General features: G+C 63.2%; 201 protein-coding genes and 1 tRNA gene (2 of these 202 cut by a window edge). 110 read left to right on the plus strand and 92 right to left on the minus strand.

What is annotated here, in order from left to right; all coding sequences use genetic code 11:
- Positions 1-443, plus strand: partial view of a response regulator transcription factor gene (locus HBH1_RS01055; protein WP_102661250.1) — the 3' portion only. Its footprint begins 241 nt before the window's first position; 443 of the gene's 684 nt are visible here — the last part of the coding sequence; its start codon lies off the left edge, out of view; its stop codon occupies positions 441-443.
- 49 nt (positions 444-492) lie between these two features.
- Here HBH1_RS01055 and HBH1_RS01060 read toward each other — a convergent pair whose 3' ends face one another.
- Both HBH1_RS01060 and HBH1_RS01065 read right to left on the minus strand, forming a co-directional pair.
- The gene (locus HBH1_RS01060; RefSeq protein WP_102661251.1) at positions 493-807 is read right to left on the minus strand and encodes a cupin domain-containing protein; all 315 of its coding nucleotides are present in this window, start codon (positions 805-807) and stop codon (positions 493-495) included.
- A 182-nt stretch (positions 808-989) separates the two neighbouring features.
- The gene (locus tag HBH1_RS01065) at positions 990-1,574 is read right to left on the minus strand and encodes a flavin reductase family protein (protein ID WP_233207484.1); all 585 of its coding nucleotides are present in this window, start codon (positions 1,572-1,574) and stop codon (positions 990-992) included.
- 519 nt (positions 1,575-2,093) lie between these two features.
- Here HBH1_RS01065 and HBH1_RS01070 point away from each other — a divergent pair.
- Positions 2,094-2,693: a LysE family translocator gene (locus HBH1_RS01070; protein WP_102661253.1), complete on the plus strand. Its 600-nt coding sequence runs from the start codon at positions 2,094-2,096 to the stop codon at positions 2,691-2,693.
- A gap of 120 nt (positions 2,694-2,813) precedes the next feature.
- On the opposite strand, the gene HBH1_RS01075 is transcribed toward HBH1_RS01070, so the two are convergent.
- Positions 2,814-3,734, minus strand: coding sequence for a dihydrodipicolinate synthase family protein (locus HBH1_RS01075; RefSeq protein ID WP_006463214.1), 921 nt, complete (start codon positions 3,732-3,734; stop codon positions 2,814-2,816).
- Between the two features lie 128 nt (positions 3,735-3,862).
- Here HBH1_RS01075 and HBH1_RS01080 point away from each other — a divergent pair, with 128 nt between their 5' ends.
- Positions 3,863-4,810: a LysR family transcriptional regulator gene (locus tag HBH1_RS01080; RefSeq protein ID WP_006463213.1), complete on the plus strand. Its 948-nt coding sequence runs from the start codon at positions 3,863-3,865 to the stop codon at positions 4,808-4,810.
- 44 nt (positions 4,811-4,854) lie between these two features.
- On the opposite strand, the gene HBH1_RS25320 is transcribed toward HBH1_RS01080, so the two are convergent.
- Positions 4,855-5,046: a hypothetical protein gene (locus tag HBH1_RS25320; protein ID WP_102661254.1), complete on the minus strand. Its 192-nt coding sequence runs from the start codon at positions 5,044-5,046 to the stop codon at positions 4,855-4,857.
- Positions 5,047-5,382: 336 nt separating this feature from the next.
- On the opposite strand from HBH1_RS25320, the gene HBH1_RS01090 reads away from it, so the two are divergent.
- The 5 genes from HBH1_RS01090 to HBH1_RS01110 all read left to right on the plus strand — a co-directional run bounded on the left by HBH1_RS01090 (position 5,383) and on the right by HBH1_RS01110 (position 11,097).
- Positions 5,383-6,720 (plus strand): MFS transporter, encoded by a 1,338-nt coding sequence (locus HBH1_RS01090; RefSeq protein WP_006463212.1) that lies wholly within the window; start codon positions 5,383-5,385, stop codon positions 6,718-6,720.
- A 78-nt stretch (positions 6,721-6,798) separates the two neighbouring features.
- Positions 6,799-7,629 (plus strand): phosphogluconate dehydrogenase C-terminal domain-containing protein, encoded by an 831-nt coding sequence (locus tag HBH1_RS01095; RefSeq protein ID WP_102661255.1) that lies wholly within the window; start codon positions 6,799-6,801, stop codon positions 7,627-7,629.
- 10 nt (positions 7,630-7,639) lie between these two features.
- On the plus strand, positions 7,640-8,884 hold the full coding sequence (locus HBH1_RS01100; RefSeq protein WP_102661256.1) for a ribulose-bisphosphate carboxylase large subunit family protein: 1,245 nt from the start codon (positions 7,640-7,642) through the stop codon (positions 8,882-8,884).
- Positions 8,881-10,278 (plus strand): 3-oxo-isoapionate kinase OiaK, encoded by a 1,398-nt coding sequence (gene oiaK / locus HBH1_RS01105; protein ID WP_102661257.1) that lies wholly within the window; start codon positions 8,881-8,883, stop codon positions 10,276-10,278. Before HBH1_RS01100 ends, oiaK begins: the two co-directional genes overlap by 4 nt.
- Positions 10,279-10,389: 111 nt before the next feature.
- Positions 10,390-11,097 (plus strand): transcriptional regulator NanR, encoded by a 708-nt coding sequence (locus tag HBH1_RS01110; RefSeq protein WP_077237780.1) that lies wholly within the window; start codon positions 10,390-10,392, stop codon positions 11,095-11,097.
- A gap of 38 nt (positions 11,098-11,135) precedes the next feature.
- Here the strand turns inward: HBH1_RS01110 and HBH1_RS01115 are convergent, their stop codons facing one another.
- From HBH1_RS01115 to HBH1_RS01130, 4 genes are all read right to left on the minus strand, one after another.
- Entirely contained in the window at positions 11,136-11,486 is a 351-nt protein-coding gene (locus tag HBH1_RS01115) for a type II toxin-antitoxin system ChpB family toxin (RefSeq protein ID WP_102661258.1), read from the minus strand.
- Positions 11,480-11,731 carry an AbrB/MazE/SpoVT family DNA-binding domain-containing protein gene (locus tag HBH1_RS01120; protein ID WP_102661259.1) on the minus strand — a complete coding sequence of 84 codons (252 nt, stop codon included), beginning with the start codon at positions 11,729-11,731 and terminating at the stop codon, positions 11,480-11,482. Before HBH1_RS01120 ends, HBH1_RS01115 begins: the two co-directional genes overlap by 7 nt.
- Before the next feature lie 95 nt (positions 11,732-11,826).
- The gene (locus tag HBH1_RS01125; RefSeq protein WP_102661260.1) at positions 11,827-12,684 is read right to left on the minus strand and encodes a hypothetical protein; all 858 of its coding nucleotides are present in this window, start codon (positions 12,682-12,684) and stop codon (positions 11,827-11,829) included.
- A gap of 136 nt (positions 12,685-12,820) precedes the next feature.
- Entirely contained in the window at positions 12,821-13,477 is a 657-nt protein-coding gene (locus HBH1_RS01130) for a helix-turn-helix transcriptional regulator (protein WP_102661261.1), read from the minus strand.
- Positions 13,478-13,639: 162 nt separating this feature from the next.
- Here HBH1_RS01130 and HBH1_RS01135 point away from each other — a divergent pair, with 162 nt between their 5' ends.
- Both HBH1_RS01135 and HBH1_RS01140 read left to right on the plus strand, forming a co-directional pair.
- Positions 13,640-15,097: an MFS transporter gene (locus HBH1_RS01135; protein ID WP_102661262.1), complete on the plus strand. Its 1,458-nt coding sequence runs from the start codon at positions 13,640-13,642 to the stop codon at positions 15,095-15,097.
- A gap of 9 nt (positions 15,098-15,106) precedes the next feature.
- Complete coding sequence (locus HBH1_RS01140) at positions 15,107-15,286, plus strand: hypothetical protein (RefSeq protein WP_102661263.1); 180 nt, start codon at positions 15,107-15,109, stop codon at positions 15,284-15,286.
- A gap of 14 nt (positions 15,287-15,300) precedes the next feature.
- Here the strand turns inward: HBH1_RS01140 and HBH1_RS01145 are convergent, their stop codons facing one another.
- Positions 15,301-16,200: a LysR family transcriptional regulator gene (locus tag HBH1_RS01145; protein WP_102661264.1), complete on the minus strand. Its 900-nt coding sequence runs from the start codon at positions 16,198-16,200 to the stop codon at positions 15,301-15,303.
- A gap of 185 nt (positions 16,201-16,385) precedes the next feature.
- On the opposite strand from HBH1_RS01145, the gene HBH1_RS01150 reads away from it, so the two are divergent.
- Both HBH1_RS01150 and HBH1_RS01155 read left to right on the plus strand, forming a co-directional pair.
- Complete coding sequence (locus HBH1_RS01150) at positions 16,386-17,762, plus strand: NAD(P)H-dependent oxidoreductase (RefSeq protein ID WP_102661265.1); 1,377 nt, start codon at positions 16,386-16,388, stop codon at positions 17,760-17,762.
- 94 nt (positions 17,763-17,856) lie between these two features.
- On the plus strand, positions 17,857-19,161 hold the full coding sequence (locus tag HBH1_RS01155) for an MFS transporter (RefSeq protein WP_199181505.1): 1,305 nt from the start codon (positions 17,857-17,859) through the stop codon (positions 19,159-19,161).
- 20 nt (positions 19,162-19,181) lie between these two features.
- Here the strand turns inward: HBH1_RS01155 and HBH1_RS01160 are convergent, their stop codons facing one another.
- Positions 19,182-19,772, minus strand: a complete 591-nt coding sequence (locus HBH1_RS01160; RefSeq protein ID WP_102661267.1) for an IMPACT family protein — start codon at positions 19,770-19,772, stop codon at positions 19,182-19,184.
- A 25-nt stretch (positions 19,773-19,797) separates the two neighbouring features.
- Complete coding sequence (locus HBH1_RS01165; protein ID WP_102661268.1) at positions 19,798-20,706, minus strand: hypothetical protein; 909 nt, start codon at positions 20,704-20,706, stop codon at positions 19,798-19,800.
- 132 nt (positions 20,707-20,838) lie between these two features.
- Between HBH1_RS01165 and HBH1_RS01170 the strand changes: the two genes are divergently transcribed.
- Positions 20,839-21,810: a patatin-like phospholipase family protein gene (locus HBH1_RS01170; protein ID WP_039875210.1), complete on the plus strand. Its 972-nt coding sequence runs from the start codon at positions 20,839-20,841 to the stop codon at positions 21,808-21,810.
- 101 nt (positions 21,811-21,911) lie between these two features.
- On the opposite strand, the gene HBH1_RS01175 is transcribed toward HBH1_RS01170, so the two are convergent.
- Positions 21,912-22,514 carry a C40 family peptidase gene (locus tag HBH1_RS01175; protein WP_039875208.1) on the minus strand — a complete coding sequence of 201 codons (603 nt, stop codon included), beginning with the start codon at positions 22,512-22,514 and terminating at the stop codon, positions 21,912-21,914.
- 369 nt (positions 22,515-22,883) lie between these two features.
- Between HBH1_RS01175 and HBH1_RS01180 the strand changes: the two genes are divergently transcribed.
- The 4 genes from HBH1_RS01180 to greA all read left to right on the plus strand — a co-directional run bounded on the left by HBH1_RS01180 (position 22,884) and on the right by greA (position 28,856).
- Positions 22,884-23,291, plus strand: a complete 408-nt coding sequence (locus tag HBH1_RS01180) for a GlcG/HbpS family heme-binding protein (RefSeq protein ID WP_034338629.1) — start codon at positions 22,884-22,886, stop codon at positions 23,289-23,291.
- Between the two features lie 299 nt (positions 23,292-23,590).
- Positions 23,591-24,754 carry a glutamine-hydrolyzing carbamoyl-phosphate synthase small subunit gene (carA, locus tag HBH1_RS01185; protein ID WP_102661269.1) on the plus strand — a complete coding sequence of 388 codons (1,164 nt, stop codon included), beginning with the start codon at positions 23,591-23,593 and terminating at the stop codon, positions 24,752-24,754.
- The gene (gene carB / locus HBH1_RS01190; protein WP_102661270.1) at positions 24,747-27,980 is read left to right on the plus strand and encodes a carbamoyl-phosphate synthase large subunit; all 3,234 of its coding nucleotides are present in this window, start codon (positions 24,747-24,749) and stop codon (positions 27,978-27,980) included. Before carA ends, carB begins: the two co-directional genes overlap by 8 nt.
- 399 nt (positions 27,981-28,379) lie before the next feature.
- Positions 28,380-28,856 (plus strand): transcription elongation factor GreA, encoded by a 477-nt coding sequence (gene greA / locus HBH1_RS01195; protein ID WP_102661271.1) that lies wholly within the window; start codon positions 28,380-28,382, stop codon positions 28,854-28,856.
- Positions 28,857-29,050: 194 nt separating this feature from the next.
- Here greA and yhbY read toward each other — a convergent pair whose 3' ends face one another.
- Positions 29,051-29,509, minus strand: coding sequence for a ribosome assembly RNA-binding protein YhbY (yhbY, locus tag HBH1_RS01200; protein ID WP_102661272.1), 459 nt, complete (start codon positions 29,507-29,509; stop codon positions 29,051-29,053).
- A 76-nt stretch (positions 29,510-29,585) separates the two neighbouring features.
- Between yhbY and HBH1_RS01205 the strand changes: the two genes are divergently transcribed.
- The 5 genes from HBH1_RS01205 to HBH1_RS01225 all read left to right on the plus strand — a co-directional run bounded on the left by HBH1_RS01205 (position 29,586) and on the right by HBH1_RS01225 (position 35,783).
- A complete protein-coding gene (locus tag HBH1_RS01205) occupies positions 29,586-30,233 on the plus strand; it encodes an RlmE family RNA methyltransferase (RefSeq protein ID WP_102661273.1) in 648 nt (215 codons plus the stop codon).
- 383 nt (positions 30,234-30,616) lie between these two features.
- The gene (ftsH, locus tag HBH1_RS01210; RefSeq protein WP_039875206.1) at positions 30,617-32,506 is read left to right on the plus strand and encodes an ATP-dependent zinc metalloprotease FtsH; all 1,890 of its coding nucleotides are present in this window, start codon (positions 30,617-30,619) and stop codon (positions 32,504-32,506) included.
- Between the two features lie 236 nt (positions 32,507-32,742).
- Positions 32,743-33,591, plus strand: coding sequence for a dihydropteroate synthase (gene folP, locus HBH1_RS01215; RefSeq protein WP_102661274.1), 849 nt, complete (start codon positions 32,743-32,745; stop codon positions 33,589-33,591).
- A gap of 138 nt (positions 33,592-33,729) precedes the next feature.
- Positions 33,730-35,064, plus strand: coding sequence for a phosphoglucosamine mutase (gene glmM / locus HBH1_RS01220; protein ID WP_006463183.1), 1,335 nt, complete (start codon positions 33,730-33,732; stop codon positions 35,062-35,064).
- A 26-nt stretch (positions 35,065-35,090) separates the two neighbouring features.
- Positions 35,091-35,783, plus strand: coding sequence for a winged helix-turn-helix domain-containing protein (locus HBH1_RS01225; protein ID WP_102661275.1), 693 nt, complete (start codon positions 35,091-35,093; stop codon positions 35,781-35,783).
- Positions 35,784-35,879: 96 nt separating this feature from the next.
- Here HBH1_RS01225 and HBH1_RS01230 read toward each other — a convergent pair whose 3' ends face one another.
- From HBH1_RS01230 to HBH1_RS01240, 3 genes are all read right to left on the minus strand, one after another.
- Positions 35,880-37,187 carry a c-type cytochrome gene (locus HBH1_RS01230; protein ID WP_102661276.1) on the minus strand — a complete coding sequence of 436 codons (1,308 nt, stop codon included), beginning with the start codon at positions 37,185-37,187 and terminating at the stop codon, positions 35,880-35,882.
- The gene (locus HBH1_RS01235) at positions 37,184-37,879 is read right to left on the minus strand and encodes a c-type cytochrome (RefSeq protein ID WP_233207485.1); all 696 of its coding nucleotides are present in this window, start codon (positions 37,877-37,879) and stop codon (positions 37,184-37,186) included. Before HBH1_RS01235 ends, HBH1_RS01230 begins: the two co-directional genes overlap by 4 nt.
- A 583-nt stretch (positions 37,880-38,462) precedes the next feature.
- The gene (locus tag HBH1_RS01240; RefSeq protein WP_102661278.1) at positions 38,463-40,940 is read right to left on the minus strand and encodes a penicillin-binding protein 1A; all 2,478 of its coding nucleotides are present in this window, start codon (positions 40,938-40,940) and stop codon (positions 38,463-38,465) included.
- 375 nt (positions 40,941-41,315) lie between these two features.
- On the opposite strand from HBH1_RS01240, the gene HBH1_RS01245 reads away from it, so the two are divergent.
- The gene (locus HBH1_RS01245) at positions 41,316-43,244 is read left to right on the plus strand and encodes an ATP-binding cassette domain-containing protein (protein WP_102661279.1); all 1,929 of its coding nucleotides are present in this window, start codon (positions 41,316-41,318) and stop codon (positions 43,242-43,244) included.
- Between the two features lie 24 nt (positions 43,245-43,268).
- Here the strand turns inward: HBH1_RS01245 and HBH1_RS01250 are convergent, their stop codons facing one another.
- Positions 43,269-44,117 carry a SirB1 family protein gene (locus tag HBH1_RS01250; protein WP_006463177.1) on the minus strand — a complete coding sequence of 283 codons (849 nt, stop codon included), beginning with the start codon at positions 44,115-44,117 and terminating at the stop codon, positions 43,269-43,271.
- Positions 44,118-44,236: 119 nt separating this feature from the next.
- The gene (murJ, locus tag HBH1_RS01255; RefSeq protein WP_006463176.1) at positions 44,237-45,790 is read right to left on the minus strand and encodes a murein biosynthesis integral membrane protein MurJ; all 1,554 of its coding nucleotides are present in this window, start codon (positions 45,788-45,790) and stop codon (positions 44,237-44,239) included.
- Between the two features lie 341 nt (positions 45,791-46,131).
- On the opposite strand from murJ, the gene rpsT reads away from it, so the two are divergent.
- Positions 46,132-46,398: a 30S ribosomal protein S20 gene (gene rpsT, locus HBH1_RS01260; protein WP_006463174.1), complete on the plus strand. Its 267-nt coding sequence runs from the start codon at positions 46,132-46,134 to the stop codon at positions 46,396-46,398.
- Between the two features lie 222 nt (positions 46,399-46,620).
- On the opposite strand, the gene HBH1_RS01265 is transcribed toward rpsT, so the two are convergent.
- The 3 genes from HBH1_RS01265 to HBH1_RS01270 form a co-directional block, all read right to left on the minus strand.
- Positions 46,621-47,094 (minus strand): DUF192 domain-containing protein, encoded by a 474-nt coding sequence (locus HBH1_RS01265; protein ID WP_102661280.1) that lies wholly within the window; start codon positions 47,092-47,094, stop codon positions 46,621-46,623.
- Between the two features lie 153 nt (positions 47,095-47,247).
- Complete coding sequence (locus HBH1_RS25175) at positions 47,248-47,418, minus strand: hypothetical protein (protein ID WP_006463172.1); 171 nt, start codon at positions 47,416-47,418, stop codon at positions 47,248-47,250.
- A gap of 192 nt (positions 47,419-47,610) precedes the next feature.
- Positions 47,611-48,177: a pseudouridine synthase gene (locus tag HBH1_RS01270; protein WP_102661281.1), complete on the minus strand. Its 567-nt coding sequence runs from the start codon at positions 48,175-48,177 to the stop codon at positions 47,611-47,613.
- A 246-nt stretch (positions 48,178-48,423) separates the two neighbouring features.
- Between HBH1_RS01270 and icd the strand changes: the two genes are divergently transcribed.
- The gene (gene icd, locus HBH1_RS01275; protein ID WP_102661282.1) at positions 48,424-49,680 is read left to right on the plus strand and encodes an NADP-dependent isocitrate dehydrogenase; all 1,257 of its coding nucleotides are present in this window, start codon (positions 48,424-48,426) and stop codon (positions 49,678-49,680) included.
- A gap of 187 nt (positions 49,681-49,867) precedes the next feature.
- Here the strand turns inward: icd and HBH1_RS01280 are convergent, their stop codons facing one another.
- Positions 49,868-50,074, minus strand: a complete 207-nt coding sequence (locus HBH1_RS01280) for a transcription antiterminator/RNA stability regulator CspE (RefSeq protein WP_006463169.1) — start codon at positions 50,072-50,074, stop codon at positions 49,868-49,870.
- Between the two features lie 339 nt (positions 50,075-50,413).
- Between HBH1_RS01280 and clpS the strand changes: the two genes are divergently transcribed.
- Positions 50,414-50,728 carry an ATP-dependent Clp protease adapter ClpS gene (gene clpS, locus HBH1_RS01285; protein WP_006463168.1) on the plus strand — a complete coding sequence of 105 codons (315 nt, stop codon included), beginning with the start codon at positions 50,414-50,416 and terminating at the stop codon, positions 50,726-50,728.
- Positions 50,725-53,028, plus strand: coding sequence for an ATP-dependent Clp protease ATP-binding subunit ClpA (clpA, locus tag HBH1_RS01290; RefSeq protein WP_006463167.1), 2,304 nt, complete (start codon positions 50,725-50,727; stop codon positions 53,026-53,028). Before clpS ends, clpA begins: the two co-directional genes overlap by 4 nt.
- Positions 53,029-53,226: 198 nt before the next feature.
- On the opposite strand, the gene HBH1_RS01295 is transcribed toward clpA, so the two are convergent.
- The gene (locus tag HBH1_RS01295) at positions 53,227-54,318 is read right to left on the minus strand and encodes a M48 family metallopeptidase (RefSeq protein WP_199181506.1); all 1,092 of its coding nucleotides are present in this window, start codon (positions 54,316-54,318) and stop codon (positions 53,227-53,229) included.
- A gap of 159 nt (positions 54,319-54,477) precedes the next feature.
- The gene (gene dut / locus HBH1_RS01300) at positions 54,478-54,939 is read right to left on the minus strand and encodes a dUTP diphosphatase (protein WP_102661284.1); all 462 of its coding nucleotides are present in this window, start codon (positions 54,937-54,939) and stop codon (positions 54,478-54,480) included.
- Between the two features lie 447 nt (positions 54,940-55,386).
- On the opposite strand from dut, the gene HBH1_RS01305 reads away from it, so the two are divergent.
- The 5 genes from HBH1_RS01305 to HBH1_RS01325 all read left to right on the plus strand — a co-directional run bounded on the left by HBH1_RS01305 (position 55,387) and on the right by HBH1_RS01325 (position 60,149).
- Positions 55,387-56,187 carry an ABC transporter ATP-binding protein gene (locus HBH1_RS01305; protein WP_102661285.1) on the plus strand — a complete coding sequence of 267 codons (801 nt, stop codon included), beginning with the start codon at positions 55,387-55,389 and terminating at the stop codon, positions 56,185-56,187.
- Between the two features lie 10 nt (positions 56,188-56,197).
- The gene (locus HBH1_RS01310) at positions 56,198-56,962 is read left to right on the plus strand and encodes an ABC transporter permease (RefSeq protein ID WP_006463161.1); all 765 of its coding nucleotides are present in this window, start codon (positions 56,198-56,200) and stop codon (positions 56,960-56,962) included.
- On the plus strand, positions 56,959-57,930 hold the full coding sequence (locus tag HBH1_RS01315) for an ABC transporter substrate-binding protein (protein ID WP_233207486.1): 972 nt from the start codon (positions 56,959-56,961) through the stop codon (positions 57,928-57,930). Before HBH1_RS01310 ends, HBH1_RS01315 begins: the two co-directional genes overlap by 4 nt.
- A gap of 135 nt (positions 57,931-58,065) precedes the next feature.
- A complete protein-coding gene (locus tag HBH1_RS01320) occupies positions 58,066-59,361 on the plus strand; it encodes an amidase (protein ID WP_102661554.1) in 1,296 nt (431 codons plus the stop codon).
- Between the two features lie 122 nt (positions 59,362-59,483).
- Positions 59,484-60,149, plus strand: a complete 666-nt coding sequence (locus HBH1_RS01325; protein ID WP_006463158.1) for a GntR family transcriptional regulator — start codon at positions 59,484-59,486, stop codon at positions 60,147-60,149.
- On the opposite strand, the gene coaBC is transcribed toward HBH1_RS01325, so the two are convergent.
- From coaBC to HBH1_RS01410, 17 genes are all read right to left on the minus strand, one after another.
- Positions 60,146-61,351 carry a bifunctional phosphopantothenoylcysteine decarboxylase/phosphopantothenate--cysteine ligase CoaBC gene (coaBC, locus tag HBH1_RS01330; protein WP_102661287.1) on the minus strand — a complete coding sequence of 402 codons (1,206 nt, stop codon included), beginning with the start codon at positions 61,349-61,351 and terminating at the stop codon, positions 60,146-60,148. The genes HBH1_RS01325 and coaBC overlap by 4 nt on opposite strands.
- 57 nt (positions 61,352-61,408) lie before the next feature.
- On the minus strand, positions 61,409-61,924 hold the full coding sequence (gene lspA / locus HBH1_RS01335; protein WP_102661288.1) for a signal peptidase II: 516 nt from the start codon (positions 61,922-61,924) through the stop codon (positions 61,409-61,411).
- A gap of 97 nt (positions 61,925-62,021) precedes the next feature.
- On the minus strand, positions 62,022-64,916 hold the full coding sequence (gene ileS / locus HBH1_RS01340; protein WP_102661289.1) for an isoleucine--tRNA ligase: 2,895 nt from the start codon (positions 64,914-64,916) through the stop codon (positions 62,022-62,024).
- A 122-nt stretch (positions 64,917-65,038) separates the two neighbouring features.
- Positions 65,039-66,016 carry a bifunctional riboflavin kinase/FAD synthetase gene (locus HBH1_RS01345; RefSeq protein ID WP_102661290.1) on the minus strand — a complete coding sequence of 326 codons (978 nt, stop codon included), beginning with the start codon at positions 66,014-66,016 and terminating at the stop codon, positions 65,039-65,041.
- A 193-nt stretch (positions 66,017-66,209) separates the two neighbouring features.
- Positions 66,210-66,914, minus strand: a complete 705-nt coding sequence (locus HBH1_RS01350) for a GntR family transcriptional regulator (protein WP_006463153.1) — start codon at positions 66,912-66,914, stop codon at positions 66,210-66,212.
- Between the two features lie 34 nt (positions 66,915-66,948).
- Positions 66,949-67,326, minus strand: a complete 378-nt coding sequence (gene hpxZ / locus HBH1_RS01355) for an oxalurate catabolism protein HpxZ (RefSeq protein WP_006463152.1) — start codon at positions 67,324-67,326, stop codon at positions 66,949-66,951.
- A complete protein-coding gene (locus tag HBH1_RS01360) occupies positions 67,323-68,006 on the minus strand; it encodes a cysteine hydrolase family protein (protein ID WP_102661291.1) in 684 nt (227 codons plus the stop codon). Before HBH1_RS01360 ends, hpxZ begins: the two co-directional genes overlap by 4 nt.
- A complete protein-coding gene (locus tag HBH1_RS01365) occupies positions 68,003-69,598 on the minus strand; it encodes an ABC transporter ATP-binding protein (protein ID WP_102661292.1) in 1,596 nt (531 codons plus the stop codon). The genes HBH1_RS01360 and HBH1_RS01365 overlap by 4 nt, the downstream gene beginning before the upstream one ends.
- A 2-nt stretch (positions 69,599-69,600) precedes the next feature.
- Entirely contained in the window at positions 69,601-70,296 is a 696-nt protein-coding gene (locus HBH1_RS01370; protein WP_006463149.1) for a biuret amidohydrolase, read from the minus strand.
- Between the two features lie 44 nt (positions 70,297-70,340).
- Entirely contained in the window at positions 70,341-71,261 is a 921-nt protein-coding gene (locus HBH1_RS01375) for an ABC transporter permease (protein WP_006463148.1), read from the minus strand.
- Positions 71,254-72,411 (minus strand): ABC transporter permease, encoded by a 1,158-nt coding sequence (locus tag HBH1_RS01380; protein ID WP_006463147.1) that lies wholly within the window; start codon positions 72,409-72,411, stop codon positions 71,254-71,256. Before HBH1_RS01380 ends, HBH1_RS01375 begins: the two co-directional genes overlap by 8 nt.
- 22 nt (positions 72,412-72,433) lie before the next feature.
- Positions 72,434-73,531, minus strand: a complete 1,098-nt coding sequence (locus tag HBH1_RS01385) for a BMP family ABC transporter substrate-binding protein (protein WP_102661293.1) — start codon at positions 73,529-73,531, stop codon at positions 72,434-72,436.
- Positions 73,532-73,697: 166 nt separating this feature from the next.
- Positions 73,698-74,555: an ABC transporter ATP-binding protein gene (locus HBH1_RS01390; protein WP_102661294.1), complete on the minus strand. Its 858-nt coding sequence runs from the start codon at positions 74,553-74,555 to the stop codon at positions 73,698-73,700.
- Positions 74,552-75,397 carry an ABC transporter permease gene (locus HBH1_RS01395; protein WP_102661295.1) on the minus strand — a complete coding sequence of 282 codons (846 nt, stop codon included), beginning with the start codon at positions 75,395-75,397 and terminating at the stop codon, positions 74,552-74,554. Before HBH1_RS01395 ends, HBH1_RS01390 begins: the two co-directional genes overlap by 4 nt.
- Positions 75,398-75,404: 7 nt before the next feature.
- The gene (locus tag HBH1_RS01400; protein ID WP_102661296.1) at positions 75,405-76,418 is read right to left on the minus strand and encodes an ABC transporter substrate-binding protein; all 1,014 of its coding nucleotides are present in this window, start codon (positions 76,416-76,418) and stop codon (positions 75,405-75,407) included.
- 48 nt (positions 76,419-76,466) lie between these two features.
- Complete coding sequence (atzF, locus tag HBH1_RS01405; RefSeq protein WP_208399222.1) at positions 76,467-78,323, minus strand: allophanate hydrolase; 1,857 nt, start codon at positions 78,321-78,323, stop codon at positions 76,467-76,469.
- Between the two features lie 261 nt (positions 78,324-78,584).
- Complete coding sequence (locus HBH1_RS01410; RefSeq protein ID WP_102661297.1) at positions 78,585-79,310, minus strand: 16S rRNA (uracil(1498)-N(3))-methyltransferase; 726 nt, start codon at positions 79,308-79,310, stop codon at positions 78,585-78,587.
- 157 nt (positions 79,311-79,467) lie between these two features.
- Between HBH1_RS01410 and tkt the strand changes: the two genes are divergently transcribed.
- The 4 genes from tkt to HBH1_RS01430 all read left to right on the plus strand — a co-directional run bounded on the left by tkt (position 79,468) and on the right by HBH1_RS01430 (position 83,992).
- Entirely contained in the window at positions 79,468-81,531 is a 2,064-nt protein-coding gene (gene tkt / locus HBH1_RS01415) for a transketolase (protein ID WP_255411857.1), read from the plus strand.
- 14 nt (positions 81,532-81,545) lie between these two features.
- Positions 81,546-82,073, plus strand: a complete 528-nt coding sequence (locus tag HBH1_RS01420; protein ID WP_006463139.1) for a GNAT family N-acetyltransferase — start codon at positions 81,546-81,548, stop codon at positions 82,071-82,073.
- 149 nt (positions 82,074-82,222) lie between these two features.
- Complete coding sequence (gene gap / locus HBH1_RS01425) at positions 82,223-83,236, plus strand: type I glyceraldehyde-3-phosphate dehydrogenase (RefSeq protein WP_077237813.1); 1,014 nt, start codon at positions 82,223-82,225, stop codon at positions 83,234-83,236.
- A gap of 234 nt (positions 83,237-83,470) precedes the next feature.
- Complete coding sequence (locus HBH1_RS01430) at positions 83,471-83,992, plus strand: hypothetical protein (protein ID WP_102661299.1); 522 nt, start codon at positions 83,471-83,473, stop codon at positions 83,990-83,992.
- Between the two features lie 90 nt (positions 83,993-84,082).
- Here HBH1_RS01430 and glnE read toward each other — a convergent pair whose 3' ends face one another.
- Complete coding sequence (gene glnE / locus HBH1_RS01435; protein WP_102661300.1) at positions 84,083-86,800, minus strand: bifunctional [glutamate--ammonia ligase]-adenylyl-L-tyrosine phosphorylase/[glutamate--ammonia-ligase] adenylyltransferase; 2,718 nt, start codon at positions 86,798-86,800, stop codon at positions 84,083-84,085.
- Between the two features lie 307 nt (positions 86,801-87,107).
- Between glnE and HBH1_RS01440 the strand changes: the two genes are divergently transcribed.
- From HBH1_RS01440 to tldD, 3 genes are all read left to right on the plus strand, one after another.
- The gene (locus tag HBH1_RS01440) at positions 87,108-91,448 is read left to right on the plus strand and encodes a YhdP family protein (protein WP_102661301.1); all 4,341 of its coding nucleotides are present in this window, start codon (positions 87,108-87,110) and stop codon (positions 91,446-91,448) included.
- Between the two features lie 119 nt (positions 91,449-91,567).
- Positions 91,568-92,374, plus strand: coding sequence for a carbon-nitrogen hydrolase family protein (locus HBH1_RS01445; RefSeq protein ID WP_077237816.1), 807 nt, complete (start codon positions 91,568-91,570; stop codon positions 92,372-92,374).
- Between the two features lie 26 nt (positions 92,375-92,400).
- Positions 92,401-93,861 carry a metalloprotease TldD gene (gene tldD, locus HBH1_RS01450; RefSeq protein WP_102661302.1) on the plus strand — a complete coding sequence of 487 codons (1,461 nt, stop codon included), beginning with the start codon at positions 92,401-92,403 and terminating at the stop codon, positions 93,859-93,861.
- 217 nt (positions 93,862-94,078) lie between these two features.
- On the opposite strand, the gene HBH1_RS24755 is transcribed toward tldD, so the two are convergent.
- The gene (locus HBH1_RS24755; protein ID WP_146012805.1) at positions 94,079-94,393 is read right to left on the minus strand and encodes a hypothetical protein; all 315 of its coding nucleotides are present in this window, start codon (positions 94,391-94,393) and stop codon (positions 94,079-94,081) included.
- A gap of 39 nt (positions 94,394-94,432) precedes the next feature.
- Between HBH1_RS24755 and aroG the strand changes: the two genes are divergently transcribed.
- A complete protein-coding gene (aroG, locus tag HBH1_RS01455; RefSeq protein WP_102661303.1) occupies positions 94,433-95,506 on the plus strand; it encodes a 3-deoxy-7-phosphoheptulonate synthase AroG in 1,074 nt (357 codons plus the stop codon).
- A 113-nt stretch (positions 95,507-95,619) separates the two neighbouring features.
- Here the strand turns inward: aroG and HBH1_RS01460 are convergent, their stop codons facing one another.
- Complete coding sequence (locus tag HBH1_RS01460; protein ID WP_006463130.1) at positions 95,620-96,105, minus strand: YajQ family cyclic di-GMP-binding protein; 486 nt, start codon at positions 96,103-96,105, stop codon at positions 95,620-95,622.
- 136 nt (positions 96,106-96,241) lie between these two features.
- Here HBH1_RS01460 and murB point away from each other — a divergent pair, with 136 nt between their 5' ends.
- Positions 96,242-97,273, plus strand: a complete 1,032-nt coding sequence (gene murB, locus HBH1_RS01465; protein ID WP_199181507.1) for a UDP-N-acetylmuramate dehydrogenase — start codon at positions 96,242-96,244, stop codon at positions 97,271-97,273.
- A gap of 74 nt (positions 97,274-97,347) precedes the next feature.
- Here murB and HBH1_RS01470 read toward each other — a convergent pair whose 3' ends face one another.
- From HBH1_RS01470 to argF, 3 genes are all read right to left on the minus strand, one after another.
- Positions 97,348-97,662 (minus strand): pyrimidine/purine nucleoside phosphorylase, encoded by a 315-nt coding sequence (locus HBH1_RS01470; RefSeq protein ID WP_006463128.1) that lies wholly within the window; start codon positions 97,660-97,662, stop codon positions 97,348-97,350.
- A 44-nt stretch (positions 97,663-97,706) separates the two neighbouring features.
- On the minus strand, positions 97,707-99,041 hold the full coding sequence (gene argG / locus HBH1_RS01475; RefSeq protein WP_102661304.1) for an argininosuccinate synthase: 1,335 nt from the start codon (positions 99,039-99,041) through the stop codon (positions 97,707-97,709).
- Between the two features lie 70 nt (positions 99,042-99,111).
- Positions 99,112-100,029, minus strand: a complete 918-nt coding sequence (gene argF, locus HBH1_RS01480; protein WP_102661305.1) for an ornithine carbamoyltransferase — start codon at positions 100,027-100,029, stop codon at positions 99,112-99,114.
- 418 nt (positions 100,030-100,447) lie between these two features.
- On the opposite strand from argF, the gene HBH1_RS01485 reads away from it, so the two are divergent.
- Entirely contained in the window at positions 100,448-102,550 is a 2,103-nt protein-coding gene (locus HBH1_RS01485) for a TonB-dependent receptor (RefSeq protein WP_233207487.1), read from the plus strand.
- A gap of 36 nt (positions 102,551-102,586) precedes the next feature.
- Here the strand turns inward: HBH1_RS01485 and maiA are convergent, their stop codons facing one another.
- The 3 genes from maiA to HBH1_RS01500 are packed head-to-tail and all read right to left on the minus strand — an operon-like array spanning position 102,587 to position 105,257.
- Positions 102,587-103,222 (minus strand): maleylacetoacetate isomerase, encoded by a 636-nt coding sequence (gene maiA, locus HBH1_RS01490; RefSeq protein WP_102661307.1) that lies wholly within the window; start codon positions 103,220-103,222, stop codon positions 102,587-102,589.
- A 43-nt stretch (positions 103,223-103,265) separates the two neighbouring features.
- Complete coding sequence (locus HBH1_RS25030) at positions 103,266-103,427, minus strand: hypothetical protein (protein WP_158243264.1); 162 nt, start codon at positions 103,425-103,427, stop codon at positions 103,266-103,268.
- 54 nt (positions 103,428-103,481) lie between these two features.
- Positions 103,482-105,257 (minus strand): cytochrome c biogenesis protein DipZ, encoded by a 1,776-nt coding sequence (locus HBH1_RS01500; RefSeq protein ID WP_102661309.1) that lies wholly within the window; start codon positions 105,255-105,257, stop codon positions 103,482-103,484.
- Between the two features lie 406 nt (positions 105,258-105,663).
- On the opposite strand from HBH1_RS01500, the gene HBH1_RS01505 reads away from it, so the two are divergent.
- The 4 genes from HBH1_RS01505 (at position 105,664) to HBH1_RS01520 (ending at position 109,794) form a co-directional block, all read left to right on the plus strand.
- A complete protein-coding gene (locus HBH1_RS01505; RefSeq protein ID WP_006465647.1) occupies positions 105,664-106,404 on the plus strand; it encodes a response regulator in 741 nt (246 codons plus the stop codon).
- Complete coding sequence (locus HBH1_RS01510; protein WP_102661310.1) at positions 106,401-107,750, plus strand: sensor histidine kinase; 1,350 nt, start codon at positions 106,401-106,403, stop codon at positions 107,748-107,750. The genes HBH1_RS01505 and HBH1_RS01510 overlap by 4 nt, the downstream gene beginning before the upstream one ends.
- A 189-nt stretch (positions 107,751-107,939) precedes the next feature.
- Positions 107,940-109,007, plus strand: coding sequence for an alpha/beta fold hydrolase (locus HBH1_RS01515; RefSeq protein WP_102661311.1), 1,068 nt, complete (start codon positions 107,940-107,942; stop codon positions 109,005-109,007).
- A gap of 40 nt (positions 109,008-109,047) precedes the next feature.
- Positions 109,048-109,794: a 3-oxoacyl-ACP reductase family protein gene (locus tag HBH1_RS01520; RefSeq protein ID WP_006465644.1), complete on the plus strand. Its 747-nt coding sequence runs from the start codon at positions 109,048-109,050 to the stop codon at positions 109,792-109,794.
- 26 nt (positions 109,795-109,820) lie between these two features.
- Here the strand turns inward: HBH1_RS01520 and rsgA are convergent, their stop codons facing one another.
- Genes rsgA through HBH1_RS01535 form a run of 3 tightly spaced genes read right to left on the minus strand, consistent with a single transcriptional unit; the run spans position 109,821 to position 112,465 of the window.
- Positions 109,821-110,762: a ribosome small subunit-dependent GTPase A gene (gene rsgA, locus HBH1_RS01525; RefSeq protein WP_077237827.1), complete on the minus strand. Its 942-nt coding sequence runs from the start codon at positions 110,760-110,762 to the stop codon at positions 109,821-109,823.
- Positions 110,762-111,118 (minus strand): 4a-hydroxytetrahydrobiopterin dehydratase, encoded by a 357-nt coding sequence (locus HBH1_RS01530; protein ID WP_102661312.1) that lies wholly within the window; start codon positions 111,116-111,118, stop codon positions 110,762-110,764. The genes rsgA and HBH1_RS01530 overlap by 1 nt, the downstream gene beginning before the upstream one ends.
- Before the next feature lie 57 nt (positions 111,119-111,175).
- Positions 111,176-112,465 (minus strand): M48 family metallopeptidase, encoded by a 1,290-nt coding sequence (locus HBH1_RS01535; protein WP_039877235.1) that lies wholly within the window; start codon positions 112,463-112,465, stop codon positions 111,176-111,178.
- A 212-nt stretch (positions 112,466-112,677) separates the two neighbouring features.
- On the opposite strand from HBH1_RS01535, the gene orn reads away from it, so the two are divergent.
- The gene (gene orn, locus HBH1_RS01540; RefSeq protein WP_102661313.1) at positions 112,678-113,247 is read left to right on the plus strand and encodes an oligoribonuclease; all 570 of its coding nucleotides are present in this window, start codon (positions 112,678-112,680) and stop codon (positions 113,245-113,247) included.
- Positions 113,248-113,354: 107 nt separating this feature from the next.
- Here the strand turns inward: orn and HBH1_RS01545 are convergent, their stop codons facing one another.
- The gene (locus HBH1_RS01545) at positions 113,355-114,062 is read right to left on the minus strand and encodes a UPF0149 family protein (protein ID WP_077237830.1); all 708 of its coding nucleotides are present in this window, start codon (positions 114,060-114,062) and stop codon (positions 113,355-113,357) included.
- Between the two features lie 135 nt (positions 114,063-114,197).
- Between HBH1_RS01545 and HBH1_RS01550 the strand changes: the two genes are divergently transcribed.
- The 3 genes from HBH1_RS01550 (at position 114,198) to HBH1_RS25180 (ending at position 119,007) form a co-directional block, all read left to right on the plus strand.
- A complete protein-coding gene (locus HBH1_RS01550) occupies positions 114,198-115,217 on the plus strand; it encodes a serine/threonine protein kinase (RefSeq protein WP_102661314.1) in 1,020 nt (339 codons plus the stop codon).
- A gap of 42 nt (positions 115,218-115,259) precedes the next feature.
- Positions 115,260-115,829 carry a DNA-3-methyladenine glycosylase I gene (locus HBH1_RS01555; RefSeq protein ID WP_102661315.1) on the plus strand — a complete coding sequence of 190 codons (570 nt, stop codon included), beginning with the start codon at positions 115,260-115,262 and terminating at the stop codon, positions 115,827-115,829.
- 160 nt (positions 115,830-115,989) lie between these two features.
- Positions 115,990-119,007 (plus strand): DNA translocase FtsK, encoded by a 3,018-nt coding sequence (locus HBH1_RS25180; RefSeq protein ID WP_199181508.1) that lies wholly within the window; start codon positions 115,990-115,992, stop codon positions 119,005-119,007.
- 128 nt (positions 119,008-119,135) lie between these two features.
- Here HBH1_RS25180 and HBH1_RS01565 read toward each other — a convergent pair whose 3' ends face one another.
- Complete coding sequence (locus HBH1_RS01565) at positions 119,136-120,569, minus strand: NAD-dependent succinate-semialdehyde dehydrogenase (protein ID WP_102661316.1); 1,434 nt, start codon at positions 120,567-120,569, stop codon at positions 119,136-119,138.
- Positions 120,570-120,893: 324 nt separating this feature from the next.
- On the opposite strand from HBH1_RS01565, the gene HBH1_RS25325 reads away from it, so the two are divergent.
- Positions 120,894-122,402 (plus strand): YihY/virulence factor BrkB family protein, encoded by a 1,509-nt coding sequence (locus HBH1_RS25325; protein ID WP_233207488.1) that lies wholly within the window; start codon positions 120,894-120,896, stop codon positions 122,400-122,402.
- Here the strand turns inward: HBH1_RS25325 and HBH1_RS01575 are convergent.
- The 4 genes from HBH1_RS01575 to HBH1_RS01590 form a co-directional block, all read right to left on the minus strand.
- Positions 122,366-123,079, minus strand: coding sequence for a glycosyltransferase family 2 protein (locus HBH1_RS01575; RefSeq protein WP_102661317.1), 714 nt, complete (start codon positions 123,077-123,079; stop codon positions 122,366-122,368). The two genes, HBH1_RS25325 and HBH1_RS01575, sit on opposite strands and share 37 nt — an antisense overlap.
- A 62-nt stretch (positions 123,080-123,141) precedes the next feature.
- Complete coding sequence (locus tag HBH1_RS01580) at positions 123,142-123,726, minus strand: class I SAM-dependent methyltransferase (protein WP_102661318.1); 585 nt, start codon at positions 123,724-123,726, stop codon at positions 123,142-123,144.
- Entirely contained in the window at positions 123,723-124,517 is a 795-nt protein-coding gene (locus HBH1_RS01585) for a PIG-L deacetylase family protein (RefSeq protein WP_166758225.1), read from the minus strand. The genes HBH1_RS01580 and HBH1_RS01585 overlap by 4 nt, the downstream gene beginning before the upstream one ends.
- Complete coding sequence (locus tag HBH1_RS01590; RefSeq protein ID WP_102661320.1) at positions 124,505-125,566, minus strand: acyl-CoA/acyl-ACP dehydrogenase; 1,062 nt, start codon at positions 125,564-125,566, stop codon at positions 124,505-124,507. The genes HBH1_RS01585 and HBH1_RS01590 overlap by 13 nt, the downstream gene beginning before the upstream one ends.
- Before the next feature lie 333 nt (positions 125,567-125,899).
- On the opposite strand from HBH1_RS01590, the gene HBH1_RS01595 reads away from it, so the two are divergent.
- The 3 genes from HBH1_RS01595 to HBH1_RS01605 all read left to right on the plus strand — a co-directional run bounded on the left by HBH1_RS01595 (position 125,900) and on the right by HBH1_RS01605 (position 128,947).
- Positions 125,900-128,221, plus strand: coding sequence for an FdhF/YdeP family oxidoreductase (locus HBH1_RS01595; RefSeq protein WP_102661321.1), 2,322 nt, complete (start codon positions 125,900-125,902; stop codon positions 128,219-128,221).
- Positions 128,222-128,376: 155 nt separating this feature from the next.
- The gene (locus HBH1_RS01600) at positions 128,377-128,631 is read left to right on the plus strand and encodes a type II toxin-antitoxin system RelE family toxin (RefSeq protein ID WP_102661322.1); all 255 of its coding nucleotides are present in this window, start codon (positions 128,377-128,379) and stop codon (positions 128,629-128,631) included.
- The gene (locus HBH1_RS01605) at positions 128,615-128,947 is read left to right on the plus strand and encodes a helix-turn-helix domain-containing protein (RefSeq protein ID WP_102661323.1); all 333 of its coding nucleotides are present in this window, start codon (positions 128,615-128,617) and stop codon (positions 128,945-128,947) included. Before HBH1_RS01600 ends, HBH1_RS01605 begins: the two co-directional genes overlap by 17 nt.
- A 123-nt stretch (positions 128,948-129,070) precedes the next feature.
- On the opposite strand, the gene HBH1_RS01610 is transcribed toward HBH1_RS01605, so the two are convergent.
- From HBH1_RS01610 to folD, 10 genes are all read right to left on the minus strand, one after another.
- A complete protein-coding gene (locus HBH1_RS01610; RefSeq protein ID WP_146012806.1) occupies positions 129,071-130,960 on the minus strand; it encodes a hypothetical protein in 1,890 nt (629 codons plus the stop codon).
- 10 nt (positions 130,961-130,970) lie between these two features.
- Positions 130,971-131,174: a hypothetical protein gene (locus HBH1_RS01615; RefSeq protein ID WP_102661325.1), complete on the minus strand. Its 204-nt coding sequence runs from the start codon at positions 131,172-131,174 to the stop codon at positions 130,971-130,973.
- Between the two features lie 591 nt (positions 131,175-131,765).
- The gene (locus HBH1_RS01620; protein WP_102661326.1) at positions 131,766-132,836 is read right to left on the minus strand and encodes an asparaginase; all 1,071 of its coding nucleotides are present in this window, start codon (positions 132,834-132,836) and stop codon (positions 131,766-131,768) included.
- 276 nt (positions 132,837-133,112) lie between these two features.
- Positions 133,113-134,180: a GGDEF domain-containing protein gene (locus tag HBH1_RS01625; RefSeq protein ID WP_182994266.1), complete on the minus strand. Its 1,068-nt coding sequence runs from the start codon at positions 134,178-134,180 to the stop codon at positions 133,113-133,115.
- A 550-nt stretch (positions 134,181-134,730) separates the two neighbouring features.
- Positions 134,731-135,630 carry a lipid A hydroxylase LpxO gene (gene lpxO, locus HBH1_RS01630; RefSeq protein WP_006465312.1) on the minus strand — a complete coding sequence of 300 codons (900 nt, stop codon included), beginning with the start codon at positions 135,628-135,630 and terminating at the stop codon, positions 134,731-134,733.
- Positions 135,631-135,976: 346 nt separating this feature from the next.
- Complete coding sequence (locus tag HBH1_RS01635; protein WP_006465311.1) at positions 135,977-137,287, minus strand: D-amino acid dehydrogenase; 1,311 nt, start codon at positions 137,285-137,287, stop codon at positions 135,977-135,979.
- 191 nt (positions 137,288-137,478) lie between these two features.
- Positions 137,479-137,925 carry a hypothetical protein gene (locus tag HBH1_RS01640; RefSeq protein WP_102661327.1) on the minus strand — a complete coding sequence of 149 codons (447 nt, stop codon included), beginning with the start codon at positions 137,923-137,925 and terminating at the stop codon, positions 137,479-137,481.
- Between the two features lie 16 nt (positions 137,926-137,941).
- Positions 137,942-138,361: a DNA polymerase III subunit chi gene (locus HBH1_RS01645; protein ID WP_006465309.1), complete on the minus strand. Its 420-nt coding sequence runs from the start codon at positions 138,359-138,361 to the stop codon at positions 137,942-137,944.
- A 121-nt stretch (positions 138,362-138,482) separates the two neighbouring features.
- On the minus strand, positions 138,483-140,558 hold the full coding sequence (locus HBH1_RS01650; protein WP_102661328.1) for a M3 family metallopeptidase: 2,076 nt from the start codon (positions 140,556-140,558) through the stop codon (positions 138,483-138,485).
- Between the two features lie 59 nt (positions 140,559-140,617).
- Complete coding sequence (folD, locus tag HBH1_RS01655) at positions 140,618-141,463, minus strand: bifunctional methylenetetrahydrofolate dehydrogenase/methenyltetrahydrofolate cyclohydrolase FolD (protein WP_077237849.1); 846 nt, start codon at positions 141,461-141,463, stop codon at positions 140,618-140,620.
- 295 nt (positions 141,464-141,758) lie between these two features.
- Between folD and gshA the strand changes: the two genes are divergently transcribed.
- The 5 genes from gshA to HBH1_RS01685 all read left to right on the plus strand — a co-directional run bounded on the left by gshA (position 141,759) and on the right by HBH1_RS01685 (position 151,523).
- Positions 141,759-143,354, plus strand: coding sequence for a glutamate--cysteine ligase (gene gshA / locus HBH1_RS01660; protein WP_102661329.1), 1,596 nt, complete (start codon positions 141,759-141,761; stop codon positions 143,352-143,354).
- Between the two features lie 588 nt (positions 143,355-143,942).
- Positions 143,943-146,639: a pyruvate dehydrogenase (acetyl-transferring), homodimeric type gene (gene aceE, locus HBH1_RS01670; protein ID WP_006465305.1), complete on the plus strand. Its 2,697-nt coding sequence runs from the start codon at positions 143,943-143,945 to the stop codon at positions 146,637-146,639.
- Between the two features lie 190 nt (positions 146,640-146,829).
- Positions 146,830-148,506 carry a dihydrolipoyllysine-residue acetyltransferase gene (gene aceF / locus HBH1_RS01675; RefSeq protein WP_102661331.1) on the plus strand — a complete coding sequence of 559 codons (1,677 nt, stop codon included), beginning with the start codon at positions 146,830-146,832 and terminating at the stop codon, positions 148,504-148,506.
- A 41-nt stretch (positions 148,507-148,547) separates the two neighbouring features.
- On the plus strand, positions 148,548-150,323 hold the full coding sequence (lpdA, locus tag HBH1_RS01680; protein WP_102661332.1) for a dihydrolipoyl dehydrogenase: 1,776 nt from the start codon (positions 148,548-148,550) through the stop codon (positions 150,321-150,323).
- 375 nt (positions 150,324-150,698) lie between these two features.
- Positions 150,699-151,523, plus strand: coding sequence for a DUF3037 domain-containing protein (locus HBH1_RS01685; protein ID WP_102661333.1), 825 nt, complete (start codon positions 150,699-150,701; stop codon positions 151,521-151,523).
- Between the two features lie 105 nt (positions 151,524-151,628).
- Here the strand turns inward: HBH1_RS01685 and HBH1_RS01690 are convergent, their stop codons facing one another.
- Both HBH1_RS01690 and HBH1_RS01695 read right to left on the minus strand, forming a co-directional pair.
- Positions 151,629-153,044 (minus strand): FAD-binding oxidoreductase, encoded by a 1,416-nt coding sequence (locus HBH1_RS01690; RefSeq protein WP_102661334.1) that lies wholly within the window; start codon positions 153,042-153,044, stop codon positions 151,629-151,631.
- A gap of 8 nt (positions 153,045-153,052) precedes the next feature.
- The gene (locus tag HBH1_RS01695) at positions 153,053-153,739 is read right to left on the minus strand and encodes an aspartate/glutamate racemase family protein (RefSeq protein ID WP_102661335.1); all 687 of its coding nucleotides are present in this window, start codon (positions 153,737-153,739) and stop codon (positions 153,053-153,055) included.
- Between the two features lie 128 nt (positions 153,740-153,867).
- Between HBH1_RS01695 and HBH1_RS01700 the strand changes: the two genes are divergently transcribed.
- The 29 genes from HBH1_RS01700 to HBH1_RS01840 all read left to right on the plus strand — a co-directional run bounded on the left by HBH1_RS01700 (position 153,868) and on the right by HBH1_RS01840 (position 181,976).
- Positions 153,868-154,812 carry a LysR substrate-binding domain-containing protein gene (locus HBH1_RS01700; RefSeq protein ID WP_006462335.1) on the plus strand — a complete coding sequence of 315 codons (945 nt, stop codon included), beginning with the start codon at positions 153,868-153,870 and terminating at the stop codon, positions 154,810-154,812.
- Positions 154,813-154,944: 132 nt separating this feature from the next.
- Positions 154,945-155,886, plus strand: a complete 942-nt coding sequence (locus HBH1_RS01705) for a dihydrodipicolinate synthase family protein (protein WP_077237856.1) — start codon at positions 154,945-154,947, stop codon at positions 155,884-155,886.
- Positions 155,887-155,896: 10 nt separating this feature from the next.
- Positions 155,897-156,685 (plus strand): SDR family oxidoreductase, encoded by a 789-nt coding sequence (locus HBH1_RS01710; protein WP_102661336.1) that lies wholly within the window; start codon positions 155,897-155,899, stop codon positions 156,683-156,685.
- 30 nt (positions 156,686-156,715) lie between these two features.
- Positions 156,716-158,188 carry a dihydropyrimidinase gene (gene hydA / locus HBH1_RS01715; RefSeq protein WP_102661560.1) on the plus strand — a complete coding sequence of 491 codons (1,473 nt, stop codon included), beginning with the start codon at positions 156,716-156,718 and terminating at the stop codon, positions 158,186-158,188.
- On the plus strand, positions 158,185-159,147 hold the full coding sequence (locus HBH1_RS01720; protein ID WP_233207489.1) for an N-carbamoyl-D-amino-acid hydrolase: 963 nt from the start codon (positions 158,185-158,187) through the stop codon (positions 159,145-159,147). Before hydA ends, HBH1_RS01720 begins: the two co-directional genes overlap by 4 nt.
- A gap of 37 nt (positions 159,148-159,184) precedes the next feature.
- Positions 159,185-160,057 carry a transporter substrate-binding domain-containing protein gene (locus HBH1_RS01725; RefSeq protein ID WP_006462340.1) on the plus strand — a complete coding sequence of 291 codons (873 nt, stop codon included), beginning with the start codon at positions 159,185-159,187 and terminating at the stop codon, positions 160,055-160,057.
- 30 nt (positions 160,058-160,087) lie between these two features.
- Complete coding sequence (locus tag HBH1_RS01730; protein WP_102661338.1) at positions 160,088-160,837, plus strand: amino acid ABC transporter ATP-binding protein; 750 nt, start codon at positions 160,088-160,090, stop codon at positions 160,835-160,837.
- A 3-nt stretch (positions 160,838-160,840) separates the two neighbouring features.
- Positions 160,841-161,512 (plus strand): amino acid ABC transporter permease, encoded by a 672-nt coding sequence (locus HBH1_RS01735; RefSeq protein ID WP_102661339.1) that lies wholly within the window; start codon positions 160,841-160,843, stop codon positions 161,510-161,512.
- 12 nt (positions 161,513-161,524) lie between these two features.
- Complete coding sequence (locus HBH1_RS01740; protein ID WP_102661340.1) at positions 161,525-162,199, plus strand: amino acid ABC transporter permease; 675 nt, start codon at positions 161,525-161,527, stop codon at positions 162,197-162,199.
- A 437-nt stretch (positions 162,200-162,636) separates the two neighbouring features.
- Positions 162,637-163,422, plus strand: a complete 786-nt coding sequence (locus tag HBH1_RS01745) for an ABC transporter ATP-binding protein (RefSeq protein WP_006462344.1) — start codon at positions 162,637-162,639, stop codon at positions 163,420-163,422.
- Between the two features lie 55 nt (positions 163,423-163,477).
- Positions 163,478-164,473 (plus strand): ABC transporter substrate-binding protein, encoded by a 996-nt coding sequence (locus HBH1_RS01750; protein WP_102661341.1) that lies wholly within the window; start codon positions 163,478-163,480, stop codon positions 164,471-164,473.
- Positions 164,474-164,475: 2 nt separating this feature from the next.
- The gene (locus tag HBH1_RS01755; protein WP_006462346.1) at positions 164,476-165,345 is read left to right on the plus strand and encodes an ABC transporter permease; all 870 of its coding nucleotides are present in this window, start codon (positions 164,476-164,478) and stop codon (positions 165,343-165,345) included.
- 36 nt (positions 165,346-165,381) lie between these two features.
- A complete protein-coding gene (locus HBH1_RS01760) occupies positions 165,382-166,152 on the plus strand; it encodes an SDR family oxidoreductase (protein ID WP_102661342.1) in 771 nt (256 codons plus the stop codon).
- A gap of 58 nt (positions 166,153-166,210) precedes the next feature.
- Positions 166,211-166,747: a cupin domain-containing protein gene (locus HBH1_RS01765; RefSeq protein ID WP_102661343.1), complete on the plus strand. Its 537-nt coding sequence runs from the start codon at positions 166,211-166,213 to the stop codon at positions 166,745-166,747.
- 17 nt (positions 166,748-166,764) lie between these two features.
- The gene (locus tag HBH1_RS01770) at positions 166,765-167,652 is read left to right on the plus strand and encodes an alpha/beta fold hydrolase (protein WP_102661344.1); all 888 of its coding nucleotides are present in this window, start codon (positions 166,765-166,767) and stop codon (positions 167,650-167,652) included.
- A gap of 14 nt (positions 167,653-167,666) precedes the next feature.
- Positions 167,667-168,500, plus strand: coding sequence for an IclR family transcriptional regulator (locus HBH1_RS01775; RefSeq protein ID WP_006462350.1), 834 nt, complete (start codon positions 167,667-167,669; stop codon positions 168,498-168,500).
- A 1-nt stretch (position 168,501) separates the two neighbouring features.
- Positions 168,502-169,326, plus strand: coding sequence for an SDR family oxidoreductase (locus HBH1_RS01780; RefSeq protein ID WP_039874641.1), 825 nt, complete (start codon positions 168,502-168,504; stop codon positions 169,324-169,326).
- Positions 169,319-171,067 carry a thiamine pyrophosphate-binding protein gene (locus HBH1_RS01785; RefSeq protein WP_102661345.1) on the plus strand — a complete coding sequence of 583 codons (1,749 nt, stop codon included), beginning with the start codon at positions 169,319-169,321 and terminating at the stop codon, positions 171,065-171,067. The genes HBH1_RS01780 and HBH1_RS01785 overlap by 8 nt, the downstream gene beginning before the upstream one ends.
- A 10-nt stretch (positions 171,068-171,077) precedes the next feature.
- Positions 171,078-171,878 carry an aspartate dehydrogenase gene (locus HBH1_RS01790; protein ID WP_006462353.1) on the plus strand — a complete coding sequence of 267 codons (801 nt, stop codon included), beginning with the start codon at positions 171,078-171,080 and terminating at the stop codon, positions 171,876-171,878.
- A 49-nt stretch (positions 171,879-171,927) separates the two neighbouring features.
- Positions 171,928-173,403 carry an aldehyde dehydrogenase gene (locus HBH1_RS01795; protein WP_199181514.1) on the plus strand — a complete coding sequence of 492 codons (1,476 nt, stop codon included), beginning with the start codon at positions 171,928-171,930 and terminating at the stop codon, positions 173,401-173,403.
- 36 nt (positions 173,404-173,439) lie between these two features.
- Positions 173,440-174,411 carry a VOC family protein gene (locus HBH1_RS01800; protein ID WP_102661346.1) on the plus strand — a complete coding sequence of 324 codons (972 nt, stop codon included), beginning with the start codon at positions 173,440-173,442 and terminating at the stop codon, positions 174,409-174,411.
- A gap of 35 nt (positions 174,412-174,446) precedes the next feature.
- The gene (locus tag HBH1_RS01805; RefSeq protein WP_102661347.1) at positions 174,447-175,607 is read left to right on the plus strand and encodes an FAD-dependent monooxygenase; all 1,161 of its coding nucleotides are present in this window, start codon (positions 174,447-174,449) and stop codon (positions 175,605-175,607) included.
- 7 nt (positions 175,608-175,614) lie between these two features.
- Positions 175,615-175,947, plus strand: coding sequence for a hypothetical protein (locus HBH1_RS01810; RefSeq protein ID WP_102661348.1), 333 nt, complete (start codon positions 175,615-175,617; stop codon positions 175,945-175,947).
- Positions 175,947-176,180, plus strand: a complete 234-nt coding sequence (locus tag HBH1_RS01815) for a recombinase-like helix-turn-helix domain-containing protein (protein WP_006462358.1) — start codon at positions 175,947-175,949, stop codon at positions 176,178-176,180. The genes HBH1_RS01810 and HBH1_RS01815 overlap by 1 nt, the downstream gene beginning before the upstream one ends.
- Before the next feature lie 40 nt (positions 176,181-176,220).
- Positions 176,221-177,270, plus strand: a complete 1,050-nt coding sequence (locus tag HBH1_RS01820) for an aromatic ring-hydroxylating oxygenase subunit alpha (protein ID WP_077237866.1) — start codon at positions 176,221-176,223, stop codon at positions 177,268-177,270.
- Entirely contained in the window at positions 177,267-177,698 is a 432-nt protein-coding gene (locus HBH1_RS01825; protein ID WP_102661349.1) for a RidA family protein, read from the plus strand. The genes HBH1_RS01820 and HBH1_RS01825 overlap by 4 nt, the downstream gene beginning before the upstream one ends.
- Positions 177,699-177,779: 81 nt before the next feature.
- The gene (locus HBH1_RS01830) at positions 177,780-178,727 is read left to right on the plus strand and encodes a PDR/VanB family oxidoreductase (RefSeq protein ID WP_102661350.1); all 948 of its coding nucleotides are present in this window, start codon (positions 177,780-177,782) and stop codon (positions 178,725-178,727) included.
- Positions 178,728-179,034: 307 nt separating this feature from the next.
- On the plus strand, positions 179,035-180,108 hold the full coding sequence (locus tag HBH1_RS01835) for a porin (RefSeq protein ID WP_102661351.1): 1,074 nt from the start codon (positions 179,035-179,037) through the stop codon (positions 180,106-180,108).
- A gap of 200 nt (positions 180,109-180,308) precedes the next feature.
- Positions 180,309-181,976, plus strand: coding sequence for a methyl-accepting chemotaxis protein (locus HBH1_RS01840; protein ID WP_102661352.1), 1,668 nt, complete (start codon positions 180,309-180,311; stop codon positions 181,974-181,976).
- On the opposite strand, the gene HBH1_RS01845 is transcribed toward HBH1_RS01840, so the two are convergent.
- Together HBH1_RS01845 and HBH1_RS01850 are read right to left on the minus strand one after the other, a co-directional pair.
- The gene (locus HBH1_RS01845) at positions 181,874-183,187 is read right to left on the minus strand and encodes an MFS transporter (protein ID WP_102661353.1); all 1,314 of its coding nucleotides are present in this window, start codon (positions 183,185-183,187) and stop codon (positions 181,874-181,876) included. The two genes, HBH1_RS01840 and HBH1_RS01845, sit on opposite strands and share 103 nt — an antisense overlap.
- Positions 183,188-183,235: 48 nt before the next feature.
- Positions 183,236-184,024 (minus strand): substrate-binding domain-containing protein, encoded by a 789-nt coding sequence (locus HBH1_RS01850; protein ID WP_102661354.1) that lies wholly within the window; start codon positions 184,022-184,024, stop codon positions 183,236-183,238.
- A gap of 107 nt (positions 184,025-184,131) precedes the next feature.
- Between HBH1_RS01850 and HBH1_RS01855 the strand changes: the two genes are divergently transcribed.
- Positions 184,132-185,058 carry a LysR family transcriptional regulator gene (locus HBH1_RS01855; protein WP_102661355.1) on the plus strand — a complete coding sequence of 309 codons (927 nt, stop codon included), beginning with the start codon at positions 184,132-184,134 and terminating at the stop codon, positions 185,056-185,058.
- A 442-nt stretch (positions 185,059-185,500) separates the two neighbouring features.
- Here the strand turns inward: HBH1_RS01855 and HBH1_RS01860 are convergent, their stop codons facing one another.
- Together HBH1_RS01860 and HBH1_RS01865 are read right to left on the minus strand one after the other, a co-directional pair.
- Positions 185,501-185,770: a hypothetical protein gene (locus HBH1_RS01860; RefSeq protein ID WP_146012807.1), complete on the minus strand. Its 270-nt coding sequence runs from the start codon at positions 185,768-185,770 to the stop codon at positions 185,501-185,503.
- Between the two features lie 67 nt (positions 185,771-185,837).
- The gene (locus HBH1_RS01865) at positions 185,838-186,419 is read right to left on the minus strand and encodes a TetR/AcrR family transcriptional regulator (protein ID WP_102661357.1); all 582 of its coding nucleotides are present in this window, start codon (positions 186,417-186,419) and stop codon (positions 185,838-185,840) included.
- Positions 186,420-186,540: 121 nt separating this feature from the next.
- Between HBH1_RS01865 and HBH1_RS01870 the strand changes: the two genes are divergently transcribed.
- Complete coding sequence (locus HBH1_RS01870) at positions 186,541-187,227, plus strand: glutathione S-transferase (protein ID WP_233207491.1); 687 nt, start codon at positions 186,541-186,543, stop codon at positions 187,225-187,227.
- Between the two features lie 90 nt (positions 187,228-187,317).
- On the opposite strand, the gene HBH1_RS01875 is transcribed toward HBH1_RS01870, so the two are convergent.
- On the minus strand, positions 187,318-187,911 hold the full coding sequence (locus HBH1_RS01875; protein WP_233207492.1) for an NUDIX hydrolase: 594 nt from the start codon (positions 187,909-187,911) through the stop codon (positions 187,318-187,320).
- A 3-nt stretch (positions 187,912-187,914) separates the two neighbouring features.
- Positions 187,915-188,895, minus strand: a complete 981-nt coding sequence (locus HBH1_RS01880) for an alpha/beta hydrolase (RefSeq protein ID WP_102661358.1) — start codon at positions 188,893-188,895, stop codon at positions 187,915-187,917.
- Positions 188,896-189,261: 366 nt separating this feature from the next.
- Here HBH1_RS01880 and HBH1_RS01885 point away from each other — a divergent pair, with 366 nt between their 5' ends.
- The 9 genes from HBH1_RS01885 (at position 189,262) to HBH1_RS24760 (ending at position 200,499) form a co-directional block, all read left to right on the plus strand.
- On the plus strand, positions 189,262-190,008 hold the full coding sequence (locus HBH1_RS01885) for an SDR family oxidoreductase (protein ID WP_102661359.1): 747 nt from the start codon (positions 189,262-189,264) through the stop codon (positions 190,006-190,008).
- Positions 190,009-190,143: 135 nt separating this feature from the next.
- Positions 190,144-191,046: a LysR family transcriptional regulator gene (locus HBH1_RS01890; RefSeq protein ID WP_102661360.1), complete on the plus strand. Its 903-nt coding sequence runs from the start codon at positions 190,144-190,146 to the stop codon at positions 191,044-191,046.
- A gap of 245 nt (positions 191,047-191,291) precedes the next feature.
- Complete coding sequence (locus HBH1_RS01895) at positions 191,292-192,017, plus strand: GlcG/HbpS family heme-binding protein (RefSeq protein WP_233207493.1); 726 nt, start codon at positions 191,292-191,294, stop codon at positions 192,015-192,017.
- Positions 192,018-192,082: 65 nt separating this feature from the next.
- Positions 192,083-192,598, plus strand: coding sequence for a DUF4437 domain-containing protein (locus tag HBH1_RS01900; protein ID WP_102661362.1), 516 nt, complete (start codon positions 192,083-192,085; stop codon positions 192,596-192,598).
- Positions 192,599-192,895: 297 nt separating this feature from the next.
- On the plus strand, positions 192,896-194,254 hold the full coding sequence (locus tag HBH1_RS01905) for a phage integrase (protein WP_102661363.1): 1,359 nt from the start codon (positions 192,896-192,898) through the stop codon (positions 194,252-194,254).
- Positions 194,255-194,313: 59 nt separating this feature from the next.
- Positions 194,314-195,069 carry a DUF4145 domain-containing protein gene (locus HBH1_RS01910; protein WP_102661364.1) on the plus strand — a complete coding sequence of 252 codons (756 nt, stop codon included), beginning with the start codon at positions 194,314-194,316 and terminating at the stop codon, positions 195,067-195,069.
- Between the two features lie 327 nt (positions 195,070-195,396).
- Positions 195,397-195,987, plus strand: a complete 591-nt coding sequence (locus HBH1_RS01915) for a recombinase family protein (RefSeq protein ID WP_102661365.1) — start codon at positions 195,397-195,399, stop codon at positions 195,985-195,987.
- Positions 195,988-197,304: 1,317 nt separating this feature from the next.
- Positions 197,305-198,156: a ParB/Srx family N-terminal domain-containing protein gene (locus tag HBH1_RS01925; protein WP_102661367.1), complete on the plus strand. Its 852-nt coding sequence runs from the start codon at positions 197,305-197,307 to the stop codon at positions 198,154-198,156.
- 1,236 nt (positions 198,157-199,392) lie between these two features.
- Complete coding sequence (locus HBH1_RS24760) at positions 199,393-200,499, plus strand: COG3904 family protein (RefSeq protein WP_146012808.1); 1,107 nt, start codon at positions 199,393-199,395, stop codon at positions 200,497-200,499.
- 479 nt (positions 200,500-200,978) lie between these two features.
- On the opposite strand, the gene HBH1_RS01935 is transcribed toward HBH1_RS24760, so the two are convergent.
- The 4 genes from HBH1_RS01935 to HBH1_RS01955 form a co-directional block, all read right to left on the minus strand.
- Positions 200,979-201,063, minus strand: a tRNA-Leu gene (locus HBH1_RS01935).
- A gap of 78 nt (positions 201,064-201,141) precedes the next feature.
- Positions 201,142-201,594 (minus strand): surface-adhesin E family protein, encoded by a 453-nt coding sequence (locus tag HBH1_RS01940; protein WP_102661369.1) that lies wholly within the window; start codon positions 201,592-201,594, stop codon positions 201,142-201,144.
- Between the two features lie 275 nt (positions 201,595-201,869).
- The gene (locus HBH1_RS01950) at positions 201,870-202,949 is read right to left on the minus strand and encodes a tartrate dehydrogenase (protein WP_102661370.1); all 1,080 of its coding nucleotides are present in this window, start codon (positions 202,947-202,949) and stop codon (positions 201,870-201,872) included.
- Positions 202,950-203,137: 188 nt separating this feature from the next.
- On the minus strand, positions 203,138-204,076 hold the full coding sequence (locus tag HBH1_RS01955; RefSeq protein WP_102661371.1) for a D-hexose-6-phosphate mutarotase: 939 nt from the start codon (positions 204,074-204,076) through the stop codon (positions 203,138-203,140).
- Between the two features lie 183 nt (positions 204,077-204,259).
- Between HBH1_RS01955 and HBH1_RS01960 the strand changes: the two genes are divergently transcribed.
- Positions 204,260-205,174, plus strand: coding sequence for a LysR family transcriptional regulator (locus HBH1_RS01960; RefSeq protein WP_102661372.1), 915 nt, complete (start codon positions 204,260-204,262; stop codon positions 205,172-205,174).
- Positions 205,175-205,229: 55 nt separating this feature from the next.
- Here HBH1_RS01960 and HBH1_RS01965 read toward each other — a convergent pair whose 3' ends face one another.
- Both HBH1_RS01965 and HBH1_RS01970 read right to left on the minus strand, forming a co-directional pair.
- Complete coding sequence (locus tag HBH1_RS01965; protein WP_102661373.1) at positions 205,230-206,183, minus strand: LysR family transcriptional regulator; 954 nt, start codon at positions 206,181-206,183, stop codon at positions 205,230-205,232.
- A 106-nt stretch (positions 206,184-206,289) separates the two neighbouring features.
- Positions 206,290-207,357, minus strand: a complete 1,068-nt coding sequence (locus HBH1_RS01970) for a substrate-binding domain-containing protein (RefSeq protein ID WP_102661374.1) — start codon at positions 207,355-207,357, stop codon at positions 206,290-206,292.
- Between the two features lie 228 nt (positions 207,358-207,585).
- On the opposite strand from HBH1_RS01970, the gene HBH1_RS01975 reads away from it, so the two are divergent.
- The 6 genes from HBH1_RS01975 to HBH1_RS02000 all read left to right on the plus strand — a co-directional run bounded on the left by HBH1_RS01975 (position 207,586) and on the right by HBH1_RS02000 (position 215,851).
- The gene (locus HBH1_RS01975; protein ID WP_102661375.1) at positions 207,586-209,232 is read left to right on the plus strand and encodes an OFA family MFS transporter; all 1,647 of its coding nucleotides are present in this window, start codon (positions 207,586-207,588) and stop codon (positions 209,230-209,232) included.
- 440 nt (positions 209,233-209,672) lie between these two features.
- Positions 209,673-210,149 carry a formate dehydrogenase subunit gamma gene (locus HBH1_RS01980; protein WP_077237880.1) on the plus strand — a complete coding sequence of 159 codons (477 nt, stop codon included), beginning with the start codon at positions 209,673-209,675 and terminating at the stop codon, positions 210,147-210,149.
- Positions 210,149-211,711: a formate dehydrogenase beta subunit gene (locus HBH1_RS01985; protein ID WP_102661376.1), complete on the plus strand. Its 1,563-nt coding sequence runs from the start codon at positions 210,149-210,151 to the stop codon at positions 211,709-211,711. The genes HBH1_RS01980 and HBH1_RS01985 overlap by 1 nt, the downstream gene beginning before the upstream one ends.
- A 30-nt stretch (positions 211,712-211,741) precedes the next feature.
- Positions 211,742-214,615: a formate dehydrogenase subunit alpha gene (gene fdhF, locus HBH1_RS01990; protein WP_102661377.1), complete on the plus strand. Its 2,874-nt coding sequence runs from the start codon at positions 211,742-211,744 to the stop codon at positions 214,613-214,615.
- A gap of 100 nt (positions 214,616-214,715) precedes the next feature.
- Positions 214,716-215,561 carry a formate dehydrogenase accessory sulfurtransferase FdhD gene (gene fdhD / locus HBH1_RS01995; protein WP_102661378.1) on the plus strand — a complete coding sequence of 282 codons (846 nt, stop codon included), beginning with the start codon at positions 214,716-214,718 and terminating at the stop codon, positions 215,559-215,561.
- A gap of 62 nt (positions 215,562-215,623) precedes the next feature.
- Positions 215,624-215,851 carry a formate dehydrogenase subunit delta gene (locus tag HBH1_RS02000; RefSeq protein ID WP_102661379.1) on the plus strand — a complete coding sequence of 76 codons (228 nt, stop codon included), beginning with the start codon at positions 215,624-215,626 and terminating at the stop codon, positions 215,849-215,851.
- Between the two features lie 100 nt (positions 215,852-215,951).
- Here HBH1_RS02000 and HBH1_RS02005 read toward each other — a convergent pair whose 3' ends face one another.
- Positions 215,952-216,461: a flavin reductase gene (locus tag HBH1_RS02005; RefSeq protein WP_102661380.1), complete on the minus strand. Its 510-nt coding sequence runs from the start codon at positions 216,459-216,461 to the stop codon at positions 215,952-215,954.
- A 194-nt stretch (positions 216,462-216,655) separates the two neighbouring features.
- Between HBH1_RS02005 and HBH1_RS02010 the strand changes: the two genes are divergently transcribed.
- The 3 genes from HBH1_RS02010 (at position 216,656) to HBH1_RS02020 (ending at position 219,088) form a co-directional block, all read left to right on the plus strand.
- Positions 216,656-217,582 carry a LysR family transcriptional regulator gene (locus tag HBH1_RS02010; RefSeq protein WP_102661564.1) on the plus strand — a complete coding sequence of 309 codons (927 nt, stop codon included), beginning with the start codon at positions 216,656-216,658 and terminating at the stop codon, positions 217,580-217,582.
- 130 nt (positions 217,583-217,712) lie between these two features.
- The gene (locus HBH1_RS02015; RefSeq protein WP_102661381.1) at positions 217,713-218,642 is read left to right on the plus strand and encodes an NADP-dependent oxidoreductase; all 930 of its coding nucleotides are present in this window, start codon (positions 217,713-217,715) and stop codon (positions 218,640-218,642) included.
- 122 nt (positions 218,643-218,764) lie between these two features.
- Positions 218,765-219,088, plus strand: a complete 324-nt coding sequence (locus HBH1_RS02020) for an antibiotic biosynthesis monooxygenase family protein (protein WP_102661382.1) — start codon at positions 218,765-218,767, stop codon at positions 219,086-219,088.
- 5 nt (positions 219,089-219,093) lie between these two features.
- Here HBH1_RS02020 and HBH1_RS02025 read toward each other — a convergent pair whose 3' ends face one another.
- From HBH1_RS02025 to HBH1_RS02060, 8 genes are all read right to left on the minus strand, one after another.
- Complete coding sequence (locus HBH1_RS02025; protein WP_102661383.1) at positions 219,094-219,906, minus strand: alpha/beta fold hydrolase; 813 nt, start codon at positions 219,904-219,906, stop codon at positions 219,094-219,096.
- A 41-nt stretch (positions 219,907-219,947) separates the two neighbouring features.
- The gene (locus tag HBH1_RS02030; protein WP_006462386.1) at positions 219,948-220,511 is read right to left on the minus strand and encodes a nuclear transport factor 2 family protein; all 564 of its coding nucleotides are present in this window, start codon (positions 220,509-220,511) and stop codon (positions 219,948-219,950) included.
- Between the two features lie 115 nt (positions 220,512-220,626).
- Positions 220,627-221,445 carry an ABC transporter permease gene (locus tag HBH1_RS02035; protein WP_006462387.1) on the minus strand — a complete coding sequence of 273 codons (819 nt, stop codon included), beginning with the start codon at positions 221,443-221,445 and terminating at the stop codon, positions 220,627-220,629.
- Complete coding sequence (locus HBH1_RS02040; protein WP_102661384.1) at positions 221,442-222,239, minus strand: ABC transporter ATP-binding protein; 798 nt, start codon at positions 222,237-222,239, stop codon at positions 221,442-221,444. Before HBH1_RS02040 ends, HBH1_RS02035 begins: the two co-directional genes overlap by 4 nt.
- Before the next feature lie 3 nt (positions 222,240-222,242).
- Positions 222,243-223,202 (minus strand): ABC transporter substrate-binding protein, encoded by a 960-nt coding sequence (locus tag HBH1_RS02045; protein WP_006462389.1) that lies wholly within the window; start codon positions 223,200-223,202, stop codon positions 222,243-222,245.
- Between the two features lie 133 nt (positions 223,203-223,335).
- Positions 223,336-224,523: an acyl-CoA dehydrogenase family protein gene (locus HBH1_RS02050; RefSeq protein ID WP_102661385.1), complete on the minus strand. Its 1,188-nt coding sequence runs from the start codon at positions 224,521-224,523 to the stop codon at positions 223,336-223,338.
- Between the two features lie 498 nt (positions 224,524-225,021).
- Entirely contained in the window at positions 225,022-225,462 is a 441-nt protein-coding gene (gene mchS3, locus HBH1_RS02055; RefSeq protein ID WP_102661386.1) for an MchS3 family protein, read from the minus strand.
- Between the two features lie 184 nt (positions 225,463-225,646).
- Positions 225,647-227,767, minus strand: a complete 2,121-nt coding sequence (locus tag HBH1_RS02060) for a TonB-dependent siderophore receptor (protein ID WP_102661387.1) — start codon at positions 227,765-227,767, stop codon at positions 225,647-225,649.
- Positions 227,768-228,141: 374 nt separating this feature from the next.
- Between HBH1_RS02060 and HBH1_RS02065 the strand changes: the two genes are divergently transcribed.
- A protein-coding gene (locus HBH1_RS02065) for a LacI family DNA-binding transcriptional regulator (protein WP_199181510.1) crosses the window boundary here: on the plus strand, positions 228,142-228,844 show its 5' portion. It continues 425 nt past the right edge of the window; 703 of the gene's 1,128 nt are visible here — the first part of the coding sequence; it begins with the start codon at positions 228,142-228,144; its stop codon lies beyond the right edge, outside the window.

Here is a 228,844-nt window from a genome sequence, read left to right on the forward strand (position 1 = left end):
TGCTGCTGGCGGGACAGGAAGAGACCGCAGCCCAGCGGGTGATCGGGCTGCAGCGTGGCGCAGACTTCTGCGAAGCCAGACCGGAGCAGACGGATCTGCTCAATGCCTATATCGATGTGCTGCTGCGTCGGGTCGCGTCAGAAGTCTGGCGGCTCGATACCAAGGCACGCACCTTGCGGGCACCCCGAAATGATGCGGTGGAGATCAACGTGCGCGAGGTCGCATTGCTGCGCGCGCTGGCCGATAGCGCACGCAATGTCGTGGACCGCCCGACCATCGCCCACGCCTTTGGTGCCGACTGGATCAGCTTTGACGAGCGCGTGCTGGAAAAGACCGTCAGCCGGCTTCGCCGCAAATGGCGTGAGAGCACCCTGGGCGACTTGCCCCTGCGTACTCTGCATGGCGTGGGCTATTGCTTCACCGAAGCGCTACAGGTGCATTGAGAGGACAACTGACCGGGCTTCTGGCGCGGCCGCCGTGACTGCGGTCGGTTCAGTTCTTGCGCGCGACCCAGTAGGTCGCGCCGGCATCGCCGTAACGTTCGCTATGAGGCGTGCCGGGCTGCACCTGGAAGCGGTCGCCCGCGACCAGGCGGCGCTCTGCTGTGCCACCAAGCGTCAGGAACATCTCGCCCTGGACGACCAGGGCGTTGGCTTCGAAGGGGTGGGTGTGGGTGTCGAGGACGGTGCCCCCGTCCCAATGTCGTTCTACGACTTCGTCATAGCCTCGTGCCAGCATGGTGTCGCGAAACTGGTCGAGTGTGATGTCAAGGATGGGGGTATCGAGGGTGGCGGCTGGCTGGTTCATGGCGGTTTCCGGATGGCTGACGACGGTTCAAGGAATGGCGTGTCGTCACACTATAGCGCTGCCCGGAAAGCCTTGCTGGGCGCGGCCCGGGTGTCAGCCATCCGTCAGAAACCCGTCAGAGATTCGTCAGGATGACGACGGCGACGCCTCATGAAAGACCTCGCCCAGGCCCGCCGCTGCACTCAGTCCAGTTTGGCCTGGCGCTGGTTGCCGGCCACCACGAACTTGCCGGCGCCGAGGTGGTGCAGGGTATGCAGATCGGCATTGGCGTCGGTGAAGGACCAATGACCGTTCTCGAAGATGCGGGCATCGGCGGCGGCGCTGACCACCTCGCCAAAGAAGGTGTCATAGGCCTGCTCGGTATGGCTCTCCTTGATCCAGCGACACTCCAGCCACGCAGCGCAGCCTTGTTCCAGCACCGGCATGCCCAGCACCGGGCCAGTGCCGGCATTGATATGGTGGCGCGTGAACTTGTCGGTATCGCGACCGCTTTCGCTCCCTACGGCATAGGTCAGGTCCATCTGCGCGGCACCCGGGACGATGATGCCGAAGCTGCCCGATTGCATGATCAGTTCGCGGGTATGGGTGCTCTTGTCGATCACCACCGCGATGCGCGGCGGCGTGAACTCCACCGGCATAGACCAGGCGGCGGCCATGATGTTGCGCTGCCCGCCATGGGCGGCCGTAATGAGTACCGTGGGGCCGTGATTGACGAGGCGGCTGGCGTGTTCCAGGGCGACGGGGCGGAAATGACTGGGATGGGACAAGATCGACTCCTTGGTTTGCATTCACTCAACGGAAAGGATGGGAGGCAAGTCATCAATGCACTTGGCGAGCACTGTGGTGTAGGGTTTCTTACTTCTGCGCTAGGGGAAACGCAGATTGCGATGAAAGAAATGGCCTATGCATCAACGATTACCTCAAATTGGATACGTTTTTTAAGGTGTCATTGGCTTCGCACAAGTCAAAGGTGTACGGAAACTATAGAACACTTTTTGTTAGTAGACGTGGATTGAGTCACCCCAAAAGAGATCGTAACTTTCCGTGGGGCGAGAATTTTAAATTTATAAAGTCTAAATTTAATTTGAGTTCTGACGTCGCCTGCTCTCTGCATAGCATGCCTCTACGAAAGCGGATTGGATGCAATTTTCATTGGCGACTATTTGATTTACAACTGCCAAATAATGGCCAACGGAGATTCAGAATCTGCTTGGCAAGCCTCTGTGTGAGTGTTTTAGATAGAGAGCCGTCTGCCGGCTCCTTTTCCACTGGTATGGGAGTCGGCAATGCCATTTGATACTTGGATTCTTTTTTGTGTCTCTGCGTTTTTTTCTGCGGCTTCCCCGGGGCCGAGCGTAGTTCATGCCATGAAGCTGGCCGGGAATAATGGGTTTAGACGGGCAACCGCCTCAATTATCGGCAATACATTTTCGATCATCATCATATGCGCGGTCGCATCGGCGGGTTTGGCGATGTTGGCTCTTGATGGCCCGTCATTTTTTCTTGTTAAATTATTGGGCGCTCTCTATTTGATATATTCCGGTGTAAAGACATTCCTTGCAGCGGATGAGGAATTAATTGGCAAAGATGGTCGCAAAAAAACCTATATGGCGTGCATGTTGGAGGCCATCCTGATATCCGTTACTAACCCCAAGATATTTGTTTTTATAGCGTCCTTCTTCCCCCAGTTTTTGTCGAAGAAATATGATGCCGCCACTCAGCTTGTGGTGATGACTTTGACATTTTCATTTTTTACTTCTGCAACCTTGATTGCATATTCATTATTCGCGGCACTAATGTACAAAAAAAAACTTGCCCGAGTCTTTCTGAACAAGGGGTCGGGTATTGCTCTCATACTCTTCGGCGGATTCATGCTCGTGCAGTAGTCATTCAGCTGACCCAAAAAAATCGCCGCCGGTGACGAAAGCCACCGGCGGCGATTCTTTTGGTTGGACGCTCAAGGCATCAGTTATCGTCCTGTCATGCGGTCATGCTCATAGGCTGACTTACTTGCCCCAGTTCAGCACCACCGGGTCCAGGCGACGGGCCACGCGCAGCAGGCCTTCGCGCACCTTGGGGTGCATCGGTGCCTGCGGGTGGCGCAGCATGTCGGACTTGATCACGCCGCCTTCGAGCATCAGCGCCTTGCAGGCGGCCAGGCCGCACTGGCGGTTTTCATAGTTGATCAGCGGCAGCCAGTGCATGTAGAGCTCGGCGGCCTTTTCGGTGTCGCCGGCCATGTAGGCGTCGACGATCTTGCGGATACCATCCGGGTAGCCGCCGCCGGTCATGGCGCCGGTGGCACCGGCGTCGAGGTCGGGGATCAGGGTGATGGCTTCTTCGCCGTCCCACGGGCCGACCACGGCGTCACCGCCCAGTTCGATCAAATCGCGCAGCTTGGAGGCGGCGCCGGCGGTTTCGATCTTGAAGTAGGAGACGTTTTCGATTTCCTTGGCCATGCGTGCCAGGAAGGGTGCCGACAGCGGGGTGCCGGCCACCGGTGCGTCCTGGATCATGATGGGGATGTCGATGGCTTCGGACACGCGTGCATAGAACTCGTAGATCTGCTTTTCGGACACGCGGAAGGTGGCGCCGTGGTAGGGCGGCATCACCATCACCATGGCGGCGCCCGCATCCTGCGCGGCGCGGCTGCGCTCGGCGCAGATCTGGCTGCCGAAGTGGGTGGTGGTGACGATCACAGGCACGCGTCCGGCGACGTGTTCCAGCACGGTGTTCTGCACCTGCACGCGCTCTTCGTCGGAGAGCACGAACTGTTCCGAGAAGTTGGCCAGGATGCACAGGCCGTTGGAGCCGGCATCGATCATGAAGTCGATGGCGCGCTTCTGGCCTTCCAGGTCGAGCTGGCCGTGTTCGTCGAAGATGGTGGGGGCGACCGGGAATACGCCGCGGTAGATAGGGGTGCTCATGGAGTCTCCGTCATGGTTGTCGTGGGCCATCGGTGGATGGCGGCTTGCAATGGCGATCAATATACGTGCGCCCACCGGGGCTGTATAGTGAAGACTTTCCATCATGTGATCGCTTTTTGGAATCACCCATGAAACCCACGCCCAGCCTGCAAAGCCTCCAGAGTCTGCTGTCCCGTCTGCGCATGAAGCAGCTGCAGCTGCTGATCGCCCTGGACGAGCACAAATCCCTGCACAAGGCCGCCAGCGCCCTGGCCATGACGCAATCCGCTGCCAGCAAGTCGCTGGCCGAGCTGGAATCGATGCTGGATGCGCAATTGTTCGAGCGCACCAAGTCCGGGCTGATCCCCAACCAGTTCGGCCATTGCGTGATCCGCTATGCGCGGCTGATGGCCACGGACTTGGGATCGCTGTGCGAGGAAATGGCGCAACTGCGCTCCGGGCGCGGTGGCCGGCTGGCCATCGGGGCGGTGATGGGGGCAGTACCGGAGATGGTGGTGCCGGCGGTGGATGCGCTGCAACGGCGCCATCCCGAGCTCAGCATCGAGATCGTGGAAGATACCAGCGTGCAGTTGCTGGGCTTGCTGGACGAGGGGCATCTCGACCTGCTGGTGGCGCGCGCCAGCGTGTCGGACCATCCCGGCAAGTATCACTACCAGGCCCTGTCGGAGGAGCCGCTGTCGGTGGTGGTGTCGGCCGAGCATCCGCGTCCGCGTAGTCGGCAACTGCAGCTGGCGGCGCTGGCCGGCTATCGCTGGGTGACCTATCCCAGCCACATGCCGCTGCACGCGGTGCTGGAGCGCGAGATGGATCTGGCCGGGGTGACCATGCCGGGCAATGCCATTTCCACGGCATCGACCTTCGTGACCGTGGCGCTGCTGCAGCAGGGGACGGACATGGTGTCCATCCTGCCCACGGCCGTGGCGGAGATGTTCGTCCGGCGCGGGATGCTGCGCATCCTGCCGGTGAAGCTGCGCTCGATGTCGCAGACCATCGGCATCGTCACCCGAAAAGGGGGGCAGTTGTCGGGGGCGGGGGAGGCGCTGGTGCGGCTGCTGCGGGAGCGCTCGGCGCTCTGAGGTTTTGGTCACCGTACTGCCCAAGGCGTTTATCGCTTCCGGTGTCACTCCGGTGACATAGCTTCCTTGCTTTTCGGCTGATCTTGTCCCGCTTGAAGGTCATGCCTCCAGGCGGCAAGCAATGCCGCGACCTCACTGACCCTGGCGAAGCCTTCCTTGCGGGCAAGTTCTGCCCCAAATGTCCAAAGCGCGTCATCCTGAACTGCATCCTTGCATGCGGGTTCTCCGTCATTCATTTCATGTTTCCCAGAAGCACCGTTTCCGGCAAAGGGCGAAGTATCGCCTGTGGCCGTTTAAACCCGGGTCAGATGCGAGACATTCACCTGATCCATGCAAAAAATTTGAGCATCTTTACAACTGGTGTAATGGTATAGTGATTATACCAGTTGGCGCTGTCCGTCTTTTTTGTCTGCCTCCGCCGCTGGTGATATCAAGAAAACATCAAAGAAACAAAACAAGCAAAGGCAGCCAGGCGACCGCAAGGCGCACAGCCCCCGCAGTCCCTGGCGAAACCCGGAGAGGTTGTCGTTGAACAGGCACAGCCTCTCAACCCGACAGGAGACAAGACAAAAATGGAGACCACCCAGAGTGCCGTCGAAAGATCGGCCATCCGCAAGGTCGCGATGAGGCTGGTGCCTTTCGTAGGCCTGATGTTTTTCATCAACTTTCTGGATCGCACGGCGATCTCGTTTGCCGGCCCCAATGGCATGAGCCGTGACCTGGCGCTCACCGCAGCCCAGTTCGGCTTTGCCGCCGGGGTCTTTTTCATCGGCTACGTGCTGCTGGAAATCCCCAGCAACCTGGCCCTGCACAAGTACGGCGCGCGCCGCTGGCTGGCGCGCATCATGGTGACCTGGGGCATCGTGGCGCTGCTCTTTACCTGGGTCAGCAGCGTGGAGGGGCTGTATGTGCTGCGCTTCCTGCTGGGCGTGGCCGAGGCCGGTTTCTTCCCCGGTGCCATCCTCTACCTGAGCCTGTGGGTGCCGGCCCGGCATCGCAGCCACATCCTGGCGCTGTTCTACCTGGCCCAGCCGCTGACCATCGTCATCGGCGCACCGGTGGCGGCCCTGCTGATCGAGGCGCATGGCCTGTTCGGCCTGGAAGGCTGGCGCATCATGTTCGCCGGGGTGGCGCTGCCGGCCATCGTGGTCGGGGTGATCGCCTGGTTCTACCTGGCCGACAAGCCGGGTGAAGCCAAGTGGCTCAACGAGGCCGAACGCAAGTGGCTCACCGGCGCCCTGCAGGCCGAGCAGAACGGCAAGCGGGTGGAGCACGTGGCCCACGCCGGCGCGGCGCTGAAGAATCCGCGGGTGTGGATGCTCTCGCTGGTCTATTTCGGACTGATCTACGGGCTTTACGCACTGGCCTTCTTCCTGCCGACCATCATCGGCGGCTTCGAGACCCAGTTCGGCACCAAATTCAATGTCTTCCAGAAGGGCCTGATCACCGCCATTCCCTACCTGCCGGCGGCCATCGCGCTGTTCCTGTGGAGCCGTGACGCCACCCGGCGCGGCGTGCGCAGCTGGCATGTGGGCTTGCCGGCGCTGCTGGGCGCCATCAGCATCCCGGCCGCGCTGTACATGCAGAGCCCGGCAGCCACCGTGATGGCCATCACGGTCACGGCCTGCGCCATCTTCTCGGCGCTGCCGACCTTCTGGTCGATCCCGGCGCGCTTCCTCTCCGGTGCGGCGGCCGCTGCCGGTATCGCCCTCATCAATACGGTGGGCAATGCGGCGGGCTTCATGGCGCCCTTCATCACCGGTGCGATCAAGGACGCCACCGGTTCCTACCAGGCACCGATGTTCGTGGTGGGGGCATTGATGGCGGTGTCGGCGCTGGTGATCTTCGCCATCGGCGCAGGCTCGCGGGAAGAGGCGGCCGAGTTGCAGGGCCGCGTGATCGCCGAATAAATCCGCCGGTCGGCCAGCAGCCAGTTGGCCTGGCCGACCGGAACTTTGCAGAACTCAAATGACGATAGGAGAAGAAATATGAAGGAAAAGATCGCACTCTTCGGCGCAGGCGGCAAGATGGGCGTGCGCCTGGCGAAGAATCTGAAGAAATCGGATTACCAGGTTTCTCATGTGGAAGTCAGCGAAGTGGGCCAGCAGCGCCTGCGGGACGAGGTCGGCGTGGACTGTGTGAGCATCGACGCGGCGCTGGACAACGTTGATGTGGTCATCCTGGCCGTGCCCGACACCCTGATCGGCAAGATCGCCGCCGAGATCTCGCCCAAGCTGCGCGCCGGCGTGATGGTGATGACGCTGGACGCGGCCGCGCCCTTCGCCGGCCATCTGCCGGACCGGCCGGACCTGGTCTATTTCGTGGCCCACCCTTGCCACCCACCCATCTTCAACGACGAGACCACGGCGGAAGGCCGTCGTGATTTCTTCGGTGGCGGCGCCGCCAAGCAATCCATCACCAGCGCCCTGATGCAGGGTCCGGAGTCGGCCTTCGACCTGGGCGAGGATGTGGCCAAGGTGATCTACCAGCCCATCCTGCGCAGCTATCGCCTGACGGTGGAACAGATGGCGATCCTGGAGCCGGGCCTGTCCGAGACCGTCTGTGCCACGCTGCTCTATGCGATGAAGCAGGCCATGGACGAGACCGTGCGTCGCGGCGTGCCGGAAGAAGCGGCCCGCGATTTCCTGCTGGGGCATATGAACATCCTGGGCGCGGTGATCTTCAAGGAAATTCCCGGTGCCTTCTCGGATGCCTGCAACAAGGCCATCCAGAACGGCCTGCCGCGCCTGCTGCGCGACGACTGGCTGAAGGTCTTCGAGCATGACGAGATCGCGGAGAGCATCCGCCGCATCACCTGAGGGAGTGGGCATGGAACGCATCTACGCCAGCTACTGGCTGGAAACCGGGGATGACCCGGCGCGCGCGGCCGAGGTCATCGCCGGGGAGCAATCCAGCGGGACCTTCGTGGCCCTGGCCACCGAGACGCCGGAACTGAAGGCGCGCTCCGGCGCCCGTGTCGAAAAGCTGGAGATCCTCGGCCACGGCAGCACGCCCAGCCTGCCGGGCGGCATGACGTCGCAGCGCTATACGCAATGCCGGCTGGAGCTGTCCTGGCCGCTGGAGAACACCGGTGCCTCGCTGCCCAACCTGATGTCCACCGTGGCGGGCAACCTGTTCGAGCTGCGCCAGGCCTCGGGTCTGCGCCTGACCGGCCTGCAACTGCCCAAGGCCTTCGTGGACGCCTATCCGGGACCGGCCTTCGGCATCGAAGGCACGCGCCGCCTGAGCGGGGTGACGCATGGCCCGCTGATCGGCACCATCATCAAGCCCAGCATCGGCCTGTCGGTGGAGGAGACGGTGCAGCAGGTGCGTGAACTGGTGGCTGGTGGCATCGATTTCATCAAGGACGACGAACTGCAGGCCGATGGCGGCCGTTGTCCCTTCGACGAGCGGGTGCGGGCGGTGATGCGGGTGGTCAACGACCACGCCGATCGCACCGGCAAGAAGGTCATGGTGGCCTTCAACCTCACCGGCGACCTGGACCAGATGCGACGTCGTCATGACCTGGTGCTGGCCGAGGGCGGAAGCTGTGTCATGGCGGTCCTCAATTCCATCGGCCTGGTCGGCCTGCAGGAGTTGCGCCGTCATGCGCAACTGCCGATCCATGCGCATCGCGCCGGTTGGGGCTATCTCACGCGCAGCCCGCAACTGGGTTGGGACTATGCGCCCTGGCAGCAGCTGTGGCGTCTGGCGGGGGCTGACCATATGCACGTCAATGGCTTGGGCAACAAGTTCAGCGAGCCGGATGACAGCGTCATCACGGCGGCGCGTTCGGTCCTGCAGCCGGTGGTGGCTGGCGCCGACATGGTCAGCACGATGCCGGTCTTCAGCTCCGGGCAGACCGGCTTGCAGGCGGCCGATACCTATGCCGCCATTGGCTGCGCCGACCTGATCCATACCGCAGGTGGTGGCATCTTCGGCCATCCGCAGGGCGTGGCGGCGGGCGTGGAAGCGCTGCGTGAGGCATGGGTGGCCGCCATCGAAGGCGTCCCCCTGGCCCAGCATGCGCGCAACAACAAGGCGCTGCAGGCGGCGCTGGGGTTCTGGAAATGAGTCTGCTGCCTGAGAGTGCGCAGTTGCCGCAGGGGCTGCTGCTGTCCTATTACGGCGACGACTTTACCGGCTCCACCGATGCCATGGAGGTGATGAGCGCCGCCGGCCTGCCGACCGTGCTGTTCCTGCGTACGCCCGATGCGGCGATGCTGGCGCGCTTTCCCGAGGCGCGCTGCATCGGCATTGCCGGGTCCTCGCGCGGGCGTTCGCCGCAATGGATGGAGGAACATTTGCCGCAGGCCTTCACCGCGCTGGCGGCGCTGGGCGCACCGGTGATGCAGTACAAGGTGTGCTCGACCTTCGATTCCTCGCCCGAGACCGGTTCCATCGGACGCGCCATCGACATCGGCACGCGCCATCTGCGCGGCGACTGGTCGCCCATGGTGGTGGGCGCGCCCCGGCTGAAGCGCTACCAGTTGTTCGGCAACCTGTTTGCCGCAGTGGACGGGCAGGGCTACCGGCTGGACCGGCATCCGACCATGTCGCGCCATCCGGTCACGCCCATGGACGAGGCCGACCTGCGCCGACATCTGCGCCGGCAGACGGCGCGCCGCCTGGAACTGGTGGACATGCTGCAACTGCGCGACGGGGCCGGGCAGGCGCAGGCGCGCCTTGAGGCATTACGCGGTGGCGATGCCCCGGTGGTGCTGATCGACGTGCTCGACGACGAGACCCAGCGCCAGGCCGGGCGGCTGGTATGGGAGGGTAGGGGGGCGGGTGTCTTCAGCGCATCGTCCTCGGGTTTGCAATACGCGCTCACCGCCTACTGGCGTGAACGCGGCTGGATCGCGGCGCAGCCATCCCTGCCCAAGGCCGGCCCGGTGCCGGTGATTGCGGCGGTCAGCGGCAGCTGTTCGCCGGTCACGGCCGGGCAGATCGCCTGGGCGCGCGAGCACGGGTTTGCCTGCCAGCGCATGGATTTGCCGGCCGTGCTGCGGCCCGAGCGGCGTACTGCCGAACTGGCGCGCCTGGTGGCGGCGGCCGATGCGGCCATCGCCAGCGGACGCAGTCCGTTGGTGTTTTCGGCCGAGGGGCCGGACGATCCTGCCGTCACCGGTTTCGATGACATTGCCACCCAGGCGGGGCTGGCGCGGGGCGAGGCGGCGCGCCAGGTCGGCATGGCACTGGCCGAGACCCTGCGTGCCATCCTCGATGGCGATTCTGGACAGTCGCTGCAGCGCATTGCTATTGCCGGCGGCGACAGCTCGGGCGAGGTCGCCAGTGCCCTGGACATCACAGCCCTGTCGGTCTGCGCCGGTCTGGCCCCGGGCGCACCGCTGTGCCGGGCGTGGTCGGACAATCGCCGCCGCGACGGTCTGGAACTGGTGCTCAAAGGGGGACAGGTGGGCGCGCGCAGCTTCTTCGGGGATGTGCTGGAGGGGGCTGTGAACTAGGGGCTGCTTCGTGCGCCCATGGCGTGGCGCAATCGCAGGCCGGGACTGCGATTGCGGTAGATATGGTAGAGTGCGCGTCCAACGAAACCTATACTTTGAGACAGCGCAGCCATGCCGGAACCGATACAGCGACGCAAGTTATACCAGGAAGTGCTGGAGCGCCTGATGGATCGCATCCATCAGGGTGAATTCCCGCCCGGGTCACAATTGCCTTCCGAACGCGACCTGATGGAGCAATACGGTGTGGGCCGCCCGGCGGTACGCGAGGCGATGCAGGCGATGGAGCGTTCCGGTTTCGTGGAAATCGCCCATGGCGAGCGCGCCCGCGTGGTCGACCCCACGGCCGACCGGCTGATCGCCCAGATCGCGGCTGGTGCGCAGCATCTCCTGCGTACCAAGCCGGACATGTTGAAGCACATGAAGGAAGCCCGCGTCTTCCTGGAAACCAGCACCGCCCGCATGGCCGCCGAGCGCGCCAGCGAGGAGCAGGTAGCGCGGCTGCGCCAGGCCATCGCCGAGCATCGCGCCTCGATGGTCAACCTGGAAGAGTTCATCGAACGCGACATGGCCTTCCATCGCGAGATCGCCGACATCAGCGGCAACCCGATCTTCCCGTCCATCGTCGAGTCGATGTTCCGCTGGGCCAGCGAGTTCTATACCACCCTGGTGCGCGCTCCCGGAGCGGAAGAACTGACCTTGCTGGAACACCAGCGCATCGTCGATGCCATTGCCGCCCACGATGGCGACGCCGCCGCCGAAGCCATGCGCGCGCACCTGATGCGCGCCAATGAGTTGTATCGGGAGTTGGGGCAGCAGTAGGGCTGGCTGTACGCGGGGTGCACTACTGCGAACAGGCCCTAGTCCAGGATGGCCTGCAAACGTGCGAGTGCATCATCGATCACGAAATCCGGGGCCTTCTCGATTCTCTTCGCGCCTCTGGCCTCCAGATCCAGCATGCGGATTTGATTCACAAGCGCCGCGCCCTGTGTTTTGGTGCCGGCTCCGCTCAAGGTGACAGCGAATCCGGCGTGCCTGGCGAAATCACCGCCTTGAGTGATCGGGGCGACCAGAGCGGTCCCCATCACATTGAACACCGCCGTTGACAGGATCAAGGCCGGTCGGTGCTCTCCACGCTGTTCACGCCCTGCGGTCGGCTCCAGGTTGACCACAACAATGTCACCGCGCTCGAATTTGAGACGCCTCACCATGTTTCACGACCCACAGGTTTGAGCTTGCTCCAGGCGGCCATATCAGCAGGTTCCGGGGCGCTGGCATCGCATTGTGCCACCAGATCCGCCAGGGAGTAGGCATGACGCTTGGGCTTCAACAAAGCCCCTTCGGGGCGAATATCCACCGCGAGCTTATCTCCCAATTTCACATTGAGCAGACTCAGAAACTCGGTAGAAAGGCGCACGGCTGCGCTGTTGCCCCATTTTTGAATCGAAAGTTCCATGTGCTTCTCCATAAAGTAGATACATTGTATAAACGTGTGGCAGACAAGGCAAGAGCTTGTAGAAACAATGTATCTACTGTGTTGATCGTTGGAATTCAACGCAACATGCCATGCCAGGTGGGCTGCTTTTCCTCATGGTAATAAGGCCGGGTCAGCGGCGCCGACATCACCTGTTCATCCGCCAGCACGGTCACCGTGGCCAGGCCGGTCGGGCCGTCGTAGCGGCGGCAGGCCTGGGCCGAATTGCGGTTGTTGTGCATATCCACCACCAGCAGGCGTTTCTGGGCCTCGCTCATGCCCGGGGTGGGTGGCGGCGCCGTGCGCTTGGGCGGGATCACCAGGGCGTCGCCCGGCTCCACCCACAGGTCGGCCAGGCTGATTTCATTGACGTAGGGGCGCCAGCGCGCCACCGTGATCACCAGCGGTTCGGGACCCTGCGAGAAGAAGATGTGGGCGAAGTCGTGGTACTCCAGGTCGGTGGCATTCCAGGTCAGCAGTTCGCGGCTGCGGCCGTCGCCGAGATAGGGTGATTCATAGCCGGCCCATTTGCCGTAGGTGTACTGGGCCATCACCAGTCCCTGATAGGTGAAGCTCAGGCACTGGCCGTTGCGCAGCAGCGTGGCGCCGAAGGCCTGGGCATTCTCCGGGGTGGCGGGCAGGGGTTCGTAGCGGACCTCGGGAACGCGGAAGTCGAATTCGGTGATCTCGTAGGCCGGCCAGTCCTTGGGCGTGATCTTGCGCGGCCAGTGAGCGATATCGCGGTAGGTGGCGCCGCGTTCCAGTTCCGGTGCTTCCTGGGCCAGGGTGATGAGTTCGCCGACCACGGTCTGGCTCTGCAGGCCATGGCCGTTCTGGTTGCACATGTAGGGGTACTGGTTCGGGTCGAGCAGGGCTTGCGAGGGACCGTCGGCGATGAACAGGACCGGGTCGAAATCACTTTGATCTGGTGGCATGGCTTCCCCTTTTGAATAGGCGTGGCGGTGGCAGGTCGCCGGCCGGCATCCCCCGATGCGGCGCGGCGCTGGGGATGTTCGCACAGATCGGGGGCGTTCAGCGCAGTTTGTTGGCGCCGAGCGACTTCCGCCGGACTCAGCCGGCGGCGATGCGACGGATGCGGTAGACGCAGCGCCTTGCTCCGGCCGGCAGGTGCTCCTCGCGGGTGATCTCGGCCTCGCTGCCGAGCACTTCACCAAAGAGCTGGAGCTCCGAACGGCAGAAGCCCTGGCAGGTCATTGCGGCGGCGCAGATGGGGCAGTGGTCTTCGATCAGTAGCCAGTCCCGGCCTTCCTTCTCGACCCTGGCCATGTAGCCTTCGGCACTGCGGATGTCGGCCAGTTTTTCCAGCTTCTTCGGGAGGGTGGGCAGGTCGGCGCAGAGGCGCAGGTATTGCGTCCGCATGTCGTCTTCGCGTTGATTGATCAGCTTGTCCAGTCCGGGTTCGCCGAACAGTTGGCGGATCGATCCCAGCAGTTGCACCGTCAGTTGCGCATGCGTGTCGGGGAAGCGGGCGTGGCCGCTTGCGGTCAGCTCCCATTCCTGGCGCGGCCGCCCGGCGCGCGCCACGGCTGCGGCCTGGCGGCTGGCGATCAGGCCTTCGGCGGCCAGCTTCTGGATCTGCTGGCGTGCCGCTTCGGCGCTCATCTCCAGCTCCCCGGCCAGTTCGCTGGCGGCGGCGGGACCGCGGGTCTTCAGGCGTAGCAGGATGCGTTCCGCAGTACTGGGGCTTTCCTGTATCGATTCGCTCATCGTATATTTTCCAAGTGTTTACTTGTTTAATTACTCGTCTGGTTTTACCATGGCGGTGAATTAGCCAAGTATTTACTTGCATATTATGCCGGGGCGCTCCAAATGTCGATACGGTCCTGCGCCGGCTTTCCACCTCCCTACCAAGGTCGCCAAGGATACGCCATGACGAGTTCTCCTCCTTCCTCCACCGACGTCCATCCCGCCGCGGGCGCGGCCTCGGCCTCGGCCTCCTGGGGCGAGCTGCTGGGCCGCCGCCAGGGCTGGCGTGCGGTGGCCCTGACCGGTGGCGTGGCCATGCATGCCATCAACGTGCATATCGTCACGACCATCCTGCCCTCGGTGGTGCGTGATATTGGCGGTATCGATTATTACGCCTGGAACGTGACCCTGTTCGTGGTGACCTCCATCATCGGCTCCGCTATGACCGGCAAGCTGCTGGGTCGCCTGGGAGCACGTCCTGCCTATCTGCTGGCGCTGGCAGTGTTCGGTGCCGGGGCGATGCTGTGCGCCAGTGCCGGCGACATGGGCTGGATGCTGGTCGGGCGGGCTGTGCAGGGCATCGGCGGCGGCTTGCTGGCGGCGCTGGGCTATGCGCTGATCCCGCTGGTGTTCGAGCAGCGCCTGTGGTCGCGTGCCATTGCGCTGGTGTCGGGCATGTGGGGCATATCGACCCTGCTGGGGCCGGCCGTGGGCGGCATGTTCGCCGCCCACGGCCACTGGCGCCTGGCCTTCTTCGCCTTGTTGCCGCTGCTGCTGTTGCAGGCTGCACTGGTGACGCGTCAACTGGGGCCGGACGCGGTACGCACGATAGTGGGCGAGCAGCAGGCCATGCCGCTGGGACGCATTCTCTTGCTGGCTGCCTCGGTACTGCTGGTGGCGCTGGCGGCGCAAACCGGCCGGGCCTGGATGGCGATGGCCTGCGTGGTCGGCGGTGCTGCGTTGGGCGTACTGGTGGCGCGTATCGACCTGAATCATCGCGTGAGCCTGCTGCCGCGCGATGGCTACAGCCTGCGCACGGTGATGGGTGGCGTGTTTGCCAGTGTGTCCTTGCTGGTGATTGCCAGTTGTGTGGAGATCTTCATCCCTTACTTCCTGCAGACCCTGCATGGATATGTGCCATTGGCGGCGGGTTATGCCACGGCGGCCATGGCGGCCGGCTGGAGCGTGGGGTCGCTCAGCGGTTCAGGGCACAGCGGTTCGGCGGCTCGACGCATGATCTGTGCCGGCCCCTGGCTGATGGCGCTGGGCTTGCTCGCGCTGGCACTGCTGTTGCCGGCGCAGTTGCTGCCCCCGGGTTGGCTGTCGGATGCCCTGATCGTGCTGGCGCTGGGCGCGGCCGGGCTGGGCATCGGCCTGGGCTGGCCCCATCTGATCGGCCGGGCCATGCAGGCGGCTCGGGCAGGGGAGGAGAACCTGACCTCTGCTGCCATCACCACCGTGCAACTCTATGCCATGGCCATCGGGGCGGCATTGGCCGGTCTGGTGGCCAACCAGGCCGGGTTGGGCGAACCGGGTGGCCTGGCGGGCGCCGCCCAGGCGGCGACAGTACTGCTGGGGGTGTTTGCGCTGGCGCCACTGGCGGCCATCGTGTTGACGCGCCGTCTGGTGCGGCAGGGTTGAGGAGGGCGCATGGACTTGCCGCCGGAATTGAGCGAGATCGAATACTACCTGCTGGTGGCCGAGTTCGACCTGTTGTGGTCACGCCGGCCGGAGGCGGCCCTGCGTGAGCGCATGGATCAGATGATGTGCAGGATAGAGGCCTTCGAGGCTGCCCATGCGTTCTTGTTCGTGCGCAGCGCATCGGCCTGAAGCCGCCGGCCGTCTCAGGCCATCCAGAAGGCCGGCCCGGCTGCCTCCAGTTCATCGCGGATGAAGCGGGTCACGCGTTCCACCCGGGCCAGGTCCCGGGTATCGGCGTGGGTCACCAGCCAATAGGAGCGGGTCAGGCAGATCTGCTCCGGCAGCACCCGCACCAGTCCGGGCTCCTGGCGTGCCATGAAGTGCGGCAGCACGCCGATGCCGGCGCCACCGGCCAGCGCGGTCATCTGCGTGATCACGTTGGAGACCCGCAATTGCGCCCGGATCTCGCGCGAGATCTGCGGTAGGTAATCCAGCTCCGGGGTCCACATCAGGTCTTCCACATAGCCTATCCAGCGCATCCCGGCCAGGTCGGAGGGCTTGCGCAGGCGGCGCTGGCCGGCCAGGTAGGCGGGCGCGGCGTACAGGCCTAGCGCATAGTCGACCAGCTTGTTGGCATAGACCCGCCCCTGGGCCGGACGCGCCATGCTCACCGCCAGGTCGGCTTCGCGCTTGATCAGACTGAATGAGCGTGGATTGGCCACCAGTTCGATCTCCAGCCCTGGCTGGGCGTCGCACAGGCGCTCGATGCGTGGCGCCAGGAAGTAGGTGCCGAAACCCTCTGGCGTCCCCAGCCGCACCGTGCCGGTCAGGCTGGCGGCATCATCGTCGAGGCTGGCGCGCATGCGCAGGGCCAGGGTTTCGATGGCTTCGGCATCACCGATCAGTCGTTCGCCCTCGGGCGTGAGTACGAAACCTACCGCACGCCGTTCGAAGAGCGGCACGCCCAATGCCGCTTCCAGCGCGGCGATGCGGCGGCTGAGGGTGGAGTGGTCCACGCCCAGGCGCTGCGCCGCCACCATCAGGCGCCCGGCCCGGGCCATGGTGAGGAAGGCTTGCAGGTCGTTCCAGTTGAAGTCGCTCAAGAGATATTCCTTTCTGGCTGGGGGCGAGAGACTTCGAATTTTTGCACAGAATGCTTTCGCTTTTCCGCATTGGATTGCGAAAATGATAGTGCTATCTTGCCTGCCAGGGTAGGGCATGGACGCTTGATTCAAGGCTCATCGCCATGCCGTACCTGTATCCATCAACCAGGCAACGGAGACAATACATGTCGCTCATCAGGCAATTGAAGGCCCGCGCGGCCAATGGCAGACCGGTTCGCGTCGGCGTCATTGGCGCCGGCAAGTTCGGTTCGATGTATCTTTCACAGGCACCGCGCACGCCGGGTATTCACCTTGCCGCGGTAGCCGACCTCTCGCCCACGCGTGCCCAGGCCTCGCTGGCCAGGGTGGGCTGGGAAGAAGCGCGTTACCAGGCGCGTTCGCTGCAGGAAGCCGTGCGCACCGGTGGCACCTTCATCACCGACGATGCGGCGGCCATGATCGCCAGCGATGCCGTCGATATCGTCATTGACGCCACTGGCAGCCCGGCCGCCGGAATCCGTCACGCGCTGCTGTGCTGCGAGCACAAGAAGCACATCATCATGGTCAACGTCGAGGCCGATGTGCTGGCCGGCCCCTACCTGGCGCGCCGCGCGGCCGAGGCGGGCATCCTCTATTCAATGGCTTCGGGCGACCAGCCGGCTCTGATCGCCGAGCTGGTGGACTGGGCGCGGACCATCGGCATGGAAGTGATCTGCGCCGGCAAGGGCACCAAGTATCTGCCGGTATATCACCAGTCCACGCCGGATACGGTCTGGGGCCATTATGGTTTCTCGGAGGCGCAGGTGGCCGGCGGTGACTTCAATGCCCAGATGTTCAACTCCTTCCTCGATGGCACCAAGTCGGCGCTGGAAATGGCAGCCGTCTCCAATGGCTGCGATCTGGTCCCGCCCACGGATGGCCTGATGTTCCCGGCCTGCGGCGTGGACGATTTGCCGACCCTGCTGCGCGCACAAGCCGACGGCGGCATTCTGCAGCAACGCGGGACGGTGGAGGTGGTGTCGTCTCTGGAGCGCGATGGTCGGCCGGTGTTCCGCGACCTGCGCTGGGGCGTGTATGCGGTCTTCGAGGCGCCCAGCGATTACGTGCGTGACTGCTTTGCCCAGTACGGTCTCAAGACCGATGCCAGCGGCCGCTTTGCCGCCACCTATAAGCCGTATCACCTGATTGGGCTGGAGCTGGGCATCTCGGTGGCGTCCATCGCCGTGCGCAACGAAGCCACCGGGGCCACTACCAGCTGGAGCGGTGACGTCGCCGCCACCGCCAAGCGGGACTTGAAGGCGGGTGAGACGCTGGACGGCGAGGGTGGCTTCACTGTCTACGGCAAGCTCATGCCGGCGGCCGATTCGCTGCGCGTGGGGGCTTTGCCCATCGGGCTGGCGCACAACATGGTGCTCAAGCACGATATCCCGGCTGGCCGGGCGGTGCGCTGGAGCGACGTGCAATTCGATGCCAGCAAGCAGGCCGTCCAGGTGCGCCGCGAAATGGAAGCGCTCTTCGCACGCGAACTCGGCATCGCAACCGGGCACAAGCAGGCGGCCTGAGCGCCGGCTTCCTCGTCCACGGGGGCGACGCAGACGTCGCCCCCGCCTTCCCCAACCTCGAACAAGCCCATCAAAAAAGGGCATCGGAGGAGACATGACTCAACACACCATGGCGCATCCCACTGCGCATGCGGGTGCTTTCGACGTTTATCGCAAGATCACCTGGCGCATCATGCCGTTCATCGTGCTGTGCTATCTGTGCGCCTACCTGGACCGTGTCAACGTCGGTTTCGCCAAGCTGCAGATGATGAACGACCTGCACCTGAGCGACGCCGTCTACGGCCTGGGCGCGGGCATCTTCTTCATCGGCTACTTCCTCTTCGAAGTGCCCAGCAACCTGATCATGCACAAGGTAGGCGCGCGCGTGTGGATCGCCCGCATCATGATCACCTGGGCGCTGATCTCGGCGGCTACGCTGCTGGTGCAGACGCCGACCCAGTTCTATATCGCCCGCTTCCTGCTGGGCGTGGCCGAGGCCGGATTCTCGCCGGGCATCATGCTCTACCTGACCTACTGGTTCCCGGCCAGGAAGCGTGGTTTTGCGCTGGGCTTTTATTACATCGCCATTCCGCTGGCGGGTGTGGTGGGCGGGCCGTTGTCGGGCTGGATCCTGGATGCCTTTGGCCAGTCGCAAGTCATGCGCGGCTGGCAGTGGCTGTTCCTGATCGAGGCGATTCCATCGATGGTGGCGGGTATCGCGGTGCTGTTCATGATGGTGGACAAGCCCGAGCAGGCGCGCTGGCTCTCGGCCGATGAAAAGCGTCAGGTGGTCGAGGAGATCCGCCAGGAAGATGGCGCCAAGACCGAGCATGCGAATTCGATGTCCTTCCTCAGGGACAGCCGGCTGTGGAAGCTGTGCCTGGTGTATTTCTGCCAGATCATCGGGCTATATGGCGTGAGCTTCTGGCTGCCCTCCATCATCAAGAACAGCGGCGTGGCCGACAACACCATGATCGGCTGGCTCTCGGCGATTCCCTATCTGGTGGCGATCCCGGCCATCCTGCTGACGGGTATGTCGGCCGACCGTCGCCGCACGCGCCGCATGCACTTTTCGGTGATGCTGGTGGTGGGCGCGATCGGCCTGGCCTTCAGCGGCTACATCGGTCGTGATCCGACGCTGGCGGTGCTGGGTCTGTCGGTGGGCACGGCCGGTACGCTGGCGGCGCTGTCACTGTTCTGGGGGATTCCCTCGGCCTTCCTGGCGGGAACATCGGCGGCGGCCGGGATTGCAGCGATCAATTGCGTGGGCAACCTGGCCGGGTTTGTTTCGCCCTACATGGTGGGCTGGTTGAACGATGTGACCGGAAACGTCAGGATCGGTCTGTATGCGGTGGCGGCCTTCATGGTGCTGGGGGCTTTCCTGGTGCGCATGATTGCAGCGCGTGATGCCGACCAGTGAGATGGCGCATGGCGCCGGGATCAGGCGATGCGCTTGATCTCGGCGTTCGAGGAGAGTCGGCGGATCGCTTCTTCGGCCTGAGCCAGGGCGGCCTCGGGCAGGCGCAGGTGGAGGTGGGCCAGGGTGTCGTGGCGGCTGTCCAGCAGTTGGTACTTTTGCTGCGCCAGCCAGTGCCGCAGTTGCGGTTCGGCCGAATAGACCACCCCGATCTCGATCTCCGCCTGGGCCACGCGTTCGGTGCGTTCGCTGGTCTTGAGGGCAGTGGCGATGGCGTCGGTATAGGCACGCACCAGCCCACCGGCGCCCAGTTTGACGCCACCGTAGTAGCGCACCACCATGGCCAGTACGCCATCCAGTTCGTGGTGACGCAAGACCTCCAGCATGGGGCGGCCGGCGGTGCCGGAGGGTTCGCCGTCGTCGGACATGCCGGACTGGCCGCCGGCCATCAGCGCCCAGCAGACATGGGTGGCACTGCGATGGACCTCGCGCATGCGGGCGATTTCCTGCATGGCGGCCTCGCGCCCCGCGACCGGCTGGACGATGCCGATGAAGCGGCTCTTGCGGATTTCCAGTTCGATCTCGGCCCGCTGGGCGATGGTGAAGGTGGCCATGGTGACTTGCCTGTGCGCCTGGGCCTCAGGCCTGCTGGTCGCTGCCGGCCTTGAGCAGGGCCAGCTCGGCGCGCAGGCCCTGGTTTTCTTCGGACAGGCGCGAGACCCGGTTCTGCAGTGCGGCGATCTCGCGGCGCAGGGTGGCGGTGAGTTCGTTTTCCTGGCCTTCCACCAGGGGGATGGCGCTGCTGCTGCCGGTGGCGCCGTCGTCGCTGGCGGGCGCGCGCGGGGTGCGGGTGGCGGCTTTCTGTTCGCGCACTTTCTTGGCGGCTTCGCGCAGTTCCTTCTTGCCTCCGGCCACGGCGCTGACCTGCGCCTCGCTGGGCAGGGTCGCCACGGCAGCGGCGGCATTGATGGAGATGGTGCCGGTGCGCACGGCCTCTACCAGTTCCGGGGCGGCGGTCTTGCGGATGCGGTCGATCTGGCCGATGGTGGCGCTGCTGATGCCGGCGGCGCGGGCGATGTCTTCGCGCGTCTTGATGCGACCGGCGTCGTCGTCGGCGTGCCAGGGGGCATCGCCGGCCGGGGCGTCCTCGTTGTTCGTGGCGGGGTCGGTGGTGCTGCCGTCGTCGCTGGCGGCAGTTTTGGCCGGCGTGGCTTCGGCCTTGGTGCGGGCGGCGATGATGTCGCGCTTGCGCAGGGCCAGCATGCCGCGCTGGAAGTCCGAGACGCTGCGGCGGCCGAGCTGGTTATCGATCATCCACAGCAGCACGTCTTCCAGCGACTTGAAGCTGTCATTGTGGACCGTCTTGAAGGGCAGGTCGTACTTGCGGCAGATTTCGTAGCGGTTGTGACCATCGATGAGCACCTCGCCCCACAGCACCAGCGCATCGCGGCAGCCTTCGGCCAGCAGGCTGCGTTCCAGGGCGGCGTATTCGTTGGGGGTGAGGGGATCGATGTACTTCTGGAGTTCTTCGTTGATGACGATATTCATGGGGCGAAGCCTTGCCTAACAGATCGTGAGCCGGGGCCGCATTCTACACCACCGCCCCTGGCGGCCGGCCGCCTGCGGTCGGGGCGGGGGCTTGCAGTACAATGTCGGGCTTCGATATTGCTCCGTGGTGTCATGCGCTTCTCCTTCCGCCTGACGGCTGTTGCCGTCGCTTCCACTTTCCTGCTGTCGGCCTGCGGTACCCCTTCCTGGGTGCCGGGCAACGCGTCGCCAGCGTCTGTCGAATCTACCGCCGGTAGCCCTGCAACCCCCGCTGTCACGACCGTCACCCCGGTGCCGGTGGCGCCACGCAAGATCAGGATCGGCCTGGCCCTGGGCGGCGGCGCTGCGCGCGGGTTTGCGCACATCGGCGTGATCAAGGCGCTGGAGGCGCAGGGCATCACGGTAGACGTGGTGGCCGGTACCAGCGCGGGCAGCCTGGTGGGGGCGCTCTATGCCGCCGGCAACGATGGCTTTGCGTTGCAGAAGCTGGCGATGTCCATGGATGAAGCCTCCATCTCGGACTGGTCGGTGCCCTTGTTCGCCAAGGTCAGCGGGGTGATCAAGGGGGAGGGCGTGCAGAACTACGTGAACAAGGCGGTGCACAACGTTCCCATCGAAAAATTCAAGATTCCCTTCGGCGCGGTCGCCACCGACCTGCGCAGCGGCCAGCCCATCCTGTTCCAGCGCGGCAATGCGGGCGTCGCGGTGCGGGCTTCGTCGGCGGTGCCGGGGGTGTTCCAGTCGGTGAAGATCGGCGACCATACCTATGTCGATGGCGGGCTGGTGTCGCCGGTGCCGGTGCGCTATGCGCGGCAGATGGGGGCGGACTTCGTGATCGCGGTCAATATCTCGGCCAATCCGGAAGCGCAGGCGGCTTCCAGCAGTTCCATCGACGTGCTGCTGCAGACCTTTGCGATCATGGGGCAGACCATCAACCAGTATGAGCTGAAGAATGCCGATATCGTGCTGCAGCCGAGTCTGGGGGCGATGAAGGGCAGCGACTTCGCCAGCCGCAACGTGGCCATCCTGGCGGGCGAGCAGGCGGCTACGGCGGCCATGCCGGAGATCAAGCGCAAGCTCAGGTTGATGGCGACGGGGAACTGATTTTCAGGTTTTCCTGACGGAAACAAAAATGGCCACTGGATTTTCCAGTGGCCATTTTGTTTGTATCGTTTATAGCGTTTGCGCTTGCACCGTTGCGGTGCCTATTTCTGCTCTTCTTCGCCCGCCATGATGCGTCTTGCACCATTGAAGCGCTTCTTCCAGTAGGACTCGTCCATGCTCTCGATGCGCACCTGGCCACCGGCCGAGGGGGAGTGGATGAACTTGCCGTCGCCGAGGTAAATGCCCACGTGGGAGAAGCCGCGGCGCAGGGTGTTGTAGAACACCAGGTCGCCGGGCTGCAGATTGTCGCGGCCGATCTTTTCGCCCACGCGGCTGATTTCCAGCGAGGTGCGCGGCAGGTCGGTGCCCCATGCTTCCTTGAAGACGTAGCGCACCAGACCGCTGCAGTCCAGGCCGGTATCGGGCGAATTGCCGCCGTAGCGGTAATTGATGCCCAGCATGGCCAGGGCCTGGGTGGCCAGTTCGGATGCGCGGTTGGTGATGTCTTGCAGGCGGGCGATCGCAAGATTGGTCTTGCTGATCAACTGCTGGGCTTGCGGGGAAGTTGCTTGAGGAGGAGGAAGATCCTGCGCTGCCAGGGAAAGGTCAGCGGAATAGGCCGATGCACTGATCCAAAGGCCGGCTGCGAGCGCGCACGCACGAGCGGTTTGTCGTCGGATTCGGTCAGATCGGCGTAGGGTCATCGGGATCCTCTCAAAATAGGATTGCGGGACTGTAAGGTAAATCTTACGGCTTGTCAAAAGCTGGATTCGTGCCAGCTTGGCAAAATGGAATGATTTGCGGGGCAAAAAGGGGGTATTTGCCGTCATCTCCCAGTAAGTGTTTTTCCTACATGGCCCTAGGAAAATTTTTCTGTAAATGATTTACGGATGAGTCGGGGTGCAGTTGTTGTGTTCTCGGGGTGCGGGAATTTGTGGGAGGCGTGATTGGGATGGCGAAGTGCTGAAAATGATTCATGCAAGTCGCATGGATGAGTTTGCCGGCATGGGATGTCAAAACGACTTTATGGCCTTACAATCAGCGTTCGATTTTTTATGCCTATCGGAGCAAACATGCAAACCAAACCGTTTCTGTCGCTGGACGACGTGAAGAAGATCGCCGCCGGTGCTGAAGCCGAAGCCCGCGCCAACAACTGGAACGTGGCCATCTCCGTGGTCGATGACGGCGGCCACCTGCTGTGGCTGCAGCGCATGGACGGCGCCGCCCCGATTTCCTCGCAGATCGCCCCGGCCAAGGCGCGCACCGCCGCCCTGGGTCGCCGCGAAAGCAAGATCTATGAAGACATGATCAACAACGGTCGCGTCTCCTTCCTGAGCGCCCCCGGCCTGGACGGCCTGCTCGAAGGCGGTGTGCCGGTCGTGGTCGAGGGTCACTATGTCGGCGCCGTGGGCGTTTCCGGCGTGAAGTCTTCCGAAGACGTGCAGATCGCCAAGGCCGGTATCGCCGCCCTGGGCCTGTAATACGCCGCGTTGCGCCGGCAGCGCTGCCTGCCGGCGTTCCCTCCTTTGGCACCCCATTTCGGTGCTTCCCGAAGCAAGTTCGGCCATCCGTGATTTGCCGGAGGGAGCCTCTTGCGCTATAATTGAGCGGTTTAGCCAATTTTATCCGCCGTAGCGCATAGCCATTCCTCTTCCTCGTTCCTAACAGGCCCAGCCACGCTCCCGTACCGAATGAGTCGGGGTGTTCGCGCCGGTCGGTTTTGGCGCGCAAAGGTCTTCCGGTCATCCAGCCGCGGCGGTAACAATCTCAGGAGTTACCCTTGCTGCCTCTTCTTTCCGGTCCCGCGATTCCGGCCATCCTCGCGCTCGCAGACGGGTCTGTCTTCCAAGGTTTTTCCATCGGCGCCGCAGGCAACACCACCGGTGAGGTGGTGTTCAATACCGCGATGACCGGCTACCAGGAAATCCTGACCGACCCCAGCTACAGCCGCCAGATCGTCACCCTTACCTATCCGCACATCGGCAACACGGGCGTGAACCGTGAAGACGTGGAGGCATCGCAGATCCACGCCGCCGGCCTGATCATCAAGGACCTGCCGCGCCTGCTGTCGAACTTCCGCAGCCAGCAATCCCTGTCGGACTACCTGAAGGAAAGCAACATCGTTTCCATTGCCGGCATCGATACCCGCAAGCTGACCCGCATCCTGCGCGAGAAGGGTGCCCAGAACGGCGCCATCGTGGCCGGTGAATCGGACATCGAGGCGGCCACCGCCAAGGCGCTGGAACTGGCGCGTGCCTTCCCCGGCCTGGCCGGCATGGACCTGGCCAAGGTGGTCTCCACCCAGAAGGCGTACAACTGGACCGAGACCGAATGGCGCCTGGGCCGCGGCTATGGTCAGCAGATCACCCCGAAATTCCACGTGGTCGCCTTCGACTACGGCGTCAAGTTCAACATCCTGCGCATGCTGGCCGAGCGCGGCTGCAAGGTCACCGTGCTGCCCGCGCAAGCCACCGCCGCCGAGGCATTGGCCCTGAACCCGGATGGCATCTTCCTCTCCAACGGTCCTGGCGATCCGGAACCCTGTGATTACGCCATCGCTGCCTCCAAGGAGCTGATCGAGCGCGGCATCCCGACCTTCGGCATCTGCCTGGGTCACCAGATCATGGCCCTGGCCTCGGGCGCCAAGACCCTGAAGATGAAGTTCGGCCACCATGGCGCCAACCACCCGGTGCAGGACCTGGATTCCAAGCAGGTGATGATCACCTCGCAGAACCACGGTTTCGCCGTGGACCAGGCGACCCTGCCGGCCAACTGCCGCGTCACCCACATCTCGCTGTTCGACGGTTCGCTGCAAGGTTTCGAGCGCACCGACAAGCCTGCTTTCTGCTTCCAGGGCCACCCCGAAGCATCCCCTGGACCGCATGACATCGCTCCCCTGTTCGACAAGTTCGTGGCGATGATGGAGAAGAAACAAAATGCCTAAGCGTACTGACATCAAAAGCATCCTGATCATTGGCGCTGGCCCGATCATCATCGGCCAGGCCTGCGAATTCGACTATTCCGGCGCCCAGGCCTGCAAGGCCCTGCGCGAAGAAGGTTTCAAGGTCATCCTGGTCAACAGCAACCCGGCCACCATCATGACCGACCCGGAAATGGCCGACGCCACCTACATCGAGCCGATCACCTGGCAAGCGGTGGAACGCATCATCGCCAAGGAAAAGCCGGACGCCATCCTGCCGACCATGGGCGGCCAGACCGCGCTGAACTGTGCGCTGGACCTGCATCGCCATGGCGTGCTGGACAAGTACAAGGTCGAACTGATCGGCGCCACCCCGGAAGCCATCGACAAGGCCGAGGACCGCTCCAAGTTCAAGCAGGCCATGACCAAGATCGGCCTGGGTTCGGCCCGTTCGGGCGTGTCGCACACGATGGAAGAATCGTGGGCAGTGCAGAAGACCATCGGCTTCCCGGTCATCATCCGTCCGTCCTTCACCATGGGTGGGACCGGCGGCGGCATCGCCTACAACGCCGAAGAATTCGAGACCATCTGCAAGCGCGGCCTGGAGGCTTCGCCGACGTCCGAACTGCTGATCGAGGAATCCCTGATCGGCTGGAAGGAATACGAAATGGAAGTGGTCCGCGACAAGGCGGACAACTGCATCATCGTCTGCTCGATTGAAAACCTGGACCCCATGGGCGTGCACACCGGTGACTCCATCACCGTGGCACCGGCCCAGACGCTCACCGACAAGGAATACCAGATCATGCGTAACGCCTCGCTGGCGGTGCTGCGTGAGATCGGTGTGGATACCGGCGGCTCCAACGTGCAGTTCTCGGTCAACCCGGCCGATGGCCGCATGATCGTCATCGAGATGAACCCGCGCGTGTCGCGTTCCTCGGCGCTGGCCTCCAAGGCCACCGGCTTCCCGATCGCCAAGATCGCCGCCAAGCTGGCCGTGGGCTTCACCCTGGACGAACTGCGCAACGAGATCACCGGCGGTGCCACCCCGGCGTCCTTCGAGCCGTCCATCGACTATGTCGTGACCAAGATCCCGCGCTTCACCTTCGAGAAATTCCCGCAGGCCGACAAGCACCTGACCACCCAGATGAAGTCGGTGGGTGAAGTGATGGCCATCGGCCGCACCTTCCAGGAGTCCTTCCAGAAGGCCCTGCGCGGCCTGGAAGTCGGCGTGGACGGCATGAACGAGAAGACCACCGACCGCGAACTGATCGAGAAGGAACTGGGCGAGCCTGGTCCGGACCGCATCTGGTACGTGGGTGATGCCTTCGCACAAGGCTTCTCGCTGGAAGAAGTGCATGGTCTGACCCACATCGACCCGTGGTTCCTGTCGCAGATCAAGGAGATCGTCGACATCGAACTGTGGCTGGAAAAGGAAGCTTCCCTGGAGTCGCTGGACAAGGCCACCCTGTTCCAGCTGAAGCAGAAGGGCTTCTCGGACCGCCGCCTGGCCAAGCTGTTGAAGACCACCGACACCGCCGTGCGCGAACAGCGCAAGAAGCTGAATGTGCGTCCGGTCTTCAAGCGCGTCGATACCTGCGCGGGCGAGTTCGCCACCGATACCGCCTACATGTATTCGACCTACGACGAAGAGTGCGAATCCAACCCGACCGACAAGAAGAAGATCATGGTGCTGGGCGGTGGCCCGAACCGTATCGGTCAGGGTATCGAGTTCGACTACTGCTGCGTGCATGCCGCGCTGGCCATGCGTGACGATGGTTACGAAACCATCATGGTCAACTGCAACCCGGAAACCGTCTCGACCGACTACGACACCTCCGATCGCCTGTACTTCGAACCGGTGACGCTGGAAGACGTGCTGGAAATCGTCGACAAGGAAAAGCCGGTCGGCGTGATCGTCCAGTACGGCGGCCAGACTCCGCTGAAGCTGGCGCTGGACCTGGAAGCCAATGGCGTGCCCATCGTCGGCACCTCGCCGGACATGATCGACGCCGCCGAAGACCGCGAGCGTTTCCAGAAGCTGCTGCAGGACCTGGGCCTGCGTCAGCCGCCCAACCGTACCGCCCGCACCGAAGCCGACGCGCTGCAACTGGCGCAGGAAATCGGCTATCCGCTGGTGGTCCGCCCGTCCTACGTGCTGGGTGGCCGCGCCATGGAAATCGTCCACGAGCAGCGTGACCTGGAGCGCTACATGCGCGAAGCCGTCAAGGTTTCGCACGATTCGCCGGTGCTGCTGGACCGCTTCCTGAACGACGCCATCGAAGTCGACGTGGACTGCCTCTCCGACGGTGAACGCACCTTCATCGGCGGCGTGATGGAACACATCGAACAGGCCGGCGTGCACTCGGGCGACTCGGCCTGCTCGCTGCCGCCGTATTCGCTGTCCAAGGACACCATCGAAGAACTGAAGCGCCAGACCGCGCTGATGGCCAAGGGCCTGAACGTGGTGGGTCTGATGAACGTGCAGTTCGCCATCCAGCAAAGTGAAGTCGATGGCAAGGCCGTCGATACCGTCTTCGTGCTGGAAGTGAACCCGCGTGCATCGCGTACCGTGCCCTTCGTTTCCAAGGCCACCGGCCTGCAACTGGCCAAGATCGCGGCACGTTGCATGGTCGGCCAATCGCTGGACAGTCAGGGCATCAAGAACGAAGTCGTGCCGCCGTACTACAGCGTGAAGGAAGCCGTCTTCCCGTTCGTGAAGTTCCCCGGCGTGGACACCATCCTCGGCCCCGAGATGAAGTCCACCGGTGAAGTCATGGGCGTGGGCAAGACCTTCGGCGAAGCCTTCGTGAAGTCGCAGATGGGTGCCGGCGTGAAGCTGCCGACCTCGGGCAAGGTCTTCCTGTCGGTGAAGAACAGCGACAAGCCGCGTGCCGTGCAGGTGGCGCGTGACCTGGTCGCGCTGGGCTTCTCCATCGTCGCCACCAAGGGCACGGCGGCTGCCATCAGCGCTGCGGGTATCCCTGTTGCCACCGTCAACAAGGTGGTCGAAGGTCGTCCGCACATCGTGGACATGGTCAAGAACAACGAGATCGCCCTGGTGGTGAACACCGTTGAAGAAAAGCGCAACGCCATCGCCGACTCCGGAGCGATCCGTACCTCGGCCCTGGCGGCCCGCGTGACCACCTTCACCACCATCGCTGGTGCCGAAGCGGCAGTGGAAGGCATGCGCCATCTGGAATCGCTGGACGTCTACGATTTACAAGGCCTGCATAAAGCTATACACTAAACCCACAACACGTTACTTTGTCGGCAGCAGTTGACGCCGACAAGCTAAGAGGGCATCTGAGCAATCGATGCCCTCTCTGACTTTTGGACGACACCCTGCGGCCACAACATGTTCAATGTTGCAGGGCAGATCCGTCCAGGGGACGCTAAGGACATGACGCCGCCGTGCCACGTGATCGTGGACTTGCGCGTGGCGTCATGTCCTTAGCGGCTCTGGGTCAGAGCGCGTGTTGAAGAGCTGACGGAATCCTGCAGCAACGGTCCGTTCACCAGCCAGACTGTTCCCGTAAAGACGATGCTTGTCCGCCAAGTTGGCGGCAATGGTGTGCTTTTGCGTGTTCATCGGCCGGCGGACCTTGGATGCGTCTTCCGTGTAACCCTAACCTTGAGCAAGAGACTTATGAGCACAGTTCCCCTTACCAAGCGTGGCGCCGAACTTCTGAAGGAAGAATTGCACCGTTTGAAAACCAAAGACCGTCCTGAAGTCATCAATGCGATCGCGGAAGCGCGCGCGCAGGGCGATTTATCCGAAAACGCCGAGTATGAATCGGCCAAGGAGCGCCAGTCCTTCATCGAAGGCCGCATCGCCGACCTGGAAGGCAAGCTGGGCGCGGCCCAGATCGTCGATCCGGCTGAGCTGAACGCAGAAGGCCGCGTGGTCTTCGCCTCCACCGTGGACCTGGAAAACCTGGATAGCGGCGAGAAGGTGACCTACCAGATCGTGGGGCTGGATGAAGCCGACATCAAGGAATCCAAGGTTTCCGTGACTTCGCCCATCGCCCGTGCCCTGATCGGCAAGAGCGCCGGTGACGTGGTGGCCGTGGAAGCCCCGTCGGGTCTGAAGGAATATGAAATCCTGGAAGTGCGCTACGTCTGACGTGGTGTGACGACACCGGCCCCGTGATAGTGCGGGGCGGGTGTCGTAGTAACCGGCTTGATCCGTCTGCGTGAGCTGCCTACCTGAGCTGCCTACCTGAGTTGCCTGCAAGTCCGACGAGCCGGAAATGAAAATGCCCGCATCAGCGGGCATTCTGTTTTGCGGGCCATCCCGAGATGGCCGGTCGGGCGGGATCAGCCCAGCGACTTCTTGGTGCTGCGCTGACGCGGCTTGGCCTTCTTGACCAGGCCACCGGCGGTGACGCGTTCATTGCCCTTGAGCATGACCTTGTTCACCGAAGGACGCTTGGTGGCGTGCGACTTGACGATGGTCACTTCGCGCAGGCCGCCCTTGGCGCCGGCAGCGGCCTTCTTGACATCGTCCTTCTGCGGGCGATACAGCACCAGCAGCTTGCCGATGTGTTGTACCGGCGCGGCCTTGAGCTCGGCGCAGATGGTTTCGTAGATCGCGATGCGGGCTTCGCGGTCGTCGCCGAAGACGCGGACCTTGATGAGGCCGTGGGCGTTCAGGCTCTTGTCGATTTCCTTCATCACGGATTCGGACAGGCCGCTTTCGCCCACCATCACGACGGGGTTCAAGGCATGGGCCTGGGCGCGCAGTTCGCTGCGCTCGGCGGGAGTCAATGTCAACATGGGAATGCAGGTTCGGGACGAGGTCTCGGCGGCGCCAAGTTGTCCCTCAATGAGATAAAACCAGTATTCTACGCGAATGGCAAAGAACAAACTGAACAAAAACTGGTTGCACGACCATATCAACGATCCTTATGTGAAGCTTGCGCAAAAGGAAGGTTATCGTGCGCGCGCCGCCTACAAGCTCAAGGAAATCGACGAGGAAGAGCGCCTGATCAAGCCCGGTCAGGTCATCGTCGACCTCGGATGTACCCCCGGCAGCTGGTGCCAGTACGTGCGCAACAAGCTGGCCGGCGCCGAAGGTGGCGGCATCCATGGCACCATTATCGGCCTGGACATCCTGCCGATGGATCCGATCGCCGACGTCCACTACATCCAGGGCGACTTCCGCGAAGATGAACCGGTGCGCCAGCTGGAAGCGCTGCTGGACGGCCGCAAGGTCGACCTCGTGCTGTCGGACATGGCACCCAACCTGTCGGGCGTGGCCATTGCCGACGCAGCGCGGGTGGAGTACCTGATCGACCTGGCCATCGAATTTGCCCAGTTGCACATGAAACCTGGCGGCTCCTTGCTGGTCAAGTGTTTCAACGGGACCGGCTATAACGAACTGGTGCACAAGTTCCGGGCCGAGTTCAAGACGGTGATGTCCAAGAAGCCCAAGGCCAGCCGCGACAAGTCGTCGGAAATCTTCCTGCTGGGCAAGACCTTGAAGAATCCCCGCATTTGAATTCCGATCACATCGCTCAAACTTGACGCCGATGCGTTCGCTCGTTCAGGTGTTGAGTGCACAATGGACAGGATTTCGGCGCAAATACTGAAGTTTTCTGCCTTGTTTTGCCTGCTTTCAACCCTATATCGACATTTGGAAAACATCCGCTTGTCCCTTCCCGGGCGAGCAGCCTGCAGGCTTCCCCGGTTCAGGATGGCGGAAAATGTGTTGGCTGGATGGTAACGAAGCGACTGTGGTGGCGCGTCTGCATGGCAATTGTGCGTTGCGCGACGGCACGGCAGGGCGGGGCGGACGGCGGTTTTCTATGTAACGGTGGTTGAATCCGGGTAAAATCGGACAATACAAAGGCAACGTGGCGCCCAGGCGTCGGAGGAGTTCCAGTGAACAATATGTTTTCCAAGGCTGCCATATGGGTGGTCATCGCGCTCGTGCTGTTTATGGTATTCAAACAGTTCGACAGCCGCAGCATGGCAACCAACGCCAAGCCTATCGCGTATTCGGACTTCATCTCCGAGGTCAAGGCGGGTCACATCAAGGATGCGACCATCGAGGATCGCAACATCATCGCCACCACCCAGGATGGCACCAAGGTCAAGACCGCGACCACCGTGCTGGATCGCGGCCTGGTCGGTGATCTGCTCAACAATGGCGTGAAGTTCGACGTGCGCCAGCCGGAAGAGCAGTCCTTCCTGTCGCAGATCTTCATTTCGTGGTTCCCGATGCTGCTGCTGATCGGCGTCTGGATCTTCTTCATGCGCCAGATGCAGGGCGGTGGCAAGGGCGGTGCCTTCTCCTTCGGCAAGTCCAAAGCCCGCATGCTGGATGAGAACAGCAACTCCGTCACCTTCGCTGACGTCGCCGGTTGCGACGAGGCCAAGGAAGAAGTGCAGGAGCTGGTCGAGTTCCTGCGCGATCCGACCAAGTTCCAGAAGCTGGGTGGCCGCATTCCCCACGGCGTGCTGATGGTCGGTCCCCCGGGTACCGGTAAGACCCTGCTGGCGCGTGCCATCGCGGGTGAAGCCAAGGTGCCGTTCTTCACCATTTCGGGTTCCGACTTCGTGGAAATGTTCGTCGGCGTGGGTGCGTCCCGCGTACGCGACATGTTCGAAAACGCCAAGAAGCATGCTCCCTGCATCATCTTCATCGACGAAATCGACGCCGTCGGTCGCCATCGCGGTGCCGGCATGGGCGGCGGCAACGACGAACGTGAACAGACCCTGAACCAGATGCTGGTGGAGATGGACGGCTTTGAAGCCAATTCCGGCGTCATCGTGATCGCCGCCACCAACCGTGCCGACGTGCTGGACAAGGCGCTGCTGCGTCCGGGTCGCTTCGACCGCCAGGTGATGGTCGGCCTGCCCGATATCCGTGGTCGCGAACAGATTCTGTACGTCCACATGCGCAAGGTGCCCATCGCTCCGGACGTCAAGGCCGACATCCTGGCCCGTGGTACCCCCGGCTTCTCCGGCGCCGACCTGGCCAACCTGGTCAACGAAGCGGCCCTTTTTGCGGCCCGTCGCAACAAGCGCCTGGTCGAGATGCAGGACTTCGAAGATGCCAAGGACAAGATCGTCATGGGTCCGGAACGCAAGTCGGCCGTGATGCGCGAAGAAGAACGTCGCAACACCGCCTACCACGAGTCCGGCCACGCCGTGGTCGCCAAGCTGCTGCCCAAGGCCGATCCGGTGCACAAGGTCACCATCATGCCGCGTGGTTACGCACTGGGTCTGACCTGGCAGCTGCCGGAACATGACCGCGTGAACATGTACAAGGACAAGATGCTGGAAGAGATCTCGATCCTGTTCGGTGGTCGTATTGCTGAAGAAATCTTCATGCACCAGATGTCCACCGGCGCTTCCAACGACTTCGAGCGTGCCACCAAGCTGGCCCGTGCGATGGTGACCCGTTACGGCATGTCCGTCACCCTGGGTACCATGGTGTATGAAGATTCGGAGCAGGACGCCTACTTCGGCCGCATGTCTTCCAAGACCGTGTCCGAAGCCACCCAGCAAAAGGTGGATGCGGAAATCCGCAGCATCCTGGACGAGCAATATGCGCTGGCCCGTCGCCTGCTGGAAGAGCATCGCGACAAGGTCGACGTCATGGCCAAGGCCCTGCTGGAATGGGAAACCCTGGACGCCGATCAGGTCAACGACATCATGAACGGTGACGAGCCGCGTCCGCCGCGCAACGGTGTGCCGGCCAAGAAGTCGTCCTCGGACAACAACCGCCCCGGCGACGTCACCCCCAACGCCACGGCACCTGCCTGAAGCGTGGTGGAGTCGACGCAGCCAGGCAGTCTGCGGTAAGAGAAAAAGGTGAGGAGCGATCCTCGCCTTTTTTCATTTTGGCCTCCTCGACGCATCGCCTGGTGGCCGCCAAGCCCTGGCAGGTGCGGGCGAAAGAAGCAGGCAGCCGGCATGCGGCGGTGTATCATGCTGCGCCACGCAGTGTTGCGCCGTTTGCGGCGAAAACTGAACACCTGTTCCACCCTGATAGAAGCAAGATGACGCAAGCATTCCTCAAATGCGGCAGGTTCCGCCTGCCGGTACAGCAAGGTCGCCGGCCGCTGGTGATGGGCATCCTCAACGTGACGCCGGATTCGTTCTCCGACGGCGGACGCCACCAGTCGCTGGAAATGGCCCTGAGCCATGCCGAACAGATGATTGCCGATGGCGTGGACATCATCGATATCGGTGGAGAATCCACCCGTCCCGGTATCGCCCCGCTGTCGCTGGAGCAGGAGCTCGAACGCGTCATGCCGGTGATCTACGCGTTGCGCGATTGTGGCAAGCCGCTCTCGCTGGATACCTACAAGCCCGCCGTCATGCGCGAAGCCCTGCTGGCGGAGGTGGACATGATCAACGACATCAACGGTTTTCGCGCCGAAGGGGCCATCGATGCCGTCAAGGACAGCGAGGCCGGCTTGTGCGTGATGCACATGCAGGGCCAGCCGCAGACCATGCAGCAAGCCCCTGTCTACGCTGACGTGGTGGCGGAAGTTGCCCACTTTTTGCAAGGACAGGTGGACCTGATGCGGGCGGCCGGCATCGCGCGCGAACGCATCTGCATCGACCCCGGTTTTGGCTTTGGCAAGACAGTGGAGCATAATCTTGCTTTGCTCAAAAATACCCGCAGCCTGATCGATAAAATTGACCTGCCGCTCTTGGCGGGCATGTCGCGTAAATCCATGGTCGGCGCGGTTGTCGGCAAGCCGCTGGAACGGCGCATGGCCGGCAGTATCGGTGCGGCGCTGGCAGCAGCCCAGCAGGGCGCGATGATCATCCGCGTGCATGACGTGGCCGAAACCGTCGACGCGCTCACCATGTGGCAGGCCGGGCGCCCGGACCATTGACGCCCCGGCGCCGCATGGCCGCCTGCGACAGGCAGCTGCGGCAGTTTCAGGCAGAAATCGGGCGTTGCCCTATTCATGGCATCAAGGGAGACAGGTCGGCCGTTCGGCCGCCTGCAGGAAAGAGTTAGAGGAAACAACATGGCAGCAAAATATTTCGGCACCGACGGCGTGCGTGGTCGCGTCGGCGTGGCCCCCATCACCCCGGACTTCGTCATGCGCCTGGGCTATGCCGCAGGCAAGGTACTGACCAAGGCCAAGGAAGGCGCGGCCCGCCGCACGGTCCTCATTGGCAAGGACACCCGGATTTCCGGCTACATGCTGGAAGCCGCCCTGGAAGCCGGTTTTGCCGCAGCGGGCGTGGATGTCTGGCTGGCCGGACCGATCCCCACCCCGGCCGTGGCCTATTTGACCCGCGCCTTGCGGCTCTCGGCCGGTGTGGTGATATCCGCTTCGCATAATCCGTATCACGACAATGGCATCAAGTTCTTCTCCGCCAGCGGCAACAAGCTGCCGGACGCCGTCGAAGCCGATATCGAGGCGGCCCTGGAGCAGCCCATGGAATGCGTGCCCTCCGAAAAGCTGGGCAAGGCACGTCGTCTCAACGATGCCGCCGGTCGCTACATCGAATTCTGCAAGAGCACCTTCCCCGGTGCCATGGACCTGCGCGGCATGCGCCTGGTGGTCGATTGCGCCCATGGCGCGGCCTACAATATCGCCCCTCACGTGTTCCATGAACTGGGGGCCGAGGTCATCACCATCGGTAACCAGCCCGATGGCCTGAACATCAACGAGGATTGTGGCGCCACCGCGCCCAAGACCCTGGTGGCGTCGGTGCGCGAATACCGCGCCGACCTGGGCATCGCGCTCGACGGCGATGCCGACCGCCTGATCATGGTCGACGACAGCGGCCGCATCTACAACGGCGACGAACTGCTCTACCTGATGGTCAAGGACAGGCTGGCCACCGGCGCGATCGATGGCGCGGTCGGCACGCTCATGACCAACATGGCCCTGGAGGTCGCCTTCAAGAAAATGGGCGTGCCCTTCGCGCGTGCCAAGGTGGGTGACCGCTATGTGCTGGAAGTGTTGCAGGAAAAGGGCTGGCTGCTGGGCGGCGAGGGTTCCGGTCACCTGCTGGCGCTGGACAAGCACACCACCGGCGACGGCATCGTCTCGGCGCTGCAGGTGCTGTCGGCCCTCAAGCGCGCAGGCCAGACCCTGGCGCAGATGACGGCGGACATCAGCATGTATCCACAGTCGCTGATCAACGTGAAGATCCCTGCCGGCTACGACTGGAAATCCAATACCGCCCTGCAGGCGGAAAAGGCGGCCGTGGAAGAGCAGCTCGGCGAGCGTGGACGCGTACTGCTGCGCCCCTCCGGGACCGAGCCCCTGATCCGCGTGATGGTGGAAGCCCAGGAGGCCGAGCTGGCGCGCAGCATGGCGCAGCGTATCGCCGCCAAGGTGCTCTGAGTTCTTCCTGTTTCGGACTGCGGACGATGTCAAAAGAGCTAGCCCAAATCCTCATGGTGGAAGACGAACCCAGCATCGCGGAGCTATTGCGCTTCACGATGCAGGGGGCTGGTTTCGCCACCACCATTGCCACCGACGTGGCCCAGGCCCGCAAGTTCATTGCCGAGGCGCTGCCCCACGTGGTCCTGCTGGACTGGATGTTGCCGGACAGTTCGGGTCTGGTGTTGCTCAGCGAATTGCGCCGCGATCCGCGCACCGCCGCGCTGCCGGTCATCATGCTGACCGCCAAGGGCATGGAAGAAGACAAGGTCAAGGGCTTGAACGAGGGCGCCGATGACTACGTGACCAAGCCCTTTTCACCCAAGGAACTGGTGGCGCGGGTGCAGGCGCTGTTACGCCGCAAGACCCCCGAGATCGGCAGCCAGGTGCTGCGGTATCGCGACATCGGCATCGATGTCGAGCGGCGCGAAGTCTCGGTCGGTGGCCGGCCGGTGACGCTGGACCAGGCCGAATTCAAGCTGCTGCGTTATCTGGTGGCCCACCCGGAACGCATCTTCTCGCGCGCCCAGTTGCTGGACAAGGTGTGGGGTGACCATACCTTCATCGAAGAACGCACGGTGGACGTGCATATCATGCGTCTGCGCAAATCGCTGGGCGATCTCGCGCATTACGTGCAGACGGTGCGTGGCATGGGCTACAAGCTCAGCGGCGAGCAATGATCGCCCTTCAGGTAGTCGGCCTGCGCGGCTGAAGCCGCATCATGAAAAAAGCGATCCACGGATCGCTTTTTTCTTGGCGGCTCCCTCTCGCCAGGCTCAGTCCAGCGGCACGCTGCGATAGCGGTTGACCTCCGAGGCCGACACCCATCCGCCCTGATTACCCCAGCTGTTGAGCACATAGGACAGCACCGCCGCCACCTCGGCATCGCTCAGTTGCGGCCCGAAGGGCGGCATGCCGAAGGGATAGGGATTGCCGGTCGTGGATGGCGGAAAACCGCCATTGAGCACGGTGCGAATCGCATTGAGCGGTTGTGGCCCGGCGATGGCATGGTTGCCCGCCAGCGGCGGATAATCCGGCGCGCTACCCTGGCCCTTGCCGCCATGACAGTCCACGCACAGTGATCCGTAGAGCTTCTGGCCCTGCTTGAGGATGCGTTCGGCCTCCGCCGGCTCCGGGCGCGGTGCGCCGGAGGCGGCCGACTTTTCCGATGAGGGTGCCGGCAGCGTCTTGAGGTAGACGCTGATGGCCGAGATGTCGCTATCGGTCAGATATTGCAGGCTGCGGCCGACGATTTCCGACATGGGTCCCAGCGCCGTACCACGAGGCGACACCCCGGTCTTGAGCAGGGCGGCAATATCGGCCTCGCTCCAGCTTCCCAGCCCCTTTTCACCGCCATGCAGTGGCGGCGCATACCACGCCAGCGCCGGTATCACGCCGCCCTCCAGGGCCAGCGGCGCCAGGCTCGCGCCGAGAGCGTTGCGTGCGCTATGGCAGGCGCTGCAATGGCCGGCGCCCTGGACCAGATAGGCGCCACGGTTCCATTGCGCATCGCGTGCCGGGTCGGGCGTGAAGCTGCCCGGTTTGAAATACAAGGCACGCCACAGCGCCAGCAGCATGCGCTGGTTGTAGGGAAAGCGCAGTGCATGTTCGCGATTGGGCTGATTGACCGGCGGCAGGCTTTGCAGATAGGCGAAGAGGGCATCGCTGTCGTCGCGGCTCATCCGGGCGTAGCTGGTATAGGGGAAGGCCGGATAGAGGAAGCGGCCATCCCGGCCCCGCCCGTGATGCAGCGCGCGCCAGAAATCGTCGCGGCTCCAGTTGCCGATGCCGGTGGACTTGTCCGGCGTGATGTTGCTGGTGTAGAGCGTGCCGAAGGGGCTGGCGATGGCACGTCCGCCGGCATATCCGGCGCCGCCGCGCACGGTGTGGCAGGCCATGCAATTGCCGGCCTGCGCGAGGTATTGGCCCTTGAGCCGCTGCGCCTGCGGATCACTGACCGCAGAGGCCACGCCCGGGTCCTCGCTGCCCAGGCTCTGCCAGGCCACCACGCCAGCCAGGCCCACCAGCGTGCCGGCGGCGCCCAGCAGCAGCCACTTCAGGCCGCGCGTCCAGGGCCGCCTCATGGTGTTGCTCCCATCGTGACGGGCTTCGACACCGCCGGCCCCATGCTGCCGCACTGTGCGGGCAATGGCTTGGGCGGTGCGGCGGCCGGGCGGTAATCCGGTGGAACCGGCTGCGCCGCCAGCCAGCTGCTGGCAGCATTGATGTCTTCCGGGCTCAGGGCGCGGGCGATCTCGCCCATGCAGTCGGGCGCCTTGGCCTTGCGCTCGCCGTTGCGCCAGGCGCCCAGCTGCGCGTTGATGTAATCCTTGGGCAGTCCCAGCAGTCCGGGAATGCCCGGTGCCACCCCGCCCAGGCCATCACCATGGCAGGCGGCGCAGGCGGGCATGCGCTGCGCGGGCTGGCCGGTGGTGACCAGCTGGCGGCCGCGTTCCAGCACCGTTGCGCTGGCCTCGGTGGTGACTGGCGGCGGGTAGGGCGGGTGCTGGGCGGCGAAGAAGATCGCGATCTGCTGGAGATAGTCGTCCGAGAGATTGGCCAGCAGGTAATTCATCATCGGGTAACGACGCTGGCCATCCCGGAAACTCTGCAATTGATGCAGCAGATAGCCTTCCGGCTTGCCGGCGATGCGGGGGTAATAGCCGTCGGCGGTGGCGCGCCCCTCCTTGCCATGGCAGACGGTGCAGGCCGCCATGCGTTCGGCCATGCCCGGAATCGCCCTGGCGTCAGGCGCGGTAGCGGGTGATTGGGCCATGGCCGGTCCACATGCAATCCAGGTCCCCAGTGCGATGGCAGCAATTTTCTTCATATTTGTTATGAGCGGGCGCATCGACCTATTGTAGTGCAAGCCGTCGCGGTGCTTGCGGCTTTGCAAGCCCGGGCGCAGCGGATACAATAGCGGCCTTGCTGCCCCCGTAGCTCAGTGGATAGAGCGATCCCCTCCTAAAGACAATTGGGCAGCGGCTGCCGAAAGGCGCCGCGTGAATGGAGTCAAATTCGGTGAACCCTGACAGCGCCTGGTCGTGACGACCGCGCGGCTGCTGGCAATACCGAGCCAAGCCGGCTTCCGTGAGGACGCCGGAAGGTGTAGAGACTAGACGGCTCCGGTCTAAAGGCCAGTGCATCAATGGCACTGCCCACGATCAAGGTATAGTCCAGACCACAAACAGACTCTGGTGGCGAAAGCCATAGTGGTATGAAGGGATAGGTCACACGTTCGATCCGTGTCGGGGGCACCAGCATAAAAAAAGCGCAGAAGTCATCTTCTGCGCTTTTTCATTTTCTGCCCCATCAGTGTTACATCACCGTGGGGCAGCCTCACTCCGATCCATCATCGGTCAATGGCCCTGGTTGGTGCTGTCCAGGAAGCGGCGCGCATTGTCGCTCTGCGGGCGCGTTCCCGAAGGCGAGGGCGCAGCCCCCGGGGTGCCGGGGGCGCTGCCTGGCACGTTCGGCGCCGGCTGGGCCGTGCCCGGGGCGGCCGGGGTCTGGCTCGGGGTCCAGCCGAAGAAGTTCGAGATCGCATCCACCACCGTCACACCCACATTGGTCACCAGACCGTTGTTGGGAGTGAAGTTGTCGTAGTAGGGCTCGCCATCGATGAAGCGGATGCCATCGGGGGCCGGCTGGTCGAATTGCGGCACGCCCTTCAGGGCCTTGGCCATGTAATCCACCCAGATCGGCAGCGCCAGCTGGGCGCCGAATTCCATGCCACCCAGGCTCTTGGGCTGGTCATACCCCATCCACACCACGGTGGCCAGCGTGCGCTGGTAACCGGCGAACCAGCCATCCACCGCATCGTTGGTGGTACCGGTCTTGCCGGCCAGGTCGGTACGGCCGATGCTGTTGCTGCGTGCGCCGGTGCCGCGCTGGGCCACGGACTTGAGCAGGTTGGTCATCATGTAGCTGTTGCGCTCGGCCACCACCCGTGGTGCGCCGTTGCCGACGATCAGCGGTTCCGCCTTGGACAGCACCTTGCCGCGGGCATCGGTGATCTGCGAGATCAGGTAGGGCTGGATCTTGTAGCCGCCATTGGCGAACACCGAATAGGCCGCCGACAACTGCAACGGATTGGTCTGGCCCGCACCCAGTGCCATGGGCAAATAGGGCGGGACCTTGTCGGCGTCGAAGCCGTAGGTGCCGGTGATGAAGTCCTTGGCGTAAGGCACGCCGATGTAGTCCAGCGTGCGGATGGCCACCAGGTTGACCGACTTCTGCAGGGCCGTGCGCACCGTGATCGGGCCGGCCGGGGTTTCGTCATCCTTGGGTTCCCAGTTCGGCTGGCCGGGGCCGGCAGGGTAGGACACCGGAGCATCATTGACGATGGAGGCGGGCGCAAAACCCTTCTCCAGCGCCGCCGAATAGATGAAGGGCTTGAACGTGGAGCCGGGCTGGCGCCAGGCTTGCGTCACGTGGTTGAAGTTGTTCTGGGTGAAGTCGAAACCGCCCACCAGCGCGCGGATGGCACCGTCCTGCGGCACCACCGACACCAGTGCCGCTTCCACTTGCGGCAACTGCACCACCTGCCAGTTCTGCTTGGCATCCTGCATCACGCGGATCAATGCGCCGGGGCCGATGCGCACGTCCTTCTTGGCCTTTTCCGACAGCGCCGATGCCACGAAACGCAGTGCCTCACCCTTGACGCTGATCTTGTCGCCGTTGCGCAGTACCGCGTCGATCTGCTTGGGGCTGGCAGCCACCACCACGGCGGCCAGGATGTCATCGTTGTCCGGGTGGTCGTCCATCACGTCGTCGATGGCGGAGGCCCGATCCTCCGCGTTCGAGGGCAGCTCGATGGTCTCTTCCGGACCACGGTAGCCATGCCGACGGTCATAGTCCATCACGCCCTTGCGCACGGCCAGGTAGGCGGCCTGCTGGTCGGCGGCATTGACGGTGGTGTAGACGTTGAAGCCCTGGGTATAGGTGTCTTCCTTGTACTGGGCGTACACCATCTGGCGCACCATTTCATTCACATATTCGGCATGTACCGTGTACTGGCTGCCCGGTGCACGCACCTTCAGTTCTTCCTTGGAAGCCTTGTCGTACTGCGCCTGGGTGATGAAGCCCACGTCCAGCATGCGCTGCAGGATGTACTGCTGGCGGATGTGGGCGCGCTTGGGGTTGACGATGGGGTTGTAGGCTGATGGTGCCTTGGGCAGGCCGGCCAGCATGGCGGCTTCGGCCAGGCTGACGTCCTTGAGGTCCTTGCCGAAATAGGTGCGGGCGGCAGCGGCAAAGCCGAAGGCGCGCTGGCCCAGGTAGATCTGGTTCATGTAGACCTCCAGGATCTGGTCCTTGGTCAGGGCATGTTCGATCTTGTTGGCCAGCAGCACTTCATAGAGCTTGCGGGAGAAGGTCTTTTCTTTGGTCAGGAAGACATTGCGCGCCACCTGCATGGTGATGGTGCTGGCCCCCTGCGAGGCGCTGCCGCGCAGCACGTCGGTCACCAGGGCGCGGGCGATGCCGATCCAGTCGATGCCGCCGTGCTCATAGAAGCGATAGTCCTCAATGGCCAGCACGGCGTTCTTCATGTCGGCCGGGATGTCGTCCAGCTTGACCAGGCTGCGCTTTTCTTCACCGAATTCGCCCAGCAAGACCTTGTCTTCGGACCAGATGCGCAGCGGGACCTTGGGCCGGTAATCGGTGATCAGGTCCAGCGAGGGCAGGCGCGGGTTGATGAAGATCAGGGCGTAGACCACCAGCAGCGCGCCGGCGATGCCGAGACCCAGGATGGACAGACCGATGAACTTGGCGATATTGGGATTGAGGAAGCCGCGCTGGCGGCGCAGCGGGTCCGGCAAAGTTGGAAGAGGCATGGGATGAGTGTGAATCGGGATGCGCTATCTTACAGCATCGGGCCACCAGCCCGGCGGACCGGCCGCCGGCAATGCTTTACGAGTTGTAACATCGACCGTTTTCGACGTTGTAATTCGAGAGAATTTTGTTATTTTCCAGAAATACCGTTGCCGTAGTGACAATCGGGGCCGACTACCCGAGGGCCGCTGGCATTTGGTGGCGTCTTTGGGACAGCAGGACGGCGTCAGCGCGCTTAAATCAGCATTTCGTCGGCGCAGTCGGTACAATGCCGCTCTTTCGCCGTTGGTTCTCCTTGGTTCTCTTTTTCAGGCGACTTCGCATCCATCCTGCGCGGCCCAGGCCGTCGCATTCACGCAGATCACGCTACTCACGCTATGGCAGTCATTTCCCTCTCCGACGCACAACTGGCCTTCGGCCACGTCGCGCTCCTCGATCACGCCGAATTCTCGCTGGAGACCGGCGAACGCATTGGCCTGATCGGCCGCAACGGCACCGGCAAGTCTTCGCTCCTGAAGATCATCGCCGGCCGCTCGAAGCTGGACGATGGCCTGCTAGTGATGCAGCAGAACCTGAAGATCGCCTATGTCGACCAGGAGCCGCATTTCCCGGAAGAGATGACGGTGTTCGATGCCGTGGCCTCGGGCCTGGGCGAGCTGCCGGCCCTGCTGGCCGAATATGAAGCCATCACCGGCCAGTTCGGCGGCGACAACGACGATGCCCTGCTGGAGCGCATGCACCAGATCCAGACCGTGCTGGATGCGGCTGACGCCTGGTCCATCGGCAACAAGGTCGAGACCACGCTGGACAAGCTGAACCTGAACCGCGAGGCACGCATCGGCGAACTCTCCGGCGGCATGAAGAAACGCGTGGCCCTGGCCTGCGGCCTGGTGGGCAACCCCGACGTGCTGCTGCTGGACGAGCCGACCAACCACCTGGACTTTGGCTCCATCCTGTGGCTGGAAGGCCTGTTGCGCGACTTCAAGGGCAGCATCCTCTTCATCACCCACGACCGTAGTTTCCTGGACAACGTCTCGACCCGCATCATCGAACTGGATCGCGGCAAGATCCTGTCCTTCCCCGGCAACTTCAGCACCTACCAGGGGCGCAAGGCCGAGCTGCTGGCCAATGAGGAAGTGGAAAATGCCAAGTTCGACAAGTTCCTGGCCCAGGAAGAGGTCTGGATCCGCAAGGGCGTGCAGGCCCGCCGTACCCGCGATGAAGGGCGCGTGCGACGTCTGGAAGCGCTGCGCGTGCAGCGCAGCGAGCGGCGCGACCGGCAGGGGCAGGTCAAGCTGGAAGTGGGCACCGGCGAACGTTCCGGCAAGATCGTGGCGGAACTGGAAAACGTCAACAAGGCCTACGGTCCCAAGACCATCGTGCGCGATTTCAGCACCATCCTCATGCGTGGTGACAAGGTCGGCCTGATCGGCCAGAACGGCGCCGGCAAGACCACGCTGCTCAAGCTGATCCTGGGCGAGGAAGCGCCTGACAGCGGCACCGTCAAGCAGGGGACCAAGATGCAGGTCGCCTATTTCGATCAGATGCGCGCGCAACTGAATGAAGAAACCACGCTGGCTGACACGATTGCCCCGGGCAGCGACTGGGTCGAGGTCAACGGCCAGCGCAAGCACGTGATGACCTATCTGTCGGACTTCCTGTTCGCGCCGGAACGCGCCCGCTCGCCGGTGCGTACGCTCTCCGGTGGTGAACGCAACCGCCTGCTGCTGGCGCGCCTGTTCGCCAAGCCGGCCAATGTGCTGGTGCTGGACGAACCGACCAACGACCTCGACATCGATACCCTGGAACTGCTGGAAGAACTGCTGGAAGAATATCCGGGGACGGTGTTTCTGGTCAGCCACGACCGCATGTTCCTGGACAACGTCGTGACCCAGGTGATCGCCGCCGAGGGCAATGGCGTCTGGCGTGAATACGTGGGGGGCTATTCTGACTGGGAGCGCCAGCGTCCGACCACGCAGGCGGCCTCCAAGGCTGGCGCAAAGGCGGCGGACAAGTCAGCAGACAGTGGCGAGGTCAAGGCCGAATCGACCATGGCGGCACCGGTGGCTGCGCCCGCAGCCAAGAAGAAGCTGAGCTACAAGGAACAGCGTGAGCTGGAAGAACTGCCCAAGCGCATCGCCGCACTGGAAGCGGAGCAGAAGCAGATTTCCGAGAAGCTGGCCGACCCCGACCTCTACAAGAAAAGTGCCGATGACGCCGTCAAGCTGAACCAGCGTTTCGCCGAGATCGACGAAGAACTGCTGGTCAGCCTGGAGCGCTGGGAAGAGATCGAAGGCAAGAAGTAAGCGCCCTCAGCCTGCGCAGGCCGCTCAGTTCGGCTTGCGCAAGGCTTCGCGCAGGTCGGGCAGCATCTCGCGCAGATTGGGCGCGTCCTCGGCATAGGGGCGCAGGGCCAGGTAGGCTTCCAGATCTTCCAGCGCGGCCTGGGCCATGCCCAGATTGGCGAAGGCCAGTCCCCGGTCGCGCTTTTCGGTGACTTCTTCGGGCAGCAGGATCACCAGGCGTTCCTGCACGTCCAGCACCTGTTGCCAGCGCTGGCTTTCCATAAAGATGGCTTTCAGGTTGCGCAGCATGCGCGCCAGGATTTCGCGTGGATGAGCCGCCCGCAGATAGGCCGCCAGGGGCAGCTCGTCGCCGAACTCTTCTTCCGGCTGATGGGCCAGGAAAGGCTCCAGACGCTCTTCCAGTTCTTCCCGCGACAGGCTGGAACCATTCATGGGGTCCAGCACGATTTCACCCGACTGTACCGATAACTTCATCAGGAAGTGGCCAGGGAATGAAACCCCCTTCATGTCCAGCCCGATCTGCTGGGCCAGTTCGATATAGACCACCGCCAGCGAGATCGGGATGCCGCGCCGGGTCGAGATGACGCGGTGGATGTAGCTGTTGTCGGGGTCGTAGTAATTGTTGACGTTGCCGGCGAAGGCCATTTCCTGGAAGAAGAACTGGTTCAGCATGCGCAACTTCTGGATTTGCGATGCATCAGGAGGAAGTCGCTGCCTGAGCTTGAGCGCCAGGGTGTCGAGCGCCATTTCCTCTTCAGCGAAATCCATTTCGGGATAGAAATCCTGTCCCAACGTCAGGGCGGATTCGAACAAGGGAATCGAATCGTCCTGGCGCACCAGCGAAGCAAAATAGTCGAGGGAGGTGAGCGTCATGACACCCATGCTATCAAAATATTGCGCGCTGCGTCAGGTCTGCCTGGAGGGGAGTGAAATTTGTTGTTTCACTCCACCGCTTTCTTTTGCGGAAGCGACAGGAAGGCTGGTTCAGAGGCTCAGCGGCGCGCGATCCGCTTGAATTCGCGCAGCCGGAAACCCATCGCAAACAGCGGTCCGAAGTAGGCAGCCGCACAGACCACCAGTACCAGCATCAGCGCCCCGATGCGCAGCAGCGGGTGGGCGCGCAGGGCGACCCAGTCGAAGTGGCCGGCGATCCACAAGGCCACTCCGGCCATCACCAGCAAGGCCGCGCACAGTCGCACCAGGAACAGGCCCCAGCCCGGTCGCGGCACGTAGATCTGACGCCGGCGCAGGCCGATGAACAGGCACAGCGCGTTGAGACAGGCGCCCAGCCCGATCGACAGCGCCAGGCCGGCATGGGCGAAGATCGGCACAAACAGGCTGTTCATGGCCTGGGTGGCGATGAGCACGCCCACGGCGATGATCACCGGGGTGCGGATATCCTGCTTGGCATAGAAGCCGGGCGCCAGGATCTTGACCAAAATCAGTCCGATCAGGCCCACGCCATAGGCCACCAGCGCGTGGCCGACCATGGTGACGGAAAGCGCATCGAAACGTCCGTAGTGGAACAGGGTGGCGGTCAGCGGTTCGGAGAGCGTGGCCAGTCCTACCGCGGCCGGCATGGCCAGCATGAAGGTCAGCCGCAGGCCCCAGTCCAGCAGGGCCGAGTATTCCTCCATGTCCTGCGCGGCGTGGGCGTTGGACAGGCTGGGCAGCAGGATGGTCCCCAGGGCGACGCCCAGCAGGGCGGTGGGGAATTCCATCAGGCGGTCGGCATAGGTCAACCAGGAGACGCTGCCGTGCTCCAGGCGGGAGGCGATGTTGGTATTGATCATCAGGCTGATCTGCGCGGCCGAGACGGCAAAGACGGCCGGCCCCATTTTCTTCAACACCCGTTTGACGCCCTCGTCGCGCAACCCGAGCATGGGATTCCAGTACAGGCGCGGCAGCATGCCGATCTTCACCAGTGCCGGCACCTGGATGGCCACCTGCAGCACGCCGCCCACCAGCACGGCGAAGGCCATGGCGTAGATGGGCTGCTCCATGAAGGGCGCCACGAACAGCGAGGCCACGATGAAGGCCACGTTGAGCAGCACCGAGGTCACGGCCGGGATCTTGAATTCCTTCCAGGTGTTGAGGATGCCCCCGGCCAGCGCCACGAAGGCCATGAAGCCGATGTAGGGAAACATGATGCGGGTCATCAGCACCGAGGCGTGGAAGGCGTCCGGGTTGTATTGCAGACCGGTGGCGATGAAATAGACCACGAAGGGGGTGGCCACGATGCCGGCCACGCAGGTGATGAGCATCACCCACATCAGGGCGGTGGCGACGTGGTCGATCAGGTGCCTGGTTTCTTCGATGCCGCGGCGGTTCTTGTATTCGGCCAGGATCGGTACGAAGGCCTGCGAGAACGCGCCTTCGGCGAACAGCCGGCGCAGCAGGTTGGGAATGCGGAAGGCGATGTTGAAGGCGTCGGTGTAGGCGGAGGCGCCGAAGGCACGGGCAAACAGGATTTCCCGGACCAGTCCGGTGATGCGTGACAGCATCGTCATGCCGGAAATGGCGGCTAGCGTTTTATGCAAGTTCATGGAGCGGCATTATAGCGGGGGCCTTGCGGCGGCGGCCGCAATCGCGGCCCTGGTTCCGCTGCGTCTGCGGGTCTGGACCGGCGATGCGCAGCGGGTGCAGGTAGAGTCGCCGGGTGGATGGCAGGTTCGATGCTGGATGACAATTTCTTTACGGCAATTCGGCCATCGCTGAACCTGCATGCCGGCCGATGCAGGGCTGTTTACGGCAGTTCAGCGACAGAAGAGGACAAGTTGATTGCCTTGTCGGGTGAATCTGGTTATAATCCGATGCTTTACAGAATTTGGCATCGCGAGTCCTCGGGGTTTGCGGCGCAAACGACTCTCGATTTAGGATAATTTTCATGGCAAATACCGCACAGGCACGTAAGCGTGCTCGTCAAGCAGTCAAGCAAAACGCTCACAACTCGAGCCAGCGCTCGACCCTGCGCACCGCAATCAAGGCAGTTCGCAAGGCCATCGCCGCCGGCGACAAGGCTGCAGCAACCTCCGTGTTCCAATCTTCCGTGTCGACCATCGACAGCATCGCCGACAAGAAGATCATCCACAAGAACAAGGCTGCTCGCCACAAGAGCCGTCTGGCTGCTGCACTGAAGGCCCTGGCTGCTTAATTGCTGCATGGCTTGAGCTGAAGCGCGGTTCACCCGCTTCAGACTGCAGTACAAGAAAACCGCTTGCTTGCAAGCGGTTTTTTGCGTTTTCGGCGCACATTTTGCTGCGCTTCGGGGTATTGATCGGCGTTTTCCCGGCGCTGGATCTAGCCGGTTTCCACTGGCCGGCCTACCCGGAAGCGGCCGGCCAGCAGCCTTGCTTCCAGGAACCGCCCAGCCGGCTTACTGGGGCAGGCCTTCGATCTTGGCGCCGGGCTTGATGTTCTTTTGCTTGAACCAGCCCTTGTTCATCTCCAGCGCATAGACTGCTGCGCGTTTCGCACAATGCGAATCCAGGGTCTGTTCCTTCATTTCCTCGATGTTGATGATGACGCCTTTTTCATCCATGAAGGCCACCGACAGGGGAATCAGCGTATTTTTCATCCACATGCAGACTCCCGCCGGCTGACCGAACAGGAACAGCATGCCTTCGTTGTCGCCCATCTTGTCGCGGAACATCAGGCCTTGCTCGCGCTCGGCTTCGGACTGCGCCACTTCGGCCTTGATCAGGTGGATGCCGATGTTGAGCTGAGTGGTGGGGAACTTGCGGACTGGCGTCTGGGCGCTGGCAGCGGTACTGGCGAGGCAGCCGATGGCCAGTACGGCAGCGGCGGCGAGGCGCAAGAGGGCGGGGCGGAAAAGTGAAGATTGGCGCATGTTCAATATCTATCGTGGGTCAGGTCGGACGAAGAGCAGGCAGCATAGCAGGTGCCGGGCCGGATGCGACAGTGGATGAGCAGGCAGCCGGCAAAAGCGTGCGGGCATGAAAAAAGGCAGGACCAGCCTGCCTTTTCTTGATGCGGACGCTAATTACTTAGCTTCAGCTGCCTTCTTTGCCTTCTTGGCCTTTTTGGCCTTCTTGGCCTTCTTTGCCTTCGGAGCAGCGGCTTCAGCCTTCGGCGCTTCCGGAGCGGCCGGAGCTTGTGCGAAAGCAGCAGTGGCGAACAGACCAGCGATCAGAGCGGCGATCAATTTTTTCATTTTGCGTCCTTCAATTCAACATGTTAGGGATGTGAGGCAAACGATGATTCGTGCGAATCAATGCCAATAACGGCGGGCGCGGATGAAGGTTGACACTGATTTTGATCTTTTTTACGAGGATTGATGAAGAATCATGCACTCTGCCACAATAAAATGTTGTCAGAGTGATCATTGTTTTGGGCCCTGGACCGTTCAGGACGGCTTATCCAGCGCTGCCGGATCGACCTCGCGCCATTCGCCGGGCATCAGGGGATGACTCGCCAGCGAGAATGGCCCGATCGCGATGCGCACCAGGCGCAGCGTCGGCAAGCCGACGGCAGCCGTCATCCGGCGCACCTGGCGGTTCTTGCCTTCGCTGATGGTCAGTGCGATCCAGCTGGTCGGCTGGTTCTGGCGCTGGCGGATCGGTGGTGTGCGCGGCCACAGCCAGGGCGGTTCCTGGATCAGCCGGGCCTGGCTTTGCTGGGTCACGAAATCGCCCAGGTCCAGCGGGTTGCTCAAGCGTTGCAGCGCCTCCGGGCTGGCCTGGCCTTCCACCTGGGCCAGATAGGTCTTGGGCTGCTTGCGCCGGGGATGGGCAATGGCATGTTGCAGCTTGCCGTCGTCGGTGAGCAGGAGCAGGCCCTCGCTGTCGGCGTCCAGCCGGCCGGCGGGATAGACATTGGGAATATCGATGTAGTCGGCCAGGGTCTGGCGTTCGGGGTGGGCCGAGAACTGGCTCATCACCTGGAAAGGTTTGTTGAATAAGATCAGAGGCATGCGCTAGTGTCGCAAAAACATGGCATTCCGTAAAATCCTGATGCTTAATCGACCACGAATGTCCTATATCTTATATAAGACTTTGCGTGCATTCCGGAATTTCCCCGACTCAAACCGTGGAAATCTCTTAAAATTCCCCGCTTGTATGACAATCCAAGCAATGGTGACCTGCTGGTCGCTGGTCCGGATTGCCGCTGATGCCTTCTATCCCTTCTATCGCCACCGCCTCAACCGTCGGAGACCACGATGTCGTACCAACATATCCAAGTGCCTGCTGAAGGGCGCAAGATCACCGCCAACGCCGATGACACCCTCAATGTCCCCAATAACCCCATCATCCCCTTCATCATGGGCGATGGCGTGGGCGTGGATGTGACGCCGGTGATGCTCAAGGTGGTCGATGCCGCCGTGGAAAAGGCCTACGGTGGCGCGCGCAAGATCCACTGGATGGAAATCTACGCCGGCGAAAAGTCGACCCGGCTGTATGGTCCCGATGTCTGGCTGCCGGATGAGACCCTGGATGTGCTCAAGGAATACCTGGTCTCGATCAAGGGACCCCTGTCTACGCCGGTCGGCGGCGGTATCCGCTCGCTCAACGTGACCATGCGTCAGCAGCTGGACCTGTATGTCTGCCTGCGCCCGGTGCGTTACTTCAAGGGCGTGCCTTCGCCGCTGCGCGAGCCGGAGAAGACCGACATGGTGATCTTCCGCGAGAACTCCGAGGATATCTACGCCGGCATCGAATGGCAGGCCGGCACGCCCGAAGTGAAGAAACTGATCGACCTGCTGACCCGCGAGATGGGCGTCAAGAAGCTGCGCTTCCCGGAGACCTCTGCGCTGGGCATCAAGCCGGTCTCGCGCGAAGGTACCGAGCGCCTGGTGCGCAAGGCGATCCAGTACGCCATCGATCACGACAAGCCCTCGGTCACCCTCGTCCACAAGGGCAATATCATGAAATACACCGAAGGGGCCTTCCGTGACTGGGGCTATGCCCTGGCGGGCCGCGAATTCGGTGCCGAGCTGATCGACGATGGCCCGTGGATGCGCCTGAAGAATCCCAAGACCGGTCGCCAGATCGTGATCAAGGATGCGATCACCGATGCCTTCTTCCAGCAGGTGCTGATGCGCCCGGCGGAATACAGCGTCATTGCCACCATGAACCTGAACGGGGACTACATCTCCGACGCCGTGGCGGCCCAGGTCGGCGGCATCGGCATCGCGCCGGGTGCCAACATGTCCGACTCCGTGGCCGTGTTCGAAGCCACCCACGGGACCGCGCCCAAGTACGCCGGCAAGGACTACGTGAACCCCGGCTCCAGCATTCTCTCGGCAGAAATGATGCTGCGCCACATGGGCTGGATCGAAGCGGCCGAACTGATCGTGACCGCGATGCAGAAATCGGTCTCTGCCAAGCGCGTGACCTATGATTTCGCCCGTCTGCTGGAAGGCGCGACCCAGGTTTCGTGCTCCGGCTTCGGCGAAGCCATGATCGAAAACATGTAAGGCCGTCAGACTGCTTCCGGCAGAGGTCCGGATTGCGAAGATGACGAAAAAACAACAGCCGGCAATGTCCGGCTGTTTGTTTTTTGGAAGAAGGGGAAGGGTGATAACGCCGCCACGCGGATTGCACCAGCTGCGCGCCCAATGAAAAAAGCCCCGCAATGCAGGGCTTTTAAGAGCATACCGGGGTTTAAGCGGCGTTCTGGATGTTCGATGCTTGCTTGCCTTTGGGGCCTTGCGTAACGTCAAACTGGACTTTTTGACCTTCTTTCAGGGTCTTGAAGCCGTTCATCTGGATTGCGGAGAAGTGAGCGAACAGATCTTCGCCGCCGTCATCCGGAGTGATAAAGCCAAAGCCTTTGGAATCATTGAACCACTTGACAGTACCTGTTGCCATAAAAGCATCTTTCAAATATTAACTATCACACGAGCCGTCAAAGCAAGAAGCATCGCGCGTCACGCAGCCCCCCTTAAACCGTGCCCCCTTCGCATCGACCAGTTGTTACATTTGGTAACTACTAATCAATGAATTTGCATTGTTCTCGGTCGAAATCCAAAAGTCAAGCAGTTTTCATCTCAAAGTTTATGGGCTTGTTTGGGAGATAGCGCAGGATCCCCTTGATTTAGGATAAATCATCGTCATCTGCGCAAGGTCCGGAAAACAAGTAATATCTATCTCATCTAGAGGTTACGAGATCATTGTGCGTTGCACAGCTTTTGATGGTCCAATAAACGCATGGCAACCAAGCACGTAAATGATGGCGGTACAGTCCTGGAACGGCAGGAGGCCAAACTCAAGCCGCCCGCGATGTACCAGGTTTTTTTGTTGAACGATGACTATACGCCGATGGAATTCGTCGTCGCAGTCATCCAGCAGTATTTCAACAAGGACCGTGAAACCGCGACGCAGATCATGCTCAAGGTTCACCGCGATGGGAAGGGAATGTGTGGTGTGTATCCCAAAGATATCGCATCCACTAAAGTGGAACTCGTTTTAACCCACGCTCGAAAGGCAGGGCACCCCCTGCAATGCGTGATGGAGGAAGCATGATTGCGCAGGAACTCGAAGTCAGTTTGCATATGGCCTTTGTCGAAGCCAGACAATCGCGTCATGAATTCATTACCGTGGAGCACTTGCTGCTGGCGTTGCTGGACAACCCGTCGGCCGCCGAAGTGTTGCGCGCCTGCTCGGTGAACATTGACGATCTGCGCAAGACGCTGACCAATTTCATCACCGACAATACCCCCACGGTACCCGGTACCAACGAAGTGGACACCCAGCCCACGCTGGGCTTCCAGCGCGTGATCCAGCGCGCCATCATGCACGTGCAGTCGGCGTCCAATGGCAAGAAGGAAGTCACCGGCGCCAACGTGCTGGTGGCCATCTTCGGCGAGAAGGATTCGCACGCGGTGTACTACCTGCACCAGCAGGGCGTGACTCGCCTGGATGTGGTCAATTTCATTTCGCACGGTGTGCGCAAGGACCAGCAGGCCGATCCGCAGAAGGCTCCGGAAGGTGCCGAGGACGTGCAGGCCGAAGGCCAGCAGAAGGAAAGCCCGCTCGACCAGTTCACCCAGAACCTGAACAAGGCCGCTGCCGAAGGCAAGATCGATCCGCTGATCGGCCGCGATTCCGAGGTCGAGCGCGTGATCCAGACCCTGTGCCGTCGCCGCAAGAACAACCCGCTGCTGGTGGGCGAAGCCGGCGTGGGCAAGACCGCCATCGCCGAAGGCCTGGCCTGGCGTGTCACGCAAGGCGATGTGCCGGAGATCTTGAAGAACGCCGTCGTTTACTCTCTGGACATGGGCGCGCTGCTGGCCGGCACCAAGTATCGCGGTGACTTCGAACAACGTCTGAAGGCAGTGTTGAAGCAGTTGAAGGACAGCCCCAACGGCATCCTCTTCATCGACGAAATCCACACCATCATCGGCGCCGGTTCGGCCTCGGGTGGTACGCTGGATGCGTCCAACCTGTTGAAGCCGGCGCTCTCCAGCGGTCAGTTGAAGTGCATCGGTGCGACCACCTATACCGAGTTCCGTGGCGTCTTCGAGAAGGATCACGCGCTGTCGCGTCGCTTCCAGAAGATCGATGTGAACGAACCGACCGTGGAACAGACCGTGCAGATCCTGCGTGGCCTGAAGTCCAAGTTCGAGGAACACCACGGCGTGAAGTATTCCGCTTCGGCGCTGACTTCGGCAGCCGAGCTGGCAGCCCGCTTCATCAATGATCGTCACCTGCCCGACAAGGCCATCGACGTCATCGACGAAGCTGGTGCGGCACAGCGCATCCTGCCCAAGTCCAAGCAGAAGAAGACCATCGGCAAGCCGGAGATCGAGGAAATCATTTCCAAGATCGCCCGCATCCCGCCGCAGTCCGTGAACCAGGATGATCGCGCCAAGCTGCAGACCATTGATCGCGACCTGAAGAACGTCGTCTTCGGTCAGGACCCGGCCATCGAAGCGCTGTCGTCGGCCATCAAGATGGCCCGTGCCGGCCTGGGCAAGACCGACAAGCCGATCGGCTCCTTCCTGTTCTCCGGTCCGACCGGCGTGGGCAAGACCGAAGTGGCCAAGCAACTGGCCTTCATCCTCGGTATCGAGCTGGTGCGTTTCGACATGTCCGAATACATGGAGCGTCATGCCGTGAGCCGTCTGATCGGCGCGCCCCCGGGTTATGTCGGCTTTGACCAGGGCGGCCTGCTGACCGAGGCTGTCAACAAGAAGCCGCATGCCGTGCTGCTGCTGGACGAAATCGAAAAGGCGCACCCCGACATCTTCAACATCCTGTTGCAGGTGATGGATCATGGCACGCTGACCGACAACAACGGCCGCAAGACCGACTTCCGCAACGTGATCATCATCATGACCACCAACGCGGGTGCCGAGAGCCTGCAGAAGCGCACCATCGGCTTCACCGAGAAGAAGGAAGCCGGCGACGAGATGGCGGACATCAAGCGCATGTTCACGCCCGAGTTCCGCAACCGTCTGGATGCCATCATCAGCTTCCGCCCGCTGGACGAGGAAATCATTCTGCGCGTGGTCGACAAGTTCCTCATGCAACTGGAAGAGCAGCTGCACGAGAAGAAGGTGGAAGCCGTCTTCTCCGACAGCCTGCGCAAGTTCCTGGGCAAGAAGGGCTTCGATCCGCTGATGGGCGCACGCCCGATGTCGCGCCTGATCCAGGACCTGATCCGCAAGGCGCTGGCCGACGAGCTGCTGTTCGGCAAGCTGGTCAGTGGCGGTCGCGTGACGGTGGAGATGGACGACAAGGAGCAGATCAAGCTCGAATTCCCCGAGGGCGACGATTCGTCCCCGCCGGAAGAGCCGCAGGAAAAGCTCGAAGTCGAATAAGCCTCAGCCAGTCAATCAGCAAGCCAACAAGGCCGCTCCGGGAAACCGGAGTGGCCTTTTGTTTTTGGGGCAGGGCGCTTGCGATACCCGCGTCCACACAACAAGATACGCACAACAAAAAACGGCGCGGTCTTCACCGCGCCGCTTCAGGGCAAATCTCAGAGCAAACCTCAGGCCAAAGAGGCGTGATCAGAAGGCTCAGGGTAGCAGTGGCTTGCCCGCTTCCTGCTTGGCCTTCACGATCTGCGTGACCTTGTCGATCATCGACAGACGATAGGTGGTCGCCGGGTGCAAGGCCGTATAGCCATTCGGCACGCTGGCCGGATACTGCTCGGCCAGGCGCTTCCAGAAGGCCGGCACATTGTCGATGCTGTAGCCGGCGCGTGCCAGCAGGTACAGCGACAGGGTATCGGCCGCTGCATCCAGATCCTGCGGATAGACGCGGATGCCGGCCGTACCGGCGGTGGTGGTCGGGTCCGGATGCGGCAGCAGCAGGTTGTCGATCACCTCCGCGATGGTCGACACCATGCGTTGGCGGATCGCATGGCCGAGGATGTTGTGCGCCATGTCCTTGGCGATCAGATAGGCCAGTTCATCATCTGAACGGGTGAACTTGAGCATGCCCCGGGTGATCAGCACGCGGCGACCATCGGCATAGGTGTTGACGTTGTCGGCATTGCCCAGCTCGATGCTGAAGGCGCAGGCGTAGGTCAGCGGCACGTTGAGCGTGCTGTTCTGGCCGTTGCGTTGCACGCCCAGCGCGATCGGCGCCTGCTTGACCACCAGCGGGCTCAGCAGCACGGCGGCCTGGCGTTCGGCATCGGTGCCCTGCGGCATCGGCTTGCCTGCCACCGACATCAGGAAGTCACCACGCTGGATGCCCGCCTTTTCCGCTCCACTGCCGGGCAGCACGCCGGTAACCTGCAGGCGGTCGTCATAGCCCAGGCTGCGGGCGGTTTCAGCGTATTCGATCGGGAAGGAATACTTGTTCTTGGCGGTAAATCCCAGCAGGTTGCGGGCGTTGCCGCGGCATAGTTGTGCGTTGCTGGTCAGCAGCGGGGCGGCCACGCGATAGAGGCGATCCTGCTGGGCGATCAGTTCACGCAGTTGCGCTTGTTGGGGATTGTCGGCGACCGGCTTGGGTGCCTGGGTCACTACCGTCGGCTTGGCGGGGGCGCTGGCCGGCGCGGTGCCGGGTTCCTGGGTGGCGCAGGCGGCCAGGATGGCCAGCGGCGCCAGGGTGGCGAGGGTTCTTATCTTCTGCCACGCGGGCAGGGGGGGTACGAGCATGCGGTTCTCCATCAATAGGGGCCTGCTGGGTCCGGGGTGTCCCGGACAGGCCAGATGACCCATGGGGCATAGGACAGGCTCATCCTTGTCACGGTTCCTTGTCGCTTTGTACTGTGGCGTAGGACGGCCGCTGGCGCCGCAGCCAGCGGCAGGGACGATTCAGGACTTGCCGGTGCTGCCGAAGCCGCCTTCGCCGCGCTCGGTTTCGGTGGAGAACTTGTCCACCATGCTCAAGGCCACCTGTACCACCGGCTGGAACATCAACTGGGCAATCCGGTCGCCCGGCTGCACGACGTAGTCTTCCTGGCCCGAATTGGCCAGGATCACGGCGATTTCACCGTGGTAATCGGCATCGACGACGCCGATGCCTTGTGCCACATGCAGCCCGTGCTTGAGCGAAAGGCCCGACCGCGAGGCCACGATGGCCACCAGCGAGGGATCCATCATGTTGATGGCCAGGCCGGTCTTGATCAGTTCGCGGCTACCGGCGCGCAGGGTGATCGGGGCTTCGATGCAGGCTCGCAGGTCCAGTGCGGCGGAGCCATCGGTGGCATAGCTGGGAACAGGGATCTGTTCGCCGAGAAGGGGGTTGACGATACGGGCTTCGATTCGACGATGCATATTTCTTCACGGGTGATGGAATGACAAGAATGCGCGCCAGGCTGGCGGCGTGCATCACCTAAGGCCGCAATTCTAGCAACTTCCATCTTGGAATGGATGTTTCTTGCCGCCCTGGCGCGAAGCGGCGATTGCCGCGCGAGCCCGTTGGTTCGGACATCCTTGGTGCACTGCAATGTCCGATCGAGGTGCAATCGCGCCAATGTCGGGCCGGATGCCATGGACGGCAGCGTCTTGGCTGGGCGGGCAAAATATCCCTGATCGGCTGCAAGCGCATGGCCCATGCGGCTTGCGGCGTCCTGTTGCCACCTCTGGCACAGTTTCTGCTCATGACCTTAGGCAAGATTATGCATTATGCATAATCAATGTCGCCATGCCGCTGACACGCGGCATGCGGGTCATCTTCCGTGCCATCCATGCCATTCAAGCAGTCTTCAGGAGCAGGAGCCCATGTCGGACCACCGTCTAGAAGTCGACAATCTGAGCCACGCCTTCATCAAGGCCAACGGCGAAGAAATCCGGATATTCCAGAACCTTCAATTCAATGTCGGCAAAGGTGAGATCGTCGCCATCGTCGGTCGCAGCGGGGCCGGCAAGAGTACGCTCTTCAACCTCATCTCCGGCCTGCTCAAGCCGACCGCCGGTCGCATCGTGCTGCAGCCGCGCGAGGATGGCCGCGCCGGCAGCATTGCCTACATGTTGCAGAAAGACTTGCTGCTGCCCTGGCGCACCATCCTCGACAACGCCGTGTTGGGCATCGAGTTGCAGCGCGATGTCACCGAGGCCGACCGTGAGCGCGCCCGCGCCATGCTCAAGCGCTACGGCCTGGACACCGTGGCGCAGTCCTATCCACATGCGCTCTCAGGCGGGATGAAGCAGCGCGTGGCCTTGTGTCGCACGCTGCTGGCCGATCCCACCGTGGTGCTGCTGGACGAACCCTTCTCCGCGCTCGACTACGAGACCCGCCTGATGCTGGAAAACGATGTCATCAGCCTCACGCGCAGCGAAGGCACCAGCGTCATCCTGGTGACCCACGACATCGACGAAGCCATCGCCATGAGCCAGCGGGTGGTGGTGCTCGGTGGACGTCCGGCGCAGATCATGCGCGAGCAGCACATTGTGCTCACGGTGGAGGGCAGCGATGGCCTGCGCGACGCCGTCAGCGCCCGGGGCGCGCCGGAATTCCCGCACTACCACAAAGAGATCTGGAACGCCCTGCGTGCCAGTGACGTCGCCCACGCCAGCACCTGAGGAGAGAGTGATGAAATCCAAAGACGGCAGCGCCACCGCCATCGTCGCCACCTTGCTGGTGGTGGCCGTCATCGTGTGGCAGATGGCGGCCCAGTCCAATCTGATCAACGGTCAGCTGCTGGGCTCACCGGCGGGCATCTACAAGTCCGCCGTGATCGGCCTGAGCCAGGGACAACTGCTCTACGACACCTGGGTCACGCTGGTAGAGACCCTGCTGGGCCTGTTGCTGGGCAGCGGCCTGGGCATCGCACTGGGGCTGGCGCTGTGGTTCTATCCGCGTACTTCGGCCATCGTCGAGCAGTTCTCCATCCTGCTCAACAGCATTCCCAAGATCGCGCTGGGGCCCTTGATCATCATCTGGTTCGGCTCGGGCATGGTCTCCAAGATCTGGCTGGCGGGGATCTCCACCTTTGCGGTGGCCATCATCTCTTCCTGCGCCGCCGCCCAGGAGGTCGACAAGGATCTCCTGAACCTGTTCAAGTCCTTCAAGGCCCAGCGCGCCAAGGTGTTCAAGAAGCTGATCCTGCCGGCGTCGGTGCCGTGGATCTTTTCCATCCTGCGCATCAACATCGGCTTCGCCCTGATCGGGGCGGTCGTGGGCGAATTCATCGCCTCCGAAAGCGGACTCGGGCATGCGGTCTTCGTGGCCGGCTCGCTGTTTGACCTCAATACCGTCTGGCTGGGCGTGATCATCCTCACGCTCATGGCGGCCTTACTCACCTGGCTGGTAAAACTGACTGAAGAAAGGGTAATTTCATGGAAAGGCGAACAATGAAGTCCATCCGCAAGGCAAGCGCAGCCGCACTGCTGTGCATCGGCTGTTTCGGGAGCAGCGTCGCGATGGCCGCCGAGAAGGCGGTGATCTACCAGGCCTTCCAGTCCATCCAGTATCTCCCCCTGTATGTCGCCATGGGCGAAGGACTGTTCGCCAAGCGCGGTCTGGAAGTGCAGAAGGTGACCGCCGGCGGGGGCGCCCAGGGTGTGGCGGCGGTCATTGGCGGTCATGCCGATTTCTCGCTGCAAGACCCGATGACGGCCGTGCTGGCCAATCTCAAGGGGGCGTCGTTGACCAATGTGGCCATGGTAGTGGCGGGCGTGCCGGTGTGGACGGTCGCGCCGGCCAATTCACCGATCAACTCCCTGGCCGACTTCAAGGACCGGACCATTTCCACCGCCATCCCGCCGTCGACCTCGACCTACCTGCTGCAGAACCTGCTCAAGGAAAAGGGCCTCAGTTCGGTCAAGCTCAATACGGTGGCCATCGGTACCGAGATTTCGCCGGTAGCCGCCGGCCGAGCCGATGCGGCGACGCTCTACCAGCCGCAGGTGGAGCAGGCGCTGGCCAACGGCTACAAGATCGTGCATGACTTCGCCAAGCAGTACAACGGTGTCTACGCCTTTTCCACGATTGATACCCTCAAGTCCACGGTGGAGAAAAAGCCGCAAATGGTGCAAAGCTTCGTTGCCGGTATCGCCGATGCGGAAAAGCTGATGCAGTCCAATCCGGAGGTGGCCTACAAGGTCGCCATCGCCGAGTTCCCGCAACTGGACCCGACGGTGGTACGCGCTGCCGTCAAACGCCTGCTGGAGCAGAAGGTCTACCCGGCCACCCCCGTCATCTCGCGTGAAGCCTTCCAGGCCGGTCTGGATCTGCAGATTGCCATCGGCAACGTCAAGCCCGGGCAGGTCACCTACGAGAGCGCGGTCGACAACAGCTTCGCCGAAAAGACCACCAAGCCTTAAGATCTCCATGTGCCGCGCCGTGCATCCTGCCCCCGGGCTTCGGATGCACGGCAGCCAGCCGGTCGCGCAATGGCAGGTGATTGCGCACTGGATTGGCAGCACGGCACCGCCACCCAGCAGCAGAGGAAGACGATCATGACCACAGAAGCGACGCAGACCGCACCCGCATCCGTACCCGCATTCGCGCCCGACCCCAGTCCTCTGGCCACCGCCGTGGCGGCCGCCGACCATCTCGACGAGCGGCTCCGGGCCTTCGTCTGGCGCCCGGAGAGCTATCCCGCAACCCAGAACACCAGCGGGCCGCTGGCCGGCATCCCGGTGGCAGTCAAGGACCTCATCGATACCGCCGACATGCCCACCGCCTATGGTTCGGCGATCTTCGCCGGCCACCAACCCGCCGCCGATGCCTGGATCGTGGCCCGGCTGCGCCAGGCCGGCGCCATCATCTTCGGCAAGACCGTGACCACCGAATTCGCCTGGCGTGATCCCGGCGCCACCGTCAACCCCTGGCATCCGGGCTACACCCCCGGAGGTTCCTCCAGTGGCTCGGCGGCGGCAGTGGGCGCGGGCATCGTCGACATCGCCCTGGGCACGCAGACGGTCGGCTCCGTCATCCGCCCGGCCGCCTATTGCGGCGCCTATGGCTACAAGCCGACCTTTGGCCGCATTCCCACCGAGGGTACGCACAAGCTCGCCCCCTCACTGGATCACCTGGGTTTCATCACCTCCAGCCTCTACTGGTCGGCGGTCATGCATGCCGTGATCGTGCGCGACGGCGCCATTGCACCGCCCGTCTCGGCGAGCGCTTTCCATGCCGGCGTCAAACCGGCCCGTGTCGGGATCTATCGCAGTTCGCGCTGGGCGCAGGTACAGGGTGACGTCCAGCAGAATGTCGACGGCGTCATCCGGCGCCTGGAAAGGCTAGGCGTTGCCTGCGTACCGGTGGAATTGCCCGTCGACCTGGTCGAGATGCATGCCCTGATCAACGAGATCCTGGCCTATGAAGCGCGGGCCGCCCTGCTGGACGATATCCGCGGCAAGGAGGACCTGGCCGGTCCCAATATCCGCGCGCTCATCGAGGCCGGTGCCGCCATCAGCGATGCGCGCTACGAAGAGCTGTGCGCGCAGCTGGCCAGCCTCAGGGCCGAGCGTGATCGCGTCTTTGACGGGCTCGATGCGATCCTGACCCTGCCTTCGCCGACCACCGCCTTGCCGGGGCTGGACAAGACCGGCGATGCGATCTTCTGCACTCCGGCGACCTTGCTGGGCTTGCCGGCGGTGACCTTGCCGTCGGGGTATTCGTCCGACTTCCTGCCCTTCGGCGTGCAACTGATCGGCCCTGGCGACCAGGACCTGGCCTTGCTGCAGCACGCCCAATGGATCAGCACGATCCTGCCCACGATCCGGCCGGCGCAGCGGATGGAGAACTGAGCCGGCCGGCGGGCGGAGCCGGCGCAAGGGCGCGCTTGCACCGGCCTGCCGGGCAGGCCACAATGAGGCTTCCCCCTCCTGCAGCCCGCCGCAGGGGGCGTGCCGTCCAGCTCAACGTGCTCATGTCAAAAGCCTTCAAAACCATAGAGCAGCAGGTCCTAAGCCAGCTGCGCAACGATATCCTGCGCGGCAACTATCGCCCCGGTGACAAGTTGCGCCAGGACGATGTCGCGCGCCGCTTCGAAGTCAGCACCACGCCCGTGCGCGAGGCCTTCAGGGGCTTGCGTTCGGAGGGGCTGGTGACCATCGATGCCAACAAGGGCGTGGTGGTCAAGGGACTCTCGGTACAGGACGTGGCCGAGATCTATGAACTGCGCATCGTGCTGGAGCCGCTGCTGGCACGCAAGTCGGTCGCCTCGATCCGGCCCGATGCCCTGGAGGCGGCCACCGCGCTGCACGAGCAGATGTGCCGGGCCGACGACCCCCATGCCTGGGCGGCGCTGAACTGCGATTTCCATGATCACCTCATGCGCAGTGAACAGGGATCACGCCTGTACGAGATGGTCCGTAACCTGTTGCTGGTGGCCGCCCCTTATGTCTCGCTGTCGATCTACCTGCTGCCGCAGATCCAGCTGACCGACAATGAAGAACACGCGCAGATCCTGCAAGGCTACCGGCAGCGCGATGCGGCCCTGGTCGAACAGATCGTGCGCCAGCATCTGCAGCAGACGCTGGAGGCGATCCAGGACTCGGTCAACGAAGAGACCTTGGGCAGCGCGTTTCGCTAATCTGGCGATTGCGCCATGCGGCGCGCAATCTCGCGGATCAGCTGGCGTGCCAGGGTTTGCTTGTCGGCGCGCGGCAGGGCGCTGTGGCCCTGGTCGTCGAACAGCATCAGGGAGTTGTCGTCACGGCCGAAGGTCTGGTGGCCGATATTGCCGACCAGCAGCGGGATGTTCTTCCTGATCCGCTTGGCCGTGCCGTATTGTTCCAGGTTCTCCGATTCGGCCGCAAAGCCCACGCAATAGGGGCGTTGGGGCAGGGCGGCGACGGTGGCGAGGATGTCGGGGTTCTGCACGAATTGCAGTTCTGGCGTGTCCTGCTCGTTCTGTTTCTTCAGCTTCTGCGTGCTGGCATTGGCCACGCGCCAGTCGGCCACCGCCGCCACCGCCACGAACAGGTCTTGCCCTGTCACATTGCCCATCACCGCATCGTGCATCTGCTGTGCCGTCTGCACGTCCACGCGACGCACGCCATAGGGTGTCTCCAATGCCGTCGGGCCGGATACCAGCGTCACTTCCGCGCCCGCTTCGCGTGCCGCCCGGGCGATCGCATAGCCCATCTTGCCCGAGGACAGGTTGGTGATGCCACGCACCGGGTCGATGGGTTCGAAGGTCGGGCCGGCCGTCAGCAGCACGCGGCGGCCCGCCAGCAGCTTGGGCTGGAAGGCGGCGATGATCTCCTCCAGCAGTTGCATCGGTTCCAGCATGCGCCCTTCACCGACTTCGCCACAGGCCTGTGCGCCGGCATCGGGGCCGAGCAGCAGGATGCCGTCTTCTCTGATCTGGCGCACATTGCGCTGGGTCGCCGGGTTCTGCCACATCTCCACGTTCATGGCCGGTGCCACCATCAGGGGCAGCCGTGCCGGACGCGCCACGCACAGCGTCGAGAGCAGGTCGTCACAGGCGCCATGGGCCAGCTTGGAGATGAAGTCGGTGGAGCAGGGCACGATCACCACCGCATCGGCATCACGGGTGAGGTTGATGTGCGGCATGTTGTTGTCCATGCGCGCATCCCACTGGTCGGTATAGACCGGGTTGCCGGTCAGCGCCTGCATGGTCACGGCGGTCATGAAATGGGTGGCCGCCTCGGTCATCACCACATGCACCGACGCTCCGGCGCGGCCAAGTTCGCGCGCCAGCATCGCGGCCTTGTAGCAGGCCACGCCGCCGGTCAGGCCCAGTACGATTTTCTTGCCAGCCAGTTCCATTGCTTGCTCCCTTGCGCCAGGTGGCGCGCCGCAGGTGGGTTGCCGTTCTTGTCGTTCTTACTTCCGGGAGACCCGGCGCAGTTCATCCACCACGAACAATACCGCACCCACGCAGATCGCACTGTCGGCGATGTTGAAGGCCGGCCAGTGCCAGTTGCCGACATAGACGTCGAGGAAGTCGATCACGTGTCCATAGACCACGCGATCGATCACGTTGCCGATGGCGCCGCCCAGGATCAGCGCCAGCGCCCAGCAGAACATGCGCTGGCCCGGATGCTTGCGCAGCAGGTGGATGATGAACACCGCCGCGCCGATGCCGATGGCGGTGAAGAGGTAACGCTGCCAGCCACCGCTGGCGGCCAGGAAGCTGAAGGCCGCGCCCTTGTTATAGACCAGCACCAGGTTGAAGAAACCGGTCACCGGCAGCGATTCGCCGTAGTGGAACAGTTTCAGGATGGTGATCTTGGAGAGCTGGTCCAGCAGCAGCACGATGGTAGCGATGCCCAGCCAGGGCAGCAGGCCCTGGCTGGAAGAGGACGAGGCGGAAGAGGAGGAGCGCTTTTTGGTTGCCATGGATGTTCTTGTTTGAGTGCGCTGCCCGCTGCGCAGAGTGCAGCGGGCAGCTTGCAAGGCCGTCCTGCTTGGATCAGGCGATCAGGCGATCAGGTCATCAGGCGAAGCGACGCTTCTCGCCCTGGCCGAACAGGTTGCTGACGCAGCGGCCGCACAGGCCGGGATGCTCGGGATGAGACCCGACATCGGCGCGATAGTGCCAGCAACGTTCACATTTCTGTTGGGTCGAGGGCGTGACCACCACGCCTTCTTCCTCGGCGCTGGCTACGCGGGTCACGCTGGCTGCGGAGGTGATGAGCACGAACTTGAGGTCTTCACCCAGGCTCTCCAGCAGGTCGGCCTTCTCGCCCGACACCTTCAGTTCCACCTCGGCCTGCAGGGAAGAACCGATGCTGCCGGCGATACGCACTTCTTCCAGCTGCTTGGTGACGGCGGCGCGCACTTCGTGCAGCACTGCGAACTTGGCCAGCAGGGCTTCGGCATCGCCCACTTCCGGCAGGGCGTAGTAGGTCTGCGAGAAAATGGTCTCGCCGCTGGCCTCGAAGGCTTCCTTGCCGGCAAAGAAGCTCCAGGCTTCTTCGGCGGTGAAGGACAGGATCGGTGCCATCAGGCGCAGCAGCGACTGGCTGATGTGCCAGACAGCGGTCTGGGCCGAACGTCGCGCCGCCGAATCCACGCCGCTGGTGTAGAGGCGGTCCTTGAGGATGTCCAGATAGAAGCCGCCCAGGTCTTCCGAGCAGTACATCTGCAGCTTGGCCACCACCGGGTGGAATTCATAGGTCTCGAAGTGCGCCAGGACCTCAGCTTGCAGGCGCGCCATGTTGGCGATGGCGTAACGGTCGATCTCCAGCAGCTCGGCCACCGGCACGGCGTGCTGCGCCGGGTCGAAGTCGGCCGTGTTGGCCAGCAGGAAGCGCAGGGTATTGCGGATGCGGCGATAGGCTTCCACCACGCGCTTCAGGATTTCGTCCGAGATCGACAGTTCGCCCGAGTAGTCGGTCGAGGCCACCCACAGGCGCAGGATTTCCGCGCCCAGCGAGTCCGAGACCTTCTGCGGGGCCACCACGTTGCCCTTGGACTTGGACATCTTCTTGCCCTCGCCATCGACCACGAAGCCGTGCGTGAGCAGGGCCTTGTAGGGCGCGCGGCCATTCAACATGGACGAGGTCAGGAGCGACGAGTGGAACCAGCCACGATGCTGGTCCGAGCCTTCCAGGTACAGGTCGGCCGGGAACTGCGACTGCTGGCGGTGCGAACCACGCAGCACGGTCTGGTGGGTGGTGCCGGAGTCGAACCAGACATCCAGCGTGTCGCGGTTCTTGACGTAGTGCTCGGCATCCTCGCCCAGCAGTTCCTTGGGGTCCAGCGCCTGCCAGGCTTCGATGCCGCTCTTCTCGATGCGCTGGGCGACCTGTTCGATCAGCTCCGGCGTACGCGGATGCAGCTCGCCCGTTTCCTTGTGCACGAAGAAGGCCATCGGCACGCCCCACTGGCGCTGGCGCGACAGGGTCCAGTCCGGACGGTTGGCGATCATGCCGTGCAGGCGTGCCTTGCCCCAGCCGGGGAAGAAGGCCGTGTCCTCGATGCCTTGCAGCGCGGTCTGGCGCAGGCTGGGGCCGCCATCCTTGGGCGTGTTGTCCATGCTGGCGAACCACTGCGAGGTGGCGCGGTAGACGATGGGGGTCTTGTGGCGCCAGCAATGCATGTAGCTGTGGTCGAACATGACCAGCTTGAACAGCGAACCCACTTCTTCCAGCTTGGCGCAGATCGGCTTGGAGGCTTCCCAGATGCTCAGGCCGGCGAACAGCGGCAGCCAGGACGCATAGCGACCATCGCCCATGACCGGGTTGAGGATGTCGTCATCCTTCATCCCGTGCGCCTTGCAGGAGATGAAGTCTTCGATACCGTAGGCCGGCGCCGAGTGGACGATGCCGGTACCGCTGTCGGCGGTCACGTATTCACCCAGGTAGACCGGCGAGAGGCGGTCGTAGCCGGCATCGGCCTTGGCCAGCGGATGGTGGAAGCGGATCAGCGAGAGCTTCTCGCCGGTGGTGGTGGCGATGATCTTGCCTTCCAGGCCGAAGCGCTGCAGGCAGGATTCGACCAGGTCCTTGGCCAGGATCAGCAGCGTGGCTTCGCCGTTGCGGCTGGTCTCGACCAGCGCGTATTCGAATTCCGGGTGGACGTTGAGCGCCTGGTTGGACGGGATGGTCCAGGGCGTGGTGGTCCAGATGACGATGTAGCCGTGGCGGGTCGGCAGGTCGGCCAGGCCGAAGGCGGTGGCCAGCTTGTCGTGTTCGGCGAAGGGGAAGCCGACATCGATGGCCGGGTCGCGCTTGTCCTGGTATTCCACTTCCGCCTCGGCCAGGGCCGAGCCGCAATCGAAGCACCAGTTCACGGGCTTCAAGCCACGATAGACATAGCCCTTCTCCAGGATCGTGCCGAGCGCGCGCAGCTCATCGGCTTCGTTGGAGAAGTTCATGGTCTTGTACGGGTTGTCCCATTCACCCAGCACGCCCAGGCGGATGAAGTCGGCCTTCTGGCGCTCGATCTGCTCGCCGGCGTAGGCACGCGCCTTGGCCTGCACTTCGGCCACCGGCAGGTTCTTGCCGAACTGCTTCTCGATCTGGATTTCGATGGGCATGCCGTGGCAATCCCAGCCCGGCACGTATTGCGCGTCGAAGCCGGCCATGTTGCGGGCCTTGACGATCATGTCCTTCAAGATCTTGTTGACGGCGTGGCCGATGTGGATGTCGCCGTTGGCATACGGCGGACCGTCATGCAGGATGAACTTGGGACGGCCGGCCGACGCCTTGCGGATACGTTCGTAGACCTTCTTCTCCTGCCACTGCTTGACCCATTGCGGCTCGCGCTTGGCCAGGTCGCCGCGCATGGGGAAGGCGGTCTCGGTCATGTTGACCGGGTATTTGGAGGGCGCCTTGCCGGCTTTTTCCGGTTTGCCGGGCTTGGCGGAATTGTCGTTGCTGGACATGAGAAAGCTTTCCTTGGATGCAGTTTGATTCTGGCGCCGGGCGTGCTGACATGCGCGCTGGCGAAATGCGGATGGGGCGGCTGGACGACGGCGGAAGCGCTGCTCCGGCCATCGCCCAGCGTTCAAATTCGGTCGGTGGCCGAGACGGCGAAGCCGGCGTTCTCGCGGAACCAGGCGCGGGCATGGTCGACGTCGCGGGCGATGGCGGTGGTCAGTGTGGGCAGGTCCACGTACTTTTCCTCGTCGCGCAGCTTCTGCAGGAACTCGACCCGCACCAGCTTGCCGTAGCAATCGCCCTGGAAGTCCAGCAGGTGGGTTTCCAGCAGGACCCGCCCGCTGTCATCCACGGTCGGACGCACGCCCAGGCTGGCCACGGCCGGCAGCGCTTGTTCGGCCAGGCCATGTACCTGTACCACGAAGATGCCCGACAGCGCCGGACGCTTGTGGCCCACGCGCATGTTCAGGGTGGGGAAGCCGATGGTGCGGCCCAGTTTCTTGCCATGGACCACGCGCCCGCTGATGGCGTAGGGGTGGCCCAGCAACTGGCGCGACAGGTCGAAGTCGCCCTCGGCCAGTGCCGCCCGCACGACGGAAGAAGAGATACGCACACCGGCATTGGTCACCGTCGGCAGGGCATGGACCTCGAAGCCATGCCGGCGGCCGGCCTCGATCAGGGTGTCCAGGGTACCGGCGCGGCGCGCGCCGAAGCAGAAGTCGTCGCCCACCATCAGCCAGCGCACATGCAGGCCCTGTACCAGGATCTTCTCGATGAAGTCCTGCGGGGAGAGCGCGGCGAAGTGGCTGCCGAAATGCTCCACGACCACGCGGTCGATGCCGGAGTCGGCCAGCGATTGCAGCTTGTCGCGCAGGTTGGCGATGCGCGCCGGGGTGCGTTCAGGGGTGCCGGCCAGTTGGGCGAAGAATTCACGCGGATGCGGTTCGAAGGTCATCACCGCCGCGTCCAGGCCCAGTTTGCCGGCGGCCTCGCGCACGCGTGCCAGCAGGGCCTGGTGGCCCAGATGCACGCCGTCGAAATTGCCGATGGTCAGCGCGCACGGGGCGCGCGATTCGGCTGTGGGAAGTCCGCGAAATACCTTCATTGAGCCGCTGGAGAGATGCGCTGTTACAAAAGCCTTCCATTATAAATGGTTTCGGAGGCTTTCCCTGATTTGGTGGCGGGATCGGGGCGATCAAGCACCTGCCTGCGCATCTCAGGAAGGTTTTTTCACATTTCTCAATGGAAATATTGCTTTTCGTGCATGCCTGGCAAGTCTTATTTCGGCCTGGCCAAGTTCAGCGCAGGGCCGGCACCGCTTCCGGCTCCTGCAACTGGCGCGCCTCGGCCAGCATCCAGATGGTGATCTTGCGCACCTCCAGCTTGCTCTGGGTGATGTGGGCGCGCAGCAGGATCTGCGCCTCGGTGGCGCGGCGCTTGGCCACCAGCTGCAGGATCTTGCCGTGTTCCTCGTAGGTGGCGTCGACGCGCTTCTTCTTGAGGAAGTCCAGGCGGCGCACGATGCGGATCTTTTCGGTGACCTCGGTATGGACCCGGGTCATCTCGTGGTTGCCGGCGGCGGCCACCAGGTTGGTATGGAAGGCTTCATCCAGTTCGGCCACCTGCACCGCGTCGGCGAGCCGGTCTTCCGGCTGCACCAGCCAGATCGCGTTCAGCTGCTCCAGGCCGGCGCCGGGCTCTTCCTGGCTGCACAGCTTTTCCAGCGCCGCCATCTCCAGCACGATGCGCAGGTCGTAGAGATTGTCGAGCCGGTCGAAATCGATGGGGCAGACCTTCCAGCCGCGCCGGAAACCCACCTCCAGATAGCCCTCGCGCTGTAGCCGGAACAGCGCATCCCGTAGCGGCGTGCGCGAGACGCCCTGGCGCTGCGCCATCTCGGTCTCGGTGAAATTGTCGCCGGGCAGCAGGCGGAAGCTGAAGATGTCGTCCTTGATCCGGTGATAGACCTGTTCGGCGAGCGGATTGGCAACGGTGACGGTCATGGCGCGGGCATTCTGGTGTTCTCGGGAGACGGTCTCATGCCATCAGGCTGACGTGGGCGGCGACGATGCGCCAGCCTTCTTCCATGCGGACCCAGGTCTGCATCTGACGGCCGATCCGGTCGGACGTGTGGTCCGTGAATTCGGTGGAGACGGTAGCATAGTCGGTGCCGAAGGTAGTGACAACGGTACGCTGCAGCTTGCGCGAGGCCGGTACCGGGGTGCAGGTCTTGCGGTACTGGCGGATCGCTTCGCCACCCAGCAGCACCTCGCCCACGCCATAGCGCACGGTCTGCGGCGCATACCAGAACCAGCGGTCCAGGGTGGGGATGTCATTGACCAGCAAGGCGTATTCGTAATCGGTGAAGGCCTGTTCCACCTCGGCCACCACATGGGGCAGGTTCACTTGCATCATGGATTTTCTCCTGTGTAGGCAGCCACGCCGGCCTGCAGTTGCGCCAGCGGGGTACGCCAGCCGACGATGCCGCCCTGCGCCGTCAGCATCTCCAGCGTGATGCGATGGAAGTCGGGGAAGTAGCTGGCGCAGGCATCCTCGATCACCAGGCATTCATAGCCACGGTCATTGGCCTCGCGCATCGAGGTCTGCACGCAGACTTCGGTGGTCACGCCGGCCACCAGCAGGTGGGTGATGCGACGCTCCTGCAGTTGTGCATGCAGGTCGGTGGCGTAGAAGGCGCCCTTGCCGGGTTTGTCGATGACCAGTTCGCCCTCCACCGGGGCCAGTTGCGGCAGGATCTGGTTGCCCGGCTCGCCTTGCACCAGGATGCGGCCCATCGGCCCGACATCGCCGATGCCCAGCGTCGGATTGCCGCGCAGGCGCTTGGAGCGCGGGCAATCCGACAAGTCCGGCAGGTGCGATTCGCGGGTATGCACCACCAGCATGCCGGCCTCGCGTGCCAGCTGCAGCAGCGCCGCCACGGTCGGCACGATGGCCGCCAGCGGCCGCACGTCATTGCCGAGGGCGCTGCCGAAGCCGCCTTCCTCGATGAAGTCGCGCTGCATGTCGATCACCACCAGCGCCGTGCTGCGCGGGTGGAACTGGTAAGGGTAGGGCGTGGCGTCGATACGGATCATGCGGCCTCGGCGTGAGTGGGTTGTTCGGAGTGGCCCGCCATCCAGCGGCCCAGCGCGGCGCGGTCGGCGCCCCGGGTGGCGACGTCCTGCGCCACATGCACGATGCGGCCCTCGGTCATCACCAGGATGCGGTCGGACAGCTCCAGCAATTCGTCCAGGTCTTCGCTCACCAGCAACACCGCTGCTCCGCGTGCGCGGGCCTGCAGCAGGCGGGCGTGGATGTCGGCCACCGAGGCAAAGTCCAGGCCGAACACCGGGTTGGCCACGATCAGTACATTGGGCGCCGTGGCGTCGTCGCCGTGATTGGCATCGCCAGCGGCCGCATGCTCGCCCAGTTCGCGGGCCAGCACGGCGCGCTGCACGTTGCCACCGGAGAGCGTGCCGATGGCGCGTTCGGGCAATGGCGGCTTGACGTTGAAGGCGCTGATGAGCGATTGCGCCTGGCGCTTCATGGCGGCCCGGTCGATGCGCCAGCCACCGCGCATGAAGGGAGCGACGTCGAAGTTGCGCAGCGCCATGTTCTCGGCCACGCTCATGCCGGGGATGCAGGCATTGCGCAGCGGTTCTTCCGGCAACGCGAACACGCGCAGGCGGCGCATCTCGGCACGGGTGGCGGCGTAGGGCGCGCCGGCTACGTAGATCTCGCCCTGCAGGTGACGGCGCTGGCCCAGCAGGGCTTCCACCAGTTCCTTCTGGCCATTGCCGGAGATGCCGGCCAGCCCCACGATCTCGCCCTGCCTGACCTGCAACGACAAAGCGCGCACCGCCGCCACGCCACGATCATTGTTGACCGTGAGATCGCGCACTTCCAGTCCCACCGGCGCCTGCGCCGGCACCGCAGGGCGTGCCACCTGCGCCTTTTCCTGGCGGGCATGGCCCATCATCCAGTGCGCCAGCTCGTCCGGGCTGGTATCGGCCACGCGGGCGCTGCCCACCAGCCGGCCCTTGCGCAGCACGGTGACATCGTCCGCATAGGCGCTCACTTCGTGGAACTTGTGGGTGATCATCAGCACCGTCAGTTCCTGCTGGCGGGTCAGCGCGTGCATCAGGCCCAGCACTTCGTCGGCCTCCTGGGGCGTGAGCACCGAGGTCGGCTCATCCAGGATCAGGAAGCGACGCCGCAGATAGAGTTGTTTGAGGATTTCCAGCTTCTGTTTTTCGCCGGCCGACAGGCTGCTCACCGCCCGGTCCAGCGCCAGCCGGAAGGGCATGCGCGCCATGAATTCTTCCAGTGCTGCGCGCTCGCTGCCCCAGCGGATGCGCCAGGGCAGGTCGCCCCGCGCCAGCAGCAGGTTTTCAGCCACGTTCAGGCTGGGCGCCAGCGTGAAGTGCTGATAGACCATGCCGATGCCCAACTGGCTGGGCGTGCGCGCGCCACGGATGTCCACCTCGCGCCGGTCCGCCATGACGCTGCCCTGGTCGAGCGGGCTATACCCCACCAGACCCTTGACCAGCGTGCTCTTGCCGGCGCCGTTCTCCCCCAGCAGGGCATGGATGGTGCCGGCGCGAATCTTCAGCGACACCTCGTCCAGCGCCCGGAAGCTGCCGAAGGACTTGCCGGCGCCGAGGATTTCCAGCTCGAGCGCGTGCATGATCAGGCCCCGATCACATCGATCAGCGCAGCCGAATCCGAGACCGCACCGAAGACGCCACCCTGCATCTTGATCATCGACAGCGCTGCCAGGTGGTTGTTGTGGTCGGTGGCGCCACAGCAGTCGGAGAGCATCACGCATTCGAAGCCACGGTCATTGGCCTCGCGCATGGTGGTGTGGACGCAGACATCGGTGGTGATGCCGGTCAGCACGATGTTGCGGATGCCGCGGGTGTGCAGGATCATTTCCAGGTCGGTGGCGCAGAAGGAGCCTTTGCCGGGTTTGTCGATGATGATCTCGCCGGCGATGGGCGCCAGTTCCGGGATGATTTCCCAGCCCGGCTCGCCGCGCACCAGGATGCGGCCGCAGGGACCGGCGTCGCCGATGCCCACGCCGTTGGTGCCGATCTGGCGTGAGCGCCAGCGCTTGTTGGCGGGCAGGTCGGAGAGGTCGGGGCGGTGGCCTTCGCGGGTGTGGATGATGGTGTAGCCACCGGCGCGCATGGCGGCCAGCACGCGCTTGATCGGCTCGATCGGCGCGCGCGTGAGCGAGAGGTCGTAACCCATCTTGTCGACGTAACCGCCGATGCCGCAGAAATCGGTCTGCATGTCGATGACGATGAGTGCGGTATTGGCCGGGGTCAGGGCGCCATCGTAGGGCCAGGCGTAGGGTTCGGCCTTGATGAAGAGTTCGGGCATGGTGGCTCCTAGCTTGATTATCGGGATTGTCGGGATTGTCGGAATTATCGGGTCAGGCTCAGTTCGCCCGGGGCGCTGGAGAGCGTGCGGTCGGGACGGCAGGTGAGGATCATGATCAAGAGCGTCAGCGCATAGGGCGCGGCATTGAAGAGGTAGTAGCCGGAAGTCACGCCCACCGCCTGCAGCGCCGGGCCCAGCGCGCCGGCCGCACCGAACAGCAGTGCCGCCAGCAGGCAGCGCCAGGGCTGCCAGCGCGCGAAGATCACCAGCGCCACCGCCATCAGGCCCTGGCCGCTGGAGAGACCTTCGTTCCAGCTGCCGGGGTAGTACAGCGAGAGATAGGCACCGCCCACCGCTGCCAGGAAGCCGCCTGCGGCGGTGGCGGCGATACGCGTGCCGGTCAGGCGATAACCCAGGGCGCGGGCGGTTTCGGCATGGTCGCCCACCAGCCGCAGCGCCAGCCCCCAGCGCGTGGCCGACAGACCCCATTGCAGCAGCAGGGCCAGCGCCACGCCGACGAAGAACAGCGCATTGATCTGCAGGGCGTGGTGCAGCCGCTCATTGCTGCTCCAGGCGCCCAGGTCGATGGAAGGCAGCATCGGCGCCTGCGGCTGGATGAAGGGCTTGCCCAGGAAGAAGGCCAGGCCGGTGCCCAGCAGCATCAAGGCAATGCCGAAGGCGATGTCGTTGACCCGTGGCAGCGAGCACACCACCCCGTGCAGCACCCCCAGCAGCAAGCCCGAGCAGCCCGCCGCCAGCACTCCCAGCCAGGCCGAGCCGGTGTAGAAAGAGGCCGCATAGCCGGTCATGGCGCCGCAGACCAGGATGCCTTCCAGCCCCAGGTTCACGCGTCCGCCTTTTTCGGTCAGGCATTCGCCCAGGCTGACGAAGAGGAAGGGTGTGCCGACCCGGATCGCCCCGGCGAACAGCGCCAGCAGCAGGGTCGCATAGTCGAAGTCATGCATGGCGGGACTCCTTGCTCGGGAGGGTTGGCGCCGCCTGCTGCCAGCGCAGCTTCAGGGCGGCCAGGCGGCCGGTGATGGATTCCCAGGCCAGCAGGTTGCAGAACAGCAGGCCCTGCAGCACCAGCGTGGTAGCGTCGGGCAGGTCCAGTCGGCGTTGCAGCAGGCTGCCGCTGGCTTCCACGCCACCGATGACGATTGCGCAGACAATGATGGCCAGCGGATTCTGGCGCGCCGCGAAGGCCACCAGGATGCCCGAGAAGCCATAGCCGGCCAGCAGCGCACTGGTGGCGCTGCCTTGCACGGCGCTGACCTCGAACATGCCCGCCAGTCCGGCCGCCGCGCCCCCCAGCGCGCAGGCCGTGAGCACCAGCCGATTGACCGACAGCCCCACTAGCCGCGCCGTGCGCACATTGCCGCCCACTACGCCCATGGCAAAGCCGGACACGCTATGGCGCAGGAAGACCCAGGCCGCGATACAGGCGATGGCGCCCCAGGCCAGGCCCCAATGCACTTCCAGCCCCGGCAGCGAACCCACCAGGTAGGGATCCGGCAAGGGCAGGGTGGAGGGCTTGTTCAGGCTGGCCGGGTCGCGCAGCGGGCCTTCCACCAGATGCTTGAACACCGCCACCGCGAGATAGGACAGCAACAGGCTGGAGATCGTCTCGTTGACACCGCGCCACTGGCGCAGCCCACCGCACAGGGCGATCCACAGGCCACCGGCCAGCATGGCGGCTACCGCCATGAGCACCAGCATCACCAGCGCCGGCAGGCCGGGCAGCAGTTGCGGCATCACCGCCGCCGCCAGCCCGCCCAGCGCCAGCGCGCCCTCGCCACCGATGACGATTAGGCCCACCCGCGCCGGCAAGGCCACGCACAGGGCAGTCAGCAGCAGGGGCGCGGCACGTTGCAAGGTGTTCTGCCAGGCGAACAGGGTGCCGAAGGCACCCTGGTAGATCAGCAGGCAGGCATCGCCCGCCGGCTTGCCTTGCACCAGCAGGAACAGCACGAACAACAGCAGCGTGCCGGCCAGGGCGCACAAGGTCGGCAGGGCCGGCGCCACGCCATTGAGCAGGGCCGACCGCAGCCTGCGCCAGGGCGAGGCCGTCGGTCCGGTCGGCGCAGCCACGCCGGGAGCGGGGAGGGTAGTCATGGTGCCGTCCTGCGTGCTCGCGTCAGACCTGGCCGACCACACCGGCCACCAGGTAATTCATCTTCTCCAGCGCCACATCGGTCTGGACCTGGGTGGTGCCGGCCGGGATCACGGTATTGCCCTTGTTGTCCTTGATCGGTCCCTTGAAGATCTGGAACTTGCCGGCCAGCATCTGGGCCTTGATGTCGTCCGCCTTCTTCTTGGCCGGAGCGCTCACGGCTGCGCCATAGGGCGACATCTTCACGAAGTTGTCCTTCAGGCCGCCGCGCAGGAAGTTGATCATGGGCTTGCCTTCCAGCGTGGCCTTGACGATCTCGGTATAGGGCGTGGCCCAGTTCCACTCGGCGCCGGTGAGATAACCCTTGGGCGCCAGCGAAGCCTGGCTGGCGTGATAGCCGGTGGTCATGATGCCGCGCTTCTCGGCGGTCTCGACGATCACCTTGGGGCCGTCGACGTGGCAGGTGATGACGTCGCAACCCTGGTCGATGAGGCTGTTGGCGGCTTCGGCTTCCTTCACCGGCAGCGACCAGTCACCGGTGAAGATGACGTGGCAGGTGATGGAAGGATCGACCGACTGCGCGCCCAGGGTGAAGGCGTTGATGTTGCGCAGTACCTGCGGAATGGGCTTGGCGGCGATGAAGGCCAGCTTCTTGCTCTTGCTCATGTGGCCGGCCACTACGCCGGAGAGGTATTCGCATTCCTCGATGTAGCCGAAGAAGCTGCCCACGTTCATCGGGTGCTTGCCGGCGGTCCACAGGCCGCCACAGTGGGCGATGCGCACCTTGGGATATTTCTCGGCGATCTTCAGGACATGCGGGTCGAAGTAGCCGAAGGAGGTGGGGAACAGCAGGGTGGCGCCATCCTGCTGGATCATGGCTTCCATGGTCTTTTGCACGGCCACGGTCTCGGGGACCTTTTCTTCTTCGATCACCTTCACGCCCGGCATCTTCTTGATGATGGCGGCAGCTTGCGCATGCGACTGGTTGTAGCCGAAGTCATCGCGCGCGCCGACATAGATGAAGCCCACGGTCAAGGGGCCTGCGGCCAGCAGATCAAGCGGGAAGGCTGCGCCCAGGGCGGCGGCTCCGGACAGTTTCAGAAAATCGCGGCGGTTTTTCATGTTGTTGCGCTCCAGTCAGAACGTGGGTGGTTGGGAATGGCAATATCGCTCGGGGTAATTTGCGGTGCCTGCTGTCAACACTGACTGCGGCCTGACTACTGGCCGCTACTCAGGACGAACGGGAGTCACGGCGCCCTTTCTCGAAACAATCGTCTTCTTACATTGCTCAGGACAGCGCCAGCGTTCCCGGCGCCTGCATCCGCGCCGGTTTGCGCACTTCGCGCTGGAAGATTTCCATGGACAGCTTCTTGGCCGCGATGAAGCCCGCCTGCGACAGCGTCTCCACCGTGCGCGGTCGCGCATCCTGGTAATGCAAGATGTCTGCCACCGCCGTCGGGCGCTTGGTCAGCAGCAGGATCTGGTCGGCCAGATAGACCGCTTCTTCCAGGTCGTGCGAGACCAGGACCATGGTGGTGCCGGTCTGCATGAAGACCTGCTGCAGCTTTTCGCGGATGAACAGCGTCATCTCGAAATCCAGTGCCGAGAAGGGTTCGTCCAGGAACAGCACTTCCGGCCCCGGCGCCAGGGCGCGCATGATGGAGGCGGTCTGCTGCTGGCCGCCGGACAGTTCGTAGGGATAGCGCATGAGGTCGAACTTGACGTCGAAGGACGCCACCAGTTCATCGACCCGGTGCTTGATCTCGGCCTTGGACTTGCCTTCCAGCTTCAGGGGATAGGCGATGTTGTCGATGGTGCGCAGCCAGGGGAACATGGCATCGCGGTAGTTCTGGAACACGTAGCCGATCTTGGTCTGGGCCAGCGACTTGCCGTCGAACAGGATCTGCCCGGCGTCGATGGGGATGAGCCCGGCGATCATGTTGATCAGCGTGGACTTGCCGCAGCCATTGGGGCCGAAGACGGAGACGATCTGGTGCTTGGGGATGTCCAGGTCGAAATTCTCGTACAGGGGCCAGCCGGCAAAATGCTTGGTCAGGCCGCGAATGGTGATATGGGTGCCTGGCGGCCCGGGAAGGAAAGGGGTTTCCGGGGGCAGGGCTATCTTGGGACTGATGACGACGCTCATCTTCCGCTCCAGTGGACGATACGTTTTTCGATGATGATGAAGACCACGTTCAGCACGTAACCGAGGGCGCCGGCCGCGAGGATGGCGGCATACATCTCGCGTACGTTGAGGACCTGCTGGGTGTCGATGATGCGGTGACCCAGGCCGTTCTCGGAGCCGATGAACATCTCCGCCACGATCACGATCACCAGCGCCATCGAGACCGCGCTGCGCAGACCCACGAAGGTGGCCTGCAGGCTTTCCCACAGCAGCACGTCGCAGAAGATGCGCCAGCGTGACGCCCCCATCACCTTGGCTGCCATGACGCGCTGCTTGCGCGCGTTGAGCACGCCATAGGCGCTGTTGAAGAGCACGATCAGGAAAGCGCCGAAGGCAGCGATGGCGACCTTGTTGATGTCGGAGACGCCGAAGATCAGCAGGAACAGCGGGATCAGCGCCGACGACGGTGTGGAACGGAAGAAATCGATCAGGAATTCCACGCTGCGGTAGGCGCGTTCATTGCTGCCCAACAGCACCCCGATGGGGACACCCAGCACCATGGCGATGACGAAGGCCTCCAGCGTGCGCACCACCGTGACGCTGAAGTCCATCAGCAACGGCCCCCCGGCCAGGCCCTTGAGCATGGCCATGAGCGTGGCTTCGGGCGGCGGCAGCAGGATCGCCTTGATCCAGCCGGCGCGCACCACCAGGTCCCACACCACGAACAGCGCGATGGGGCCGACGATGGGCAAGAGCCGGCCCAGTGCCGGGCGCTTGCGCACGACGGTTGGTGGAGAAGGGGGCGAGGTCGCCGTGGGCTTGCTGGCGGCCACGGTCACGGAAGGAGCGACGGTCTCGTTCATGATGGCCTCAGCCCTTGTAGATCAGGTTGTCGACCACGATGCGCTGCGAGAACACACCCTTCTCGACGAACAGGTCGTAGAACTTCTGGAAGTAGGCGATATCGCTGGGCTTGAACTCGTTGTAGAGCATGTAGGCCGCCAGCGGCACTTCATTGGTGAGCGAACCCTCGATGGCGGTATAGCCCTTGAGGTAGGCGCGCGCCTGGTCGGGCTTGCTGCGCACCAGTTCGATGCCACGCGCATAGGCGGCGATGTATTTGCGGGCCACTTCGGGATGCTTCTTGATGAATTCCGTGGTCAGCGCTGCCGCACCGCCATGCCAGGGCGCCATCGGGTCGCCCAGGATGTACTTCGCGATTACGCCCGCTTCCAGCACGCGGGTGGTGTTGTTCATGCGGCCCACGGTGCCGGTGGGTTCCAGCGTATAGGCGGCATCGACCTGGCCGGCCGCCAGCGAGGCAACGTGCTGGCCGATGGGCAGTTCCACCACGGTAGCGCCGGTGGCGCCGGCCCGTTCCAGCACGGTCTTGGCCAGCGTGACGTTCTGGATGCCGGGGCCGGAGGCGACCTTCTTGCCCTTCAATTCGGCAATCGATTTGACCGGGCTGTCCTTGGGCACCAGGAATTCATCGAGCACGTACTTGGCATTGCTGGGATTGGTGGCGAAGATCTTGAACAGGCCCGGCTGCGCGATCTCGCCGATGGCCAGGTTGCCAGCCCCGGTGCCATTGGCCGAGCCATCGGCACGGCCGGCCAGCATGGCTTCCATCACCTGCTGGGCACCGGCGAACTTGATGGCCTGCACTTCCAGCCCGGCTTCCTTGAAATAGCCCGCTTCCACGGCGGCGTAGAAGGGCAGGCCGGCGGCCACCGGCCAGTAGCCGATGCGGATCGGCGGCGTCTGCGCGCGCAGGATGGCCGGGGCGCCAGCGATGGCGGCGCCCGCCGCCACCACGCCGGCCGTGGCGATGAAGCGGCGGCGGGTGGTGTCCTGCAGGGGGGAGAGGGTGTTCTTTTTCATGAGCAGCTCCGTGGTGAGGTGTCGGTCGTATCGGTCGTATCGGTCGTGTCAGTTCAGCGAATCGAGGTAGTGGACCCAGCCGCCGTGGTAGGTGATGTCGGTGGCGCCGGCAATGCCGGCCGGCTCGCAGATGAAGCCCTTGACGCTGCTGCCGTCGGCCAGCTCCACCGTGCCGATGCCCAGCGGCGCCGGAATGGCGGCCACGAAGCCGCCGAACTGGCGCAGCGGCATTTCCCACACTTCCACCGCAATGGCGGCGCCATCGCCTTCGGTGCGGGCCAGGCCGGGTTTGGGCGGCGTGGTGCCGGCCAGGGCATACAGGCGGTAGTGGGCGGCGGTGCGGGTGACGGCCACGCGGCGTGCGCCGGCTTCCAGCAATTGCCAGTTCAGCGGCTGGCCAGAGAGATGGGCGCCGACCACGCAGACCTTGATGGTGCTTTCATTGAAGGGCAGCGGCGTGGCGGCAATCGCATCGGCCTGGGCGGCACCGCCCAGTTGCTGCTGCAGGCGCGCACCAGCCTCGGCCAGCAGATGGTCGGACCCGGCCGGGCCGATCAGGGTCACGCCGGCCGGCAGGCCGTCGCGCCGCCACACGCCAGGGATGGCCAGGGCCGCCATGTCCATCAGGTTGACGAAGTTGGTGTAGTAGCCCAGTTGCGAATTGCGCACCACCGGATCGGCCTGGACCTCGGCGATGGTGGGGAAGGTGGTGGTGGTCGGCACCAGCATCAGGTCGCTGCCTTCGAGCAGGTCTTCGGCCTCGCGTCGCAGGTCGGCCAGACGGTACTGGGCATTGAAGGCATCCACCGCGTCGTAATTGTCCGACTGGGCGGTGATCTGATGCACCACCGGGTCGATGGCCTGCGGGTTTTCCAGGAAGAAGTCGCCCAATGCGGCGCGGCGTTCGGCCACCCAGGGCCCCTGGTACAGCAGTTGCGCGGCATCGCTGAAGGGAGCGAAGGGAATGCGCGCCAGCGTCACGCCGGGCAGTGCCGCGATCTGCGCCAGGCTGCGCTCCCAGGCTTCCTGGGCGACCGTGTCGCCGTAGAACTCGCAGACATCAGGAATGGCGATGCGGTAGCCACGGCGCTTCACGCCCAGCATCGCCGGGCGGCGCGAATAACCGTCCTCGGCGTCGTAGCCGGCGGCGCTGTGCAGCACGCGCCAGGCGTCGGCCACGTCGTGGGCGAAGATGGAGATGCAGTCCAGGGTGCGGCAGGCCGGCACCAGGCCACGTGCGCTGATGAGTCCCTTGGTCGGCTTGAGGCCCACCAGATGGTTGAAGGCGGCCGGCACGCGGCCCGAGCCGGCGGTATCGGTCCCCAGCGAAAACATCACCTGTCCCAGCGCCACGGCCACGGCCGAACCGGAACTGGACCCGCCCGAGACATACTGCGGCTTGAGCGCATTGCGCACCGCACCGTAGGGTGAGCGCACGCCCACCAGCCCGGTGGCGAACTGGTCGAGGTTGGTCTTGCCCACCAGCAGGGCGCCGGCGGCCTGCAGGCGTTGCACCACGGTGGCGCTCTCGCTGGCCAGACGGCCGAATTCGGGACAGGCGCCGGTGGTGGACATGTCGGCCACGTCGATGTTGTCCTTGACCGCGAAGGGGATGCCGAACAGCGGCATGGTCTCGAACACCGCCTCGCCCTTGATCTGCAGCATCAGGTCCAGGGCGGCGGCCTGTTGCTTGAGCTGCTTGGGCGGCACCCGGCTGATCCAGACTTCATTGCGACCGGCGCTGTCGATGCGCGCCAGCAGATCGGCCACGGTCTTGCCGGGCGTGCTGCGCCCCTCGCGGTAGGCGGCCAGGGTGGCGGCGATGGTGGGGCTGTCCGCACCGGCGCTGGCGTGGATATCGGCGGCTTGGAAGGCAGCTTGTTGCGGGGTCTGGGTGGCGTTCATTTTGGATATTCAAACTTGAATACAAGATTGAATATCTTTAAGCAGAAGGCGTGCCAGGCCTTCGTCGGGGGCTGCGGTTGGAGGGGAAAGTCAGGCAGGAAGCGGCTTTGCGGAGGAAATTGCCGCACGGCAGGATGTCACGGGAGCAACGGCGCAGCTTGTCGATGAGACAAATTGGTGAGGCCTGCGCCGTTTTTGCACCTCAAGTGCGGCGGGTCCGCACGTTTAGGCGGCAGGTCGGCAGGTCGGGTCAGCCGGAGATTACAGTTCGCCCCATACCGCATTCAGGGCGGCCAGAGCGGCCAGCCCGGCGGTCTCGGTGCGCAGCACGCGGCTGCCCATGGACAACATCAGCGCGCCCTGGGCGCAGGCCAGGTTTTCTTCTTCCTCGCTGAAGCCACCTTCCGGGCCGACCACCAGCGTCACTGCCTGCGGTGGGTGATGGCGGGCCCAGCCGGAGAGCGGCTGCTCGCCGCGGGGCGAGAGCAGGATGCGCCGGTGCAGGTCGCTCTGGGCGATCCAGCGCTTGAAGTCGGTCACTTCGGCCAGATGCGGCAGGCGGTTGCGGCCACATTGTTCGGCGGCGGCGTGGACGATGCCTTGCCAGTGGGCCTGCTTCTTCTCGGCGCGTTCGCCCGAAAGCCGTACCACGCAACGTTGCGCGGCCAGCGGCTGGAGGGCGGTGGCACCCAGTTCCACGGCTTTTTCGATGATCCAGTCCATCTTCGACCCTTCGGGCAGGGCCTGGGCCAGGGTCAGGCCATAGGGCAGCTCGGCTTCGCGCGGGGAGAAGGTCTTGGGTTCGGCGTGGGCGCGCTTTTTTTCGATGGCGGTCAGGCTGGCGGTGTATTCACCCCCTTCGCCATTGAAGAGGGTGATGGTGTCGCCCGGCTGCAGGCGCAGCACCTGCACGTGGTGGGCGATCTGCTCGGGCAGGACCACGGCCGAACCGATCGCCAGGGGGTGCGGGAAATAGAAACGAGGCATGGGGCAGGGTCCTGGGGGCGAGGGAGATCAAGAAAATGCAAGAAACATCGAAAAATCTTGTCAGACGATTCATAGGCCGACCCCGAATTTTAATCCCCCCGACGCACTCTGGTAAAATACGGCCCCGCGCTTGTCCCGGGTATTCCGGGCGGGCGCTTTGGCTTCAGAACCCGATTCATGCGCCAGTCGGCGCCTCCAGCACAGCACAGCACACACAGACATCGACATGATTTCCACTCTCCCCACCGACAAGATGGCCAACGCGATCCGCGCGCTGGCGATGGACGCAGTTCAGAAAGCCAATTCCGGTCACCCGGGCATGCCGATGGGGATGGCCGAAATCGCAGTCGCCCTGTGGGCCAAGCACTATCGCCACAATCCGGCCAATCCGCAGTGGGCCAACCGCGACCGCTTCGTGCTCTCCAACGGCCACGGCTCCATGCTGCAGTACGCGCTGCTGCACCTGACCGGTTACGACCTGTCGATGGAAGACATCAAGAGCTTCCGCCAGCTGCATTCCAAGACCGCCGGCCACCCCGAAGTGCATATCACCCCGGGCGTGGAAACCACCACCGGCCCGCTGGGCCAGGGCATCACCAATGCCGTGGGCATGGCGCTGGCCGAAAAGCTGCTGGCGGCCGAATTCAACAAGCCCGGCCTGTCCGTGGTCGATCATTACACCTACGCCTTCGTCGGCGATGGCTGCCTGATGGAAGGCATCTCGCACGAGGCCTGCTCGCTGGCGGGCGTGCTGAACCTGTCCAAGCTGATCGTGCTGTATGACGACAACGGCATCTCCATCGACGGCCACGTCGAAGGCTGGTTCAAGGACGACACCCCGAAGCGCTTCGAAGCCTACGGCTGGAACGTCATCCCGGCCGTGGACGGCCACAACGTCGAGGCGGTCAGCGCCGCCATCCACCAGGCCAAGCTGGCCGACAAGCCGACCCTGATCTGCTGCCGCACCGTCATCGGCAAGGGTTCGCCCAACCTGGCCGGCACCGACAAGGTCCACGGCGCCGCCCTGGGCGACAAGGAAATCGCTGCCGTGCGCGAAGCGCTGGGCTGGTCCGCCGCCCCCTTCGAGATTCCCGCCGACGTCTATGCCGCCTGGGATGCCAAGGCCACCGGTGCCGATTTCGAATCCAGCTGGAAGCAGACCTTCGATACCTACGCCGCCCAGTTCCCGGCCGAAGCCGCCGAACTGCTGCGCCGCCTGAAGGGCGAACTGCCGGCCGCGTTCGAATCGACGGTGACCGCCTATATCAATTCCACGCTGGAAAAGAAGGAAACCATCGCCACCCGCAAGGCCAGCCAGAACGCCATCCAGGCCTATGCGCAGGCACTGCCGGAATTCCTGGGTGGCTCGGCCGACCTGACCGGCTCGAACCTGACCAACTGGAAGGAATCGGTGGCCGTGCGCGCCGACCAGCGCGGCAACCACATCAACTACGGTGTGCGCGAGTTCGGCATGAGCGCCATGATGAACGGTATCGCCCTGCATGGCGGCTACCTGCCCTTCGGCGCGACCTTCCTGACCTTCTCCGACTACAGCCGCAATGCCCTGCGCATGGCCGCGCTGATGAAGATCCGTTCGCTGTTCGTGTTCACCCACGACTCCATCGGCCTGGGCGAAGACGGCCCCACCCACCAGTCGGTGGAACACGTCTCCAGCCTGCGCCTGATCCCCAACCTGGACAACTGGCGTCCGTGCGACACCACCGAGACCGCGGTGGCCTGGGCCGAGTCGATCAAGCGCAACGATGGTCCCAGCACCCTGATCTTCTCGCGCCAGAACCTGCCCTTCCAGGAGCGTACCGACGCCCAGGTCAAGGACATCGCCCGTGGTGGCTATGTGCTGCGTGATGCGCCCAATGCCAAGGTGGTGCTGATCGCCACCGGTTCCGAAATCGAGCTGGCCACCAAGGCCGCCGATGCGCTGAGCGCCGAAGGCATCGCCGTGCGTATCGTCTCGATGCCCTCGACCGACGTGTTCGACCGCCAGGATTCGGCCTACAAGGCGTCGGTGCTGCCGCGTGGCATCCCGCGCGTGGCCATCGAGGCCGGCGTGACCGCCTTCTGGTACAAGTACGTGGGCCTGGAAGGCGCCGTGGTCGGTATCGACACCTTCGGCGAATCGGCGCCGGCTGGCGTGCTGTTCAAGCACTTCGGCTTCACCGTCGAAAACGTGGTGGCCAAGGCCAAGGCAGTGCTGGCTTGAGCGCTACGCCAGCCATGAGCGAGCAGGTCCTGATCCGCCTTGCCCGCAAGGGTGATGCGGCGTCGATCGCCGGTGTGCGCATCGACGCCTGGCGTGCCAGCTATCGCGGCCTGGTGCCGGACAGCTACCTCGACCATTTGAAGCCCGAGGAAAGCGTCAAGCTGTGGGAACAGGTACTGGAAGCCTCCTCGGATGCGGCCTGTACCTTCGTGGCCGAGAGTGGTGGCGAGATCATCGGTTTTGCCTCTGGCATGACGCTGGCCGAAGCCCGCTTCGGCTGCGATGCCGAGCTGACCGCGATCTGCGTGCTGCCCGATGAACAGCGCCGTGGCCTGGGCAAGCGCCTGCTGGCCAATGTCGCGGCCACCCTCATCAGCGCCGGCGCGACCGGCCTGATGGCGTGGGTATTGAGCAAGAACGAAGGCGCCGGGGAATTTTTCGAGTCGCTGGGGGCCGAAAGGCTTTATGAACAAACGTTCACCTGGGATGATGGCAGTGAACTGGACGAAATCGGTTTCGTCTGGCGCCAACTGAAGTCCTGAGCGTGGATGCGGTAAGAACAAGAACGGCAGGAAGGCCGGAAAAGACGGAACCATGGCCGGGCCATTGCGCCGCAAGGGCGTAGGCTGACGGACAGGTCGCTTTACCGGCTATCGGTTTGCATCGATTTTTACTACTTGAGGAGAACAGCATGACCATTCGCGTAGCAATCAACGGTTATGGCCGTATCGGCCGCAATATCCTGCGCGCCCACTACGAAGGCGGCAAGAAGCACGATATCGAAATCGTCGCCATCAACGACCTGGGCGATCCGAAGACCAATGCCCACCTGACCCAGTACGACACCGCCCACGGCAAGTTCCCCGGCACCGTGACCGTCGATGGCGATTCCATCGTCGTCAACGGCGACCGCATCAAGGTGCTGGCCCAGCGCAATCCGGCCGAGCTGCCCTGGGGCGAGCTGGGTGTGGACGTGGTGCTGGAATGCACGGGCTTCTTCACCACCAAGGAAAAGGCCAGCGCCCACATCAAGGGCGGCGCCAAGAAGGTGATCATCTCCGCTCCGGGCGGCAAGGACGTGGACGCCACCGTCGTCTTCGGCGTGAACCACCAGGTGCTGAAGGCATCCGACACCGTCATCTCCAACGCCTCTTGCACCACCAACTGCCTGGCACCGCTGGTGCAGCCGCTGCACGAAAAGATCGGCCTGGAAACCGGCCTGATGACCACCATCCACGCCTACACCAACGACCAGGTGCTGACCGACGTGTATCACGAAGACCTGCGTCGCGCCCGTTCGGCCACCCAGTCCATGATCCCGACCAAGACCGGCGCTGCTGCCGCGGTCGGCCTGGTGCTGCCGGAACTGAATGGCAAGCTGGACGGTTTCGCCATCCGCGTGCCGACCATCAACGTCTCGCTGGTGGACCTGTCCTTCGTGGCCTCGCGCGACACCACCGTGGATGAAGTCAATGCCGTCCTGAAGGCCGCTGCCGAAGCCGGCCCGCTCAAGGGCATCCTGACCTACAACACCGAGCCGCTGGTGTCGGTGGACTTCAACCACAACCCGGCATCGTCCAACTTCGACGCCACCCTGACCAAGGTCTCCGGCCGTCTGGTGAAGGTGTCGTCCTGGTACGACAACGAGTGGGGCTTCTCCAACCGCATGCTGGACACGACCGTCGCCCTGGCGACCGCCAAGTAAGACGTGTTAAGACGTACCGGCCGGGGTTCCCTGGCCGGGAGCGTCAATTTCAGGGCTGTTTCGGCTTCTTTTCCTCGTATGCAAGCCTGCTTGCCGAGGTGAAAATAGACGGATCAGCCTGCAAAAGGATCAGAAGGCTGTTGCGAGCGTCGCTTGCAATGGCCTTTTGTCCGTTTGCCGCCAAGGGCCGCAGGCCCGTCAACAACAAGAGCAACCGACCCAACGAGGGAACGCATGTCAGCAAGCTCATCCCAGGCCCGTCGCCTGTTGGCCAACCTGGCCTTGATATCCGCCGTCAGCCTGTCGCTGTCCGCGTGCGACTATGTCAGCAGCTTCACCAAGCCCAAGCAGACTCCGGAAGAGGCCAAGGCCGAGGGTATCGCGCTGGGCGCCGGCTGCCGCCAGGCCGGCCAGAGCCTGGAAGACTGCTACCAGCGCAATCCCGATGCCCTGAAGGCCGGTATCTTCGCCGGCTGGAAGGACATGCACGAATACATGGCCGCCAAGGGCATCCAGACCGTGACGCCGCCCACGCCGGCACCCGCGGCCGAACCGGCCAAGGATGACGCCAAGGGAAAAGATGGGAAGGACAAGGATGCCAAGGACAGCGATCGCAGCAGCCGTGCCCGCGAACGTGATGCCAATCGCGACAACGCCCGCTCGCGTGACCGCGAAAGCTCCTCGTCCACCACCCGCGACAGCACGACCACTGATCGTCGCGCCAGCCGCGAAGACAAACAGCCACCCAAGTACTGATCTTCACCTGGCGATCAGTTCGCTTTCAGGAAAGAGGGATGCACCGGCCGGTGCATCCCTTTTTTTCACTTTTGCGCCGACATGGCCATTTCAACCGAACACCTGCTGCCACAGCCGGATTACGCAGGCCCGTTCATGCTCCACGCGGATGGCGTCGATATGCGCCCGGTCCGAACCCTGTAGCCGGATCTGGTGCTGCAGCTTGCGGAAGAGACGATAGGCGTTGGCCGCCTCGTCGGCCATGAGGGCATCGATCAGCCCGAGCTGCGCCGCCAGCTTCAACAGCGCGATGTTGCCGATGTCGCCGGTCAGTTGCGGATGGTCGCAGGCATGGCGCAGGACCAGGTACTGCACCATGAATTCGATGTCGATCATGCCGCCCTCGTCGTGCTTGAGATCGAACATCATGCTGCGGTTGGGATGGGCGTCGCGCATGCGGCGCCGCATGGAAAGCACTTCCTCTTCCAGCTTGTCGGCGTCGCGCAGCTGGCGCAGCACGCGCTCACGCAGCGCCTCGAAACGTTCGCCGATGGCGCTGTCGCCGGCACAGAAACGGGCGCGGGTGAGGGCCTGGTGTTCCCAGATCCAGGCGGCGTTGAGCTGGTATTTTTCGAACGCCGACAGCGGCGACACCAGCAGGCCGCTGGCGCCGTCCGGGCGCAGGGCGATGTCGATGTCGAACAGGGTGCCGGCCGGGGTGTGGCTGGTCATCCAGGTGATGAAGCGCTGCGCCAGCTTGGCGTAGAGGGCCGGGGCTTCCTGGTCGTCATCGTCGTAGAGGAAGACCACGTCCAGATCCGAGGCATAGCCCAGTTCCTTGCCGCCCAGCTTGCCGTAGGCGATCACGGCGAACTGCGGGACCTCGCGGTGGCGCTGGGTGATAGTGCCCCAGACCGCTTCGATGGTCACCTGCACCAGTACGTCGGCCAGGGCGGAGAGTTCATCGGCCAGTTTTTCCACCGACAGGTCGCCTTCCAGATCCTGCGCCAGCAGGCGGAACTGTTCGGCGTGGTGCAGTTCGCGCAGGATGTCGAGCTGGCGTTCGGTGTCGCCTTCGGCCGTGGCCAGCTGGCGCCGGCAGTTGTCGGCGAAGGCAGCCCAGTCGGAGCCGGCCTTGAGGTTGCGGTCGTCCAGCAGTTCATCCAGCAGCAGGGGGTGGCGCGTCAGGTAGGTGGCGGCCCAGCCGCTGGCACCGATCATGCGCACCAGGCGCTGCAGGGCGTAGGGATATTCGGTCAGGAGTGCCAGGTAGGCGGCGCGGCGGGCAATGGCTTCGAGGAAATCCAGCAGCCGCCCCAGGGCCGGCAGTTCGTCGTAGTGCAGTGCCGCCAGCAGCGGCAGGCAGTTGTTGATGACCGTATTGAGCCGGTTGCGGCTGGCCTCGGGCAGGCTCTGCATGCGCGGCGATTGCCAGGTCAGGTGCAGGCGCCGGGCGCCGTCCTCGACGTCGTCTTCCGGGAAGCCGACCAGGCGCAGGGCGTCGGCCAGGCCTTCCAGGTTGTCGTTCTCGCTCACGCTCACGGCCGGGCCATCGGCTTCGCTTTCGCCGGATTGCTTGTCGGCGAAGATGGCGTCGAACTGGGCGGCGACGATGGCGCGCTGGCCTTCCAGCTCATGCAGCAGGGCCGCGCTGTCCGGGTAGCCCATCATCTGCGCCACCAGCAGCAGGTCGTCGGGATTGACGGGCAGGGTGTGGGTCTGGGCGTCTTCCAGGTATTGCAGGCGGTGTTCGAGGTCACGCAGGAAGCTGTAGGCGTCCAGCAACTGCTGCACCACCTCGGGCGCCAGCAGTTCCTTGGCGGCCAGGGTGCGCAGGGTGATGCGGGTGGAGCGGTCGCGCAGCTCCACGTCGCGCCCGCCCCGGATCAGCTGGAACACCTGGCTGGTGAACTCGATCTCGCGGATGCCGCCCCGACCCAGCTTGACGTTGTTGCTGCGGTCCGGGTGCAGGGCTTCCTGGCGCTTGACCTCGGCGCGGATCTGGCCGTGCATGGAGCGCAGGGCGTCGATGGAGCCGAAGTCCAGGTAGCGGCGGAAGATGAAGGGGCGGCTGATCGCCTCCAGGGTGGCGATATCCTCCGGTGTGCCGGTCAGGGCGCGGGCCTTGGTCCAGGCATAGCGCTCCCATTCGCGGCCCTGGCGCACCAGGTATTCCTCGACCATGTTGAAGCTGGCCACCAGCGGGCCGGAGTTGCCGTTGGGGCGCAGCGCCATGTCGACCCGGAAGGTGAAGCCGTCTTCGGTGATCTCGGCCAGGGCGCCGATGAGTTTCTTGCCCAGGCGCACGAAGAATTCATGGTTGGACAGCGACTTCTGGCCGGCTTCGGCCCGGGTGTCGCCATCTTCCGGATAGACGAAGATGAGGTCGATGTCGGAGGACACGTTGAGTTCGCCCCCGCCCAGCTTGCCCATGCCCAGCACGATCATTTCCTGCGGGCGGCCGGACTCCTCGCCGATGGGCTGGCCGTAGAGGGCGGTCTGTTCCTGCATCAGCGCGGCCAGATGGGTCTGCACCGCAAAATCGGCAAAGCCGGTCATGGTTGCCACCACTTCGGCCAGGTCGGCGCGGCCGTCGAGGTCGCGCGTGATCAGGGCGCAGATGATCAGGTTGCGCAGGCGCCGCATGGCGGCCGGCAGCGCCAGGCCGGCGTCGAGGTCGGCCTGCAGGCGCTGCTGCATGCCGGCACGGTCCATGGGCTGGGCGGCGGCGGCCAGGACCAGGGCCGGGCGGGCGGCGTCGGCCTGGGTCCAGCGGGTGTAGTAGCGGGAGGTGGTGGCGTCGACCAGGGATCGTTGATGAACAGGCATAGGGGACCGCAAAGCTCCACGACAGGATGTGAAAACACGATGGTGTAAAGGAGGGCAAACCGCCGTTAAGGTACGTCAATGGCATTTCATTGGCACTTCAGCAGGCCGCCCTGTTGACCGATAGTGTAGGCAGGACTGACAGCGGGCTGACGGTTTTGCACGATAACGGGGATTCTAGCCTTCCTTTTTAAACTTATCGGACATTTTGCCCCTCATACGTCCTTGGCACGGATGGCATGGCCTGGTTTTCCATGCGATCATGTCGCCTGCCCGATTTTCTCCCATACCGAGCTGCCTTTGCATCCTGATGTCCCACGAAAAACATAACGCCGCACCCAGGCCTGGCCGTTGGGCGCTGTGCTGGCGAGTTGCGCGGGGCAGCTACATTCACCTGAACCGGGCCAGCCACCATGTGCTGGGCTTCACCCTCAAGCTGCTGCTGGCGGCCTACTTCGTCTTTTGCGCGCTGTTCCTGGTGCTGCGCTATGCGGTGCTGCCCGAGATCGGCCACTACAAGCCGCGCATCGAACATCTGGTGTCGGCCCAGATCGGGCGCGCGGTCAGCATCGAGGCCATCGACGCTTCCTGGAGCGGCCTGCGCCCGCAGCTTTCCCTGTCCAATATCACCGTGCATGACCAGCAGGGCGAGCCCGCGCTGACCTTGCCGCGGGTATCGACCACCTTGTCCTGGAGCAGCGTGCTGGTGGCGGCGCTGCGGGTGGAAAACCTGAGCATCGAGGGCGCCGACCTGGCGATCCGCCGCGATGCCGCCGGCAAGCTCTTCGTAGCCGGCATCCCGGTGCCCACGGGGGGGGACGGCAGTACGCTGGATTGGCTGCTGTCGCAGCGCGAGATCGTGATCCGTCACAGCAAGCTGCGCTGGGATGACGAAATGCGCAAGGCGCCCGAGCTGGTGCTGGAAGACGTCAACCTGATCCTGCACAACCGCTGGCTGCGCCACCGCCTGTCCTTGCGCGCCAATCCGCCGCAGGAGACCTCGGCGCCGCTCGATGTCAGGGCCGATTTCAGTCATCCGGCCTTTGCCCGCAGTTCCGAGATCACGCGCTGGAAGGGCGTGCTCTATGCCGACCTGCGCAATACCGACCTGGCGGTCTGGCGCGCCTGGGTGGACTACCCGATCGCCATCAACAGCGGTCGCGGTTCGGTGCGGGCCTGGCTCGCGCTGGACCATGCCAAGGTCGCCAATTTCACCGCCGACCTGAGCCTGGCCGATTTCAACGCCCAGTTGTCGCGCCAGCTGGAGCCCCTCTCGCTCAAGCGCGTCAATGGCCGCATCTCGGCCAGCGAAACCCTGGGCGCCGGCCAGCAGGACGGCGTGCCCACCTTCGGTGCCAACGGCCACCAGGTGACCCTCACCGATTTCTCGATAGAAACCCCGGACGGCTTCGTCCTGCCGCCGACCTCGATCACCGAGAGCTACGAGCCGGCCACCCCGCTCAAGGCCGAGCGCACCAGTGTCAAGGCCACCTACCTGAACCTGCAGACGCTGTCGCAACTGGCGACCCGGCTGCCGCTGGCACCTTCGCAGCGCAAGTTGCTGGACGACCTGGCGCCACGCGGAGAACTGAACGATTTCACCGTGCAGTGGCAGGGCAGTTATCCGGAGCTGAGTTCCTACCGGGTACAGGGACGTTTCAAGGGCCTGGGCATGAAGGGCCTGGCGGCCCATGTGGAGCCGCGCAAGAATCCGGCCCAGCAGGCGCGCGCCCAGTGGGCGGGCTTCCCGGGTTTCAGCAACCTGAGCGGCGAGATCGATGCCACCGAAAAGGGCGGCTCGGTCAAGGTGGATACGCAGCAACTGGTGGTCGATCTGCCCGCCGACATGTTTGCCGAGCCCAGCATGCCCTTCGATACCCTGAAGCTTCAGGCGCACTGGCAATATCTGAAGGATCAGACACTGCAGGTGGACCTGGACCAGATGCAGTTCAGCCAGCCCGGCGTGGCCGGCAGCCTGTCCGGTCGCCATCTGCTGCCCTTGCAGGGCAAGTCGGCGGGTACCCTGGACGTGGCCGGCGAGATCAGCAGCTTCGACGTCAAGGCGATCCGGCGCTATCTGCCGCAGCACATGAGCGAACCCCTGCGACGCTGGCTGACCGAGGGGCTGATGGCGGGCAACCTGCATGATGTGCAGTTCAAGCTCAAGGGCGCGCTGGCTGATTTCCCGTTCCATACCGCCAAGCCTGGCGAGCAGCCCAAGGGCCAGTTCCAGCTGAGCGGCGACTTCGAGGGGCTCAAGCTGAATTACACCCCGGGCCATCTCGGGCGTGACGGCAAGGAACCCGAGTGGCCCTTGCTGGAAGAGGGGCGTGGGCGCCTGAGCATCGACCGCACGCGCCTGGAGATCAAGGCCGAGAGCGCCCGCAGCCTGGGCGCGCGGTTGGGGCCGGTGACGGCGCGGGTGGCCGATGTCGATTCGCACGAAGCCACGCTGGAAATCGATGGCGTGGCCAATGGTCCGATGCCGGCCTTCCTGCAGTACGTGAACCAGAGCCCGGTGGCGCGCTGGACCGGCAATGTCATGGAGCACAGCAGTGCCACCGGTGAGGCCAGGCTGGACCTGAAATTCCAGATGCCGCTGAACCACGCCATCGACACCCGCGCCCAGGGTGCCTTCCACTTCGCCAACAACGACGTCGACCTGCTGCCAGACCTGCCGGTGCTGTATCGGACCACCGGCAAGGTGGAATTCAACGAACGCGGTTTCACCCTCAACGGCGTGCGCGGCCAGTTCCTGGGCGACAGCCTGGCCATCAGCGGCGGCACCCAGAAGGATGGCAGCAGCCAGGTGCGGCTGGAGGGCGCGGTCAATGTCGAGGCGCTGCGCAGGCAATATACCGAGCCCTCGCTGCAGCGTCTGCTGGCACGCCTGTCGGGGAGCGCCCGCTATACCGCCACGGTGCAGGTGCGGCAGCGCCAGCCCGAGGTCAGCATCGAATCCAACCTGGCCGGGCTGGGGTTGGACCTGCCGGCACCTTTGCGCAAGGGCGCACAGGACGTTCTGCCGTTGCGGGTGGACCTGCTGCCGCTGGCCTCGTCCGATCCGCTGATCGAGCGCGAGGAATTGCGCGTCTCGCTGGGGCAGAACATCAGCACGCGCCACGTGCGCGAACGGGTGGTGGCCAGCGGTGGCAATTGGCGCGTTGCCAGTGGCGGCATCGGCTGGAATCAGCCGGCACCGATGCCACCCTCTGGACTCAAGCTGGCGCTGGCGACCGACAGCCTGGACCTGGATGCCTGGCTGGCCCTGAAGAACGACCTGGTCGGCAAGGGCAGCAGCAGCCCGGCAGCCAGCCCGGCGGGGCGCCTGGCCAGCGATGATGTGACGCAGTACCTGCAGCCGGACAATGTCTCGGCCCGGGTGGGCGAGCTCAAGCTGATGGGCAAGAAACTCAACAAGCTGATCCTGGAGGCGACGCATCGCCGCAATGCCTGGCAGATGAACCTGGAGTCGCAACAGGCGGCCGGCACCGTCACCTGGGACGAACCCAGCGGCGGCAAGGGCGCGGGCAAGGTGACGGCGCGTCTGTCGTCGCTGGTCATTCCCAAGTCCAGCCCGTCCGCCGAGGCGGCGCAGGCGGCGCAAGCAGCACAAGCGGCACAGGCAGCACAGGCGGCCCAGCCCCAGCCCGACAGCAGCGACGACAATGTGCAGATGCCGGCCCTGGACATCCGCGCTGACCAGTTCGAGCTGGGAGACAAGAAGCTGGGCCGACTGGAGCTCGATGCCAGCAACATCGTCACCTCGGTGGGGCGCGAATGGCGCATCAGCCGGCTGCTGCTGGCCAATCCCGATGCGCAGTTCCGCGCCGCCGGCAACTGGCTCAGCTTCGGCAGCAACCATACCTCCAACTTCACCTATGCACTGGACGTCGAGGACGCCGGCAAGCTGCTGGAACGCTTCGGGTATCCCGGTACCATCCGCGGCGGTCGCGGCAAGCTGGATGGCGACCTGAGCTGGAAGGCGCCGCCCTATGCCATGGACATGGCCAGCCTGGGCGGCCAGGTCCACATGGATGTGCATTCGGGCCAGTTCCTGAAGGTCGATCCGGGCGCGGCCAAGCTGCTGGGCGTGCTCAACCTGCAGGCGCTGCCGCGCCGGCTGACGCTGGACTTCCGCGACGTCTTCTCGGAAGGCTTTGCCTTCGATACGGTGGCCGGCACCGCCAGCATCGCTCGCGGCATCGCCACCACTGACAATCTCAAGATGGCCGGCGTGACGGCCTCGGTGCTGATGAGCGGCTCGGCCGACATCGCCCGCGAAACCCAGGACCTGCATGTGGTGGTGATCCCCGAGATCAACCTGGGCACGGCCTCGGTGGTGGCCATGGCGGTCAACCCGGTGGTGGGCGTGAGTACCTTGCTGGCACAGCTGTTCCTGCGCAATCCGGTGATGAAGTCGCTCAGTTTCGAATACAAGGTGACCGGGCCGTGGAGCGACCCCATCGTGGTCAAGCAGGGGCAGGTGTCGCCGGTGGACGCCGAGCGCGCCAAGGAAGTGCTGCAGAAGGGCCGGGACGACAAAGAGCAGTCCCCACCGGCCAATAACCTGCCCCCGGCACCGGCGGTGGCCCCTGCCTCCCCGCGTCGTCAGCCTGCGCCCGGCCCGGCCATCAATTCAGGTGCCTGAACCCGATCGGTGACGCCTGCAGATAGTCGCGGGATGGGCCATACTGAAGCATCCTTCATATCATTTACGCGTCCTGCCGTAGCCGGATGCGCCAGGCAAGTGGCAGACTAGAGGCAGACATGAGCCAGACATTCAAGGTGGCGGCCATCCAGATGGTCTCCACCCCCGAGGTACAAGAGAACTTCGCCAGTGCGGCGCGCCTGGTGGCACAGGCGGCGGAGCAGGGCGCGCAGCTGGTGCTGCTGCCCGAATACTGGCCTCTGCTGGGCCGTCACGAACGCGACAAGCTGGCCCATGCCGAGGACGATGGCACCGGCCCGATCCAGGCCTTCATGCAGACGCTGGCCCGACAGCACCAGATATGGCTGGTCGGCGGCACCTTGCCACTGCAGTCGGCCGACCCGGACAAGGTCCTCAATACCTCGCTGGTCTATGACCCGCAAGGCCAGCGTGTCGCCCGCTATGACAAGATCCACCTGTTCAACTTCGTGCGCGGACAGGAAAGCTACGACGAGGCCCGCACCATCGAACATGGCGGCGAGGTACGCAGCTTCGAGGCGCCGTTCGGCCGGGTCGGGCTGTCGGTCTGCTATGACCTGCGCTTCCCCGAGCTCTACCGGGCCATGGGCGAGTGCGCGCTGATCGTGATGCCGGCCGCCTTCACCTATACCACCGGCCGCGCCCACTGGGAGCTGCTGCTGCGCGCCCGCGCCATCGAGAACCAGTGCTATGTGCTGGCCTCGGCCCAGGGCGGCGAGCACGTCAATGGCCGCCGCACCTGGGGCCACAGCATGCTGGTGGACCCGTGGGGCGAGATCGTGTCGGTCCTGCCGGAAGGCGAAGGCCTTGTGATCGGCGACATCGACCCCCATCGTCTACAATACGTTCGAGAAAGCTTGCCGGCACTTCGCCATCGCAAGCTTTGACCTTTTTTGCCTTCCGACAAGACGCTATGAAATTATTTGAACCCAACATGGGCGCCCTGCAAGTGGCGCGCGACGTGCTGCTGACTCCCTTCGGCCTGGACGAATCCAAGCTGCTCAAGGCCCTGGGCAACATGTTCACGCACAAGGTCGACTACGCCGATCTCTACTTCCAGTTCACCAAGAGCGAGGGCTGGAGCCTGGAAGAGGGCATCGTCAAGACCGGCAGCTTTTCCATCGACCAGGGCGTGGGCGTGCGCGCCGTGTCGGGTGACAAGACCGCGTTTTCCTATTCCGACGAGATTTCCGAAGCGGCCCTGATGGACGCTGCCGCCGCCACCCGCACCATTGCCCGCCAGGGCAGCGGCAAGGTCAAGGTGGCCGGGTCCATGATCCCCGCCGGCGGTCGCGCGCTCTACCTGCCGCACGATCCGCTGACCTCGCTGGACGCCACCGCCAAGGTGCAATTGCTGGAGCGCGTGGAGCGCATCGCCCGCGCCAAGGACCCGCGCGTCAAGCAGGTCATGGCCAGCCTTTCCGGCGAATATGATGTGGTGCTGGTGGCGCGTGCCGATGGCGTGCTGGCGGCCGATATCCGCCCGCTGGTGCGGGTTTCGGTGACGGTGATTGCCGAACAGAATGGCCGTCGCGAGATGGGCAGCAGTGGCGGCGGTGGTCGTTATGACTATGGCTACTTCTCCGACGTACTGCTGGAAAAGTACGCCTCCGAGGCAGTTGCCACCGCCCTGGTCAACCTGGACGCGCGCCCGGCCCCGGCCGGCCCGATGACCGTGGTGCTCGGCCCCGGCTGGCCCGGCATCCTGCTGCACGAAGCCATCGGCCACGGCCTGGAAGGTGACTTCAACCGCAAGGGCTCGTCCACCTTCTCCGGCCGCATCGGCGAGCGCGTGGCGGCCAAGGGTGTGACCGTGGTCGATGACGGCACGATCGCCGACCGTCGCGGTTCGCTCAACATCGACGACGAAGGCAACCCGACCCAGTGCACCACGCTCATCGAGGACGGCATCCTGAAGGGTTATATCCAGGACACCATGAACGCGCGCCTGATGAAGATGGACGTCACCGGAAACGCCCGCCGCGAATCCTTCGCGCACCTGCCCATGCCGCGCATGACCAATACCTACATGCTGGGCGGCGACAAGGACCCGGGCGAAATCCTGGCCTCGGTCAAGAACGGCCTGTATGCGGTCAACTTCGGCGGCGGCCAGGTGGATATCACCAACGGCAAGTTCGTCTTCTCCGCCAGCGAGGCCTACATGATCGAGGATGGCAAGATCACCTATCCGGTCAAGGGTGCCACGCTGATCGGCAATGGCCCCGATGTGCTGAACCGGGTCTCCATGATCGGCAACGACATGCGCCTGGATTCGGGCGTGGGCGTGTGCGGCAAGGAAGGCCAGAGCGTGCCGGTCGGCGTGGGCCAGCCGACCCTGCGGCTGGATGGGGTGACCGTGGGTGGCACTGCCTGAGCCAGCTGACCAGGTTCAGCAGAAGCAGGTTCAACACTGCAATGAAGACCGCCGGAGAGCCTGCCGGCGGTTTTTTTTTCGTCGGCAGGGGATGGGAAAAGTTGCGGTGAAGGCGCTGAAGGAGACGTCGCCAGATCAAATTACCGCTTTTTTTGCAGGATAACCACAGCGAAAAGTGGCACAGGAGACGGGCAGGGCTTGCATGGGGCGTGATTTTTTATTGCTTTTGGAGGCTGACGTGGCGCACATCAGGCAATGAATATCCAAATATTCCATAATTTTTGAGAAATATGTGCATGAGCACTGCATCATTCCATTTTTCGCATCTCCCTTGCCAAAGCCCCGGATTTGTAGCAATATGAATATCTGCTTCAATTAATCCATGACGCCAGACATGTCTTTCGCCCGCGCTTACTTTTATTTTTACTTTAGCTATTCCAGCCCCACGGCGGTGAAAAGCGGTAAGCGTTCGTAAAAAGACAAAACCGAATTTCCTAAAAACCGCCAGTGATGGCGGTTTTTTTTTGGTCAAATTTCCAGCTGAATATTTGCAGCACTCCAGGAGAAAAAAATGCCGCGCACTGACGATCTTCGCATCCGAGAAATGAAAGAACTGGTCCCCCCCTCGCATCTCATCCGCGAATTCGGCTGCACCGAAAAGGTTGAGCGCACCACCGCCGAAGCCCGCACCGCGCTGCATCGCATCCTGCACGGTCAGGACGACCGCCTGATGGTCGTCATCGGCCCCTGCTCCATCCACGACACCAAGGCCGCCATGGAATATGCGCGCCGCCTGGTGGTGGAGCGCGAGCGTCACAAGAACGAGCTGGAAATCGTCATGCGCGTCTACTTCGAGAAGCCGCGCACCACCGTCGGCTGGAAGGGCCTGATCAACGACCCGTACATGGACAACAGCTTCCGCATCAACGATGGCCTGCGCGCTGCCCGTGAACTGCTGCTCAACATCAACGACCTGGGCCTGCCGGCCGGTACCGAATTCCTGGACGTGATCAGCCCGCAATACATCGCCGACCTGATCAGCTGGGGTGCCATCGGCGCCCGCACCACCGAATCCCAGGTGCACCGCGAACTGGCCTCTGGCCTGTCCTGCCCGGTGGGGTTCAAGAACGGCACCGACGGCAACGTCAAGATCGCCGTGGATGCCATCAAGGCCGCGTCCCAGCCGCACCACTTCCTGTCGGTGACCAAGGGCGGTCACTCGGCCATCGTCTCTACCGCCGGCAACGAGGATTGCCACATCATCCTGCGCGGCGGCAAGCAGCCCAACTATGATGCGCCCAGCGTGGAAGCGGCCTGCCAGGACATCGCCAAGAGCGGTCTGGCCGCGCGCCTGATGATCGACGCCTCGCACGCCAACAGTTCCAAGAAGCCGGAAAACCAGATCCCCGTCTGCGCCGACATCGGCCGCCAGATCGCCGGTGGCGACACCCGCATCGTCGGCGTGATGGTGGAGTCGCACCTGGTCGCAGGTCGCCAGGACCTGGTGCCGGGCAAGGAACTGACCTATGGTCAGTCTGTGACCGATGGCTGCATCAACTGGGAAGAAAGCCTGCAAGTGCTGCAAGGCCTGGCCGACTCCGTCAAGCAGCGCCGTTTGGTGGGCGACGAGCGCGATGCGGCCTGATCGGGCCTGATCGGGCCTGATCGGGCCTGACCTGATCCGCTTCAAGCAGCGCACAAGCAAAACGCCGGCAATCGCCGGCGTTTTTCATTGCAAGGCCTGGTCAGGCCGGGGGATCAATCACGGAAGTTGTTGAACTCCAGCGGAATATCCTTGATCTCCTTGCGCAGCAGCGCCATGGCGGCCTGCAGGTCATCGCGCTTGGCGCCGGTGATGCGCACGGCATCGCCCTGGATGCTGGCTTGCACCTTCATCTTGCTGTCCTTGATGACGCGCACGATCTTCTTGGCATCGTCGCTTTCGATGCCGTTCTTGACCTTGATCACCTGCTTGACCTTGTCACCGCCGATCTTCTCGATCTTGCCTTCGTCCAGGAAGCGCACGTCGACGTTGCGCTTGGTCATCTTGTTGGTGAGCACGTCGCGCACCTGGCTCAGCTGGAAGTCGGAGTCGGCGAAGGCGGTCAGTTCCCGTTCCTTCTGTTCGACGCGGGCGTCGGTACCCTTGAAGTCGAAGCGGGTGGAGATTTCCTTGTTGGCTTGTTCTACGGCATTCTTGACTTCGACCAGATTGGCTTCGCAGACGGTATCGAATGAGGGCATGGCTTTATCCTTATGTTCTTGCAGCCGGCGGAGGCCGGCGTCTGACCCGTGATTCTAGCGGAGTGGGGCCGCCGCCGCCATCGTCGTCCCGCCGACAGCCGATCTCCGGCCTCCGGAGCGCTATAATCGCTGCCCTATGACCATGTCTTCGCTTCCCGTCCAGCACGCCGTTTCCCTGCGCGCCCTCAATACCTTCGGCATCGAGGCCCAGGCCCACGCCTACCTGCCCGTCGATGCTGTGGAAACCCTGCAGGCGCTGCGCGCCGATGCCTCCCTGATGAGCTTGCCCCGGCTGGTGCTCGGAGGGGGCAGCAACCTGCTGCTGACGCAGGATTTCGGTGGACTGGTGCTGCATATGCAAGGCCGCGGCATGGCGATCACCGGCCAGGATCAGGACTTTACCTACGTGCGCGCCGCCGCCGGCGAAAGCTGGCACGGCTTTGTCCAGTGGACGCTGGCGCAGGGGCTGGGCGGGCTGGAGAACCTCTCGCTCATTCCCGGTAGCGTGGGCGCCGCGCCCATCCAGAACATCGGCGCCTATGGCATCGAACTGAAGGATCGTTTCCACAGCCTGCGCGCCTTCGATCTCGAGCGCGGCGAGATCCTGACGCTGGACCGCGAGGCCTGCCGCTTCGGCTATCGCGACAGCGTCTTCAAGCATGCACTGCGTGACCGCGCCATCGTGCTCGACGTCAGCTTCGCCCTGCCCAGGCGCTGGATCGCCAACGCCAACTATGCCGATGTGTCGCAGGCGCTGGAAGAGCAGGGCATCACCGCGCCCGGACCGCGTGACATCGCCGAGGCCGTCATCGCCATCCGCACCCGCAAGCTGCCCGATCCGGCGCGCATCGGTAATGCCGGCAGCTTCTTCAAGAACCCCATCGTGCCGGCCCGCCTGCGCGATCGCCTGCTGGCGCAATACGCTAATCTGGTCAGCTATCGGGTCGATGATGATCACTACAAGCTGGCCGCCGGCTGGCTGATCGACCGCTGCGGCTGGAAGGGCAAGTCCATGGGACGGGCGGGTGTCTACGAACATCAGGCACTGGTGCTGGTCAATCGGGGCGGCGCCAGCGGTGCCGAAATCGCCAGGCTGGCCAAGGCGATTCAGGATGACGTGCTGGAGAAGTTCGGGGTGCAGCTGGAGCCGGAGCCGGTCTTCATCTGAGTACGCGTTTTCCTGCACGTAAAAAAGCCGTCGGTATCGCTACCGACGGCTTTTTCATTCTGCTTTGCTGGCGATCAGCCGAAGTGGCAGACGTAGTCCAGGGTCTCGGTGACTTCGATGTCGAAGCTGGAGTTGCCCGGCACGCTGAAGGTGGTACCCGCAGCGTAGGTATTCCAGGCTTCTTCGCCCTTCAAACGCACGCGGCAGCTGCCGCCGTTGATTTCCATGATTTCCGGCGCGCCGGTGCTGAAATTCAGCGAGGACGGCAGGATCACGCCCAGGGTCTTCTTGCTGCCATCGGCCAGCAGCACGGTGTGCGAGACGCACTTGCCGTCGAAGTAGACATTGCCCTTCTTGAGGACGGTGACGTTGTCGAATTGGGTGCTCATCGAATCGCTTCCATTAAACGGTGTAAGGGGGAATCCTGCAGGAATTACTTCTCATCCTTGCCCAGGAGCGGCAGCGATACCGCGGTGCTGGAATCCAGCAGGCCGGTGCCCTGGTAGATAGCCAGCTTCTGGCGGGTGTCGGCGATGTCCAGGTTGCGCATGGTCAGTTGACCGATACGGTCGATGGCGGAGAAGCTGCCTTCGCCCTTTTCCATGGTCAGGCGTTCCGGGTGGTAGGTCAGGTTGGGCGATTCGGTGTTGAGGATCGAGTAGTCGTTGCCGCGACGCAGTTCCACCGTCACTTCACCGGTGATGGCGCGCGCCACCCAGCGCTGCGCGGTTTCGCGCAGCATGATGGCCTGCGAATCGAACCAGCGGCCCTGGTACAGCAGGCGGCCCAGCTTGCGGCCGTTGTCGCGGTACTGTTCGATGGTGTCTTCGTTGTGGATGCCGGTGACCAGGCGTTCGTAGGCGATGAACAGCAGGGCCAGGCCCGGGGCTTCGTAGATGCCGCGGCTCTTGGCTTCGATGATGCGGTTCTCGATCTGGTCGCTCATGCCCAGGCCATGACGGCCACCGATGCGGTTGGCTTCCAGGATCAGGTCGGTCATGTTGTCGAAGGTCTTGCCGTTCAGGGCGACCGGACGGCCTTCTTCGAAGCGCACGGTGACGGTCTCGGCCTTGACTTCGACGTCATCGCGCCAGAACGCCACGCCCATGATGGGTTGCACGATCTTGATGCCGCTGTTCAGGAACTCCAGGTCCTTGGCTTCGTGGGTCGCGCCCAGCATGTTGGAGTCGGTCGAGTAGGCCTTTTCCACCGACATCTTGTAGTCGAAGCCGGACTTGATCATGAACTCGGACATTTCCTTGCGGCCGCCCAGTTCGTTGATGAAGGTGCTGTCCAGCCAGGGCTTGTAGATCCTCAGGTTGGGGTTCACCAGCAGGCCATAGCGATAGAAACGCTCGATATCGTTGCCCTTGAAGGTGCTGCCGTCGCCCCAGATATCGACGTTGTCGTCGCGCATGGCGGCCACCAGCATGGTGCCGGTCACGGCGCGGCCCAGCGGGGTGGTGTTGAAGTAGGTGATGCCGGCGGTGGAGATGTGGAAGGCACCGCTCTGCAGGGCGGCAATACCTTCGTTGGCCAGCTGTTCGCGGCAGTCGATCAGGCGCGCCAGCTCGGCACCGTATTGCAGGGCCTTCTTGGGGATGGCGTCGTAGTCCGGCTCATCCGGCTGGCCCAGATTGGCGGTATAGGCGTAGGGGACGGCGCCTTTCTGGCGCATCCAGGTCAGCGCGGCGCTGGTATCGAGGCCGCCGGAGAAGGCGATGCCGACTTTTTGATTGACCGGGACGGATTGCAGGATGTTGGACATGATCTTGACGTTGCGATGAGGATGAATTGACTAGGACTGGCGGGCTGGGCGTCATGCGCAGCCCGGAATTTCATTGGTCGAACTTGCCGTGCACCAGATACTCGAGCAGGGCCTTCTGGACGTGCAGGCGATTTTCCGCCTCTTCCCAGACCACCGACTGTGGGCCGTCGATCACCTCGGCGGCCACTTCCTCGCCACGGTGGGCCGGCAGGCAGTGCATGAAGAGCGCATCCTTCTTGGCACGCGACATCTTGGCCTGGTCCACGATCCAGCCGTCGAAGGCCTTCAGGCGGGCGTTGTTCTCGGCTTCGTAACCCATGCTGGTCCACACGTCGGTGGTGACCAGGTCGGCATCCTGGCAGGCATCGGCCGGATTGGCGAAGAAGGTGTAGTGCGTGTTCCCGGGCGAGACCTGGGCCGGGTCGATGTCATAGCCCTTGGGGGTGGAGACATTGACGTGGAAGCCGAACACCTCGGCCGCCTGCAGCCACGAATACAGCATGTTGTTGGCATCGCCCACCCAGGCCACGATCTTGCCCTGGATACTGCCGCGCTGCTCGATGAAGGTGAACACATCGGCCAGCACCTGGCAGGGATGCTGCTCGTTGGTCAGGCCGTTGATCACCGGCACGCGCGAATGGGCTGCAAAGCGCTCGATGATCTCCTGGCCGTAGGTGCGGATCATGATGACGTCGCACATGCGCGACATCACCTGGGCCGCATCTTCCACCGGTTCACCGCGGCCGAGCTGGCTGTCGCGGGTGTTCAGGTAGATCGCGGCACCGCCCATCTGGTGCATGCCGGCCTCGAATGAGAGGCGGGTGCGGGTGGAGTTCTTCTCGAACACCATCACCAGCGTGCGGTCGGCCAGCGTGTGGTGGGGCTCGTAATTCTTGAACTTACGTTTGATCACACGGGAACGTTCGATCACGTACTCGTATTCATCAAGCGTAAAGTCGGAAAACTGAAGGTAGTGTTTGATTGCCATAAATAAAAACGGCGGCCAGTGTGGCGCCTGCCGCCGATAGTCGTTAACTCCTTAGATTATAAGGGATTCGGCTTAAAAAGATACCTGCTGTACTTGCCTTACGGAAACAGTCGGCGAATCCCCTTGTGGGGGCGGGCAATGGAGCTGGCTCGGGCATCAGAAATAGATTTCTCGACACTATTCGAGCCGCAAGCAGAACTTATTTGAATCAGCTATCGATATCTGACGAGAAAATCCTTCTACTACGAATCGGTCAGCAAATGTCACGATACAAATAAGAATCATTAGCATCTACCCCATTAGAATCGGCGCCTTTCTATTCCCTTGGAGGAAAAGCTGCCATGTCCGATTGCCTGTTATCCCATCCGGTTTCCGTCTGCGAGCCTTGCCTTCGGCGCTGGCTGCTGCCGTGCTTTCCATGCCGGCCCTGCCTTTGCTGGCTGCCCCCACTGCTGATGACCAGGAAGAAACCGTCACCTCCCGCCTGCCCGCCGTCGAGGTCCGCGACCGGCGCAGCCAGGGTGATCCGCGTCCCGGCAAGCTCAGTAGCGCCACCCGCACCGCCACCGAGCTCACCGACATACCGCAGACCGTGCAAAGCGTCGCCGTCGAACGGGTGATGGCCTACGGCGGGCGCGATATGGCGGCCGCATTGACGGGGGTGCCGGGCATTTCCAATGTCTCCGATACCCGTTTCGACGCCTTCCGCATCCGTGGCTTTTCCAATGCCGGCGACATGCTGCTGGACGGCATGCGTGACGACGCCCAATACGTGCGCAGCCTTGGCACCATCGAGCGCATCGAGATCCTCAAGGGACCGGCCGCCGTCCTGTATGGGCGGGGCAGTGGCGGCGGCGTGATCAATCGCATCAGCAAGCAGCCGGGTCAGGAAGCTTTCGGTCAGGCCTCGGCCACCTTCGGCAGCTACGGCCAGCAGGGCGTGGCGCTGGACTGGAACCGTCCGCTCGATGCGCAATGGGCCATGCGTCTAAACCTCGGCCGCGAGCACGAGGGCAATTTCCGCGATGAGGTGCGCGGCACCCGCCAGTATTTCGCCCCGTCGCTGAAATGGGAATCCGGCCGTGACAGCTGGCTGCTGCAGGCCGAATACCAGGAGTTCCTGCGCACCCCCGACCGCGGCGTGCCGGCACGCGTGACCGCGCTCTCCCCGCGCAATACGGCCACCGCCTATGCCTTGCCGGTGGCCGACGATGGCAAGTTCTTCGGTGCTGCCGGACGCGACGTGCTGCGCGATACCACGCTGGCCCTGCGCTCCACCCTCACGCGCGCCGTGGCGCCGGACTGGAGCATCCGTCACGGCATCAGCCTGTTCGAACTCGATAGCGACTTCGACAATAGCTTCGTCTCGCAATCCTTCGTCAGCAGCACCCGCAACCTGCAGCAGGTCCAGCGTAGCCGCTTCCAGCAGGACCTGCACCAGCGCAACCTGCAGACCAATCTGGAGGTGCTCGGCAAGCTCGCCAGTGGGCCGTTGCAGCACGAGTTGCTGGCCGGCGTCGAATATGCCTGGCAGAAGCGCGACCCCCGGCTGTGGATGGGTTCGGCCAATCCGGTCTCCCTCCGCAATCCCGACAATCGCGACAATCGCGACAACAAAGGCATCGTTCCCCAGCCGTGGCAGATGAACTATCACAAGGCCAGCAACCTGGGCATCTATGTGCAGGACCAGATCGATCTGGGCGGCCGCCTGAAAGGCCTGTTCGGCCTGCGCTGGGACGACTTCGACATCGATTCGCGCAACCAGTTGAGGAATCTGCGCAGCGAGCGCTCCAGCCATGCCCTGAGCCCGCGCGTGGGGGCGGTATGGGAGGCCATCCCCGACCAGCACCTCTACCTGTCCTGGAGCAAGAACTACGCCCCGGTCGGAGGCGACGTGATCGGCATCACGCCCGGCACCGAGGGCAACGCCAACGACCTCGGCCCGCAGTACAGCCGCCAGGTCGAAACCGGCCTCAAGAGCGACTGGTTCGATCGCAGGATCAGCACCACCCTGGCCTGGTTCCAGCTGGAGCTCTACAACCGCACCGTGGCCGATCCCCTCAAGCCGGGCACCTTCTACCAGACCGGTCTGGAGCGCAATCGCGGCGTCGAGTTCAGTGTGGCCGGAGAAGTGCTGCGCCACTGGTTCCTGCGTGCCGGCTGGACGCAGCAGAACGCCAAGGTGCTGCAGGCCGAACCGCAATTCACCGGCAAGCGCGCCAGCGGCGTATCGGCCCGCAATGGCAGCCTGTTCGTCTCCTACGCGCCGCCGCTGGGCTGGTTCGGCGAGACCGGCCTGATCGTCGAGGGCGCGCGTTTCGCCGACCGCGACAACCTGGTCGAGTTGCCCGCCTATACCCGCTGGGATGCCATGGTGGGTTATCGCCTGCAGCGCGCCGATTTCACCCTGGCCGCGACCAATCTGGCCGGCCGCCGCTACTACGCCAGCGCCACCGGCGCCTCCCAGATCATTCCGGGGGCGCCAAGGACGCTGTCGTTCACGGCGACCTACAGGTTCTGAACCCGAGGTCGCCCATGCACCGGCGCGTACCCGCTGTCATGTGCGCGGGGCCGGGGCATTTTCCGCAAAGGCAGGCATATCCGCCAGCCGCGCATGGATGCCTGCCAGCATCGGCCATTGCGACAGGTCGATGCCCATGCGTTCGGCATTGACCGTCTGCGGGAACAGCAGGATGTCGCCCAGCGAAGCTTGCTGACCAGCGACGAATGGCCCGGCCTGGTGGCTCTGCAGCAGGCGGTCGATGGCCTGCAGACCTTCCATCACCCAGTGCCGGTTCCAGTCGGCGATCTCCGCTCCCGTCACTCCGGGCAGGGTCGACAGCCGGCGCGCCACCCGGGGCGGGACCAGCGCATGGATCTCGGCGGCGATGGCGATGGCGACCGAGCGCGACAGCGCGCGCTGTTCCAGTCCCTTGGGCAGCAGCGGTGGCTCAGGATGCAGCTCGTCCAGGTATTCGATGATGGCGATGGATTGCGTGATCAGCCCGCCCTGATCCGTCACCAGGGCCGGCACCAGACCTTGCGGATTGATGCGCAGGTAGTCCTCGCGGCGGTTTTCCGGATCGTCGCCGAGGATGGAGACCGGCAGCACGTCGACCTCGATCTGCTTGATGGCCAGGGCAATACGCACGCGCGAGGCGGCCGAGGAGATGTCGTTGAGATACAGTTTCATGTCTGGTCCTTTTGAAGTGATGAAGCGATGAAGCGATGAAAAATCAGGGGGCAGGTAACCCCGCCGATGGCGCGGGCTTCCCGGCAGCGGCGGACAAAGCCGCCAGGGCGGCTGCGGCCTGCGCCTGCTCCGGTGCGTGGGTATCCCAGGCACAAGGACTGGCCGAGATGGCCAATGCGGTGATCCAGCCGATCATGGTGCGCATGGTGTCTTCCTTTCTCTTGAAAACGATGTGAGGGTTCAGGCCGGCTCGGGCAACTCAGCCGAAGGTGAAGGCGTAGGCAGTGGCGCCGGGGTCGAGGAAGCGCACCTCGAAACGACGCGGCTTGACCCCGCCACGCTGGCGCACCAGCTGGAACAGCCGGGTGCGGCTGACCGTGCCATTGCCGGCGGCATCGATGTCGGCACCATGCAGTTCCCCCGGCGCCTGGCCATCCACGCTGACCACGAAGCGCACCGGCCGGCCGTCTTCCCCGGGGCCGAGCACCAGGTGCAGGTCGCGTGCCGAAAAACGGTAGGCGATGCTGCCGTCGGCCTGCTGCAGGCTCACCGCTTCGGCACCGACCTTCCAGGTGCCGCTCAGGCTCCATTGATTCAGTTGCAGTGGCGCGGCGCTGTAGTGCATCGCCACATCGGGCCGCAGCCGTTCCGGCGAGACCATGCCGGTGGCCTGGCGATAGCCCAGATAGCTTTCCTGTGAAGCCAGCCGGGCCAGGTCAGGCGCGGCCTGGATGTCGGTGGCGTTGGGCTTCACGGCAGCATCTCCGTCACTGCCTTTCGCGCTCTGGCCAGCCTCCTTGAGCAGGGCCCGGATGGCCTCTTCGGTGCTCTCGTAGCGCCCTTCGCCGAACTGGTGGTAGCGCAGCTTGCCCTGGGCATCGGCCAGGTAGATCGCCGGCCAGTAGTTGTTGTCGAAGGCGCGCCACAGGCGGAATTCGCTGTCGACCGCGACCGGGAAGTCGAGCTTGAATTCGTTCACAGCCTGGCGCACGTTGTCCACCTTGCGCTCGAAGGCGAACTCGGGGGTATGCACCCCGATCACCACCAGGCCCTGATCACGGTATTTCTCGGCCCAGGCCCGGATGTAGGGCAGGGTGCGGATGCAATTGATGCAGGAGTAGGTCCAGAAATCCACCAGCACCACCTTGCCGCGCAACTGTTGCGCCGATAGCGGGGCCGAGTTCAGCCACTGCACGGCACCGTCCAGGGCCGGCAATGCGCCTTCGACCGGCAGGGTGCTGCGGTAGGGGCGCCTGGCCGTCTCCGCCGGATGATCGATTGCGCCGCCAGCCATGGCTGCGGCAACTGGCCCGCGTGGCGGTGCCAGCAGCTCGAGCAGGCGGGTCTCAAGACCTTCGGTAGCGCTGGCCTTCGCCGCCAGCGGCAGGCTCGCGCCCACGGCAATGCTGGCGACCCCGGCCAGCACGGCTGCACCCAGCAGCCGGCGCAGCCACTCACCCATCCCCAGCCGACGGCGCAGAACAGCCATCACACCGGCCCCAGCGGACAGGACCACGGCCAGCATGCAGGCCGCCCCGCTGGCGTAGGCCAGCAGCAGGGTGGCAGTGTGCGGCGTCGGGCCGGCCCAGGCGGCGGCCGACAGCACCAGACCCAGGATGGGGCCGGCGCAGGGAGTCCATAGCAGGCCGGTGGCCGCGCCCAGCAGCACGGCTGCGGCTACGCTCTCGCGCCCGCCCCGTGGCGTCCCACCGCGCTCGGCCAGCGCATTGCCCAGCAGTACGCCCGGGCGCGCCAGTAGTGTGGCCAGCGTGGGCGACATCAGCGTCAGACCGAACAGGGCCAGCACCAGCATGGCTGCGACGCGACCCGCTTCATTGACATGGACGGCCCAGTTGGCAGCCACCGCAGCCAGCGTGGCCACGGCAGAAAACACCAGCGCCATGCCCGCCAGCAGCGCCAGGCGCAGCCGCCATGGCTGGTCGGCGCGGGCCAGCAGGAAGGGCAGGACCGGCAGGATGCAGGGGCTCAGCAAAGTGAGCGCTCCGCCGAGGAAGGCGGCAAGATAGAGGGTCATGATGTAAGGCCGGCAAGGGCGGTGTGATTGGCGACCCGTGCATGAGACCGCGCCGGTGTATCTGTCATGTGTAGGCCAGGGCCGGCTTGTGTATCGCTGCGTGTCCGCCGACGGCGCGGCTACACGGGCTTACAATTCTCGCCAACAGCGGCGGGCTGGTAGGCTCGCGGCCTCTCAATCCGGTTGGCGGGTGGTTTTGTCGTCGTCTGTGTCCGGCATACGGCCGGATACATTGAGGTACAAATCTCCCGCCGGCAGCCCTTGCAGGGGAGGCTTGCAAGACGTAAAAGACAGGGTCGCGCACTTTCACTCGAGCCAGTTCCGCCTCCGGCCGGCTGCAAGCTCAAAGCTCAAAGCTGAAAGCTGAAAGCGACAACACTGAACACAACAAGGGAAGGGCAGGCAGGTGGAACACATCGATCACATCCTCATCGTCGACGACGACCGCGACATCCGCGAACTGGTGGCCGACTACCTGAAAAAGAACGGTTTGCGCGTGGACGTGGCTGCCGATGGTCGCCAGATGCGCGCCTTCGTCGCCAGTAACGCCGTGGACCTGATCGTGCTGGACATCATGATGCCCGGCGACGATGGCCTGGTCCTGTGTCGCGAGCTGCGCGCCGGCAAGCACAAGGCCACCCCCATCATCATGCTCACCGCCCGTTCGGAGGAGACCGATCGCGTGGTCGGCCTGGAAATGGGCGCCGACGATTACCTGGCCAAGCCGTTCGCCGCGCGCGAACTGCTGGCGCGCATCAAGTCGGTGCTGCGCCGGACCCGCATGCTGCCGCCCAATCTGCAGGTCAGTGAAGCCGGCCGGCTGCTGCGCTTCGGTCCCTGGCGGCTGGATACCTCGGAGCGCCACCTGCTGGCGCCCGATGGCATGGTGGTCACCCTCAGCGGCGCCGAGTACCGTCTGCTGCGGGTGTTCGTCGATCACCCGCAGCGGGTGCTCAATCGCGACCAGCTGCTGAGCCTGACCCAGGGGCGCGAAGCCGAGATCTTCGACCGTTCCATCGACCTCCTGGTCAGCCGGCTGCGCCAGCGGCTGGACGATGACGCGCGCGAACCGCGCTACATCAAGACCATCCGCAGCGAGGGCTATGTGTTCTCGATGCCGGTCGAGATCGAGGAAGCCCGCCCGTGACCACGCGTTCAGCTGATGCCGGCGTACCCAGGCGCGTGCTGCGCATGCCCCGCACCCTGGGGGCACGCCTGTTCCTGATCTTCCTGGCGGCGTTGGCGCTGGCCCATATCCTGTCCTTCGCCGTGCTGTTCCTGGAGCGCTATACCGCAGCGCGTGCGGTCATGCTCGATACGCTGGAAAACGACGTGGCCACCTCGGTCGCCATTCTCGATCGCCTGCCCGCCGCCGAACGGCCTCAGTGGCTGGCGCCGCTGCAGCGTGATACCTATGGCTATGTCATCGGCGAAGGTCGCGCCGGCATCCCCGAACTGTCGCCCCGGGCGCAGCAGATCGCTGCGCGCATCCGGGCCGCACTGGGTGGCCGCTATCCCTTCACGATGCAGACCGTTCCCGGTCCGCGTGAACATCTGCAGGCGCATCTGCGCCTGTCCGATGGCAGCGCACTGACGGTGGATCTGCATCCGGCCATGAAGCCGCTCACCCAGTGGCTGCCCTACGTGCTGGTGGCGCAATTGCTGCTGCTGGTGTTGTGCAGCTGGTTCGCGGTGCGACTGGCCTTGCGTCCGCTGGCCGACCTCGCCGCCGCTGCCGACCGCCTCGACCTGGGCCGTCCGAGCCCGCCCCTGCAGGAGGACGGTCCGGCCGAAGTCGCCCACGCTGCGACTGCCTTCAACGCCATGCGCGAGCGCATCGCCGATCACCTGCAGGAACGCATGCAGATCCTGGCGGCGGTCTCGCACGACCTGCAGACGCCGCTGACGCGCATGCGGCTGCGTGCCGAGATGGCCGATCCCGGCAGCGAGCGCGACAAGCTGCTCAACGACCTGGCCGAAATCCAGCGTCTGGTGCAGGAGGGCATCGCCTATGCGCGCAGTGCGCACGGCAACGACGAGGCCGCCGTGCGCATCGACCTGGCCTCGTTCCTGGAGAGCATGGTCTTCGATTATCAGGACAGCGGCCAATCGGTGACGCTGGCCGGCACCCTGCCCACGCTGGCCCTGATCACCCGCAGCCATGCGCTGCGTCGCATCCTCACCAACCTGATCGACAATGCGGTCAAGTTCGGTGGGGCCGCCGAGGTGCAAGCCAGTATCCTGCCCGCCGGGCAGTTGCGCATCGCAGTGCGCGACCATGGCCCGGGTATCCCTGAGGACCAGCTGGAGGCGGTATTCCAGCCCTTCGTCCGTCTGGAAGGCTCGCGCAACCGCAGCACCGGCGGCACCGGCCTGGGTCTGGCCATCGCCCGCCAGCTGGCGCTGGCCCTGCAGGGCAGTCTGGTGCTACGCAACCGGTCGGATGTGCCGCAGGGGCTGGAGGCGGAACTGGTGATCAGTTCCCTGTTCTGAATCGGCAGGGGACCTGGCCGGTGGCTGTTGGTTGCTGGTTGCTGGTTGCTGGCGCAGGATTGCGTATCCCAATGTATCCGGCGTGGCCGCCGCTACACCGGCTTGCAAAACCAGGCTTGGCCGTACACAAGGGCGATACATCGGCGCGGCATTCTCCTTCATGTCCCATCCACATGAACGGAGAACCCGATGACACAGGAAATCAATCTTCAACGCCGCCGCCTGTTCGGTGCCGCCGCGGCCACCGCCAGCACTGCCATGGTCGCGCAACTGGGCCTGTCGGCCACGGCGTGGGCGCAGTCGCCCGGCCTCGACGACGGCGTCCTCGGCAAGGTGATGCCGGGCGTGCACACTTCCTTCGGCCAGATCAGGCAGGTGCAGGCCGGCCTGCTTGATGTCGGCTACGCCGATGTCGGTCCAGCCGATGGCCCTGTCGTGATCCTGCTGCATGGCTGGCCCTACGACATCCATAGTTTCGTCGACGTGGCCCCGGCCCTGGCAGCGGCCGGTTATCGCGTACTGGTCCCTTACCTGCGTGGCTACGGCAGTACCCGCTTCCTGTCGGCGTCGACCGTGCGCAATGGCCAGCAGGCGGTCGTGGCACTGGACATCATTGCGTTCATGGATGCACTCAACATTGATCGCGCCATCTTCGGCGCCTTCGACTGGGGTGCACGCACCGCCTGCATCATCGCCGCCCAGTGGCCGCAGCGCGTCAAGGCGCTGGTCTCGGTAAGCGGCTACCTGATGACCAATGTCGATGCCGGCCGCCAACCGCTGCCGCCGCAAGCCGAGCTGGACTGGTGGTACCAGTTCTACCTGGCCACCGATCGCGGCGTGGCCGGTTATGAAAAGTACCGCAAGGATTTCAACCGACTGATCTGGCAGACGGCCTCGCCGCGCTGGCATTTCGACGACGCTACCTATGCCCGCAGCGCCGCCGCGTTCGACAATCCGGACCATGTCGCCATCGTGGTGCACAACTACCGCTGGCGTCTGGGCCTGGCACCGGGCCAGACGCAGTACGACGCGTTGGAGCAGCGCCTGGGCAGCTTCCCCGTGATCACGGTGCCCACCATCACCCTGGAAGGGGACGCCAACGGCGCCCCGCACCTCGACCCGGCGCTCTATCGCAAGCGCTTCGCCGGGCCGTATGCGCACCACACCTTGACCGGCGGCATCGGCCACAACCTGCCGCAGGAAGCTCCGCGCGAGTTTGCGCTGGCCGTCGTCGAGGCCGATCGCTTGTCGGCCTGATCGCTGGCCTCATCCCAACATCCAGATAAAAGGAAACATCATGCAACGTAGTCTCAACAAAAAAATAGCCTTCGTTACCGGAGGTTCGCGCGGCATCGGCGCGGCCGTTGTTCGCAAGTTGGCGCGCCAGGGCGCGGTGGTCGCATTGACCTTTGCGGGTAGTCATGACAAGGCCAGTGCATTGGTTGCCGAGATTCATGCCGCAGGCGGCCGGGCGCTGGCGATCCAGGCCGACAGTGGTGACCCGGCGGCGCTGCAGGCCGCCATTGCGCAGGTCGCCTCCGAGTTCGGACGCATCGACATTCTGGTCAATAGCGCCGGGCTGTTGCTGCGTGGGGAAGTGGAAGACTTCGCGCTGGAAGATTTCAACCGCATGTTCGAAGTCAATGTGCGCGCAGCATTTGTCGCGGTTCAGGCCACCTTGCCGCACATGGCCGCTGGTTCGGCCATCGTGTTGATAGGCAGCGTGGTGGCCGAACGCGCCGGCTTCCCTGGCAGTGCGGTGTATGCGATGACCAAGGGAGCGCTGGCATCACTGACTCGCGGACTGGCGCGCGACCTGGGGCCTCGTGGTATTACGGTGAGCAATGTGCAGCCGGGGCCGACCGTGACAGATATGAGTCGGGGCGGCGAACCGGAGATGGCCGCCTTGCTGACACCGATGATGCCCATTGGTCGCCTTGGACAGCCGGAGGAAATCGCCGATTTTGTAGCCTTCCTGGTATCGGAGGAGGGGCGCCTCATCACCGGCGCCAGTCTCACTATTGACGGCGGTTTCCTGGCCTGAACCTGATCCCCTCCGAAACCTCGCTTTCAATACAGCGTCTGTGAAGACTCATGCACCAGCTGTGCATACAGCTGATGGCGCAGGCCGGCGATCTCGCCGGCCTGAACCGCTTCCAGCACGGCGCAGCCGGGTTCGTTGAGGTGATGGCAGTTGTAGAAGCGGCACTTGCCCAGGTAGGGTGTGAAGTCACGGAAGGCGCGTTCCAGCATGCCTTCGGAGAGCTGGTACAGGCCGAATTCCTGGAAGCCCGGGGAGTCGATGATGCTGGCCCCGCCCTCCATCTGGTACAGGCGGGTGAAGGTGGTGGTGTGCTTGCCGGTGTCGAGCGCGGCCGAGATTTCGCGGGTGGCGATGTCGGCGTCCGGCACGATCAGGTTGATGATGGAGGACTTGCCCATGCCGGACTGGCCGATCAGGATGGTGCTCTTGCCGGCCAGCAGCGGCATGAAGGCCGCGCGGGTCTCGTCCGGGTGGGCCTTGGCCGAGACCTCGTGTACCGGATAACCCAGGCGCGCATAGACCTGCAGGCGTTCGCGGGTCTTCGGCAGGGCCTCGGTGATGTCGGTCTTGTTCAGGATCAGGTGGGCTGATACGCCCGCCGATTCGGCTGCCACCAGCGCGCGCGAGACCAGGTCGTCGGTAAAGCTGGGCTCGGTCGCCACCACGATGAACAGCTGATCCACATTGGCCGCCAGCAGCTTGGACTTGTACTGGTCGGAGCGGTACAGCAGGGTCTTGCGCTCGTCGATGGCCTCGATCACGCCCTGGTCCGGCGAGGTGCGCGCCAGGCGGATGTGGTCACCCACGGAGACGTCGCTCTTCTTGCCACGGGTGACGCAATGCAGTTTCTGTTCCCCTGCCTGCACAAGATAATGCCGCCCGTGGGCGGCGATCACCAGACCGGATTCCAGGTCGGCCTTGGCGGCCGGCCCGGCGCCGCGTGCTGCGGCTTGCTTGCGGCCAGCCATCAGGCGTTGGCGCGCTGGGCGAAGATGGCGTCGACCTTGGCCGCGCAGACGAAGTCGTTGGTCGAGAGACCGCCACGGCCGTCGTTGACGCTATGGGTATCGAAACGCACGCTGCAGCGGTTGTAGCTCACGCCCAGGTCGGGGTGATGGTCTTCGGCATGGATCACCCAGGCAATCGCATTGACGAAGGCCAGGGTCTCGTAATAGTTGGCGAAGGCGAAGCTGCGCGCCAGCTTGCCGCCTTCGATCTTCCATTCGGGCAGGGCGGCCAGGTGGCTGGCGAGGGCGGCGTCATCCAGGGCCTCGATGGGCTGGACGCAACGGGAAGCGGCGAGGGTGCTTGCGGTAATGCTCATGGGGTTCTCCAACGGTCAGGAAGCTGCATGCCCCTGACCTCTATGCAATGAAAGAAATCAGTGATTGCCAGCTGGCGCAGGTGCTGCCATGGCGCCATGCAGGTGCCGGATGCGCAGCGAAGCCGGCGGATGCGAATCGTAGAAGGCCGAGTGCAGCGGGTCGGGGGTGAGCGTGGAGGCGTTGTCCTCATACAGCTTGACCAGCGCCGAGACCAGGTCCTGGGCATGGGTATGCTGGGCGGCAAAGGCATCGGCCTCGAACTCATGCTTGCGCGAGGACAGCGACGACAGTGGCGAGAGCAGGAAGGTGAAGATCGGCAGCACCAGCATGAACAGGATCAGCGCCATTGCGTCGTTGCTGCCCAGCAGCAGCGGGTCCACGCCCAGCCCGGTATAGAACCAGGCCTGGCCCTTCAGGTAGCCCAGCAGGGCCAGCAGCGCCAGCGACATGGCAAACATCACCACTACCCGCTTGACGATGTGCTTGAGCTTGAAGTGACCCAGTTCGTGGGCCAGCACGGCCTCGATCTCGTGCGGGGCCAGGCGCGCCAGCAGGGTATCGAAGAAGACGATGCGCTTGCCCGAGCCGAAGCCCGAGAAATACGCATTGCCATGCGCGCTGCGCTTGGAACCGTCCATCACGAACAAGCCCTTGGAAGCGAAGCCCACGCGCTGCATCAGGCCCTCGATGCGGCTGCGCAGGCTGTCGTCTTCCAGCGCGGTGAACTTGTTGAACAGCGGGGCGATGAAGCTGGGATAGATCACCAGCATCAGCAGCTGGAAGGCGCACAGCACCACCCAGGTGTAGAACCACCACAGCGCGCCGGCCTTGTCCATCAGCGTCAACACCACCCACAGCAACGGCAGGCCGATCACCGCGCCCACCAGGCTCTGCTTGATCATGTCGCTGAAGAACAGGGCGCGGCTCATCTTGTTGAAGCCGAAACCGGCTTCCAGACGGAACTGGCGGTAGTAGTCGAAGGGCAGGTCGACCAGGCCGGAGATGATGCCGAAGCCGGCCACCAGGGCGATCTGGTAGAGCATCCCGGGGCCGCCGGTCCAGCCCAGCAGCAGGCTGGAAAGCCACTGCAGTCCGCCCAGCAGGGTGAAGCCGATCAGTACCGCCGCATTGACCAGCAAGGTCACCAGCCCGAACTTGGTGCGCGCGACCGTGTAGTCGGCCGCCTTCTGGTGGGCCGACAGGGGAATCTTCTCGGCGAACTCGGGCGGCACGGCGGCGCGATGCGCGATCACATGGCGGATGTGGCGCGACGCCAGCCAGAACCGCACCCCCAGGCTGATCCCCAGGAACACGATGAACAAAACGGAAAACGAAAGTGAAGACATGCGTACCCTGTGCGAAAATATGAAGATTCGTATCGAAATTCGTCAAGAAGTTCGTATCGAAGTTCGTGGTCCGACTCGAACACCCGCCACCGACCAGCGTCGTTGGCAAGACATCGGGTCATGACGCCCGGCGCGTGCCGGGCGAGCGAACCAGGCAATGGAACCATGCAGCAGATGGGGCCAGATCCCCATCCCGTCAATAAGGAAGAATTATGTCACAAGCCCCCGCCGCGCCCGTCCGGCCCAATGAAATGAACCTGATCTGGGTCGATATGGAAATGACCGGACTGGACCCGGACAAGGATCGCATCATCGAAGTGGCCGTGGTGGTTACCGATGCAGAACTGAACATCCTGGGCGAAGGCCCGGTACTGGCCATCCACCAGTCCGATGAACTGCTGGACGGCATGGATGCCTGGAACAAGGGGACCCACGGCCGCTCGGGCCTGATCGACCGCGTCAAGGCTTCCACCGTCACCGAAGCCGATGCCGAGCAGCAGATCATCGCCTTCCTGAAGCAATACGTCCCGGCCGGCAAGTCGCCCATGTGCGGCAATTCGATCTGCCAGGACCGTCGCTTCATGGTGCGCGGCATGCCCAAGCTGGAAGAATTCTTCCACTATCGCAACCTGGATGTGTCGACCCTGAAGGAACTGTGCAAGCGCTGGAAGCCGGAAATCGCCACCGGTTTCAAGAAGCGCCAGATGCATACGGCCCTGGCCGATATCCTGGAGTCGATCGAAGAGCTCAAGTATTACCGCGAGCACTTCATCAAGGAGTGATGCGCAGGGCAGCCATGTTGCCAACAGTGCAATAAAAAGGCGCGCCGGCTACCCGGTGCGCCTTTTTCGTTATGGGCCGGAAATGCTTGCCCCGGTGACCTTCTGGCTTATTCGGTGCCGTCTGCGCTGCTGTCCGCGCCACAGCATTTCTTGTACTTCTTGCCACTGCCGCAGGGGCAGGGATCGTTGCGGCCGGTCTTGGGCGCCTCGCGCTGCACCTGTTCCACGGCCGACTTGCGTTTCGGCGCCCAGTAGCGGTGGATGTGAGGAATGGCAGCCTCGATCTCGATGGCCAGCTTGTGGGTCTTGACCGGGTCATCGATGAGCTTGGTCTCTTCCTCTTCCAGCTCTTCCGAGCCCAGCAGGTAGATCGGGCGCATCAGCGGGGCCAGGTTGGAATGGAAGATTTCGTCCCATTGCTCGGCGCGCAACTGGATCCCTTCCCAGAAGCCCCAGGCCCAGGCCTCGGCGTCCAGCAGCGGCTTGCCTTCATGTTCACGTTCGCAGAACAGGGGCTCGTACTCCTTGGGCGCCACTTCGAAGGTGATGGCGATTTCGTTCATGCTGCGCGCGATCAGGCTGGTGATGCGCTCGGCTTCCTTGCCGTTCTTGAACTTGGGCGTGTCTTCCGGACGGCTGCCCCAGACCCGCGGCAGCCATTCGGCCATCAGCACTTCCTGCGGACCGATGGCCAGCGCCGTCAGGTAGCCGTGCAGGGTGTCCATGGTCATCACATCGTCGGCGCAGCGATCGGAGAGGAGAAAATCGTCGAGTTCGTCGAATTCGGCGTCGGAAAGGGGCTGGTCGAGTTGCATGATGGGTCCGGTTGCTGAAGATTGCTATTACCAAAGGCAGGAGTGTAAAGGCATTCAGCCAGGGGCGCGAGCATTGTCGGCGTTGGCTGCCGCAATCTGCTGCGGCGCGGGCGCCATGGACAGTACAATAGCCGGATGAATCAAGCCGCCACCGCTGACATCCCTGACGTCCCCGACGCCACCTCCTTCGCCACGCTCTCGCCCGATACGGTGCTCGATGCCCTCGACTCCCTGGGCCTGTACGGCGACGGTCGCCTGCTGGCATTGAACAGCTATGAAAACCGGGTCTACCAGGTCGGCATGGAAGACGGCCCGCCGCTGGTGGCCAAGTTCTACCGACCTCTGCGCTGGTCGGATGCACAAATCCTCGAAGAACATGATTTTTCGCAGGAGTTGGCCGACGAAGAGGTCCCGGTAGTGCCGGCCATGCGCCTGGAAAGCGGCGCCACCCTGCATCGCCATGCCGGGTTCCGCTTTGCCGTGTTCCAGCGCCATGGCGGCCGAGCCCCCGAGCTGGACGATGCCGACACCCTGGAACGCCTGGGCCGCTTCATCGGCCGCATCCATGCGGTGGGTATGCGCCGTCCCTTCGTCGAGCGTCCTGCGCTGGACCTGGCCAGCTTCGGCCATGAGCCGCGCGACTGGCTGCTGGCGCATGACTTCATCCCCATGGATGTGGCCACCGCCTGGCGTACCACGGTCGAACAGGCCCTGCAGGGCGTGCAACGCTGTTACGACCGCGCGGGTGAGATCCGCAGCCTGCGCCTGCACGGGGATTGCCATGTCGGCAATGTCCTGTGGACCGATGCCGGCCCGCACTTCGTCGATTTCGACGACAGCCGCAGTGGCCCCGCCGTGCAAGATCTGTGGATGCTGCTTTCCGGCGAGCGACGCGAGATGGTCGGGCAACTGGCCGACCTGCTGGCCGGGTATGAAAGTTTCTGCGAATTCGAGCCGCGAGAACTGTACCTGATCGAAGCGCTGCGTACGCTGCGGCTGATCCATTATTCCGCCTGGCTGGCGCGCCGCTGGGACGACCCGGCGTTTCCGGCCGCCTTCCCCTGGTTCAACACCCAGCGCTACTGGCAAGACCGCATCCTGGAATTGCGCGAGCAGATCGCGCTGATGGATGAGCCGCCCCTGTGGCCGGTGTGAGCCGGCACCGATGAACCGCCTGAACTGTTTTCCCCATCATCCATGAGCCAATCCCTCACCCGCTGCGGCTGGGTCAACCTCGCCAATCCCCGCTACGTCGAGTACCACGATCACGAGTGGGGCGTCCCCTGCCATGACGAAACCCGGCTATTTGAAATGCTCAACCTGGAAGGCGCCCAGGCCGGGCTGTCCTGGGAGACCGTGCTCAACAAGCGCGAGAGCTACCGCGCTGCCTTCGACCAATGGGATGCCGAGAAGATCGCCCGCTATGACGAGCGCAAGGTGGCGCAATTGCTGGCCGACCCCGGCATCGTGCGCAATCGCCTGAAGGTGGCCGCCACCATCGGCAATGCCCGCGCCTACCTCAAGCTGCGCGAGGAAGTGGGTGGTCTCGATCCCTACCTGTGGAGCCAGGTCGAAGGCCGGCCCATCGTCAACCGCTGGGCCTCGCTGGCCGACTGCCCGGCCAAGACCCCGCTGTCGGATGCCATTTCCAAGGACCTGGCCAAGCGCGGCTTCAAGTTCGTCGGCTCCACCATCATCTATGCCTATCTGCAGGGCGTGGGCGTGATCAACGACCATGTGTGCGACTGCCATTGCCACGGCCGCTGAGCCGACCTGTACCAAAGGGTGGCATGAAGACGGAATGAGGACAGGCGGCCGTGGTCGGGTTTGGTTTACACTCGCAGCCTGCGGCGGTGCATCAGGACTGCCGGGATAGATTCACGAGGCCGGCTGGCGCCATGCCAGGCCGGTGAAGTATGGGAGTAGCATGATTTTCGTCAAATGGTTTGGCTGGTCGGTCCTCTGGCTGCTGCCGCTGCTGCTGCGCACGGTAGCGCGCGCGCTCGGCCGCAAGTCCATCTTCGGCGGCCGCGGCGCCATCCGCCTTTGGTGTGGCAGCCTGTTGCTGCTGGCCGCCAGCGGCGCGCTGGAAGCGCTGGTGCGCGCACAACTGAGCAACAGTGATGATGACCCCAGCGGCGACCTGGTCGGCGCGGCCCTGATGGAGGCCCTCGGCGGCAAGATCAGCAAGGGCATCGCTGCCGTGGTCTTGCTGGCGTTGCTGGCGCTGGGCCTGAAGTGGTTGCTCGGTGCCATCTTTGGTCGTAACGATGCGCAGAGCCGCGACGATCACCCGGAGCTGGACCTGGGACCGCCGCGACGCGGCAGCATCGAGAGCGAACGCGTACGCCTGAGCAGTCAGCGCAGCAGTTTCCCGGCGGGCGCCGAGCGTCGCACGCCAGCGGTGCGCCCGCCCGTGCCGCCTCGCGCAGCGGCCCATGCATCTGGCCATGCCGCGAACCGCTCGCCGGTGGGTTCGCCCTTCGAACCGCGCCCGCGTCCGGCGCGCCTCACGCCGACCCCCGCCAATGAGCGCCCGCATGAGGGTGCTGCCCGTGACGACTGGAAGGTACCGCTGTCTGCCCTGACCGGCGGCCCGTCGCGCCATGCCCAGGCAGGGCAGGGCGGCCAAGGCGGGCAAGGGGGCAAATGGCCTTCGCTCAGTCCCCGTCCGTCCGGCCCCGCCGCCAAGGCGCGCCCGGAATCCGAATGGGCCGCTTTCGAAACCCTGCGCCCGACCGAAGCCATGCTGGCCCGCGCCGCCGCCAGCCGCGCCATCTCGGCCGCCAGTGCCGCCGCCGACGCCAGCCTCTCGCGGGCGGCCAGTCCGGCGTTACCGATCCGCCCGATTCCGTCCTCGATTGCCCGTTCCGCCAGTGATCAGCAGGCAGCGCCGTCCCCGCTCAATCCGACCCGCAGCATCCGCATCAGCAGCGTAGGCCGTGCCGCGCCGCAGGCCGCAGCGCCGACCGGGCCGACCGGGCCGACACCGCGTGCCGATGTGATCCCGACCCGCCTGATGCGCTCCCTGCACGAGGCCGATGGTCTGCAGGGGCCCACTCCACCGGCCGCACCCATCGTGCCGATGGCGCCGATAGTGTCGATGGTGCCACCTTCACCACTGCCTTCCGCGCTGCAGGAGCCACTCATCCCCGACCTGCCGACCGCGCCCGAGTTGCCGCTGGCGGGGGCAAGCTGGGCGCCGGCCGAACCTGCGCAAGCGCCCGTCCTGCCCGTCTCGGAGCCGGAAGCACTCCTGCCCGCAGAAGACGAACCGATCGACCTCGGCACCTTCAACGCGCCCTGGTTCGACATGCTGCCCGATCCGGCAGCGCCAGCATCGCCGGCGTCCCGGCAGCCGGCCTTCACCGTGCGCATACCCGAACCGCAGCCGGCCGTGGCCACGCCGGTGGCCAGGGTCTATCCCGAGCACGAGGACGAGCCCCGGGTGGATATCCCGCTGCCCTCGCTGGACCTGCTGGACGAAGTCCCCGAGTCGCGCATCGAGATCGATCCCGAGCAACTGCAGGAAACCGGCCGCCTGATCGAACAGCGTCTCAAGGAATTCAAGGTCCCCGTGACCGTGCTGGGCGCCGAAGCCGGCCCGGTGATCACCCGCTTCGAAGTGGAACCGGCGCAAGGCGTGCGCGGCGCCCAGGTGGTGAACCTGATGAAGGACCTGTCGCGCGCCCTGGGGCTGACTTCCATCCGGGTGGTCGAGACCATCCCCGGCAAGACCTGCATGGGCCTGGAACTGCCCAATGCGCGCCGGCAGATGATCAAGCTCTCCGAGATCATCCATTCCCAGGCCTACCGCAAGTCGTCGTCCCACCTCACCATTGCCATGGGCAAGGACATCACCGGCACGCCCGTGGTGACCGACCTGGCGCGGGCCCCGCACATGCTGGTGGCCGGTACCACCGGCTCGGGCAAGTCGGTGGCCATCAATGCCATGATCCTCTCGCTGCTCTACAAGGCCACGCCCGAGGAAGTGCGCATGATCATGATCGACCCCAAGATGCTGGAGCTGTCCATCTATGAAGGCATCCCGCACCTCCTGGCGCCGGTGGTGACCGACATGCGCGAGGCCGCCCATGCCCTGAACTGGGCGGTGGACGAGATGGAGCGCCGCTACAAGAAGATGTCCAAGCTGGGCGTGCGCAACCTGGCCGGCTACAACCAGAAGCTTGACGAAGCCGCCGCCCGTGGCGAGAAGATCCCCAATCCCTTCAGCCTCACGCCGGACGCTCCGGAACCGCTGGAAAAGCTGCCCACCATCGTGATCGTCATCGACGAACTGGCCGACCTGATGATGGTGGTCGGCAAGAAGGTCGAAGAGCTGATCGCCCGCCTGGCACAGAAGGCGCGGGCGGCCGGCATCCACCTGATCCTGGCCACCCAGCGTCCTTCGGTGGACGTGATCACCGGCCTGATCAAGGCCAACATCCCGACCCGCGTGGCCTTCCAGGTGTCTTCCAAGATCGACTCGCGCACCGTGCTGGACCAGATGGGGGCGGAATCCCTGCTGGGCCACGGCGACATGCTGTTCCTGCCGCCGGGCTCGGGCTACCCGCAGCGCGTGCACGGCGCCTTCGTGTCCGACGAAGAGGTGCACCGCGTGGTGGAATACCTGAAGTCCTTTGGCGAGCCGCGTTATATCGAGGAAATCCTGGCCCCGCCGATGTCCGAGGACACGGCCCAGGCCGACATGTTCGCCGGTGGCGAGGGTGGCGATCCGGAGTCCGATCCGCTCTACGACGAGGCCGTGGCCTTCGTGCTCAAGACACGGCGCGCCTCGATCTCGTCGGTGCAGCGGCAATTGCGCATCGGCTACAACCGCGCGGCGCGGCTGGTGGAACAGATGGAGACAGCCGGCGTGCTCTCGGCCATGTCGCGCAACGGCAGCCGCGACATCCTGGTGCCGCCCTCGGGCGGCGAGGAATAGAGACAACGGCATCGGTGCCAGCGCCAGCGCGAATATCCGGCTGCACAAGACAAAACGGCGAACCCTTGCAGGTTCGCCGTTTTGCTTGAACGCCGTCTCAGGCGATCAGTGCATCAGAGCGCCAGCCCTCAGATATCCAGCTGGGTCACCAGCTTGGTATTGATGTAGGCCTCAATGGCTTCGGTACCGCCTTCGGAACCATAGCCGCTGTCCTTGACGCCGCCGAAGGGCAGTTCCGGGAAGGCCAGGCCCAGGTGGTTGATGGTCAGCATGCCGCTTTCCACGCGGGCGGCCAGAGCGTGCTTGGTCTGTGCCGACTTGGCGAAGGCATAGGCCGCCAGGCCGAAGGGCAGGCGATTGGCTTCGGCGATGACTTCATCGAGGGTCTCGAAGGAGTTGATCAGTGCCAGCGGACCGAAGGGCTCTTCATTCATCACGCGTGCGCTCAGCGGCACGTTGGTCAGCACGGTGGGCTGGAAGAAGTACCCCTTGTCACCGATGCGCTTGCCACCGGTGCGCAGTTGCGCGCCGTTGGAGACGGCATCGTCGATCAGCGCTTCCAGTGCGGGGATGCGGCGCTTGTTGGCCACCGGACCCATGTTCACGCCAGCTTCCAGGCCATTGCCGACCTTCAGTTGTTCGGCATAGGTGACGAACTTGTCGACGAAGGCGTTGAACACGCCCTTCTGCACCAGGAAGCGGGTCGGCGACACGCATACCTGACCGGCATTGCGGAACTTGGACGTCGCCAGGGTCTTGGCGGCCAGGTCCACATCCACGTCATCGAACACCATGGCCGGCGCGTGGCCGCCCAGTTCCATCGTGGCGCGCTTCATGTGCTGGCCGGCCAGCGCCGCCAGTTGCTTGCCCACCGGAGTGGAACCGGTGAAGGAAATCTTGCGGATCACCGGATGCGGGATCAGGTATTCCGAAATCTCCGCCGGCACGCCATAGACCAGGTTGATGACGCCGGCCGGCACGCCTGCATCGGCGTAGGCACGGATCAGTTCAGCCGGCGAAGCCGGGGTCTCTTCCGGGGCCTTGACGATGATGGAACAGCCTGCCGCCAATGCGGCCGACAGCTTGCGCACCACCTGGTTGATCGGGAAGTTCCAGGGCGTGAAGGCGGCCACCGGCCCGACCGGCTCCTTGATCACCATCTGGTAGGCACCCGGGGTGCGGGCCGGTACCAGGCGACCGTAGGTGCGGCGGGCTTCTTCGGCGAACCAGTCGATGGTGTCGGCCGCACCCAGGGTTTCCATCTTGGCTTCGGCCAGCGGCTTGCCTTGTTCCTGGGTCATCAGGCGCGCGATCTCCTCGACGCGCTCACGCAGCAGGTCGGCTGCCTTGCGCATGATCTTGGAGCGATCGAAGGCGGACATGTTGCGCCAGATCTCGAAGCCCTTTTTGGCGGCCTCCAGGGCGCGGTCCAGGTCGGCGCGGTCAGCGTGGGCGATCTTGCCGATCACTTCCTCGGTGGCCGGGTTGACGACATCGATGGTGCGACCGGAAGCGCTGGCGGTCCATTCGCCGTTGATGAAAAGCTGTACGTCCTTATACATGGGCAATCCTCGTTCGTCAGGTTGGGGGAAGGGCCGGCGCTGCCCGGTTCGGGCCAGCGGGCCGGAACCGGTGGCACGCGCTGCGGCCAGGGGAGAATTCAGACAGACCGGATGCTGCCGATCTGGTTCATGCGCGATCTTGCCGACGAGGGCAATGGCCGCTGCACGAAAGACTGTCTTTATACCATGCGCCCTGTTTTCGCGTCGCCTGCCGGCTCGCCGACAGCGGCTTCCTACAAGGCCGGACGGGCCGACAAGGCGAAGGAACATTACTTCACGCGCATCGGTCACAATGGCATAACAATATGCCCAGCCGAGGTCCCCATGAGCAGCTCTCCCGCCCCATTGCATCCGGCCCGCCATGCTGCCGCCGCTCCCGCTGACGATTCCCCTGAGGCGATGCCCTCCAGCGATGCCAGTCAGCACGCCGATGGGGCAACCCGCGCCATTGTTTCTGGCAGGCAGAGCCCAGCGGCCGGCGCCACCGGTGGCGTCATCGCCGGTGCATTGCTGAGTGCCGGCCTGGGAATCTGGCTGGGTCGCAAGCGGCGCCAGCGCCGCACGTCGGTGACACCAACGCCAACGCATGCCACCCGCGCCGCGCCGCCGGCCGCGACCACGCGGCGTGCCACTGGCGCGCACGCTGCTCATGACGCCATTCCGCAAGGCCTGGAGCAGGCCTTGCGCCTGGTGACCCTGGCTACGCCATTGATCGCCGCCTGGCGCAAGGGATCGGCGCGCGCCAGCGCGGCCAGGGCCCAAGCCAAGGCCAAGGCGGACGAGGCCTTGCCGCCGGATGCGCCAGCCCGCATGGACATCGTCAAGGCACGTCTGGAACCGGCGCCGTCGGACTATCTGGACCCGGCCGCCGAGGTCAAGATGATCAAGGGCGGCACGCGGCCACAGCAGGCCTGGCAGATGACGGTGGCCGCCATCAATGCGTGGCTGGATGACTTTGCCCCCAGCATGGGGGCGGCGATCGCCTACTACACCATCTTTTCCATTGCCCCCATGCTGGTCATCGCCATCGCCGTGGCCGGCATGCTGTTCGGTCACGATGCGGCGCAAGGCGAGATCGTCAACCAGATCCGCGATATCGTCGGCACCGAAGGGGCCTTTGCCATCCAGGGCCTGCTCAAGTCGGTCAGCCAGCCCCGCGAGGGCATGATCGCTGCCGGCATTTCAGTGGTGACCCTGGTCATCGGTGCCACGGCGGTGTTTTCCGAACTGCAGAGCGCGCTGGACCGTATCTGGCGCATCCCCGCCGTCAAGCGCAAGAGCGGGGTATGGCAATTGGCCCGCACCCGTCTGCTGTCGTTCGGGCTGATCCTGGGGCTGGGCTTCCTGCTGATCATCTCGCTGGTGGTCAGTGCTGCGCTGGCGGCGCTGGGGCGCTGGTGGGGTGGCTGGTTCGAGGGCTGGCAACTGATGCTGCAATTGCTCAACTTCGTGCTGTCCTTCGTGGTGTTCTCCACGCTCTTTTCGATGATCTACAAGTTCATGCCGCGGGTCACCTTGTCCTGGCGCGATGTCTGGATCGGCGCGGTCGCCACCACGGTGCTCTTCATCATCGGCAAATACCTGATCGGCCTGTACCTGGGCAGCACCGGCATGACCTCCGGCTTTGGTGCGGCCGGTTCGTTTGCGCTGCTGCTGCTGTGGATCTACTACTCGGCGCAGATCTTCCTGCTGGGCGCCGAGTTCACCTGGATCTACGCCAACAATTTCGGCTCACGTGCGCGCCGGCAAAAGCTGGTCAGTACCATCGAAGATCATCATGTGAGCCTGGAGCAGGCTCAGCAGGTGGTGCGCGGCAACGACAAGCCGCGCTGAGGGGACAGCGCCAGTGCCGGGCATTCCTCCACGGCCCACTGGCGCAGGGTGTCGCCGAAACCGCCACGGGCCTTGCTCTGCGGCCGGGTGCTGGTGCTCACACGGGGACGGGCACTCCAGGCGATATGGGCGCCCATGGCCTGGAGTGCCTGGACCAGCGCCACATCTTCATGGCAGGACAAGGGTGGGAAGCCACCCGCCTGCCGATAGGCCCGCGCACAGACGCCGAAGTTGGCACCGTGGATGTGGCGATGATCATCGCGATCCAGGTAGTCACGGGCGAAGCGGTGCCGCACTTCCGGCGGATGGCCGCGCCAGTCATCGGGCATCACGGTGCCGCAGACGGCATCGGCCTGTAGCCCCAGCTGCGCCACCAGCCAGTCCGGGGCAACTAGCGTGTCCGCGTCGGTAAAGGCCAGCCAGCGTGCTCCCTGGGCCAGCAGTTGATCGGCGCCCAGCGCGCGTGCCACGCCAACCTTGCGCGCCTGTATCGGCAGCACGCTCACCGGATGGCGGCGGGCAATGCTCTCGGAGCCATCGCTGCAGGCATCCAGCACCACCACGATGCGCACTTCCTCGCCCCGCAGATCGTCATGCGCGGCGGCCTCGCGCACCGCTTGCAGGCAGCGCTCCAGCAGGGCTTCTTCATCGTGGGCGGGAATGACGATGCCTATCATGACGTGCTCCTCTCCTCGTTGTTCTTACCGTCCGATCAATGAGATCAATGCGTCGGACGGATTCAGGTCTTGCGCCACAGGTCGACCAGGATGTCTTCGTCTTCGTAGCAGGCCTGGCGTTTGAGCCGCGCATGGGCGTCGATCAACTGGTGCATGGGACGGGTGGCGAGCAGCCGGTCATCGAAATCCTTCTTCCAGTGGCAGGCCAGCAGATGGCCGCCGCGTGCCAGGCTGCCTGCGGCGAGCGCGGAAATCTCGGCCATCTGCGGCGCATCGAAGTAATAGCAGAGCTCGGAAAACAGGATCAGCTCGAACTCCGGCATGTCCTGCGCCGGTGCCGGCCACTGCTCGGGCAAGGCCTGCCGACGCACGTGGACATGCGGTAGATGCGCGGTCTTGTCGCGGGTGATGCGCACCGCGTCCTCGCAGAAATCGGACGCCACCAGATGCCCGCAACGTTCGGCCAGCTGCAAGGTCAGTTCGCCACTGCCGCAACCCGGTTCGAAGATGGCCGTGCAGTGCTGGCGCGGCAGCATCGCCGCGACGATGGCGCGCTTGCGTTGCTCGTACCAGCTGGTTTTGGTGTTCCAGGGATCGGCACTGGCCGCATACAACTGGTCGAAGTGTCCGCTGTCGCCGCTCCTCATAGGAAGAACACCTCGTAGGGCCGCACGAAGTGCGCCAGTACGCCGGCCGGCAGCACCGGATCGCGCTCGCCGTCGCGACCGATCTGGCTGTGGTAGCAACGCAGGGCGCGGCGCTTGCGCAGGGCGGTGTCGGCATCGAAGCCCAGCTTGTGCGCCCGGCCCCAGGGGAAGTCGCCCGACAGCGGCTGCGCCCAGTGCCAGCCCCAGATCGGGACTTCGACCAGCTTGCAGCCCAGTTCATGTTCCAGCTCGGCAGCGATCTCGCCCACCGTCTCATGGTCGGGATGACCATCCAGGCGCCACGGGGCAAAGACGATATCCGTGTGGCGCAGCTGCGCGATCAGCCAGGCTTTCAATTCCAGCCGGTGCTGGCGGATCTGGCCATCCGGTATGCGGGCGCGCAGGATCTGGGCCTGCCCCGCGCCCAGACATTCCAGCGCGGCCATGCTCTCGGCCGGCCGCAGCAGCGGCAGCCGCTGCGCCAGGGGCGACGAATCGGGATGGCTGCGCTCACCATCGCTGACGGCCACCACCGCGATTTCCCGCATCATGCCCGCCAGCTGCGCGATCAGACCGCCGCAGCCCAGCGTTTCATCATCCGGATGCGGTGCCAGGATCACCGCCCGCGAGCGGGGTGGCACCAGCTTGCACAGTTCGATCTCGGGCAGCGCATGCAGACGCTGGCAGGATTGCCAGACCTCTTCGGCAGTGCCGTGGACGACATCGATATGGCGTGCGTGGTGTGCGGCGGCGCTGCGCCTTACGGGTGCAGGGGTATTCACAATAAGCATGGGGCGGACTCCTCTTGCAGGCAGGATGTGGCCAGGGCGGCCAGGTCGCGTTCGGCATGGCTCTGGCGCAGCCACACAGGCAGGTCGGCCAGCAGGCGCGCACTGCGCCGCTGGCCACAATAAGGATGGGGGCCCAGCGCAGCGCCCAGGTCGCTGATGATCTGCGTGCAGGCGCGTTCGACGATGAGGCGGGACCGCAAGGCATGACGCATGGCGTTCTCGCCCGGGAAGGCATCGATGCGCGTCGCGCTTTCGCGCAGCGTGGCCGCCGAGGTGGACAGCGCGCATTCGGCACTGCCCAGGCGTGCCAGGGCATGCGGGTCGGCACGTTGCGCCAGTTGCTCGCGCAGCAGCGCCACCAGCGTCGCCGCCGCACCATGCCAGCAGGCCGCAATGCCGATGCCACCCTGCCAGAAGCCGGGGCGGTCCAGATAGAAACCGGGCCCGCCCACCCGTTGGGCGCTGGCATTGTGCAGACGCAGGCGCGCGGTGCGCGTGGCGGACATGCCCACGGCCGCCCAGTTGTCCTCGATGATCTCGACCCCGCGCTGTCCCAGTTCCAGCGCCAGCAGCCAGGTCTGACCGGCGTCGTCGCGATGGCTCAGCAGCGCGTGCGTGACCGAGGCGGCGCCGGAGCACCAGGGCTTTTCTCCTTCCAGCAGGACATGGTCTTCCGCTGCCGGCGTGTGCATGCCGAGGCTGCCGGGACGCCCCTGGGCGCACCAGACACCCCAGATGGAACGTGCCGGGCGCGCGTGTCCGGCTTCTGCCAGGATGGCCAGTGCATCGGTATGGGCTTCGTAGAGCTTGGCTAGCGACAGATCATGCGCGGCCACCGCTGCCAATGCCTGCCAGCGCGCCAGCGTTTCACCGTGGCCGGGCAGGGGGAGGCGATCCAGTCCCGCCGTCACCAGCTGGCGCAGCAGCCGCGCATCCAACGCGGCCACTTGTTCGTGCGCACAAGCAGCCAGGGCGGGTGCGATGAATTGTTCCAGCTGCGCCGGCAGGGAAGGGCAATCGAGTAGATCAGCGAGGGCAGGGCGATTCATGATGACCGGGCCGGGTGCAAGGGTTCAGGGGATTCAGGCAGCCCGGGACGGGCCGCAATGGTACCCAGTATGCGTGTCGCGGTGCCGGGCCGATGTCGGCGTGCGGCTGTGTTTGTCGTAGGACTTCATTAGGCCCGGGCAGGACCGGACCGTTTCTGTAGGAATCGTGCGCGCTGTAAATCCGTGCATCACCTACAGCCAAACCGGCCGGCAAATTTCATCATTGCCGTTATCCACGCAGCACCCATGCAAGCCAGCGCAACAGACACCCGTGCCAAGACCCGTGCCAAGACTGCTTTCACTACTTTCGCACGCAACGCTCAGAGAGGCGATATGAAAACCAAGGACATTCCCGAAGACGCCAGATTCGATGAATACAACAATGCCGCCGGTGGCTGGGGCTCCGTCAAGGCCCTGGGCGCCATCCTGCAGCAGGAACATGTGATCGCCACCGGCACCCGCATCCTGATGAAGCAGAACAAGCCCGACGGCTTCGCCTGCGTCAGCTGTTCCTGGGCCAAGCCGGCCGACCCGCACCTGTTCGAGTTCTGCGAGAACGGCGCCAAGGCCACCGCCTGGGAAATCACCGGCAAGCGCGCCACCCCGGCGTTCTTCGCAAGCCACACGGTGAGCGAGATGGAAAGCTGGAACGACCTCGAACTCGAATCCACCGGCCGCGTCACCGAGCCCATGAAATACGACCCGGCCAGTGACCGCTATCTGCCTGTCACCTGGTCAGAGGCATTCGACGACATCGCCGCCCGGCTGCGCGCGATGGATCCGAAGAAGGTGGTGTTCTATGCCTCCGGCCGGGCGTCGCTGGAGACCTCCTACCTGTACCAGCTGATGGCCCGCATGTATGGCTGCAACAACCTGCCCGACAGCTCCAACATGTGCCACGAATCCACTTCCGTGGCCTTGCCGCAGACCATCGGCGTGCCGGTCGGCACCGTCAGGCTGGAAGACTTCGAGCACACCGACTGCATCCTCTTCTTCGGCCACAACACCGGCACCAACGCCCCGCGCATGCTGCATCCGCTGGAAGAGGTGCGCAAGCGCGGGGTCCCCGTGATCACCTTCAACCCCTTGCGCGAGCGCGGTCTGGAGCGCTTCGTCAATCCGCAATCGCCCAAGGAAATGATCACGCCTGCGCATACCGACATCAGTTCGCAATACGTGCAGATCCGCATAGGTGGCGATACGGCGGCCGTGGTGGGCATGGCCAAGCGCATCCTGGAGCGCGATGACCGGGCCCAGGCCGAAGGTTTGCCGCGCCTCTTGGACCAGGCATTCATCGATGAGCACACCAGTGGCTTCGACGAATTCGCGGCCGCCGCCCGGGCTGCGTCGTGGAGCGAGATCGAGCGGCATGCCGGCGTGTCGCGCGCCGAACTGGAACTGGCCGCCGACACCTATGCCGGCGCCGGGCGGGCCATGCTCATGTATGGCATGGGCGTGACCCAGCACCGGGAAGCGGTGCGCACCATCCACATGCTGACCAATCTCTTGCTCATGCGCGGCAACATCGGCAAGCCCGGCGCCGGCATCTGCCCCATCCGTGGCCATTCCAACGTGCAGGGGCAGCGCACCGTCGGCATCACGGAAAAACCGGAGATGGTTCCCAATGACAAATTGCGCGCGCTGTATCACTTCGAGCCACCGATGGAGAAGGGGCTCAACACGGTCGAAGCCTGCGAGAAGATCCGCGATGGCGAGCTGTCGGCCTTCTTCATGCTGGGTGGTAATTTCGTGCGCGCCATCCCCGACCATGGCGTCATGGAGCCGGCCTGGCGCAACCTCCCCCTGACCGTACAGGTGGTGACGCACTTCAACCGCTCTTGCGTGATCCACGGCAAGACGGCCTACCTGCTGCCCTGCCTGGGCCGCATCGAGATCGACCGCCAGCGCGGCGGTGAGCAGGCCGTGGCGGTGGAAGACAGCACCGGCTGCATGCACGGTTCACGCGGGCGCGTCGAACCGGCCTCGCCGCATCTGCTTTCGGAACCGGCCATCATCGCCGAGCTGGCCAAGCGGCTATTGCCCTTCAACCCGCAGGTGGACTGGGATGGCTGGGTGGGCGACTATGCGCGCATCCGCGACGCCATCGAAGCCACCTATCCCGACATCTTCCGCGACTTCAACGGCCGCATGTGGACCCCAGGCGGCTTCCCGCGCCCGCTGGCGGCGCGTGAACGACAATGGAAGACGCCCAACGGCCGCGCCAACTTCAAGACCTTCGACAGCTTCGAGCCCGACCCCGACATGCCCGCCGATGCCCCTGGCGTGCTGCGCCTGATGACCACCCGTGGCGACAGCCAGTTCAACACCACCGTCTATTCGCTGGATGATCGCTTCCGTGGTGTCTGGGGGACCCGCCGCGTGCTGCTGTTGAACCTGCGCGACATGCAGGCCCAGGGCCTGGTGCCGGGTGATTTCGTCACGGCCGAGACGGTCTCCGACGACGGCGTAGAGCGTCGCGTGGATCACCTGCGGGTGGAGCCTTTCGATATCCCCGTCGGTTGCGTGATGGGTTACTTCCCCGAACTGAACCGCCTCATTCCGCTGTTCCACCATGCGCGCGGCAGCAAGGTGCCGGCGGCCAAGTCGATTCCGGTGCGCTTGATTGCGGAGGTGAGTGAGCCGGTGTTGTCCTAGCTGCCCCGCGACATTATTCGAGACCAGTCCGGTTGATCGAGGGATGTGCTGGCGGGGAGCGAGAGAAGCAGGCAAGCTGCGCCTTCGGCTCTGGAAATAAGTCCAAGTCTAATAAATTCTGCATTTACTAATAATTCGACTTATAATAAAAACGCATGAACTCGATTCAGTGGCATCCACGGGCGATCAAGCAGCTCCTGAAAATCAACCGACCCGATCAGGTGAGGATCAAGGATGCCGCCGCAGGTTTGGCACTGATGCCTTATTGCCAGCAGGTGAAGGCGCTGACTCACCACCGTTCGCAATATCGACTCCGGGTTGGCCACTATCGGATTTTCTTCAACTTTGACGGAAATGTCCGTATTGTTTCCATTGAGGAAGTGAGCAAGCGCGATGAACGCACCTACTAACATCCAGATCATCCACGGGCAGGACGGAAAGCCGGCCTTCGTCGTCATTCCTTATGCCGACTACCTCAAGGAGCATCCGTCCCAGGATGAGCAGTATGTTCCACATGAAGTGGTGGCGATGATGGTGGAGCATCAATGGACGCCCATCCGCAGCTGGCGCGAACATCTGAAGCTGACGCAGCACGAAGTGGCTGACCGTCTTGGTATTTCACAGTCGGCCTATGCGCAGCAGGAGAGCAGCATCAGGCTACGTCCGAGTTCTTTGGAAAAGATTGCCGTGGCATTGGGCGTCAGCCTTGAGCAGCTGGATTTCTGAGGCCCGGTTCGTCCTTAAGCTGCACAGCTAAACTGCGGGGAAAGCTACGAATGAGCTTTTCGCATTGTCCGCACTCGGCCGGCATCGGGTGGGAAGAATAGTAAAGAGTTACAATGAAGGGAGCTATGGCGAATTCATTGTAGTCTGAACTTGGCTAATCATCTTCTGTCGATAAAAATATTCCAGTAGCACATTGTAGGTCGAGAAAGTCATGGGAGTGGATAGTCTCGACCTCAGCTCGGCTAGCGATTGAACGCCTTCCATTAAGACATCTAGCTGGGCCACACTCGCGGAAGCGGCATTGAGTGGATGAGCGTTGATGTCGTGGCCTGCCGCCACAAGCAGGCTTGTCTCTTCCCGAAACAAGCGCAGATTGGCGTTGAGTTCATCGACTTGCTTCTTTTTTGTATAGCTCGCATCGCAAGTAAATTGTGCCGTCAACAAGGCGTTATACACATTTCTTAGCATCAGCCGCTCCTGGAGCGCGCCGTGGTCCAACAGAGTTACCGAGAGGCGCGTGATGTGCCGGTCTCGAAACTCCAATACCGTCCCGTCGCGGAAATGAATAGCGCCTACACTCCTCAAAATGCGTTCGTGTCGGAGTGCCTGTGCTTGAGATGCAAACAGGCCACCTGCAAAGTCGAGTAGCGCATCGCCCTGCGTGCCTGTCATGGCACCCCGGGTCAGCGCCTTAGCTTTGCACTCGACAAGGATGATGTTTTCCTCATCCTCGAACACGAAGTCACACTCGCTAGCACCTTTATCACCCAGATCGTAATGCGCATTCTCGCAACACGGTCTAAAGCCGTGCTTGGCGAATAGGTATTTTGTCAGCCGCTCCGCCGCTTCGCCTCTTAGGTGAGAGATTTCCTTAGCAGTCTTGTCGGCTTTCCAGGCTGCGAATGCGGCTTCGAACAGAGCTGGGCCAAGCACCGAAGCAGTGGGCAGAACGATATTGTTTCCTTTGAGCTGAATGAGTGGCTTGAAAATTATATCTGGCCCCTCCGTTCCGAACGGGGAACGATAGTTTTTATTGGGCTCTCCCTCTCTGTGTGCAAAGAACGGCAACATGGAGCTAAAGACGCGCTGCTCGAAGCTATTTTCAAGCAACTGGATCGGTACTACCTGAGTGCCCGGCCTGGCATGAACGCTAAGAACCTGGGCCAACTGGGCGGCATCTGCAATATCCCAACCGATCCGCTGCTTCATATCGGCATTGAAGCCGTCGCCGAAAAAGATGGTGAGAAACTGAGGAGTGAAGCTGAGATGCCACTGACGAAGAGAGAAGCAGTGATCATAGTGTGCGACCTCTCGTAGCCCATCCTCTAAGGATCGTGCATCTAATCCTAGAAACGTAAATTGCGAATAGGGTTCGAGGTCGAGCATCGCGACGAGATCACGTGCCAGGGACACAGCCTTCTCCCAAAAGGACTTTGCATTGCGTTCGTTGGATCCTCGTGCAGGTAGCTTAACGGCAATGTTATAGAGCAGCCCGATCGGAATCGCAGGGTGACGATAGCCAATGCCGTTGGTATATTTTCTGCTGAACAGGATTTGCTCATAGGCGTACTCTTGGGTCTCAAGTGCCACCTGCATAATTCTTTTCAGCGCATTCAGACAGCCCATGCGATGAAGGCATTTCCAAATTTCGCCGACGATATTTTCGATACTCGCAGGCCTCAGCTGGTATCGTCCCGAGCGAATTGAAATGGCGTAACCGAGCTGTTTGATCCGAGTCGCTGCATCTGCAACCGCTCTTGTGCGGGGGTTCGAGAATGGAAAGTGCTTTAGGACGGTAAAGGCACGGCCTATGGTCATTGCTTCCAACCAAGCTGATTCATGGTTGAGTGTCCGTACGAAGGCAGTGACGTCCGGAGAAGGGGCGGTGCTTGGCTGAACAGAACCAGATTGAATTCTCTTACCATCAGGTTTGGCAACTCCGGGCAGGCAAGCCGCAATGTTGTTAAGCGCCTCGGCAATCGGCTCACTTACGCCATCCAGTACGTTAGCCAAAAAAAAATGATTAGCAAGTGCGCACGGTACCAACTGTTTGGTCGGTATTTTCCAAGACTATTAATAAATCAAAGAGACGATCCGATGCCTGTTGAAGGCTTTGATAGTCTTTCAATGCCTCATGCGCTGCGCCTTCATCTCGCATCGGAACTGATGCGATGGAGTTCAGAAAAATCGTTCTTAGCTTTTCCACCTTATCGTCTATGTCCTGCATATGGGCTCCTCATACACGATGTTTCATAATGGGCGATTCCGTTAATTTAATCAGTTTCGTCCATTGGCTATGGCTGGGCATATTGAACTAGTTGCTCTATAACTTTCTTTCCGCCAGTTCAATATGAGCAGCAGTCCTCCCGCGAGGGTGAAGACATCGCCAGATTCGGCCGAGCAGTTCGTGTTCAACAGCCGCTCCGAACGTTAGAGGATATCGGAAAGCCAACGTGCTTCCCTGCAGGTTAACGTCATTTAGGGGATGTAAGTGCAAGAAAAATCTCGCGGCCGTTTTTATCTCCGCTACATCCTATCCCTAGTGAATGATGAGTGCGATAAAAAGATCATTAGGTAACGCGCGCCCGAGCATCTTGATTCAGGCTTCCATTCTTATGGGCTGACAGGGTCGCACAATGATGTTTGCAACCGGTTATTAGATGCTCGTTTCGTAGCGAAAAAAAAGATGGCCCCGCCTAAGCGGGGCCAGGAGCAACAGAAGCAGTTGATATACTGAATCGACAAACGATTTATATCGTTTCCGAATATCGGGTTGGTGCAATGCGTCTCTGCTTCAAACTGTTATCAGATCAGTAGATCAATACTTCCACATGATCTTCTGCAGTTCCTTGGGGTCGTTGGTCCTGGTCAGTGCCAGTTCGGCCAGGATGCGCGCCTTCTGGGCGTTCTGGTCGTCGGTCACTACCCAGTCGAACTTGTCGTCGGGCTGCTCGCCGTTGCGGATCACCACGCCGCTGCCGGTGCGCGAGGCGCGGATCACCTGCACGCCCTTGCTGCGCACTTCCTGCAAGACGGGCACGATCTGTTCGGCCACGCTGCCGTTGCCGGTGCCGTCATGGATGATGGCCTTGGCGCCGGCGGCGACGAAGGCGTCATAGGCGGTGCGGCTCACGTTGCCGTAGTTGTAGACGATGTCCACACGCGGCAGGCTGCTGATCTGGTCGATGTCGAACTCGGTCTGCGTGGTGTGCGGGCGGGCCGGCAGGCGGTAGAAGCTCAGCTTGTTTTCCACCACGTAGCCCAGCGGGCCGTAGGGCGAGCGGAAGGTCTCGACCTTGAAGGTGTTGCTCTTGGTGACGTCGCGGCCGGAATGGATTTCATCGTTCATCACCACCAGCGTGCCCTTGCCGGCGGCTTCCTTGCTGCCGGCCACCAGTACCGCGTCATACAGGTTCAGCGCACCGTCTGCACCCAGCGCGGTGCCCGGACGCATGGAGCCGACCACCACCACCGGCTTTTCGCTCTTGAGGACCAGGTTCAGGAAGTAGGCGGTCTCTTCGATGGTATCGGTGCCGTGGGTGATGACGATGCCATCCACGTCGCCCTGCTTCAGCAGTTCGGAGACGCGCTTGCCCAGCTTGATCAGGCGCTCGTTATTGAAGCTCTCGCTGCCGATCTGGAAGATCTGCTCGCCGCGCACATTGGCGATCTTGGAAATCTCCGGGACGGCTGCAATGATCTTGTCCACCGGCACCACGGCCGATTGATAGGCTGCAGTGTTGACGCTGGAGGCGCCTGCGCCGGCGATGGTGCCGCCGGTGCCGATGACGACCACGTTGGGCTTCTTGTCCTGGGCCTGTGCCGCGAAGGCGCAGGCCAGCGAGAGGATCAGGACGGCGCCGGTTTTCTTGAAGTGTGTCTGCTGCATTTTTATAGGTCTCCTGGTACGCGTGGGGTAGCGACGGGCGATCACGCTTCTGTTTCGTTTCTGATGCTTGTCTGCAAAGCGGATCGCGGGATGAGTTCGTACGGTGAGCATCGAACGTTGGCGATCATACGAAAGCGCTGCCGTGCTGTCTCATGCTTTTAAAACATGAGCGGATGCGCACTACGCATGAACTTGCCGACTGCCAATGCCGCCGGTGCCAGGCGAAAAAAAGGCCGCTTGCGCGGCCGGCTGACAAGGGTGTTGTCGGATGAGGAGCTAAAAGAACTCCACCGTATCGTTGGTGGTGATGCCGGAACGCAGCACGCCCGAATTGACCAGTTCCTGGTAATAGCAGATGCGGTTGCGGCCACTCTTCTTGGCGTGATACAGGGCCTGGTCGGCATGACCCAGGATCACCACCGGCGTCTCGCGGGCGATGTTGACGAAGCCCAGGCTGACGGTGACCTTGCCCACCTGCGGGAAATCGTATTCCTGCACGTTCTGGCGGAAGCGATCGAAGATCTTGCGGGCGTCCGAAAGCGTGGTGGCGCGTAGCAGGATCACGAATTCCTCGCCGCCGAAGCGGAAGATGCGGTCGTGCGCGCGGAACGAGGCGCGCAGGATGTTGGCCACCAGGATCAGCACTTCGTCGCCGTAGAGGTGGCCGTAGCGGTCATTGACCTGCTTGAAGTGATCGATGTCCACCACTGCCAGCCAATGGCCCTTGGGCTCGTCGTTGCTGTCGTGGCGACGCTCGTCCTTCTCCATCGAGTGTGCCTCGTGCGGGGCGATGGCGAAGGCGTAGCGGGTGAATTGTTCGTCGAAGGTCTTGCGGTTGAACAGTCCTGTGAGCGCATCGCGCTCGCTGTAGTCCAGCAGGCTCTGGTAATTGCAGTAGATGTGGAAGACGCCGTGGATCACTTCCATCGTCGCCGGTGCCAGCACGTGCTCGCTGCGCAGTTCCAGGCAGGAGTTCATCTTCCCGTGCAGCCACACCGGCAGCCACAGCACATGCGTGCCGTCGGACGTGGTTTCCTGGTATTCGTTCAGATGATTGCGGATGCAGGCCATCATGGCCGGACAGGAGGACAGGGCTTCCTTGGGATCGTCGTTGGTGTGCTCGGCGATGGTATGGACGATGCCGTCGCGGATGACCATCTTCTCTTGCACGTAGTGCTCGTCGCGCATGGTGAAGATTTCCAGCATGCGGATGCTTTGCACGCCGGTGAGCTGGTACAGCGCGGAGATGACCGAGATGGCCAGGCGGGAATGCTCCCGATGGGCCGTGATCTCTACCAGATGCTTGAGCAGCGGTTTTTTCATCTCGTCGTCGATGTCCTGCATGAGCCCATTGTTCTATGTATGGTCGGTACTCGGCTTGCGCTTGGTCCGCGAGGTCGGCAGCGGACGCTTACATGCGATCAATGAGTACGAGGCGAGTGTTGGCAGCAGCCGGTCGCAGTACCTCTCCCCGAGGAATGCGGCCCAGCCAGGATGCAAGAATCACGCCATGAAGCTAGCACGGAAGCAGAAAGATTTTACACGCTGGTGTGCGCTCGGATGAAGCAGTTTCTACAATTCATCATCGAAAAAACCTGTTTCATTTCCGTATGGAAATTTTGTGCTGCATTTGATTTTTGCTTACGTATGAGTTTGCGCGCCTTTTGACTTTCCGCTCCCCGGGTTCTTTCATGGCGCACCGCAGAGCCCCGCGGGGCGCGGGCTCACGGCGGATGGGGGCGAAGCTCGGCAGTAGGAAACCCAGCTCTCATTACGTGACAATCGCAGTCGACATTTTGCGAATCCACGATAAAAAAATCGCCGGTCAAATGGCCGGCGATTTCGTTTATATCATTTGCACATTGGCAGGCCTGTCCTGCCGTCGTTCTGTGCCTCAGGCATAGATGATCAGCAGCGCCACTGCGATGATGAGACCGAACTTGGTGATCTTGTAGACGGTCTTGTTCCAGTTCTTGAAGCGGCGGCGATATTGCCCGGCCAGCCAGACGAAACGGAACAGCTTGTTCACGCGTCCGGTCTGGTCGCCGGTTTCGTTGGGAGAGGCCGCAGCGGTCATCATGGTGCGACCGAGGAAGCCGTTGATGGCTTCTGCCCAGCGATAGCGCAGCGGACGCTCGACGTCGCAGAAGAGGATGATACGGTTCGTCTCGGAGCCGTTCTGTGCCCAGTGGATGAAGGTCTCGTCGAACACCACGCTCTGGCCGTCGCGCCAGCTGTAGCGCTGGCCGTCGACCTCGATGAAGCAGCGGTCGTCGTTGGGCGTGACCAGGCCCAGGTGATAGCGCAGCGAACCGGCGAAGGGATCGCGGTGCGGATTGAGCGTGCCGCCCGGTGCCAGTTCGGCAAACATCGCCGCCTTCACGCTGGGAATGCGCTTGAGGATTTCCACCGTCTTGGGGCAGAACTTTTCGGCCGACGGATGGCTGGCGTTGTACCACTTCAGGTAGAAACGCTTCCAGCCGGCCTTGAAGAAGGAGTTGAAGCCGGCATCGTCATTCTTTTCGGCGGCCTTGATCTTGGCCATTTCACGCAGGGCCACGGCCTCGTCGCGGATCACTTCCCAGTTCTGGTCGATGAGGGCCAGGTCCTGGAACTCCTTCACCGCGGGATACGGCACCGCCGGCACGCGCGAAAAGGCGTACATGAAGAGGTTGATCGGCGACATGATCGACGAGTGGTCGAAGAACTGGCGCAGGAAGGGCAGGCGCACGCGTCCACGGAAGTGAATGAACAGGATGGAAAAAATATAGATGAAGACTATTGCCCACTTCATTGCAGGGTCCTTTGATGTTGCCTGCCTTTCCAAGTGAAGGAAAATGCAGTGACGGATGTTCGTCCAGATGGGGTCGATTCGGGAAGGATCAACGGCAAAGGCAGCCGAAAGGCGCTAGATGCGTGCTGATGAGCTGAAATCCCCGAGGCTGCACAAACTGCGGCCAAGCCGCAGCGACGCAGAGCAAGCGGGGATTCTACACCAAGGGGAAGTTCATATTTGTAAGCGCCCCGGGCGGCTATATATGAATGTTCCTTCATGCCGGGGTGGCGATGCGCCAGATCAAATGCGCATGAAAAAAGGACCGGAAATTCCGGTCCTTTTGCGGGCAGGTGAAGCTTGGTGATCAGGCGGCCTGGGTTACCACCTGGCGTGCACGGTTCCAGCGCGGCAGGCCGGTGAAGGCGAAATCGATCTCCGGCACGCGGCCGGCGACGATCTCGGCGATGGCGCGGCCAGAGCCGCAACCCATGGTCCAGCCCAGGGTGCCGTGACCGGTGTTCAGATACAGGTTGGCGAACCTGGTCTTGCCCACGTAAGGCACGTTGGACGGGGTCAGCGGACGCAGGCCGGTCCAGTAGGTCGGGTTCTCGTAGTCGCAGCCATCGGGGAACAGCTCACGGGTGCGGCGGGTAATGGCCTCGCAGCGGGTGGTGTTGAGCTCGCGGCCATAGCCGTTGAGTTCGCAGGTCCCGGCCACGCGCAGGCGGTCGCCCAGACGCGAAACCACCAGCTTGTAGCCGTCGTCGGTGAGCGAGACGCTGGGCGCGGCATCCGGGTTGATGACCTTGTAGGTGGCCGAATAGCCCTTGCCCGGGTAGAGCAGCAGGTCGATGCCCAGCGGCTTGACCAGTTGCTGCGAGAAGCTGCCCATGGCGACCACGAAGGTATCGGCCGTCAGGACTTCATGGCGGCCATCCGGGTTGATGATCTCCACGCCGGTCACGCGGGCGGCGGCGCCGGCCCCTTCGGTGATCAGGCGGGTGATGGTGGTGGAATAACGGAATTCGACGCCGGCTTCCTCGCTCTTCTTGGCCAGGCCCGTGGTGAGCTTGAAGACGTCGCCCGATTCATCGGTGGCGGTGAAGTCGCCGCCGACGATCTTGTTGCGGATCGAGGCCAGTGCCGGCTCGATGCGGATCACTTCGTCGGCCCCGATGGACTCGCGCGGGCAGCCCAGGTCGCGCATCAGCTTGGCGGCCGGCAGGGAGTCCTGGAATTCCTTTTCTTCAGTGTAGAAGTGAAGGATGCCGCGGGTCAGGTGATCGTACTGGATACCGGTTTCGGCGCGCACCGCCTGCAGGGTCTGGCGGCTGTACTCGCACAGGGCGACGATGTTGCGGATGTTCTCGTCGGTGCGGGCGGCGGTGCATTCGCGCAGGAACGCCACGGCCCACTTCCATTGCAGCCATTCGGGGCGGAAGCGATAGAGCAGGGGGGCGTCTTCCTTGCCCAGCCACTTGAGCACCTTCATCGGTGCGGCCGGGTTGGCCCAGGGTTCGGCGTGCGACACCGAAATCTGGCAACCGTTGGCAAAGCTGGTTTCCTGCGCCGCGCCGGGCTGGCGTTCGATGACGGTGACGTCGTAGCCCTGCTTCTTCAGGAACCAGGCGGAAGCGGTTCCGATAATGCCTGCGCCCAATACGATCACTTTCATCCCACTCTCCCGGTTTTGCATGAACTTGCTGGTGTTTTTCGGACTTCACACCGCCATTGGACGATGCGAACAATGCAAGCATTGTAAGAAAAGCGTGATTGCCGATGTAATCAATACTGGGCAGAATTTTTGTGAATCAAAAGCCGAATGCAGATGGTTTATTCAAAATGAAAAGAAAAATCCATTCAGATTTACTTTTTTGAAGACGAGAAGCGCGCCATCTCTTCGGCCACGGCGCGCTCCACCGTTTCGGCCAGGGCGTCGCGCAGGCCTTCCCTGACGCGCTGCATCACGATATCGGAAAGATGGTCGAGCGCCAGCGCCATCTGGTCCTGCAGATGCTGGTGCAGCACGGTGTCGACGCGCTCCAGCAGGCTTTGCAGGACGTTTTCGCGAATTTCCTGTTCCCACTGGCGGTACTGCTCGGCCGCCGGCGTGACCGGAGGCGGCGGGGTGGGCGGGGCCATGGGCGACATCACGGGCGTTGCAGCCGCGGGCGCCTGATAGTGGGTGGCCGCAGGTTGGGTGTGAAAGGCGCCCGGTTGCATCGGTGCGGCGTAATCCAGCGCAGCCGGGGCAGCCGGTGCCAGCGGGATGACCTCGGTCAGGAGGGGAATGCTGTTGTCGTCGTGGTTCATGTCTGGAGCGTGGGGCTCAGGCCGCCACATGGTGCGACAGCGGATAGCCGCGTTCCTTGTAGAAACGGTAGCGGTCGCGGCCGGCGGCCTTGTCGGCGTCGTCGGCGGAAATGATTTCCAGCAGGCGTTCGAAACGGGCGAAATGGGCCGGCGTATCGGTGCCGAGATTGATCAGTATCTGGTGATGCGGCAATTCGGCGGCATCGTCGCCGGTGAGGATGATGGGCGTCTGCGCCGCCAGCGGATCACCGGCCATCACATGTGGCAGGAAATCCTGCTCGGAAAAGCTCCAGAGCGCCTGGTCCAGTTGCTGCAGTTCGGCGCGGTCGGGACTGCGCAGCACCAGCATGGCGCCGGACGCACGCGCTTTGCGCACCAGTCGGCAGACGTAGGCGATCTTTTGCGGGACGTTGCTGTGGAAATCGATTCGGGTCATCCCGCCAGTATAGTGGCTCGCGCTGCAGCATGCCATCCGGGGCGGCGGCCAGGCCAAAGAAAAACGGCCCGCCACCGGGGCGGGCCGTGCTGGCCGTCTTGCGAAGCCGTTCGTCAGCGACTCAGGCCGCCATGCCACTATGCCGCAGCAAGGCATCGATGCTGGGCTCGCGGCCACGGAAGGCCTTGAAGGACTCGATGGCCGGGCGGGAGCCGCCGACGGCCAGGATTTCCTGCTGGAAGCGACGTCCGGTTTCCAGCGAAATCACGTTGCCACCGGTCACCGCAGCTTCTTCAAAGGCGCTGTAGGCGTCGGCAGACAGCACCTCGGCCCACTTGTAGCTGTAGTAACCGGCTGCATAGCCGCCCGCAAAGATGTGCGAGAACGAATGCTGGAAGCGGTTGAACTCGGGCGGGCGGATCACGGCGATGCGGTCGCGCACGCTGTCGAGCAGTTGCTGCACGCTCTGGCTGCCACCGACTTCATATTCATGGTGGATCAGCATGTCGAACAACGAGAACTCCACCTGGCGCAGCATCTGCAGGCCGGACTGGAAGTTCTTGGCGGCGATCATCTTGTCGTACAGCGCACGGGGCAGCGGTTCGCCGGTCTCGGCGTGGGATGTCAGCTGCTGCAGCACGTCCCATTCCCAGCAGAAGTTTTCCATGAACTGCGAGGGCAGTTCCACCGCGTCCCATTCCACGCCGGAGATGCCGGAGACACCCACTTCATCGACTTGCGTGAGCATGTGATGCAGGCCGTGGCCGAACTCGTGGAACAGGGTGATCACTTCGTCATGGGTGAACAGGGCCGGCTTGGCCACGCCATCGACCACCGCCGGTTCGGTGAAGTTGCAGACCAGATAGGCGATCGGGGTCTGCACGCCTTGCGCGGTGAGGCGGCGGGCGCGGGCGTCATCCATCCAGGCGCCGCCACGCTTGCCGGAGCGGGCATACAGGTCGAGATAGAACTGGCCGACCAGCTGGCCGTCGCGTTCGATGCGGAAGAACTTCACGTCCTTGTGCCAGACCGGGGCCGTATCGGGCTTGATCTGCACGCCGAACAGTTGCTGTGCGACCTGGAACAGGCCGCCCACCACCTTGGGCTCGGGGAAATATTGCTTCACTTCCTGCTCGGAGAAAGCGTAGCGCTGTTCGCGCAGCTTTTCCGAGGCATAGGTGCTGTCCCAGGCCTTCAGCTCTTCCAGGCCCAGTTTTTCGCGGGCGAAGGTCTTCAGTTCTTCGTAATCCTTCTGGCCGAAAGGGCGGGCGCGCTGGCCCAGGTCTTCCAGGAAGGCGATCACTTCCGAGGGCGACTTGGCCATCTTGGCCACCAGCGAGACCTCGGCGAAATTGGCGTAACCCAGCAATTGCGCTTCTTCCTTGCGCAGCTGCAGGATCTGGTCGATGTTGCCGCTGTTGTCCCATTCCGGCTTGGCGCCCAGCTCGGAGGCCTTGGTGGCGTTGGCGCGGTAGATCTTCTCGCGCAGGGCGCGGTTGTCGGCGTATTGCAGCACCGGGAAATAGGACGGGAAGTGCAGCGTGAACTTGTAGCCGGGCTTGCCATCCTTCTCGGCCGCGGCGCGGGCGGCCTGCTTGACGTCGGCCGGCAGGCCGGAGAGTTCGGCTTCGTCCTCGACGAAGAGGCCGAAGTCATTGGTGGCGTCCAGCACGTTTTCCGAGAAGCGGGTGGTCAGCATGGCCTGCTTTTCCTGGATCTCGGCGAAGCGTTCCTTCTTCTCTTCCGGCAGTTCGGCGCCGGAAAGGCGGAAATCGCGCACCGCATTGTCCACCACCTTGCGCCGTGCGGCCGACAGGGAGGCGAAGGCCGGGCTGGCCTGCAGCGCCTTGTACTTCTCGAACAGCGCCAGGTTCTGGCCCAGCGAGGTCCAGAATTCCACCAGGCGCGGCTGGTTCTCGTTGTAGGTGGCGCGCAGGGCCGGAGTATCCATGACCGAGTTCAGGTGGCCCACCACGCTCCAGGCGCGGCCCAGTTTTTCGGTGGCGGACTCCAGCGGTTCGACGAAATTGTCCCAGGTGACCTCGGCCATCGGCGCTTCCAGTTCGGTGACCAGGCGGCTGGCATCGGCCAGCAGCTTGTCCAGGGCCGGGGTGACGTGCTCGGCGGCGATGGCGTCGAACTGGGCGTAGCCCGAGAAGTCGAGCAGGGGATTGACGGCGATGTCGGTGGTGGTCATGGATTCTCGTTTCTCTGAAGCCTCCCGCCGGCGTGGCGCCCTCGGGAGGTGATGCGGTTTTAGGTACGTTCTGCGGCTTCGATGGTGTTGACCAGCAACATGGTGATGGTCATCGGACCCACGCCACCCGGCACCGGGGTGATCCAGCCGGCGACTTCGCGGGCATTGGCGAAATCGACGTCGCCGCACAGCTTGCCGTTGTCATCGCGGTTCATGCCGACGTCGATGACGACGGCGCCGGGCTTGACCATGTCGGCGGTGACGATGTTGCGCTTGCCGGTGGCGACCACCAGGATGTCGGCCTGGCGGGTGTGGTGGCCCAGGTCACGGGTCTTGGAATTACAGATAGTGACGGTGGCGCCGGCTTGCAAGAGCAACATGGCCTGCGGCTTGCCGACGATGTTGGAGGCGCCCACCACCACGGCATTGGCGCCGCGGACCGGATAGTCGATGGATTCCAGCATCTTCATCACGCCATAAGGGGTGCAGGGGCGGAACAGCGGCTGGCCCGTCATCAGGAGGCCGGCATTGCTGACGTGGAAACCGTCCACGTCCTTTTCCGGCGCGATGGCTTCGATCACCTTGTGCGAATCGATGTGGGCCGGCAGCGGCAGTTGCACCAGGATGCCGTTGATCTTGGGGTCCTGGTTGAGGGCGTCGATGCGGGCCAGGAGTTCGGCTTCCGTCATCGTGGCTTCATATTTTTCCAGCACGGAGTGAAGACCATTGTCCTGGCAGGCCTTGACCTTGTTGCGCACGTAGACCTGGGAAGCCGGGCTGTCGCCCACCAGGATCACGGCCAGGCCGGGTTGCTTGCCTTGGGCGGTGAGGGCGGCGGCGCGCTTGGCGACATCGGCGCGCAGTTGTTGGGAGAGCAGGTTTCCGTCGATCAGTTGGGCAGACATGGCAATGAAGGCAAAAAAGGCAGGGCTAGGAAGAAAGCTCCCGGGCGAGCCGGGGCGACTGGGGCGCGGTGCGCCGGAACCCGTGATTATAAAGCCAGGCCGGGGACGGAGTGACATGCGCGCTGCTGGTCGCATGTTGTTTGTTTTGAAATAAAAGCCGATGGTTTTGGGCGACAATCGCTTTTGGGGCAGCGTACGACGGGAATGTTCAATTTCGGTTATGCTCCCGCAACCAAACGCAGCAGCCTCACCGCAGCAGCCTCACAGTTCCCCCTTTAGTTACAAGGATTTGCGCATGACCGATCTCCTCACCCGCCGCCTGCAACAGCTTTCCCAGCCGCAACATCTTGCGTTGCTGAGTCAGGGCTTGCGCGGTGTGGAGCGGGAGACGCTGCGGGTGGACGAGCAGGGCAATCTGGCCCGCACGCCGCATCCGCCGGCGCTGGGTTCGGCCCTCACCAATGATCTGATCACCACCGACTATTCGGAATCGCTGCTGGAGTTCATCACCCCGGCCATGCCCGACATCGCCGATGCGCTGCAGCGCCTGGATGAAATCCATCGCTTCGCCTATACCAAGCTGGACGGTGAACTGCTGTGGAATGCCTCCATGCCCTGCGTGCTGCCGCCGGAAGACGAGATTCCCATCGGCTGGTATGGCAGTTCCCACATCGGCATGTTGAAGCATGTCTACCGGCGCGGCCTGGCGCTGCGCTATGGCCGCACCATGCAATGCATCGCCGGTATTCACTACAATTTCTCGGTGAGTGAAGACCTGTGGGAAGTGCTGCGCGACGAGGACGACACCGTCGACCCCACGCTGTCGCGCCGGGATTACCAGTCCGAGCGCTATATCGCCCTGATCCGCAACTTCCGTCGCTACAGCTGGCTGCTGATGTATCTGTTCGGTGCCTCGCCGGCGGTGGCCACCAACTTCCTGCGCGGTCGTGCGCACCAGCTGGAGACGCTGTCCGAGGACACGCTCTTCCTGCCCTACGGCACCAGCCTGCGCATGAGCGACCTGGGTTACCAGAACCACGCCCAGGCCAACATCACGCCGCACTACAACAACCTGCCGGCCTACATCCGTAGCCTCTCGCATGCGGTCAGCGAACCGTATCCGCCCTATGAAGCCATCGGCACCAAGCGCGATGGCGAGTGGGTGCAGATCAATACCAACATCCTGCAGATCGAAAACGAGTTCTACTCTTCGATCCGCCCCAAGCGCGTCATCAACAGCGGCGAACGCCCGGTGCAGGCCTTGTCGGCGCGTGGTGTGCAGTATGTGGAAGTGCGCTGCATGGACATCGATCCCTTCAACCCGCTGGGCATCGGCCTGGAGGCAGCGCGTTTCCTGGATGTGTTCCTGCATTTCCTGGCGCTGGAATCGAGCTGCCTGACTTCGGACGAGGAGGGCGTGGAAAACCGCGCCAACTTCCTCGCCACCGTCAAGGAAGGCCGTCGTCCCGGCCTGCACCTGCAGTTCAAGGGCGAATCCATCCTGCTCAAGGACTGGGGCGAGCAACTGCTGGACCGCATGGCACCGGTAGCCGAACTGCTGGATCGCCAACTGGGCGGCAGCCAGCATCGCGACAGCCTGGCCGTGCAGCGCGGCAAGCTGGCCGATCCCGATGCCACCCCGTCGGCCCAGGTGCTGCGTGAAATCCGCGCCGCCGGCAACTCCTTCCCCGGTTTCACCCTGGCCAACAGCCGCCGCCAGGCCGAGCAGCTGCGCGCCCGGCCGCTGTCGGCCGCCAAGACGGCTGACTTCGTGGCCATCGCCCAGGCCTCGCTGGATGCGCAGCGCGACATCGAGCGCACCCAGATCGGCGACTTCGATACCTTCGTCGCCGCCTATCGCGCCAGTACGCTGGGCAATATTGCGATCTGATCGCGTCACCAGGGAGCGCCATCTGCCAGCCGCATCCGTTGGCGCCATCTGCAGCCGGCCCTGAACATCCCTTCATTTATATAGTGAAAGTTCTGCAGCCAGCGTCAGCGGCTGCAGAAAGATCGCCTGTGCCTGTGGACAGTATCACGGGCCTTGCATTGTCTTCCAGGCATGAAATTTCCTTCGCGACAACACCGCCAGACCTGACTTTACGGGCGGTCCAGGGGCGTTTGCGGCATTGCAAACAGGGCAAGAAAACCGCGCTCACAGAGCGATACAGTAAAAATACGCGGTCCGCAAAGCGCCTATTCATGCCGCTTTGCAGCATATTTTCGCATTATGAAATCGATTATCGTAATTTGAAAATCGAAAATTCCCTGATAAAATTCGTCGTCCACACGGCTGGAAGACCGTACATTTAAGCCTGTTCCGCCTCCAAAGCCTTGCCCCACGGGCCGGGAAGGGTTGTAGCACAGGCAACGGAATGGTCTTCCTGCATCACTTGCCGGCGGCAGCGTACCGAATGAACCGACCGACCCGCCAGGTCTATCCGACCGGACGGATCTCTCAACAACCAGGAGACATGACATGTCAGCCCAAATCGATCAAGTTCTGGCGCAGGCCGCCAACGATCCCGATGTGATGGAAACCCAGGAGTGGCTCGACGCCCTCGAAGCAGTGATCGAAAAGGAAGGCCCGGATCGCGCCCACTACCTGATGGAACGCATGGTCGATCTGGCCCGCCGTCGTGGTGCCCATATTCCCTTCTCCAGCAATACCGCCTACGTCAACACCATTCCGGCCGACCAGGGCGAGCACTGCCCGGGCAACCTGGAATACGAAGAGCGCCTGCGCTCCTGGATGCGCTGGAACGCCATGGCCATGGTGGTCAAGGCCAACCGCGTGGACGGCGACCTGGGTGGTCACCTGTCTTCCTTCGCCTCGCTGGCCAACATGCTGGGCATCGGTTTCAATCACTTCTGGCACGCTCCGACTGAAGATCACGGCGGCGACCTGCTCTACATCCAGGGTCACTCCTCGCCCGGCATCTATGCACGCGCCTTCCTGGAAGGCCGCCTGTCCGAAGACCAGCTGATCCACTTCCGCCGCGAAGCCGATGGTCACGGTCTGTCGTCCTACCCGCACCCCAAGCTGATGCCGGAATTCTGGCAGTTCCCGACCGTCTCCATGGGCCTGGGCCCCTTGATGGCGATCTACCAGGCGCGCTTCCTGAAGTACCTGCATGCCCGTGGCATCGCCAAGACCGACAACCGCAAGGTCTGGGCCTTCTGCGGCGACGGTGAGATGGACGAACCGGAATCGATGGGCGCCATCGGCATGGCCGGTCGTGAAAAACTGAACAACCTGGTCATCGTGGTGAACTGCAACCTGCAGCGCCTGGACGGCCCGGTGCGCGGCAACGGCAAGATCATCCAGGAACTGGAGTCCGACTTCCGTGGCGCCGGCTGGAACGTGGTCAAGGTCATCTGGGGCAGCGGCTGGGACGAGCTGCTGGCTAAGGACAAGGACGGCATCCTGCAGAAGGTGATGATGGAAACCGTCGACGGCGAGTACCAGAACTACAAGGCCAAGGACGGCGCCTTCGTGCGCAAGCACTTCTTCGGCAAGCATCCCAAGCTGCTGGAAATGGTCTCCAAGATGTCGGACGACGATATCTGGCGCCTCACCCGTGGCGGTCACGACCCGCACAAGATCTACGCCGCCTTCAAGGTCGCGCAGGACTCCAAGGACCAGCCCACCGTGATCCTGGCCAAGTCCATCAAGGGCTATGGCTTCGGCAAGGCCGGCGAAGCGCGCAACACCGCGCACAACACCAAGAAGCTGGACGACGAAGCCATCCGCGCCATGCGCGACCGCTTCCAGCTGCCGATCTCGGACGCCGAGCTGCCCAGCATCCCGTTCTTCAAGCCGGCCGACGACACCCCGGAAATGCAGTACCTGCACGAGCGCCGCAAGGCCCTGGGCGGCTACCTGCCGCAACGTCGCCCGCACGCTGACGAAAAGCTGCCGGTGCCGGAACTGTCGGCCTTCCAGGCCATGCTGGAGCCGACCGCCGAAGGTCGTGAAATCTCCACCACCGCTGCCTACTCCCGCGTGCTGACCGCGCTGCTGCGCGACCCCAACCTGGGCCCGCGCGTGGTGCCCATCATGGTCGACGAGTCCCGTACCTTCGGTATGGAAGGCCTGTTCCGCCAGATCGGCATCTTCAGCCAGGTCGGCCAGCTGTACGAACCGGTCGACAAGGACCAGGTCATGTACTACCGCGAAGACAAGGCCGGCCAGATCCTGCAGGAAGGCATCAACGAAGCCGGTGGCATGAGCTCGTGGATCGCTGCGGCGACCTCGTACTCGACCAACAACCGCGTGATGATCCCGTTCTACACCTACTACTCCATGTTTGGTCTGCAGCGTATCGGCGACCTGGCATGGGCAGCCGGTGACATGCGCGCCCGTGGCTTCCTGATCGGCGGCACCGCCGGTCGTACCACCCTGAACGGTGAAGGTCTGCAGCACGAAGACGGCCACAGCCACGTGTTCGCCTCGGCCATCCCGAACTGCATCCCCTACGACCCGACCTTCGCCCACGAAGTCGCCGTGATCATCCATGACGGCCTGCGCCGCATGGTGGCCAACCAGGAAGACGTGTTCTACTACATCACCGTGATGAACGAGAACTACGCCCACCCGGGTATCAAGGCAGGCCAGGAAGAGGGCATCTTGAAGGGCCTGTACCTGTTGAACGAAGGCGGCAAGGAAAACAAGCTGCGCGTGCAACTGCTGGGCTCCGGCACCATCCTGCGCGAAGTCATCGCCGCCGCCGAACTGCTGCGCGACGACTGGAAGGTCGACGCCGACGTCTGGTCCGCACCTTCCTTCACCCTCCTGGCCCGCGAAGGCCAGGACGTGGAACGCTGGAACATGCTGCACCCGGCCGACACCGCCAAGAAGAGCTACTTCGAGCAATCGCTGGAAGGTACCGAAGGCCCGATCGTGGTCTCCACCGACTACATGCGCACCTACGCCGAGCAGGTCCGCGCCTTCGTGCCCAAGGGCCGCTCCTACAAGGTGCTGGGCACCGACGGCTACGGTCGTTCGGACACCCGCGCCAAGCTGCGCGAGTTCTTCGAGGTGAACCGCCACTTCGTCACCGTGGCTGCCCTGAAGTCGCTGGCCGATGAAGGCAAGATCAAGCCCGAAGTGGTGGCCCAGGCCATCGCCAAGTACGGCATCGATCCCAACAAGCCCAACCCGGTGACCGTGTAAGGACCGCCCGACCGACCATCCCCGCCTCAGCCTGCTGATCGCGGGGATGTGTCGTGTCCGGCACTGCCACAAAAACGGGAAGGGCCGCAGCCAGATCGCTTAAGATGCAATGGCTTTGCGGCAGCACCTTCCCTACTGCGAATATCCCTCCCGGCCCTGGGCCTGGGAACAGAACAACGGAGCGCATCAGATGAGTCAAGTCGAAGTAAAAGTCCCGGACATCGGCGATTTCAAGGAAGTCGAAGTCATTGAGGTGATGGTCAAGGTCGGCGATACCATCAAGGTCGATCAGTCCCTGATCACCGTCGAATCCGACAAGGCCAGCATGGAAATCCCCTCCACCCAGGCGGGCGTGGTCAAGGAAATCAAGGTCAAGGTCGGCGACAAGGTCGCCGAAGGTTCGTTGCTGCTGATCGTCGAAGGCGAGGGCGCTGCTGCAGCCCCGCAAGCCGCCGCCCCGCAAGCGGCTGCCGCTGCGCCGGCTGCCGCCCAGGCCTCCGCCCCCGCACCCGCGCCAGCCGCTGCGGCTCCTGCGGCGGCTGCCGCCGGTGGTACCGTCGAGATCGAAGTCCCCGACATCGGCGACTTCAAGGAAGTGGAAGTCATCGAAGTCATGGTCAAGGTCGGCGATACCGTCAAGGCCGAGCAGTCCTTGCTGACCGTGGAATCCGACAAGGCCAGCATGGAGATTCCCTCCAGCCACGCCGGCGTGATCAAGGAACTGAAGGTCAAGCTGGGTGACAAGGTCGCCAAGGGCAGCATCATCGCCACCATCGAAGCCGTCGGTGGCGCACCTGCTGCACCTGCTGCTGCTGCTGCACCTGCCGCCGCTGCTGCACCTGCCCCTGCCGCGCCCGCAGCGTCGGCCCCGGCTGCTGCTGCGCCGGCTGCCGCCGCACCCGCCATCGCCACCGCTTCGGCCACCAGCACCGGCGGCAAGGCCCACGCCTCGCCGTCCGTGCGCAAGTTCGCCCGCGAACTGGGCGTGGACCTGTCGCGCGTGCCGGCTACCGGCCCCAAGGGCCGCATCCTGCAGATCGACGTGCAGAACTTCGTCAAGGGCGTCATGGCCGGTTCCACCTCGGTGGCCGCCGCACCCGCCACCAATGGCAGCGGTACCGGCATGAACCTGCTGCCGTGGCCGTCGCTGGACTTCAGCAAGTTCGGCGAGACCGAACTGCTGGCGCTGTCGCGCATCAAGAAGATCAGCGGCCCCAACCTGCATCGCAACTGGGTGATGATCCCGCACGTGACGCAGTTCGACGAAGCCGACGTCACCGAGCTGGAAGAATTCCGCAAGACCTCCAACGACGCCTTCGCCAAGTCCAAGTCGCCGGTCAAGCTGACCATGCTGGCCTTTGTGATCAAGGCCAGCGTCTCGGCGCTGAAGAAATTCCCGGCCTTCAATTCCTCGCTGGATGCCAAGGGCGAGAACCTGATCCTCAAGAAGTTCTACAACATCGGCTTCGCCGCCGATACCCCGAACGGTCTGGTGGTTCCGGTCATCAAGAATGCCGACCAGAAGAGCATCGGCCAGATCGCCATCGAAATGGGCGAACTGTCCGCGCAAGCCCGTGACGGCAAGTTGAAGCCGGCCGACATGCAAGGCGCGACCTTCACCATCTCCTCGCTGGGTGGCATTGGCGGCACCGCCTTCACGCCCATCATCAATGCGCCGGAAGTGGCGATCCTGGGCCTGTCCAAGTCCATCATCAAGCCGGTATGGGACGGCAAGCAGTTCGCCCCGCGCCTGATGCTGCCGACCTCGCTGTCCTATGACCACCGCGTCATCGACGGCGCCATGGGCGCGCGCTTCTCGGCCTACCTGGCCGAGGTGCTGGGTGACCTGCGCAAGTCGCTGCTGTAAGCCGCCACTAGCGAACCACAGAACATTACGGAGCCAGGACAATGAGTCTCTCTGAAGTCAAGGTCCCCGATATCGGGGATTTCAAGGAAGTCGAAGTCATCGAGGTGATGGTCAAGGTCGGCGACACCATCAAGGTCGATCAGTCCCTGATCACCGTCGAGTCCGACAAGGCCAGCATGGAAATCCCGTCTTCCTCGGCCGGCGTGGTCAAGGAAGTCAAGGTCAAGGTCGGTGACAAGGTCGCCGAAGGCTCGCTGCTGTTGCTGGTGGAAGCCAGCGGCGAAGCTGCCGCAGCGCCGGCGCCTGCAGCCGCGCCTGCACCGGCTGCTGCAGCTCCAGCCGCTCCTGCTGCCCCCGCAGCCGCTCCGGCCGCTGCCAGCTTCGGCGGCAGCGCCGACGTGCAGTGCGACGTCATGGTGCTCGGTGGTGGCCCCGGTGGCTACTCGGCCGCCTTCCGTGCCGCCGACCTGGGCCTGAACACGGTCATCGTCGAGCGCGAAGCTACCCTGGGTGGCGTCTGCCTGAACGTCGGTTGCATTCCCTCCAAGGCCCTGCTGCACGTGGCCGCCGTGATCGACGAGACCGCCGCCATGGCCTCGCACGGTGTCACCTTCGGCAAGCCCGAGATCGACATCGACAAGCTGCGCGGCTACAAGGACAAGGTCATCGGCACCATGACCGGTGGCCTGGCCGGCATGGCCAAGGCACGCAAGGTGGCGGTGGTCAATGGTGACGGCCAGTTCGCCGGCCCCAACCACATCGAAGTGACCGCCGCTGACGGCAGCAAGAAGGTGGTGCAGTTCAAGCACGCCATCATCGCCGCCGGTTCCTCGGTGGTGAACCTGCCGTTCGTACCGCAGGATCCGCGCATCGTCGACTCCACCGGCGCGCTGGAACTGCGCCAGGTGCCCAAGCGCATGCTGGTCATCGGTGGCGGCATCATCGGCCTGGAAATGGCCACCGTCTATTCCACCCTGGGCGCGCGCATCGACGTGGTCGAGATGATGGACGGCCTGATGCAGGGCGCTGATCGCGACATGGTCAAGGTCTGGCAGAAGTTCAACGAAAAGCGCTTCGACAACGTCATGGTCAAGACCAAGACGGTGGCCGTGGAAGCCCTGGCCGAAGGCATCAAGGTGACGTTCGAAGCCGCCGAAGCCGGCGCCACCGCCCCCGAGCCGCAACTGTACGATCTGGTGCTGGTGGCCGTGGGCCGCAGCCCCAACGGCAAGAAGGTCTCGGCCGACAAGGCCGGCGTGATCGTGGGTGATCGCGGCTTCATCCCGGTGGACAAGCAGATGCGCACCAACGTCCCGCACATCTTCGCCATCGGCGACTTGGTGGGCCAGCCCATGCTGGCGCACAAGGCCGTGCATGAAGGCCACGTGGCTGCTGAAGCGATTGCCGGCGAGAAGAGCTTCTTCGACGCCAGCGTCATCCCCTCGGTGGCCTACACCGATCCGGAAGTGGCATGGGTCGGCGTGACCGAAGATGAAGCCAAGGCAAAGGGCATCAAGATCGAGAAGGGCCACTTCCCGTGGGCCGCCTCCGGTCGTGCCGTGGCCAATGGCCGTTCGGAAGGTTTCACCAAGCTGCTCTTCGATGCCGAGACGCACCGCATCATCGGCGGCGGCATCGTCGGCACCCATGCCGGCGACATGATCGGCGAAGTAGCCCTGGCCATCGAGATGGGCGCGGACGCCGTGGATATCGGCAAGACCATCCACCCGCACCCGACCCTGGGCGAGTCCCTGGGCATGGCCGCGGAAGTGGCCGAAGGCCATTGCACGGACTTGCCGCCGCAGCGCAAGAAGTAAAACCGGTGACAGCAGGCTTTTGCCGTTGCCCTCGGGCGACGGCATCGCTGCCAACCCAGAACCCCACATCCGGAAGGATGTGGGGTTTTGTTTTTGGGTGATCGAAGAACATCAAGAGACACGATTTCCTTTTTGTGCCTGACTGGTTAAACCAGCAAGAGCCCAAGCGCCTGCACTAGAATCTTTCGCTTACCGCAGCGCAACCTGGCAGGTGGCCCATCTTGGTCAATATCGTTGAAATTCTTGATCGTTCCTCACAAGGAATGACACGCCCCTTCCTCTACAAGGATGAGTAGGGCCGGCGCAATTCGATGTCGATGCGGCACGGCGGATACTGCAGGGTTTTGATCAACCGGATTTTTGGAACACGGCACCATGAACTACGTCTGCCAATACGCTATCGTCAGGTTCCTGCCCTACGCGGAGACGGGAGAATTCGCCAATGTAGGCATCGTTCTGCATTGCGCGCAGAACGGCGAATTCCAGTTCAGGCTGATGAGCAGGGTCAGGCGCATCACTGCATTCTTTGAAGAATTGGATGTGACGGTCTATCGCCGTGCGCGCAAGGAACTGAGCGATGAACTCACGCGTGTGGAGCAACTTTTTCAGACCCATCCCCAGCGCAAGGAATCGGAATTCGGTCGTCAGCTGTTCCTTGAACTGACCCGTCCGCGCGAAGCCATGCTGCGCTTCGATAAGCCACGGGTGCTAATGGCACAGGACGTCGGCCAGAAATTCGAAGAACTCTACAACTTCTATATCGGTCGTAATTTCGTGACCCGCGAGTATCAGGAAAAGCTGATCGAAAAGGAGGTCCGTAGCGCGCTTCGGCAGGCCAATCTGATCGGTCACTATCGTGAACAGGTATTGGGCGATCGGAGCTATCACGCCAGATTCCCCTTCGTGTGCAGTACCGATGGCATGCCGATGGCCGTCATCAAGCCCCTGCATCTGGGCCAGGATGAACCGACCCAGATCTACGATCATGGCTGGGAATGGGTCGGCAAGGTACGCAAGCTGCGGCAGCAGGCTTTCCTTCCGGCACAGGTCTTGTTCGCAGTGCAGGGACCTCAGGCGGGAAGTCCAGAATGCGATCAGGTCTTCGAGGAGATTTCCGCAGAGTTGCAGGCGCAGCAGGTGGAGGTCGTCGACCATCGCGAGGTCGCACGCATCATCGCGTTTGCGGGTCAGGTCGCCTGAGGCATCCAGTCTCGGCTGCCAGTTGAAGGCGGACCATCCGGTCCGCCTTTTTCATGGGGCGCTGGGTCTGGATGGCACTTCGCAGCGAACACCACCTGAATCAGCCTAGAGCAACTTCCCCGGATTCATGATCAGGTTGGGATCGAAGGCCTGCTTGATGCGCAGCATCAGCTCCATCTCCAGCGGCGACTTGTAGTGCTGCAGCTCGTCGCGCCGCAACTGTCCCACGCCATGCTCGGCGCTGATGCTGCCCTGCATGCCGGTGACCAGGTCGTGCACCAGGCGGTTCAGCTGCAGCGTGGCCTGCTTGACGTCTTCATAGGTGGAGGACAGCGGGATCATCACGTTGAAATGCAGGTTGCCATCGCCCAGGTGGCCGAAGTTGATGATCTGCGCGGCCAGGCCGCAATCGTCGATGAGCGCCTCGGCCTGCGCCACGAAGCCGGCGATGGCCGAGATCGGCAGGGCGATGTCGTGCTTGATGACCTTGCCGGCGCGTACCTGTGCCTGCGAGATGCCTTCGCGGATTTTCCACAAGGCTGCGGCCTGCGTGCCGCTGGTGCAGAACATCGCATCGCTGATCGTTTCGTCCTCCAGGGCCTGGCCCAGTACTTCTTCCAGCATCGCCTGCAGGCCCAGGTCTTCGGTATCGGCCAGTTCGATCAGGGCGTTGTAGGGCGTCGCCTGGGCTAGCGGGGCGCGGGTGTCGGTGACGTGCTGCAGCACCAGCGCCAGCGAGGCGGCCGACATCATTTCAAAGGCCACCAGACGGTCGCCGCAACGGGCACGGGTGCGCGCCAGCAGCTCGGCCAGTTGTGCCGGCGAGTCGGCACCGACCCAGGCAGTGGCGCGGGCGTGTGGCTGCGAGAAGAGCTTCAGCACCGCGCCGGTGATCACGCCCAGCGTGCCTTCCGAGCCGATGAAGAGATCGCGCAGGTCGTAGCCGGTATTGTCCTTGCGCAGGCCGCGCAGGCCGTTCCAGATGCGCCCGTCAGGCAAGACCACTTCCAGCCCCAGGGCCAGTTCGCGCATGTTGCCAAAGCGCAGCACGGCAATGCCGCCGGCATTGGTGGCGAGATTGCCGCCGACCGTGCAGCTGCCCTCGGCACCCAGGCTCAGCGGGAAATAGCGTCCCGCGTCGCGTGCCGCCTCCTGCGCATGCGCCAGGATCACACCGGCATCCACGGTCATGGTGTTGTTGATGGGATCGACCTCGCGCACACGGTTCATGCGGGTGGTGGAGAGGATCACTTGCGCGCCGCTGTCGTCCGGCGTGGCACCACCGCTCATGCCGGTGTTGCCACCCTGGGTCACGATGGGGGTGTGGGTGAGATGGCACAGCCGCACCACCTCGGCGGTCTGCGCCGTGTCGGCCGGACGCACCACCACCGCCACGCGGCCCTGCCACTTGCCGAGCCAGTCCTTGAGATAGGGTGCCTGGGCCTCGGCCTCGGTGACCAGTCCGGCATCGCCGACGATGGCGTGCAGCTGGCGGATCAGTTCCTGGGTGTTCTCGCTCATGTCAGTCCTCATGCTCCATGCCAGTTCATCTTGATGCGGCCAATGGCCATGGCCGCAGCGGCCTGGCTGGGTTCGACCACGGGCAGGCCCAGCGCCTGCTGCAGCGGATCGCGATAGGCCGCCATGCCGGCGCAGCCCATGACGATGACATCGGCACCATGTTCGTCGCGCAGGCGGCGGCCGACCTCGGTCATGCGCGCCAGGGTGCGTTCGTATTGGGCCAGTTCGGTCACGTTCAGGCCGATGGCCAGCTCGCCGGCCAGTCGTGCCTGCACCCCCATGGCGCCATAGGCGCGCAGATGGCGCGGGATCGAGCCCGGCAGGATGGCGATCACGCCAAAGCGCTGGCCCAGCGTCAGGGCGGTCAGCACGCCGCTTTCCATGATGCCCAGCACTGGGACGTCCACCGCCTCGCGCACCGCATGCAGGCCGGGATCGGAGTAGCAGGCGATCACGAAGGCTGCTGCCCGGGGACGCAAGGAGCGCGCCAGCGCCACCAGTTGCGGTGCCACGCTGTCCACGTCCTGCTGGGTCTGGATGCCGGGTGGCCCCGACTGCAGCGACAGGCATTCGATGGCCGGTCCGCCTGCCATGCGCAGCGGCGCCATGGCGGCGTCGATGCCGCGCGTGACGGCGGCCGTACTATTGGGATTGATGATGAACAGGGCAGGGCCGTCGGCGGGGGCAATGGACATGATGGTTTCTCGCGGGTTCTCGCAAAACAGGAGTCAGCACAGGCAAGGACTGTACCCCAGGCCGACGGGCATGCTCCTTGCTCATTTGTCGGTTCCCCTTAACATGCTGTTATGCGCGACGAGGATCCATGGCACTGAACCTGCGCCAGATCGAGGTATTCCGGGCGGTCATGACGACCGGCTCCATCAGCGGCGCCTCACAATTGCTGTTCGTCTCCCAGCCGGCGGTGAGCCGCCTGCTGTCCCATACCGAGCAACGGGTGGGCTTCGCCCTGTTCGAACGCATCAAGGGCCGGCTCTATGCCACGCCGGAGGCCAAGAAACTGTTCCACGAGGTGGAGCACGTCTACCAGGCCGTGCAGCGCGTCAACGAACTGGCCACCGATCTCTCGGAAAACCGCAGCGGCATCCTCAACATCGTCTCCAGCCCCAGCATCGGGCAGATGCTGATCCCGCAGGCCATCGCCCTGTTCCGCAACCGGCATCCGGATGTCAAGCTGACCTTCCACTGCCTCAATTACGGCTACCTGAAGGATCGCCTGCTGGCGCGCCAGGCCGACCTGGGCATCATCATCCTGCCCATGGAACACCCCAGCCTGCAGGTCACACCCCTGTGCAGCAACCGGCTGGTGTGCGTGCTGCCCTACAACCATGAGCTGACCCGGCGCGGCACCCTGAGCCTGGCCGATCTGCGGCCCTTCCCGCTGATCTCCTACAACCGCGATTCCCCCTTCGGCGGCATCGTCGGCCGCTTCTACCAGTCCGAGGAAGAACCGCTACGACCCATCATGGAAGTGGGCTCGCCGCAGAACGCCTGTTCCCTGGTACAGATGGGGGCCGGGGTGGCGCTGGTGGATGAATTCTCGGTGCGCAGCTGGGCCGGCACCAGCCAGATGGTGGTGCGTCCGGTGGCACGCGCGCCCATCCTGCGGGCCAACCTGGTGCATGTGCGCACCGAGCCGCTGTCGCAGCTGACCCAGGCTTTCGTCGCCGAGTTGCAGCAGCTGGTGCGGGCCCAGGGCTACGGCCTGCCGCATGAAGAGGAAGTGAATGGTATCGATGGCGAGCATTAACACCACGTTAAGGCGTGCGCACAAAAAGGCATGCGACAAGCACGGATGACTCCACGACAATCGTTTCCATCCTGTCCGGCCTGGCCCAGCGCCCGGTCGCCGCTGCCACCATCTCTTCATGGAATGTCGCGCATGTCTTCTTCGTCCACATCTGCTTCTTCGCTGGCCACCGCACGCGGTGTCTACACCATCTGCCCCACACCCTTCCACGCCGATGGCGGTCTGGACCTGGGCAGCATCGCCACCCTGGTCGAGTTCCAGATCCAGGCCGGCGTCTCGGGTCTGGCCATCCTCGGTTTCCTGGGCGAGGCACACAAGCTCTCCAATGCCGAACGGCGCGCCGTGACCGCCACCTTCGTCAAGTGCGCCGCCGGTCGCGTGCCGGTCTGGGTCGGGGTGCGCGCACTGGGCCTGGCCGGTGCCATCGAGCAAGCCACCGAAGCCGCCGAGGCCGGCGCTGCCGCGGTCTTCGCCGCACCGCTGGACATGGCCTCGGACGCCGTGCAGTTCGATTACTACAAGTCGCTGGCGGCGGCCCTGAACATCCCGGTGGTGATCCACGATTTCCCCGACTCCTTCGGCACCGAGATCAAGGCCGAAGTGATCGCCCGCCTGGGCCGCGAAGGCGGGGTCAACTTCATCAAGATGGAAGAGCCGCCGGTGGGCCAGAAGATCAGCCGCATCCGCGACCTGGCGGGCGAATCCATGCGCATCTTCGGTGGACTGGGCGGCGTGTATTTCCTGGAAGAGTTGCAGCGCGGCGCGGTCGGTACCATGACCGGCTTTGCCTTCCCCGAAATCCTGGTGCGCATCTATGACCAGTTCGCCGCCGGCGACCTGGCCGGTGCCGCAGCCACCTTCGACAAATATTGCCCGCTCATCCGCTATGAATTCCAGCCCAAGATCGGCCTGTCGCTGCGCAAGTATGTCTACCGCAAGCGCGGCGTGATTTCCAGCGACGCCATCCGCTCGCCGGGCATGCGCATCGATCCCGAGACCGAGCGCGAACTGGAAGCCGTGATCGCCCGCGTGGGCCTGGACCTCAACCAGCGCGGCGCGCTGGTCATCCAGTAAGGGGCCGCGCATGGACCTGGGAATCGCCGGACGTCGCGCACTGGTCTGCGCCTCCAGCAAGGGGCTGGGCCTGGCCTGTGCCATTTCTCTGGCGCGCGAAGGCGTGGCCGTGACCATGACCGCACGCGGCGCCGAGGCGCTGGAGGCGGCCGCACAGCAGGTGCGCGAGGCTGCCGGTGCCACCGGTGCCACCGTCATCGCTGTGGCCGGCGACATCACCACGCCCGAGGGCCGCGCCCTGGCGCTGGCGGCCTGTCCCGATCCGGACATCCTCATCACCAACGCCGGTGGCCCCAAGCCCGGCGACTTCCGCGAGTGGTCGCGGGACGACTGGATCGCCGCCGTGGATGCCAACATGCTCACCCCCATCGAGCTCATCAAGGCCACCGTGGACGGCATGATGAAGCGCGGCTTCGGTCGCATCGTCAACATCACCTCCGGCGCGGTGAAGGCGCCCATCGACATCCTCGGCCTGTCCAACGGCGCACGCTCCGGGCTGACCGGTTTCGTCGCCGGCCTGGCGCGCAAGACCGTGGCCCACAACGTGACCATCAACAACCTGCTGCCCGGCCCGTTCGAGACCGATCGCCTGCTGGCCACGGCCGCCGCCGCTGCCCGTGGGACCGACAAGAGCGTGGAGCAGGTCCTGGCGGCCCGCCGCGCCGCCAATCCGGCCGGACGTTTCGGCCAGCCCGGCGAATTCGGCGATGCCTGTGCCTGGCTGTGCAGCGCCCAGGCCGGCTTCGTCACCGGGCAGAACCTGCTGATGGATGGCGGCGCCTATCCCGGCACTTTCTGAACGCAGACTCCGACAAGGAAGGCAATGAGCATGGACTTCGACCTCACCATCCGCAACGGCCGCATCTCCACCGACCGTGACACCTTCGTGGCCGACATCGGCGTCAAGGATGGCGTGATCGTGCGCATCGCACCGGGCCTGTCGCCCGGGCGCGAAGATATCGACGCGGCCGGTCGCTGGGTGCTGCCGGGTGGCATCGACAGTCACTGCCACATCGAACAGCTTTCCGGAATGGGCATGATGTGCGCCGACGATTTCTATTCCGGCACCGTGTCGGCGGCCTTCGGCGGCACCACCACCATCATTCCCTTCGCCGCCCAGCATCGCGGCAAGCGCATTCCCGACGTCATCGCCGACTACGCGCAACGCGCCCGTGAAAAGGCGGTGATCGACTACGGCTTCCACCTGATCCTGGCCGACCCTGACGAGCAGGCGCTGCAACACGACCTGCCGCAGGCCATCCGCGACGGCATCACCTCGCTGAAGGTCTACATGACCTACAACGCCTTGAAGCTGGACGACTACCAGCTGCTGGACGTGATGGCGCTGGCCGGCAGGGAAGGGGCGCTGGTGATGATCCACGCCGAGAACCACGACATGATCCGCTGGCTCGCCTCGCGCCTGCTGGACCAGGGCCATACCGCACCCAAGTTCCACGCCGTGGCGCACGACCCGTTGGCCGAAGCCGAGTCCAGCAACCGCGCCATTGCACTGTCGCGCCTGATCGGCGTGCCGGTGCTGATCGTGCACGTGGCCGGCGCCGAAACCGTGCAGACCATCCGCAATGCCAAGCTGCTGGGCGCGCAGATCCATGCCGAGAGCTGCCCGCAATACCTGTTCCTTACCGCCGAGGATATCGACCTGCCCGGTGTGGAAGGCGCCAAGTATTGCTGCAGCCCGCCGCCGCGTGACGCCAATGCCCAGGAGGCGGTCTGGGCCGGACTCAAGGATGGCACGCTGGGCATGTATTCCTCCGACCACGCGCCTTACCGCTTCGACGAAAGCGGCAAGCTGCCGCGTGGCGAAGACACCACCTTCAAGGAAATGGCCAATGGCGTGCCCGGCATCGAACTGCGCCTGCCGCTGCTGTTTTCCGAAGGCGTGCTGGGCGGGCGTATCGACATCCACGAATTCGTGCGCCTGAGCGCCACCAACCACGCCCACATGTATGGCCTGTCGCACTGCAAGGGCAACATCGCCGAAGGCCTGGATGCCGACCTGGTGATCTGGAACCCCGAACGCGAAACCACCATCACGGCCGAGCTGCTGCACGACAACGTCGGCTACACCCCCTATGAAGGCCGGCAGATCAAGGGCTGGCCGGAAGTGGTCACCAGCCGTGGCCGGGTGGTGGTCAGCGAGGGCGAACTGAAAGTGCAGCGCGGATCGGGCCGCTATATCGCGCGCCAGTGTCCGGAACCGGCCAGCATCGCGCAACGGCCATCGCGCAGCCATCTGCCGGGCTTGCTCGGCCTCAAGGGAAAAGCATGGGAGCAGCAATGAACGCAAGCAATCACAAACGCTTCGGCCTGGCCGTGGCGCAGATGGGGCCGGTGCAACTGGCCGAGGATCGTGCCACCGTGGTGTGCCGCCTGCTGGAGATGACGCGTGAAGCCGCCTCGCGCGGCGCGAAGATGGTGGTCTTCCCGGAACTGGCGCTGACCACCTTCTTCCCGCGTTACTGGATGGAAGACCAGGCCGAGGTCGATGCCCGTTTCTTCGAATCCGAGATGCCGGGGCCGCGGACCCGCCCGCTGTTCGAACTGGCGGCGCAACTGGGCATCGGCTTCTATCTCGGCTATGCCGAACTGACCGCCGACGGCCATCACTACAACACCGCCATCCTGGTCGATGACAAGGCGCAGATCGTGGCGCGCTATCGCAAGATCCACCTGCCCGGCCATAGCGATCACAAGCCCGAGGCGCCGTTCCAGCACCTGGAAAAGAAATACTTCGAGGTCGGCAACGATGGCTTCGGCGTCACCGACATGCTGGGCACCCGCATCGGCCAATGCCTGTGCAACGACCGCCGCTGGCCCGAGACCTACCGCGTCATGAGCCTGCAGAGCGCGCGCATCGTCACGCTGGGCTACAACACGCCGTCCTGGAACATCCACTGGAACGAGCCGCCGCACCTGCGCATGTTCCACCACCTGCTGTCGCTGCAGGCCAATGCCTACCAGAACGGCCTGTGGGTGGCGGCGGCCGCCAAGTGCGGGTTTGAAGACGGCTTCCACATGATCGGCGGCTCGGCCATCGTCGCGCCTTCCGGCGAGATCGTGGCGCAGGCACAGGGCGAGGAAGACGAAGTCATCTTCGCCAACTGCGACCTGGGCCTGGGCGAGACCTTCCTGCAGCACGTCTTCAATTTCGCCAAGCACCGTCGTCCCGAACACTACCGACTCATCGTCGAACGCACCGGTGCCGGCGAACCGCTGGCGCCGTCCGAACTGTCCACCTGAATCCTGTCCACCTTCCACCCAATCGAGGAGTGTTGCGATGTTGCCCTTCCTGGCCCTGCCATCCAAGTTATCCCTGAAGTGTTCCCTGCTGGTCGCCCTGTCGGCCAGCGCGCTGCTGTCGGCCGGGGCATTCGCCCAGGGCGCGCCGCTGCGCACCGGCGTGGATGCCACCTTCGCCCCGCATGCCATGGTCAAGCTGGGCGGCGGCCTGCAAGGCTTCAACATCGACCTGGGTGAAGAACTGGCGCGCCGCCTGGGCCGCAAGATCGAGATCGAAGGCACCGAATTCTCCGGTCTGGTACCAGGCCTGAACGCCAAGAAATACGACTTCGTGCTGGCGCCGGTGACCGCCACCCCCGAGCGCGCCAAGGCCATGCTCTTCACCGAGGGCTACCTCGATACCGACTACACCTTCGTCATCAAGAAGGGCGCGCCCGCCATCACCGCCCTGGAAGACCTCAAGGGCAAGACCATCTCGGTCAACAAGGGCTCGGCCTATGAACTGTGGGCGCGTGACAATGCGCCCAAGTACGGCTTCAAGTACGACGTCTACGGCAACAACGCCGATGCCGTGCAGGCGGTGCAATCGGGACGCGCCGACGCCAACCTGGCCGGCAGCACGGTAGCGGCCTGGGCCGCCAAGCAGAACCCGGCCGTGCAGACCACCTATACCGTCAAGACCGGCCTGGTCTGGGCGCTGGCCTTCCGCCTGGACGACAAGGCCGGTCGCGACGCCGCCGGCATGGCGCTCAAGTGCATGAAGCAGGACGGCACGATGGGCAAGATCGCCCAGAAGTGGTTCGGCTATACCCCCGCACCAGACGCCACCGTGGTCAAGGTCGGCGTGGGGCAGGGCGTGCCGGGCCTGGATGGCTACGACCCGACGCCGGTCACGCTCAAGTGCCACTGATCCCGGCCCTTTTCACCGGATGACCCACCCATGAACCTTGCTGCCCCCATCCTCGAAATCGTCGGCCTGCACAAGTCCTATGAAGGCAATACGGTCTTGCGCGGCATCGACCTGCGCGTGCGCACCGGCCAGCTGATCTGCGTGATCGGCCCGTCCGGCTCGGGCAAGAGCACCATGCTGCGTTGCTGCAACCGGCTGGAAGAACCCAGTGCCGGCCAGATCGTGGTGGATGGGGTGGACATCATGCATGCCCGCACCGACCTCAACGCCGTGCGCCAGCAGATCGGCATGGTGTTCCAGCAGTTCAACCTGTACCCGCACCTGAGCGTGCTGGGCAATGTGATGCTGGCTCTGAAAAAGGTGCAGAAGCACTCGCATGCCGAGGCCGAAGCCCGTGCCCGACGGGCGCTGGAGCAGGTGGGCATGCTGGAAAAGGCGGCCGCCTATCCCGGCCAGCTGTCCGGCGGCCAGCAGCAGCGCGTGGGCATTGCCCGCGGCATCGCCCTGCAGCCCAAGGTGATGCTGTTCGACGAACCCACCAGCGCGCTCGACCCCGAGCTGGTGGGTAGCGTCCTGCAGGTCATGCGTCAGCTGCGCGAGGCCGGCATGACCATGCTGGTGGTCACGCACGAGATGGCCTTCGCCCGGGCGGCGGCCGACCGCGTGGTGTTCATGGATGGTGGCGTGATTGTCGAGGAAGGCCCGCCCGAACAGATCTTCGGCGATCCCCAGCAAGCCCGCACCAAGGCCTTCGTGGCCCGCTACGCCGCACAGCACTGAGCCATGGAGCAATTCCTCTTTACCTTCTTCAATGCCGAGATCGCCGCCCGCTACTGGCCGGACATCCTGCGCGGCATGGGCGTGACCGTCCTGCTGAGCCTGGCCGTGATCGGCACCGGGCTGCTGCTGGGCCTGTTGCTGGCGGTGCTGCGCGCCACCGGCAAGCGCGGCCTGGTGTTCATGGTGGTGGCCTTCGCCGATGTCATGCGGGCCTTGCCGCCGCTGATCCTGATCATCGTGCTGTTCTTCGCCTTTCCCTACATCGATCTGGCCATGTCGTCCTTCACTGCCACCTGGCTGGCGCTGAGCCTGGTGCTGGCGGCCTACGCCGAGGAAAGCATCTGGGCCGGCATCGCCGCCTTGCCGCGTGGCCAGAGCGAAGCGGCGCGCTCAACCGGCCTGTCCTGGGGCCAGACCATGGGCGCAGTGATCCTGCCGCAGGCCCTGCGCATGGCCGTGCCGGCGCTGACCAACCGTGTCATCTCCATCACCAAGAACACCGCGCTGGGCTCGGTGGTGGCCCTGTCGGAAATCCTCAATACCGCCCAGGCCGCCAGCAGCAATGCCGGCAATCCCACGCCGCTGATGCTGGGGGCGGCGGCCTACCTGCTGATCTTCATTCCGGTGGTCTTGTTCGCGCGCTGGCTGGAAACCCGCTGGCGCTGGAAACGATAGGAGAGGGCGTCCATGGAAGCCTTGCTGCAGAATTTCTTCAACCTGGAGGTCTATCGCCAGGTGCTGCCCTTCCTGCTGGGTGGCCTGTGGACCACGGTCTGGCTGTCGCTGCTGGTGATTCCCATCGGTGTGCTCTCGGGCCTGCTGCTGGCCTTGCTGGCCACCCAGAGCCGCTCGCGCGCGGTGCGCATTGCGGTGGCGGTGTATGTGGACTTCTTCCGTTCCTTCCCGCCGCTGGTGCTGCTGATCCTGATCTATTTCGGCGCCCCCTTCCTGGGGCTGGAGCTGCCCAAGCTGGTGGCCGTGGCGCTGGGCTTCATGTTCAACAATTCCAGCTATTTCGCCGAGGTGCTGCGCGCCGGCATCGAAAGCGTGCCCAGTGGTCAGATGGAAGCGGCACGCTCCACCGGCCTGTCGCGCTGGCAGGCACTGGCCTATGTAGTGGTGCCGCAGGCGGCGCGCAATGCGCTGCCCGACCTGGTGGGCAACTGCATCGAGGTCATCAAGCTGACCACCATCGCCAGCGTGGTGGCCCTGCCTGAACTGCTGCGGGTAGCGCGCGACGCCCAGGCGCTGGTCTACAACCCGTCGCCCATCGTGCTGGCGGCGCTGCTCTACCTGATCCTGCTGCTGCCGCTGGTGCGCTGGCTGTCGCGACTGGAACACCGGGGCCGCAGCCTGCACTGACCCACTCCGTCTTTCCTTTCCACAACATCACGCCGGCCCCACAGGCCGGCGTTTTCATTTCCGGCGCACCACATTGTGTCGCCGTCGCGACAGGGGCCGCCACGGTGCAAAAGGCGCACCGGTGCGGCGCCGCGTGCCTGTCTTTGGTGAGTTCCCAGCCGCGAAAGCGCAGAAATCAGGCTTTCCAGCCAGGCACGCTGTTTGCATAAAACGAGCAAAACGGTTTTTATATAAACCATCAGTTCATATATGGAACAAAATAAGTCATTTTGTTTTGAGATATCTGCTATATTGACTGCGAATATCTCCCATATATAAATTGCTGTTTCATATATGGAACGTTTCGGTGCCCGGCAGGAGGCACCCGTCCGCAGAGACGGCAGCCGGGAAGAATAGCTGGGGCGCAACAGCGCGCTATGGCAATCAGCAGAGGCAACATGATCGAAATCGAATTCCGCAAGGTCGGCAAAAGCTTTGTCGATCGCCAGACGGCGCAAGCGCGCGCCGCTGTCACCAACGTCAACCTGTCCATCAAGAGCGGCGAGGTGGTCTCCATCATCGGCCCCTCCGGCTGTGGCAAGAGCACTCTGCTCAACATGGGTGCCGGTCTCTACCTGCCCACCGAAGGCGAAGTCTTCGTCGGCGGCGAGCGCGTGACCAAGCCGGTCCGCAAGGTAGCCTTCATGCTGCAGAAGGATCTGCTCATGCCCTGGCGCAATATCCGCGCCAACGTCACCCTGGGCCTGGAAATCGACGGCATGCGCGAGGCCGAGCGCCGGCGCATCGCCGACGAGCTGCTGGCCAAGTGCCACCTCAAGGGCTTTGAAGAGCATTACCCGTACCAGCTCTCCGGCGGCATGCGCCAGCGCGCCGCGCTGGCCCGCACGCTGGCGGTGGACCCGCAGGTGCTGCTGCTGGACGAACCCTTCTCGGCCCTGGATGCGCAGACCAAGATGGTGCTGCAGCAGGACCTGGCCAAGATGCTCTACGAAAAGAAGAAGACCGCGCTCTTCATCACCCACGATCTGGTGGAAGCCATCGCCCTGTCGGACCGCCTGCTGGTCATGAGCGAGCGTCCCGGCACCATCGTCGAGGAAATCGTGGTGGACCTGCCGTTCCGCGACAACCCGCTGGAGCGTCGTAAGCTGCCCGAGATCGGCCCCTTGCAAGGGCGCCTGATGGAACTGCTCAAGGTGGGCAAAGAGACCGCCGAGCTGCACTGATTTCACGCTGCATCTTCACCCGTCAACAGAGAGACCCCAAGGGAGAGCCAGAAACATGAAGAACCTGTTCGCATCCGCCTGTAGTGCACTTGCCCTGGTCGCCGCCACGGGCGCCGCCGTCCTGCCCCTGGCCGCGCACGCCGCGCCGGAAGAAGTGACCTACCTGCTGCCTGCACCACCCAATTCGCCGGCCTTCGCCCCCTGGGTGCTGGCCCAGCACAAAGGCTATTACGCCGATGAAAACCTGAAGGTCAGCTTCATCGTCGCCAAGGGCGGCGTGGACGTGGCCAAGCAGATCGGTGCCGGCAATGCCGTCATCGGTGGCGCCATCGGCGACACCCCCATCGTGGTGCGCGCCAACGGCATCCCGGTCAAGGCCATCGCCGTGCTGGGCGCCGGTTCGGTGACCATGGTGGCGGCCAATCCGGCCGACGGCATCAAGGGCCTCAAAGACCTCAAAGGCAAGACCGTCACCGTGATGTCCTATACCGACACCACCTATTACGCCTTCCTGGGCAGCCTGAAGACGGCCGGCCTGTCCAAGACCGACGTGCAGATCCAGGCCGCCGGCCCCTCGGGCGTCTGGCAGCTGTACACCTCGGGCAAGTCGCAGGCCTTCGCCGGCGTGCCGGACTGGGTGGTCAATGCCACCGATGCCGGTGCCAAGGTCGAACTGCTGGACAACGGCGGCTTCAAGAGCATGGCCCAGGCCATCCTGGCCTCCGACGACACCATCAAGAAGAACCCGGATCTGTTGAAGCGCCTGGTGCGCGCCACCCTGCGCGGCATGCAGGACATCATGAAGGACCCCAAGGCCGCCGCCGATGACTACGTCGCTGCACTGCCCACCTACAAGGGCAAGGAAGCCAGCATCCAGGCCACCTTCGAGATGTACAACAAGTACGTCTATGCCAACCAGAAGACCCTGGGCCAGATCGACCAGGCGCGCATGGAAGCGGTGCAGAAGTTCTACGTCAGCGAAGGCATCGTCACCAAGGCCACGCCGGTCAACGAGCTCTTCACCAACCAGTTCGTCGGAGTCGCCAAGTAATCATGAATACCACCACAGCCAAAGACCTGACCATGTCCAGTCCCGAGCCAACGTCCTCGCCCAATCCGGTCAAGCCGACGGCGCGCCGTCCGCTGTTGAACGACAAGGCCCGCACGGTGTGCGGCAGCCTGGCGCTGCTGGTGGTGTTCATCGCCGCGTGGCAGTGGGGCCCGGGCATGCTGGGCATGCCCGAATACATCCTGCCCAACTTCATGCAGGTGGTACGTGAAGCGGTGGTGATGTGGAACAACGCGCAATTGCTGCAGCACTTCGGCATCACCGCCATGGAAGTGGTGTTCGGCTTCCTCTTCGGCGCCTTGCTGGGCCTGGCCGTCGGTGTCGCGCTGGGTCTCTCGCCACGGGCCGAGGCCATGCTCTCGCCTTACATCCTGGCACTGCAGATCGCGCCCAAGGTGGCCTTTGCGCCGCTGTTCGTGATGTGGCTGGGCTACACCATCTATCCCAAGATCATCGTGGCGGTGCTGATCGTGTTCTTCCCGATCATGATCAACGTGCTCTCGGCCATCCGTACCGTCGATCCCGACATGGTCAACCTGGTGCGCACGCTCAATGCCGGCCGCTGGCAGATCTTCCACCTGGTCGAGTTCCGTTCGGCGCTGCCGGCGCTGTTCTCGGGCCTGCGCATCGCCTCCACGCTGTCGGTGATCGGCGTGACCGTGGGTGAACTGGTGGGTGGCAACCAGGGCCTGGGTTATCTGCTGGTCGATGGCGAAGGGCAGGGCAATACCGCCGCCGTCTTCGTCTCCATCGTCGCACTGACCCTGATCGGCGTGGTCACCTACGGCGTGGTGGTCTGGGCCGAACGCAAGGTCCTGCACTACCTGCCCAAGGCCAATACCAGCACCGTCTGAATCCAGAGACTCAACCAGCGCAACAGGAGCAAGCACATGTCAGCAGCAAGCACGGCGACACTTTTGGCGGGACGACGCATTCTGGTCACTGGCGCCGCACGCGGCCTCGGCCTGGCGTTCGTGGACACCATCGCCGCCGCCGGGGCCACGGTGGCCATGGCCGACATCCTGCAGGAAGAACTGGCGGCCTCGGTGGCCGCCCTGAAACAACGTGGCCTGCAGGTCGAGGGCTTTGCACTGGACCTGGCCGATCCGGCCTCGGTGAAGGCCTGCGCGGCGGCCGCCACGCAATGGCTGGGCGGACTCGACGGCCTGGTCAACAACGCCGCCATCACCAACTCCGGCGGCAAGAGCAGCGAGCAGCTGGAAGTGGACATGTGGGACCGCGTCATGGATGTCAACGTGCGCGGCACCTGGCTGATGACCAATGCCTGCCTGCCGGCGCTGCGTGCCTCGGGGCGCGGCGCGGTGGTGAACCTGTCGTCCGATACCCCGCTGTGGGGTGCTCCCAACCTGCTGGCCTACGTGGCCAGCAAGAGCGCGGTGATCGGCATGACCCGTTCGCTGGCACGCGAGCTGGGCGCCGACAACATCACCGTCAATGCGGTGGCACCGGGCCTGACGCTGGTGGAAGCCACGCAGTATGTACCGCAGGCGCGGCACCAGCACTACCTGGACGGCCGTGCCATCCGGCGTGACCAGTTGCCCGAGGATGTCTGCGGCGCGGTGGTGTTCGCGCTATCGGAGATGGCGCGCTTCTTCACCGGTCAGGTGATGGCGGTCAACGGTGGCTTCGTGATGCATTGAAAACGTATTTCTTGCCAGATCAACCCGGATCACTCCGGACCCCTTCAAGGAGAAAAGCATGACCGATATGTCCGAACAGGAAAACATGGGCCGCAGCTGGGATCGCCCTGCCGGCGCCAGCTTCGCCGACTGGATGGAGTCGCGCGTGGCGCGCCTGTCCACCCGCAAGTACGACTGGAACGCACTGAAGTTCCAGGCCGACTACGACCCCAAGTACCGTCGCGCCCAGATGCGCTACATCGGCACCGGCGGCACGGGTGTGGCGCATGACGCCAACGTCATTCCCTCCGAGCATTTCACCTTCTCGACCATGATCATCCCGGCCGGCCACGAAGGCCCGTCGCACCTGCACGTGGACGTGGAAGAAGTGTTCTTCGTCCTGCGCGGCAAGCTCAAGCTGGTGCTGGAAAAGGATGGCGAGCGCTTCGAGACCATCCTCACCGACCGTGACGTGGTCTCGGTGCCGCCGGGCGTGTATCGCGAAGAGATCAACATCGGTGACGAAGACGCGCTGATGTGCGTGATGCTGGGCGCCAAGAAGCCCATCACCCCGACCTATCCGCCGGATCATCCGCTGACCGCCATCAAGCGCTGATTGCAGAGAACGACACCATGCATCCCGACACCTCCATCGCCTCCGCCACCGCAGTCAGCTGCGACGACGCCCTGCGCGAACCGCTGGCCCTGCTGGAAGGCCGCTTCGCCGAGGGTAGCGTCGAGGTGCCGGGCGGCCGTGTCAGCTACCGCAGCTGCGGCAGCGGTCCGGTGGTGGTGCTGTTGCATGGCATCAGCTCGGGCGCGGCCTCGTGGTTGCAGTGCGCGCTCAAGCTGGAGTCGCAGGCCCGCGTGATCGCCTGGAACGCGCCCGGTTACGGCCGTTCCACACCGCTGACGATGAGCCAGCCCAAGGCGGTCGATTATGCAAGGCGTCTGCAGGACATGCTGCAGGCGCTGGAAGTCGAGCAGTGCGTGCTGGTCGGCCATTCGCTGGGGGCGTTGATGGCCGCAGCCTACCTGGCCCATGGCGATGGCCGCGCACGCCGCACGCTGCTGGCCGATCCGGCGCTGGGCTACGGCGCCGCCGGCAAGCAAGAGCGCGCGCACCAGGTGCGGGAAGAGCGCCTGGGCGCCTTGCGCACCCTGGGCATCGCCGGCATGGCGCAGAAGCCGACGCGCCTGCTGTCGGCCCGCGCCAGCGTGCAGGACCACGCCTGGGTGCGCTGGAACATGCAGTGGCTGGACGCCTCGGGCTACACCCAGGCCGTGCAATTGTTGTGCGGTGACGATATCGCGCCTTACCTGCAGGCTGCACCACGACGGGGGTTGTCGGTGGCATGCGGGGCCGAGGACATCGTCACCACACCGGAGGCCAGTGAAGGGCTGGCCAGGCAGTTCGAACTTCCCTTCAAGCTGGTGGACGCGGCCGGTCATGCCTGCTATATCGAGCAGCCGTCGCAATTTGCTGCGCTGATCAGCGCGCAACTCACCTCAACCAACTAGAACAGAAAATCATCATGAACAAACCAGTGATGCCAGAAGAAGAGTCGCAAGACAAGTATTCCGTCCCCGGCCTGGAACGCGGCCTGCGCCTGCTGTGCGAATTCAGCCGCCAGGACAAGACCCTGTCCGCGCCCGAACTGGCGCGTCGCCTGGACATCCCGCGCTCTACCGTGTTCCGCCTGCTGGCCACGCTGGAACGCATGGGCTTCGTCGAGCGTGCCGACGGCGGGCGTGACTATCGCCTGGGCATGTCGGTGTTGCGCCTGGGCTTCGAATACCTGGCCTCGCTGGAACTGACCGAGATCGGCCGCCCGCTGCTGGACCGCCTGCGCGACGAGATCGGCTACTCCTGCAACCTGGTGGTGCGCGATGGCCGCTCCATTGTCTATGTCGCCAAGTCGGTCACCCAGACCGCCTTCACCAGCCATGTCAACGTCGGCACCCGCTTGCCGGCGCATGCCACCGTGCTGGGTCGGGTGCTGCTGGAAGACCTGAGCCTGCCGCAACTGCGCGCCCTGTATCCGGAAGAACACCTGGAAGTCTTTTCCAGCAACACCCCCAAGACCGTGGTCGAACTGTTCGACATGGTGCAGGCCGACAAGGAACGTGGCTTCGTGCTGCAGGAAGGTTTCTTCGAAACCAGCATCTCCACCGTCGCCGCACCGGTGCGCGATCACTCCGGCAATGTGGTGGCCGCCATGGGCGCCACGATCCCTTCGCCGCACATCGACGCCAGCCAGCTCGACATCATCGTGGCCCGCGTGCGCGATACGGCGGCCGAACTGTCCCGCCTGCTGGACCACGCCCCGCAGGGCGGTGCCAAGGTAGTCAACATGTGGCGGGGCTGAAATGGCGATGACTTCTCTCCAGGGCAAGGTGGCCGTGGTCACCGGCGGCTCTTCCGGCATCGGTCTGGCGACCGTGGAACTGCTGCTGGAAGCGGGCGCAGCCGTGGCCTTCTGCGGCCGTGATGGCGCCCGGCTGAAGGACGCCGAAGCCGCGCTGCGCGAGCGCTACCCGCAGGCCCGCCTGTACAGCGCCCCTTGCGACGTGCTGTCGCAGGAGCAGGTGCAGGCCTTCGCCGCCTCGGTGGAAAACACCCTGGGCGCGGTGTCCATGCTGGTCAACAACGCCGGCCAGGGCCGCGTCTCGACCTTCGCCGATACCGCCGACGAGGCCTGGAGCGAAGAGCTGCGCCTGAAATTCTTTTCCGTGATCTACCCGACCCGCGCCTTCCTGCCGCAACTGCAGGCCATGAGCGCGCAGCACGGGGATGCCGCCATCGTCTGCGTCAACTCGCTGCTGGCCACGCAACCCGAGCCGCACATGGTAGCGACTTCCGCCGCCCGCGCCGGCGTGCACAACCTGGTGCGCTCGCTGGCCACCGAACTGGCCAATGGCGACGCCGCCCGCGTGCGTGTGAACGGCATCCTGATCGGCCTGGTGGAGTCGGGCCAATGGCGCCGCCGCTATGCCGCGCGCGGCCCCGAACTGCAGGACCAGAGCTGGGCCCAATGGACCGCCGCGCTGGCCGCAAAGAAACAGATTCAACTCGGCCGTCTCGGCCTTCCCCGGGAAGCCGCGCAGGCGATCGTATTCCTCGCCACGCCGCTTTCCTCGTACACCACAGGCAGCCATATCGATGTTTCAGGAGGACTTTCCCGCCATGTCTAATACCAACCAGCAAGTGACCGTCGGCTGCGCCATCGCGGCTTTCCTCGAACAGTGCGGCGTGAAGGCTGCCTTCGGCGTGATCTCGATCCACAACATGCCCATCCTCGACGCCTTCGGCGAGCGCGGCAAGATCCGCTTCATCCCGGCCCGTGGCGAAGCCGGCGGCGCCAACATGGCCGACGCCTATGCCCGTACCACCGGTGGCCTGGGTGTATGCCTGACCTCCACCGGCACTGCAGCCGGCAATGCCGCCGGCGCCATGGTGGAAGCCTTGACCGCCGGTACGCCGCTGCTGCACCTGACCGGTCAGATCGAGACGCCTTACCTGGACCAGAGCCTGGCCTACATCCACGAAGCGCCGGACCAGTTGAGCATGCTCAAGGCCATCTCCAAGGCGGCCTTCCGCATCCGTAGCGTGGAGACCGCCATCAGCACCATCAAGCTGGCCGTGCAGACTGCACTGACCCCGCCGATGGGCCCGGTCTCGGTGGAAATCCCCATCGACATCCAGGCTGCCCTGATCCCCATGCCCAGCAACCTGCAACCGCTGGCCATCCCGCAAAGCGTGCCGTCGGCGCGCGCGCTGGATGAACTGGCCGAGCGCCTGATGAAGGCCAAGCGTCCGCTGCTGTGGCTGGGCGGCGGGGCGCGGCATGCCGGCGCGCAGGTAAAGCGCCTGATGGACCTGGGCTTCGGCGTGGTCACCAGCACCCAGGGTCGCGGCATCGTGGCCGAGGATGATCCGCGCTCGCTGGGCGCCTTCAACCTGCACAAGCCGGTCGAGAATTTCTATCAGAGCTGCGACGCCATGCTGGTGGTCGGCTCGCGCCTGCGCGGCAACGAAACCCTGAAGTACGAACTGAAACTGCCGCGCCCGCTGTATCGCGTGGATGCCGATCCGGCTGCCGAAGGCCGCTGCTACACCAGCGACTATTTCGTCTGCGGTGATTCGGCGCTGGTACTGTCCGGCCTGGCCGACCGCCTGGCCGCGCTGAAGGTCGATCCGGGCTTCATGGCCGACCTGCAGAAGGCACGCGATACCGCCGTGCATGGCCTGGTCGATGGCCTCGGCCCCTATAGCGCCCTGGTGGAACAGTTGCAGCAGGCGGCCGGCCGCGAGTTCAACTGGGTACGCGACGTCACCGTCTCCAACAGCACCTGGGGCAACCGCTACCTGCGCATCTTCGATCCGCGTGCCGGCGTGCATGCGCTGGGCGGCGGCATCGGCCAGGGCCTGGCCATGGGTATCGGCGCGGCCATCGGTGCGGCGGTCACGCAGTCCGGCAAGAAGACCTTCACCCTGGCCGGTGATGGCGGCTTCATCCTCAACCTGGGTGAGCTGGCCACGGCCGTTCAGGAACAGGCTGACATGGTGATCGTGCTGATGAACGACAAGGGCTACGGCGTCATCAAGAACATCCAGGATGCGCAATACGGCGGTCGTCGCCACTACGTGGACCTGCACACGCCCGATTATGCCGAACTGTCCTCGGCGCTGAAGCTGCGTCACCAGCGCGTGGGCAACCTGGCCGAGGTGGCCGGGGCGCTGGACGAGGCGCTGTCGCAGAAGGGCCCCTTCCTGCTGGAGATCGACATGCTGACCATCGGCAGCTTCAAGACTGCCTTCGCTGGCCCGCCGGTCAATCAGACGGAAAACGTGGAAAGCGCGGAAAGCGCGGAAAAGGCCGCCGCCGCAGCCGCTGCCGTGGTCGCCGCTGCCGCCACTGCGGCCACCGCCTGAGGAGCCGAGCATGCTGCACGTATCGATGATCGGATGCGGCGCCATCGGCGTGGGCGTCATGGAGATCTTGAAGAGTGATCCCGAGGTCGCCTTCGACATGGTGGTGGTGCCGGAGGCGCACATGGAGCGCGCCCGCAGCACCGTCTCCACACTGGCGCCGACGGCCCGGGTGGTGTCGCGGCTGGGGGACGAGCGTCCTGACCTGCTGATCGAATGCGCCGGTCATCAGGCCATCGCCGAACACATCATCCCGGCGCTGGAGCGTGGCATCCCCTGCATGGTGGTGTCCATCGGCGCCTTGTCCGAACCCGGCCTGGTCGACAAGCTGGAAGCCGCCGCCCGCGCCGGCAAGACCCAGGTGCAGTTGCTTTCCGGCGCCATCGGCGCCATCGACGCCCTGGCCGCGGCCAAGGTCGGTGGGCTGGAATCGGTGGTCTATACCGGCCGCAAGCCGCCGCAGGCCTGGAAGGATACGCCGGCCGAGGCTGCCTTCGATCTGGATGCGCTCAAGGAGCCGACCGTCATCTTCGAAGGCAGCGCCCGCGAAGCGGCGCGCCTGTATCCCAAGAATGCCAACGTCGCCGCCACGCTGTCGCTGGCCGGCCTGGGCCTGGACCAGACCCGGGTGCGCCTGTATGCCGATCCGGGCGTGAGCGAGAACGTGCACTACGTGGAAGCGCGGGGCGCCTTCGGCGGCTTCGAGCTGACCATGCGCGGCAAGCCGCTGGCGGCCAATCCCAAGACCTCGGCGCTGACCGTCTACAGCGTCGTGCGCGCCCTGGGCAATCGTGCCCATGCGCTGTCGATCTGAGCAGTTGAGTATCTGAATATCTGAGCTTCGCAAGGACATGTCGACCATGATGAATCTGAACGAAACGCTGCCGATCTGCATCGCCGGTCAATGGCGATTGGGTGGCGGCGACCGTTATGCCACGCTCTACCCGGCCACGGGTGAGCCGGTGGCCTACCTCAATGCGGCCAGTGTGGCCGATGTGGAAGAGGCCATCGCCGGTGCCGACCACGCCTTCCGCACCAGCGGCTGGGCGCAGAAGAAGCCGCATGAACGTGCCGCCGTGCTGTACCGCGTGGCGCAGCTGATCCGCGAACGCGGCGAAGCCCTGGCGCAGATGCAGCGCCTGGACAATGGCAAGCCCATCAGCGAGACGCGCAATCTGGTGGCCAGTGCGGCCGCCACCTTCCAGTTCTTCGCGGCCGCCTGTGAAACCCTGGAAGAAACCCTCACGCCCATGCGTGGCGACAACCTCACCATGAGCGTGTATGAACCCATGGGCGTGGTGGCCGCCATCACGCCGTGGAATTCGCCGATCGCCAGCGAGGCGCAGAAGATGGCGCCGGCCCTGGCTGCCGGCAATGCAGTGGTGGTCAAGCCGGCCGAGGTGACCCCGCTGGCCGCGCTGGAACTGGCGCGCATCTGCATCGAAGCCGGCGTGCCGGCCGGCATGATCAGCGTGCTGCCGGGCAAGGGCTCGGTGATCGGCGACGCCATCACCCTGCATCCGCTGGTCAAGCGCGTCTCCTTCACCGGTGGCACCACCACCGGCAAGCACATCGCCCACATCGCCGCCGACAAGATGATGCCGGTCTCGCTGGAACTGGGCGGCAAGTCGCCCACCATGGTGTTCGAGGATGCCGATCTCGACCATGCCGTGGCCGGTGTGCTGTATGGCATCTTCAGCAGTTCCGGCGAATCCTGCATCGCCGGCTCGCGCCTGTTCGTGGCGCGCGCGCTGTACGACGGTTTCATGGAACGCCTGGCTGCCGGTGCCGCCGCGCTGCGGGTAGGCGATCCGGCCGACGAGCGCACCCAGATGGGACCGCTGATCACCGCCCGCCATCGCGAAGGCATCGAGCGCTATGTCGATATCGGCGTCACCGATGGCGGCCGCATCCGCACCGGTGGCGTGCGTCCGCAGGGCGCGCAGTTCGAACGCGGTTACTACTACACCCCGACCATCATCGAAGGCGTCAGCAATGAGCAACGCATCTGCCAGGAAGAAATCTTCGGGCCGGTGCTGGTGGCCATGCCTTTCGACCACGAAGACGACCTGATCCGGCAAGCCAACGACAGCGTCTATGCGCTCGCCGCAGGTATCTGGACGCGCGACTACAAGCGCGCCTGGCGCATCGGCCGCGCAGTGCAGGCCGGCAACGTCTGGATCAACACCTACAAGCAATTCTCGATCTCGACCCCCTTCGGCGGCTGGCGCGACAGTGGCCTGGGTCGCGAGAAGGGCAGGCTGGGCATCCTGCAGTACATGGAGCAGAAGGCCATGTACTGGGGCATGAACGAACAGCCCTTGCCCTGGGCCGGCTAAGAGCGCCGCCCCCCTGAACACGTATTGGAGACACACATGGACGTATTGGGTATCGACGAAATCATCTACGGCGCGGACGACCTGCCGACCTGCCGCCAGTTCTTCCTCGACTGGGGCATGCTGCTGGCGCAGGAAAGCGCAGCCGAACTGGTCTTCGAATCGCAGAACGGCTGCCGCGTCATCGTGCGCGACAGCGCCGACCCCGGCCTGCCGCCGGCCATCGAAGCCGGATCGACCCTGCGCGAGGTGGTGTGGGGCGTGTCCTCGGCCGCCGTGCTGGACAAGTTCGCCGGCCGCATTAGCGGTCTGCCGGGCTACGTCAATGACGGCAAGCGCGTCGGTTGCACCGATCCGAATGGCCTGGCGGTGCGCTTCCAGGTCTCGGTCAAGCGCGATGTCGAGATCGAATGCGCACGCATGAACACCTGGAACGAAAAGAACCGCATCAACCAGCGCAGCCCCATCTATGAACGTGCCACGCCCATCGAGGTGGGCCACGTGGTGTTCTTCGTCAAGGACGTCAAGGCCTGCGAACGCTTCTATTGCGAGAACTTCGGCTTCGTGCCCTCGGACCGCTATCCGGAACGCGGCGCCTTCCTGCGCTGCGCCGATGTCGGCGGGCATCACGACATCTTCCTGCTGCAACCGCCGGAGGCAAGGTCGGGCTTGAACCACGTCGCCTTCACCGTGCGCGACATCCATGAAGTCTTCGGCGGTGGCATGCACATGTCGCGCAAGGGCTGGGATACCCAGCTGGGTCCGGGCCGTCATCCGATTTCCTCGGCCTACTTCTGGTACTTCAAGAATCCGGCCGGCGGCCTGATCGAATACTACGCCGACGAAGACCAGCTCGATGCCCACTGGGAGCCGCGTGACTTCGAACCCGGCCCGACCGTGTTCGCCGAATGGGCCATCGATGGCGGCATCGACGGCAACACCCGCCGTCAGAAGAATGCACAAGGCCCCAGCGGCAAGTTCCTGACCGACCGCGCGCCGGCCGGCAAGTAAGACGGCAATCCGTCATTTGTAGAAAGGAAATCCAGATGTCCTTCAAGATCGGAATCCTGGGCGCCGGCATCGGCGGCCTGACCGCCGCCATCGCCCTGCAGCGCGCGGGCCATGAGGTGGTGGTGTATGAACAGTCCAAGCAGTTCCTGCGCGTGGGCGCGGATATCAACCTCACCCCCAACGCGGTGCGCGCCCTGGACGGCCTGGGCATCGGCGAGGCCGTGCGCCGTACCGCGGCCCGTCCCACCCACCGCATCAGCCGTACCTGGGACAGCGGCGAGGAAACCTCGCGCCTGGCCATGGGCGACACCGCCGAGCAGAAATACGGCGCACCGCAACTGACCATCCACCGTGCCGACCTGCTGGCGGCGCTGGCCGAGGTATTCCCGCTGGAGCAGGTGCGCTTTGCCAAGCGCGCCGAGAAGATCAGCGAAGAGGACGATGGCATCCATCTGCACTTCACCGATGGCAGTACGGACCGCGTGGACGTGCTCATCGGTGGCGATGGCATCCACTCCGCCGTGCGCACTGCCATGTTCGGTGCCGAGAGCCCGCGCTTCACCGGCGTGGTGGCCTTCCGCGCCGTGGTGCCGGCCTCCCGCGTGGCCGGCGTGCCGAACCTGCAGGCCTTCACCAAGTGGTGGGGTCCGAACCCGGAAAGCCAGATCGTGACCTTCCCGCTCAATCGCGGTGAAGACATCTTCATCTTCGCTACCACCGCGCAAGAAAGCTGGCACCTGGAATCCTGGACCACCCCGGGCAACGTGCAGGAACTGCGCGACAGCTACGCCGGTTTCCACCCCGACGCCACGGCCTTGCTGGACGCCTGCGACGAAGTGCTCAAGACCGCGCTGTATGAACGCGATCCGTTGCCGGCCTGGGCGCGCGGCAACATGGCGCTGCTGGGCGATGCCTGCCACCCGATGATGCCGTTCATGGCGCAGGGCGCCGGCATGGCCATCGAGGATGCGGTGGTGCTGGCGCGCTGCCTGGCCAAGGTCACCACGCTGGAGCAGGTGGCAGGATCCTTGCATGCCTATGCGCAGTTGCGCATGGAACGCGCCTCCAAGATCCAGATCGGTTCACGCGGCAACAACTGGCTGCGCGAGGGCGGCAATGCCGACTGGGTCTATGGCTATGACGCCTGGACCACGCCGCTGGATGCCCAGCCCGAATCCGTTGCCGTCCCTGCGTGAGCCAGCGATGAGTGCAGAGACCAATTCCGACCGCATGCTCCTGACCATTGTGCTCAGGCATGACCAGTCGAAGAACCTGGAGCAGATCCAGGCGCACATGAAGCAGATGGACTGGTGGGAGCGCTTCCCGGTGGAGGGCTGTCGCGTGGTGTCCTGGACCGTGGCCATGGGCCTGGGCCAGATCGTCACCCTGGAGCTGCCGCCGGCGCTGCTGCCGCAAGTCAATGTCGAGCTGGAGCGCTCGGCCTGGGGCGTGTTCCGTACCGAGTGCTACCCCACTTACGATTTTGTTCCCGTGCGCGAGCGTATCCGCGAGCGCGTCAGAAATGGAGGCCAATGATGGTTGCAACTGTTACCGATGTCTATCTCAATCCGCACCAGGCACGTCGCCGTGCGCCGACCCAGTTCGAAGACCTGCTGGGCGACTCCATCGAGCGCGCCTATGCCGCCGGCATCCACGAGCTGGATGCGCTGGTGGCACACCTGAACCGTACCGGCCCGAGCTGCCCCTACAACCAGGGCGTGTGGACCGCCGCCAACTTCCAGGAAGAGATTGCCCGCCTGGCCGCCTGATCCGTCCAGCCGCCAAGCCAGCCTACAGGAGAGTATCCAAATGAGAACCACCGCCAATGATCCCGTCGACGCCGTCCTCGCCGTCGGCCTGAAAGACCTGTGGTATCCGATCTGCCCATCCGAGTTCGTGGCCGAGAAGCCGGTCTCGCTGCGTCGCCTGGGCAAGAAGTTCGTGTTCTGGCGCGAGCCCTCGGGCAAGCTGCATGCCCTGGAAGACCACTGCCCGCACCGTGGCGCACCGCTGTCCATGGGCATCCCCATGGGGGACCGCATCGCCTGTGGCTACCACGGCGTGCAGGTACGCTTCGACGGCGTGGTCACCAGCGTGCCGGGCAGCCCCGGCTGCAAGCTGGAGGGCGCCAAGGCCACGCGTCGCTTCCACGTCACCGAAGCGGCCGGCGCCATCTTCCTCTACAACAGCATGGAAGATATCGACACCCCGCCGCCGCTGCGCCTGCCGGAAGAGCTGACCAGTCCCGAGTATTCCAACTTCCTGTGCTACACCGAATGGAAGGGTGATTACCGCTACGTGCTGGACAACGTGATGGACCCCATGCACGGCACCTTCCTGCACAAGCAGTCGCACTCCATGGCCGAAGGCGACAACACCGCCAGCTTCGGCATCCGCGAGACCGACATCGGCTTCGTCTTCGAGAAGGAAGGCCAGCGCGACGTCAACTTCGACTGGACCGAGTGGGGCGATACCGACCTGCACTGGATGCGCCTGGCCATTCCCTATCCCAAGACCGGCGGCCCGGGTGGCAGCTTCGTCATCATCGGCAGCTACACGCCCATCGTGGACAACATCGCGGCGGTGTTCCACTGGCGCTGCCGCAAGCTGTCCGGCTGGCAGCGCGACACCTGGCGCTTCCTCTACCGCAACCGCCTGGAAGCGCGCCACTGGAACGTGCTGGAACAGGACCGCGTGGTGCTGGAACTGATGGAGCCCGACGCCAACCAGCGCGAGATGCTGTACCAGCACGACATGGGCATCGTGCGCCTGCGCCGTCACCTGCGCGGTCTGGCCAAGGCCCAGCTGGCGCGGGAAGAAGAACTGGCCGCGGCCAAGGCGCCGGTGAAGGCAGCATGAACCACGCAGCAAGCCCGGTCGCCGTGCGCCATGTGAAGACCGACAAGGTCCCCGAGCTGACCACGGCCACCTGGTCCAACTGCCTGGTGGTGGGCGACGAGATCGTGATGTCCGGCATGACTGCGCATCCGGCCTCGCGCCAGCAGACGCTGGACACCTACCAGCAGACGCTGGTGGTGCTGGGCAAGATCCGCGATCTGGTGGAGGCCGCCGGCGGCAGCGTCGGCAGCATCACCAAGCTGGTGATCTATGTCACCGACATCGCGCACAAGGACGAGGTAGGACGCGCCCGGCGCGACTTCTTCGGCACGCCTTATCCGTGCTCGACGCTGGTGGCGGTGAGCGCACTGGTGTTTCCGGAACTGACGGTCGAGATCGATGCCTTTGCGCGCCTGGGTGTCGACCTGCGGCAGGCAGTGGGCGGTTGATGCAAGTGGCAGCAAGTGACAGCAAGTGACAGCAAGTGACACGAGGCGGTTTGAACAATCTGATGTGATGGTGGTGCATTCATGAGCAGTCCTCTTATTTCCGTGCGCGTGCAGGCCATGCGCTTTGAAGCGCAAGGCGTAGTCAGCGTCGAACTGCGCCTGCCCGAGGGCGGCGAGCTGCCGGCCTTCGAGGCCGGTGCGCATATCGACCTGCACCTGGGCAATGGCCTGGTGCGCAGCTATTCGCTGTCGAACTCGCCGACCGAGCGGCATCGCTATGTGGTCGGTGTGCTCAACGACCGGGGCAGTCGCGGTGGTTCGCGCTATGTGCATGAACAACTGCGGGTCGGTGCCAGCCTCACCATCTCGGCACCGCGCAACAATTTCCCGCTGGAAGAAGCGGCGCCACTGTCGGTGCTGATCGCCGGTGGCATCGGTATCACGCCGATTTCCTGCATGTATCACCACCTGCGCGCCCAGGGTCGGGAAGCGGTGTTGCACTACTGCGCCCGCTCGCGCAAGGAAGCGGCCTTCACCGCCGAGCTGCTGGGCGAGCCGGGTGTGTCCAGCCACTTCGATGACGAGGCCGGTGCGCCGCCTGACCTGCGGGCTTTCCTCGCAGCGCATCCGAAGGAGGCGCATTTCTATTGCTGCGGGCCGACGCCTATGCTCAATGCCTTCGAAAACCTGTGCGAAGAACTGGGCCTGCCCAACGTCCACATCGAACGCTTTGCCGCCGAAAAGGTAGAGGCGGTCCAGACCGGCAGCTACGTGGCCGAACTGGCGCGCAGCAAGTCCAGCGTCACCGTCCCGGCCGGCAAGTCGCTGTTGGACGCCTTGCTGGATGCCGGCATCGCAGTCGATCACAGCTGCCGCGAAGGGGTTTGCGGCGCCTGCGAGACCAAGGTGTTGGAGGGTGAACTGGAACATCGCGATGGCGTGCTCAGCAAGGCCGAGCGCGCTTCCGGCAAGACCATGATGGTGTGCGTGTCCGGCTGCAAGGGACAACGCCTGGTGCTGGACCTGTAGCTGGATCTGGATCTGTAATGCAGCGCGGCGCGGGCAGCATTTGCCCGGCCCCATGCCCGTGCTCAGGCACAGGGCATTTTTTTGAGCCTGATGAATTTTGTGGAACGTCGATCCATAGGTGAAACAAATAACACCGGATCACGCACCACCTGGCAAGCGGCGCCCGCCGACCATGCGGGACAGGGCGCCTCGCTTGCCGGCAGAAGTCACCTCTCCTGCGCACGGGGCGCCGGGGAGCAGTGAGTGAATGCGGCCTGGCCGCGTGTTTGGACTTTATTCGTTGAAGGGGAGTTTGATGAAGAAGTTAATGATTGCCGCAGCGGCATCCTGTCTATCGACAGCAGCCTTTGCGCAGAGCAGCGTCACCATCTACGGCAGCCTCGATGCTGGCGTGGCCTATATCAACAACCTCAATGGCGGATCGGTGTCGCGCCTGGATCAGGGCACGATGCAGCCGGATCGTATCGGCTTTCGTGGCACCGAGGACCTGGGCGGCAATCTGAAGGCGATCTTCCAGCTGGAAGCCGGCTTCTACACCGACAGTGGCGGCACGCCCAATTCCTCCAAGCTGTTCAACCGCTACAGCACCATCGGCCTGTCCGGCGACTTCGGCGCGGTGACCCTGGGCCACATGCCGGATGTGGTGTTCGACTACGTAGGCAAGCTGTCCAACGGCTTCCAGCTGACCAACTGGTACCTGTTCCACCCGGGTAACCTGGACAGCCTGGCCAACACCTACCAGTTCGACAATTCGGTGCGCTATACCTCGCCCACCGCAGGCGGCTTCCAGGGTAGCCTGATGTATGGCTTCGGCGAAGTGGCCGGCGACAGCGGCAACGGTCGCAACGTCAGCGCCGGTGCGACCTACACCAATGGCCCGTTCCGCGCGGCCCTGGCGTATTCCAAGCTGAACAACCGTGCCGCTGGTTACGCCGGCACCTTCCTCAGCAGCGTCGGCCTGGGCAATGCGGCGACGGTCTTCAACAGCCTGACCACCACCGCCGGCGGCCTGGGTTACACCATCGGCAGCGTGCGCCTGAACACCGCCTACACCCAGGTCAAGCTGGCCATGCCCAGCGGCGCCACGCCCAAGCAGAAGAACCTGGACCTGGGCGCGGCCTGGCGCTATGCCACGCTGGACACCATCAACTTCGGTTATGGCCTGTCCAAGCTGGAAGGCGCGCGCTGGAACACCTTCAGCCTGTCGCACGTGCATGAGTTCTCCAAGCGCACCCAGTGGTACGTGCAGGCCGCCTACCAGCGTGCCGGCGGCGATGCGCGCTTTGCCGTCATGAACGGTACCGGTGCCAGCGGTTCCACCGGTGTCTCCGGCGGCCAGGGCCAACTGGTCACCACCATCGGCATGCACCACTCGTTCTAAGGCCATCTTTGGATGGCTGGCATTACCTTCTGTGAATAGTCTTGTCTTGCGTATTCCGACCCTGGAGCGGGTTGGGATTTCGTAGTGCCTTGGGCGGAGGAAGTCGCTTTCTCCGCCATTTTTTTATCCAAACCGAATTCATTGCTGGTGGGCATCATGGCATCGTCCCCCCGGCATACTTGCGTTGCGGAGAAAGCCTCATGATTGCAAATCTCAAACTGGGCGCCCGTCTTGGACTGGGCTTCGGACTGGTACTGGCGCTGCTGGCCGGGATCACGGGACTGGCCATCGCCAGCCTGTCCACGCTGCACCAGGGCACGCGCCAGATCGTCGAAGACCGCTACCCGCAGGTCTTGCTGGCCAATGACGTGCTCTTGCGCATCAGCGAGAATGCCAGCGCCATGCGCAACCTGCTGCTGCTGGACGACCACCAGAAACTGATCGAGGAAATCGCCCGCATCGACAAGGGGGAAGCTGCCATCGGCGAAGACCTCGGCAAACTGCAGGCGCGCCTGTCCAGCGAGCAGGGCCGCAAGTCCTTCGCCGAGATATTGTCGCTGCGCGCCAGCTACCGGCAGGGCCAGCAGCGTTTCCTGCAACTGGCCTCCACCGGCGCCACCATGGATGCCACCGAGCTGTTGATGACCAGCCTGCGCCAGGACCAGGACAAGTACATCGCCCGCCTCAAAAGCTATATTTCGGTGGGCACCATGATGATGGAGCGCAGCGGCCAGGAAGCCGCCGACCAGTACCATGGCAAGACCCTGATCATGCTGGCCATCGCTGCGCTGGCGGTGTTGCTGGGTGGCGGCTTTGCCTGGTGGACCACGCGGTCCATCACGCGCCCGGTACGCCATGCAGTGGAGGTGGCGCAGCAGGTGGCCGACGGCAACCTGTGCAGCGAGATCCGGGCCGGTGCGCGTGACGAGATCGGCCAGTTGCTGGAGGCCTTGCGCCAGATGAACGGCAGTCTCACCCGCATCGTGGCCGATGTGCGTGGAGGGGCCGAGACCATCGCCACCGCCTCGGCCGAGATCGCCGGTGGCAACCTGGACCTCTCGGCGCGTACCGAGCAGCAGGCCGGCTCACTGGAAGAAACGGCGGCGGCGATGGAAGAGCTGACCTCCACCGTGCGCCAGAATGCCGAGAACGCGCAGCAGGCCAACCAGCTGGCCTCGGATGCCTCCGGCGTGGCGGCGCGCAGCGGGGAAGTGGTACAGCAGGTGGTGAGCACCATGCAGGGCATCAGCGAGGCCTCGCGCCGCATCGTCGACATCATCGGCGTGATTGACGGCATCGCATTCCAGACCAATATCCTGGCGCTCAATGCGGCGGTGGAAGCGGCCCGTGCCGGCGAGCAGGGCAGGGGCTTTGCCGTGGTGGCATCGGAAGTGCGCTCACTGGCCCAGCGTTCGGCCACGGCGGCCAAGGAGATCAAGGCGCTGATCGACGATTCGGTAGCGCAGGTGGATGCCGGTGGACGCCTGGTGGTACAGGCCGGCACCACGATGGGTGAGGTGGTGGACAGCGTGCGACGGGTGTCGCACATCGTCGGTGAGATCAGCATGGCCACGCAGGAACAGCGCGCCGGTATCGAACAGGTCAATCACGCCATCACCCACATGGATGAAACCACCCAGCAGAACGCGGCGCTGGTAGAACAGGCCGCCGCCGCGGCCCAGTCCTTGCAGGACCAGTCGCAGCGGTTGCGTGAGCTTGTGGGTGTGTTCCGGCTGCAGGACGTGCGACCGGAGCGGACGATGCTTCAGGCCGCCGAGGTGGACGATGAGGAGGCTGTCGCCGCCTTGCCGCGATACAGCACCAGTGTGGCGATCAGCCCGCAGAGGGCGGCAAAGCTCATCCAGTAACCGGGCGCCGCCTTGTCACCGGAGGTCTCGATCAGCCAGGTCGAGACCAGTGGCGTGAAGCCGCCGAAGATGGCAGTGGCCAGGCTGTAGGCCAGCGAGAAACCGACCGTGCGCACATGCGCCGGCATCACCTCGGTGAGCGCCACCACGGCTGCGCCGTTATAGCTGGCATAGAGGAAGGACAGCCACAGTTCGGTGATGAGCAGGTTCTTGAAGCTGATGTCCGAGACCAGCCACGACATGATCGGGTAGGCGGTCAGCAGGGTCAGCACCGTGAAGGCCACCAGCACCGGGCGGCGCCCCACGCGGTCCGACAGCGCGCCCATGACGGGCAGCCAGCAGAAGTTGGACAGGCCCACGCAGAAGGTGACGATGAGGCTATCCGAGGCCGACAGCTTGAGCACGTTCTTGCCGAAGGTGGGGGTGTAGACCGTGATGAGATAGAAGGACACGGTCGTCATCACCACCATCATCATGCCGGCCACCACGATCTTCCAGTTCTGTGCGATGGAGGCCATGATTTCGCCGAAGCGCGGATGGTGCTTGCGGGCCAGGAATTCCTCGGTCTCCTGCAGCGAACGGCGGATGATGAAGATGGCCGGTACGATCAGGCAGCCGATGAAGAAGGGAATGCGCCAGCCCCAGTCGCTGATCTGCGCCGGTGCCAGCGACTGGCTGACCAGATAGCCGATCAGGGCCGAGGCCATGATGGCCGCCTGCTGGCTGGCGGACTGCCAGCTGACGTAAAAGCCCTTGTTGCCGGGCGTGGCCATTTCTGCCAGATAGACCGACACGCCACCCAGTTCCACCCCCGCCGAGAACCCTTGCAGCAGCCGTCCGGTCAGCACCAGGATGGGCGCGGCCACGCCGATGGTGGCGTAGCCCGGCACGAAGGCGATCAGCAGTGTGCCGATGGCCATGATGGCCAGCGTCACGATCAGGCCCTGGCGGCGGCCGACGCGGTCGATGTAGCTGCCCAGGATGATGGCACCCAGGGGACGCATCAGGAAGCCCGCACCGAAGGTGCCGAAGGTCAGGATCAGCGAGACGAACTCATTGTCCGACGGGAAGAAGGTCTTCGAAATGTAGCTGGCATAGAAGCCATACAGGAAGAAGTCGAACATCTCCAGGAAATTGCCGCTGGTCACCCGCAGGACGGTGGACAGCTTGGAGTGTTGGACGCTTGTTGTACTTGTTGTGCTTGTGGTCATGTCGGTCTCTCTCTTCTCTCTTGATTCAGGCGCTGGATCAGCCGTCGATCAGCGCGGCGCCGGATCCAGGCCGGAGGCCTTGATGGCGGCCTCGGCTGCCGGCGAGGCCAGGTATTGCAGCAGTTCCCTGGCGGCCTGCGGCTCCCTGGTGCCGACCACCACGCCTACGGAGAAGGGCGTGAGCTGCTGCGCGCTTTCGGGGATGGGCCCGATGATGTCGATGCCCTTGATCGGCTTGAGCTCGGAGATCTGCTGCAGGCCGACTTCGGCCTCGCCGCGCGCCACCACTTCACCCACCGGCTCGGCCGGGATCATGCGGCCCTTGTAGGCCATCTGCTGGTCGATGCCCAGGCGCTTGAACAGCTTGGTGGAGAGGAACACGCCGCTGGCGCTATCCGAATAGACCACCGAGTGCGCCGTCAGCAGCGTGCGCTTGAAGGCGTCCAGCGTGGAGATATCAGGCCGGGGCGTGCCGGCCTTGACCGCCAGGCCGATGCGCGAGAGCGCCAGCAGCTTGTGCTCGGAGCGCGACACCTTGCCCTCGGCCACCAGCTTGTCCAGAGAGTCACCGACCATGATCACCACGTCGACAGGTTCACCGCGCTTGAGTCGGTTGGGAATGGCCTGCGGGGTTTCGCCCATGGACGGCCCCCAGCCTGAGATGAGCTTGTGGCCGGTCTTCTTTTCGAAGTCCGGGGCCAGTGCCTTGTAGGCGGCGGCAAAACCGCCCGAGCTGACCACGTGGAGATCGGCTGCGGCGGCCAGGCTGCTGGCGGCACCGATGATCAGGGCCAGCGCGCTGCGCTGGAGGACGGAATGGGTGAGGATGTTTTTCATGGGATCTCCGGATTGGCGTTTTTAATTTGAGGTAGGGAATGAGACCCGGCAGTTTGCGGAGTATCCTTTGAAAAGTTAATTGCATTTAATCTTGGGATTGATAAAAAATGCGCATCAATATCGAGACCTCCGAATTGCAGGCTTTCATCGCCGTGGCGCGCCAATCCAGCTTCCGGGCGGCGGCCGAGGGTCTGTTCATCACCCAGCCGGCGCTGAGCCGGCGCATCGAGAACCTGGAACAGGCGCTGCAGGAGCGCCTGTTCGACCGCACCACCCGGCGCGTTTCCCTGACCCCGGCCGGCGAGCTGTTCCTGGTGCACGCCCAGGCGGTGATGGAAGAACTGGAACTGGCCGTCAAGAGCGTGGAGCAGGGCATGGCGCAGCGCCGCCAGCATGTGACGGTGGCCTGCGTGCCTTCGGTGGCCAACAACCTGCTGCCGCTGGTATTGAAGCCCTATGCGCGCAGCCATCCCAATGTGCGGGTGCGCATCATCGACGAGAGCGCGGCCGACGTGCTGGAAAGCGTGCGCAAGGGCGAGGCGGACTTCGGCGTGAACTTCATCGGCGCACAGGAAGCCGAGATCGATTTCGAGGAGCTGACCCGCGAGCGCTACCTGGCAGTCATGCCGGCCCATCACCCGCTGGCCGCACATGCCACCCTGAACTGGAAATCGCTGGCCGGGGAAAAGCTGGTCTCGGTCTCGTCCAGCAGCGGTAACCGCAGCCTGATCGACAATGCCTTCGCCCGCGTACCGCAGCGCCCGGTGATCCAGTACGAGACCAATCACGTGGCCGGCGCCATCAGCCTGGTCGCCGCCGGCCTGGGCGTAGCCCTGCTGCCGGAGCTGGCGCTGCGCAACGCCCCCTACAAGGGCATCGTGGCGCGCCCGGTGACCAGCCCGGTCCTGAGCCGCGCCATGGGCCTGATCAGCCTGAAGGGACGGGTACTCAACCCGGCCGCAGCGACGCTGGCCCAGGCGTTGCGCGATGCGATCATGACCAGGGGCAAGAGATCGTCAGCGCGGGAAGGCTGACCCTGGCCGGACTGCCTATTTTTTGTGCGGTTTATTGGGAGGGCAGGCGGGGACGCCGCTTGCGCATCGGGGAAATGGGTTATCCACAAATTTATGCACATAAATCGTGGATAAGTTTCCTGTAATGACGGGGCTTCTCGCGGGATTGCGTAAATTGTTTGCAAAATCGCGGCCCATAAAAAAGGCCCTCGCTGGGGAGGGCCTTTTTGGGGTGTTCTTGTCTGGTCCGGAGGCAGGTTTTCCTGCCTGGCAGGGCTGCCGAATTCCGAAGAGGGGGCGATTATATAGGCTCTGACAAAAAAATGAAACTGCTCTTTGCAGAAAAAAGATCGGTTTGCTGGCGGGCGGTGTGGGAGCGTTGATCCGGGGGATTTTTCACCGGTTTCCGGGGATGGGTGCAAGGAAACGGGTTTGTCTGAACGGGTGTTCGGTGGCGAACGGATCAGCGGGATTCCTGAGCGAAAGGGTAGCCGGCCTCGTAGAGAAGCCATCCCTGACCTTGCGCGCAGTTGACCTCCCGGTACATGAATGCCTTGACCACCTGTTCCCGCCCGAGGGCGCATGGTTCGCCTTTGCGCAGGATGAAGGCCACCTCGTCGGCCTCGTTGGCGGCTTTGAATACGCTGACGTCCTGAGTCGCCCGCCACCGGCCTTCGGGCTTGCTGCAGCCAAGGAGGCTCAGCATGCAGAGGATGGGGAGGATGAGTTTCATTGCTTGGGGTAGGGGTTGTCTTGAGTCAGGATCGATAACACCTTTGGCGGCTGTCGAGAGACTGACTTCATTTCTTCCCCGGTAATAACCCGGCAGAGAGATAACTGCGAATGAGCTGGTCATACACCGAAACATCGCTTCGGCTCCGAGCGATCAATTGGGCGCCTGCGACTGCCGAAAAAATGGCTTCTGCGCGGCTGCCGCATTCCTTGGCAGGTATCGCGGCCTGACTGACAAGCATACGTTTCAACCACGCGACATTGACCTCGGCGAATTTTCGCACCTCACTCTTGATCTCTTCGGGAAGATCGTCCATTTCGGCTGCCAGGAAACTACACAGGCAGATGCGATTGTCCCGGTCGAGGGCAGTGCGGAAGGTGTCGGGATATCTGCGCAGGCATTCCAGCGGGGAGCCTGCGGTTTCTTCTATCGTCCGTAGCGTCGCCTCGGAATCTTCCCAGTAGCGCCTGGCTACTGCAGCGCCAAGCGCCGCCTTGCTGGCGAAATGATGATAGACGCTGGCCGCCTTGATGCCGACGGCACTGGCCAGATCGCGAACGTTCAGCCCATTGTAGCCATGCGCCTGTGCAATCCTTGTGGCCTCCACAAGGATCTTTTCCCTTGAGTTGGCTCCTGCTTCGATTTTCACTGTGGCTCCTTGCAAAAAAAGCGTTGACACGCCGGAGTATAACGCAATATCGTTAACCTATCGAACGTTAGGTAGGTTTCGATCAGATCTTTTTTCTTTTCATTGATTCCAGGAGCAGGCAATGACATCCACCCCGACACACGTTGAGCCCAATAGCTCTCCCTCCATGACGGTCTACGACTTCCCCGTAGGTCCTTACCCGACACGCGTTCGCATCGCCATCGCAGAAAAGGGGCTGCAAGATAAGGTCCGGTTCAAGATGGTCGATCTGTACAAGGGCGAGCACAAGACGCCGGAATTCATCGCGCAAAAGAATTACTCGGGCACGCTGCCCGTCCTGGAGCTGGCAGATGGCACGCTCATCGCGGAATGCACGGCCATCACGCAGTATCTCGATACGCTGGACGGTTCGCCCAGCCTGACAGGCAATACGCCATTGGAGCAGGGATTGATCCACATGATGAGCAAGCGGGTGGAGATTGAAGTGCTGGACGCCATCAGCGTCTATTTCCACCACGGCACACCTGGCCTGGGGCCGTTGGTGGAGCTGTATCAAAATCCGGAGTGGGGGTTCCGTCAACGTGACAAGGCGATCCGGGGTATGCATTACTTTGACAAGGTGCTGCAGCGACACGCGTACGTTGCGGGAGAGAGTTTTTCGATGGCCGACATCACCCTCATTGGCGGCCTGGTATTTGCCGCCATCGTGAAGCTGGAGATTCCAGCGGAATGCAGAGCGCTTCTTTCCTGGTACGAGAGAATGAAAGAGCGCAATAGCGTGGCGAGTCAGCCGGCGTTTGCCGGTTAAACAGACTTTCCGGGTGGCGGGAGGGAGAGGGTATTTTGCAGCAGGTGCGATGCGTGGATGGTCGGTGTCGGGCCGTTGGCGGACTTTAAGTCAATCTTCTTTTATTGCTGAAAGAAGCCAACTGGCCAATTCCTTCGGCCAGACGGTTTCATCGGTCGTTTGCAGTTCCTCCAGAGACCACCACCTGTGTTCCACCATCACTTGTTTTTCATGCGAGGTCCACTGGGAGTCACGAACACGCGTGCTCCCGGCTCGTACCAGGAAATATCGTTCATCCGAGATCACATGTTCGCCGTCGGGCAGTTGCAAAACGAAGCGGCGCTCGGCAACGTGCTCGCCGGGGACGGGCATCGTCATCCCCGTCTCTTCACGTAATTCCCGGACCGCGGCTTGTTCATGGCTTTCTCCGGGCTCCAGGCCTCCGCCAGGGGTCGCCCAGTGGTCTTGGCTGGCTAATGCGCCTGTCTTGTGCTGGAATCTGAACAGAAGAACGCGGTGTGCCTTATCGATGACGATCAGGCGGGCTGAGGAGCGAATCCGCAATGCGGGCTGGGGACTTCGTTCTTGATGCATTTTTTGGGGTTCAACGTATGAGGTGGGCGGAGAAACAGTTTGTTCAATCAGCAGAGCTGCGTCTGGTCTGAGGTTGACCTGAGTTCCAGGGGGGGCTGGTGGTTTTCCCATTGATCAGTGCTGGTCGGTTTTTTTCCTGCAGTTGTCCGGCGACGGCTCACACAGGCTGCCGAGAAATTCGAGGGCTTCAGCTTCCAATTGCTGGAACCCAGGTTCCTCGATGGGAAAATGACCGCAGTTCTCCAGCATGACGAATCGCTTCTGGCCCCCTACACGTTCCAGGAACTGCAGGCTGGAGGCCGCATCCGTCCATCTATCCTGTGCCGGGTGCAGCAGCAGGATCGGGCAATGATCGAAGCGCTCAGGGTCCTTGTCCGGCTGCACGGTGAAGATCGATTGCATGAAACGGATCGGCACCCGGCGCCCGCCTCCGAAGGGATCAGCCGCCACGACGCGACTCAGCGCCGGGTTGTTTGACATCGCATGCATCCGGGTGAACCACTTGATCGGAAGTTTCACGTTGCCTGCCAGCGCGCTCAGCAAGGGCATCATCGGCATCAGGGCCAACATCACGCGATTGCGTGCGAACTGGCGCTTGACCAAGGCTGTCTGGGGGTCTGCCAGTGTGGTCGCGATAACGCCCGCCACCATGCCTTTGTCCAGCCGCGCCGCGACCAGGTACGCCAGGTAGCCGCCGAGGCTCGCTCCGCACAGCACCACCGGTCGCCTGGTATCGGCATGCAGCTTTGCTACCAGCGCACAGAGCAATTCGATCCATGCTTCATAGCGGATCATCGTCGTCGGCGCGTGGCTTAATCCATATCCAGGAAGATCGGGAGCGATGACGTCGTACCCGGCGCGATGCAAGACGGCGCCGACGGGCGCAAGCATGCGGCCGTAGCCACCGCCGCCATGTATCAGTAACACCGTCAGTGGCGACGTATCGCAAGCAAAACGATCAAGATGGATGTCGGCATCGCGCCACGAAAAGTAGGACTCGACCGGGGCATTGTCATCACCGATACGCGCATATTCAGGGAAGAAGGCCTGATACCGCTTCCAGTAATCATCGGTGCTGTAGCTGGATGGATGCATGCGTGTTGTGGGCGGCCTGCATCATGGGGATGACGGGCCGCCTTTCAAAGGTCCGCCAATATAACACCAGGCGCAAGAAGTCCGGTTTGCGGATGTCTCCCGCTGGCCGATAGCAGATGGTCGCGGGCAGGCCACGCGGTCGACTGAGCCTCGGGAGTCGGCCCGCCATCGTTGCCGGCGCCGGCCTGAACATCTATTCATTTTTCGATTAGATATTGTTCATGTTTGTGGGATTCCGCCAAAAATTGGTGAGATCTAATATGCGTTCCAAGCAAGGCATTCAGCCTGGAGACCTGACGAAGAGACGTCATTGCCAGCCGATGCATTGCGATCCAGCGCATCGATATTCGTCCAAAGGAACGCATCATGAAACTCAGCAACAAAGTGGCATTTATCACCGGTGGCACCTCAGGCATCGGCCTGGAAACCGCAAAGCTGTTCCAGGCGGAAGGGGCCAGCATCGTGTTGGTCGGTTCGAACGCCGAACGTCTGGCCGAAGCGGGCAAGGCGCTCCATGGCAAGGCTGTGTTGATCCAGGCCGATATCCGCAAGGTGTCCGACATCGAACGTGCGGTAGAAGAGACCCGTCGCAAGTTCGGCAAGATCGACGTGGTGTTTGCCAACGCCGGTGCCAGCACGGTCGCCCCTCTCGACGCGGTCACCGAGGACTACATCAACGACAACATCGCGTTGAACTTCACCGGTACCTTCTTCACGATCCAGAAAACCACCGCCTTGATGAGTGCGGGCGGTAGCGTGATCGTCACGACCTCTTTCCTCAACACCATCGGCTATCCCGGTCTGTCCATCCTGGCAGCTACCAAGGCGGCGACGCGCTCCCTGGTGCGCACCCTGGGTGCTGAACTGGCATCGCGTGGCATTCGCGTGAATGCCGTCAGCCCGGGCGCGATCGCCACGCCCTTCTACAGCAAGATTGGCCTGCCTGACGACGTGCTGGCCCAGGTCGCTGCGAGCATCACCGACAAGGTCCCTCTCAAACGGTTCGGCCAAGCGGAGGAACTCGCCAAGACCGCATTGTTCCTGGCCAGCAATGATTCGTCGTACACCACTGGTACCGAACTGGTTGTCGATGGCGGACTGACCCAGTTCTGAGGCGCGGAAACGATTCGCCGCCCTGCGGAGCAGCCCCGGTCCTGGCGGATCGGGGCTGGGATCATTGGGGGCTGTCAAGAGTAGAATTGCTTTTTCATATTTTTCTCAGAGTGCCACTTGGACAGACTAGAAGCCATGGCAATGCTGGTGGCGGCGGTGGAGGAGGGCAGCCTGTCGGCCGCTGCCAGAAAGCTGAATATTCCAGTTGCCACGCTCACCCGGAACGTCAATGACCTGGAAAGCGCGCTGGGTACGCGCTTGCTCGTCAGGACGACGCGTAAGCTCGCGTTGACGGATGCGGGGGATGAATATGTGGTGGTGGCCAAACGTATCCTCGAGGAAGTGGATGAACTGGAGAGACGCGCCGCCGGCGAATTCACGACACCGCGAGGGGAGTTGGTGGTTGCTTCCCCGGTACAGGTCGCGCGTCTGAGGGTGCTGCCGGTCATCAATCAGTTTCTGGCGCTGCACCCCGAGATTCGCATTCGCTTGATACAGTCTGACAGGGTCATTGACCTGGTCGATGAGCGAGCCGACGTCGCAATCCGTGTTGGCCGGCTGCGTGACAGCAGTTTGATCGCAACCAGGGTCGGCACATTGCGGGTGGTGACGGTGGCGAGTCCCGCTTTCCTGGAAAAGTATGGTCGTCCCCAGACGCCCGACGACTTGCGCAACTTGCCTTGTGTCGTGTTCGACAGCCCCAGTCTTTCGCCCTGGCGTTATCTATGTCGTCATACGGGACAGGCCTTTACGGTTGCCGATACGCCGCGGCTGCTCGTTTCGTCCCCGGATGCCGCAGTCGATGCTGCGATTGATGGCATTGGTGTGACATTTGTTCTCGAGCACGATGTGCACGACGCAATCATCGCGGGAAAGCTGCACTATATCTTGCAAGCGTTCGAGATTGAACCGATCCCGATCCACGTGGTTTATCTCTCCAGAGAGGGGATCCCCGCCAAGCTACGGCGATTCATTGATTACGCCGTGCCACAGCTGCGCAGATTGCTTGCGGAATTCGGACGCATTCCTGCTGAGTAAGTCCCTTCGGCTCCCATACCATCACCCGATACGGCAGCTGCGCAGACCGCGCTGGCTGTGATGGTCTATTGCGGCGTTCTGTCATCACGCTTGGTGTTCCTCTCTTCTGCCAGCTAGCGCTCGGCCAGGACTGGCCTTGATTGGCGCAGCGTCAACGCGCCTTATTGTTCGCCTTGCCTAGTCATTTCTTGATCAGATGTTTGTCGAGTTTACGTAATTCCGCTTCAAATCTGTCAGGAGCATGATTGGTCGCAGGTGAAACGATCCGCCTAGCCAAATGGCCGAATCGGTTTGCTGATGGAGAAAAACCCGATTCGCATTTTTGCTTGTCGATTTTCTCGGCCGCTCAAACTAATCCATGTGAGATAAATGAAATGAAGCTCGTGAACAAAGTTGCACGTAACCCTGGTATCCAACCTGATGCTGGTGCGCCTTATGCGAAAGTTTGCCTGGGGAAGTCGGCGCTCGCTGTCATGGTGGCCGTCATCGGACTGATGTCTCAGGAACAGGCTCAGGCGCAGGTATCGATCAGCGGCGCGAGGCTGCCCCTGAACGCGGCCGTTATTGCCGCGCAGACGGCCGTGGAGACCTGCAAAGCCAATGGCTATGACGTCACCGCGACGGTCGTTGACGTATCGGGGACGCCGCAGGTTGTTCTGCGTGGTGACCATGCGGTGATCCACACCAAGGACAGCAGTTTCCGTAAAGCCTATACGGTAGTGACCATGGGGCCGATCTTCCATGTCGATACGACCAGTGGCTATATCGGTGTCCTGTCGAAGTATCCGCCGCTGCTCGCTCAGTCGCTGGCCAGCACTCCGAATGTCACGGCCTTGCCTGGCGGGGTGGCGTTCAAGGTGGGCGACGAGACGATCGCCGGGCTCGGTGTGGGCGGCTCGCCGGGTGGTGACAAGGATGAAGTGTGTGCCCAGGCCGGTGTGGCAAAGGTGGCGGAGCTTCTGAAGAAATAAAGTGACACCGTAGCGTGGCTAATACCTCCTGTCATTGATCGCCACGTTATCTGGCGACATGACCCATGACTGACACCAGTGACACGACTGACACAGTCCCTCAATATCATTTATATCAAGACATCATGAACATCAAAGAAGTATTCATTGCAGCAGGCCTGTCGTTGGGCCTGTCTGCAATTGCACATGCCGCGGACAAGAAGCCTGTGCATGAAGGCCCGTCGGTGAGCATCCCTGCCAGCGACATCCAGTTCATTGATACCGGCGTGAAGTCGGACGGCAAGGAGCTCCAGGCCGGGCCTGCCTACGGCAACCTGGCAAATGGACGCCACGGTACTTTCGTTCGCGCGCCGGCTGGCTTCAAGAGCGCTCCACATACGCACAGCGAGGACTACTATGCCGTGGTCTTGAAGGGTGTCGGTGCCAATTATCAGGCCGGTGGGAAAGTTGTTCCGCTTCCGGTGGGTTCCTACTGGTTTCAACGTGGTGAAGAGTCGCACGTCACGGAGTGCATCTCGGATACCGATTGCCTGTTCTTCCTTGTGCAGCCCGGGAAATTTGATTATGTGCTGAGCAAATAACCAAAGCGAGCTCCATTCTCTGCCCACAGATCTGTTTCGCACAGAGCGCCTCATCAAGGTGCAGCGGTTGGTTGCGATAAGCAGGGATGGACGCCAGCCCAACAAAAAGCCCGCTGTGTCAGCAGACACGCGGGCTTTAGAACATCTTTGAACTTCATTGAATACTGGTTGGTGCCGGGAGCCGGGAATCGAATCGGTACGCCTAATTTCCTAAAACCCTTTATCCTCTTGGGTTTTAAGCCGATTGTCTGGTCTAGAGTGGGTTTGCAGTGGGGTAATTACTGAGGTAATCTCCCCGTGAAAATTACTCTAGGCGTTCTTAAGGTGACCCTTAAACACTCTTTCGCCCGAGGGGGCGTAATCTACTACCAGCGAGCAGTCCCTGCCGATCTTCACGAGAGGTACGGGGCTAAGAGACTCAAGATAAGCCTCGAGACCGCAGACGTCAGGATTGCTGCTAGGAAAATTGAGGCGCTGGATAAGCAGTTTGAGGCAGAGTGGGCGTTGCTTCGGGAGGCCCCGCAGGCTGCCCCGAAGGGGGTACGTGAGCAGGCCGAGCAGCTCCTGAGAACCTGGGGGCTAGATGCCGCGCCAGCACAGAACGATCCCATCGCGCAAAGCCTTTTCCATGACCACCTGGACGACAAGCGGGGCAGATACGCTAATGGGGATGAGACTGTCTATTGGAATGCCGATGGCCGGAAATACCTCACGCCCGTGGAAATCAAGGCCGCGCAGATGCTTGCCGGAAGCGCGCAGGCGACACTGAGCGATGCTCTTGAGTTATATCTGAAGGTCCATCCCAAGCGAGATCAAGCGAAGTTTGCGGCAGACGCCCGCAGATCATTTCAAGGTCTTATCGATGCGGTCGGGGATAAGCCGCTAAGTGAGCTGACTCGGGAGGACGCGCACGGCTATGTCTCCAAGCAGCAAGAGAAGGGGCACAAGACAGCGACGATCAGACGCAATCTCAATAGCATCAAAGCCATTGTTGAACTGTATTTCCGAGAGAAGGAAATCCATCGGCAGAATCCATTCTCTGCGCTGCCAATTCCCGGCGAGGGTTCGGATAGCAAAAAGCGCCGCCCCTTTTCAAATATAGAGTTGCGCGAGTTGGTTGCACGTTGCAGGCAAATCGATGACGATATCCGGTGGCTAATCGCCATGCTTGCTGATACCGGAGCGCGCCTTGCAGAGATAACGGGCCTAGTGCTGGAGGACATCGTGTTGGATGGGGATATCCCCCACGTTGTCATTCAGCCGCACCCTTGGCGCTCCCTGAAGAACAAAGATAGTGAGCGTAAGGTGCCACTGGTGGGGGCTGCGCTTTGGGCCGCGAGGAGAGTTGTAGAGACCGCTTCAGAAGGTCAAAAATTTGCGTTCCCTCGGTATGCTTCTCTGGAAGGAACTAAGGCAACACATGCCTCGAACACCATTGCCGATTGGATTCGTAGCATCTCGGTCGAAGGCCGCAAGATGGATCATACGGCCCATGAGTTAAGGCATACCGTGGCGGATCGTCTGCGTGACGTTCAATGTCCTGAAGATATACGCTATGCAATTGGCGGATGGGCCTTGCAGGAAGTGGGAGCAAAATACGGGACTGGATACGGACTTAGCGTGAAAGCTGAGTGGTTGAGTAAAATAATAGAGTAGCCCTGCGCTACAGACGTCGGCCTCCCGGCAGGCGACAAAATAATGGGGGCAAGAAGAATATGAGAAAAACGCAAATATACGGCTACTACGCCTTTGGATTCAATTATGCGCTTCTAAGAAGTAAATTATGGGTGGGACCTTCTACCAAGCGTGAAAAGATAGTTGAACTTCTTGAGGGTTTTTTAAATTATCTATCGGACTTGGACGTTCAAGTGTCTAACCGTATTGCGCAGCCACTAGTTGCCACTTTAGATAAGCTGAGAAACTCTATAGCCGAAAACTTGGGGCAAGACTTATCCGATGAGATAGAAGGCTATCTGAACAGATTGGATCACGCTTTAGATGCGGAGCTCGAATTAAAATATGCCTACCTCATGACCAAGAAGCGATATCCGTTGGAGTCTCTCATGGAGACGCCGGATACTCTTCTCGGCAACGGCGTTCGAGAAACTCTCGCTGATCACGCTTATAGAGATTTTTCCTTTGCCTGCGTTCAGATTGCTTATGAGCAACCAACGGCGGCCGCATTTCACCTCATGCGCGCTCTGGAAGCTCAGGTCAAGGTGCTTTACTACGCATTTAAGAAAACGAAACGCCTACAAAACCCAATGTGGGGTGCCATTATTAAACAGCTTCGAGAAAAGAAGAATCCCAGACCATCAGAGAAATTGCTTAATCACCTGGATGGGATGCGTCTCCATTTTCGTAATCCAACCCAACATCCAGACGCTTTTTATAATATGGATGAATCCCAGGACCTTCTGAATCAGACAATCGCTGCAATTAGCATGATTGCCGCCGAGCTGCCGAGATAGGCGCATTGTTATAAAAAGTTTTTTCGAAAAAATCCGAGGCCCTCATTCGAATTCGCCATTGTGCAGTTTCCCCCCTTGGGGGGGCTTCGCTGCGTGTTTTCTTTTGGCCTGAGTTGAATTGAATTTCGAGTCTCCTTCTTCGTTCTCCGTCCTCCCGTTGAAACATAGACACGCGCAAAGCTGAAATCTCATGCTTTTGCGTCCTAGGTTCCTGTCCGATAACGATCACTTTCGGACATCCTTTCTGCATTCTGTACGAAACTAAGCCTTGCACATTTTCGTACATCGCCTATAATTCGTACATCTCTTTCGTACAGGTGTTCTGCCATGTCCCGCGTCTTTGCATACTGCCGTGTTTCTACTACCGACCAAGTTACCGATAACCAAGTGAGGGAGATCGAGGCCGCAGGCTTTGCGCTCACTTCCCGGAGAACGGTGACCGAGCACATTTCAGGTTCGGTATCAGCAATGGAACGTCCGAAATTCCGGGCACTTACTGAGAAGCTAGAGGAGGGTGATGTCTTGGTTGTGACAAAGCTGGACCGCCTAGGGCGCAATGCCATGGATGTGCGGGCAACAATCGAAGCCTTAGCTTCGGACGGCGTACGTGTGCATTGCCTTCAGTTGGGCGGAATGGACCTCACAAGTGCAGCCGGGAAGATGACTATGGGCGTCCTCACGAATGTCGCTGAGTTCGAACGCGATCTCCTGATTGAGCGGACCAATGCGGGCATACAGCGAGCTAAAGCGGATGGTAAGACATTCGGAAGGCCTCCTGCATTGAGCCCAGAGGTGCAACAGCAAGTGCGCCTGAAGTTGGCCGAAGGTGTCCCTGTAGCGCAGCTCGCCAGGGACTTTAAGACTACCCGGCAGACGATAATGCGGGTCCGAGAGAGGGCCTCAGAGGCAGTTCAATAATATTGTCTTTTTAATAAGTGACACAATAGGATGTGGACGCGGGGTTCGTTCCGTATGAGAAGGCGTCGTGCAGCCGGGTTCTGAGGTGCTCGGATTAATCCCCATCGCTGACTTTTGGCTGTTCCGTGTGGGGGGGCATCGAAAATCGTGGCTGCAAGAGCAAAGCCGCCTAGATTAACTCCCCCTGAGCTGGACGTGCCCAACATTGTCACATAGCACGTGAATCGCTTCTTAGATAAGAAGTTGCACAATTGGCAGAGAAGCGTTGATCTGCTGAATGCTCAAAATTGGCGAGCCTTGCCGACGTACAAGTTCCCCCACAATAGATAACGGGCGGGCTGCACCGCATTTCTGTTGATCTGGCATTGGTCAACCCGCAAACGTCCCTTCCTTCTCGTTTCAAATCCCTCGGGCGGCCTGTCTGGCCGTCTGCCCCCAATCAATCTTCATCAGCCGCATTTACCCATCTATGGGTCGATGTGGCTTTTTTTATTCAATTTTCATCACTCGCTTCTATCAATGACTGATACCACGAAGACCCAATATTCCCGCGTTCCCGGAGGTTCATCTTCAGATGCCCTCCACGTTCGCCTTGAGAACCCCCTAGCGATCCGCTTGAAGGCTGCACAGGAGCGTCCCGAGTTCCTTATCAAGGATATCCGCCGTCCGTCCCGTGCCCTCATCGTGCGTCGTGCACTGAGCTTCTACCTCTCCCAGGTGGAGCGAATGAATGGGGCGCAGCTCACCCAGGAAAGTCTTGAACTTCACCGACTGGCTTAACCATGCTGAAAATTCCAATGACAGAGGATGCTTCCCTCAAGATTCCGGCGGTGGTGGCCCGTTCTCTACTGATTCCACGCACTTTTCCCCATCAGCTAAGGGACGCCCGTAGAGGACAGAAGACCCGGCAGCTCCGAGACTACATCAAGGCCCTCCGGCATCTTCGAGACTCCTCTAAGGAGTTGAACGAGTCAAATCTGAAGTTCTTGCGAGAGATCGCTGAGGATAACGGAATCGCCAGCACCTCTATGGTGAGTCATTTCCTTAAGCGAGAATTTCCTGAGGTGGCCGCTGTGATGTCCCTACGAGTCCCCCGTAAGCCCCGTGCTGCTATCAAGGCAGCTGCACTTGATCTGCTGATAGCAGAAGGGGGCCATCTACTGGACAGGGCTGGTGAGCTGGAAACCGCCAATATCCGAACCCAAGTGGAATTGGCCCGAATTCTCCGGATGGATCAGAAGGGCGTCAGTAACCATCTGCGTCAAGAGTATCCAGCCATCGCGGCCTTGATGACTCCGAGGCGAAAGGCTTACAAAAATGTCCGGCCATAAATCACCTCTGGATATCCTCGGTATCACTCATGCTCTCCTCAGTCCCCCCGAGCAGGTGCTCTTCGGTTCTCTTCAGGTGGATGAGGAGCGATTTCAGATCCGCAATCCGAAGGCCTGTAGTTTCTCACAAACCAGTGCCCAAGAGGCCGAGCAGAGGAAATTGCGAGATGGCCTGCAAGCCCTCGTTAAGGCAGATATTGAGCTTGATCCCATCATTGTCTGGAGGGATGCCGAGGGGAGACTCTGGATTATTGACGGCCACCACCGGCATGATGCCCTGATTGCGTCAGGTATCGGCTCCGGCGAGATGATTTGGATTCAGGTGGCGAACGTCTCCTCCGAGGCCCAAGCAAGGGCGCTGGCCCTCGACATCAACAAGCGGCTTCACTTGAGTCTGCACCCCAAGGAACTCTTGGAGAACCTCTGGAGGGCTACCTTGTTGGGTGAGGCAGAGGGGAGCACGAGAGAGAGGGCAAGGAAGTATCAAGTGAGTGTCGGCACTGCTTCCAATATAGCTCGCAAAGCTCCAGAGGTGATTGCCGAGTTAGCCCGAAGGGCAGCCCTGCAAGGGGTGGTCTTTGACCTCGAATATGTTCGCCAACATGCTCCGCTTTGGCGGGAGCTTAAATCCTTCTGGAAAGACTTTGAGAAACCCAAAAGTGAGGAGTTACTGGAATTGGAACGGAAGAGAATCGCAGACGCTCTCCTCGGGGCGCTTGGTGATGACCTGAAGGCTAACCCGGAGTTGGTCGCTGAGGTCTTCGAGGAGGTGACCCGAGAGGTATCCGGAAAGGAGGCCCATATGGTCTTCAGCAAGGGCAATCAGGAAGACTTTTGAGGCTGTTCTTGTTCACATACAGGACACGTCTTTTGAACGTCCCTGTTCACGGTGAACACTTATCCCCCAATTTCTCTCACCTCACTTCTACATTTCCCACTCACTTACTCCCAATGACAGACTCTTTGCAGCGCCAACTAGAGCCGCTAAACCGAATGGCAGAAGACCGCAGCAGTCTCCCGCGCACCTACCGACCAATTTTCATGCGTCAGCTAGCTTGGCGTATCCGCCGAACAAATCAACTTATCAAATGTTATGAGGGCCTATGAGAAGATCGTTCCAGTCCACCTAAGGCACGTAAGCCCAGGTCTCCCCGTGCCGGTAGCCCGAAGGCACGAGTCCATGTCGCCGTAAAACATTTCTTGGATTTCCCCACAAGTCCCTACCATCTGGAGAATCTTGTTTCGGCACTGATCGATTATGAGATCCACGCCCGACTTAAACTTATCGTATCGGAAGATAAGGACAAGCTCCCAGCAGACTTCCCATATCCATCTGAAGGATGCGTGGTGGATAGCATCCTCCCTGAATCATCTGAGCAGCTTTGGCGGAGGATTCAGTAGTACGGATAAACGGCGTGACCTGTAAGGTCCGATATTTTATGAAGTCCGGCAAGCTACGGATGACCGAAGACGGGCAGTACGTCACTACCTGCAGCCCCCCTCACATGCCTCTTGAAATTCACCCAGAGCCCCCCGTAGTTGCCCAGCCAATTGAGCGCTTTAGCCGCAAGGGCTTGCGCATGAGGGGTATCAGGTCCTCTCAGGCAAGACCATCGAGGAGGACCACGTACTTATCGATGGTGGGTGTCGCCATATAGCAGCAGCCCGCAAGCACGTGTCGGATGACAGAGTTAGTGAAAATCTCGTCCTTGATATATAACGCCTTTTTCGCTAATTGTGACACGCCGTATATTGGCAGCGTCATAGAAAGTGAAAAGTGCGGGCGTCAATGCTATATAAACTAAAACTTATTGATTGTGATACGGGCGTAATCTGCTTCAATTATAAAGCGTTCCTTCCGCCCAATTTTTGGCTAACTTATGGGGTCTCTTTTTTCGATATTGTTGGTTAGTTTATCTGAACAGACATACCTCAACGGCGACACCATCTTTGCATACTGGGACCTGCTGCTGATGGAGCATGCCCGAGCGAGGGGGGCTGTTACAGTCAATCACCAACGCCACCACTGCCCAAAGTATGCCGTAGCTATTCCGCCTGTTTATCAATGCATTTGATGGCTTGTTACCTGATAGAGTATCGCTATTCAGAAAAATATTACCGGGGGATTGATAAGATGTTTTCAATGGCGTTTTTGAAGCGAGCCGCGATTGTCGGCTTAATTCCATCAATCGCAGTTGCAGCAAATATTTCTGTAATAGAACGAGGCGACTTTAAGTATCCAATCATTTCACTGGATGGTGAAATCACAAATGCTGACGGCGATAAGTTCTCCGTCATCGCCAACCGATTCTCAAATGCTCTAGTTGAGATGAACAGTCCTGGTGGCAGTCTGCTCTCAGGTATTCAGATTGGCACCATTATCCGGCTTAGAGCATTTCAAACGTTAGTTCGAAAGGGCGAGGTTTGCGCTTCGGCGTGTGCTTATGCATGGTTAGCGGGAACTGAGCGCTATGTAGAGGGAGGGGCGAAGATTGGCTTCCATGCTGCTTACATCGTGAGCCACGGGCAGGCAAAGGAAAGCGGATCAGGCAATGCACTGCTGGGTTCGTATCTATCTCGTATAGCCTTATCTGATGCTGCAATCGTCTACTTCACATCGGCTGCGCCTCAGGAAATGAACTGGCTAACGACTCAGACGGCTCAAAAGCTCGGGTTGAATGTTCAGGATTATGGAGCTATTAGAAGAAATCCTGCCGTAGCACCGACCTCAGAGCCTAGTTACGTCAATCCAGCGCCAGTACCTTCGCCTGCCAACAACAGCTTAGAACGAGCTAGCCTCCTCTTCGTTAAGCGGTATTTTTCATATTGGTCTGCTGATAACCAGCAAGCCCTTGAATTTCTTGATGCGGCTTTAGATGAGCAAGTAGTTTTTTATGGGGTTAAGAGGTCGAAGCGCGACATTCTTAAAGAGAAGGGTGCCATCATCCGACGCTGGCCTGCTAGAGCCTACATTGAGCGCCCTGACTCCATCAGAATCAACTGCGACAGCTCGAAAATGACTTGTGCCGTAGGTGGTGTTATGACTTGGGAGGCACGAAACGAGGTGAGAAATGCGGTAGCCTCTGGTGTTTCAGAATTTACCTTCGTTTTTGATTATTCGAGAGGGGCCGCAAAAATTATCTATGAGGACGGCAAGGTTCTAGAGCGAAACAAGCTCTAATTACATTTAGCACCTATCTTGCTCTTGAAGTCCTAAGAAATTGAACATAGGAAATAATCGGGCAGCCACCCTGCGACGAGTCAATTGGAAATAGTCTGCGCCGCGTTCACCATGTTGAGTGGCCCAGAGCTTGGCCAGTTCTACGGGTTTTGCAAGCAGGGCACCAATAAGGGCGATCTACGGGGAGCTATTGAGAAGCAAATGTGTGGCTGCGATATGTCAGCCTGGAAGGGTCTTGTGAATTCCTATATGAACAGCATTCCGCCTGATGTAGTTACTTTGGAGTCTCACGGGCTCCCCGTTAAGGGCGACCAAGTGAAGATTCAAGGTATCTGGATGAATGTGAAGACGGCGGCCAGAGTTGGCCTTATCTAATATTGAGCACCCCTGAGAGAGTGGGGTAACATCTGGGGTAATTTTAACCACCCCATAAAACCCCTCTAGATCAGACGGGGCCTAGCTGGGCGCTAGAGTGTAACTGGTGCCGGGAGCCGGAATCGAACCGGCACGCCTTGCGGCGCGGGATTTTGAGTCCCGTGCGTCTACCTATTCCGCCATCCCGGCAACGCAAGCCCGAGATTATTGCCGATTTCGCTTCCTGGGGCAAGCCCCTGAAGCGGCCTCATCAAAGAACGATGAAAATTATTTTCCACACACCGCTTCGATGGCGCGCTCGCCGGTGGAGCCGGGGATGGGGTCCTGCAGCTTCACGTCCGAGTAGGCCAGCTGCGGGGCCAGCAGCATCTGCCCACGGCCGTCAGCCTGCGCGTACATCTTGCGGCTGCCAAAGCCGAGCTGGCGGCTGGTGCAGTCGAAATAGGCGGTCGAGACCTCCGACAGGTAATAGGTCTTGCTGCCCTGGCCCATCAACAGTTGCGGACGGCTCCAGTTCAGCAGGATCTGCGCCTGGCGCACGCTGCGGGTGACGACGATGCTGCTCTTGTCGATGAAGAAGCTGCCGATGGTGTTTTCGCCCAGGGGCGACCATTCGGCGCGCGCGGGCAGGCAGGTCGCGGCCAGGAGCAAGGCCAGCGGCGCCGCCAGCAGCAGGGCGGGGCGGGGAGCGCGCAGGCGGTGAGGGGACGGTCTATCCATATCGCAGGGCTTCGCGTCAGGTCAGCATCATGGCCAGCATGGCGACATCGTCTTCCAGCAGCAGTATCAGCGGGATGCTCCAGAAGAGCAGTTCGGCCAGTACGCGGTGTCCCGTCATGCGCAGGCTTGCAGCCATGTCCAACTCATCGATCACGAAAATTGAAAGAGCGGCAATCCTAACATGCCCTTTGCAAATCATCATGGGGCTGCCATAGGAAAAATGGCCCGCACGCGGCGAGCCATCTTCTCTTCCAGTGAAGGGCAGTCAGGGGCGCTCAGATTGCCGCAGCCACCGCCTTGCCGACTTCGGTGGTGTTGCTCTTGCCGCCCAGGTCGGGGGTGGTCGGTCCGTTGACCAGCACTTCCTCGATGGCCGCCAGCATGGCGTCGTGGGCCTGGCGATACTTGCCTTCGCCGTTGCCCAGGAAGTCCAGCATCATGGCGCCGGACCAGATCATGGCGACCGGGTTGGCGATGTTCTTGCCGAAGATGTCCGGGGCCGAGCCGTGCACCGGTTCGAACAGCGAGGGCAGTTCACGGGTCGGGTTGATGTTGGCCGAGGGCGCGATGCCGATGGTGCCGGCGCAGGCCGGGCCAAGGTCGGAGAGGATGTCGCCGAACAGGTTGGAGGCCACCACCACGTCGAAGCGGTCCGGGTTCAGCACGAAGTGCGCGGTCAGGATGTCGATGTGGTACTTGTCGCGACGCACGTCGGGGTACTTGGCGCCCATGGCTTCGACGCGCTCATCCCAGTAGGGCATGGTGATGGCGATGCCGTTGGACTTGGTGGCCGAGGTCAGGTGCTTCTTGGGACGGCTTTGCGCCAGGTCGAAGGCGAACTTGAGGATGCGGTCGGTGCCCTTGCGGCTGAAGACCGATTCCTGGATCACGGTTTCGCGCTCGGTGCCTTCATACATGCGGCCGCCGATGGAGGAGTATTCGCCTTCGGTGTTCTCGCGGACCACGTAGAAATCGATGTCGCCGGGCTTGCGGTTGGCCAGGGGGCAGGGCACGCCGGGCATCAGGCGCACCGGGCGCAGGTTGACGTAGAGGTCGAAGTCGCGGCGGAACTTGAGCAGCGAACCCCACAGCGAGACGTGGTCCGGCACCGTGGCGGGCCAGCCGACGGCGCCGAAGAAGATGGCGTCGAAGCCCTTCAGTTGCTCGAACCAGTCGTCCGGCATCATCTGGCCGTGCTGGGCGTAGTAGTTGCAGTGCGCCCAGTCGAAATGGGTGAATTCGATGTCGATGCCGAATTTCTTGCTGGCGGCCTCGACGGCGCGCAGGCCTTCGGGCATCACTTCCTGGCCGATGCCGTCACCGGCGATGACGGCGATCTTGTGGGTCTTGCTCATCTGCTGTGCTCCTGTGGTCTGTTCTGGACGGTGTAAACGGTGTCCATCATAGAACGCTTCGGGCAAGGGATCATCCACGATCTGGTGATCTTATAAAACACGATCCGTGAATGATGCGCAAAACCTCAGCCCATGAAAAAGGCACTGCCCGGACTGCGGCAGTGCCTTGGTGATGCCTTGGGAGCGGTTCAGCCGCCCAGTGCTTCGCCCCACAGGCTCACGCCCATGCTGTGCTCGGCACCCGGTTCGAGTTCCACCAGGTCGTCCATCACATTGGCGGTCTCGATGCAGAGCATGCGCTGCCAGGCGTCGTCGGCGAACTGCGACAGGCGGCGCGCCTTGCTGACCCAGGGGTTCCACACTACGGCCGAGGTCGAGCCGCTGGCTTCGATATGGATGCGGCGGTTCCAGCCTTCGTCGCGGATCGCCAGATGCGCCGGCAGGTCCAGGTAGATGCGGTCGGTTTCGCTGCTGACTACCAACGGGCGCTTCTGTTCGCGCTCGGCCCAGCCTTCCAGGGTTTCGATGTAGCGCTGGCCTTCCAGGCCTTCCACGGTGACGTCGTGGATGCTGCTGACGGCGAAGTAGCTGTGCAGTGCCTGGGTGAGGGCGATGTGCTGCTCGCTGCCGTTGCGGGTGGTGAGCTTGAGGTGCAGGCGGTCGTCGAGGAGGATTTCCAGGCGCAGTTCCAGGCCCGGCGGCAGATGGCGCAGGGCCGGCGAATCGGTGGTGGGGGGGATGGCCAGCACCAGGCGCACGGTGTCGCCTTCGATGGCGTTTTCCATCAGCAGCCAGGGGATGCCGCGTACCAGCCCGTGCGCCGGCAGGCGGCCACCGGCGTGCAGGGACTGCACCTGCGGTGGATTGCGCATCAGGTCGCCGAACCAGGGCCAGCAGACGGGGATGCCGCCGCGTACGGAGTTGCCGGCTTCGAAGGCGGCTTCTTCGCTCATCCAGATGATCGGTTCCTGGCCGTGGACCTGGTAACGCAGGACCTGGGCGCCCTGTTCGGCGATCAGTACTTCGGCGCGCGCGGTCTGCACGCGCAGGCATTGCAGCTGGTTGACTTCGATACGCTGGATGTGGGGAAGGTCGGGCGGGACCTCCTGCTCCTCGATGATGCTCATGCCGGTGACTCCAAGAATTCGTTGCGATAGCGCAAGACTGCCACAATTCGGGCGCTTGCGGGTGGTTTGGCGCACTGGGCGAGGCGTGCCGTATCGACTGGGCCGCCTTGCCTGCCGCGCTTTTCCGGGAGGACGGCGACCCGACTATAATCCACGGATCGTGGATTTCAATGGCTACAGATCGTGAACAATTCTCCCCTGCTGGAAGACCTGCGTCTGTTCTGCGTGGTGGCGCGCCATAGCAACTTCGCCGAATCGGCGCGCGAGGTCGGCGCTTCGCCGGCCTATATCAGCAAGCGCATCGCGCTGCTGGAGCAGGCGCTGGGCGTGCGGCTGTTCCATCGCACCACGCGCAGCGTGGTCATGACCGAGGATGGCGGCAATGTCCATGAATGGGCGCGCAAGATTCTCGATGATGTCGAGCAGATGATGGAAACCGTCAGCAGCGCCAAACGGGTGCCGCGCGGACTGCTCAAGATCAGTACCAGCTTCGGGCTGGGGCGCAAGGTGGTCTCGCCCCTGCTGTCGCGCTTTGCCAGCGAGCATCCGGAACTGAAGATCCAGCTGGAGCTGGTGGACCGGCAGATCGACCTGGTCAATGAAGGCATCGATCTGGATATCCGCGTGGGGGCGGGGCATGAGCCGCATCTGTTCTCCAAGCGCATCCTGCCCAGCCAGCGGGTGCTGTGCGCCAGTCCGGCCTATCTGAAGAAGAATGGTGCGCCGGCCGACCTGGCGGCGCTGCGCCAGCATCAGTGCCTGGTGATCCGCGAGCGCAACCAGTCCTTCGGCATCTGGCGCATGATGGGGCCCAAGGGGCAGGAGACGGTCAAGGTCTCGGGGGGACTGGCATCCAACCATGGCGAGATCATCCACCAGTGGGCGGTGGATGGTCACGGCATCATCCTGCGGTCGATCTGGGATGTGGCCGATAGCCTCAAGCGTGGAAGGCTGGTGCGGGTGCTGCCGCAGTATTTCCAGGAGGCCGACCTGTGCGCGGTCTATCCCGTGCAGCTGAAGAATTCAGCGAAGGTGCGCGAGTGCGTGCGCTTCCTGCAAAAGCACCTGGATGTCACGGCGCCGGCGATGACGGTGTGATGGAGTGAAGGTGCGGCGGCCCGGCAGGGCAGGCCTCGGGCTGACAGCCTGATGTTCAGCGCACATCAAAGCGTTGCCGCACGATGCGCTCCAGGCCCTGCGCCACGTGGGCCACGGCGCGGTCGTCGGCGTGGCGGCGATGATGCAGCAGGCGCAGCGGCGGCGCTTCCAGTGGCAGGGGCGGGCGCAGGCAGGCCAGCACCACCGGATGGGCAGCGGTGGCAGCCGGCACGCAATACATGGGCATCACCGCGATCAGGTCCGAGCCCTGCAGCAGGGCCGGTGCCATCAGGAAGTTGGGGATCACCATGCCAATGCGGCGGCGCAGGCCCTGGGTGGCGAGCTGTTCGTCGATGCGGCGATTGAGCGTGTCATGGCAGGCGATCTGCAGATTGGGATACTCCAGCCAGCGCGCCATGGTCAGCTGTTGCGCCGCCGGGTGGTCGCGCCGCATCACCACCACGCAGCGTTCCTGCAGCACTTCGCGGCCGCGCAGGGTGTTGGTCGGCGTGGCCGCGCCCAGGACCAGGTCGGTCTCGCCGCGCTCCAGGCGGGCGGCGGCATCGGCGTCGCCTTGCCAGGTCTGGAATTCCAGGTCCAGCAGGGGCGCGCTGGCGCTCAGTTCCTGATACAGCGGCTGGGCCACCACCTGGGCGGGATAGTCGGGCATGAGGATGCGCACCCGGCGCGCCAGCGTGGGCAGATCCTGCTCGTGCGCCGGGGACGCGGTCCCATCGCCGCCCAGTGCCAGGCGCAGCGGCTCGCGCAGGGTTTGCGCGAGGCTACTCAGGCGCATCTGCTGGCCGCCATCTTCCAGCAGGGGATCGCGCAGCAACTGACGGCAGCGTTCCAGCGCATTGGCGGCAGCCGGCAAGGGCCAGCCCACGCGGGCGGCGGCGCGTGCCAGGTGGACTTCATCGAGGATGGCGTCGAGCAGGCGCAGCAGACGTTGATCCATGGTGGCCAGCGCCAGCAGGGCAGGTGAAGAGGTGAGAGCAGCGGAATTCATGACGCGATCAGGCCAAAAGAGAATGGCCCGCCGCCAGGACGGCAACGGGCCAGGGGCGGGAGTGTAGCCTGATCGCTGCAGGGCTACAAGCGTCCAGAAGTGGCGCTCAGCCGAAGGCTTCCTTGATGGTCTGTATCTTGCCCATGTCGGTGGCGTCGTAGCCGGCCAGGTTGTTGACCACCTTGCGGAAACCATCCGATTGCAGGATGTCGATCACGGCGCGGATCAGCGGGTCTTGCAGGGAGGCCGCGGGCAGGGCGAAGAAGTAGCGCTCGCGCACCAGCGGGATGAAGCCCAGGCCGAAGCGGTGCGCCGCCGTCTGCACGCCGAAGCCGACATCGGCCATGCCGCTGGCGATGAAGGCGGCCACCGCCGAGTGGGTGAACTCGGTATTTTCGAAGCCGTTGATCTTCTTGTGGGCGATGCCGGCGCCGGCCAGCATCAGCTCCAGCAGCATGCGCGTGCCGGAGCCGGCTTCGCGGTTGACGAAGCGCAGGTCGCTGCGAATGAGGTCGGGCAGTCCGCGCAGGCCTTTGGGGTTGTCCGGTTCGACGAACAGGCCCTGGTTGCGGATGGCCAGGTGGATCAGGCAATCGCTGCGCTTGTTGAGCCACTTGGCATAGGTGGCGATGGCCGGTTTCTCGAATTCGCCCAGCGGAACGTGAAAACCGGCCAGGTCGCACTCCTGGCGCGACAACGCGGCCACGGCATCGGTGCTGTGGCGGTAGCGCACTTCCACCGGCAGGCGTGCCTCGTTGATCTTGCCCAGCAGCGCTGCGACCGCAAAGCCGTGGCTGGCATTGAGCCGCACCTTCTCGGACTGGCCTTCGACCGTCTTGCCCAGTTCCACTTCCAGCTCCGAGGCCAGGCTGTCCAGGGTCGGCGACAGGCGCGCCGTTACCAGTCGGTCGGCCCATAACAGCTTGCTGGCGAAATCGGTGAGTGTGGTGCCACGGCCTCGGCCGCTTTCTATCAGTGCGTTGCCAAACATCCTTTCCGCATCGCGCAATAGTCCCCAGGCGTGCCGGTAGGAATAGCGCGTCAATTGCGCGGCACGCGCAATGGAGCCGCTTTGCTGGATCGCCGTGAGCAGTTGCAGCAGGTTGGCCGTGTCCAGAGCCACCTCATTGTCATAGGCGATTTCCCAGTGCGGTTTGATGTGGACTTTGAACATTTAGGCAAAATAAAGCATATTGAAACGGCAGTTTATCGGTGATAATTTCGCGTCACTCCGCATAAATGATAAAAAATATATGCGGCGTTGTACATATATAAATAAATTAAAAGAGAAGGATAGCGCCGCAAAGATGGGTCGGTTTCACGATCCGGCCCTACCGGCTTTGCGATGCAGTCCTTCCTTCGATTTACCCACCACACACACTCAAAAATATTCGGAGGAATAATGGCTTTCGATTTCCTGAACAAGGAACATACAGTCGCCAAGCCTGGCTTCAATCGCTGGCTGGTACCGCCAGCAGCACTCGCAATCCACCTTTGCATCGGCATGGCCTACGGTTTTTCCGTGTTCTGGCTGCCGCTGTCCAAGGCCCTGGGCGTGACCGCGCCCATCGCCTGCGGCGCCGATGTCGGCTTCTTCGCCCAGGTTTTCTCGTCCTCCTGTGACTGGAAGATCTCCATGCTGGGCTGGATGTACACCATGTTCTTCGTCCTGCTGGGCATCTCCGCCGCGCTGTGGGGTGGCTGGCTGGAACACGCCGGTCCCCGCAAGGCCGGCGTGGTCGCTGCCATCTGCTGGTGCGGCGGCCTGCTGATCTCGGCCCTGGGCGTGAAGACGCACCAGATCTGGCTGATGTGGCTGGGCTCGGGCGTGATCGGCGGCGTTGGTCTGGGTCTGGGCTATATCTCGCCCGTGTCCACGCTGATCAAGTGGTTCCCTGACCGTCGCGGCATGGCCACCGGCATGGCCATCATGGGCTTCGGTGGTGGTGCGCTGGTTGGCACCCCGCTGGCCGATGCGCTGATGAAGAAGTTCGCCACCCCCACTTCCGTGGGCGTATGGGAAACCTTCGTGGTCATGGCCGTGATCTACTTCGTCTTCATGATGGCCGGCGCCTTCGGCTACCGCGTGCCGCCTTCGGGCTGGAAGCCGGCCGGCTGGACCCCGCCGGTGGCCAAGTCCTCGGCCACGATGATCACCCAGAACCACGTGCACGTCTCCAAGGTCTGGGGTATCCCCCAGTTCTGGCTGGTGTGGCTGGTGCTCTGCCTGAACGTGTCGGCCGGTATCGGCGTCATCGGCATCGCCTCGCCGATGCTGCAGGAAGTGTTCGGCGGCAAGCTGCTGGGCGTGGACATCGGCTTCAATGACCTGTCGGTCGACCAGAAGACCGCCATCGCGGCGCTGGCCGCCGGCTTCACCGGTCTGATCTCGCTGTTCAACATCGGTGGTCGTTTCGCCTGGGCTTCGTGCTCGGACTTCTTCGGCCGCAAGATGACCTACGCCATCTTCTTCGTGCTGGGCTTCGTGCTGTACGTGAGCCTGCCGTGGTCGGCCAAGGCCGGCAACATCCCGCTGTTCGTGGGTGCGGTCTGCATCATCCTGTCGATGTACGGCGGCGGTTTCGCGACCGTGCCGGCTTACCTGGCCGACCTGTTCGGCACCCAGATGGTGGGCGCCATCCACGGCCGCCTGCTGACCGCGTGGGCGACCGCCGGCATCCTGGGCCCGGTGGTGGTGAACTACATGCGTGAATACCAGCTCTCCCTGGGCATGCCCAAGAGCCAGGTCTACAACACCACCATGTACATCCTGGCCGGCATGCTGGTGCTGGGTCTGATCTGCAACCTGCTGATCCGCCCGGTCGCTGCCAAGCACTTCATGACCCCAGAAGAACTGGCCCGCGAAAAGCAGCTGGCCCACGAAAAGTCGGCTGCCGATGCAGCTGCCACCGCTGGTTCCGGCGACATGTCGCAGATCGGTTCCGGCGGCAACCCGGCCGTGATCGGTCTGGCCTGGGCGGCCGTCGGCATTCCGCTGGTCTGGGGTATCACCCTGGTGTTGCAGAAGTCGGCCGTGCTGTTCCGCTGATCGCGTAGTCCCTGTTTCAAACTCGACTGCAGGCCGGCTCCACCCGGCCTGCACGAGAGACCCCAGCGGCGAAAGCCGCTGACACAAGCTGCCCTGCAACGTGAGCAGCGGCAGCTTGTGTCAGCGACTATCAAAAAATCAGGAGCGCAGTCCGTCCACCCGGTAGGGGCAGGCGCGCATCCTCAGTGTTCACACCAACCCCGAAGGCAGGGCGAACATGCAACAACGGAGACCAGCTGTTCCACCAAGCACGACCGTGCGCGCCCATCCCCGAGCCTGCGCTGCGCTGCTGCATGCCGCTTCCCTTCGCCTGATCTGTTTCCAGCAGGCCGCCCCTCCGTAGGGGCGGCCCCACCCCTTTCATTCGTCATTTGCGCGGTCCATAGAAGATCCTCCGGGAGAAGGACGAGGTCCGCATCAAGGCAACACAGGAGGCAACAATGAAGCGGCAACAAGTTTTCGACGTGGCGGCGGTGCGCAGCATCATCGCCGATCGCAAGGACATGGCCGGTGCCATGCTCCCCATCCTGCACGGCATCCAGGAAAAGGTGGGGTACATCCCTGCCGATGCGGTGCCGATGATCGCCGGCGAGCTCAATGTCTCGCGCGCCGAGGTACATGGGGTGATCTCGTTCTATCACTTCTTCCGCCAGGAGCCGGCCGGCCAGCACGTGGTGCAGGTCTGCCGTGCCGAGGCCTGCCAGGCACGCGGCAGCGAGGCCCTGGCCGAACATGCGCAGAATGTGCTGGGCTGCGGCTTCCATGAGACCAGCGCCGACGGCAAGTTCACGCTGGAGCCGGTGTATTGCCTGGGCCAGTGCGCCATCGGCCCCAACCTGACCATCAATGACGAGCTGCACGCCCGCGTCGATGCCGACAAGTTCAAGCGCCTGATCCAGGCCAAGCGGGAGGCATGATGAGCGCCAACGATATCGTCACCATCTACGTTCCCCGCGACTCTACCGCGCTGGCCCTGGGCGCCAATGAGGTGGCCGCCGCCATCGCCGCCGAGGCCGACAGGCGCGGCCAGTCCATCAGGCTGGTGCGCAATGGTTCGCGCGGCATGTTCTGGCTGGAGCCGCTGGTGGAGGTGGTTACCGCCGCCGGCCGCGTGGCCTATGGACCGGTCGCGCCGGAGGATGTGGCGGGCCTGTTCGACGCCGGCCTGCTGGCGGGCGGGAATCATGCGCTGCATCTGGGTCTGACCGAAGACATCCCCTTCCTGAAGAACCAGGAACGCCTGACCTTCGCCCGCGTTGGCATCATCGATCCGCTCTCGCTGGACGACTACCTGGCCCATGAAGGTTATGTCGGCCTGAAGAATGCCCTGACCAAGACGCCCGAGGCCATCGTCGAGGAAATGATCGCCTCCGGCCTGCGCGGCCGGGGCGGTGCGGCTTTCCCCACCGGCATCAAGTGGCAGACCGTGCTGCGCGCACCTGCCGCGCAGAAGTACGTGGTCTGCAATGCCGACGAGGGCGATTCCGGCACCTTCTCTGATCGCATGATCATGGAAGACGACCCCTTCACCCTGATCGAGGGCATGACCATCGCCGCCCTGGCCGTGGGCGCGACCGAGGGCTATGTCTATGTACGCTCCGAATATCCGCATTCGATTGCCACGATGAACGAGGCCATTGCCATCGCCACGGCGCGTGGTTATCTGGGCGAGAACATCCTGGGCTCGGGCAAGTCCTTCCGCCTGGAAGTGCGCAAGGGGGCGGGCGCCTACATCTGCGGCGAAGAGACCGCCATGCTCGAAAGCCTGGAAGGCAAGCGCGGCGTGGTGCGCGCCAAGCCGCCGCTGCCGGCCATCGAAGGCCTGTTCGGTAAACCGACGGTGATCAACAACCTGATTTCGCTGGCCTCGGTACCGGTGATCCTGGCGCGTGGCGCGGACTTCTACAAGAACTTTGGCGTGGGTCGTTCGCACGGCACCCTGCCATTCCAGCTGGCCGGCAACATCCGCCAGGGCGGGCTGGTGGAAAAGGCCTTCGGTCTCACGCTGCGCCAGTTGCTGGACGACTTCGGTGGCGGCAGCGCCAGCGGTCGTACTATCCGCGCAGTGCAGATGGGCGGCCCGTTGGGCGCCTACCTGCCGCAGTCGCAATTCGATACCCCGCTCGACTATGAAGCCTTTGCCGCCATCGGTGCCATGATCGGTCACGGCGGCCTGGTGGCCTTCGACGATACGGTGGACATGGCCCGCCAGGCGCGCTACGCCATGCAGTTCTGTGCCGTGGAGTCCTGCGGCAAGTGCACGCCTTGCCGCATCGGCTCCACCCGGGGCGTGGAGGTGGTCGACAAGATCATCGCCAACGATGAGCGGCCACAACAGATCCATCTGTTGAAGAGCCTGTGCGACACCATGGTCAATGGCTCGCTGTGCGCCATGGGCGGCATGACGCCGTTCCCGGTGCTGTCGGCGCTGAACCATTTCCCGGAAGACTTCGGCGCGCCCAGCGAACAGGCAGCCTGATCCCATCACCGAATGCAGAGGAGTTGCAACATGAACCAGCTCAATGAAACGGATTACGGCACGCCGGCGCGTGCCTCTGAAAACATGGTCACGCTGGAGATCGACGGCGTGGCCGTGACGGTCCCGGCCGGCACCTCGGTGATGCGCGCTTCGGTGGAGGCCGGCATCAACGTACCCAAGCTGTGCGCCACCGACAGCCTGGAACCCTTCGGTTCCTGCCGCCTGTGCCTGGTGGAAATCGAAAAGGATGGCCGCAAGATGAAGGGTTACCCGGCCTCCTGCACCACGCCCTGCGAACCGGGCATGAAGGTGCAGACCCAGACCCCCAAGCTGGCCGAAATCCGCCGTGGCGTGATGGAGCTCTATATCTCCGACCACCCGCTGGATTGCCTGACCTGTCCCACCAACGGCAACTGCGAACTGCAGGACATGGCCGGCGTGGTCGGCCTGCGCGAAGTGCGCTACGGCTACGAGGGTGAGAACCACCTCAAGCTGAAGAAGGATGAATCCAATCCCTACTTCACCTATGACGCCTCCAAGTGCATCGTCTGCAACCGCTGCGTGCGGGCCTGCGAGGAAACCCAGGGTACCTTTGCCCTGACCATCAACGGTCGCGGCTTCGAATCGCGCGTCTCGGCCGGGCAGATGGAAAGCTTCATGGAATCCGAATGCGTCTCCTGCGGCGCCTGCGTGGAAGCCTGCCCGACCGCGACCCTGACCGAGAAGACCGTCATCATGCTGGGCCAGGCCGAGCACAGCGCCGTCACCACCTGCGCCTACTGCGGCGTGGGTTGCTCCTTCAAGGCCGAGATGAAGGGCAATGAAGTGGTGCGCATGGTGCCGTACAAGGACGGTAAGGCCAACCAGGGCCACTCCTGCGTCAAGGGCCGCTTCGCCTGGGGCTATGCGACCCACAAGGACCGCATTCTCAACCCCATGATCCGCAAGAGCATCAACGATCCCTGGCGCGAAGTCTCGTGGGAAGAGGCGCTGTCCTATGCGGCCAGCGAATTCCGCCGCATCCAGGCCAAACATGGCAAGGATTCCATCGGCGGTATCACTTCCTCACGCTGCACCAACGAAGAAACCTACCTGGTCCAGAAGCTGGTGCGCGCCGCCTTCGGCAACAACAACGTCGACACCTGCGCCCGCGTGTGCCACTCGCCCACCGGCTATGGCTTGAAGCAGACCCTGGGCGAATCGGCCGGCACCCAGACCTTCGAATCGGTGATGAAGTCCGATGTCATCCTCATCATGGGCGCCAACCCGGCCTCCGGCCACCCGGTGTTTGCCTCGCAGATCAAGCGTCGCGTGCGCCAGGGCGCCAAGCTGATCGTGATCGACCCGCGTACCACCGAGATGGTCAAGTCGCCGCACGTGCAGGCCGACTATCACTTGAAGCTGCGGCCCGGCACCAACACTGCCATCATCACCGCGCTGGCCCATGTGATCCTGTCCGAGGGTTTGCAGGACGAGAGCTACATCCAGGAACGCTGCGACCTGCAGTCGTACCAGGACTGGAAGGAGTTCGTGCTGCGCGAGGACAATTCCCCCGAAGCCATGGCCGCCATCACCGGCGTGCCGGCCGAGACCCTGCGTGGCGCGGCCCGGCTGTACGCTACCGGCGGCAATGCGGCGATCTACTACGGCCTGGGCGTGACCGAGCATGCACAGGGTTCGACCACGGTCATGGGCATCGCCAACCTGGCCATGTGCACCGGCAACGTCGGCCGCGAAGGCGTGGGCGTGAACCCGCTGCGTGGCCAGAACAATGTCCAGGGTTCCTGCGACATGGGCTCCTTCCCGCATGAGCTGCCGGGCTATCGGCATATCTCGGACTCCACCGTGCGCAGCCAGTTCGAACAGGCCTGGGGCGTGACGCTGAACCCGGAACCGGGCCTGCGCATTCCCAACATGTTCGATGCGGCGCTGGATGGCAGCTTCAAGGGCCTGTACTGCGAGGGCGAGGACATCGTCCAGTCCGACCCCAATACCCAGCACGTGGCCGCCGCCCTGCAGGCGATGGAATGCATCGTGGTGCAGGACCTGTTCCTGAACGAAACGGCCAAGTACGCGCATGTGTTCCTGCCCGGTTCCTCCTTCCTGGAAAAGGATGGCACCTTCACCAACGCCGAACGCCGCATCTCGCGCGTGCGCAAGGTGATGCCGGCCAAGGCCGGCAAGTCCGACTGGGAAGTCACGGTGGCCCTGGCCGAAGCGCTGGGTTACCCGATGCCGTACAATCACCCCTCGGAAATCATGGACGAGATCGCCGCCCTGACCCCCAGCTTCCATGGCGTGAGCTACGACAAGCTGGAAAAACTGGGCAGCATCCAGTGGCCCTGCAACGAAGCGGCGCCGGAAGGCACGCCCATCATGCACGTCGGCAGCTTCATCCGTGGCAAGGGCAAGTTCATCAACACGCAATACTTCGCCACCGACGAGAAGGTGACCCAGCGCTATCCGCTGATCCTGACCACCGGCCGTATCCTGTCGCAGTACAACGTGGGCGCGCAGACGCGCCGCACCGAGAACTCGCAATGGCATAGCGAAGACCGGCTGGAAATCCATCCGCATGATGCCGAGGATCGCGGCATCCGCGAGGGCGACTGGGTCGGCGTGGAGTCGCGGGCCGGCCAGACGGTGTTGCGCGCCACGGTGACGGAGAACGTGCAGCCGGGTGTGGTCTACACCACCTTCCACTTCCCGGAGTCCGGCGCCAACGTGATCACCACCGACAACTCCGACTGGGCCACCAACTGCCCCGAGTACAAGGTGACGGCGGTGCAGGTCTTGCCGGTATCGCAGCCGTCGGAGTGGCAGCAGCACTACCAGCGCTTCAACCGCGAGCAGCTGGATTTGCTCAAAGGCGAGAAGGCTGCGGAGCCGCTGGTGACGAAGTAGATAGCGCAACGTCATCGCGCCCCATGGGTGCGATGACGGCGTGCCGGTCCTGCCATGATTTCCGCAGACGACCAGCCCGATCCACACAGTGCAGGACAGCATGAACACACGCAGCCAGACCCCGATTCCGAACGTCGATGACACCACCGGCGAGTACGCCACCTTTGCCCGCGTCCAGGTGGATCGCTGGCGGGATGGGCAGCGCGAGACGGTGGAGGACGTGGTGGCCGAAGAGGTCCCCATCGCGCTGGAGTACAACGGCATTTCGCACGCGGTGATGATGGCCACGCCCGCCGACCTGGAAGATTTCGCATTGGGTTTTTCGCTCACCGAAGGCATCCTTGCCAGCCCGGGCGAATTGTACGAATGCGACATCGTCCCCGGTTGTGAAGGCGTGCAGGTACAGATGCGCATCGCCACGGAGCGCTTCGTGGCGTTGAAGGAAAAGCGACGCAACCTGACCGGCCGTACCGGTTGCGGTCTGTGCGGCGCCGAGACGCTGGAGCAGGCGGTACGCCATCCGCAGGCCGTACAGGGAGGGGCCGGCTTTACGGTGGCGCAGGTGCATGCCGCCTTCGAGCAGATGCAGGCCGGCCAGCAACTGCAGCAGGCCACCGGTGCCACCCATGCGGCGGCGTGGATGGATGCAGCGGGTCGTATCGTGCTGGTGCGGGAGGATGTCGGCCGCCACAATGCGCTGGACAAACTGATCGGCGCGCTGGCCGAAGAGAAGACCGATTTCTCGCAAGGTGCGGCCATCATCACCAGCCGCGCCAGCTACGAGATGGTGCAGAAGGCGGCCACGGTCGGCATCGGCTTCATTGCTGCCGTCTCGGCCCCGACCGCCCTTGCCATCCGCCTGGCCGAGGAAACCGATGTCACGCTGCTGGGCTTTGTGCGCAAGCAGGGCCACGTGGTGTATGCGCGCCCGCATCGTCTGCGTTGAACCATCCGCGCCGGGCCGCATGCCCGCGTGAACCGATTGAACAATATTGCAGGAGGAGACTCATGAATACCGAACACCTGGTCAAGATGGCCAACCAGATTGGCAGTTTCTTTTCCACCATGCCGGACCGCGACCAGGCCATGGCCGACCTCGCCACCCATCTCAAGCGCTTCTGGGAACCGCGCATGCGCAAGGCTTTCCTGGAACATATCGACAAGACGCAGGGGGAGGGCGTGGATGCCATCGTGCTGGAGGCGGTGAATCGGCATCTGCAGCAGTTGGCTGCCTGATTCCCGTTGAGGCCATGGTGCCGATGCCTGCATGGTATCGGTGCCAGTGCTCCGATAAGCGCCGTCCGCCCCTGTGTCGGACGGCGTTTTCATTTCCCGTTCACGCCGCCAGCGCCGCCTCCGCCACCTCCGCTGCAATCCGGTGGAACCTGCGCCCGAAATAGGCCAGGCCATCTTCTGCGGTCGAGGCCAGGCGGATGTGTCGCACCTCCACGAACAGCACGCTGTGGGTACCGGCCTGCTGCTGCAACACGATATCCCCCTCCAGCACCGCCAGGGCATCGGGCAGGACCGGCTGGCCGTAGTCGCCGGTGATCCACTGCACCTCGCGCATCCGTTCTTCGGGCGCCACGCCGGTCATGCCGGCGATCATGCGCGCCAGTTCTTCCTGGTGCGCGGCCAGGATGTTGATGCACAGGCGTCCGTTGCCCACCAGGGTCGCGTGCGCGGCACTCTTGACGTTGATGCACACCAGCACGGTAGCCGGATCGTCCGAGACCGAGCTGACCGCGCTCACGGTCATCGCCGCGCGTCCGGCGGGGCCGTCGGTGGTGATGATGTTGACGGCCGCCGACAGGCGCGCCATGGCATCGCGAAAGTCTTTCTTCATGGTATGTCCATCCAAAAAAGAGATGACATCCGGCACAAGGCTTCGTTATCCTTTGCGCAATCTGCGGCAAGGGTCGGGCGGATGTCGATCAGCAGGTGAGAGGGAGAACGCATCGCTTGGCAAAGCCTGCGTCCTGGGATGAACAATAGACCCTGAGCAAATCAAGGGTCAAATGATTGTCTGGAATGTCGCGCATGAAGCAAATGAATATCGGGGCGGTGGACCTGAACCTGCTCAAGACCTTCATCGTCATCTGGGAGTTGCGCAGCCTCACCGCCGCCGCCGAGCGCCTGCACCTGACGCAACCGGCAGTGAGCCACGCGCTGCGCCGCCTGCGCGAGATGTTCGACGACCCCTTGTTCGTGCGCAGTACCACCTCCATGGTGCCCACCGAGACGGCCATCCGCCTGCACGAGCCGATTGCCCGTGCCCTGGGCATCATCCACGAGGCCCTGCACACCCATTCCAGTTTTGATCCGGCCACGGCCACGCGCAGCTTCCATCTGGTGATGTCGGACATGTCCTGTAGCCACGTGCTGCCGCTGCTGATGGAAGAGCTGGCCCATGCGGCACCGCATGTCTCCATCGAGGTGCAGCAGATGGCCATGGAAAACCTGGGCGCGGCCATGCGCAATGGCGACATCGACCTGGCCTTCGGCTACCTGCCGGGCTTGCCGGAGGATTGCCAGAGCCAGCTGGTGCTCAATGACGACTACATCTGCATGCTGCGCAAGGAGCATCCGATGGTGGGGCAGGCCCTGACCATGGAAAACCTGCTGCAACTGCGCTACGTCTACACCAACACCAATACCACCGGCCACCAGCTGGCCGAGGATGTGTTGCGCAATGCCGGTGTGAAGCGCGACTTCGCGCTGCGCATGCCGCATTTCACGGTGGCACCGGAAATCGTGCGCCATACCGACCTGGCACTGTTCCTGCCACGCAGCATCGCCGAGCGCCACAATCTGGACGGCGCCTTCGTGCTGCTGGACCTGCCGCTGGAGATGCCGCGCATTCCGGTAAGTCTCTATACCCACACCCGTTTCTCGGCCGACTCCGGTATCCAGTGGCTGCGCAGCCTGTTGATCGAAATGTTCGGGCGCGAAGAGATCGTGCCGTGATGCTTCGCTGAGCCCTGCCCATGGCTGCGGATGACTGTCGCAAATACATGGCATCAGCGGCGCGGATTTGACCATGCGGCCTGCCTGCGCTGACACTGCAGGCTGTTCATTTTTCTGCCCCTGCCAGCCTGTGCGTGCCATTGCCTATCACCGTTACGGACCGCCGTCCGTGCTCGAACCGAGCGATCTCGTTGAACTTCCCCTGGCGCCTGACCATGTGCAGGTGGCCATGCATGCGGCTGGCGTGGCGCCGGTCGATACCAAGCTGCGTGCCGGCCTGCTGCAGCATCTGCTGCCGCTGAGCCTGCCCAAGGTTCCCGGGCGGGACGGGGCCGGGGTGATCACGGCCATCGGTGCCGAGGTGCAGGGCTTGCAGGTGGGTGACGAGGTCTGCGTCATGCCCGGCATGCTGGGGCGTGGCACCACCCTGGCGTGCGCCGTGCTGCCGCAGCAGCAGGTGGTGCGCAAGCCGGCCAGCCTGTCGATGCAGGAAGGTGCGGCCTTGCTGCAGCCGGGGGCGAGTGCCTGGATTCCGCTGCTACGCACGGCGCGCATCCAGCCTGGCATGCGGGTGCTGATCCACGCCGGTTCCGGTGCGGTGGGTAGCTTGATGGTGCAGTTGGCGGCGCATCTGGGCGCCGATGTGACGGCAACCTGTCGCAGCAGCAACGTCGATTACGTGGCTGGCCTGGGCGCCAGGCAGGTGATCGCCTATGACCGTGACGACTTTTCTGCCGTGCGTGAACAGGATGTGGTGATCGACCTGGTCGGCGGCGCCACCCATGATCGGTCCTACCCGCTGCTGCGGCGTGGCGGTCATCTGGTGTGGCTGGTGGCGGCACCCATCCGTGACAGAGGCAGCGAGTTCGGCGTGACCGTCACCCGCTCCCTGATCGAGGAAGACCAGCAGGTCCTGCAGCAGGTGGTGGACCTGGCCGCGCAAGGCGTATGGCGTCCGGCCATCAGTGCGGTGCTGCCCATGGCGGAGATCGCCCGGGCGCACCAGATGCTGGAAGAGGGCGCGGTGACGCGCGGGCGGCTGGTGCTGGAGATCAACTGACCCCGCGCGGGCTTCTCCCTGGGCCGGTCGGCAGCATCGCCGCAATGCAGGCACAATGGCGCGGTTCGGCGGTTGACGTTCCCGTTCCCCGCCGTTGATCCCCCCCCCTTCAGGAGAGACTCATGTCGATCGCAGTCACCGGCGATGTTCCCTATTACGCCGTCATCTTCACTTCCTTGCGTACACCGGGCGACCATGGCTATGGCCGCATGGCCGAGACCATGGTCGAGGCGGCATCGCGCCAGCCGGGCTTCCTGGGCGTGGAGTCGGCGCGGGAAGAGGTCGGCATCACGGTCTCCTACTGGCAGAGCCTGGAGGCCATCGCCGCCTGGAAACGCGATCTCGATCACCTGATGGCCCAGCGCCTGGGACGGGAGCAGTGGTACCAGGCCTATCGCACCCGCATCTGCAAGGTCGAGCGCGACTACGGGTTTGTGCGGGATTGAGCTGATCAGCAATGCTGCTGCAGGAATTCCATCACCGCCTGCGCAAAGCGGGCGGGAATCTGGTCCGGCAGGGGGACCATGCCTTCTTCCAGCGTCTGCAGGCGGCTGCCATGGATGGCAGCGGCGATGTGGTCAGCATAGGGCGCGGCATGCGGATCGCGACCGGCGCGCAGCACCAGCGTGGGGGCGCGTACCTGGCCGATGCGCTCTTCCATGCGGTAGTTGCGCACCACGATGTGGCCGTGCGAGGCCATGGCACCCGCCTTGATGGCGTCGCCGATGAAACGCGTGAGCAGTTCGGTATCGCCCTCGGGATAGAAGGGCTGTCGGCGCTGCCACAGTTCCTGCAGGTGGCTGCCATCGGCGCGAACTTCCACGTCGTCGATGGTGCGCTTGCCCGCATGCGCGGTGCGGCGCGCTGCATCGTTGAAAGGGCAGGAGGACAGCACCAGCGCAGCCACCCGCTGCGGTGACGCAGCCGCCATTTCCATGGCGGTGACGGCGCCAGTGTGGTGGCCCACGACGGCGGCCTTCTGCAATCCCATTCCATCCATCACTTCCAGCGCCAGTTGCGCCCAGCGTTCAATGCTGTGCTGTTCCAGCGGCAGCTTGCAGGAGTCGCCGAAGCCGATGGTATCGATGGCGATGGCATGAAAGCCCTGCCCCAGCAGCGGCAGCACCTCCCTGAATTCATCCCAGGAACGCGGAGTCTGGTGCAGCAACAGCACCGGAAAGCCGGCCCCTGCGCTGGCAACGTGAAGCGGGCCGGCGCTGGTGTGGATGAACTGGCGGCGAATGGGAGAGGTGGTGGACTGCATCAGGCGCGTCTTTCAGGAAATGAACTAAACGATATAAAAGATTATTCCTTCATCAGTACCGAATAGCTTGGCACGTTGTTGGCCCAGCCGGTGGTCAGCGGCGCCACGAACACATTCTCGGTACGGGTGCGGGCGATCTTCCAGACGCCATCGACCTTCTTGAACAGGTTGTTGAGCCGGCTGGAGCGCAGCAGCGAGGAACCGTCGCCGAAAATCCAGGGCTGGCAATGAACCCACTGGCCATCGGCATGGGTGCATTCGGCGTTGACGTGGATCTGTTCCGAGGTGAGGTAGTGCACGTTCAAGAGCAGTTCAGGGTCTTTCTTCTGGCCCCAGAAGGCCTGGAAATGCTTGCGGATGGCGTCCTTGCCCACGGCCTGGCCGAACTGGCCTTCGTAGTAGGCGCCCACGCCTTCCCAGATGGCGTCCTCGGCGTAGAGTTCGAGGATCTTCTCGATGCGCTCGGCGTCGTCGGCCACCGGTTCGGGGCAGGGGGTGTCGCACAGGAACATGTAGCGTGCCTGGATGCGACGGATGTCGGCTTCGGCTTCGAGCACGTCGAGACGGCGTTTGAGTTGCAGGATTTCCTGGCTGATGTCGGTCATGGTGGGAGGTCTCTGGTTGTTATGGAAAAGCCACCGTACGCGCATACACGTACGGTGGGTGCCGACGATGAGCGCAGCGCTGCATCGTCGGCGGAACTGGCTGGCGGCTTGCGCCTTACAGGTAGCGTGCCAGCAGCTTGCGGGTGGCCACGCGCAGGACGCGGTCGAACAGGTAGCCCAGCAGGCCCAGGGCGATGATGCCCACGAACACCCATTCGGTACGGCTGAAGTTGCGGGCCGTCCAGATCAGCGCGCCCAGGCCTTCGCGGGCCGAGACGATTTCCGCCGAGACCACGGTCAGGAAGGAATTGCCCATGGCGATGCGGGCGCCGGTGACCATGAAGGGGACGGTCGAAGGCAGGATCACGGTGGTCAGGATCTTCCACTGTCCGGCACCGAGCGAGGCCGCGGCGCGCAGACGCAGCGGGTTCACCGCCTGGACCCCGGCAATGGTGTTCAGGGTGACGATGAAGACGGTGGTATAGAAGATCAGCGCGATTTTCGACAACTCGCCCGGGCCAAGCCAGATCACGGCCAGGGTGACGAAGGCGATCGGCGGGATGAAACGGAAGAACTCGATATAGGGATCGAGCAACTGGCGTACCGTTTCGAAGCGGCCCATGAAGATGCCCAGCGGCACCCCGATCACCACGCCTGCGCCCCAGCCGGCCAGGATGCGGCCGGAGGAGGCCAGCACCGACTGTTGCAGGGTACCGTCGCTGATCAGTTCCAGCGCGGCGGCCCAGGTCATCGAGACCGAGGGCAGGAACAGCGGCGAGGTGGTCATCGAGACCAGTTGCCACAGGACCAGGCCACCGACGATGGCGATCACCGAAATCAGGAAAGGACGGGCTGCTTTCATACGACGCCCCAGGTTGGATGGCATGGCCGACTCTTGTGCCGTCGGGGTGGCTGTCTGCGAGAGCTGCGTCATTTCACTAATTCCTCTTCGATCAATCCCTGGGCGCGCAATACACGCGTGACTTCGGCGCCGATGTCGTCGCGGATGCGGGCATACAGCGCCATGCAGGCCGGGTCGGCCGGATCGCGCGGATGCGGCAGGTCGATGATTTCGATGGTCTTGATATGGGCGCGGGGACCGGCGGTCATGGTCACCACACGGTCGGCCAGGAGGATGGCTTCCCAGATGTCGTGGGTGACGAAGACGATGGTGCAACCGGTACTCTTCCAGATGCGGTCCAGTTCGCTTTGCAGCACCTCGCGGGTCTGCGCATCGAGGGCGCCGAAGGGTTCATCCATCAGCACCACCGAGGGCTCGTTGACCAGCACCCGGGCGATCTGGGCGCGCTGGCGCATGCCCCCCGACAGTTCGGCGGGGAACTTGTCGATGGCATGCTTCAGACCTACCAGCGAAACATAGCGCTCGGCAGCCGAACGTCGTTCGGCCGCCGGCACACCGCGCAGCTTGAGGCCGTATTCGACGTTCTCGCGCACGCTCAGCCAGGGAAACAGTGCCTCCGAGGACTGGAACACCACGCCGCGATCCAGCCCCGGTCCCTTGACGCGCTTGCCGTCGATGCTGATCTCGCCGGCCACGTCCTGAAAGCCGGCAATCGCATTGAGCAGGGTGGACTTGCCGCAGCCCGACGGACCCAGCAGACAGACGAATTCACCGGCGCGGATATCGAGGTCGATGCCGGCCATGATTTCATTGTTGCCGATGGTTAGTCCCACCCGCTTGATGGAAACAGAGGATCCATGTGCCATGACTTACCCCTTGTAGAAGCCGCGCTGCAGTACCTTGCTCATGTCCACCGGCGCCTTGATGGCCTGCTTGGAGAGCAGGAAGTCGCCAATGGCGTTGGCGGTCTTGAGATCGGTATCGGTGAAGTCGCGCACCACCGGTTCCATGTCCTTGAGCGAGTTCAGCGTCTGCGGCACCGGGATGCGGGTGACGGCCTGTACCGATTGCGCAGCGCGTGGCGGGTCCTTGCGGGTGATCTCGGCCGCTTCGGCCAGGGCCTTGAGGATATTGCCGGCCACTTCCTTGTTGGCGGCCAGCCAGCCGGCGGTGGCCGAGAGCCACAGCGTGCTGGTATAGCCGACGTCGCCACAGGTCATGAGCACATGGCCGCCCTGTTGTACGCCCAGCGTGGGCCACGGTTCCCAGACGAAGTAGGCGTCGATGTCGCCGCGCGCCAGCAGGGCCGGCAGCTCCGGCGGGCCGGAGCGCACCATCTCGATCTTGCTGGCGTCGAGCTTGAGTTGCTTGATGGTCAGGCCGGTGACGTATTCCGAGACCGAGCCGGCGACGATGCCGAACTTCCTGATCTTGTCGGCCGAGGTGATTTCCTTGCGGGCCACCAGCTTGAGGTAGGTCTTGGACTGGTAGGTCACGGCCAGCGGACGCAGCTCGGCGCGCGACAGGCGCACGATGTGCGTGGGTTCGCCGGCACAGCCCAGGTTGACCTGGTTGGCCACCAGCGCATTGAGCGCCTCGCCGCCATCGGTGTAGGACTGCACCGTGACATTGGGGGCGCCGTGCTTGGCGAAGAGCTTCTCGTTGGCCGCCACGAAGAAGGCTGTGAACACGGGATCGGCACCGACGCCGATGGTGACGGGGGCTCCCTGTGCCAGGGCTGGCAGGGCAGGGGCGGCACCTGCGGCGAGCATCGAAGCGGCGCCGAGCAGAAGCTTGCGGCGTTGTGGCGAGACGGTGGAGTGGGTCACGAGCTTGGTCCTCTTTGTAAGGTTGGTGAAACGCCAGTGGAGTTGGCAGGCACAGCAGTAACAAAGGCAAAAACGTCACGGATGCTTGCGGCGGCGAGCGATGCGCAGGCAAGACTTGGGAAGGGAATGCGCCTTAGCGCTTGATCCCCAGCTTTGCAAAAAGCGCGCCAGCGCTTTCGTAGTTCAGTTCCGACAGTGCGGCGTGCTGGGTGACCACCATCGCATCGCGCACGATGCGTTGCATGCGGTGGGTGCGCTGGATGGCGGCCATGCCTGCGGCCTGGTAGGCGTCGTTGACCACTTCCATCGAGACCCGGGCGGCATAGGTGGCGGAGAGCTTGAGCATCATGTCGATCTCTTCGGTGATGGGATTGCCGGCCACGATCTGTTCCCAGGACTGTTCGCAGGCGTCGTAGAAGAACATGCGGGCGCTGCGCCACTTGGCTTCGGACAGGCCCAGCTTGATCTTGTAATAGGCGCGGTCGGCCAGTCGCAGTGCGCCGGGCATGATCTTGGCGCCGCCGGCCATGTCGGTGACGATGTCCAGCGCGGCGCGGGCCAGGCCGATGTTGACGGCGGCATGCACCTCGGCCTGATAGGCCAGCGCCGGGTAGCGATACAGGGGTTCATCGATCAGGCCGGCGGCACCGCGTGCGCAGGTCCACTCGTGGGCGACGAACTTGTCCTTGAGGCGGGTGTCGTGGCTGCCGGTGCCTTGCATGCCGACCACGTTCCAGTTGTCGATGATCTCCACTTCCTGTGCCGGCATGACGGCCATGAGCGCCGGCTTCTGCGTGCCGTCATCGGCACCGGTGTTGTCCTTGATGCCTACACCGATCCAGTCGGCGCCCTTGCAGCCGCTGGCGAAGTGCCAGCGTCCGGTGATTTCCCAGCCGCCGGGGACGGCCTTGGCTTCCTGCAGGGGATAGAGGCCGCCGGCATAGACCTGGTCGGGGCCGTCGGCGTAGATCTTGCGTTGTGTTTCAATCGGCAGGGCGGCCAGATAGGTGTTGGCCGAACCGAAGGCAGCGACCCAGCCGGCCGAGCCATCGGCCTTGGAGATACGCTCGACCATGGCCAGGAAGGCCGCCGGTGCCAACGCTTCACCGCCGAACTTGCGCGGCGTTCCGCTACGGAAGATGCCGGCCTTCTTCATCGTCGCGACGATGTCGCGCGGCACGTGGCCGAGCTGGTCGAATTCATCCCGACGGGCGGTCACTTCCTCGATGAGGACATCCATTTCGGGGGAGTCCGCGTGCGGCGGCGCGGCGGTGACGACTTTCTTCTGGACGGGATAAACATCGAGCGTAATCGAATTCATGGCACACCACTTTGGTTGAAAGAAGGTAGCTGAGTGTCATCCTCGGTCAAAGCAGGGTCAAATTCTATTTAGGAATTGTCCCAATGAATATTAGTAATAATGAGTAGAGCGCTCCGTAATCGCGCACGGCGCTTCCGGCCGGTGCACTTGCATGAGGCGAAAAGCCGCTTCAGGTAAGGGTTTGCAGCCGGTCATGCACCAAACACGAGAGCGCTGGTGGCTCGCCGGGCAAATCATTTACGTTATTTATGGAGCTAATCCGTGGTGCGGATTTGCGTTGGGCGGGAGAGGCTGACTACCATCAATGCCGAGATTGAAATGAACGTCGTTCAGTTTCGTCATAGGCTCCTTCTGGCCTTCTTTTTCAGGCGGACTTCGCGAGGAGTTCGCCTGTTTTCTTTCCTGTTCCTCTTTCTTGATTCTTCCCATTTTTCCTTCCGCCGAGAATGCGGTTGGAATGTCTTCCTGTTTGCTCTTCTTGGATTTCTCCGCCGACGCTCATCGCCAATAGGCGTCGTTGCAGCCGGATTCCCCAATCATGCGCAACGGATATTGCAGCGCCTCGCGCTTGAGGATGTCGGTACGCAATATGGACACTGACCTGCCGGAAAGACGCAAGGTCCTGGTGAGGGTATCGAACTCGTTCGCAGCCAGCGCACGGATGCCGCAGGCGGCATAGAGCCTGGCTTCGTCGGTGGCGCCGTCGTCATCGAGCATGCGCCGAAAATCTTCCAGCGCGGTGGGGTTTTGCAGGATGCGGCGATAACGTTGTTCGCTTTCGCTGATGTGGCCGATGAAGCCGACCTGACCGAGGGCGAAGACCGAGGTCTGTTTCAAAGCACGGATATCGTCTTCCAGCGCACTAGTGGGCCATGCCGGAGCCGTCATGGCGATGCTGACAAACGACAGGGACAATGACAGAAGCAGGTGCGGTCTCATTGGTCTTCTTTTCCTTGATTGTCTGGGGTGGGTGAGTGCGCATGATGACGCGACCTTGCGCATCAATCGATCTACCCTAGGCATCACGTTAAAAAAGTACAGTTTCTTCGAACAATATGTAGAACGAAAAAACGGCCGCTCTTATCAAGCGGCCGTCTTCAATGCGCGGAAATGGATAACGGTCTTAGTACCGATACCCCAGCGTCAGCATCACAGTCCGATCATCCCCCAGCGCCACTGCCCGTGCCAGGCCACCGGCATAGTAGTGGGTGTTGAAGATGTTCTTCACGTTCAGCGCGGCGCGCCAGCGTTCGGCGTTGTAGGCCACGCCGGCATCGGTGAGGACGTAGCCGGGGAGGGTGTAGCCGTTGGTGCGCATCATGCTCTGGCCATGCACGCCGCCATTCAATTCCCAACCACTGAGTTCGCCCTTGAGACGGTAGCGGGCGCTGGCGGTGAAGTTGTGGCGCGGGACGTTGTCCAGCCACTGGCCAACGGTGGTGCTGCGCTGTCCGCCGTCGTCGGTGACGATGGCGGCGGTGTAGGAATAGCCGGCATTCAGGCTCAGGCCGTTGCGCAGGTCGGAGGTGATGCTGATCTCGCCGCCTTGCGAACGTTGCTCGCCCACCGCGATGTTGAAGCCGGTATTGACCGGATCGCTCACCAGCACGTTGCGGCGGCGCAGGTCGAATACGGCGACGTTGAGGCTGGTGCGGCCTTCGTCGAGATCGAACTTCACGCCGGCTTCCCATTGCTTGCCGGTCTCGGGCTTGAAGGTGCCGCCGCTGACATCGGTGCCGCTGTTGGGATAGAACGAGGTGGCATAGCTGATGTAGGGACGCACGCCCTGCAGTACCTCGACCATCAGCGCGGCCGAGCCGGTGGTGGCGCTGGCCGGGTTGTCGGTGTGGGTGCCGGTGCGCTGGTTGGTGGAATAGGTGGAGGCGTTGTCGTAGCGCAGTCCGGTCAGCAGTTGCCAGCGCTGGCCGAAGCTGATCTTGTCGCGTGCATACAGGCCAGTGTCGCGCACCGTGGTGGAGGTGTTGGTGGTGGCCGCGGTGGGGCAGGTCATGCGCGCGCCATAGACCGGGTTATACACATTGAGCGCGGCGATGCTGCAGGTGTAAGACAGATTGTCTTCGCGGGAATTCAGGTAGTCCGTGCCGAGGGTGATCTCGTGCTTTCCCAGCGCAGTGTTGAAGCTGCGCTGGACGTTGGTGTCCATCGTGAAGGTCTGGCCTTCGAAGGTCTGGTCGGTGGCCTGGCGGGTGAGGTTGCGGCTGGTGCTGGCGAGCGCGTTGTTGGTGATGACCTGTCCGCTCATCTCGAACTGCTGGTAGCGCACATTGTTGTTGAGCGTCCAGCCATCGTCGAAGCGGTGTGTCAGGGCATAGCCGATGCGGGTCTCGTTGGCGGCATAGGGGCGCGCGCCCGGTTCACCGATGAAGAGGCTGCGCGGCAGGGCGCCGTTGACGTTGGGGTTGATCGAACCGGACAGCGGCAGGCCTTGCTGGCGTACGTAGCTGCGTTCCTGGTAGCTGGTCAGGATGGTGAAGTCGGTGCGCGCACCCAGGTCCAGCGAGAGCGAAGGAGCGATGTAGCGGTTCTTGAACCAGACGTGGTCGGTGGCGTCGTCCGAATTGGAAATCAGGCCATTGATGCGGAAGGCCTGCTTGCCGTTCTCCGACAGCGATTTGTTGAGATCCACCGTGGTCTGGTAGAAGTTGTGGCTGCCTGCGGTGACGTCGACGTTGGCGAAGTCCGTCCCCTGCGGGCGCTTGCTGACCATGTTGACCAGCCCGCCCGGCAGCACCAGGCCATAGAGCAGGGAGCCCGGTCCCTTGAGCACTTCCACCTGCTGCAGCCCGAACAGCTGCTCGGCCACGCGCGAGCTGGCGGTGGTGCGCAAGCCATCGAGGTAGAGCGAATCGGAGGCGACCTGGCCGCGGATGATCAGGTCGTCCCAGCCGCGTCGGCCATATTGCTGCGCCACCACGCCGGGGACGTTTTCCAGGGCATCGGCCAGGGACACGGCTTGCTGGCTGTCCAGCATGGCGCGGGTGACCACGGAGACCGACTGTGGGGTCTGCGACAGCGGGGTATCGGATTTGTTGACCTGGGTGCGGGTGGCCTTGAACTGGGTGTCGTTCATGCCGTCAGCGACCACGTCCACCGTGGGCAGTTGAGACGTTGCGGTAGTGGTGGCGTCATTCGGTGCCGCGACCGGGGCGACAGTCTGGGCGTAAGCACCAGCAGATGAGAATGCGAGCAGGACGGCGAGGGCGCCAGGTGAAAGCAAGGGCATGTTTTCTGATAATAATGAGAATAATTATTATTCATGATATCTCATCTGTGTGCGAAGCAATAGACTTTTCCGGTCTGGCACAAGTGGGCCATGCAGGCGCTGTCAGGGCGCAGGCAATGCAGTGCAGCATGGGCAAGGGTTTGCAAGGGGAGGGAGGGACCTTCCTGACGTTGCAATTCTGCAGCGCGGGCTTGCTGACAGGAAATGCGCGGCGAACTTCATCTCGGCCTGTCAAATTTTTCATGTGAAATTGGTTTGACCAGAACAATCGTGACTGCTATCTTGGAACCGGTTCCAAAAGATTCAAATAAATGAGCAGCCCGGAACCTGAAGCACAAATCAACCCACGCAGTACAACGATTTGGCGGGCAACAGTGAGACAAAGCATCAAGACCGGCACCGACCGGGTCACCATCGCACAGGTTGCGCGGGAGGCCGGGGTGTCCAAGACCAGCGTATCGCGTTACCTGGGCGGCGAGTTCGACGCGCTGTCGGTGCGCCTGCGCGACCAGATCGGCAAGACCATTGCGCGCCTGGGCTATCAGCCCAGCCAGATGGCGCGTGGTCTCAAAGGCGGACGGACGAGGCTCATCGGCATGCTGGTGGCCGATATCCTCAATCCCTATTCGGTGGCGGTGCTGCATGGTGCCGAGGCGGCCTGCCAGAAGCACGGCTACACGCTCATGCTGTGCAATACCGGTAACGACGAGGCCCGCGAGAAGCAATCGCTGGCGGCGCTGCATTCCTACAGCGTGGAAGGCCTGCTGTTCAATACCCAGGGGCGCAATGTGACGCCGCTGCGGGAGCTGGGGCAGGCGGCCTTTCCGGTGGTGCTGCTGGATCGCCATGTGGAAGGGTGTGACTTCGACCTGGTGGGCCTGGACAACGTGAAGGCCGCGCAGTTGGGCACGCGCCACCTGCTGGCACAGGGCTACACCGATATCGCGCTGGTGGTGCAGCCGCTGTATGGCGTCAGTTCGCGCCAGGGGCGGCAGGCCGGGTTCCTGCAGGCGATGTCGGAGCGACCCGATTGCCACGGTGAGACCCTGGAAGTGGACCTGGAGCAGCCGGGTCATG

The sequence above is a fragment of the Herbaspirillum sp. BH-1 genome, from assembly GCF_002870055.1.
Taxonomy (GTDB): Bacteria; Pseudomonadota; Gammaproteobacteria; order Burkholderiales; family Burkholderiaceae_D; genus Herbaspirillum; species Herbaspirillum frisingense.

What these genes read in the sequence shown, in the direction of transcription:
- HBH1_RS01060 (WP_102661251.1), bottom strand. Translation starts at nt 807, where the DNA reads ATGAACCAGCCAGCCGCCACCCTCGATACCCCCATCCTTGACATCACA.
- HBH1_RS01070 (WP_102661253.1), top strand. Translation starts at nt 2,094, where the DNA reads ATGCCATTTGATACTTGGATTCTTTTTTGTGTCTCTGCGTTTTTTTCT.
- HBH1_RS01075 (WP_006463214.1), bottom strand. Translation starts at nt 3,734, where the DNA reads ATGAGCACCCCTATCTACCGCGGCGTATTCCCGGTCGCCCCCACCATC.
- HBH1_RS01080 (WP_006463213.1), top strand. Translation starts at nt 3,863, where the DNA reads ATGAAACCCACGCCCAGCCTGCAAAGCCTCCAGAGTCTGCTGTCCCGT.
- HBH1_RS25320 (WP_102661254.1), bottom strand. Translation starts at nt 5,046, where the DNA reads ATGAATGACGGAGAACCCGCATGCAAGGATGCAGTTCAGGATGACGCG.
- HBH1_RS01090 (WP_006463212.1), top strand. Translation starts at nt 5,383, where the DNA reads ATGGAGACCACCCAGAGTGCCGTCGAAAGATCGGCCATCCGCAAGGTC.
- HBH1_RS01095 (WP_102661255.1), top strand. Translation starts at nt 6,799, where the DNA reads ATGAAGGAAAAGATCGCACTCTTCGGCGCAGGCGGCAAGATGGGCGTG.
- HBH1_RS01100 (WP_102661256.1), top strand. Translation starts at nt 7,640, where the DNA reads ATGGAACGCATCTACGCCAGCTACTGGCTGGAAACCGGGGATGACCCG.
- oiaK (WP_102661257.1), top strand. Translation starts at nt 8,881, where the DNA reads ATGAGTCTGCTGCCTGAGAGTGCGCAGTTGCCGCAGGGGCTGCTGCTG.
- HBH1_RS01110 (WP_077237780.1), top strand. Translation starts at nt 10,390, where the DNA reads ATGCCGGAACCGATACAGCGACGCAAGTTATACCAGGAAGTGCTGGAG.
- HBH1_RS01115 (WP_102661258.1), bottom strand. Translation starts at nt 11,486, where the DNA reads ATGGTGAGGCGTCTCAAATTCGAGCGCGGTGACATTGTTGTGGTCAAC.
- HBH1_RS01120 (WP_102661259.1), bottom strand. Translation starts at nt 11,731, where the DNA reads ATGGAACTTTCGATTCAAAAATGGGGCAACAGCGCAGCCGTGCGCCTT.
- HBH1_RS01125 (WP_102661260.1), bottom strand. Translation starts at nt 12,684, where the DNA reads ATGCCACCAGATCAAAGTGATTTCGACCCGGTCCTGTTCATCGCCGAC.
- HBH1_RS01130 (WP_102661261.1), bottom strand. Translation starts at nt 13,477, where the DNA reads ATGAGCGAATCGATACAGGAAAGCCCCAGTACTGCGGAACGCATCCTG.
- HBH1_RS01135 (WP_102661262.1), top strand. Translation starts at nt 13,640, where the DNA reads ATGACGAGTTCTCCTCCTTCCTCCACCGACGTCCATCCCGCCGCGGGC.
- HBH1_RS01140 (WP_102661263.1), top strand. Translation starts at nt 15,107, where the DNA reads ATGGACTTGCCGCCGGAATTGAGCGAGATCGAATACTACCTGCTGGTG.
- HBH1_RS01150 (WP_102661265.1), top strand. Translation starts at nt 16,386, where the DNA reads ATGTCGCTCATCAGGCAATTGAAGGCCCGCGCGGCCAATGGCAGACCG.
- HBH1_RS01155 (WP_199181505.1), top strand. Translation starts at nt 17,857, where the DNA reads ATGACTCAACACACCATGGCGCATCCCACTGCGCATGCGGGTGCTTTC.
- HBH1_RS01160 (WP_102661267.1), bottom strand. Translation starts at nt 19,772, where the DNA reads ATGGCCACCTTCACCATCGCCCAGCGGGCCGAGATCGAACTGGAAATC.
- HBH1_RS01165 (WP_102661268.1), bottom strand. Translation starts at nt 20,706, where the DNA reads ATGAATATCGTCATCAACGAAGAACTCCAGAAGTACATCGATCCCCTC.
- HBH1_RS01170 (WP_039875210.1), top strand. Translation starts at nt 20,839, where the DNA reads ATGCGCTTCTCCTTCCGCCTGACGGCTGTTGCCGTCGCTTCCACTTTC.
- HBH1_RS01175 (WP_039875208.1), bottom strand. Translation starts at nt 22,514, where the DNA reads ATGACCCTACGCCGATCTGACCGAATCCGACGACAAACCGCTCGTGCG.
- HBH1_RS01180 (WP_034338629.1), top strand. Translation starts at nt 22,884, where the DNA reads ATGCAAACCAAACCGTTTCTGTCGCTGGACGACGTGAAGAAGATCGCC.
- carB (WP_102661270.1), top strand. Translation starts at nt 24,747, where the DNA reads ATGCCTAAGCGTACTGACATCAAAAGCATCCTGATCATTGGCGCTGGC.
- greA (WP_102661271.1), top strand. Translation starts at nt 28,380, where the DNA reads ATGAGCACAGTTCCCCTTACCAAGCGTGGCGCCGAACTTCTGAAGGAA.
- yhbY (WP_102661272.1), bottom strand. Translation starts at nt 29,509, where the DNA reads ATGTTGACATTGACTCCCGCCGAGCGCAGCGAACTGCGCGCCCAGGCC.
- HBH1_RS01205 (WP_102661273.1), top strand. Translation starts at nt 29,586, where the DNA reads ATGGCAAAGAACAAACTGAACAAAAACTGGTTGCACGACCATATCAAC.
- folP (WP_102661274.1), top strand. Translation starts at nt 32,743, where the DNA reads ATGACGCAAGCATTCCTCAAATGCGGCAGGTTCCGCCTGCCGGTACAG.
- glmM (WP_006463183.1), top strand. Translation starts at nt 33,730, where the DNA reads ATGGCAGCAAAATATTTCGGCACCGACGGCGTGCGTGGTCGCGTCGGC.
- HBH1_RS01225 (WP_102661275.1), top strand. Translation starts at nt 35,091, where the DNA reads ATGTCAAAAGAGCTAGCCCAAATCCTCATGGTGGAAGACGAACCCAGC.
- HBH1_RS01230 (WP_102661276.1), bottom strand. Translation starts at nt 37,187, where the DNA reads ATGAGGCGGCCCTGGACGCGCGGCCTGAAGTGGCTGCTGCTGGGCGCC.
- HBH1_RS01235 (WP_233207485.1), bottom strand. Translation starts at nt 37,879, where the DNA reads ATGGCCCAATCACCCGCTACCGCGCCTGACGCCAGGGCGATTCCGGGC.
- HBH1_RS01240 (WP_102661278.1), bottom strand. Translation starts at nt 40,940, where the DNA reads ATGCCTCTTCCAACTTTGCCGGACCCGCTGCGCCGCCAGCGCGGCTTC.
- HBH1_RS01245 (WP_102661279.1), top strand. Translation starts at nt 41,316, where the DNA reads ATGGCAGTCATTTCCCTCTCCGACGCACAACTGGCCTTCGGCCACGTC.
- HBH1_RS01250 (WP_006463177.1), bottom strand. Translation starts at nt 44,117, where the DNA reads ATGACGCTCACCTCCCTCGACTATTTTGCTTCGCTGGTGCGCCAGGAC.
- murJ (WP_006463176.1), bottom strand. Translation starts at nt 45,790, where the DNA reads ATGAACTTGCATAAAACGCTAGCCGCCATTTCCGGCATGACGATGCTG.
- rpsT (WP_006463174.1), top strand. Translation starts at nt 46,132, where the DNA reads ATGGCAAATACCGCACAGGCACGTAAGCGTGCTCGTCAAGCAGTCAAG.
- HBH1_RS01265 (WP_102661280.1), bottom strand. Translation starts at nt 47,094, where the DNA reads ATGCGCCAATCTTCACTTTTCCGCCCCGCCCTCTTGCGCCTCGCCGCC.
- HBH1_RS25175 (WP_006463172.1), bottom strand. Translation starts at nt 47,418, where the DNA reads ATGAAAAAATTGATCGCCGCTCTGATCGCTGGTCTGTTCGCCACTGCT.
- HBH1_RS01270 (WP_102661281.1), bottom strand. Translation starts at nt 48,177, where the DNA reads ATGCCTCTGATCTTATTCAACAAACCTTTCCAGGTGATGAGCCAGTTC.
- icd (WP_102661282.1), top strand. Translation starts at nt 48,424, where the DNA reads ATGTCGTACCAACATATCCAAGTGCCTGCTGAAGGGCGCAAGATCACC.
- HBH1_RS01280 (WP_006463169.1), bottom strand. Translation starts at nt 50,074, where the DNA reads ATGGCAACAGGTACTGTCAAGTGGTTCAATGATTCCAAAGGCTTTGGC.
- clpS (WP_006463168.1), top strand. Translation starts at nt 50,414, where the DNA reads ATGGCAACCAAGCACGTAAATGATGGCGGTACAGTCCTGGAACGGCAG.
- clpA (WP_006463167.1), top strand. Translation starts at nt 50,725, where the DNA reads ATGATTGCGCAGGAACTCGAAGTCAGTTTGCATATGGCCTTTGTCGAA.
- HBH1_RS01295 (WP_199181506.1), bottom strand. Translation starts at nt 54,318, where the DNA reads ATGCTCGTACCCCCCCTGCCCGCGTGGCAGAAGATAAGAACCCTCGCC.
- dut (WP_102661284.1), bottom strand. Translation starts at nt 54,939, where the DNA reads ATGCATCGTCGAATCGAAGCCCGTATCGTCAACCCCCTTCTCGGCGAA.
- HBH1_RS01305 (WP_102661285.1), top strand. Translation starts at nt 55,387, where the DNA reads ATGTCGGACCACCGTCTAGAAGTCGACAATCTGAGCCACGCCTTCATC.
- HBH1_RS01310 (WP_006463161.1), top strand. Translation starts at nt 56,198, where the DNA reads ATGAAATCCAAAGACGGCAGCGCCACCGCCATCGTCGCCACCTTGCTG.
- HBH1_RS01315 (WP_233207486.1), top strand. Translation starts at nt 56,959, where the DNA reads ATGAAGTCCATCCGCAAGGCAAGCGCAGCCGCACTGCTGTGCATCGGC.
- HBH1_RS01320 (WP_102661554.1), top strand. Translation starts at nt 58,066, where the DNA reads ATGACCACAGAAGCGACGCAGACCGCACCCGCATCCGTACCCGCATTC.
- HBH1_RS01325 (WP_006463158.1), top strand. Translation starts at nt 59,484, where the DNA reads ATGTCAAAAGCCTTCAAAACCATAGAGCAGCAGGTCCTAAGCCAGCTG.
- coaBC (WP_102661287.1), bottom strand. Translation starts at nt 61,351, where the DNA reads ATGGAACTGGCTGGCAAGAAAATCGTACTGGGCCTGACCGGCGGCGTG.
- lspA (WP_102661288.1), bottom strand. Translation starts at nt 61,924, where the DNA reads ATGGCAACCAAAAAGCGCTCCTCCTCTTCCGCCTCGTCCTCTTCCAGC.
- ileS (WP_102661289.1), bottom strand. Translation starts at nt 64,916, where the DNA reads ATGTCCAGCAACGACAATTCCGCCAAGCCCGGCAAACCGGAAAAAGCC.
- HBH1_RS01345 (WP_102661290.1), bottom strand. Translation starts at nt 66,016, where the DNA reads ATGAAGGTATTTCGCGGACTTCCCACAGCCGAATCGCGCGCCCCGTGC.
- HBH1_RS01350 (WP_006463153.1), bottom strand. Translation starts at nt 66,914, where the DNA reads ATGACCGTCACCGTTGCCAATCCGCTCGCCGAACAGGTCTATCACCGG.
- hpxZ (WP_006463152.1), bottom strand. Translation starts at nt 67,326, where the DNA reads ATGATGCAAGTGAACCTGCCCCATGTGGTGGCCGAGGTGGAACAGGCC.
- HBH1_RS01360 (WP_102661291.1), bottom strand. Translation starts at nt 68,006, where the DNA reads ATGATCCGTATCGACGCCACGCCCTACCCTTACCAGTTCCACCCGCGC.
- HBH1_RS01365 (WP_102661292.1), bottom strand. Translation starts at nt 69,598, where the DNA reads ATGCACGCGCTCGAGCTGGAAATCCTCGGCGCCGGCAAGTCCTTCGGC.
- HBH1_RS01370 (WP_006463149.1), bottom strand. Translation starts at nt 70,296, where the DNA reads ATGCCCGAACTCTTCATCAAGGCCGAACCCTACGCCTGGCCCTACGAT.
- HBH1_RS01375 (WP_006463148.1), bottom strand. Translation starts at nt 71,261, where the DNA reads ATGCATGACTTCGACTATGCGACCCTGCTGCTGGCGCTGTTCGCCGGG.
- HBH1_RS01380 (WP_006463147.1), bottom strand. Translation starts at nt 72,411, where the DNA reads ATGACTACCCTCCCCGCTCCCGGCGTGGCTGCGCCGACCGGACCGACG.
- HBH1_RS01385 (WP_102661293.1), bottom strand. Translation starts at nt 73,531, where the DNA reads ATGAAAAACCGCCGCGATTTTCTGAAACTGTCCGGAGCCGCCGCCCTG.
- HBH1_RS01390 (WP_102661294.1), bottom strand. Translation starts at nt 74,555, where the DNA reads ATGAGCGTCGTCATCAGTCCCAAGATAGCCCTGCCCCCGGAAACCCCT.
- HBH1_RS01395 (WP_102661295.1), bottom strand. Translation starts at nt 75,397, where the DNA reads ATGAACGAGACCGTCGCTCCTTCCGTGACCGTGGCCGCCAGCAAGCCC.
- HBH1_RS01400 (WP_102661296.1), bottom strand. Translation starts at nt 76,418, where the DNA reads ATGAAAAAGAACACCCTCTCCCCCCTGCAGGACACCACCCGCCGCCGC.
- atzF (WP_208399222.1), bottom strand. Translation starts at nt 78,323, where the DNA reads ATGAACGCCACCCAGACCCCGCAACAAGCTGCCTTCCAAGCCGCCGAT.
- HBH1_RS01410 (WP_102661297.1), bottom strand. Translation starts at nt 79,310, where the DNA reads ATGCCTCGTTTCTATTTCCCGCACCCCCTGGCGATCGGTTCGGCCGTG.
- HBH1_RS01420 (WP_006463139.1), top strand. Translation starts at nt 81,546, where the DNA reads ATGAGCGAGCAGGTCCTGATCCGCCTTGCCCGCAAGGGTGATGCGGCG.
- gap (WP_077237813.1), top strand. Translation starts at nt 82,223, where the DNA reads ATGACCATTCGCGTAGCAATCAACGGTTATGGCCGTATCGGCCGCAAT.
- HBH1_RS01430 (WP_102661299.1), top strand. Translation starts at nt 83,471, where the DNA reads ATGTCAGCAAGCTCATCCCAGGCCCGTCGCCTGTTGGCCAACCTGGCC.
- glnE (WP_102661300.1), bottom strand. Translation starts at nt 86,800, where the DNA reads ATGCCTGTTCATCAACGATCCCTGGTCGACGCCACCACCTCCCGCTAC.
- HBH1_RS01440 (WP_102661301.1), top strand. Translation starts at nt 87,108, where the DNA reads ATGTCCCACGAAAAACATAACGCCGCACCCAGGCCTGGCCGTTGGGCG.
- HBH1_RS01445 (WP_077237816.1), top strand. Translation starts at nt 91,568, where the DNA reads ATGAGCCAGACATTCAAGGTGGCGGCCATCCAGATGGTCTCCACCCCC.
- tldD (WP_102661302.1), top strand. Translation starts at nt 92,401, where the DNA reads ATGAAATTATTTGAACCCAACATGGGCGCCCTGCAAGTGGCGCGCGAC.
- aroG (WP_102661303.1), top strand. Translation starts at nt 94,433, where the DNA reads ATGCCGCGCACTGACGATCTTCGCATCCGAGAAATGAAAGAACTGGTC.
- HBH1_RS01460 (WP_006463130.1), bottom strand. Translation starts at nt 96,105, where the DNA reads ATGCCCTCATTCGATACCGTCTGCGAAGCCAATCTGGTCGAAGTCAAG.
- murB (WP_199181507.1), top strand. Translation starts at nt 96,242, where the DNA reads ATGACCATGTCTTCGCTTCCCGTCCAGCACGCCGTTTCCCTGCGCGCC.
- HBH1_RS01470 (WP_006463128.1), bottom strand. Translation starts at nt 97,662, where the DNA reads ATGAGCACCCAATTCGACAACGTCACCGTCCTCAAGAAGGGCAATGTC.
- argG (WP_102661304.1), bottom strand. Translation starts at nt 99,041, where the DNA reads ATGTCCAACATCCTGCAATCCGTCCCGGTCAATCAAAAAGTCGGCATC.
- argF (WP_102661305.1), bottom strand. Translation starts at nt 100,029, where the DNA reads ATGGCAATCAAACACTACCTTCAGTTTTCCGACTTTACGCTTGATGAA.
- HBH1_RS01485 (WP_233207487.1), top strand. Translation starts at nt 100,448, where the DNA reads ATGCCGGCCCTGCCTTTGCTGGCTGCCCCCACTGCTGATGACCAGGAA.
- maiA (WP_102661307.1), bottom strand. Translation starts at nt 103,222, where the DNA reads ATGAAACTGTATCTCAACGACATCTCCTCGGCCGCCTCGCGCGTGCGT.
- HBH1_RS25030 (WP_158243264.1), bottom strand. Translation starts at nt 103,427, where the DNA reads ATGCGCACCATGATCGGCTGGATCACCGCATTGGCCATCTCGGCCAGT.
- HBH1_RS01500 (WP_102661309.1), bottom strand. Translation starts at nt 105,257, where the DNA reads ATGACCCTCTATCTTGCCGCCTTCCTCGGCGGAGCGCTCACTTTGCTG.
- HBH1_RS01515 (WP_102661311.1), top strand. Translation starts at nt 107,940, where the DNA reads ATGACACAGGAAATCAATCTTCAACGCCGCCGCCTGTTCGGTGCCGCC.
- HBH1_RS01520 (WP_006465644.1), top strand. Translation starts at nt 109,048, where the DNA reads ATGCAACGTAGTCTCAACAAAAAAATAGCCTTCGTTACCGGAGGTTCG.
- rsgA (WP_077237827.1), bottom strand. Translation starts at nt 110,762, where the DNA reads ATGGCTGGCCGCAAGCAAGCCGCAGCACGCGGCGCCGGGCCGGCCGCC.
- HBH1_RS01530 (WP_102661312.1), bottom strand. Translation starts at nt 111,118, where the DNA reads ATGAGCATTACCGCAAGCACCCTCGCCGCTTCCCGTTGCGTCCAGCCC.
- HBH1_RS01535 (WP_039877235.1), bottom strand. Translation starts at nt 112,465, where the DNA reads ATGTCTTCACTTTCGTTTTCCGTTTTGTTCATCGTGTTCCTGGGGATC.
- orn (WP_102661313.1), top strand. Translation starts at nt 112,678, where the DNA reads ATGTCACAAGCCCCCGCCGCGCCCGTCCGGCCCAATGAAATGAACCTG.
- HBH1_RS01545 (WP_077237830.1), bottom strand. Translation starts at nt 114,062, where the DNA reads ATGCAACTCGACCAGCCCCTTTCCGACGCCGAATTCGACGAACTCGAC.
- HBH1_RS01550 (WP_102661314.1), top strand. Translation starts at nt 114,198, where the DNA reads ATGAATCAAGCCGCCACCGCTGACATCCCTGACGTCCCCGACGCCACC.
- HBH1_RS01555 (WP_102661315.1), top strand. Translation starts at nt 115,260, where the DNA reads ATGAGCCAATCCCTCACCCGCTGCGGCTGGGTCAACCTCGCCAATCCC.
- HBH1_RS25180 (WP_199181508.1), top strand. Translation starts at nt 115,990, where the DNA reads ATGATTTTCGTCAAATGGTTTGGCTGGTCGGTCCTCTGGCTGCTGCCG.
- HBH1_RS01565 (WP_102661316.1), bottom strand. Translation starts at nt 120,569, where the DNA reads ATGTATAAGGACGTACAGCTTTTCATCAACGGCGAATGGACCGCCAGC.
- HBH1_RS25325 (WP_233207488.1), top strand. Translation starts at nt 120,894, where the DNA reads ATGAGCAGCTCTCCCGCCCCATTGCATCCGGCCCGCCATGCTGCCGCC.
- HBH1_RS01575 (WP_102661317.1), bottom strand. Translation starts at nt 123,079, where the DNA reads ATGATAGGCATCGTCATTCCCGCCCACGATGAAGAAGCCCTGCTGGAG.
- HBH1_RS01580 (WP_102661318.1), bottom strand. Translation starts at nt 123,726, where the DNA reads ATGAGGAGCGGCGACAGCGGACACTTCGACCAGTTGTATGCGGCCAGT.
- HBH1_RS01585 (WP_166758225.1), bottom strand. Translation starts at nt 124,517, where the DNA reads ATGCTTATTGTGAATACCCCTGCACCCGTAAGGCGCAGCGCCGCCGCA.
- HBH1_RS01590 (WP_102661320.1), bottom strand. Translation starts at nt 125,566, where the DNA reads ATGAATCGCCCTGCCCTCGCTGATCTACTCGATTGCCCTTCCCTGCCG.
- HBH1_RS01595 (WP_102661321.1), top strand. Translation starts at nt 125,900, where the DNA reads ATGAAAACCAAGGACATTCCCGAAGACGCCAGATTCGATGAATACAAC.
- HBH1_RS01600 (WP_102661322.1), top strand. Translation starts at nt 128,377, where the DNA reads ATGAACTCGATTCAGTGGCATCCACGGGCGATCAAGCAGCTCCTGAAA.
- HBH1_RS01605 (WP_102661323.1), top strand. Translation starts at nt 128,615, where the DNA reads ATGAACGCACCTACTAACATCCAGATCATCCACGGGCAGGACGGAAAG.
- HBH1_RS01615 (WP_102661325.1), bottom strand. Translation starts at nt 131,174, where the DNA reads ATGCAGGACATAGACGATAAGGTGGAAAAGCTAAGAACGATTTTTCTG.
- HBH1_RS01620 (WP_102661326.1), bottom strand. Translation starts at nt 132,836, where the DNA reads ATGCAGCAGACACACTTCAAGAAAACCGGCGCCGTCCTGATCCTCTCG.
- HBH1_RS01625 (WP_182994266.1), bottom strand. Translation starts at nt 134,180, where the DNA reads ATGCAGGACATCGACGACGAGATGAAAAAACCGCTGCTCAAGCATCTG.
- lpxO (WP_006465312.1), bottom strand. Translation starts at nt 135,630, where the DNA reads ATGAAGTGGGCAATAGTCTTCATCTATATTTTTTCCATCCTGTTCATT.
- HBH1_RS01635 (WP_006465311.1), bottom strand. Translation starts at nt 137,287, where the DNA reads ATGAAAGTGATCGTATTGGGCGCAGGCATTATCGGAACCGCTTCCGCC.
- HBH1_RS01640 (WP_102661327.1), bottom strand. Translation starts at nt 137,925, where the DNA reads ATGAACCACGACGACAACAGCATTCCCCTCCTGACCGAGGTCATCCCG.
- HBH1_RS01645 (WP_006465309.1), bottom strand. Translation starts at nt 138,361, where the DNA reads ATGACCCGAATCGATTTCCACAGCAACGTCCCGCAAAAGATCGCCTAC.
- HBH1_RS01650 (WP_102661328.1), bottom strand. Translation starts at nt 140,558, where the DNA reads ATGACCACCACCGACATCGCCGTCAATCCCCTGCTCGACTTCTCGGGC.
- folD (WP_077237849.1), bottom strand. Translation starts at nt 141,463, where the DNA reads ATGTCTGCCCAACTGATCGACGGAAACCTGCTCTCCCAACAACTGCGC.
- gshA (WP_102661329.1), top strand. Translation starts at nt 141,759, where the DNA reads ATGACCGATCTCCTCACCCGCCGCCTGCAACAGCTTTCCCAGCCGCAA.
- aceE (WP_006465305.1), top strand. Translation starts at nt 143,943, where the DNA reads ATGTCAGCCCAAATCGATCAAGTTCTGGCGCAGGCCGCCAACGATCCC.
- aceF (WP_102661331.1), top strand. Translation starts at nt 146,830, where the DNA reads ATGAGTCAAGTCGAAGTAAAAGTCCCGGACATCGGCGATTTCAAGGAA.
- lpdA (WP_102661332.1), top strand. Translation starts at nt 148,548, where the DNA reads ATGAGTCTCTCTGAAGTCAAGGTCCCCGATATCGGGGATTTCAAGGAA.
- HBH1_RS01685 (WP_102661333.1), top strand. Translation starts at nt 150,699, where the DNA reads ATGAACTACGTCTGCCAATACGCTATCGTCAGGTTCCTGCCCTACGCG.
- HBH1_RS01690 (WP_102661334.1), bottom strand. Translation starts at nt 153,044, where the DNA reads ATGAGCGAGAACACCCAGGAACTGATCCGCCAGCTGCACGCCATCGTC.
- HBH1_RS01695 (WP_102661335.1), bottom strand. Translation starts at nt 153,739, where the DNA reads ATGTCCATTGCCCCCGCCGACGGCCCTGCCCTGTTCATCATCAATCCC.
- HBH1_RS01700 (WP_006462335.1), top strand. Translation starts at nt 153,868, where the DNA reads ATGGCACTGAACCTGCGCCAGATCGAGGTATTCCGGGCGGTCATGACG.
- HBH1_RS01705 (WP_077237856.1), top strand. Translation starts at nt 154,945, where the DNA reads ATGTCTTCTTCGTCCACATCTGCTTCTTCGCTGGCCACCGCACGCGGT.
- HBH1_RS01710 (WP_102661336.1), top strand. Translation starts at nt 155,897, where the DNA reads ATGGACCTGGGAATCGCCGGACGTCGCGCACTGGTCTGCGCCTCCAGC.
- hydA (WP_102661560.1), top strand. Translation starts at nt 156,716, where the DNA reads ATGGACTTCGACCTCACCATCCGCAACGGCCGCATCTCCACCGACCGT.
- HBH1_RS01720 (WP_233207489.1), top strand. Translation starts at nt 158,185, where the DNA reads ATGAACGCAAGCAATCACAAACGCTTCGGCCTGGCCGTGGCGCAGATG.
- HBH1_RS01725 (WP_006462340.1), top strand. Translation starts at nt 159,185, where the DNA reads ATGTTGCCCTTCCTGGCCCTGCCATCCAAGTTATCCCTGAAGTGTTCC.
- HBH1_RS01730 (WP_102661338.1), top strand. Translation starts at nt 160,088, where the DNA reads ATGAACCTTGCTGCCCCCATCCTCGAAATCGTCGGCCTGCACAAGTCC.
- HBH1_RS01735 (WP_102661339.1), top strand. Translation starts at nt 160,841, where the DNA reads ATGGAGCAATTCCTCTTTACCTTCTTCAATGCCGAGATCGCCGCCCGC.
- HBH1_RS01740 (WP_102661340.1), top strand. Translation starts at nt 161,525, where the DNA reads ATGGAAGCCTTGCTGCAGAATTTCTTCAACCTGGAGGTCTATCGCCAG.
- HBH1_RS01745 (WP_006462344.1), top strand. Translation starts at nt 162,637, where the DNA reads ATGATCGAAATCGAATTCCGCAAGGTCGGCAAAAGCTTTGTCGATCGC.
- HBH1_RS01750 (WP_102661341.1), top strand. Translation starts at nt 163,478, where the DNA reads ATGAAGAACCTGTTCGCATCCGCCTGTAGTGCACTTGCCCTGGTCGCC.
- HBH1_RS01755 (WP_006462346.1), top strand. Translation starts at nt 164,476, where the DNA reads ATGAATACCACCACAGCCAAAGACCTGACCATGTCCAGTCCCGAGCCA.
- HBH1_RS01760 (WP_102661342.1), top strand. Translation starts at nt 165,382, where the DNA reads ATGTCAGCAGCAAGCACGGCGACACTTTTGGCGGGACGACGCATTCTG.
- HBH1_RS01765 (WP_102661343.1), top strand. Translation starts at nt 166,211, where the DNA reads ATGACCGATATGTCCGAACAGGAAAACATGGGCCGCAGCTGGGATCGC.
- HBH1_RS01770 (WP_102661344.1), top strand. Translation starts at nt 166,765, where the DNA reads ATGCATCCCGACACCTCCATCGCCTCCGCCACCGCAGTCAGCTGCGAC.
- HBH1_RS01775 (WP_006462350.1), top strand. Translation starts at nt 167,667, where the DNA reads ATGAACAAACCAGTGATGCCAGAAGAAGAGTCGCAAGACAAGTATTCC.
- HBH1_RS01780 (WP_039874641.1), top strand. Translation starts at nt 168,502, where the DNA reads ATGGCGATGACTTCTCTCCAGGGCAAGGTGGCCGTGGTCACCGGCGGC.
- HBH1_RS01785 (WP_102661345.1), top strand. Translation starts at nt 169,319, where the DNA reads ATGTCTAATACCAACCAGCAAGTGACCGTCGGCTGCGCCATCGCGGCT.
- HBH1_RS01790 (WP_006462353.1), top strand. Translation starts at nt 171,078, where the DNA reads ATGCTGCACGTATCGATGATCGGATGCGGCGCCATCGGCGTGGGCGTC.
- HBH1_RS01795 (WP_199181514.1), top strand. Translation starts at nt 171,928, where the DNA reads ATGAATCTGAACGAAACGCTGCCGATCTGCATCGCCGGTCAATGGCGA.
- HBH1_RS01800 (WP_102661346.1), top strand. Translation starts at nt 173,440, where the DNA reads ATGGACGTATTGGGTATCGACGAAATCATCTACGGCGCGGACGACCTG.
- HBH1_RS01805 (WP_102661347.1), top strand. Translation starts at nt 174,447, where the DNA reads ATGTCCTTCAAGATCGGAATCCTGGGCGCCGGCATCGGCGGCCTGACC.
- HBH1_RS01810 (WP_102661348.1), top strand. Translation starts at nt 175,615, where the DNA reads ATGAGTGCAGAGACCAATTCCGACCGCATGCTCCTGACCATTGTGCTC.
- HBH1_RS01815 (WP_006462358.1), top strand. Translation starts at nt 175,947, where the DNA reads ATGGTTGCAACTGTTACCGATGTCTATCTCAATCCGCACCAGGCACGT.
- HBH1_RS01820 (WP_077237866.1), top strand. Translation starts at nt 176,221, where the DNA reads ATGAGAACCACCGCCAATGATCCCGTCGACGCCGTCCTCGCCGTCGGC.
- HBH1_RS01825 (WP_102661349.1), top strand. Translation starts at nt 177,267, where the DNA reads ATGAACCACGCAGCAAGCCCGGTCGCCGTGCGCCATGTGAAGACCGAC.
- HBH1_RS01830 (WP_102661350.1), top strand. Translation starts at nt 177,780, where the DNA reads ATGAGCAGTCCTCTTATTTCCGTGCGCGTGCAGGCCATGCGCTTTGAA.
- HBH1_RS01835 (WP_102661351.1), top strand. Translation starts at nt 179,035, where the DNA reads ATGATTGCCGCAGCGGCATCCTGTCTATCGACAGCAGCCTTTGCGCAG.
- HBH1_RS01840 (WP_102661352.1), top strand. Translation starts at nt 180,309, where the DNA reads ATGATTGCAAATCTCAAACTGGGCGCCCGTCTTGGACTGGGCTTCGGA.
- HBH1_RS01845 (WP_102661353.1), bottom strand. Translation starts at nt 183,187, where the DNA reads ATGACCACAAGCACAACAAGTACAACAAGCGTCCAACACTCCAAGCTG.
- HBH1_RS01850 (WP_102661354.1), bottom strand. Translation starts at nt 184,024, where the DNA reads ATGAAAAACATCCTCACCCATTCCGTCCTCCAGCGCAGCGCGCTGGCC.
- HBH1_RS01855 (WP_102661355.1), top strand. Translation starts at nt 184,132, where the DNA reads ATGCGCATCAATATCGAGACCTCCGAATTGCAGGCTTTCATCGCCGTG.
- HBH1_RS01860 (WP_146012807.1), bottom strand. Translation starts at nt 185,770, where the DNA reads ATGAAACTCATCCTCCCCATCCTCTGCATGCTGAGCCTCCTTGGCTGC.
- HBH1_RS01870 (WP_233207491.1), top strand. Translation starts at nt 186,541, where the DNA reads ATGACATCCACCCCGACACACGTTGAGCCCAATAGCTCTCCCTCCATG.
- HBH1_RS01875 (WP_233207492.1), bottom strand. Translation starts at nt 187,911, where the DNA reads ATGGGAAAACCACCAGCCCCCCCTGGAACTCAGGTCAACCTCAGACCA.
- HBH1_RS01880 (WP_102661358.1), bottom strand. Translation starts at nt 188,895, where the DNA reads ATGCATCCATCCAGCTACAGCACCGATGATTACTGGAAGCGGTATCAG.
- HBH1_RS01885 (WP_102661359.1), top strand. Translation starts at nt 189,262, where the DNA reads ATGAAACTCAGCAACAAAGTGGCATTTATCACCGGTGGCACCTCAGGC.
- HBH1_RS01890 (WP_102661360.1), top strand. Translation starts at nt 190,144, where the DNA reads ATGGCAATGCTGGTGGCGGCGGTGGAGGAGGGCAGCCTGTCGGCCGCT.
- HBH1_RS01900 (WP_102661362.1), top strand. Translation starts at nt 192,083, where the DNA reads ATGACTGACACCAGTGACACGACTGACACAGTCCCTCAATATCATTTA.
- HBH1_RS01910 (WP_102661364.1), top strand. Translation starts at nt 194,314, where the DNA reads ATGAGAAAAACGCAAATATACGGCTACTACGCCTTTGGATTCAATTAT.
- HBH1_RS01915 (WP_102661365.1), top strand. Translation starts at nt 195,397, where the DNA reads ATGTCCCGCGTCTTTGCATACTGCCGTGTTTCTACTACCGACCAAGTT.
- HBH1_RS01925 (WP_102661367.1), top strand. Translation starts at nt 197,305, where the DNA reads ATGTCCGGCCATAAATCACCTCTGGATATCCTCGGTATCACTCATGCT.
- HBH1_RS24760 (WP_146012808.1), top strand. Translation starts at nt 199,393, where the DNA reads ATGGCTTGTTACCTGATAGAGTATCGCTATTCAGAAAAATATTACCGG.
- HBH1_RS01940 (WP_102661369.1), bottom strand. Translation starts at nt 201,594, where the DNA reads ATGGATAGACCGTCCCCTCACCGCCTGCGCGCTCCCCGCCCCGCCCTG.
- HBH1_RS01950 (WP_102661370.1), bottom strand. Translation starts at nt 202,949, where the DNA reads ATGAGCAAGACCCACAAGATCGCCGTCATCGCCGGTGACGGCATCGGC.
- HBH1_RS01955 (WP_102661371.1), bottom strand. Translation starts at nt 204,076, where the DNA reads ATGAGCATCATCGAGGAGCAGGAGGTCCCGCCCGACCTTCCCCACATC.
- HBH1_RS01965 (WP_102661373.1), bottom strand. Translation starts at nt 206,183, where the DNA reads ATGAATTCCGCTGCTCTCACCTCTTCACCTGCCCTGCTGGCGCTGGCC.
- HBH1_RS01970 (WP_102661374.1), bottom strand. Translation starts at nt 207,357, where the DNA reads ATGTTCAAAGTCCACATCAAACCGCACTGGGAAATCGCCTATGACAAT.
- HBH1_RS01975 (WP_102661375.1), top strand. Translation starts at nt 207,586, where the DNA reads ATGGCTTTCGATTTCCTGAACAAGGAACATACAGTCGCCAAGCCTGGC.
- HBH1_RS01980 (WP_077237880.1), top strand. Translation starts at nt 209,673, where the DNA reads ATGAAGCGGCAACAAGTTTTCGACGTGGCGGCGGTGCGCAGCATCATC.
- HBH1_RS01985 (WP_102661376.1), top strand. Translation starts at nt 210,149, where the DNA reads ATGAGCGCCAACGATATCGTCACCATCTACGTTCCCCGCGACTCTACC.
- fdhF (WP_102661377.1), top strand. Translation starts at nt 211,742, where the DNA reads ATGAACCAGCTCAATGAAACGGATTACGGCACGCCGGCGCGTGCCTCT.
- fdhD (WP_102661378.1), top strand. Translation starts at nt 214,716, where the DNA reads ATGAACACACGCAGCCAGACCCCGATTCCGAACGTCGATGACACCACC.
- HBH1_RS02000 (WP_102661379.1), top strand. Translation starts at nt 215,624, where the DNA reads ATGAATACCGAACACCTGGTCAAGATGGCCAACCAGATTGGCAGTTTC.
- HBH1_RS02005 (WP_102661380.1), bottom strand. Translation starts at nt 216,461, where the DNA reads ATGAAGAAAGACTTTCGCGATGCCATGGCGCGCCTGTCGGCGGCCGTC.
- HBH1_RS02010 (WP_102661564.1), top strand. Translation starts at nt 216,656, where the DNA reads ATGAAGCAAATGAATATCGGGGCGGTGGACCTGAACCTGCTCAAGACC.
- HBH1_RS02020 (WP_102661382.1), top strand. Translation starts at nt 218,765, where the DNA reads ATGTCGATCGCAGTCACCGGCGATGTTCCCTATTACGCCGTCATCTTC.
- HBH1_RS02025 (WP_102661383.1), bottom strand. Translation starts at nt 219,906, where the DNA reads ATGCAGTCCACCACCTCTCCCATTCGCCGCCAGTTCATCCACACCAGC.
- HBH1_RS02030 (WP_006462386.1), bottom strand. Translation starts at nt 220,511, where the DNA reads ATGACCGACATCAGCCAGGAAATCCTGCAACTCAAACGCCGTCTCGAC.
- HBH1_RS02035 (WP_006462387.1), bottom strand. Translation starts at nt 221,445, where the DNA reads ATGACGCAGCTCTCGCAGACAGCCACCCCGACGGCACAAGAGTCGGCC.
- HBH1_RS02040 (WP_102661384.1), bottom strand. Translation starts at nt 222,239, where the DNA reads ATGGCACATGGATCCTCTGTTTCCATCAAGCGGGTGGGACTAACCATC.
- HBH1_RS02050 (WP_102661385.1), bottom strand. Translation starts at nt 224,523, where the DNA reads ATGAATTCGATTACGCTCGATGTTTATCCCGTCCAGAAGAAAGTCGTC.
- mchS3 (WP_102661386.1), bottom strand. Translation starts at nt 225,462, where the DNA reads ATGAGACCGCACCTGCTTCTGTCATTGTCCCTGTCGTTTGTCAGCATC.
- HBH1_RS02060 (WP_102661387.1), bottom strand. Translation starts at nt 227,767, where the DNA reads ATGCCCTTGCTTTCACCTGGCGCCCTCGCCGTCCTGCTCGCATTCTCA.